We start from the raw sequence: 221,715 nt of genomic DNA, 5'->3' as shown, positions 1-221,715 counted from the left end.
CATCGGCATTCGCACCGGCGGCGTCTGGGTTGCCCAGGCCTTGCTCGATGAACTGGGCAGCGACTCGCCGCTGGGCACCCTGGACGTGTCCTTCTACCGCGACGACTTCAGCCAGAACGGCCTGCACCCGCAAGTACGCCCTTCGGCGCTGCCGTTCGAGATCGAAGGCCAGCACCTGGTGCTGATCGACGACGTGCTGATGAGCGGGCGGACCATCCGCGCCGCCATGAATGAATTGTTCGACTACGGTCGCCCGGCCAGCGTGACCCTGGTCTGCCTGCTCGACCTGGACGCCGCCGAACTGCCGATCCGCCCCAACGTGGTCGGCGCGACGCTGGCGCTGGCGGCCCATGAACGGGTCAAGCTTTCCGGCCCGGCGCCGCTGCAACTCGAACTGCAAGACCTCGCCCTTTAACTGCCCTTGCCAGAGTCCATCGCGATGACGCCTCTCGAAACCAAGCGCCCGCTGCAGCTCAACGATCAGGGCCAGCTGCGGCACTTCCTGTCCCTCGACGGCCTGCGCCGCGAGCTGCTGACAGAAATCCTCGACACCGCCGACTCGTTCCTTGAAGTTGGCGCCCGGGCGGTGAAAAAAGTCCCGCTGCTGCGCGGCAAGACCGTGTGCAACGTGTTCTTCGAAAACTCCACCCGTACCCGCACCACCTTCGAACTGGCGGCCCAGCGGCTGTCGGCGGACGTGATCACCCTGAACGTGTCGACATCCTCGGCGAGCAAGGGCGAAACCCTGCTCGACACGCTGCGCAACCTCGAAGCCATGGCCGCCGACATGTTCGTCGTGCGCCACGGCGACTCCGGCGCGGCGCATTTCATTGCCGAGCACGTGTGCCCGCAAGTGGCGATCATCAACGGTGGCGATGGCCGTCACGCTCATCCGACCCAGGGCATGCTGGACATGCTGACCATCCGTCGGCACAAGGGCAGCTTCGAGAACCTGTCGGTGGCCATCGTCGGCGACATCCTGCACTCGCGGGTGGCCCGCTCGAACATGCTCGCGCTCAAGACCCTCGGCTGTCCGGACATCCGCGTGATCGCGCCGAAAACCCTGCTGCCCATCGGCGTCGAACAATACGGCGTGAAGGTCTACACCGACATGACCGAAGGCCTGAAGGATGTGGACGTGGTGATTATGCTGCGCCTGCAACGCGAGCGCATGACCGGCGGCCTGCTGCCCAGCGAAGGCGAGTTCTACCGCCTGTTCGGCCTGACCACCGCGCGCCTGGCCGGCGCCAAGCCGGACGCCATCGTCATGCACCCGGGGCCGATCAATCGCGGCGTGGAGATCGAGTCGGCGGTGGCCGACGGGCCGCACTCGGTGATCCTCAACCAGGTGACCTACGGCATCGCCATCCGCATGGCCGTGCTGTCCATGGCCATGAGCGGGCAAACGGCCCAGCGCCAATTCGACCAGGAGAACGCCCAGTGAAGCTCAGCATTCTCGGCGCACGCGTGATCGATCCGGCCAGCAGCCTGGATCAAGTGACTGACATTCATATCGATGCCTGCAAGATCGTCGCCCTCGGCGCCGCGCCGACAGGCTTCGTGGCGGCCGAGGTCCTCGACGCCCAAGGGCTGGTGGCCGCGCCCGGCCTGGTTGACCTGAACGTTGCCCTGCGCGAGCCGGGCTACAGCCGCAAAGGCAGCATCGTCAGCGAAACCCGCGCCGCCGCCGCCGGTGGCGTAACCAGCCTGTGCTGCCCGCCGCAGACCAAACCGGTACTGGACACCTCGGCCGTGGCCGAGCTGATCCTCGACCGCGCCCGCGAGGCCGGCAACACCAAGGTCTTTCCGATTGGCGCACTGAGCAAAGGCCTGGAAGGCGAACAACTGGCCGAACTCATCGCCCTGCGTGATGCCGGTTGCGTGGCGTTCGGCAACGGCCTCAACAGTTTCCGCAATACCCGGACCCTGTGCCGCGCCCTCGAATACGCGGCGACTTTCGGCCTGACGGTGATCTTCAACTCCCAGGACCACGACCTGGCTGAGGGTGGCCTGGCCCATGAAGGCCCGACCGCCAGTTTCCTCGGCTTGCCGGGCATCCCGGAAACCGCCGAGACCGTGGCCCTGGCCCGGGACCTGCTGTTGGTCGAGCAGAGCGGTGTACGCGCGCACTTCAGCCAACTGACCAGTGCCCGTGGCGCCGCGCTGATCGCCCAGGCCCAGGCCCGAGGCTTGCCGGTGACCGCCGATGTAGCGCTGTATCAGCTGATCCTGACCGACGAAGCGCTGATCGACTTCAACAGCGTCTATCACGTCCAGCCGCCGCTGCGCACCCGCGCCGACCGCGACGGCTTGCGCGAGGCGGTGAAGTCCGGGGTGATTTCGGCCATTTCCAGCCATCACCAACCCCACGAACGCGATGCCAAGCTGGCACCGTTCGGCGCCACCGAGCCGGGCATCAGCAGCGTTGAACTGCTGCTGCCGCTGGCCTTGACGCTGGTGGAAGACGGTTTGCTGGACCTGCCGACCCTGCTCGCACGCCTGAGCACTGGCCCGGCCCAGGCGCTGCAACTGCCAGCCGGGAAACTGGCGGTGGGCGCGCCGGCGGACCTGGTGCTGTTCGACCCGGCTGCCTCCACCGTGGCCGGCGAAGCCTGGCGTTCCAGGGGTGACAACTGCCCATTCCTCGGCCACAGCCTGCCGGGCGTGGTGCGCTACACCTTGATGGATGGGCGGATTACCCACCAGGCCTGACAAACCGCGTCGCCCTTTTCGCGAGCAGGCTCGCTCCCACAGGGATCTTCAGTGAACACATGATCCGTGGACACCTCGATCCAATGTGGGAGCGAGCCTGCTCGCGATGCAGGCAACTCGGTCTTACTGGAAAGCCCCCCGCTTCTGCGCATTACGAATCGACACCTGATCGTTCAGCGTCCAGAAGTCATACAGCACCCCAAGGAAAAACACCCCGCCAGTCAGCAGGTAGATGATCCCGCTGAGCCACTTCCCTTGATACATGCGATGCACGCCCAGCACCCCGAGGAACGTCAGCAGAATCCACGCGACACTGTATTCGATGGGTCCCGGGGTGAAACGCAGGTCGGCTTCGCGGTCCATGGCCGGGATCAGGAACAGGTCGATCAACCAACCGATGCCTAGCAGTCCCAAGGTGAAAAACCAGATCGTGCCGGTGACCGGCTTGCCATAGTAGAAACGGTGAGCGCCGGTAAACCCGAGAATCCACAGCAGATATCCGATGACTTTGCTGTGGGTATCGCGGATTGCGCCCTGCTGATAGCTGTTCATGAATGGCCTCTTTTGCCTCGATAGAAAAATTTGTTCGGATCTTTTGTGACTTTTATGTGTCTCGCCGACAAGCGGTTCTGAGCGACTCGCGCCGGGGAAACGCCCGGAATACGGGGGTTCTGTCGGACAACCAGGTCAAATTGTCGCAATTATGCCGGGTTTGCGCTGGGTTCCGGATCGACAAACGGCCTCGGAATGCCGAAAAAAGCTGTTATAAAGTTGCGCGCTAACCTTTATGAGCCCTGCCTAATGCGTCCATTTTTCAAGACATGGCTGACCATTTGCCTATTATTGCCACTGGCCGCCCACGCCACCAATCGTGAGCAACGTCTTCCGAACATCAACGGCTATACGCCCAAATCCCACGTTTCTGCTCCATCGAGCAAAAACAGGCAAAGCGTCCAGCGTGTGAGTAACGCTCACAGTCGGCTGGTGCCTCCTATGGCGACCAAAACGACCAGCAATGTGCTGAGCCGCGCCGTGAATGTACTCGGCACACCTTACCGTTGGGGCGGCAGCAGCCCAAGTAAAGGTTTCGATTGCAGTGGTCTGGTGAAATACGCGTTCAACGACGCCACGTTCGACCTGCCGCGCACCTCCAATGCGATGGCAGCCGGCCATGGCGAGAAAGTCGAGCGCAAGGACCTCAAGCCTGGCGACCTGATTTTCTTCAAGCTCAAGAGCCGTCGGGTCAACCACGTGGCCATCTACCTGGGCAACGACCGCTTCATCCACGCCCCACGCCGTGGCAAGTCGGTGACCATCGACACCCTGAACAAGCCGTACTGGAACACCCATTACGTGGTTGCCAAGCGCGTGCTGCCGAAAGAGCCGGGGGCGATGCGGGTCGTTCAGCGCTGATCCAGCCTTTTTTGCTCTAGCTGAGGCCCCCATCGCGAGCAAGCTCGCTCCCACATTTGATTTGCGGCGAACGCAATTTCTGTGGTCACTGAAGATCAAGTGTGGGAGCGAGCTTGCTCGCGATGAGGCCTGCAAAAGCGCCACATCTCTAAAAATTATCCGGCGTACGCGCCCGCTCCCGCGCATGCTCGCGGCTGATCAGCCCCTTGCTGACCAGATCCTTCAGGCACATGTCCAGCGTCTGCATCCCCAGCGAGCCGCCGGTCTGGATCGATGAATACATCTGCGCGATCTTGTCTTCGCGGATCAGGTTGCGGATCGCCGAAGTGCCCAGCATGATCTCGTGCGCCGCGATCCGGCCGCCGCCAATCTTCTTGACCAGCGTCTGGGAGATCACCGCCTGAAGCGACTCCGAGAGCATCGAGCGGACCATCGACTTCTCGTCGCCCGGAAACACATCCACCACCCGGTCAATCGTCTTGGCCGCCGACGTGGTGTGCAGGGTGCCGAACACCAGGTGCCCGGTTTCGGCGGCGGTCAGCGCCAGGCGAATGGTCTCCAGGTCGCGCATTTCCCCCACTAGGATCACATCCGGGTCCTCCCGCAGGGCCGAGCGCAGGGCCGTGGAGAAACCCTGGGTATCGCGATGCACCTCACGCTGGTTGATCAGACACTTGCGCGGTTCATGCACGAATTCGATGGGGTCTTCGATGGTGAGGATGTGATGGTGCTTGTGGCTGTTCAGGTAATCGATCATGGCCGCCAGGGTGGTGGACTTGCCTGAACCGGTCGGCCCGGTTACCAGCACCAGTCCGCGAGGAGCCTCGGTGATCTTGCGAAACACCTCGCCCATCCCCAGGTCTTCCATGGTCAGGACTTTTGAAGGAATGGTCCGGAATACGGCCCCCGCGCCCCGATTATGGTTGAAGGCATTGACCCGAAATCGCGCCACGCCGGGTACATCGAAGGAAAAATCGGTTTCCAGAAACTTTTCGTAATCCACTCGTTGGCGGTCGTTCATGATGTCGTAGATCAGCTCATGAACCTGCTTGTGGTCCAGCGCCGGCAGGTTGATTCGCCGTACATCGCCGTCCACGCGGATCATCGGCGGCAGCCCGGCGGACAGGTGCAGGTCCGACGCCCCCTGTTTGGCGCTGAACGCCAGCAATTCAGTGATATCCATAGCGCTCCTCAATTCCAGTAGAATGCCGCGAACCTCAGACCGCTGGCCTCTCTTTATGACCACCATAGCAGACAACATTGCTCAGGTTAGATCGCGCATCCATGCCGCGCAGCAGGCCGCCCAGCGCCCGGGACACAGCGTCCAGCTGCTGGCGGTGAGCAAGACCAAGCCGGCCCGGGCCCTGCGCGAAGCCCATGCCGCAGGCCTGCGGGATTTCGGCGAGAACTACCTGCAGGAAGCGCTGGGCAAGCAGGCCGAACTGACCGACCTGCCCTTGATCTGGCACTTCATCGGCCCCATTCAATCGAACAAGACGCGCGCTATCGCCGAACATTTCGACTGGGTGCACTCCGTGGATCGCCTGAAAATTGCCCAACGCCTGTCCGAGCAGCGCCCGGCCGACCTGCCGCCGCTGAACATCTGCATCCAGGTCAACGTCAGCGGTGAAGCCAGCAAGTCCGGCTGTACGCCAGCGGACCTGCCCGCCCTCGCCAACGCCATCAGCACGCTGCCGCGCCTCAAGCTGCGGGGGTTGATGGCGATTCCCGAACCAACCGACGATCGCGCCGAACAGGATGCCGCCTTCGCAACCGTTCAACAGCTGCAAGCCAGCCTGGACCTGCCGCTGGACACGTTGTCCATGGGCATGAGCCATGACCTTGAATCCGCCATTGCCCAAGGCGCCACCTGGGTACGTATCGGCACGGCGCTGTTTGGGGCGCGTGACTACGGCCAAGCGCCCAGCTGACTCACTCATCTCTTTATAAGGACCTGTCATGAGCAACACGCGTATTGCCTTCATCGGCGCCGGCAACATGGCCGCCAGCCTGATCGGCGGCCTGCGGGCCAAGGGCCTGGACGCATCCATGATCCGCGCCAGCGATCCGGGTGAAGAGACCCGCAAGCGGGTGAGCGCCGAGCACGGCGTCGAAACCTTCGCCGACAACGCCCAGGCCATCGAGGGTGTGGACGTCATCGTGCTGGCCGTCAAGCCGCAAGCCATGAAGTCCGTGTGCGAGGCACTTCGTCCGCACCTCAAGCCTCATCAGTTGGTGGTGTCGATTGCCGCCGGCATTACCTGCGCCAGCATGAACAGCTGGCTCGGCGCCCAGCCGATCGTGCGCTGCATGCCCAACACCCCGGCGCTGTTGCGCCAGGGCGTCAGCGGCCTGTTCGCCACCGCACAGGTGAGCGCCGAGCAGCGCCAGCAGGCTGAAGAGCTGTTGTCAGCCGTGGGCCTGGCGCTGTGGCTGGACACCGAGCAGCAACTGGACGCGGTCACCGCAGTCTCCGGCTCGGGCCCGGCGTATTTCTTCCTGCTGATCGAAGCCATGACCGCCGCCGGAGAAAAACTCGGTCTGAGCCGCGAGATCGCTGCCCAGCTGACCTTGCAGACTGCTCTCGGCGCCGCTCACATGGCGGTGTCCAGCGATGTCGATGCAGCGGAATTGCGTCGCCGCGTGACCTCGCCGGCCGGCACCACCGAAGCGGCCATCAAATCATTCCAGGCCGGGGGCTTCGAAGCCCTGGTGGAAAAAGCACTCGGCGCCGCCGCGCACCGCTCGGCCGAAATGGCCGAACAACTGGGCCAATAAGGAGCCATTCATGATTGGATTGAACACTGCAGCGGTCTACGTCCTGCAAACCCTCGGCAGCCTGTACCTGCTGATCGTGCTGATGCGCTTCGTGCTGCAACTGGTGCGCGCCAACTTCTACAACCCGCTGTGCCAGTTCGTCGTCAAGGCGACCCAACCGCTGCTCAAGCCCCTGCGCCGGATCATCCCGAGCCTGTTCGGCCTGGACATGTCGTCGCTGGTGCTGGCGATTCTCGTGCAACTGGCGCTGATGGCCCTGACTCTGCTGCTGACCTACGGTACCACCGGCAACCCGCTGCAACTGCTGATCTGGTCGCTCATTGGCGTCGCCGCGCTGTTTTTGAACATCTTCTTCTTTGCCATGATCATCAGTGTGATCCTGTCCTGGGTCGCGCCGGCCAGCCACAATCCGGGCGCCGAACTGGTGAACCAGATCTGCGAGCCAGCCCTGGCGCCGTTCCGCCGCATCGTGCCGAACCTCGGCGGCCTGGATATCTCGCCGATCCTGGCGTTCATGGTGATCAAGCTGATCGACATGCTGGTGATCAACAACCTGGCGGCGATGACCATGATGCCGGAGATCTTGCGGGTGCTTATTTGATCCAGGCAACCTGATCCCTGTGGCAAAGGACCTGTCTGTGGCGAGGGGATTTATCCCCGCTGGGCCGCGAAGCGGCCCCAAAGCAGACAACTCGGTCAGCCTGATACTCCGCATACTCAGGTTTCAGGGCTGCTTCGCAGCCCAACGGGGATAAATCCCCTCGCCACAAATAAATACCCTCGCAACCGTTGGATTCCCCGCTTGCGCCCTTTGCTTGCCGCTAACCCCAGCGGTCTTTAGACTTACGCCTCATTTCAACGAGAGCAGGGTCGATGCCAGCTGCCTTTCCCCCCGATTCCGTTGGTCTGGTGACGCCGCAAATGGCGCATTTCAGCGAGCCCCTGGCCCTGGCCTGCGGTCGTTCGTTGCCAGCCTATGACCTGATCTACGAAACCTACGGTACCCTCAATGCCACGGCGAGCAATGCCGTGCTGATCTGCCACGCCCTGTCGGGGCACCACCACGCCGCCGGCTACCACAGCGTCGACGACCGCAAGCCAGGCTGGTGGGACAGTTGCATCGGCCCCGGCAAGCCCATCGACACCAACCGGTTTTTCGTGGTCAGCCTTAACAACCTCGGTGGTTGCAACGGCTCCACCGGTCCCAGCAGCATCAACCCGGACACCGGCAAGCCGTTCGGCGCCGATTTCCCGGTGCTGACCGTGGAAGACTGGGTCCACAGCCAGGCGCGCCTGGCCGACCGCCTCGGTATTGGCCAATGGGCGGCAGTGATCGGCGGCAGCCTCGGCGGCATGCAGGCGCTGCAATGGACCATCACCTACCCGGACCGCGTGCGCCACTGCCTGGCGATCGCCTCGGCGCCCAAGCTGTCGGCGCAGAACATCGCGTTCAACGAAGTGGCGCGCCAGGCGATCCTTACCGACCCCGAATTCCACGGCGGCTCGTTCCAGGAGCACGGCGTGATTCCCAAGCGCGGGCTGATGCTGGCGCGGATGGTCGGACACATCACCTACCTGTCCGACGATTCCATGGGCGAGAAATTCGGCCGTGGGCTCAAGAGCGAGAAGCTCAACTACGACTTCCACAGCGTCGAGTTCCAGGTGGAAAGCTACCTGCGCTACCAGGGCGAGGAATTCTCCGGGCGCTTCGACGCCAACACCTACCTGCTGATGACCAAGGCGCTGGATTACTTCGATCCGGCGGCGAACTTCGACGATAACCTGGCGAAAACCTTCGCCAACGCCACCGCCAGGTTCTGCGTGATGTCGTTCACCACCGACTGGCGTTTCTCCCCGGCCCGCTCCCGGGAACTGGTGGACGCGCTGATGGCCGCGCGCAAGGACGTCTGCTACCTGGAAATCGACGCGCCCCAGGGCCACGACGCCTTTCTGATTCCGATCCCGCGCTACCTGCAGGCGTTCGGCAACTACATGAACCGTATTACGCTGTGAGGACGCCATGAGAGCCGATCTGGACATCATCCAGGAATGGATCCCCGCCGGCAGCCGCGTGCTCGACCTGGGCTGCGGCAACGGCGAACTGCTGACCTGGCTGCGCGACAACAAGCAAGTCACCGGCTACGGCCTGGAAAACGACCCGGACAACATCGCCGAGTGCGTGGCCAAGGGCATCAATGTCATCGAGCAGGACCTGGACAAGGGCCTGGGCAACTTCGCCAGCAACAGCTTCGACATCGTGGTCATGACCCAGGCCCTGCAAGCCGTGCATTACCCGGACAAGATCCTCGACGAAATGCTCCGGGTCGGCCGCCAGTGCATCATCACCTTCCCCAATTTCGGCCATTGGCGCTGCCGCTGGTACCTGGCGAGCAAGGGGCGGATGCCGGTCTCGGAGTTCCTGCCGTACACCTGGTACAACACGCCGAACATCCATTTCTGCACCTTCGAGGATTTCGAAGAACTGTGCCGCGAACGCAAGGCCAAGGTCATCGATCGCCTGGCGGTGGACCAGCAGCACCGCCACGGGTGGGCCAGCAAGCTATGGCCTAATCTGTTAGGTGAAATAGGCATCTATCGGGTCAGCAGCCCGGGCCTCGCCGACCACAAGGTCGCGGTGTGAGCACCGGCCTTTTTCAGGAGCACGACATGAAACGTCTAGCGTTGTTCTTAATCACCACCTGCCTGAGCGTGGGCGCCATGGCTGCCGACGTCATCAAGGCCGAGCGCAAGGAAGTGTTCGGTGACGTGACCGTGCACTACAACACGTTCAATTCCACCTTCCTGACACCCGACATAGCCAAGGCCGCCGAGCTGATCCGCAGCAAGAACCAGGGCGTGATCAATGTCTCGGTGCTCAAGGGTGGCAAGCCACTGATCGCCCAGGTCAGCGGCACGGTGAAGGACCTGACCAGCAAGACCGTCACCCTCACCTTCCGCCAGGTTACCGAACCAGGCGCGATCTATTACATCGCCCAGTACCCGGTGGACCAGCAGGAAACCCGGACTTTCGAGATCAAGGTGCAGACCGGCGACAAGATCAACACCATCAACTTCAACCAGGAACTGTTCCCGGGCCAATGATGAACCTCACCCAACTCGTGCTGGCCAGCCACAACGCCGGCAAACTCAAGGAACTCCAGGCCATGCTCGGCGGGTCGGTGCAACTGCGCTCGATCGGTGAATTCAGCCAGGTCGAGCCGGAAGAAACCGGCCTGTCGTTCGTCGAGAATGCCATCCTCAAGGCCCGCAATGCCGCGCGCATTTCCGGGCTGCCGGCGCTGGCCGATGACTCCGGTCTGGCGGTTGATTTCCTCGGCGGCGCGCCGGGCATCTACTCGGCCCGTTACGCCGATGGCAAAGGTGATGCGGCAAACAACGCCAAGCTGCTTGAAGCCCTCAAGGACGTGCCCGAGGCCGAACGCGGCGCACAGTTCGTCTGTGTGCTGGCCCTGGTGCGCCACGCCGACGACCCGTTGCCGATCCTCTGCGAAGGCTTGTGGCACGGGCGCATCCTCACCGAGGCCAGCGGCGAGCACGGCTTTGGCTATGACCCATTATTCTGGGTGCCCGAGCGCAACTGCTCCAGCGCCGCGCTGGGGCCGGTCGAGAAAAATCAACTGAGTCACCGCGCCCGCGCCATGGCCCTGCTGCGTCAACGCCTGGGCCTGCAATGATCGACGACGCTCCCGCACCGCTGATTCATGGCGGTGTACAGACGCCCCGGGCACCGCTACCGGAACTGCCGCCCCTGGCGCTGTATATCCACATCCCGTGGTGCGTGCGCAAATGCCCGTATTGCGATTTCAACTCCCACACCGCCAGCCCGCAGTTGCCGGAAGAGGAGTATGTCGACGCTCTGCTGGCCGACCTCGACCAAGATCTGCACGCAGTTCATGGTCGGCCGTTGAGCTCGGTTTTTTTTGGTGGCGGTACCCCGAGCTTGTTCAGCGCCCGGGCCCTGGGCCGATTGCTCAAGGGTGTCGAGGCGCGGATAGCGTTCGCCCACGACATCGAGATCACCCTGGAAGCCAACCCCGGCACGTTCGAGCAGGAAAAATTCATCGCCTACCGGGCGTTGGGTATCAATCGCCTGTCCATCGGTATCCAGAGCTTTCAACAGGCCAAGCTTGAAGCCCTGGGGCGGATCCATAACGGTGACGAGGCGGTGCGCGCCGCCGGCATGGCTCGCCAGGCCGGCTTCGACAACTTCAACCTGGACCTGATGCATGGCCTGCCCGACCAGTCTCTCGACGACGCGTTGAGCGACCTGCGCCAGGCCATCGCCTTGAAGCCAACCCACCTGTCCTGGTACCAACTGACGCTGGAGCCGAACACGGTGTTCTGGAACCAGCCGCCGACCTTGCCGGAAGACGATACGCTGTGGGACATCCAGGAAGCCGGGCAAGCGCTGCTCGCCGAGCATGGCTACGCCCAGTACGAAGTCTCGGCCTATGCCCTGCCCGGACGGGCGGCGCGACATAATCTCAATTATTGGAGCTTCGGCGACTTCATCGGTATCGGTGCCGGCGCCCACGGCAAGCTCAGCCATCCGGACGGGCGCATCGTACGCACCTGGAAGACCCGCTTGCCGAAGGATTACCTCAACCCGGCCAAGCGCTTCCTGGCCGGGGAAAAGAGCCTCGCCAACGAAGAGCTGCCTTTCGAGTTCCTGATGAATGCACTGCGCCTCACCGAAGGCGTACCGTCGCAGCTGTATCCGCAGCGCACCGGGCTGGCCCTGGAAAGCCTGGCCGAAGGCCGGCGCGAAGCCGAACAAAGCGGGTTGTTGCAGGTCGAACCGTCACGTCTGGCGGCGACCGAGCGCGGACAGCTGTTTCTCAACGACCTGCTGCAAAAATTTCTGAGCTGATCAAAACAAGGAAATCGAATGGATCTGGTACTCGACCTGCTCGCCACCGTGTCCCGCTGGAGCCGTAGCAACCTGTCGGAAATCTCCCTGGCACTGGTAGGCTGCCTGCTGGTGTTGTTTGGCGCTGACATCAAGGGCTGGGTCGACCAACGCCTGGGCAGCATCGCCGGCGCCTTGCGCGTCCCGCTGATCGCCCTGCTGTGCATGATCGGCAGCGGCGCCGCGCTGATCTACGCCACGCCGTGGATCGTCCGGGGCTTGAGCCAGTTCAACAACTACAGCCTCGCGCCGGTGTTGCTGGTGGTGCTGGTGCTGATTGGCGTCGTGGCGGATCGACGCTGAGCCCCAATACGCCGCAAAACGAACTGTGGGAGCGAGCTTGCTCGCGATGAGGCCCTCACATCCAACACCCATGTTGACTGTCAGGCCGCCATCGCGAGCAAGCTCGCTCCCACATTATTGGCTTACGCCAACTTCTCGAACTTCAAATCCCAGACCCCATGCCCGAGCCGTTCGCCACGGCGTTCGAACTTGGTAATCGGCCGTTCCGCCGGACGCGGGACGTAGCGGCCATCGTCGGCCAGGTTGCGGTAGCCCGGCGCGACGTTCATCACTTCCAGCATGTATTCGGCGTACGGCTCCCAGTCGGTGGCCATGTGCAGCACACCGCCGACCTTCAACTTGCTGTGCACCAGTTCAGCGAACGATGCCTGGACGATCCGGCGCTTGTGATGGCGACTCTTGTGCCACGGGTCCGGGAAAAACAGCATCAACCGGTCAAGGCTGTTGTCGGCCACGCAGCGGTTGAGCACTTCGATGGCGTCGCAATCGTAGACCCGCAGGTTGGTCAGACCTTGAGTCAGTACGCCGTTGAGCAACGCACCGACACCCGGACGGTGCACTTCCACGCCAATGAAATCCTGGTCCGGCGCGGCCGCGGCCATTTCCAGCAGCGAATGGCCCATGCCGAAGCCGATTTCCAGCGAGCGTGGCGCCGAGCGGCCGAATACCTGGTCGAAGTCCACCGGCGCGTCGGCCAGCGGCAGGACATACAACGGCGCACCCTGCTCCAGGCCGCGTTGCTGGCCTTCAGTCATGCGCCCGGCGCGCATCACGAAACTCTTGATGCGGCGGTGCTGGCGCTCTTCGCCTTCTTCCGGCAGGACCGGCGTGTCGTTCGATTCAGTCATCAATGGCTCTTACTTGATCAGACCATCCAGCGGCGAGGATGCGCTGGCATAGAGTTTTTTCGGCATGCGCCCGGCCAGGTAGGCCAGGCGACCGGCAACGATGGCGTGTTTCATGGCTTCGGCCATCAGCACCGGCTGCTGGGCGTGGGCAATGGCGGAGTTCATCAGCACCGCTTCACAACCCAGTTCCATGGCGATGGTGGCATCGGAGGCGGTGCCGACACCGGCATCCACCAGCACCGGGATCTTCGCTTCTTCAAGGATGATCTGCAGGTTGTACGGGTTGCAGATCCCCAGGCCCGTGCCGATCAGCCCGGCCAGCGGCATGACCGCGATGCAGCCGATTTCCGCCAGCTGACGAGCGATGATCGGGTCATCGCTGGTGTAGACCATCACGTCGAACCCTTCCTTGACCAGGGTTTCTGCGGCCTTGAGGGTTTCGATCACGTTGGGGAACAGGGTTTTCTGGTCCGCCAGCACTTCAAGCTTCACCAGGTTGTGACCGTCGAGCAGCTCACGGGCCAGGCGGCAGGTGCGCACAGCCTCGATGGCGTCGAAGCAACCGGCGGTGTTCGGCAGGATGGTGTAGCGATCCGGCGGCAGGATATCCAGCAGGTTCGGTTCGCCCGGATTCTGGCCAATGTTGGTCCGACGCACGGCGACGGTCACGATCTCGGCACCCGAAGCTTCAATGGCCTGGCGGGTCTCTTCCATGTCGCGGTACTTGCCGGTGCCTACCAGCAGACGCGACTGGTAAGTACGACCGGCCAGGACGAAGGGCTTGTCGCTACGAACGATGCTCATGGGAAATCCTCTGTTGGGGGGAGGTTCTTGCGAATGCTGCGAAATCGCGGCGACTAACCGCCGCCGATGGCGTGGACCACTTCGACATTGTCGCCATCGTTCAACGTGGTGTCGGCGTGCTGGCTGCGCGGGACGATATCCAGGTTGAGCTCCACCGCGACACGGCGTCCGGTGAGTTCCAGACGGGTCAGCAGGGCCGCGACGGTTTCGCCGTCGGGCAGTTCAAGGGATTCGCCGTTCAACTGAATGCGCATGCCGGATGCCGCCATCATTTTTAGGGGCTGGCATTCTAGCCCGATCAGTCCGGACGACCCAAGCCATTCGTCATGAAATGGACCAGCCGGTCAGCCCGGCCAACAGGCGCGTCCGAGCAGATATAGCCATGGGCTTTTACAGCCTCGACTGATTCTGCAACAAATGCGACGCCCAGGCAGCGCCGGTCCGGTCTATATTTCCGGTCCCGCATGGACGCATCTATCAAGCACAAGGAGGACCTGTGCCCAGCGTCCATACATTGCCAAACATCCCCGCTATCGATGGCCTGCGCGCCGTCGCTGTCCTGAGCGTGATCATTTTCCATGCCGATTTCCTGACACTGCCCGGAGGTTTCACCGGGGTCGACATGTTCTTCGTCATCTCGGGCTACGTCATCAGCCAATCGTTATACACCCGCTCCGACATGAGTTTTTCGGCTTACCTGGCGGACTTCTACCGGCGACGCTTCCTGCGCATCGTCCCGGCCCTGCTGGTGGTTCTGGTGGCGTGCGCCCTGGTCTCGGCGATGTTCGTACCCCAGGCCTGGCTCAGTGCGCAGAATGATCAAACCGGACTGGCGGCCTACTTCGGCCTGAGCAACTTCACGCTGGCGTGGAACAGCGACACCTACTTCTCGCCGTCCGCCCAGCTCAATCCCTATACTCACACCTGGACGCTGGCCGTCGAAGAGCAGTTCTACCTGGTTTTTCCCCTGGTCTACTTCGTCTGGCTGCGCTTTCGCCAACGGCACAGTCTCGCCTGGGCCTTGCTGCCCTTGCTCGCGCTGGCGTCGCTGGCATTCAGCGTGGTGCAGACAGAGCAAAGCCCTCTCGAAGCGTTTTACCTGTTACCCAGCCGATTCTGGGAGCTGGCATCCGGGGCGCTCCTCTTCCAACGGGTGGTCACAGGACGCTTGCAACTGACCTCTGCGGCGACGCCTGCCGTGCTGTTCGCTGGGCTCGCCCTGGTGTCAGGCGGGTTGATTTTCGCCGACGCGAAACACTTTCCTTTTCCCTGGGCCGTCCTGACCGTCGCTGGTACCCTGCTGACCCTGGCGGCCATAGTACAGAAAACCGATACCCCCTCGTCGCTGCTGCGTCTTTTGCAATCGACACCCGCGACCTATGTCGGTCGGTTGTCCTACTCGCTTTACCTTTGGCATTGGCCGGTGCTGGTGTTCCTGCGCTGGACCATTGGCCTGGAGCAACTCGCCATACAACTGGCCTATCCAGTGATCGTCGCGGCACTCGCCGGCGCCTCCTATCACTGGGTCGAGACACCGCTGCGCACCGGCCGGTCGCTTTTTCAACGCCGCGCCTGGAGCACCATTGCCGCATGCCTGGCGGCGCTCGGCCTGTCCTGGTCAGGTGCTCGCTGGATGAGTGAAAACCCCGAGGTACTGTCGCTGAGCCAGACCAGCGACACCTATACCTGGTTTTCCCGGAAGCTACCGCAAGGTCCGGCCAAAGAGCCGATCAGCGACCCATCGCTGCAGGGCCGCCAACTGTTCGTGTTCGGCGATTCGCACGCGGCGGCATACCGCACCCTGCTGAGCCTCGTCTCGCGACAGCTGGGTATCAGCGTTGTGGAATACGAGCGCGGCGGCTGCGCGGTGGTCAGCCTCATGGCACCCGACCCACAAGGCGCCTGCACCCGAGCCAGGAATGAAGCCCTGCGTGACATCGAAGCGCGGGCAAAAGCCGGTGATATCGTTTTCCTCGCCTCCCTGCGGATGCCGGAACTGGCAGGGCGCGACTGGCTACGTGGCGATGAAAGCGTGCTAAGCGAGGCCCTCGCCGAACTGTCCCCCGAGCAGGTCGACGGAGCCCGCCGCAGCGCAGAAGCAACACTGACGCGGCTGATGAATGCCGAGGTGCGGGTACTGATCGATGCCCCCATGCCGCTGTTCAAGGCGCCAGCCTACCGCTGCTCGGACTGGTTCAACCGGATGAATCCGATCTGCGCGCCTGGTTTCACCGTCGAACGGAATCAGATCGAGCAGCTGCGAGCGCCACAAATGGCCTTGCTGAAGCATTTAACCCTTGAGTATCCGCTGCTTCGCGTCTGGGATCCGCTGCCGCTGCTGTGCCCAGGCTCCACTTGCTCGGCTTACGACGACGGCCAACCACTTTTCCGCGACGGCGATCACCTTAGCGGATACGGTAACCGCCTCCTCGCGCCATCGTTCATCCAGGTCCTGCTCAATGGCTGGAGGCGCGCGACGTGACCGTCAGGCCAGACGCCAGGCGGCAAGACCGAGGAAAAGCCAACCCAGCAGAAACGCTACACCACCGAACGGCGTGATGATGCCCAGCTTGGTGATGCCCGTAAGCGTCAACAGATACAGGCTGCCAGAGAACAACAGGATACCGATGACAAAGGAAATACCGGCCCAGGTGACGATACGCCCGGGAATGTGCGTGGCCAGCAATGCGACGCCGAACAGAGCCAGGGTGTGCACCAGTTGATAGGTGACGCCGGTGTGGAAAATCGCCAGGTAATCAGCGCTCAGGCGGCTTTTCAGACCATGGGCGGCGAATGCTCCCAGCGCTACGCCGGTGAAACCGAAAAAAGCCGCCAGCATCAGAAAGCTACGCAACATGGGAACTCCAGTCAGACTCGGGGGACAGGGTCTGTATAATGGCCCGCTCGACGGGTTCGGCCAAGCCATCTCTATGCTGCGTACATTGTTTCGACGATTCGTTAAAGCCCTGCTCTGGTTCGCCGTCGGCAGCGTTGCGCTGGTGCTGCTGTTTCGCGTGGTGCCGCCACCGTTCACCGCGCTGATGATCGAGCGCAAGGTCGAATCCTGGTTCGGCGGCGAGCCGATCGACCTGCAGCGCGACTGGCAGCCCTGGGACCAGATCTCCAATAACCTCAAGATTGCGGTGATTGCCGGCGAGGATCAGAAGTTTCCCGAGCACTGGGGCTTTGACATCGGCGCGATCCAGGCGGCGTTTGCCCATAACGGGCGCGGCGGCTCGATTCGCGGCGCCAGTACCCTCAGCCAGCAAGTCTCCAAGAACCTGTTCCTGTGGTCGGGCCGCAGCTGGCTGCGCAAAGGGCTGGAGGCGTGGTTCACCGCGCTGATCGAAGTGTTCTGGCCCAAGCAACGGATTCTTGAGGTGTACCTCAACAGTGTCGAGTGGGACGACGGCGTGTTTGGGGCTGAAGCGGCCGCGCGGCACCATTTCCGTGTAGGCGCCGGGGCCTTGTCCCGGCAACAGGCCAGCCTGCTGGCGGCGGTGCTGCCCAACCCGCGAGTCTGGAGTGCCAGCCGGCCAAGCCCCTATATACTGCGGCGCGCCAGCTGGATCCGGCAGCAGATGAGTCAGTTGGGCGGTGATGGTTATCTGCTGGAGCTTGACCGTGCGCGCCGCGCGCCGTGGGCTCAGTAGCCAAGAACGCTGAGTCCACTGTGGGAGCGAGCCTGCTCGCGAATGCTGGGTATCAGAAACATAAATGTGGGCTGACACACCGCATTCGCGAGCAGGCTCGCTCCCACATAGGCCGCATTGAGTCCAGCATCACACAAACAAAAAACGCCCCGATCATCACTGATCGGGGCGTTTTTTAATGCCGGCACCACGGGTCAAGCCGCGATCGACACCTTGAGCTTGTTCATCGCGCTCTTCTCAAGCTGACGAATTCGCTCGGCCGACACGTTGTACTTCTGCGCCAGGTCGTGCAGCGTGGCCTTCTCTTCAGCCAGCCAGCGCTGGTAAAGAATGTCACGGCTACGCGCGTCCAGCACTTCCAGCGCTTCGTGCAGGTTGGTGTTGGAGTTGTCGCTCCAATCGGCGTCTTCCAGTTGACGCGCCGGGTCGTACCGGTGGTCTTCCAGGTAGTTGGCCGGCGATTGGAAAGCGCTGTCGTCGTCGGCCTCGGCGGCCGGGTCGAAGGCCATGTCATGGCCGGTCAGGCGGCTTTCCATCTCGCGCACTTCCCGGGGCTCTACGCCCAGGCTTTCAGCCACGCGATTGACTTCTTCGTTGTTCAACCAGGCCAGACGTTTCTTCTGGCTGCGCAGGTTGAAGAACAGCTTGCGCTGGGCCTTGGTGGTCGCGACTTTCACGATGCGCCAGTTGCGCAGGATGAACTCGTGGATTTCCGCCTTGATCCAGTGCACGGCGAACGACACCAGCCGCACGCCCATTTCAGGGTTGAACCGCTTGACCGCCTTCATCAGGCCGACGTTGCCTTCCTGGATCAGGTCGGCCTGGGCCAGCCCGTAGCCGGAATAGCTGCGGGCGATATGTACGACAAAACGCAGGTGGGCGAGCACCATCTGCCGAGCCGCCTCAAGATCCTGCTCATAATAGAGACTCTCGGCCAGTTCACGCTCCTGCTCGGGCGTCAGCAATGGAATGCTGTTCACCGTGTGCACATAGGCCTCAAGGTTCGCACCCGGGACTAGAGCATAAGCAGGTTGCAAAGAAGTGGTCATACGAAAAAACCTCCGACTCACATAACTCGTGCAGTTCAGCACTGCGAAAATTGACCGGGAACCGTAGGACAAGTTCCCACAAAAACTGAAAGGTCAATACGCGCAAAAAATACTATTTTGGAGCAAGCTCACGCAGGTGGCGTGCTACCGCAATCCATGCACCGATATAACCCAACAGCACCGCGCCAAGCAAGAGCGACACGCCGTCGGCGACTGGCACACCGGCCAGTGAAAAATCACTGCCGTACAAACCGGCCAATCCCACTACCGCATCGTTCAGCCAATCCAGGCCGAACGCCAATACGCCCCAGGACAGGATCCCGGCACCGAAGCCATACAGCGCCCCCATGTAGAGGAAGGGCCTGCGAACATAACTGTCCGTACCGCCGACGAGTTTAATCACTTCTATCTCTGTGCGGCGGTTTTCAATATGAAGACGAATGGTATTGCCTATCACCAAAAGTAATGCAGAAACCAGAAGCACCGTCAGACCAAAGACAAACCGGTCGCCGAGCTTGAGTATCGCCGCAAGACGCTCGACCCAGACTAGATCAAGTTGGGCCTGTTGTACCTTGGGCAATTCCGAAAGTCTTTGTCTTAATGCTTCAAGGGTGGGCTTGTCGACCTCGTTCGGGGTCACCAGCACCACGCCCGGCAGCGGGTTTTCCGGGAGCTCCTTGAGGGCCTCGCCCAGGCCGGACTGCTGCTGGAACTCTTCGAGCGCCTGCTCGCGCCCGACGTATTCGGCGTCGGCTACGCCCGGCATGGCCTTGATCTGCTCACGCAACGCCTGGCCTTCGCCCGGTGTCGCATCCAGTTGCAGATAAAGGGAGATCTGCGCCGCGCGCTGCCAGGAGCCGCCCAGGCGCTCGACATTATTAAGCAGTAATGACAGGCCCATGGGCAGGCTCAGGGCCACGGCCATCACCATGCAGGTAAAGAAGCTGCCGATGGGCTGCTTGCCCAGGCGCCGCAGGCTGTCGACCAGGCTGGCGCGATGGCTTTCGATCCAGGCGTGCAGCAGCGTGGCGAAATCCGGGCCGTCATCATCGTCGCGTTTCTTTTTCTGCGGCTGCGGGTCGGAGGCCTTGGGAGCCACGCGCTCGGCCACTTTCGGGCTACGGGTTGCGCTCATACACCCGCCTCCCCGTCGCCGATCAGTCGACCGCGCTGCAAGGTGAGCATGCGATGACGCATACGTGCGATCAACGCCAGGTCGTGACTGGCGATCAGCACGCTGGTGCCCAAACGGTTGATATCTTCGAATACGCCCATGATTTCCGCCGCCAGTCGCGGGTCGAGGTTACCGGTGGGTTCATCCGCCAGCAGCAAGGCCGGGCGGTGGACGATCGCGCGGGCAATGCCGACGCGCTGTTGCTGGCCGGTGGACAGGTCACCCGGGTACAGGTCGGTCTTGTCCGACAGCGCCACACGCTCCAGTGCCGAGTCGACGCGCTTGTTGATCTCGGCCTTGGACAGCCCGAGGATCTGCAACGGCAGCGCCACGTTGTTGAACACGGTGCGATCAAACAGCAGTTGGTGGTTCTGGAACACCACGCCGATCTGCCGTCGCAGGTAGGGAATCTGCGCATTGCTGATGCTGCTCAGGTCCTGGCCGGCCAGCAGCAGCTTGCCGGTGGTGGGCCGTTCCATCGCCAGCAGCAGGCGCAGCAAGGTGCTTTTACCGGCGCCGGAATGGCCGGTGACAAACAGAAACTCGCCCCGACGGACCCGAAAGCTCAGCTCATGCAAGCCGACGTGACCGTTCGGATAGCGTTTACCGACCTGTTCGAAACGAATCATGAATGCTCCCGCTCGGCAAACAGTGCCTGGACAAAAGGCTCGGCTTCAAAGGTGCGCAAGTCGTCGATGCCTTCGCCCACGCCGATGTAACGAATCGGCAGGCCGAATTGCTTGGCCAGGGCGAAGATCACCCCGCCCTTGGCGGTGCCGTCCAGCTTGGTCAGGGCCAGCCCGGTCAGCTCGACCGTCTGGTTGAACTGCTTGGCCTGGTTGATGGCGTTCTGGCCGGTGCCGGCGTCCAGCACCAGCAGCACCTCATGAGGCGCCTCGGCATCGAGCTTGCCGATGACCCGGCGAACCTTCTTCAACTCTTCCATCAGGTTGTCTTTGGTGTGCAGGCGCCCGGCCGTGTCGGCGATCAGCACGTCGATGCCACGGGCCTTGGCGGCCTGCACGGCGTCGAAAATCACCGAGGCGGAGTCCGCACCCGTGTGCTGGGCAATGACCGGGATCTTGTTGCGCTCACCCCACACCTGCAACTGTTCTACCGCGGCGGCGCGGAAGGTGTCGCCAGCGGCGAGCATGACTTTTTTGCCTTCGAGCTGAAGCTTCTTCGCCAGCTTGCCGATGGTGGTGGTCTTGCCGGCGCCGTTGACGCCGACGACCAGGATCACGAACGGCTTGTTCTGCGAAGCAATCACCAGCGGCTTTTCCACCGGCTTGAGCAGGGTGGTCAATTCGCCTTGCAGGGATTTGTACAACGCGTCGGCATCGGTGAGCTGCTTGCGGGCGACCTTCTGGGTCAGGCTCTGGATGATGACGGAAGTGGCTTCGACGCCGACATCGGCGGTCAGCAGGCGGGTCTCGATGTCTTCCAGCAACTCGTCATCGATGACCTTCTTGCCGAGGAACAGGCTGGCCATGCCCTCGCCAATGCTGGCGCTGGTCTTGGACAGGCCCTGCTTGAGGCGGGCGAAGAAGCCGACTTTGTTTTCTTCGGCGCTGCGCGGCGGCTCGACCAGAACCGGAACCTCAGCCGTAACAGGCTCTGGTTCAGGGGCGGGCTCAGGAGCGGCAGGCGCAACGACAACCGGCATCTCGGCAATGGGCGCCTCGACCGGTTGCGTCGATGCCGGAATCGCTGGAGTGACATGCGCAGCCTGCTCGTCCTCGACCAGCGCGACCGGTTCTTCGGCCACGGGCAAGGTCAGCCAGGGCGTTTGCCCGGCGGGCGGGGTCAGCGGCTGCTCGGCAACCGGCTCGGCGGCAATCTCAGGCTCGACCGGCTGCAGCACCGGTTCGGCAATCGGCAGGACGATCGGCGCGGTCTCTTCTGCCACGGCCTCGACCGCAGTCTCGGCGGCCGGCTCAGGCGGCAGTTGCGGCTGCTCGACGACGGTTTCCTGCGGCTTCTTGCGCAGCCATCCGAACAGGCTTTTTTTCTCGCCAGCCGCAGCTGGGGTCTTCTTGTCGTCGTTGGAACCAAACATGGAGGACGGCTATCTCACGGTAGCGACGCGCCAGGCAGGCGCCTCGGTGATAAATATTCGATGCTGAACAGACTGCGTTTCATCCAGCTTGTTCACGCGCAACATTTTGTAGAGTTGTCTTCGCGGACACCTCAAGTCGCTATTTTCGAAGGACTGGTGGGACATTTTCGGAGAAAACACCGGGAACATCAGGAAAACCCGAGGCTTCATCCGCAAATCCAAACAGCCACGGACCGATAAAAGGCCCGATAGGCGTGGCCGCCAGTAAAACGGATCAGTATCCTAGCACCTCCTCGCCCGCCGAGGCTAAGGCCAAGCGGGCAGTCCAACAGGTTTAAACACGAATGAATGCTCTTGCCCGCCGCGCCGCAGGCCTGCTGCTCAGCACAGTTTGTCTGCCTTTTTCCGCCCTTGCTGCCGACCCGCAACCCACCCATGAATTTTCCCTCGACAACGGCTTGAAGGTCGTCGTGCGCGAGGACCATCGGGCCCCGGTGGTGGTGTCCCAGGTCTGGTACAAGGTGGGCTCCAGCTATGAGACGCCGGGCCAGACCGGTCTGTCCCACGCCTTGGAACACATGATGTTCAAGGGCAGCGAGAAAGTCGGCCCCGGCGAAGCATCGTTGATCCTGCGCGATCTTGGCGCCGAGGAGAACGCCTTTACCAGCGATGACTTCACCGCCTATTACCAGGTGCTGGCCCGAGATCGCCTGGGCGTGGCCTTCGAGCTCGAAGCCGACCGCATGGCCAGCCTGCGTTTGCCACCGGAGGAGTTCAGCCGCGAGATCGAGGTCATCAAGGAAGAGCGCCGCATGCGCACCGACGACAACCCCATGTCCAAGGCCTACGAGCGGTTCATGGCCATGGCGTACCCGGCCAGCGGCTACCACACGCCGACCATCGGCTGGATGGCCGACCTGGACCGGATGAAGGTCGAGGAGCTGCGCCACTGGTACGAATCCTGGTATGCACCGAACAATGCGACCCTGGTAGTAGTCGGCGACGTGACGCCGGATGAGGTCAAGACCCTGGCCCAGCGCTATTTCGGCCCGATTGCCCGGCGCGCCGTGCCGGCGGCGAAAATCCCCCTGGAACTGGCCGAGCCCGGCGAACGCAAGATTACCCTGCATGTACAGACCCAACTGCCGAGCGTCATGCTCGCATTCAACGTGCCGAGCATCGCCACGGCCACCGATAAAGTCCCGGTCAACGCCTTGCGGCTGATTTCCGCGCTGCTGGACGGCGGTTACAGCGGCCGGATCCCGGCCCAGCTGGAGCGCGGCGAAGAATTGGTGTCCGGCGGCTCGTCGAACTACGACGCCTACACCCGTGGCGATACCCTGTTCACCCTGTCGGCGACACCCAACACGCAGAAAAACAAGACCCTCGCCGAAGCCGAAGCCGGGCTGTGGCGCTTGCTCGAACAACTGAAGACCACCGCCCCCACCGCCGAGGAACTGGAGCGCGTCCGTGCCCAAGTGATCGCCGGCCTGGTGTATGAGCGCGACTCCATCACCAGCCAGGCCACCGCCATCGGCCAGCTGGAAACGGTCGGCCTGTCCTGGAAACTGATGGACACCGAGCTGGCCGAACTGCAAAGCGTGACCCCGCAGGATATCCAGAAGGCAGCCCAATTGTATTTCACCCGCTCGCGCCTGAGCGTCGCGCACGTCCTGCCCGAGGAGAAAGCTCATGAGTGAGCGCAAATCACCGCGCCTGGTGCTGATCGGCCTGATATTGATCGCCATGGTCGGCGCGCTGGCCTTTTACCTGTCGCCATCGACCAGCACCAACGCCAGCCAGGCATTGGACAAGGCCAAGTCCGGCAACAAGCTGCAATCGCTGGCTGAACTGGACGGCAAGGCGCCCAGCCATCGCCAGCTCGACGTGCAGACCTGGAAAACCGCCGACGGCGCCAAGGTGCTGTTCGTCGAAGCTCGCGAATTACCGATGTTCGACCTGCGCCTGACCTTCGCCGCCGGCAGCAGCCAGGACGGCGACGCACCGGGCCTGGCGCAGTTGACCAACGCCATGCTCAACGAAGGCGTCGCGGGCAAGGACGTCAGTGCCATCGCCGAAGGTTTTGAAAGCCTCGGCGCCGATTTTGGCAACGGCGCCTTCCGGGACATGGCCGTGGCGTCGTTGCGCAGTCTCAGCGCAGCCGACAAGCGCGAGCCGGCGCTGAAGCTGTTTGCCGAAGTCGTCGGCCAACCGACCTTCCCCGCCGACTCCTTCGCGCGCATCAAGAACCAGATGCTCGCCGGTTTCGAGTACCAGAAGCAGAATCCCGGCAAACTGGCGGGCCTGGAACTGATGAAGCGCCTGTACGGCGACCATCCGTATGCGCACTCCAGCGACGGCACCGCACAGAGTATCCCGCCGATTACCCTGGCCCAGGCCCGGGCCTTTCATGCCAAGGCCTACGCCGTCGGCAACGCGGTGATCGCCCTGGTGGGCGACCTGTCCCGTGCCGAGGCCGAAGCCATTGCCAACCAGGTATCCGGCGCACTGCCCAAGGGCCAGGCCCTGGCGAAAACGCCGCCACCGGTGGAGCCGAAAGCGAGCGTCCACCATATCGAGTTCCCGTCCAAGCAGACCAACCTGATGCTCGCGCAACTGGGCGTCGACCGCGACGATCCGGACTATGCCGCCGTGTCCATGGGCAACCAGATCCTCGGCGGCGGTGGCTTCGGCACGCGTCTGATGACCGAGGTCCGGGAAAAACGCGGCCTGACCTATGGCGTCTACTCCGGCTTCACGGCGATGCAGGCTCGCGGCCCGTTCATGATCAGTCTGCAGACCCGTGCCGAGATGAGCGAAGGCACATTGAATCTGGTCCAGGAAGTGTTCGCTGATTACCTCAAGAACGGCCCGACCCAGAAGGAGCTCGACGACGCCAAGCGCGAGCTGGCCGGCAGCTTCCCGCTGTCGACCGCGAGCAACGCCGACATCGTCGGTCAGCTCGGCGCCATGGGTTTCTATGACCTGCCGCTGAGCTACCTGGAGGATTTCATGCGCCAGTCCCAGGCGCTGACGGTCGAGCAGGTCAGGACCGCGCTGAACAAACACCTGAGCACGGACAAGATGGTCATCGTCACCGCTGGCCCGACCGTGCCGCAAAAGCCGTTGCCGGCCCCCACTGACAAACCTGCCGAGCAGCCGCTCGGGGTTCCGGAGCATTAATGGCCCGTCCATCCAATTCCAGCAAGAAACCCGCGCACAACGGGGTCAACCAGTTGCGCATCATCGGCGGTGAGTGGCGCAGCCGGCGCTTGAGCTTCCCCGATGCCCCGGGCCTGCGGCCGACGCCGGACCGGGTGCGCGAGACGCTGTTCAACTGGCTCGCGCCGTATGTGGCGGGTGCCCGGGTGCTCGACCCGTTCGCCGGCAGTGGCGCGCTGTTTCTCGAGGCCTTGTCCCGTGGCGCCGCCATGGGCCAGGCGCTGGACGCCAGCAGCCTGGCAGTCTCGAGCCTGAAAGAACACCTGGGCACGTTGCGTTGCACCGTTGGCCAGGTGCAGACGGCGGATGCGCTGCGCTATCTCGACAGCCAACCCGCAACCCCTTTCGACCTGGTGTTCCTCGACCCGCCGTTCAACCAGAACCTGTTGCCGGCCGTCTGCGCGTTGCTCGAGGAACGGCAGTGGCTGGCCGACGATGCCTGGGTCTACACTGAAAGCGAGACCGCACCTTCGACCCTGGGCTTGCCGGCCAATTGGCGCCTGCATCGCGAGCAGAAATCCGGACGGGTGTATTACGCATTGTGGCAACGTACGGCAGAGGCCGTTGGCTGAACCGCTGACCGTGCACCGAGAATGATCGTGTCCTGCGCACCTGAACGTTTCATACCCGCCCCGGGCCTTGGCAATCCGCACCTGCAGACCTTGTGGGGCCCGTTGTGGCGTAAAACCGTTCACATCGATCGCGAACGTGAGCGCTTCTGGCTGGACGATGGTGATTTCCTCGACCTCGACTGGCATGGTCCGCATAGCGCCGAAGCCCCGCTGGTGCTGGTGCTTCATGGGCTGACCGGTTCCTCCAACTCACCCTACGTTGCCGGCCTGCAACGGGCGCTCAATGCTCAAGGCTGGGCCAGCGTCGCCCTGAACTGGCGTGGTTGCTCGGGCGAGCCGAACCTGCTGGCCCGCAGTTATCATTCCGGCGCCAGCGAAGACCTCGCCGCGGCTATCGCCCATCTGCGGGCCCGGCGTCCCCTGGCGCCACTGTTTGCGGTGGGCTATTCGCTGGGCGGAAATGTGCTGCTCAAGCATTTGGGTGAAGCCAGCAGCGACAGCCAGTTGCAAGGCGCAGTGGCGGTCTCGGTACCGTTTCGCCTGGACCAGTGCGCCGACCGCATCGGACAGGGTTTTTCCAGGTTCTATCAGGCGCATTTCATGCGGGAGATGGTCGCCTACGTGCGCAACAAACAACGCCAGTTCCAGCATGACGGACGCGACGAAGGGCTCGCGGCCCTGGCAGCCCTGGGCTCGCTGGACAACATGCGCACCTTCTGGGATTTCGATGGCCGGGTGACAGCGCCACTGCACGGCTTTTCCGACGCCGCAGACTACTACCGGCGCGCGTCCAGCCGCTATTTCATGGCGGGAATCAGTACACCGACGCTGGTCATCCAGGCCGCCGACGACCCTTTTGTATTCCCCCACAGCCTGCCCGAACCCGGCGAGTTATCGGCCTCGACCCACCTGGAACTGCACCGGCGTGGCGGGCATGTGGGATTTGTCGACGGAACCCTGCGGCGCCCAGGCTATTACCTGGAACGCCGCATTCCCGATTGGCTGGCAAGCCTGGGCCACTCGTGACGATTCGCAGGCAAAGGAGATCCCCTGTGGGAGCGAGCTTGCTCGCGATGGCGATGGATCAGGCACATTGAAGTTGACTGATACACCGCTATCGCGAGCAAGCTCGCTCCCACATTGATTTCGGGTGTCTTGTTATTCGCTATTCGCCCTTCGCCACGCCCCGCTGGGGATCATTGATCCACTCGCTCCACGAGCCGGCATACAACCGTCCCAGCGGATAGCCCGCCAGGCACAAGGCAAACAGGTTATGGCACGCCGTCACGCCGGAGCCACAGTAAGCCACCAGCTCGGTGGGCGGACGCTCGCCCAGTTTTTCAGCGAAACGCAGCTTGAGTTGAGCGGGCGGCAAGAAGCGTCCATCGGCCCCCAGGTTGTCGGTGAATGCTGCGCATGACGCGCCCGGGATATGCCCCGCCACCGGGTCGATCGGCTCGACTTCACCCTTGAAACGCGGCAGCGCCCTGGCATCCAGCAGGGTCATGTCCGCATCACCGAGGCGCTGTTGCAACGCCTGCGCACTGAGCAGCAAGCTTGCGTCCGGCGCGCCGCTGAAAGTCCCGCGAGCAGTTTGCGGCGGATCCAGGCTCAGGGGCAGGCCGGCCGCATGCCAGGCCTTGAGCCCGCCGTCGAGAATATGCACGCCATCGCGTTTGCCCAGCCAGACCAGCAACCACCAGGCCCGCGCGGCATAGGCGCCGGGGCCGTCGTCATACAGCACGACCTCGCTGTCATTGTTGATCCCCCAGGCCCGGAGACGCTCAACCAGCGCCTCGGGCTCCGGCAGCGGATGACGTCCGGTGACGCCCTTGATGACCGGTCCGCTCAGATCCCGTTCAAGGTCGGCGAACGACGCGCCGGCGATATGGCCCTCGGCGTAGCTGCGCTGGCCATAGTCCGGGTCCTCCAGGGCAAAACGACAATCGAGGATCACCAGCCCGGGCTGTGATCTCCGCTGTTCCAGGGCCTGAGGGCTGATGAGTTGCGCGATGGGCATGGTGAGCTCCTGTGGCTGAATCAAGGGGTCCGATCTACTGCCCTTCCTCCAGGGTCTGGGCCAGCGGGACATAAAATTCTTTGAACAGGGCATCTACCGCTTCGCGGGCCTGCTCGGTCACAAACCCCGCCTCCAGCACCAACACCTGATACACGCCGCGCTTGATCGCCTGTTCGCTCAGGTGGTTGGAGTTTTCGCGGGTGGTGCAGAGGAACCGGACCCAGGACGTGAGGACAATCCAGGCATTGAGGGTCAGGGACTCGATCTGGACACGGTCCATCGCCAGGATACCGGCGTCGACGAAGCCTTCGTAAATAGCCGTGCCATGGATCAGGCAGCGTTGGGAAAAGCGCCGGTAGCGAGCCGCCAGTTCCGGGTCGCTATCGAGCAGGTGTTCCAGGTCCCGGTGCAGGAACCGGTAGCGCCACATCGCCGAAAGCAGCTCCTGCAGGTAGAAGCGCTTGTCGTCCACCGTGGCCGCCCGCCCCTGGGGTGGCCGCAGGAAGCTGTCCACCAGGTTTTCGTATTCGCTGAACAGCACGGCGATGATCGCCTGCTTGTTGGGGAAGTGGTAATAGAGATTGCCCGGGGACATGTCCATGTGGGCGGCAATGTGATTGGTGCTGACACTGCGCTCACCCTGCCGGTTGAACAACTCCAGGCTGTTCTGCACGATGCGCTCGCTGGTTTTTATCCGTGGGGCCATGGCTTGGGCTTAATTCGAAAAATCATGTGATGGGCATCTTACGACCTATCGGTCACGGGAGAAAACCCACGCCATCACGGAGGCAGCATTTGACTTTTTAGAGCACAAGCTCTAGAAATCAACCATTCCAATAATAATCCGGTGCCGACATGCCAGCCGACGTTGCTTACCTGCACCAGTCTCAACAGCAGCTGGATGAAATTCGGACGATCTTCGAGGCCCAGCGCCGTGCTTTCGCCGCGCATCCCATGCCAACGGCCGAGCAGCGCCGGCAGTGGCTCAAGGCATTACGCGAACTGTTGAGCAATGAACGGCAAGCCCTGATCGACGCGATCAGCCAGGACTTCAGTCACCGCAGCGCCGACGAAACCCTGCTGGCCGAGTTGATGCCGAGCCTGCACGGCATCCATTACGCGAGCCGCAACCTCAAGGGCTGGATGAAACCTTCCCGGCGCAAGGTCGGCATGGCTTTCCAACCGGCATCGGCCAAGGTGATCTACCAGCCATTGGGCGTGGTCGGGATCATCGTGCCGTGGAATTACCCGCTCTTCCTGGCCGTAGGCCCATTGGTCGGGGCCTTGTCGGCGGGCAACCGGGTCATGCTCAAGCTCAGCGAGGCGACCCCGGCCACCGGGTTGCTGCTCAAGCGGCTGTTCGCCCATATCTTTCCCCAGGACCTGGTGTCGGTGGTGCTGGGCGAGGCTGACGTCGGCATTGCATTCTCCAGGTTGCCGTTCGATCACCTGTTGTTTACCGGCGCCACCAGCATCGGCAAGCATGTGATGCGTGCCGCCGCGGAAAACCTCACCCCCGTCACCCTCGAGCTGGGTGGCAAATCACCCGCCATCGTGTCCGACGACGTACCGCTCAAGGACGCCGCCGAACGCATAGCCTTCGGCAAGAGCCTGAATGCCGGGCAGACCTGCGTCGCGCCGGATTACGTGCTGGTACCGCAGAGCCGCGTCGGAGCGTTCGTCGAGGCGTATCGGGAAGCGGTCCGCGGGTTTTATCCGACGCTGGCGGACAACCCGGACTACACCGCCATCATCAACGATCGCCAATTGGCGCGGCTCAACGGCTACATTGGCGACGCCACCAGCAAAGGCGCGCTGCTGATCGAGCTGTTCGACCAGGGCCAGGGACGCCGCATGGCCCACAGCCTGTTGCTCAATGTCACGGATGAGATGACGGTGATGCAGGATGAGATCTTCGGCCCACTACTGCCCATCGTGCCGTATGAAGGCCTGGACCAGGCCTTGGCCTATATCAATCGACGGCCTCGTCCGCTGGCGCTCTACTACTTCGGCTACAACAAGGCCGAACAGCAGCGGGTACTCGATGAAACCCATTCCGGCGGCGTCTGCCTGAACGACACGCTGCTGCATGTGGCCCAGGACGACATGCCGTTTGGCGGCATTGGCGCCTCGGGGATGGGCCACTATCACGGTCACGAGGGATTCCTGACCTTCAGCAAGGCCAAGGGCGTCCTGATCAAGCAGCGCTTCAACGCCGCCAGACTGATTTATCCGCCCTATGGCAAGCCTTTGCAGAAGCTGATCCAGAAGCTGTTCATCCGCTGACAAGCGTCTCCCGGGTAATAACAATAATGAGCCCAGACCTGACCGATACGCCTGCCCTGACACGGCGTGGTTTGCTGCAACTGAGCCTTGGCGCCAGTGTTTTCCTCGCCACCGTCGGCCTGGGCGCCAGCCTAAGCGGCTGTTCGTCCAGCCAACCGGCGGACGGCCTGAAGGCCCTGCGCGACAGCGACCTGGCATTTCTACGCGCCGTCATTCCGGTGATGCTCGACGGCGCAGTGACGGCAGGCACGATCCAGGCCGCCACCGACGTCACGCTGCAAAGCCTGGATCGCGGCCTGGCGCACTTGTCTGCGTCGATGCTCAAGCTCACGCATCAACTGTTCGACGTGCTCACGCTGGGCGTGACCCGCGGGCCGCTGACCGGAATCTGGGGCGGGTGGGAAAACGCCAGCGCCGATGACATCCGACAATTCCTGACACGCTGGGAAAACAGCTCGCTGAGCTTGTTGCGCCAAGGCCACAGTTCGTTGCTGCAAATGGTCATGATGGCCTGGTACAGCCGGCCCGAGGCCTGGGCGCACTGCGGGTATCCGGGCCCGCCAACCGTCTGAAACCAGCTGAAATATTGTGGGAGCGAGCTTGCTCGCGAATGCGGTGTGCCAGCCACCGAGGATGTCACTGATCCAACGCCATCGCGAGCAAGCTCGCTCCCACAGGGATTTTCATGGTCATCAATCAATAACAACAAGAGAACCCCGAACATGCCCGTACCCGATCCGTTCCGCGAAGGCCTGGCCCGTGGCTGGACCACCTACAACGGCGCGCAACTGACCCAGGACCTCACGCTGGAAGCGGACGTGGCGATCATCGGCAGCGGCGCCGGCGGAGGCACCACGGCGGAAATTCTCAGTGCCGCCGGCTACAAGGTATTGCTCATCGAAGAAGGCCCGCTCAAGACCAGCCAGGACTTCAAGCTGCTTGAGGATCAGGCTTACACCAGCCTGTATCAGGAAGGTCTCGGGCGAATGAGCAAGGACGGCGCCATTACCATTCTCCAGGGCCGTGCCGTGGGGGGCACCACGTTGATCAACTGGACCTCGAGCTTTCGTACGCCTGACCAGACTCTCGAACATTGGGCGACCGAGCATGCCGTCCGGGGCCACGGCCCCGCCGAGATGGCGCCCTGGTTCGAACGAATGGAGCAGCGCCTGGGGGTGACGCCATGGCTGATTCCGCCCAATGCCAACAACGACGTCATTCGCAAGGGCTGCGAGCAATTGGGCTACAGCTGGCATGTGATCCCGCGCAACGTGCGTGGCTGCTGGAACCTGGGCTATTGCGGGATGGGTTGCCCGACCAATGCCAAGCAATCGATGCTCGTCACCACCATACCCGCCACGCTGGACCAGGGCGGCGCCCTGCTCTATCTGGCGCGGGCCGAACGCCTGATCATCAGCAACGATGCGGTAGTGGAATTGCAATGCCAGGCCATGGACGAACGCTGCGTGGCGCCGACCGGACGGCGCATCAGGGTCAAGGCGCGGCATTACGTGCTCGCCGGTGGCGGCATCAACAGCCCCGCCCTGCTGCTGCGCTCCGACGCGCCGGATCCGCATCGATGCCTGGGCAAGCGCACCTTCCTGCACTTGGTGAACATGTCAGCCGGACTGTTCGATGAAGTCATCAACCCTTTTTATGGGGCTCCACAGTCGATTTATTCAGATCATTTCCAATGGCAGGATGGCGTCACCGGCAAAATGTCCTACAAGCTGGAAGTCCCGCCTTTGCACCCAGCCCTCGCCGCCACGCTGTTGGGCGGCTTTGGTGCGCAGAACGCAGCGCACATGGCAGAGTTGCCCCACACCCACGCCATGCTGGCGTTACTGCGCGACGGCTTTCACCCGGACAGCCCCGGCGGTACCGTGGAATTGCGCAGCGACGGCACGCCCGTGCTCGACTATCAGGTCTCCCCCTACACTTGGGACGGTTTGCGCCGGGCATTCCACAGCATGGCCGAGATCCAGTTCGCCGCGGGAGCCAGGTCGGTCATGCCGATGCACAGCGATGCCCGGCACGTGAAAACCCTGGCCGAGGCCCGCGCGCTGATCGACGGGCTGGACCTGGCTCTTTTTCGCACCCGCCTGGGCAGCGCCCATGTCATGGGAGGTTGCGCCATGGGCGAAGAGCCAAAACACGCGGTGGCCGACAGCCTCGGCCGCCACCACCAACTGCGTAACCTTTCCATCCACGACGGCTCGCTGTTCCCCACCAGCATCGGCGCCAACCCGCAATTGTCGGTGTACGGCCTGACCGCCAAACTGGCGACCCTGCTGGCCGAACGTCTGCAAAACACATGAAAAAACCGACTATTCGCAGCGCCTATAGTGCGTTCTTATCCCATCGCCGACTTGGCCGACCGAGTCGGCTGCGATACCATCCGACTCCCCAACGGACTCCCGCCAGGACGACGCGATGAACCGAGTGTTGTACCCAGGTACCTTCGACCCCATTACCAAGGGCCATGGCGATCTGGTCGAACGCGCCTCGCGCCTGTTCGACCATGTGATCATTGCCGTCGCCGCCAGCCCGAAGAAAAACCCGCTGTTCCCGCTGGAGCAACGTGTGGAGCTGGCCCGTGAGGTCACCAAGCACCTGCCGAACGTGGAAGTGGTCGGCTTCTCGACGCTGCTGGCGCATTTCGCCAAGGAAAAGAACGCCAATGTGTTCCTGCGCGGCCTGCGTGCGGTCTCGGATTTCGAATACGAGTTCCAGCTGGCCAACATGAACCGCCAGTTGGCCCCGGACGTCGAGAGTCTCTTCCTGACCCCGTCGGAGCGTTACTCCTTCATCTCGTCGACCCTGGTGCGGGAAATTGCGGCCTTGGGCGGCGATATCACCAAGTTCGTCCACCCGGCCGTGGCCGACGCGCTGACCCTGCGCTTCAAGAAGTAACCCGCCGACGCTGCGACTCGCTCGCAGCACAGCGCAGTCCATCGCCCCCGCGTGCACTGCGCTCGCCAATGCGGCACAATTGCGCCCATACGTTTTTCAGATGCCCGGGCTCAACGCCCCGGCCGGAGCTTGCATGTCCCTGATCATCACCGACGACTGCATCAATTGCGACGTCTGCGAACCCGAGTGCCCGAACGCCGCCATTTCCCAGGGCGAAGAGATCTATGTCATTGACCCGAACTTGTGCACCCAGTGCGTCGGGCACTATGACGAGCCTCAATGCCAGCAGGTCTGCCCGGTGGATTGCATCCCGCTGGACGAGGCTCATCCGGAGACTGAGGAACAGTTGATGGCGAAATATCGCAAAATCACTGGCAAGGATTGAGCCGGCAATTTTTGCAGGTCTTTGCCGGCCTCTTCGCGAGCAGGCTCGCTCCCACAGGACTGTTGTTTTCAGGTAATTTGGGGGTCTAAGCGAATCCCTTGTGGGAGCGAGCTTGCTCGCGATAGCGCCATCAGCCACACCCAATACCTCACTCCTGCCGCTCAAACCCCTCCCCAACACACCCCAGACAACGCACAAACGTCGCTTTCGCCGGGTCAACCACCAACGCCTTCCCCGCATCGCCAACCCCGCCACCCAGCGCCGTAAAGGGCAACGACACGACAAACGCTCCGGCACCGATCACGGTGGCGGCGAGCAGCAGCGGACGAGCAATCAGCAAGTCGCCGAGCATGGCGTACGCGGGTGGATTCTGGATGGTGTAGCGCGGGTCACCGCTTTCGGTGTTCGCCAAGGCAGGCAAGCCGACACTCAGCGAGAGTGCCAGGAGGAAAGTTCGAAGCAGAGTCATGGGGCGATCCTTCGGCAGAAACAGTATGACTACTGACTATAGACCGTAAGACCAATTACCTCTGGCAGCGCGGACACCAGACGCTGGCGCGCTGGCCCAGGCGGATTTCCCGCAGCCCCGTGCCACAGACCTTGCACAACTCCCCACCCCGGCCGTAGACGAACAGCTCCTGCTGGAAATAACCGGGCTGGCCATCCCCGCCGATGAAGTCGCGCAGCGTGGTTCCACCACGTTCGATGGCATGGGCAAGGATGCGCTTGATCTCGATCGCCAGTTTCAGATAACGCGCCCGAGAAATGCTTCCGGCGGCGCGCCGTGGGTCGATACCGGCGGCGAACAGCGCTTCGGTCGCGTAGATATTGCCCACGCCCACCACGACCGCGTTGTCCATGATGAACGGCTTGACCGCCATCGAGCGCCCACGGGAAAGCTGGAACAGCCGATCGCCGTCGAACAGGTCGGTCAGCGGTTCCGGCCCGAGGCGAATCAGCAACTCGTGATTGAGCGGATCAAGGCTCCAGAGCATCGCCCCGAAGCGACGCGGGTCGGTGTAGCGCAGGGCCAGCCCGGACTCCAGTTCGATGTCGACATGCTCATGCTTGAGGGCGGGCATGCCGATCTCGACCAGCCGCAGGTTGCCGGACATGCCCAGGTGGCTGATCAGCGTGCCAACCTCGGCATTGATCAACAGGTACTTGGCCCGCCGTTCCACCTGCACGATGCGCTGCCCCGAAAGACGCACGTCGAGGTCTTCGGGAATCGGCCAGCGCAAGCGGCGGTCCCGCACGACGACGCGGCTGACCCGTTGCCCTTCGAGGTGTGGCGCGATCCCGCGGCGGGTGGTTTCGACTTCCGGCAGTTCTGGCATAGGGCTCTCGAATCAAGCGAAAGCTGGCACTCAACGAGAGGCCAGGTCGCGGATTTCCTGTTTCTGGGTCTCGAAGTCGTACTCCGGCAGACCGATGTAATCGAGCACCAGTGGCCCGACGCAATTCCACTCGTGATCCTCGGCCTGGTTGCCCAGCACGCGATGGGAGGCACAGATGTTCTCGGACATCTTCAGGATCGCCAACAGGTTTTTCAACTGACTGTTATTGCGCGACGATTCGTCGCTGAAAATCGCCAGGGCGTTGTGGTGATTGGCGATGGCCTGGCTGACGTGGTCCGGCAGGCGCCAGGATTTGGAAGTGTAGTAACCGACCACCGCATGGTTGGTGTTGAACACGCGGTTTTCGGTGTCCACTATCCGGCTCTCGGCGCTGGCATTGGCATAGGCCTCCTCCAGCACGCCCATGTAGGTGGGGAACTGCTTGAGCATCAGCGGCACGCCGCAGTCATGGAACAAACCCAGGGCATAGGCTTCGTCGCCGTTCTGCAGGCCGACGCGCTTGGCCAGGGTCAGGCAGGTCATGGCCACGTCCTGGGCGGTGTCCCAGAAGCGGTTCAAGGTGACGATGGCATCGTCGTGCAATTCACCCTTGATCGACTGCGCGTTGATCAGGTTGATGATCGACCGGCTGCCCAGCAGGTTCACTGCGCGCTGGATCGAAGTGATCTTGTTGCTCAAGCCGTAGTACGGCGAATTGACGATCTTGAGCAAGGCACCCGAAAGGCCCGGATCCTGGGAAATCAGCTTGGCAATGTTTTCCAGGTCCGGGTCGGGCATGTACTGCTCCATCTGCAAATCCACCATGATTTGCGGCTGGGGCGGCACACTGATGCCCTGCAGGGACTGTTGGATCTGTTCGGCGGAAAGTTCTTTGGACATGGGTACACACTCTGGGTAAGGCCGGGAGTCTAACCCCTAAATCTGGATCCGACACACCACCGGTAAATTGGCGGAACTTTCGTACAAGCCTGAGCTTCGGAATCTGTAGGACCAATGCCCAAGTCTTGCAATAAGGCTTAGGTCGGCAGCCAACCCATTCAGCTTTAGGAGATTTTCATGCCCGCTAATCTGAACAACAAGCGTGTCGCCATTCTGGTCACCGACGGTTTTGAACAGGCCGAACTGACCGGTCCCAAAGAGGCGCTGGAACAGGCCGGGGCCAAGGTCGACATCATTTCCGCCAGCGACGGCCAGGTCAAAGGCTGGAACCATGACAAGCCGGCCGACGACTTCAAGGTCGACCTGACTTTCAAGGCGGCGAATGTCGATCAGTACGAAGCGGTGGTGCTGCCCGGCGGCGTGCAGAACTCCGACACCATCCGCATCGACCCCGACGCGCAGAACCTGGTCAAGGGCTTCGAGGCGGCCGGCAAACCCATCGCGGTGATTTGCCATGGCGGCTGGTTGCTGGTGTCCAGCGGCCTGGTCAAAGGCAAGACCATGACCAGCTACAAGACACTCAAGGATGACCTGGTCAATGCCGGCGCGAACTGGGTCGACCAGGAAGTCGTCCGGGACGGCAGCTGGATCAGCAGCCGCCAGCCTGATGATATTCCCGCGTTCAACCGTGAACTGATCAACTCGCTGTCGGCCTGAAGCCGTTGTGGCGAGGCGAGCAGAGCAGGCTCCCTCGCCGCATGTCCACCGCCGGCCCCGCAAGGGTTGCAACACGGTATACTCCCGCTCTTTTTTCCGGAGCGACGTCATGTCCCTGCCCAGCCTGCGCCTCAAAGCCAACGCCGACCGTCGCCTGCGCGCCGGCCACCTGTGGGTCTACAGTAACGAAATCGATGTGGCCGCCACCCCGCTGCACGGCTTCAAGGCCGGTGACCAGGCGGTCCTCGAAGCCGCCGGCGGCAAGCCGCTGGGCATCGTTGCGATGAGCCCTAACAACCTGATCTGCGCACGCCTCTTGTCCCGTGACGCGAAGCTGGCGCTGGACAAATCCCTGCTGGTGCATCGCCTCAACGTGGCGTTGTCACTGCGCGAGCGGCTGTTCGACAAGCCGTTCTATCGCCTGGTCTACGGTGATTCCGACCTGCTGCCGGGCCTGGTGGTCGACCGTTTCGGCGACATCCTGGTGGTGCAGATCGCCTCGGCCACCATGGAAGCCCACAAGGACGACGTGATCGCCGCCCTCACCCAGGTGCTCAAGCCCAGCGGTATCCTGTTCAAGAACGATTCCGCGGCCCGCGACGCTGAAGGCCTGGAGCGCTACGTCGAGACCGTCTTCGGCCTCGTCCCGGAGTGGGTCGCCCTGGAAGAGAACGGCGTGAAGTTCGAAGCGCCGGTCATGCAAGGCCAGAAAACCGGCTGGTTCTACGACCACCGCATGAACCGTGCGCGTCTGGCCCCCTATGCCAAGGGCAAGCGCGTCCTGGACCTGTTCAGCTACATCGGCGGCTGGGGCGTGCAAGCCGCGGCGTTCGGTGCCAGTGAAGTATTCTGCGTCGACGCCTCGGCCTTCGCCCTTGACGGCGTCGAGCGCAACGCCGCGCTGAACGGCGTCGCCGAGAAGCTGACCTGCATTGAAGGTGACGTTTTCGAAGCCTTGAAGGAACTCAAGGCCAGCGAAGAGCGTTTTGACGTGATCGTTGCCGACCCGCCGGCCTTCATCAAGCGCAAGAAAGACCTGAAGAACGGCGAAGGCGCCTATCGCCGCCTCAACGAACAGGCCATGCGCCTGCTCAGCAAGGACGGCATCCTGGTCAGTGCTTCATGCTCGATGCACCTGCCCGAAGACGATCTGCAGAACATCCTGCTGACCAGCGCCCGTCACCTGGACCGCAACATTCAACTGCTCGAACGCGGCGGCCAGGGCCCCGATCACCCGGTACACCCGGCGATCGCCGAGACGCGCTACATCAAGAGCATCACCTGCCGGTTGCTGCCTAATAGCTGAGGCCGGGCGGGACGGGGCTACGGCCCTGCCCCGCTGATCGATAACGAGCATTTCCCCGGTCGATGCCGTTCGGCTTACCTTGCGGCTGAACGCTGCCAGTCGTCATTCCAGGCGCGACATTGGTCTCGATCAGCGCTTTGCGTCATTTCATCCTGACGCCAGCGGTGTAGAATCGCGACATTCATCGCCATTCATCCCCGGCGGGTTTATGAGCTCATGCTGAGGCGCGCAGCGATCCTGCAAAGTCATCAGCCACGTCCGGACTCACGGCCAACCCCGAGTGTTCCAGACGTCGACAGAAGCTCACTTCCCCATTGTTACCTGATAAGTACCTGATTAGCCGCCCGGAGTGCTCCATGCCTGATTACCGTTCGAAAACATCCACCCATGGCCGCAACATGGCCGGCGCCCGTGCCCTGTGGCGCGCCACGGGGATGAAGGATGACGACTTCAAGAAGCCGATCATCGCCATTGCCAACTCCTTCACGCAATTCGTACCAGGCCATGTTCACCTCAAGGACCTGGGCCAACTGGTTGCACGGGAAATCGAACGCGCCGGCGGGGTTGCCAAGGAATTCAACACCATCGCCGTGGACGACGGCATCGCCATGGGTCACGACGGCATGCTGTATTCGCTGCCCAGCCGCGAGATCATCGCCGACTCGGTCGAATACATGGTCAACGCCCACTGCGCCGACGCCATCGTGTGCATTTCCAACTGCGACAAGATCACCCCCGGCATGCTCATGGCTGCCTTGCGCCTGAATATCCCGGTGATCTTCGTGTCCGGTGGCCCGATGGAGGCCGGCAAGACCAAGCTCGCCAGTCATGGCCTGGACCTGGTGGACGCCATGGTGATCGCCGCCGACTCCAGCGCATCCGACGAGAAAGTCGCCGAGTACGAGCGCAGCGCCTGCCCGACCTGCGGTTCGTGCTCCGGCATGTTCACCGCCAACTCGATGAACTGCCTGACCGAGGCCCTGGGCCTGGCGTTGCCTGGCAACGGTTCGACCCTGGCCACCCACAGCGACCGCGAACAACTGTTCCTGCAGGCCGGCCGTACCATCGTCGAGCTGTGCAAGCGCTACTACGGCGAGAACGACGATTCAGTGTTGCCGCGCAACGTCGCCAACTTCAAGGCGTTCGAGAACGCCATGACCCTCGACATCGCCATGGGCGGCTCGACCAACACCATCCTGCACTTGCTCGCCGCTGCCCAGGAAGCCGAGATCGATTTCGACCTGCGCGACATCGACCGCCTCTCCCGCCACGTGCCGCAGCTGTGCAAGGTCGCGCCGAACATCCAGAAGTACCACATGGAAGACGTGCACCGTGCCGGCGGGATCTTCAGCATCCTCGGTTCGCTGGCCCGCGGCGGCTTGCTGCATACCGACCTGCCAACCGTACACAGCAAGACCATGGCCGAGGCCATCGCCAAGTGGGACATCACCCAGACCAGCGACGAAGCCGTGCATCACTTCTTCAAGGCCGGCCCGGCGGGCATCCCGACACAAACCGCGTTCAGCCAGTCGACCCGTTGGGAAACCCTGGACGACGACCGTGAGAACGGCTGCATCCGCAGCGTCGAGCACGCCTACTCCAAGGAAGGCGGCCTGGCCGTGCTATACGGCAACATCGCCCTCGACGGCTGCGTGGTGAAGACCGCCGGTGTCGACGAGTCGATCCATGTGTTCGAAGGCAACGCGAAGATTTTCGAAAGCCAGGACAGCGCCGTGCGCGGGATTCTCGCCGACGAGGTGAAAGCCGGCGACATCGTGATCATTCGTTACGAAGGTCCGAAGGGCGGCCCGGGCATGCAGGAGATGCTCTACCCGACCTCCTACCTGAAATCCAAGGGCCTGGGCAAAGCCTGTGCGCTGCTGACCGACGGCCGTTTCTCCGGCGGCACGTCGGGCCTGTCCATCGGCCACGCTTCGCCGGAAGCAGCGGCTGGCGGTGCCATCGGCCTGGTGCGCGACGGCGACAAGGTACTGATCGACATTCCGAACCGTTCGATCAATCTGTTGATCAGCGATGAGGAACTGGCTGCGCGCCGCGTCGAACAGGACAGCAAAGGCTGGAAGCCGGTGGAAGTGCGTCCGCGCAAAGTCACCACGGCCCTCAAGGCCTACGCACTGCTTGCCACCAGTGCCGACAAAGGCGCGGTTCGCGACAAGGCGATGCTTGACGGGTTGTAAGCGCCCCGAGCCAGATAAAAATGCCCCGCCAAGTGCGGGGCATTTTTATTGGACCAGCGATATCCCCTGTGGCGAGGGAGCTTGCTCCCGCTGGGCCGCGAAGCGGCCCCAAAATCTGCCAAATGCGCAGCATCAGAAATACCGCACCCGGTTCACGACTGCTTCGCAGCCGAGCGGGAGCAAGCTCCCTCGCCACGGAAGGCGTAACTGATCCGGTTTACTGGATATCTTCCGGCTTGACGATCACCCAGTTCTTGTCCGCTGTCACGGGCAGTCCTTCCTTGGCCTGGGCGGCCGCGTGCTTGGCCATCATCCCGTTTATCTGCGTCATGTATTTATCCTTGCGATTGACCCACAAGTGGATGCCGCCCTTGGCCACGTCTACATCGTGGAACAGCATGTAGCCGTCGCTGCTTGGTGTATCGCCAGCGACGAGCACCGGTTTTTTCCATTCGTCGATGTAGGTCAGGATCGCCGCGTGCTTGCCGGCCATCCAGGTCGCCGGAGTCCACAGGTAAGGCGTGTATTCCAGGCCAAGATTGGCCTTTTCGTCATATTTGCCGTTGGTGATTTGCTTGCGGGCGGTGGTCAGTTCGCCGGTCTTGCGGTCCTTGAGCAGCGTGGTTACGCCAATGACGTTCTGCGGCTTGAGGTTGTAGCCATACTTCGGGTCCGAGGCAACCATGCGCACCAGCTCTTCGGAGGCGGCGGTCATGACATAGACCTCGATGCCGTTCTCCATCAGCTTGTTGTAGAGCTCGGCCTGCCCGGTGAAGATCTTCGGTGGGTTGACGTTGTACTGGACCACTTTGTCGCCATCGTAATACGTGGTCGGTACCGGTTTGCCGGAAGCCATCAGCTCATCGACATAGCCCTTCAGCTCCTTCAGGGTGTAGCCGGAAAACACCTGGGCCACCCACGGGTAGCAGACCATGTCGTCCACTTCGCAGAGTCGATAGTAATAACTGAACAGGCTTTCCTTGTGGTCGGCTGTGTCCTTGAATGGCATCAGCTTCAAGGACGGGTCCAGGCTTTCCCGGGTGATGAGCCCCTTGTTCTCCATGAACGGCAGCAGCGACTCTTCGAGGTCGTAGCGGTAGCTGGTGTTGTCCATGTCGAACACCGCGTAGTTACCTTTGTTGGCGTTGGCCGCGATCATCGCTTCCAGCGCCTTGGCCTGTTCCGCGGGCCAATGCTTGAGGTCAGTGGCGAGCGCCTGGCCGGCGAGGCCCAGGCCTATAGCGACAGCGAGCAAGCGAGGTACGAGCTTCATCGACATTTACTCCCAGGTTGTAGGAGCTCGACGCTAACAAATGCCTGTGACAGATCCCACCTGTGCGCGACTGCTTGCGTCTCGATAACGCCAGCGGCATACCTCTTAACGGCAACGCCTTATTCCAAAAGCGACAGTAGACATTCTTTTTTAGTATTAATTCTTTAGATATCAGGCTGTTAGGCTTTCCGGCTCACAGTCGCGACGCTTGGCGGCTGGCAAAGTCTTTCCGGAGTTTTTCATGAATCTGCCGCTGATCCTCAATCTGTTGGTGTTCATCGCCTTGCTGTACGGCTTGGCGCAAACCCGTCACAGCACCTGGAGCCTGGCCAAAAAAGTGCTGCTGGCGCTGGTCCTGGGCGTGGTGTTCGGTATCGCCCTGCACACGATCTACGGCGCAGGCGACCCGGTGCTCAAAGCCTCGATCGGCTGGTTCGACCTGGTGGGCAACGGCTACGTGCAGTTGCTGCAGATGATCGTGATCCCGCTGGTCTTTGCTTCGATCCTCAGCGCCGTGGCCCGCCTGCACAACGCCTCGTCCCTGGGCAAGATCAGCTTCCTGACCATCGGCACGCTGCTGTTCACTACCGCCATCGCCGCCCTGATCGGTATCGGCCTGACCAACCTGTTCGACCTCACTGCCGAAGGCCTGGTGGCCGGAACCCAGGAGCAGGCACGGCTGCAAGTGATCCAGAGCGATTACGCCGGCAAGGTCGCCAACCTGAATATCCCGCAACTGTTGCTTTCGTTCATCCCCCAGAACCCCTTCGCCGACCTGGCCAGGGCCAAGCCGACGTCGATCATCAGCGTGGTGATCTTCGCGGCGTTCCTCGGTGTCGCGGCGTTGCAATTGCTCAAGGATGACGCAGAGAAAGGCCAGAAAGTGATCAACGCCATCGACACCCTGCAAAGCTGGGTGACGCGCCTGGTGCGCCTGGTGATGAAACTGACCCCGTATGGCGTGTTGGCGCTGATGACAAAAGTGGTGGCCGGCTCCAACCTGCAGGACATCATCAAGCTCGGCAGCTTCGTGGTGGTGTCGTACCTGGGGCTGGGGCTGATGTTCGTGGTCCACGGCCTGCTGGTGTCCGCTGCCGGGATCAATCCGTTGCGCTTCTTCCGCAAGATCTGGCCGGTGCTGACCTTCGCTTTCACCAGCCGCTCCAGCGCGGCGACCATCCCCCTGAGTATCGAAGCCCAGACCAGCCGCCTCGGCATTCCCCGGGCGATCGCCAGCTTCAGCGCATCGTTTGGCGCCACCATCGGCCAGAACGGTTGCGCCGGGCTCTATCCGGCGATGCTGGCGGTCATGGTCGCGCCTACGGTGGGGATCAATCCGCTGGACCCGGTGTGGATCGCGACGCTGGTGGCCATCGTGACCTTGAGTTCGGCGGGCGTGGCCGGTGTCGGCGGTGGCGCAACGTTCGCCGCGTTGATCGTGCTGCCGGCCATGGGCTTGCCGATCTCGCTGGTGGCGTTGCTGATTTCGGTCGAGCCGTTGATCGACATGGGCCGTACCGCGTTGAATGTCAGTGGCTCGATCACCGCCGGGGCGATTACCAGCCAGGTGATGCAGCAGACGGACAAGACGTTGCTCGATGCCGAGGAGCATGGGGAGTTGGTGCACGCTTGATTGGCGGCGCCAAGTAGATCGCCTTCGCGAGCAGGCTCGCTCCCACAGTTGACCGATTTTCCTGACCGAACCCGGTTACCTGTGGGAGCGAGCCTGCTCGCGAAGCTTTGGCTTTTAAAGCTTCTCCCACACCTCAAAGCTGTACGCCGGCTTGTCCCCTTCGGCCGGATTCGGCTGGTTCGACACAAGTTTCCACTGGCTCGAAGCAAACTCCGGAAACCACGCATCCCCTTCCGGGCTCAGCGCCACGCGGGTCAGGTACAGCCGGTCCGCCTGCTCCAATGCCTGCGCGTAGAGCTGGGCGCCACCGATCAGCATCAGCTCATCAACGCCTTGTTCCAGCGCCCAGGCTTCGGCCCGTTCCACTGCGGCCTCCAGCGAAGCAAAGACTTCCGCGCCTTCCAGCACCAGGCCCGGCTGGCGGCTGACGACAATGTTCAAGCGTCCCGGCAGCGGTCGACCGAGGGAGTCCCAGGTCTTGCGCCCCATGATGATCGGCTTGCCCAGGGTGGTGGCCTTGAAGTATTTGAAGTCCCCCGGCAAGTGCCAGGGCATGCTGTTGTCGATGCCGATCACACGGTTTTCACCGAGGGCTGCGATCAGGCTTAAGGGAAGAGTTTTTTTCATGACGGCGAGGATACCAGAGGCCCGGACCGGCGCCACAGCGGTTATGCTGATTGCTCATTCGAGCAACGGAAGCCCTCGTGACTGAACTGCAAAACCTCTGGTTGACCGAGACGATACGCCTGCGTGAAGAACATGCCGGCCCGCTCGAAGACCAGGAAGCCAATCGCCTGGCCCGCGCGGCCGGCGGCGATTTGTCCACGCGCATCCGTCATCGCGCCCACTGGCTGGCCGAGCGCGATGGCCTCGTTCAGGCCCTGCGTCACTGGCTGCAAGGCGCACGGCTGGCACTGATCGCATTGGCCGTGCTCGCCGTGGCCAGCGGCGCCGGCCTGGGCTTTGCCGCCCTCGGCGATGGACGCGCGCCGGTCAACGTATTCTGGGCCCTCGGCAGCCTGTTGGGGCTGAACCTGATCCTGCTGATCGGCTGGGCCCTGGGCCTACTGTTCGCCGGTGAGCAAGGCGCCACGCTCGGACGCCTGTGGCTGTGGCTCAGCGAAAAACTCGCTCGCGACGCCAAGGCCGCGCAACTCGCGCCGGCGCTGCTGCTGTTGCTGCAACGGCACAAGCTCAACCGCTGGGCCCTCGGTGTGCTGGTCAATGGCTTGTGGTTGCTGGCGATGCTCAGCGCGCTGGTCGTCGTTTTGTTGCTGATGGCGACCCGGCGCTATGGCTTCGTATGGGAAACCACCATTCTCGGTGGCGAGACCTTCGTCGCCATGACCCAGACCCTCGGTGCGTTGCCCGCCCTGCTGGGCTTCAGCGTGCCGAGCGTCGAGATGATCCGCGCCAGCGGCGACGCCGCGCTGGACATCGAAAGAGCCCGCCAGGCCTGGGCCGCCTGGTTGGTGGGCGTGCTGCTGATCTACGGCGTGCTGCCGCGCCTGGGCCTGGCGCTGTTGTGCCTGTGGCGTTGGCGCCGTGGCAGCGCCAACCTGCGCCTGGACTTGAACCTGCCCGGCTACGCTCAGTTGCGTGAGCGATTGATGCCAAGCAGCGAACGCCTGGGCGTCAATGACGCCGCCCCCGCACAAATGCATCAAGTCGAAAGCGCCGTGGGCGCCATGGAGAGCGACGGCGCGCTGCTGGTGGCGATCGAGCTGGATGAACGTCCCTGGCCGCCGAAGCTGCCGGGCACCGTGAAAAGCGCGGGCATCCTCGACAGCCGCGAATCGCGCCACAAGTTGCTTGAACAACTTTCGCGCTTCCCGCCCGCGCGCCTGGCGATTGCCTGCGATCCCCGGCGCTCGCCAGACCGTGGCAGCCTGGCATTGATCGCCGAACTGGCTCGCAGCGCCAGCGCCACCCGCGTCTGGCTGTTGCAGGCGCCGCCCGGCGAAGCCCTGGATGCCGAGCGCCTGGGTGACTGGCACAGCGCGTTGCAGCAGCTGCAATTGCCGTTCGCCGACTGTGCGCCGTTGAACTGGCTGGAGACGGGCCATGACTGAATCCATCAAGCCATTGAAGCTCGCCGTGGTCGGGCACACCAACGTCGGCAAGACCTCCCTGCTGCGTACCCTGACCCGGGATGTCGGCTTCGGCGAGGTCTCCCACCGCCCGAGCACCACCCGTCACGTCGAAGGCGCGCGCCTGTCGGTGGACGGCGAGGCGCTGCTGGAGTTGTACGACACGCCTGGGCTGGAAGACGCCATCGCCCTGCTCGATTATCTCGAACGCCTCGAGCGTCCCGGTGAGCGCCTGGATGGCCCGGCACGCCTGGCGCGTTTCCTCGAAGGCAGCGAGGCGCGACAACGCTTCGAGCAAGAAGCCAAGGTGCTGCGGCAGTTGCTCGCCAGCGACGCCGGGCTTTATGTGATCGATGCCCGCGAACCGGTGTTGGCCAAGTACCGCGATGAATTGGAAGTCCTCGCCAGTTGCGGCAAACCGTTGCTGCCGGTACTCAATTTCGTCAGCGGCGCCCAGCACCGCGAACCCGACTGGCGCGACGCCCTGGCGCGGCTGGGCCTGCATGCTCTGGTCCGTTTCGACAGCGTCGCCCCGCCCGAGGACGGCGAACGACGTCTGTACGAAAGCCTGGCGTTGCTGCTGGAAAGCGCTCGCGGGCAATTGGAGCGGCTGATCGCCGACCAACAGGCCCAGCGTCTGGCACGCCAGCAGAGCGCCAGACGGCTGATTGCCGAATTGCTGATCGATTGCGCCGCTTGCCGGCGCAGCGTCGCCAGCGATACCGAACTGGAACGCCAGGCCATCAGCGAACTGCGCAACGCGGTGCGTCAGCGCGAACAGCGTTGTGTCGAGGCCCTGCTCAAGCTCTACGCTTTCCGCCCTCAGGATGCAGCGGCCAGCGATCTTCCCTTGCTGGACGGCCGCTGGGGTGATGACCTGTTCAACCCCGACACACTCAAGCAATTGGGCGTGCGGGTCGGTGGCGGCATTGCGGCCGGGGCGGCGGCCGGAGCCGGTGTCGACCTGCTGGTGGGTGGCCTGACCCTGGGCGCCGCCGCCCTTGCCGGGGCGATTGCCGGCGGCGCGCTGCAAACGGCCCGCAACTATGGCGACCGGTTGATCGGCAAGCTCAAGGGCCAACGTGAACTGAGCGTCGATGACAGCGTGCTGCGCCTGTTGGCCCTGCGCCAACGGCAACTGCTGCAAGCCATCGACCAGCGTGGCCATGCGGCGATGGACAGCATCCATATCGCCACGCCCCAGGACAAGACCTGGCGCGAGGGCAAATTACCCGAGGCGCTGGGCAAGGCCAGGGCGTATCCGCAGTGGTCGTCGTTGAATCCCCAGCCACGACTGAGCCAGGCCGAACGACAGGAACAGATCGAGCTGTTGGCTGAACAGCTCTAGACACCACAACTCCTGTGGCGAGGGGATTTATCCCCGCTGGGGTGCGAAGCGCCCCCAAAAAAGTATCGAGCGCCGCCGTTTACCGGATAGAAAAGCCAGGGCCGCTTCGCGACCCAGCGGGGATAAATCCCCTCGCCACAAAAACGCGAATCGCCGGCCGCTATTCTGCGCTCAATGCCTTGAGCGCCAACGCCGCTTCAGCCAGCTCCAGCTCGCTGAACACCCGCACCCCATTGCGCTTGAGCAATGCCGCCGTCACGCCTTCGCCACTTACCTTGACCCCGCTGAACGTGCCGTCATACGTCAGCAGGTTGCCACACGAGGGGCTGTTGGCCTTGAGCACGGCGATGCGGATGCCGTGCTCGCGCACCAACGCCAGCGCTTGATACGCACCGGACAGAAACTGCGCGCTCACATCCTCGCCCTCGGTGGTGATCACCGCCGCGTTGCCATCGAGCACTCGCGCGCCCTGGCCGCCCGGAATCTCCGCCGCCGGCCGAGGCGTGGGCAAACCACCGGCGACTTCCGGGCACAGCGGCACGACGCGACCTTCGTCGAGCCAGTGCTGGAGCGGGTCGAACGGCCCGCTGGCGCCACCGTCGTAGCGCACGCGATGGCCGAGCAGGCAGCGGCTGACCAGAATCTTTTCCATGTTCAGAACAACTCGTTGCCACGGCGCCGGAACCAACCGGTCAAGGACAGCCGATCACGCGTGGCCGGCAGGACTTCATGGGGTATATCCCCCGACAGGAACACCACCAGGCAGCCGCCCGTGGGCACCACGTCATGTTCCACGCCTTCATCCAGGTACATGCGCAACTGGCCGCCGTGCTCCGGCAGCCAGGCATCATTGAGGTAGAGCACCGCCGAGACCATGCGCCGGTCATCATCGCGGAAACGGTCGACATGCTTGAGGTAGAACGCGCCCGGCGGGTACAAGGCGAAATGACTTTCAAAATCCTCCAGGCCCAGGAACAAACCCCGGTTCAAGGCCTCGCGCAGGCTGTCCATCAGCCCCAGGTAACGATCACAGGCCTCGACCTGGCCGGGCTCGATCCACTGGATGCGATCGCCACGAACCCCTTCGCGAATTTCCGAAAACGGCCCACGCCCCACGGCGGCTGGAGCCAGCTCGCCTTCCGCGGCGCGCTGGCGACATTCGGCCGCCAGCGCGCGGGTGAGCGCATCCGGCAGGAAGATGTTCTGCTGCGACCAGCCACGCTCGGCCAGGTCGTCGACGATACGTAACAGCAATGGATGATCAGAAGGTATTCGCATGGCGCGCATAGTATTCCTGTGCCTGCAAAACCGACAGCGCCGCGCAGCGGGTTGGCTGCGCCTGTCAGCACCGTCGTACGAACTTGATACGAATTCTCGACAAGACCCCGCCCCCCACGGAGAATAGTCGGCTGCTGACAGGAGTCCCTATGCGCCGTTTGCTTTTCTCACTGTTGATGTTCTGCGTATTGCCCGCCTGGGCAGACAGCTATGACCAGTTGTACAAGGTCGCCGGCTGGCCGGAACAGCGGGCGCATTTCAATGACGCCTTGAGCGCCGCGCAGCAGCGCTACCAGAGCAGCTTGCCGCCGGCGGTCTTCCAGGCGCTGGTGAACAACAGCAACCAGCGTTTCGCGCCCCAGGCCATGGACCAGCGGGCCGAGGCGCAACTGCGCAGCAACCTTGCCGACCCGAACCCGGCCCTGGCTTTTTTCCAGTCGCCACTGGGCCGTAAGGTCGTCGCCGCCGAACTGCTCGCCACCCGCCGCGACCAATTGGCGAAGAACGCCAAGGGCCTGCCGAAGATGCAAGCCAGCGACAATCGCCTGCTGATCATCGGCCACCTGGCCCAGGCCCTGCCTGCCCGCGAAGCCGGCGCCGAAGTCAGCCTGGCAATCGCCGGCGTGGCGGCCGACAGCTTGAGCTCGATGATTCCCGGCCTGCTCGGCGGCGGCCAGGCCCAGGGCATGCTGAACGGCCAACGCCAGCGCCTGATGGATCAGATCGGCGCGGACCTGAACAACACGTTGCTGTACGTCTACCGCGACCTGACGGATACCGAACTGGAAGAATTCGCCACGTTTGCCGAGTCGGCCGAAGGGCAGGCTTATTACCAGGCGGCATTGGCGGCTATCCGGGCGGGGTTGGCGGTGGGGCAGAATCTGGGGCAGTAATTTTCAGCGCCTGTTGCATCGTCTTCGCGAGCAGGCTCGCTCCCACACTGGTCCCCCAGCACACCCAATACCCTGTGGGAGCGAGCTTGCTCGCGATAGCAACAACCCAGTCACCGCCGAATCCGGCCCATCCGCTTGCTCAAAAACCCGAACATCTCCTGCCGTATCGCCAAGGTCTCGTTCGCCAGGTGATGCCGCCCCTCGGGCAACATCAAGACCTGCGGCCGATCGAACTTGCCGCGCAACACTTGCAGGTTATGCCGCCAATCCACGGTCATGTCCGCCTGCCCTTGCACGATCAAGGGTTGCCGCGGGCTGCTCGGCGCCGCCTCGATACGCCGGATCCACTGCGCCAGCGCCCCGACCCACGCGGTGGGCAGGCGCAGCGGTTGCAGCGGATCGGCCTGCAGGAACGGCAGGAAACCCGGATCGCTGGAGTTCTCGCTGAAGCGTCGGGCGATGCCAGTCACAAAAGGTTTGAGCAGGTAATAACTTAAGCGCGACCAGCCCCAGGCACGCGGCCGAACCAAGGGCGACAACAGGATGACCTGACCCTGGGCCGGGCTGTCCGCGCCGTGGTTGAGCACATGGTCCACCACGATCGCGCCGCCGGTACTCTGGCCGCACAGGTGCCAGGGTTGCGGCAGGTCCAGCGTCCCGGCTTCGGCCAGCAAGCCGCGCAAGGTCGCCTGGTATTCGGCGAAATCGCCGATGCTGGCGCGTTCGCCACTGGACAGGCCGTGGCCCGGCAAGTCGCAGCTGATCACCACCCATTGCTGATCCAGCGCCCACTCGACCAAATGCCGGTACAGCCCCATATGGTCGTAATAGCCATGAAAGAGAAACAGCGTCGCCACGGCTTTTTCCGGCCACCAGACCTGGCCGACCAGTTCATACCCGGCAATGTCGAAACGTCCCAGGCCTCTGCGCAAGGTCCGCGCCGGAAAGTCCAGCCCATAGAATTGCTGGTAGGCCTGCGCTTGCGCAGACAGCGGTTGCCACTGCGCCAGGGGTTGCAGGCTGGCGCGCAGGTCATCGGGGTCGAAGGAGGCGGGCATCAAAATTCCAGGCAAATGCGCATCGCGCGAAAACGGGCGTTATAGGCCTGCGATATTCATCTGTCGCGCCAGCCATGGCAAGCTACGCGGCTTCAGAGGATTGACTCCATGCGCCCGTCCCACCGCACGACCTTGCTTGCCAGCCTCCTCGCCCTGACGTGCGCCGTCATCCTGTGGTTCGCCTACGACTGGTTCCAGGGGCGTTTCCTCCGGGCGTTCAGTCAACACACGGCGGTGTTTTCCGGCGACCCGCTGCGCCTGCCCGCCGATCTCGCCGGTCCGGGCGCAATCCGCCTGGTGCACTTCTGGGATCCGGCCTGCCCATGCAACGTCGGCAATCAGCAGCACCTCTCCGAGCTGATCGACAAATATGCGCCGCAAGGCGTCGAGTTCTACGCCGTACAAAAGACCGGCAGCCAAGGCCACTTGCCCAGCACCTTGAGCAATCTCAAACCCCTGACGACGTTACCAGGCTCGGCACAGATTCCCGCCAGCCCCGCCGTGGCGATCTGGGACCGCAGCGGCAAGCTGGCGTACTTCGGGCCTTACAGCGAAGGCTTGACTTGCAACTCGAGCAACAGCTTCATCGAGCCAATACTCGAAGCACTGAATATTGACCGGGAAGTTAATGCGACTCACACGCTGGCGGTCGGCTGTTATTGTCCGTGGTCGAACTCAAAGTAATCCAACCCAACTACGATACGTATTGTTTAAACCTCTGCAGGCGTCTTACAAAGTCAGAGCTTTTGCTCTTTTCTAGAGTACTTGCTCAAACAGCGAGCTGGCGCTGAACCGTTTGTCGGATCCAATTTTTCGAAAAGCCTCCGAGATCCCCCGATTTTCGCTCCAGACGCCAACCAGGCCGGTCGCGTAGGGGTTTTCGGGGTGCTCTGGCTGTAAAGCTGAATCGTTTAACAACCGTCGGCGCTACGTGAACTTTTCTTTAATCGCTTCTCTAACCCCGTACAGAAGATGTTGATTTCCCCTGCGATTGCGCGGCGGCGCTATATATCGAGGAAGTTGGATACGCCTTTTCATCGTTTTACTTGTCGACCCTCCTAAACCAAACAAAAAATGGAATCGTCAGTGATGCAAAAGTTGTTATGCGCTGCACTTTCCACTCCCACGAAAGAGGATGCTCTCAATCTTGAGGCGTTTGCCCAGTGCGTCGCCCCGCTAGGGGTCGATGTGCTGTTGCGCGGCGAGACCGGCACGGGCAAGGACACGCTGGCGGAAAAAATCCACCGCATGTCCGGCCGCTCCGGCAAGTTCGTCGCCATCAATTGCGCCGCCATTCCCGAGTCCCTCGCGGAGAGCCAACTCTTCGGCGCCAACACCGGTGCGTTTACCGGTGCCAGCCAGAATCGCGCTGGCTTCGTCGAAGCCGCGCACAACGGCACGCTCTATCTGGATGAGATCGACAGCATGCCGTTAGGGCTGCAAGCCAAGCTGCTGCGTGTCCTGGAGTCCAGGACTGTGCAGCGGCTGGGCTCGACCCAAAACATCCCGGTGGACATGCGGGTGATTGCCTCGGCCCAAAGCCCGTTGGCGGAAATGGTCGAGCGTGGCGAGTTTCGTCGGGACCTCTATTTCCGCTTGAACATCATCAGCCTCAAGCTGCCACCGTTGCGCAGTCGAAAAGAACGTATCGTGCCGCTGTTCCAGTCCCTGGTACGCCGGGAAGCCCTGGCACTCGACCAACCCTACGTCGCGCCTTCGCCAGCGCTGTTGCGCCAGTTGCTCGGCTACGCCTGGCCGGGGAACATCCGCGAGTTGCAATCGGCCGCCAAACGCTACGTGCTCGGCTTGCCGGCACTGCCGCGCGCCGAGCAGCTGGAGCACAACAGCTCGACCCTCAAGCTCAAAGAGCATCTGCAGCAGTTCGAGAAGATCCTCATCGAGGACTGCATGCGTCGCCACCATCACTGCATCGATAAAGTCATCGCCGAGTTGGGCATCGCCCGCCGCACGCTCTATTACCGGATGAAATGCCTGCAAATATCGACGAGCTGAGTGGATCGGTGGAACCGTTTTCGCAGCGGTCGCCACTTATTCGTCGAGACGTTCACGATCGTCTCGCCATTCCACAATCCGGAGATACGACTATGAGTTTTGGTGGAGCTTCTCTCGCCGCCTCCACGGCAGCCATGCAACAGATGGACGCCACGTCGGCGGCGATGACGACCATGAAATCCCAATTCGACCAGAAGAAACTGGTTGCCGACACCATGAACGCAATCGCGGCAGGGTCGATGGATACCGCGACCAAGGCCATCACCGCCATGGGGGAGGCATCCAAGAACATACGCTTCTGACCCTCTCGCTCCAGCCCCGCTCCGGCGGGGAATCCCATGCGCGTCGAGGGAGAAACCCGATGCAGATCCATTCGCCAGACAACCTTCGTAGCACCAGAGATTTGCTCGGTGACGACCCGACACTGCGCCAGGCCTCGCCTGCGAACGGCCTGGCGGATCGGGTCGTCGAGCACCTGGCGCTGCACGGTACGAGCGATCGGCTGCGCGAGTCGCTCGTCCAATGGAGCAGCGAACACGGCTCGACTGGCGGGCAGCCCCGCTCAGGTTTATCCACCCCGCAGGACAGACTGGCCGCCGAGACCCAGGCCCCTCTGCATCGGGTGCTCGAAGATATTCTTGAGGAGATCAACGGAGGTACCGGGTCCACCCTCGATGTCGACAGCGACGATGCCTATTCCAACGAAGATCTGTTCAACGACCTGGCGCAGATGCTCGCCCACCGCCGGCAGCCCATCGGCGATAACGACGTCGACAGCCAGAGCGATTTCGGCAACGCCAACAACCCGTTCTGCGGTGCGCTGTTCGGCGCCTGGGAGCTGGAAGGAGACCGCGCCACGCGTCGCGACCGCTACGACACCAGCCTGTCGTTGTTGCTCAAGATCATCGCGGTGCTGGGCCGAAGGAAACTGCTGACCCTGCTGGACATCGACGAAGAGCAAGGCCAGGCGCGTTATGAACAGGACGACCTGGACCTGCTGTTCGAGGTCGCGGCATTCATGGACCAGCACCCGTCGCGATACCCGCCACCGGCGAGCTTCGACGGGCAAGACTGGACATGGACCGAACGGATTGCCTGTGGCGCATGGCTGGAGGCTCGCGAAACACGACTGTTCCAGCTCGCCCTGGAAGAACTGGACCTCGCTCTCGCCCGCCTGGCCGGCCAGCAGCCGTCCATGCAACGGCGCGGTCGACGCAGCCGGGAAGAAATCGAGTTTCATCTGAGCGTGACGGGTAGCGCTCGCAACGTCTTGAGGCTGATGTACGCCTGAAGGCCCACCTTGTAATCGGAGATATGCCATGACCGTACAAGCCATCGACACCACCAGCGTGGTTTCCACCGCAACCAAACCTGGCGCCAGTGCGCGGGCAGGCGCCGAGACCAGCGATGTCAGTTGGTTCAACGCGCAAATGCGCGAAAAAGCCCCCGCCCCCGACAGTGAAAACAACGTCGCGGCGAGGATCATCGATTCGTTGTCCAGCCGCTCCGGCGAATTGCAACGGCTGGACGATCGCGCCAACCGGGACATGCTCAAGGCCATCCGCACCGCCGATCCCCAGGACATGTTGCAGTCCAACCGGTCGCTGTCGTCCTTTCACCTGGAAAGCCTGATGACCGCAAAGATCGTCAGCAAGGGCTCCCAGGCGATCGAGAAGCTCACCAATCTCCAGTAAGGGAAAGCCGGTCATGTCCATGCGCGCATTCTCACCCTTAGTGCTGTGCCTGCTGCTCGCCGGATGCGACGAGAGGACAGCGCTGCATAGCCATCTTTCCGAGCAGGATGCCAATGAAGTGATCGCGGAACTGGCGGACAAGAACGTCGAGGCCAGCAAGCAGGTCGATAAGGACGGGCTGACCGTGCTGGTCGAGCCAGCGGACATGAACAGCGCGGTACAGGTTCTCGAAGCCGCTGGGCTGCCGCGCCGATCGCGCTCCAGCCTGGGGGAAATCTTCCGCAAGGAAGGCGTGATTTCCACACCGATGGAAGAGCGCGCCCGCTACCTCTACGCGCTGTCTCAGGAGCTCGAATCGACACTGTCGCAAATCGATGGCGTGGTGCTCGCCCGGGTCCATGTGGTGCTGCCGGAACGGGTCGCTCCCGGCGAGCCGGTCCAGCCCGCGTCGGCCTCGGTGTTTATCAAGCACACCAGCGCGCTGGATCCTGACAGCATCACGCCGAGAGTGCGCAACCTGGTCGCCAGCGGAATTCCGGGCATGGCCGACGCTGCCCAGAACCCGGCCAAGCTGTCGGTGGTGTTCGTTCCCGCGGCGGCATATCAGGAGCGACGCAAGATGGCGTATTTCGGGCCATTCCTCATGCAGGCCGACGACATCGGCTATTGGCGAGGCGTGACCCTCGCGGCCGGCCTCACCTTGCTCGCCCTCCTGCTGGGCGCCTCGTACGGCCTCTACCGGTTGTGGCGCAACGGCGTACTGGTGCTGCCGCGATTTTTCGAGCGCAAGGGCACAACGCCGGCGGGTGCGCAAAACGGCACGGCGCCGTCACTGTTCGCGGTGAAGAACCCGGGCGCCAAGCCTGACAGCAAGGGGACCGCTGCATGAACGCGGCGCTTGAATGGGCTCGCTGGTGGAGCCTGGCGTGGCGCGAAGCAGACCGTGATTGGTATCCACCCGCGCTCGGCCTACTGACAAGGCCACAAATCGATGCCTTGGCCCGCGGGCATCACGCCGCATTGGCCCGCAGTTTCGGCATGACGCCGTGCACGCCGCCACAGCCCGACCCGGCGGTGTTGTCGCTCTGTTGCGGCACGCCCCGAACCTTGGCCCTGGCCTGCCAATTAGTGGCGAACACCTGCTCGCCGTTGACGACGATGGACATGCTTTCGCCGCAGGACCGGGCGTGGTGCGAGCGCACCGCCAAGGCGTTGCGCCCCGGACACTGGCTCGAACCAGGCCACGACCCGCTTGCACTGCTGCGCGCCTGGCTGGGGGAGCGGACCTGGGAGCGTACGCGCCTGGCCTTCCCGCGCGGCAGGATCATTGCCCTCGAAGCGCAGCCCACCCCACGCCCGCCTGCCGCCAAGCTCAACACGCTCTGGCAGTCCGCGTGCTGGAAAGCCGAGCAAAGCCTGGCGCCAGCGCCCACCCAAACGGAGATACACGATGCTCGCTCGGCGCTCGCTTGACCTACGTCCCGGTGGCCAGGGCCTGTTGCAGCCCTGTATCCCTCGCGAAACCCTGGTGGACTGTGGCCGAGCACAGGCCGTTCTCGAACAGGCCCAGGCACACGCCACGCAGCTGATCCAGGGTGCGGCCGAAGAGGCGGGCGCCGCAGTGCTCCAGGCTCAGGCGCAGTTCTGGGAAACAGCCGAAACCGTGCTCGCCACCTGGGAGGCCGAGCGCCAGGCCATGTGGGAACGGATCGAGACCAGCGCCGCGCAGTTAGTCAACGAGGCCCTGGGAACGCTGTTGAACGAAGTCCCGGATCAGGCCCGCATCGATGCACTGGTTCGTCAGCTTGCCTCACGCCAGCATGATTCGGTCAGTGCGACTCTTCGCTGTCATCCCGATGACTGGGCGAAGCTGAGCCAAAGTCTGGGCTCATCTGGCGAACGTCCCTGGACGCCGGTGGCGGATCCCAGCATGGAGGCGCATCAGCTGAAGCTGGAAACACCAGGCGGCACGTTCCTGCTCGATTGGGCCACGGCTGTTGAAGCGTTGCGCCTGCCAGAACCGCAGCCGTAGCCCAAACGACCCGGAACCCGTGGCGAGGGAGCTTGCTCCCGCTGGCCTGCGCAGCAGGGCTCATCTTTTCTCAGGCAGATCGCATCAGCCGTTTTTGCGACTGCTACGCAGCCGAGCGGGAGCAAGCTCCCTCGCCACGGGGGATTCGGATGTCTGACGAATCCATCATCGCGCCTCCTGACCTTTTGCTCACTTTTCGCGGAACCGTCAGCGGCGTAATCACCACTCATCCGGTGAATACGCTTACCTCGGAGCAACCGCCATGTCTTCTATCGATGCCATCCAGCGCCGTCTCGATACCTATTTCCAACGCGCCAGCGACAACGTCAACAACGCTGCAATGAACGCCGCCGAGAGCCAGTCCCTCGACGATATGCACTCGTTCGTGACCAGCATGAACGGCATGTCGGTCGCGGTGAACGCGGCCACTCAACAGACCACCGCCCACCACAACCTCGCCAAGGCGATCATCGATGCAATGCCATGAGCTGCGCACACAGCTCGCCCGCTGGAACGCCGACGTCGACGGCGCGGAACATTTCGCCATCGTCATCGATGATGGCGAAGCGATCTTCAAGAAGCTGGATGACGGCCTGCTGATATCGGTCGAGTTGAATTTCCCGCTGGGCAACGAAGGGTCCCTGGAAGACCTTCTGCGGCTGGCGCAGCCAAGCCTCTCGCGCTTCCCCGGTGCGTTGGCCCTTTCGCCCCAGGACGAGCGTTTATGGCTATTGGCGCAACTGGCGACAGACGCGCACATCGACGATCTGGTCGAAGTGCTCGAAGCACTGCTCAACCAGCGGGACACCTGGCAATCGATTCTCCATAAAGAACAACGTGCCGTGGCGCGACGCCCCTCGCACTTTCACTCGCTCGGAACAGGAATCCGCCATGCCTAACAGGTGGCTTGCACCGTACCGCTCGATGGCCGCCGGCCAGGTACACTTTCGCCGGTCCATCGTCCGTCGCTGGACCAAGACCTCGCTGCTTGCACTGGCATTGGCCGGCGCGCTGGGCGCGGGCATGCCGGTCGAAGCGGCGGTACCGACCGACTGGAAAAACACGCCCTACGCCTACGATGCCCAGAACACGCCCCTGCCCAAGGTACTTGGCGACTTTGCCAATACTTTCGGGGTGCAACTGGTGCTCGATGGCACCGTGAAAGGCAGCGTCGACGGCCGGATGCGCGCCGAAAGCCCGCAGGCGTTCCTCGACCGGCTCGGTCTGGAAAATCGTTTCCAATGGTTCATGTACGGCAACACCCTGTACGTCAGCCCTTTGCAAAACCAGGACTCCACGCGCCTGGAAGTGTCCGCCGATGCCGCGCCGGACATCAAGCAAGCCCTGACCGACATCGGCCTGCTGGACCCGCGTTTCGGTTGGGGTGAATTACCCGACGAAGGCGTGGTGCTGGTCTCCGGCCCGGAACGCTACGTGCGCCTGGTGGCGCAGTTTGCCGAGGCGCGCAAGACACCCGAAGAGAAGCAGGAGGTGATCAGCTTCCCGCTGCGCTATGCCACCGCCGCCGACCGGAGTATCAAGTACCGCGGCGATACGCTGGTGATTCCCGGGGTTGCCAGCATCCTCAAAGGCCTGCTGGAAAGCCGCAGCGCGGTGTCCGGCGGAATGCAGGCGACCTCGCCCCAGGCCTCGTTCCAGAACATGCAGGCCCAGCAGTCCATGACAATGGGCAATATCGAGCAGTTGGCATTAAGCGGCATGGGTCGCCCGAACACCAACCGCGTGCAAGGCCCGGAAAGCGCTGGCAAGGGCGGCCGCGGTCGGATCCGCGTCGAAGCCGACGTGCGCAACAACGCCGTGCTCATCTACGACTCGCCCAAGCGTCGGGAGATCTACACGCCGCTGATCCGTGACGTGGACGTGCCACGCAAGCTGGTAGAAATCGATGCGATCATTCTCGACATCGACCGCACCCAACTGGCCGAGCTGGCGTCGAACTGGAACGTCGAGAGCGGCGATCTGATCGGCGGTGCCTCGATGATTCGCCCAGGCGCCAGCTCGACGGTATTCATTCAGGACTACGGCGACTTTTCCGCGCAACTGCGAGCACTGGAAGGTCGCGGCCTGGCCTCGGTCGTGGCGAATCCATCCGTACTGACCCTGGAAAACCAGCCGGCGGTCATCGACTTCAGCCGGACCGAATACATCTCCGCCATTGGCGAACGGGTGGCCACCGTCGAGCCCATCACGGCCGGCACCAGCCTGCAGGTCGTGCCCCACACCATCGAGACCGGCGGCCGCAACCAGATCCAGATGTTCCTGGACATCGAAGACGGCAAGATCGAGCCCTCGGAGGTCGGTCAGCAGACGCCCAGCGTTCGCCGGGGAGTGGTCAGTACGCAGGCGGTGATGGGGGAAAGCCGATCACTGGTGGTGGGTGGTTTTCATACCGAGGAAACCGGCGACAACCTAGAACGGGTGCCGTGGCTCGGACGCATCCCGCTGATCGGACCGCTGCTGTTTTCCTCGACCACCCGCGAGACCAGCCGCCGCGAACGGGTATTCATCCTGACGCCGCGTCTGATTGGCGACCAGGTCGACCCGGCCCGCTACATCTCCGAGCTCGATCGTGAACAGGTGGACAGCGCAATGGCACGTCTGGAAGAGCGGCGCAACGGCACTCGCCCCATCGGTCGCATCGAGATCGGCGACGTGCTCGCCCAATTGGCCGATGGCAACATTCCGCCGACGTTCAAGCAAGCCGCCGCGATTCCTTATTCGGCCGACACGCTGTGCGCGTTGCAACCGGGGCTATCGCTGGACGCCGCCCGCGCCCAATGGTTTGCCGGCCCGGACTACGGCATCGCCGTGGGCGTGGTGCGCAACGATGGCGACCGGCGGTTGCGCTTCGACGAGGCCAGCTGCAGCACCCGCTGGACCATGGCCACCTCCGCCTGGCCGAAGGTGTGGCTCGAGCCCGGTGAGGAAACCGAAGTGTTCGTCGTCATGAGACAACCCAAGCGCACACCAGGTGGCGGGCGCTCTTCTCTCTTGCAAACCAGTGCGAGGATCACGCCATGAGTCGCACCCCGAAGCTGCTCGTCTTGTTGCTGTGCCTGCCGGTTTTCGCCGGCTGCGCAAACCGTTGGGGCTGCCAGGGCGATGCCTGTAGCCGCGCCGAACCCGATAACGGCCGTCTGGTGATCTGGTGGTCGCCGGGTATGCGCGGCGGCCTGGGCTCCCCCGAACATCCGCTCGACCATTCGGTCGTTCCACTGGAGAACTGAAACGGTATGTCTTTTTCGGTACACAGCGTAAGCACCCGCCAGGCCTTTCAGAAAAACATCATCGCCGGCATCGCGACGTATTGGGAAATAGCCCCGGGCATCGAGTTCTGCCTGCGACGCGAGCCCCACAGCTTGGGGCTCGCGTTACAGATACAAAGCCAGGCGCTAGGCGTGAGCCAGGTCCGGCGGGCGCTCGAACGACGCTTCGCCCACCCGAGCGACTATGCGCAGCTGTTCCTGTTTCTCGATCCGCAACGCGCGCTGGTGGTCTGGCAGGCGCTGCCCGAGTCACCGATCTCGGCGCAGATGCTCGACGAGATCCAGTCCCGGCAATTGTCGTTGCTGGGCCTGGAAGACCTTGACGATTATTCGGTTACTTACTGAAGGCCCGTGGCCGAGGGAGGCTTTGCATGACCACCACACCGCTCGCCCAGCGCTTGATCTCGGCCCTCGCGGAACACCTGCATGCGCAGCTGCAACTGGAGGGCGGCGTCTGCGCGCTGTATGACGCAAGCAACCGGGAAGCCGTGATCATCGAGCTGCCCGATCACGGCGATGTGGCCATCCTCCATTGCGCGATCGATGTGCCAGCCCATGCACCTGGCCTGCACAAGCGCCTGTTGGAGCTCAACTTTCGACTGGATCTGCTCGGCGGCAGCTGGCTGGCCCTGGACGACAAGGGCAGCGTTCGCCTGTGTGCCCATTGCCCGTTGTCGATGCTCGATGAGGCGCGGTTCTGCCATTGGATCGTGGGTTTCATCGGCCAGGTCGGCGAGGTGCGCGCACGCTTGATGCCGTCCGCTACGTCAGCGGCTTCACGTCCAACCTCGCTCAATGCGAGCCGTACCCGACTGGTCTAGATAGCAAAAAACCGTGGCGAGGGGATTTATCCCCGCTGGGCTGCACAGCAGCCCCAAAAGCAACAACCCGTTTTTGTTGGCACACCGAGTTGTCTGATTGAGGGCCGCTTCGCAGCCCGGCGGGGATAAATCCCCTCGCCACAGGTCGTTTCTCCTGAGTCATTGCGTCTATTACCGAAGCTTCATCGCCTCACCTCCCTCCTGCATGACTCTCCTCGCAGTGTCCATGAAGCCCTTGGTGACTTCCGTCACCGTGTCGCTCATCAACTTGGCCATGTCGGCCGAGCTCTTGACGATCATCATTTCGCTCTGACGCTCCTCCATTCGCATCTGCATATCGAACTGCTTTTCCATCAACTGCTTTTGACGGGTTTCCATCTCGCTCATGAACGAGTCGGGCGCGCGGGGCGGCGCGGTGGAACTGGAGCTTTGCGTGTCATCCAGCGGTCGATCGTCAGACGGCGCAGGCGTACGCTCGGCGCCCCGTGTCCGGGTCCGGCCGCGCTGGTGAACCGCAGGGGGCGACGAAGACGAGCGACCCCGCCCATGCAGGCTTTGAGTGCCGGTACGCTGCTGGGCGTCGCGAGGCTGCTGGCTCAACGAGGGCGAGCGCGACGAGTGCAAGCTGTCGACGCCATGCAGGGCACCCGTGCCCCTTATGGAATTGGCCAGTGAATTGGGTTCAGGCATAGGGAATCTCCACGAGTCGGTGTGTGCGGTGGGACTGCCGGCAAGCCGGCATCGCCCGGTCGGTCCCGGGCTCACTACCTGAGTGGCATCCCGGTGCGCACCGGTTCCATCGGCCTCAGCGCAGGTTCAGTTCCGGGATTTCGATCACCTCGCCCTTGGCCTCGTCATCCAGCTCGCGCAAGACCCGATAAATATGCGCAACGGCCTGGAGCGTTTCCCGCGGGATATATCCACCTACGTCTTCCTTGTAGATCGTTCGCGCCAGCCAGATGCATTGAATGACCGGGATACGCGCCGCCTTGGCTCGCTCGATCAGGGCACGCGCATCAGCATCGACGCCCTTGGTAATGAGCTGCGGCAACGGCGTCTCCTCCGGCCGATAAAGCAGCGCGACGGCGAAGTGCGTCGGATTGACCACCAACACATCGGCCTCCTCCACCGGCTTGGCTTCCTTGTCCTTGCTGGCGGGTTGGTCGACCAGTTGCCGGGCCAGGCTGCGTCGATGCATCTTGACGTGAGGGTCGCCCTCCATTTCCTTGAATTCCTTACGCACCTCCTCTTCGCTCATACGCAGGCGCTTGGCGAAAAAATATTTCTGCAGGCCAAAATCGAGAATCGCCAGCACCAGCAACACGCCCAGACAGATATGCATGATGTGCCGGAACAGGCTGGCGAGCCCGCGCCAATAGCCATGCAGGTCACCGTTGACCAGGCTGATCAACGACCCGAGGGCAGGCATCGTCACCAGATAAAGCACGCTGGCGATGAACACTGCCTTGACCAGCCCCATGAACAGCTGGATCAGCGCCTGGGCGGAAAACATCTGCTGGGCCTGGTTCAACGGGTTCAAGCGGTTCGGATCGGGGTGAAGGGCTTCGGGCGCGAACAGGAAGCCGAACTGTACCCAACCGGCGATCAGGCGCGTGGCGATTGCCAACCCGACGGTCATCAAGGTGAAACTGAGCAACACGCCACCGGCATGGGCCAGGGTTTCCTCGAAGGCGCGCACGAAGTCGCCGTCCAGACGATGCAACGGGAACGAAACCATTTCACCCAGCGCCTGCATGCTGTTGTCAGCCTGGGTCAATGCCACTTCGGTGACTGCCGTGAGTACCAACAGGCTGCTCAGGTCCTGGCTCTGGCCGACCTGGCCTTTTTTGCGGGCGTCACGGATTTTCTTCGGTGTCGCGCGCTTGGTCTTCTCCCCGCTGTCTTCACTCATGAACCAGCCCTTCCTTCAAGGCGCCTGCAACAGCAGGTGGAGCAGGTTGCGGATTTCCCCGTAACGGCCAAGACGGCCGGTCATCGCGTCCCATAACGTGGGCAGGTAGAACAGCAGGAAGCCCAGCCCGACCAGGCTTTTCGCCGGCATGGCGAGGACAAAGACCTGCAATTGCGGGCTATACAGGCTGAGCAAGGCCAAGGCGAACTCCACCAGCAACAGCAAGCCGATGAAGGGCGCCGCATAAAGCATCATGTGCATGAACATTTCAGCGAGCAGCCCGAGGAACACCCCGAAACCATCCGCGCCGGGCAACGGAAACCAGACCGTGGGCGACCAGACCAGGTAACTGTCCCAGATCACCTGGGTCAGCGTGCCGATGCCCAGGGTGGCGACCAGCAACAGGATCGTCATCTCCTTGAACAGGTGGCCCAACGGCGTCGTATCCGTCCCAAGTGCCGGGTTCAACTGGCCGCCGATGAGCGCACCGCGCTGGTTATCGAGCAAGGCCCCCACTGACTCGTACAGCCAGAACGGCATGGCCAGCAGCACCCCGAGCAACAGGCCCAGCACCACCTCCTTGAACATCAACCCAGCCAGGGTCAGCCAACTGACCTGGGCATCAATCAGGGCCTGGCGGATGCCCGGCGCCGGCAGCATGCCCAGGGCGAACACCACGGCATGGCGCGGCAGGCCTCGCAAATGCTGGAAGCAGAACACCGGGACCAGATAAGCCACCGGATAGATACGCGCCATGCCAAGGGCGATCGACAGCAGCAAGTCCAGATAGGGAAGGAAGGCCTGGGTCGTCATCAGGTGCTGGCCATCAGTTCAAAAGCCCGACGCAACAGGCCCAGCAGCTCGGCGCCAATCCAGCGACCAGTGACCAGCAAGGTCAGCCCGACGGCCACCAGCTTGATGCCGAAGGGCAAGGTCTGGTCCTGAATCTGCATCAAGGCCTGCACCAGGGAAGTCAGCACGCCGACGATCACCGCGACGATCAAGGGCGGCGCGGACAGCAGGACCACCAGCAACATGCCTTCCTTGAACAACGTCATCGCGTCCATCGCATGCCCTCAGAGATAGGAGTAGAACAGGCTGTCGAGCAATTGCGTCCAGCCTTGCACGAGGACGAACACCAGCAGCTTGAGCGGCAACGAAATGGTCATCGGCGCGACCATCTGCATACCGAGCGCCAGCAGCAGGTTGGACACGATCAGGTCGATGACAATGAACGGGATGTAAATCAGGAAGCCCATCTGGAAGCCGGCCTCGAGCTCCGACAACATGAAGGCCGGGATCAGCAGCATCAGGTCGTCGCGACTGGCTTGCTCGGCGCGTTCCTTGGGCCACATGCGCTGGGTGTTTTCCAGCAGGTGGGTGAGGATGTCCGGGTTGGTATTGCGCGACATGAAGGCTTGCAGCGGCTTTACCGCGTTCAAGGCAGAACCCTGCAACGCCTCGGTATTGCTGAAATCCAGTGGCCGCTCTTTCAGTTCCTCGGCGATGTCGTGGCCGACCGGCGCCATGATGAACAACGTCGCCGCCAGCGCAATGGCATACAGCGCCATGTTCGGCGGCACCTGCTGCACGCCGATGGCGTTGCGGGTAATCGTCAACACGATGGCGATCTTCAGGAAGGCGCTGCAAATGATCAGCAACAAGGGAACCAATGAGATCCCGCCGATGAACAGCGCCAGCAGAAAGGGGTCGACCCCCTGGAAGCTCATCCAGCGACATCCACGCGAGTGATTTGCAGACCGAGCCGGCCATCCACCTCTACCAGTTCGCCGTGGGCCAAGGCCCGTTCGCCATGGAACAACGCCGCCGCGCCCGGCGCCACGCCCTGGACCTGGAGCACCGAGCCGGGTGCAAGGTCGCGCAACTCGCCGAGGGTCAGGCTCAAGTGGCCGCAACGTATCGTCAGCGCCAATGGCAGGTCGTCGAAACGCTCGCGGGTGGCGGCAGGATCTGCAACCGGCGCCTGCGTGGCATCGGCGTCGACGGGGTAAGGCGCTGGTTGCTCGTCGACTTCAGGTGCCTGGACGTCGGGTTCGTAGCGAGTGGTGTCGTCCCAGTCGGGCGTCAGGATGTCGGTGTCGGCGGTGGTGTTCATAGCGGTCTCCTCCAGAGCGAGCAAGGTCAGGCGCAACGGTGCGGCGCGGTCGTACACCCGCACCCGCGCACATTGCCGGCCCAGGCGAATGATTCCCTGGCCGGATGAATCGAACAGGGCGGACTCCGGAACCAGCACGTCACCGGGGCGCAGCGCGGCCACGTGCCTGGCCGCCAACGTCAGGTGCCCCAATGGCAGCGGAACATCCAGCGCAAGGTCGTCGCCCCAGGGCACACTCCGACGCTGCCAGGGCGCTGCGCCAAGCACCCCCAGCAGGGTCGTCCCGGCGATTTGCAGATGGCTCGCGGCACGCGCCGCGCCTGTTTTCACCTCGACCCGGCAGGCGATGCCCTCGACGACGTGACCGGCCAGCGGTCTCAGAAAACCGAATGCCTGTCGCAAGGACTCGCTCAGGGTTTGCTGGAACAGCGCCCAGAACCAGGTGTCATCCGCGCAAGGCTCGGCGGGCAGGACCACTGGGCACTCACCGAACAGGCTGAGTACCGGACCGGGCTCGTCGAGGGCCAGGGCACCTTGTGCACACTCCAGCACAAACGGCGTCGCTCTCGCCGCGCCGCTGGCCGGGGTCAGCTCCACCACGCCCGCTTCGCCGGCCACCTCGAACGCCAGACTGACGCCAGCCCCCAAGCGCTGCCGGGCGGCGGCGTCATCGCTGCACATCGATCGCAGCGCCAATGCACGTACGCTCATGTCGCACTCGCCTCCTCTTCGGATGCCACGCGCACCGTCACCGGCTGGCCCAGGCTCTGACCCAACGCCTCTTCCAGGCGCCCGGCCCGACTCGATAACCGCGCACGTACTTCTGCGGTTTCGCCACTCAAGCCAATGTCCCAGCCAGACGTTCCGGCCAGACGCTGCGCAGAGACCCTGATCCGCCCCAGGTGGGGAAGGTGCAGCAGCAGGTCCAGTTGCTGGTCGAGCGTGGCCCGCAGCCGTGGCGAAAGCTGATCGACAAAGGCGTCCACTTCGCCGCTCTCCAGGCCCACCCACCCTGACAGGGAGCCGGCGCCGGCGGTGTCGTCCTCGCAACTGCCCCGAGGTGCGTCGACCCACTGGCGAAACCAGTAGCCGTCACTGCGCCCGGCGATCACTTCGGGGTCGCGTTCGGAAGCGGGCGCAGGCTCGCGGGCCGCCGGACGGGTGGCCCGACTCACCTGGGCAGGCCCGTTCTCATGCACACGCGGCGCGTGGCGAGCGGATGCAGCCGGCGGTCCACCGCGTACCGTGCGTTCATTCATCATCGGGGACCTCCATCAGGTACTCCATCATGGCGCCGAGCTTTTCCAGGTCACGCCTGCGCCCCTGCAATCGCTGCTGCGCGGCTTCGGTATGGCGTGCCTGCTGCGCCTGTTCCTCGTCCAGCGCCTGCAAGGCCCGCGCTTGCTCCGCCAGTTCGCCGATCAAGCGCCGCTCCTCGGTGCTCCAGGCATTGAGTTCGCAAATGCTCAGCGCCCGGCCACGGTGCTCGCCGTAGAGGGCCTCGCGCTGAGCCGCCTGCTGCTCACAGGCTACCTGCCAGCGCGCCCGCGCGGCGGCGAACGCGGCCTGGCGCTCGCGCAAAAGCTCGCGCTGCTGGCGCCAGGCCCGTTCGGCTTGCGCCTCGCGATGCCGGCGCACCGGCGCCAGGGCGTCCAGATCAGCCCGGGACATAGGCGGTCAATTGCTGGAGGTTGGCCAATGTCGACGTGAACGTCTCCGGCTCACGCAAGTCCTGGCGCAGGAATGCGTCCAGGGCACCGCGGGATTCCACCGCCAGGTCGGTCAAGGGGTCGGCGCCGGCCTGATATTCCCCCAGGCGCAGCATCAGTTCGATCTGCTCGTAGGCCGACAGCAACCGCCGCAGATTGATGCCCGCTCGAAGGTGCTCGGCCTCGGCGACATTCGCCAGGGTTCGCGAGAGGCTGGCCAACACGTCGATCGCCGGGTAATGACCGCGCTCGGCGAGTTTGCGCGACAGCACGATGTGACCATCAAGCAGCGAACGCACTTCATCCGCCACCGGATCGTTCATCGAATCCTGTTCGATGAGCACCGTATAAAGCGCGGTGATCGCCCCCTCATTGCTCAACCCGGCCCGCTCGACCAGACGCGGCAGCAGGCTGTAGACCGAAGGCGGCAAGCCGCCGCGCCCCAGCGGTTCGCCAGCGGCGAGGCCGATTTCCCGTTGGGCCCGGGCGAACCGGGTCAGCGAGTCGATGAGCAGCAGGACGCGCTGGCCACGAGCGCGAAAGCCCTCGGCCAAGGCCGTGGCGGTGAATGCCGCGCGGGCCCGTTCCATGCTGGACCGGTCGGAGGTGGCACATACCAGGACTGCACGAGCGCGCAATTCATCGTCCAGTTCATGGTCGAGAAATTCGCGCAACTCGCGCCCACGCTCACCGATCAAGCCGAAGACAATGACATCGCAGTCAACGTTGCGAGCGATCTCCGCCAGCAATGTGGTCTTGCCGCAGCCGGCACCGGCGAACAACCCGACACGCTGGCCTTCGCCAAGTGTCAGCGGGCCGTCGATGGCCCGTACGCCGGTCATCAGCGGCTGTTGAATGCGCGGTCGCGCGGTCGGCGCAGGCGCCTCGCCAATCACTTGCGAGGCCTGCAGTACCTGCGCCCCGGCGAATGCGCCCACGCCACCGTCCAACAGGGGCCGACCGAAGCCGTCCAACACTTGCCCAAGCAATTGCGGCCCGACAGTCACCCGATGGGGCATGCCCAGCGGCTCAACGACCGCGCCGACCCGCACGCCCTCCAGGCCACCCAAGGCGCTGAGCAAGGCATCGTGGCGGTCGAAGCCGACGATTTCGGCGAGCAACGGCTCGCGCGCGTCACGTTCGACCTGGCAGAGGTCACCGATCTGCGCTCCCGGCAGCCGGCATTGCAACAAGATGCCGCTGACCCGCTGTACCTGTCCGCGCACCATGACCGGCGAGAACCGGCGCAGATGCGCCCGTTGCCCGGCCTCCCAGGTTTCCAGTCGGGCAATGGCCGCCTGCGTCATCACCAGGTGACCTCGTAGCGTTGCTCACCTTCGAAGGTGACCTTGCCGGCATCGATCGCGGTCAGGCGCAGCCCATCGATCTGGTCGCCCAAAAACAACCGGCGGCCGTCGGCCGTGACGACATGGCCATGTTTGCCGCCGACGATCTGGGCGATCTGAAACGGCAGTTGACTCAGCCGCTCCCTGACGTTGGTCGTGATCGCGACCGACGTATCGTAGCGGGCATGGAATCGCTCGACCAGCCGTTCGACCATCGCCAGGCGTTGACGCGGCAACTCACCCACCAGGGCCAGTCGGCCGTCCTGGACCTCGGTCTGCACATGGGCATCCAGGTCACGCTCCTGAAGCATGCGATCGAGCTCCAGGCGGACCGCCTCGACAGTGTCCAGGGCCACCTTGGCCGGCTTGAGCTGTTGCACCGCACCGGGCGCCACGGTCGGTGCCGGCTGGCTGGTGAAGGCCCAGGCGCTGGAGGCAACGGTGATCACCGCGGCAGCGATGCCCAGGCGCTTGGGCCAGGAAGGCCGCGCCGCAGCCCTTTGTGGTTCGCGCTCTGCCGCCAGGTGCGCGGCGTCATCCAGGGCTGCTTCTTCAGGCCAGGGCTGATCCGCCGGGGCCAGGCACAACCAGACGCCAGCGATAGAGAACGGCGCATTGCTTTGCAACGCCCCGGCGGGGATCCAGGGCTGGCCTTGTGCATCACAGACCTTCCCCTCCAGCGAGTCCAGCAGCCATTGGCCCTGAACCTGCCTGAGGACCACGTGATGTGCGCAGATGCCCGGATCGTATAACGCCAGGTCGGCGTCTTCCGCCGCTCCCACTACCCATTGCTCGCCCACCAGCGGCAACGCCGCACCTCGGTGCAGACCACTCAATACACGCAGCTCGAACATGGCCAACTCCTCAAGGCGCGACGGGGGTGCGCCCACAATCCGGTTGAACGACGGGGCACGGGTGGCCCTCGTCCACTGTTACAGCCAGGCCATCGAACGCGCCTGGATTTACCTCGTTACCCGTGGCAGCGCTGCCCGCGCGCCGAGGGCAAAAAACCGTCATGCGGCGTCCTCGATCCGCAGTTGTTCCTGCTCGAGATCGAAGCGCCCCAGCACGCTGACCTGGGCATTGCTGTGCAACTCGCTGAAGGCAAGCACGGGTACGTGATTGAACTCGTCACGCAGCAAGTCACGCAGCGGCGCGCGCAAGTCCTGGGCGACCAACAGCACCGCCACGCGTTTGGCCCGCAACGGGAAGCCTTCGCGCAGCTGCAAGACCAAGGCACGGGTATGTACGCTTTCCAAGGCAAAAAAGGTTTCCGTCTGGGTCTGGCGCAACGCGTCGCGCAGCAGCCCTTCGGTTTCCGGCGTCAGTAGCCAGACGTGCAAGCCGTCTTCATCACGGTATTGGTGATAGATCTGCGATTTCAGGGCGATGCGAGCGTAGTCGGTGAGGGCACCGACATCGCGCTCGTGCTGCCCATGCTCGATCAACGACTCGGCGATCAATCGCACCGCCCGCAGCGGCACGCCCTCGCCTGCCAAGCGTTGCAGCACGGCGGCGAAACGGGCCAAGGGCATGGTCCGCTGCAGCTCCTGCACCAGCTCTGGCTGTCCGGCTTCGAGCCAGCTGAGAATCGACTTGCTTTCCTGCAAGCCGAGGAACTGCGGACCGGTGGCAAACATGGCCCGGCTCATGCGTTCCACCAGCAGCTCCCCCGCTGGCACCGCTTCCACGCGCTCGTCCGCCAGCAGCGGGTCGTCGGGGGCCAACCAAAGCCATTGATGCTCGTCACGCACTTCGCTGCCGACCCGGGCATCCTGCGGCTCGAATGGCAGCGGCCCGCGCGCCACCGCCACGCGGTCACCGAAGGTCGCCCGCAACATCGGCACTTCGTGCACGCAGAACCGGAACTCGTCTTCTTCCAGCAGCGTGCTGTATTCGATCTCGAAGGGCGGCAAGGTCAGGCCAAAACCTGCAACCAGCGCGTTGCGCTTTTTGCGGATCGACTGGATGACGTCCTCGGCGGCCGGGTTGCCTTCCATCGCCTTGGAAAATTGCAAGAGATAGGCCCGGGTCGGGTCGAAGCTGCGCAGGTCCTCGGCGCCATTGTGTTCCGGCGTGACGACCGTTTCAGACTGCTCCGCCTGGCGGGCCTGTTTTGCCCGGCCATGCAACTGGATGATGCCCGCCGTGCCGGTGATCAAGGCAATCACGATGAACACCAGCGTCGGCATGCCGGGCAACGCGGCGAAGCCGAGCATCCCCACCGAAGCGATGACCCAGGCCTTGGGCTCGGCGGTCAACTGCTTGGCGATTTCCTTGCCTACGCTGCTGCCGGCTGGCTGTCCTTCCGGCGAGACGCGGGTAATGATCATGCCGGCGGTCAGGGAAATCAGCAGGGCCGGAATTTGCGCGATCAGACCGTCGCCAATGGTCAATACGGCATACAAGTGCATCGAGTCGGACGCGCTCATGTCATGCTGGACCATACCGACCGAGAAGCCGCCGATGAGGTTGATCACCACGATCACCAGGCCTGCGATGGCGTCGCCCTTGACGAACTTCATCGCCCCGTCCATTGCCCCGAACAGTTGGCTTTCCTTGTTCAGTTCCTCGCGGCGGCGGCGGGCTTCGCTGACATCGATGAGGTTCGCCCGCAAGTCGCTGTCAATGGACATCTGTTTGCCAGGCAGCGCGTCCAGCGTGAACCGCGCCGCGACTTCGGCGACCCGCTCGGAGCCCTTGGTGATCACCAGGAAGTTGACCACCGTCAGGATCAGGAAGATGACCAGCCCGACCGCAAGGTTGCCCCCCACCACGAAATTGCCGAACGCCTGGACGATATGACCCGCGTCGCCCTGGAGGAGAATCAAGCGCGTGGTCGCCACCGACAGCGCCAGCCGGAACAACGTGGTCAGCAACAGCACCGCCGGGAACGAGGAAAACGCCAACGGACGCGGCAGGTACAGCGAGAGCACGATCAGCAGGCAGGAGATGCAGATGTTGATGGCGATCAGCGCATCGACCACCGCCGTCGGCAACGGCAGGATCAGCATGAACACGATGCCGAGCACCACGAACGCGCCGGCCACCTCGATACGTTGCACCGCCGCCTGGGCGACTTTGTTCAGCATGGCGATCATGGCCGCGCTCCAATGACCGGTTCGGCGGTCTGTCCACGGGTCTCGCCACGGGAACGCTCATCGAGCAGCACCAGCAGATTCTTCAGCGCGCTCTGGCGGCTTTTGGCATCGCGCCAGAGCGCCAGCGGCAAACGCTTGAGCAAGGGGTACAAGCCGTTCAAGGAGACCAGTTGGTCGCGCTCCTGATCGCCGCCCAATTCGCGGCCGATGCGACGCACCTCCGCCGAAGACAGGCCGCTGCTGACAAACCCCAGCATGCGCTGGAGCAACAGCACGGCCGTGAGCTGGCTGGCCGGGCAACTGTAGGCCAGTTGCTCGAGCAAACGGCGACAGCTTTGCAGCACGCTGCTCAGTTGCGTCGAGGCCGCGAGGCCGATCAGCAATGTGCGTAACAGAGCGGTAGGCCGCGAAGGCGCATGGGCGGCGATGTCATCAGCCAGCGCGCGGCGCATCATGTCGAGCCCCGAGACGAATGCCGCTTCGCCGAACAGGCCAAGCAACGCCTGCATCATGGTCGGCAAGGATTGCTTGAGCACCACGGTGTCGTAATAGAGGCGCCGTACCGCCTGGCGCAGTTCCGGATCGCCACCGGAGGCCCGCAGGGCCTCGGCGATGTTCATGCCGGCCTGGATCTGCGCGCCATAACGCTCGCGCAACAGTTGCAGATAGTCGCGGGCACGCTTGGCTTCGACGAGACGCCCCTGCGCCTCGGCGTCCAGCAGTGCCTGCTTCAGGATCAGGTCGGTGCGGGCCGGATCTCCGCCAGTCGATTGCACCAGCTCTTCAAGTACCGGCTGGCCACCGAGCAACACGCCGGCCTGGGCAGCCATGGCGCCCAGGCTCTGCTTGCCTGGGTGGCCGAGTTGGTCGTACCACTCCTCCAGTTGTTCACGGGTCTCGACCCGCACCTGGCCCACCTCGCTGCGGGCGTTACGGATGCGACGCTGGTTCAGCGCCTTGGTATTGCGTTCCACATGATGGCTGAAGGTCATGCCGACCTCCTCCATCGAACTGGACTGCGTGGCCTGCGACGACTCGACAGGCCTGCCAACGCCCGCGACCGCCGAAACGGCCTGGGCGAGATTGGCGGCAATGTGCGCATTTGTCGGGGCTTCTACTTTCATGATGGCCGGGAGCGTGGTTTCGGACGCTCAGTGGGTGGCGGTGATCCACCATTCGGTTCCATCGCCGTCACCGGCTTTTCTAAAGCGAACAACCGAGTCGTCCGCGGACCGTTTCCCGAAGAGCCGGTCGGTGCAATTTCATGCAGTGGACGTCGGGAAAGTCGTGCACGGCCTTGCACAAATAGAGCACTTGCACTAATAAAAATCTCTTAAATTTCAGACGGATAAGCGTTAAACCCGGCTTGGCACAGGTCCTGCTGAAGGGGAAACGTCGACACACCCGTCGACACCAGGGAACCCATTCAGAGGGATTTATTGATGAACAGCCTGAACCTCATGCTTCCCCCGCAAACCTCACCGACACGTCCGAGTGCGCCCGGTGTCAGCTTCGGCGAGGAGCGTAAGCTGCGTCTGTTTGTGCAAAAGCGTGTACTCAATCAGGACGACGCCGACGACATCATCCAACTCACGTATCTGGAAGCCTGGCGCAACCAGGAAAAATTCAAGGGGTTGGCCAAGCCGGACACCTGGCTATGCGGTATTGCCTTGAACCTGATACGCAATCACTTCCGCCGTTTCTATGCGCAACCGCCACTGAGCACGTTCGACGAAAGCGATTTTCACGAATCCAGCGACGACATCGACCTGAGTGAACTGTGCGACAACCGGCGGCTGCTGGACCGCACGCTGCTGGCGATGGACGCCCTGCCCAAGGATATGCGCGACACCTTGTGGACCGCCGTGGACACCGAGAGCAGCTACCGCGATGCCGCCGAACGGCTGGGCGTGCCCATCGGCACCGTGCGCTCACGCTTGTTTCGGGCCCGTGAACAACTCAAGAAAAGCGTCTATGGAGAAACCCGGCCATGACCAGTAATCGTTTGAACAGCCGAGCCGACCTACCACGTGGCGTGCGTCGCTATACGCCCGATGACCTGCCGGTGATGACGGATATCTTCAACGAAAGCGCTCTGGGGGGAACCAGTTCCCCCGTACTCAGAGCGTTTTCCCTGAAGGAAATGACGTTCTTCGTCGATTGTTTCGTCAAGGAAGGTGACCCGATCTACGTGCTCGAACGCGGCGGCGAGGTGGTCGCCTGGTTGATCGTCAACCGCTTCTGTTGGGGGGCCCAGGCCTGCCGGTTGACCGGCGAAGTATCGATCTACGTGCGCAACGACCACATCGGCAGCGGCGTCGGCATTCGCCTCGGCCAAGCCGCCGTGGTACTGGCCAGACGGTATGGTTTCGAGACGCTGGTGGCCTGGATCATCGAGCACAACGAGGCGAGCAAGCGGGGCGTGCAAGGATTGGGAGCGACACTGTGGGGACGTTTCCCGGGTATCGCCCGATTCGCTGACAAACGTGCGGATGTGGTGCTCTATGGACTGGACCTGATGCCTATCGACACCACCCCCGTCAGCGCTTCAGTACCTGCGCAGACAAGGGAGGCCAGCCTGGCTTGAATCAACGGCTCGTCCGGCAAGGGGCCGGGCGAGCCGTTGCCATTTTTTGCACTGGCAATCGTTGATCTCGTGGCGATAATTCACCCGCGAGCCCCACGCCTGGCCACCCGGGTCAGTCCACCGACCAACGCACCGGCAACACATCCGGCCCCCTGAAATTGGGTACATAGCGCCAGCGTACGGCGCTGGGCTCCACCGCCAGTTGCAGCCCGGGACAACGCCGCAGCAAGGTCGCCAAGGCTATCTCCAGTTCCTGCCTCGCCAGCGAAGCCCCCAGGCAGTAATGAGTACCTTTGCCAAAAGACATGTGCGGGCAGGCCGGGCGAGTGATGTCCAGTGTGTCCGGATCGGCGCACATCGCCTCGTCACGATTGGCCGCCCCCACCACCGCCACCAGCAGCTGCCCGCGCTGCAAACGCTGCCCGGCCAGTTCCGTGTCTCGGGTGACGAAACGAACCATGGCCCGTTCCACCGCCGAGTCATAACGCAAGAACTCTTCGACCGCGTCGGGCATCAGTGCCGGCTCATCGCGCAATTGGATCAATGCCTCGGGATGCTGCACGAGCGTGTGCACGGCGTTGCCAATCATCGATGCCGAAGTTTCGTGCCCGGCAATGATCAGTAGCGCGATCATGCTGCACAGCTCACTCCGGCTGAGCATACTGCCCTCTTCCTCGACCTGGGCCAGGGCCGACACCAGATCGTCGGCCGGTTGGGCCCGGCGCTGCTCGATCAAGGCGAGCATGTAGCTGGCAAACTCTTCGTAGCAGCGCTGCAGTTCGCTCAGGTCGTGGCCCACCTGCCGGACAATCATGTGGGACCAGCGCCGGAAATCGTCGCGATCCTGAGCAGGGACGCCCAACAGTTCGGCGATGACGGTAATCGACAAAGGAAAGGCATATTGGCTCACGACGTCCATCTGTCCGCTCGTCTGCACTGCGTCCAGCAACGTCTCGGCGATTTGCTCGATGCGCGGTCGCATGGCGTTCACTGCCTTCAAGGTAAAGGCCTTGTTGACCAGGCGACGCAGGCGGCGATGGCTCTCCCCGTCGCGGTTGAGCATGTGCTCATTGAGAAATGCGATGGACTGCTCGCCGCCGAGCATCGCCGCGAACCGCGGATCGATGCGCGACGGATCACGGGCGAAGCGCTCGTTGTCCAGCAGGACCTCTTCGACTTCCCGGGCACCGGTGACGTACCACATCGGCAACTGCCCGTCGGGCTGGCTGAGGAACACCGGAGACGCCTGGCGCAGCGCCGCATAGTGCCGATAAGCCTCGCCGCGAAACGCGTCGCTATTCAAATCAAGGGTCCGCTCGTACGCCATGAACACTCTCCAGAGGAAGGAATCGTTGCCCATGAGTGGCTGGACTGGCGCAAAAAGATCCCTGCCAGAGCAAGCTCGCCCACCAGCCCCCTATCGCCTGTCACCGGATGAACCGTTTGCCCGGCCAGCGTCACTCAAGGGGAAACCCAACCCCGCGTGGAGCTGACATGACGCATGCACTTGCCATCCATGGCCACTGTGACCCTCGCTTCGAGCCGGTCAGAGAGGCTTTTATCCAGCTGATGAAAAGCCCTTTCGAACGCGGCGCCGCCCTGTCCATCCAGATCGACGGCGAAACGGTGATCGATCTGTGGGCCGGAATTGCCGGACCGGAACCGGACGTCCAATGGCAGCGCGACACTCTGCTCAACCTGTTCTCTTGCACCAAGCCGTTCACCGCCGTGGCGATCATGCAGCTGGTGGGCGAAGGACGCCTGGACCTCGACACGCCGGTCTGCCGCTACTGGCCCGAATTCGCCAACGCCGGCAAAGCGTCCATCACCGTGCGCCAGGTACTGTGCCATCGCGCCGGGCTACCGGCGTTGCGCACTCCCCTCGCGCCGGAAACGCTTTACGACTGGGACACCATGGTCGACCTGATCGCCGAGGAGCGGCCCTGGGCCGACGCCGGCATACAGCAAACCTATTCGCCGCTGCTGTTCGGCTGGATTCTCGGTGAATTGCTGCGCCGGGTGGATGGCATGGCCCCGGCGCAAAGCATCCGCCAGCGGGTGGCGCTGCCACTCGGGCTGGATTTCCATATGGGCCTGGACGACGCGGACATCGCTCGATGCGCCTACATGGCGCGCACCAAGGACGACGTCGATGACGAGGCCTTTGGCCGAGTGCTGCAGTTCGTGCTCAACGAGCCGACGGCCATGAGTTCATTGGCCTTCGCCAATCCGCCGATGGTGCTGGGGCGCAGTAACGAAATCGGCTGGAAGCGCATGACCCAGCCGGCGGCCAACGGCCACGGCAACGCCCGCAGCCTGGCGGCGTTCTACGCCGGCCTGCTGGACGGACGCCTGCTGGAATCACCGTTGCTTAACGAAATGCTGTGCGAGCACAGCGCCGAATACGACCCGACGATCCAGACAGCCACCCGTTTCGGCCTGGGCATCATGCTCGACCAGCCGGACGTGGCGAACGGCAGCTACGGCATGGGAACGGGCGCGTTCGGCCACATGGGCGCCGGTGGCACCATCGGCTTTGCCGACCCGGAGCGCGGCGTGGCGTTCGGCTTCGCCTGCAACACCATCGGCTCCTACGTCCTGATGGACCCGCGCGCACGCGGCTTGGCGAATGTCGCGATGAATTGTTTGTAGAACCGGATGATGTTCGGCTCAAGCCTGAGGATGTATGAGCACCTGTGGCGAGGGGATTTATCCCCGCTGGGTTGCGAAGCGACCCCCCAAGCCTGCCGCCGCGGTATGCCTGGTCTATCGCATTCAACCTTTTGGGGGTTGCTGGGCAACCCAGCGGGGATAAATCCCCTCGCCACAAATTCATTTACTTTTGGGCTTAAACCCACAGCCACCAGCCCGCTCACACTCCCGGCGGCACCACCGCTTCCGCGACCTGCGGCTCGGCCACGCCGGTCTCAGGAGAAGCAGAGACTTGCTCTTCACCGCCGACCCGGGGCAACGCGGCCTTGGCGATCATGTCCGGTTGCGCCAGCAACTTGCGCGATGCTTCCACCGGCATCAGCAAACGCCCCCTTACGCGGCCACGGCCGGCCGGGTTGAGCATGCGCAACTCCCGCTCATGCACCCCCGACAACTGCGCCAGCTGCGCCAGGTCCACCGGCTGCGCCAAGGCGACCATCTGGAAGTACGGCTGGTCGGCAATCGGGGCCAGGCTCACGCCGTAGTCCGCGGGAGTGTTGATCAGTTGCGACAAAGCCAGCAGCCGAGGCACGTAGTTCTGCGTTTCGCCGGGCAGCGACAGGTTCCAGTAATTGGTCGCCAGGCCACGGGCGCGGTTACGCGTGATGGCGTCGCGTACCCGCCCTTCCCCGGCGTTGTAGGCAGCCAGCGCCAGCAGCCAGTCGCCGTCGAAGTAATCGTGCAAGTAAGACAAGTAATCCAGGGCAGCCCGGGTGGAGGATGGAATATCCCGGCGCTCATCGTAGTCACCGTGCTGTTGCAATTGATAACGGCGTCCGGTGGCTGGAATGAACTGCCAGAGCCCCAACGCCTGCGCAGGCGAACGTGCATTGGGATTGAACCCACTTTCGATCGCCGGCAGCAAAGCCAGCTCCAGGGGCATGTTGCGCTTGTTCAGCTCGCCCACGATGAAGTGCAGGTAACGGCTACCGGCACGGCCAGTCTGGGTAAGAAAAGCCGGACGTTCCATCAACCAGCGACGCTGCTCGTCGATGCGGGCCACGCCCTGGGTCCGGGTCTGCAAGGAAAATCCCTGGCGCATGCGCGCCCACAGGCTGCCGCCGCTTTGCGGGAATGACTCGCCAATCTCGATGATCGTGTCCGTGGGCGCCGGCTCAAGCCAGCGTAGCTGCGCGCGGTAAGGTTCGTTGGCGAAACGGTCGCCAATGGTCAACTGCGGTTCGAGATGCTGGCATCCGTACAGCAAGGTCCCCATGGCCAGCATGGACAAACCTTTGGGGATGGATCGCAGAGCTGGCGAAGATGCAAGTGATCGGGACATGGGCGGTCAACCTTGAATGAGGTGGCGCCATTGGGTGGCAGATCACCGGCCAGCGGTTCCACACCGGTCAGTGGAACCGAAATGCCCCGGCTGTCACTCATCAGGGGCAGCAGGCGCTCGTCGGTGCCTGGATGACAATGCGAGGTCCATCATGGCGTCACCCACCTATTGCAAGCTGATCGATCAGCTCTGCGAACTCACGATGATTCCCAGCCCGTCAGCGTTCTACGAAGAGGCAAACCTGTCGGTCAAGGATGTGGATTTTTCCTTGAAGCACACGCCTGGCGTGGGCGAGGGGGATGTTTTTATCTACTGCGGCTTCGGCCCCCTGCCCGTGGCGAATCGCGAAGCGGTCCTGCAACGGCTGCTGGAAGCCAACCTGTATTTGCTGAGCGGGGCGTTCTGTCCATCGCTGTCGTACAACCGCGACAGCAAACAGGTAGTCCTGATCGGCCACGTCCCGCTGGAGGGCCTCACAGCCGAGCGCCTGCTCGGGCTGATGGGCGGTGCCGCCGACATGGCGCTGATCTGGCGCGATGGCTATTTCTTCGACGGTGCCAGCCCAGACGACGCCGCCAAGACCGCCCAGCACAAACCCACCCTGCGTAGCGCAGGGCTCAACAACACCCTGTCGATCTAGGAAGGAGAACACGACATGCCAGCATCTGTAGGCGGAACCTCAAGTTCGGCGCCGTTACCCCAACAGGACGATCGGATCACGCCGGTAAGAACCAGCCTGTCCGATCAGGTCCGCCCATCCACCACGCCCTTGGTGCCTTACCACTTTGAAGGGAAAGCGAGCGACAAGACCCAGGACACGCTCAAGACCAGGCAGCATCGCCTGACCGCATTGATCAAGGACCTCGGCAAGAAAAGCCCTGATAACGACCCCATCGGTTATGCGCGGCAGCATATGGCGCTGGAGGCCACCGTGCTGGACTTCGCACCAGGGACCAGTTTCCAAGACATCCAGAAGCACCTCGCCGAACTCGGCGGCACGCCCCACCCAATGCTGTCGGGCCAGGAAGAAACCAAGGCATTCGCCAAGGATTTCGACGAGTACCTGGGCATGAGCAAGGCCGACAGGAAAGAAAGCGGTGGTTTCGCAGCCGTCTGGGACAAACATTGCGGGCGCGTGGGTAACACCCTCGGCGCCTACCACTCGTTGTGCCAGGAGGTCATCGACAACACCCCCGAGGGAGATGACCGGAAGTCACTGCAGAGCAGTCACGCAGCTTTCCGCGACTATGCCAAAGGCGTCACACAAGCCATGGCGAAAGATATGCCCGAGCGCTTGGACACCTTCCTCGAAAGCCGGATCGCGCATGCACAACAAGCCACGAGCAACGAGGACCTTTCCGAGGCCGAACGCAACCAGGCGAGCGCCGAACTGACCCAGTTGAACACGGTCAAGGAAGAGCTTGGCAAGTTCGTGAACAAGGAGGACGACAACCCTAGCGCACTGGCTACGGCGACAAAGAAGAACGAGGTGCTGGACATCGCGCTGAAGAACGTCGCACGGGAGGACTACGTCGCCGAACTCAAGAACCACAGCGGATTCCTCACGGGCCTGGCGGTATTCGCCGATGCGGGCATCCCACAGGGCTTTGCCTCCTCCGGTCACTTCGGTGCAAGCACCGCGGCGATCGACAAGGTACTGGAGGGCACGCACCTGGCCGCACATACCGCGGGAACATCCGTTGTCCTGGGTACCGCCCATAAAACGATCAGCGACAGCGCCCGCCCCATCATCCAGACCATCGTCGACAAAACCGTCGGCAGCGGCCTGGAGAAGGTCGATCCGATGTCGGTGTATCCCAAGCCCCTGCAGGACATCACCGTGGGTGGACGCCGTGTCGCCAACGCTCAGCACGAGGCCCTCGACAAGACGCAAGAAGATAAACGCGCCGATTTTCTGCGTAAACAGAACGCCAATAACTTCGGCACCATCAGCGGCGACTTCATGGGGTACGTCGCTTTCGGCGCGGCACACGCGGTACGCGAAGCACTGAATCAGTTTACGACCCTGAACGCTTCGGGCATCGCCGCCCGCAGCATTGCCTCTGCCGTCGGTGGCACCCTCATGGCCGGCGGTCAGGCAGTGGCCAAATACTCTCAATCCCACGGTGACGAGAAGATCCCGACCTATCGGGTCAAGAACGAAACGCGCGAATGGAAAGAGCTGCTGCCCAAAGCCTTCGCCGAATCAAAGAAAACAGTGCCGATGAACATGGCCAACTTCAGTGACTATCTCACCCGGGTCCTGGGTGTAAGCGGCGGGATCGCCATGCGTAACGCTGTGGCGAACGCCGCTGAAGCAGGGGAGGATGCCGAGGCGCTGGAAAAAACGCAGCAGATCATCGCGACTTTTTTCTCCTCGGGCCTGACCCTGCTTCCGTTCTTCGCCAACAGCGTGGCGGCACCGCTGGAAAACAAAGCGTTGAACGACGGCGAGGACGACCTGACCGCTCGGGCAAACGTCGCGTGGCAGAACGTCACTAATCCAAACCGGGACAGCCTGCCCCACACTCAGCCCCCTGGTGCGCGACGCTACGCCGAAAACACCTATCACGTAACTCGGGGCATTAGCCAGGCGGTTCCGCAAGCCACTGTCGCGGGGATTAACATAGGTGCCGAATGGATCAAGAGCGTAGCCACGAAGCCTAAAGCCCCTTCTGCCGAAGACAATTTCGAGCTGGCGGAACGAGGCGAAGCGCCACCCCAGGGCGGACCGTCCAACGAACCAACACCCACCACTAGACCTAGCTGATGAAACCGCCGGGGCATCACCGATGGCCCGGCATCCCTCCCTCCTTCCACGCTGGCCGCAGGAACTTCCCTGCGCCAGCCCTCGCGACACACTTCCCTTGGCACTTCGCCCACAACCCGTGGCGAGGGAGCTTGCTCCCGCTCGGCTGCGCAGCAGTCGTAAACCGGCCAATGCGGTATGACTGAATTACCATGGCGCCTGGCTTTTGGGGCTGCTGCGCAGCCCAGCGGGAGCAAGCTCCCTCGCCACGGGAATTCGCTCGGGTTGGGAAAAATCCTTCCGAGGAACGATGCGTCGGGAAGCGCTCGCGTGTTAAACAGGGGACCAACGGGACCGCTGCCACTCGCATAAGGAATGACCATGAAACGCCTGCTCGTCGCTTTCCTGTCACTGGTTGTCACCGCCATCATCGTCGCGGGCGGCTACCTCTACAGCAAGCAGCCCACCCGCCAGGGCACCGTGCAGCTGCAGGGGCTGCAAGGCTCGGTGACGGTGCGCTACGACGAACGTGGGGTGCCGCATATTCGCGCCGAGAACGAAACCGACCTGTACCGCGCCCTGGGTTATGTCCACGCTCAGGATCGACTGTTCCAGATGGAATTGATGCGCCGCCTCGCCCGTGGCGAGCTGGCCGAGATCCTCGGGCCGAAGCTGCTCGACACCGACAAGCTGATGCGCAGCCTGCGCATCCGCGAACGCGCCGCCAGCCATGTCGCCGAGCAGGATCGCCAGTCGCCGGCGTGGATCGCGACGCAGGCTTACCTGGACGGCATCAATACCTACCAGCAAACCCATACGCGGCCGCTGGAGTTCGATGTGCTGGGCATTCCCAAGCGGCCCTTCACCGCTGAAGACACCGCCAGCATCATCGGCTACATGGCGTACAGCTTCGCCGCCGCCTTTCGCACCGAACCGCTGTTGACTTACGTGCGTGACAAACTCGGTGCCGAATACCTGAATATCTTCGACCTCGATTGGCAGCCTCAGGGCGTGCTTCAAAGAGTTCCCGCAAGCGGTCCGTCCCTGACCAACAATGACTGGAAAGACCTCAACGCCCTGGCGCGACTGAGCGAACAGGCCCTGGCCGACAACGGCCTGCCGCAGTTCGAAGGCAGCAACGCCTGGGCGGTTTCCGGCAGCCGCACCCACAGCGGCAAGCCCTTGCTGGCGGGAGACCCGCATGTCCGTTTTTCCGCGCCCTCGGTATGGTACGAGGCGCACCTGTCGGCGCCGGGTTTCGAGCTCTACGGCCAATACCAGGCGCTGGTGCCCTTTGCGACGCTGGGCATGAACAAGGATTTCGGCTGGAGCATTACCATGTTCCAGAACGACGACCTCGACCTGATCGCCGAGAAGACCAACCCGGACAACCCCGAACAGGTCTGGTATCGCGACCAATGGGTGGACATGACCCGCAGCGAACAGCAGATCGCCGTCAAAGGCCAGGCACCCGTGACCCTGGTGCTGCGCCAGTCGCCCCATGGCCCGATCGTCAACGATGCCCTCGGCGCCAATGCCGGCAAGACGCCGATCGCCATGTGGTGGGGGTTCCTGGAAACCCGCAACCCGATCCTCGAAGCCTTCTACCAGCTCAACCGCGCCGACACCCTCGCCAAGGCTCGCAGCGCGTCGGCCAGGATCCATGCGCCGGGCCTGAATGTGGTGTGGGCCAACGCCAAGGGCGATATCGGCTGGTGGGCCGCGGCGCTACTGCCCAAGCGTGCGGAGGGTGTGAAGCCCGGTTTCATTCTCGATGGCGGTAGCGCTGAAGCGGAAAAATTGGGCTTTGAGCCTTTCACCAGCAATCCTCAGGAAGAGAACCCGGCCAGGGGCTACGTGCTCTCGGCAAATTTCCAGCCGGTGCCGGCCAGCGGAATCGAGATTCCCGGTTATTACAACCTTGCCGACCGGGGCCAGGAGCTGGATCGGCAGTTGAGCGAAAAACAGGCCAAATGGGATATCCAGACCACCCAGAAGCTGCAACTGGGCACCACCACTGCCTATGGCCCGCGCCTGCTGGCGCCACTGTTGCCGATACTGCGCGAAGCGGTCAGCGACCCACAGGAGCGCAAGTGGCTTGAACAACTGGCTGAATGGAAGGGCGACTACCCGCTGGACTCCATCAGCGCCACGCTGTTCAACCAGTTCCTGTTCGAGCTGGCCGACGCCGCCCTGGGCGATGAACTGGGCGACGGCTTTTTCGAAACGGCGTTGTCGACCCGGGTGATCGACGCCGCGCTGCCACGCCTGGCCGCCGCAAAAGACTCGCCGTGGTGGGACGACCGCTCGACATTGGGCACCGAAACCCGTACCGATACGGTGATCAAGGCCTGGAACAAAAGCCTGGTGCACCTGAAAGCCACCTTGGGCGAGGACGCCAGCCAATGGCAATGGGGCAAGGCCCACACCCTGACCCACGGACATCCGTTGGGCCAGCAAAAACCGCTGGACCGGGTTTTCAACGTCGGCCCGTTCGCCGCCCCCGGCACCCATGAAGTGCCCAACAACCTCTCGGCCAGGATCGGCCCGGCGCCCTGGCCGGTGACCTACGGCCCCTCCACCCGGCGCATCATCGACTTTGCCGACCCGACCCACAGCGTCACCATCAACCCGGTCGGCCAGAGCGGCGTGCCGTTCGACAAGCACTATGAAGACCAGGCCGAAGCCTACATCGAAGGGCTGTATCACCAGGCGCACCTGGCGGAGGAGGAAGTCACGGCCAACACCCGCGGTACCTTGAAACTGTTGCCCGCCAGGGCGCAGCCCTGAATCCTTTCTTGACCGTCGGCAGGCTCGATCGCCATTGATGGTCAAGACTACAGGGGCCCAAACCCCGTTTACCTCAATGGAGTCCATGCAATGTTCAATAACTGGTCCGAGCTGCTGCCCACCATCAAGAGCGCCTTTGGCGCCCTGGGAAAAAGCAATCCGAAAATGGTCAAGGCCTACATGGCCTTGGATGAAGCGGCGGCCGAGAACAACGTGCTCGATGCCAAGACCCGCGAACTGATTTCCATCGCCGTGGCGATCACTACTCGCTGTGACGGTTGCATCGGCGTGCACACCGATGCCGCCATCAAGGCCGGCGCCACTCGCGAAGAAATCGCCGCGACCCTGGCGACGGCGGTCTCGCTGAACGCCGGCGCGGCTTACATTTATTCGCTGCGGGCGCTGGAGGCCCATGACGCGCTGAAGAAGTGAACTCAAACCAGCGCGGCAAAATTCAGCCTGAACTGCTGCGGCGTCACGCCCAGCCTGCGATTGAATACGCTGCGCATGTGCTGGGCGTCGCGAAAGCCGCATTGGTAAGCCACGGTCTTGAGCGGCGCCCGGGTGCTTTCCAGCATTACCCGCGCCGCGTCCACCCGGGCCTGCTCGACGAACTCCGCTGGCGTGACCTTCGCTTCCCGGGTGAACACCCTGGAGAAGTTGCGTTGGCTCATGTTCGCGGCGTTGGCGAGGTCGGCGATGCCCAAGTCACCGTTGAGGTTGGCCATCACGTATGACTGAACCTGAGCCACGGCGGAGGCAGGCTCGGCGTGCGGTACGAGGAACGGGCTGAACTGCGACTGCCCGCCCGAACGCTGGGTGAACACCACCAGCCGCTTGGCGACATTCAGCGCCACGTCCGGCCCATGGTCCTGCGCCAGCAGGAACAGCGACAGATCAATCCCCGCCGTGACACCCGCCGAGGTGTAGAGCGCGCCGTCCTGCACGTACAGCCGATCGGCTTCGACCCGGGTCGAGGGACACATCCGTGTCAATGCCGATGCATCCCCCCAATGCGTCGTGACGGTCCGCCCTTCGAGCAAGCCGGCCCGAGCCAGCATGAACGCGCCGTTGCAAATCGAACCGAAGCGTCGCGCACGGGCGCAGGCATCGCACAACCAGCTATTGAACGCTGGGCCAAAGTCCATGAAGGGCAACTGCGGGCCGCCCGCGACCAGCAACAGGTCGTACGCACCTGACGCTTCGCTGAAATGTCGGTGAGGGTTGAGGGACATGCCATTGGAGCACGACGTCGCGCCTGGCTCGATACCGATCACTTCCAAGCGATATTGATCATGCGCGGCGAGAAAGCGATTGGCTTCGCAGAACACATCCATGGGCCCACTGATGTCCAGGGACTGGGCGTCGGTGAATACCACGATGGCGACGGTTTTTTCCATGGTCTGCGCTTACCTGTCCGGGTTGTCCAGCGAACCCTAGCCAATCCGGCGTGCAGAAGCCAGATGGCATGAAAGCCGAGTTCATTGGCCGTAATCACAGCCATGGCGTGATTGCCGCGTCGTACCCCGGCGAACAGACTGAAAACCTCAGCGCCGCCACGGCGCATCGTCAAAGAGGAGAGCAGCATGAACAGCATCGCCGGCATCCGGATTCCCGACAGCGCCCTCGCCCGGGCCACCACCGAATACATCCGCGACATCGAATCAGACCTGCTTTATCACCACTCCCGCCGGGTGTTCCTGTTCGGCGCCTTGAGTGGCGAACGCTGCCAATTGGCCTACGATCCGCAGTTGCTGTACGTCGGCGCGATGTTCCACGATCTCGGCCTGGTGGAAGGCTATCGCAGTGATAACGAGCGTTTCGAGGTGGACGGGGCGAACGCTGCCGCAGCCTTTCTCAAACCCTACGGGCTGAGCGATGACGACATCGAACAGGTGTGGCTGTCGATTGCCCTGCACACCACCCCAGGCGTGCCGAAACACCTGCGCCCGACCGTCGCACTGGTGACCGCTGGCGTGGAAATGGACGTGCTGGGCATGGACTACGCCGCGTTCCCCGCCGCACAGCGCGACGCCGTGGTGCATGCGCACCCGCGTGGAGAAGGTTTCAAGGAGTGCATCATCTGCGCCTTCGCCGACGGCTTGCGGCATCGTCCGCAGACCACTTTTGGCAACGTGAAGACCGATGTGCTGGTGGATCAGGAACCGGGGTTCAAGCCGATGAATTTCGTCGAGGTGATTCGCACGTCGCCCTGGAATTCGTAGCCAGCAGGTGTTACCGCCTTCGCGAGCAGGCTCGCTCCTACAGGGGATCCGAGCCGGGTCGCAAAGTTAGGAACAACATAAAACCTGTGGGAGCGAGCTTGCTCGCGATGACGGACTGACAGTCAACCTCTTCACTGACTGTAATATCGCTATCGCGAGCAAGCTCGCTCCCACATGGTTCCGCTCCTCAATCAGGCCGAAGTGGTCTCGGGCCGGCGCACCTGCGGTTGTTTCCAGGAATCGGCGGCGCTTTCCTCGATGGCTTGCTGGATCGCTCGCTTGCGGTTTTCTTCGGCGCGGCGGCTGAAGTACCAGACCAGGAAGGTCACCAGCGACACCGCCAGCAGGATCAGGCTCGCCACCGCGTTGATTTCCGGCTTGACCCCCAGGCGTACCGCCGAGAAGACTTCCATCGGCAACGTCGTCGAGCCAGGACCGGAGACGAAGCTTGCCAGCACCAGGTCGTCGAGGGACAACGCGAACGACATCATCGCGCCCGCCGCCAGCGATGGCGCGATCATCGGGATGGTGATCAGAAAGAACACCTTCCACGGCCGCGCACCGAGGTCCATGGCGGCCTCTTCGATGGACAGGTCCAGCTCACGCAAACGCGCCGAGACCACCACCGCCACATAGGCCGCGCAGAACGTCGTATGGGCGATCCAGATCGTGACGATGCCACGCTCCTGTGGCCAGCCGATCATCTGCGCCATCGCCACGAACAGCAGCAACAGCGACAGGCCGGTGATCACTTCCGGCATCACCAACGGCGCGGTGACCAGGCCGCCGAACAACGTGCGGCCCTTGAAGTGGGTGATACGGGTCAACACGAAGGCCGCCAGCGTACCCAGGGCTACCGCGGCGATCGCGGTGTAGCAGGCGATCTCCAGCGAACGCACCACCGAGCCCATCAGTTGCGAGTTGTCCAGCAGGCCGACGTACCACTTGACCGACCAGCCGCCCCACACCGTCACCAGTTTCGAGGCATTGAACGAAAAGATCACCAGGATCAGCATCGGCGCATAGATGAACAACAGACCCAGCACCAGCATCAGGCTTGAAAAACTGAAGCGCTTCATTCCTTGCCCTCCATTTCCTTGGCCTGACTGCGGTTGAACAGGATGATGGGCACGATCAGGATCGCCAGCATCACTACCGCCAGGGCGGATGCCACCGGCCAGTCACGGTTGTTGAAGAATTCCTGCCACAGCACCTTGCCGATCATCAGGGTTTCCGGACCGCCCAGCAGTTCCGGGATCACGAACTCACCCACGACCGGGATGAACACCAGCATTGCGCCTGCGACGATGCCGTTCTTGGACAGCGGCACGGTGATTTTCCAGAAGCTGTTGAACGTGCTTGAACCCAGGTCGGACGCGGCTTCCAACAGGCTCGGGTCGTGTTTGACCAGGTTGGCGTACAGCGGCAGGATCATGAACGGCAGGTAGGAATAAACCACGCCGATATAGACCGCCAGGTTGGTGTTGAGGATCTGCAAGGGCTCGCTGATCCAGCCCATGCTCATCAGGAAGCCATTGAGCAGGCCGTTGTTGCTGAGGATGCCCATCCACGCGTAGACGCGGATCAGGATCGCGGTCCAGGTCGGCATCATGATCAGCAGTACCAGCACCGTCTGCATCTCTTTGCGGGCGTTGGCGATGCCGTAGGCCATCGGGTAGCCGATCAGCAGGCACAGCACGGTGCTGATCAGGGCCATCTTCAGCGAGCCGAGATAGGCGGCGATGTACAGCTCGTCCTCGCTGAGCATCGCGTAGTTGGCGAAGTTCAGCAGCACTTGCAGCTTCTGGTCAACGTAGCTGTAGATCTCGGTGTACGGCGGGATGGCCACATCGGCTTCGGCGAAGCTGATCTTCAGGACGATGAAGAACGGCAGCATGAAGAACAGGAACAGCCAGATGAAGGGCACCCCGATGACCAACTGACGGCCACCGGGCGTTATTCGGGCGAGTCGGCGTTTGAGCTTGCGCATGTTCATGAGCGAAGCACCACGCCGCTGTCGTCTTCCCACCAGACGAACACCTGGTCGCCCCAGGTCGGGCGCTGGCCGCGGCGCTCGGCGTTGGCGACGAACGACTGCACCAGCTTGCCGCTTGGCAATTCGACGTAGAACACCGAGTGGCCGCCCAGGTAGGCAATGTCATGGACCTTGCCGCTGGACCAGTTGTGCTCGCAGGTTGGCTGCTCGGAGGTAACCAGCAGCTTCTCCGGGCGAATGGCGTAGGTCACGGACTTGTCCTGCACCGAAGTGCTGATGCCGTGGCCGACGTAGATATTGCGATCAAGGTCCTTGCAGGTCAGCACCGCGTGGCCCTCGGCGTCGTCCACCACTTCGGTCTCGAAGATGTTGACGTTGCCGATGAACTCGCAGACCAGGCGGCTGGTCGGGGTTTCGTAGATGTCGATCGGGCTGCCGATCTGGGCAATCCAGCCCAGGTGCATGATCGCGATGCGCTCGGCCATGGTCATGGCCTCTTCCTGGTCATGGGTCACCATTACACAGGTCACGCCAACCCGCTCGATGATCTCCACCAGCTCAAGTTGCATCTGCGAGCGCAGCTTCTTGTCCAGGGCGCCCATCGGTTCGTCGAGCAGCAGCAGCTTCGGCCGCTTGGCCAGGGAACGGGCCAGGGCGACGCGCTGGCGCTGGCCGCCGGAGAGCTGGTGCGGCTTGCGCTTGGCGTACTGGCTCATCTGCACGAGCTTGAGCATCTCGGCCACGCGGGCATCGACCTCGGCTTTCGGGATCTTGTCCTGTTGCAGGCCGAAGGCGATGTTCTGCGCCACCGTCATGTGGGGGAACAAGGCGTAGGACTGGAACATCATGTTGATCGGCCGCTCATAGGGCGGCATGTCGGTGATGTCCACGCCATCGAGGAAAATCCGCCCCTCCGTGGGCCGCTCGAAACCTGCCAGCATGCGCAGCAAGGTGGATTTGCCTGATCCCGAACCGCCGAGCAAGGCGAAGATCTCGCCTTTCTTGATTTCCAGGGACACATCGTCCACGGCAATCGTCTCGTCGAACTTCTTCGTGACCCGGTCGATCTTGACCAGCACCTGCTTGGGTGTCTGGTCGCCCTCGAGGGCTTTCTTATAGGCGCCGGAGGCAACTGCCATTTACGAAACTCCCACAAAATTTGCAGCTCGCCCCAGGTGGGCGAACCTTGGAAAAGTTAGAGCGCTTGACGCTATTTACCCGACTTGACCTTGGTCCAGCTGCGGGTCATGAGTCGTTGGATCTTGGGCGGTAACTCGGAATTGACGTAGAGCTTGTCGACGACCGCTTGCGGTGGGTAGACCGCTTCGTCGGTGCGTACGTCCTGGCTCATCAGTTCGCCAGCCTTCGGGTTCGGGTTGGCGTAACCGACGACGTCGCTCACCTGGGCGATGACCTCAGGCTTGAGCAGGTAGTTGATGAACGCGTGGGCCTCCTTGGCGTTGCTGGCGTCACGCGGGATCGCCAGCATGTCGAACCAGAGGTTGCCGCCTTCCTTGGGAATCACGTAGGCGATATCGACGCCCTTGCCGGCCTCGCTGGCACGTTCGCGGGCCTGGAAAATGTCCCCGGAGAAACCGGCGGCCACGCAGATCTCGCCGTTGGCCAGATCGGAGATGTACTTGGAGGAATTGAAGTAGGTGACGTAAGGCCGGATCTTGAGGAGCTGGGCCTCGGCCTTCTTGTAGTCTTCAGGGTTCTGGCTGTTGGGGTCCAGGCCCAGGTAGTTGAGCATGGCCGGAATCATTTCGTCGCCCGAGTCGAGGAACGAAACGCCGCAGCTGGAGAGCTTCTTGATATTTTCCGGTTCGAACAGCATGGCCCACGAGTCAATTTTCTCGACGCCCAATACCGCCTTGACCTTCTCGACGTTGTAGCCGATGCCGTTGGTGCCCCACAGGTAAGGCACGGCATATTGGTTGCCCGGGTCGTTTTTCTCCAGGCGCTTGAGCAGCGCGGGGTCGAGGTTGGCGTAGTTGGGCAATTGCGCCTTGTCGAGTTTCTGGAACGCCCCGGCCTTGATCTGCTTGCCCAGGAAGTGGTTGGACGGCACGACCACGTCGTAACCGGTACGACCGGCCAGCAACTTGCCTTCCAGGGTTTCGTTGGAATCGAACACGTCATAGACCGGCTTGATCCCGGTGGCTTTCTCGAAGTCCGCCAGGGTGGTCTCGCCAATGTAGTCCGACCAGTTATAAATATGCACGGTGGAGGCGGCCTGGACACCGACGGCGAGCGTCAGGCCGGCACCGACCAGCAAAGCGTTGCGTAACAAAGAAAAGACAGGCACGTGGAGGTCCTCTTAAATAGTTGGGCCCAAGTTGCCCCCGTTACCGGGCAACGAAATGCCCTGCAACAAAACCGGCGCGCAACTTACCCTCGATAAACCGATCCAGCAAAACTTTTAGTTATTTAATTGCGCCTGTTGCCGCCGCCGGACGACGCCGGCAACAGGAGATTGCTCCAAGCCGGCTTATTTACCGGATTTGATCTTGGTCCAGCTGCGGGTCAGGATCCGCTGGGTCGCGGCCGGCAGGTCGGCAATTGCGTACAGCTTGGCCTTCACGTCGTCCGATGGGTAAATGCTCGGGTCTCCCGAGATTTCCTTGTCCACCAGTGGGGTGGCGGCCTTGTTGCCGTTAGGGAAGCGCACGTTGTCGGTGATCTCCGCCATGATTTCCGGCTGCATGATGAAGTTCATCCACTTGTAGGCGGCTTCGACGTTTTCGGCATCCTTGGGAATGGCGACCATGTCGTAGAACGAACCGGCACCTTCCTTCGGAATGGTGTAGGCCACTTTCACCTTGCCGCCAGCCTCGGCAGCACGGCTCTTGGACTGCTCGATATCACCCGAGTAACCCACGGCCACGCAGATGTTGCCGTTGGCCAGGTCCGAGATGTACTTGGAGGAGTGGAAGTAGCCGATCGATGGACGCAGCTTGAGGAACAGGTCTTCGGCGGCTTTCAGATCAGCCTTGTCCGTGCTGTCTGTCGGCTTGCCCAGATAGTGCAGGGCCACCGGGATCATTTCGGTCGGCGAATCGAGGAAGCTCACGCCGCAGCTCTTGAGCTTGGCGATGTTCTCGGGCTTGAGCAGGGTGTCCCAGGAATCGATCTTGTCGACGCCCAACGCGGCCTTGACCTTCTCCGGGTTGTAACCGATGCCGATGGTGCCCCACATGTACGGGAAGGCGTGTTTGTTGCCTTGGTCGCTGGCATCGCCAACGGCCTTGAGCAGGTCGGTGTCGAGGTTTTTCCAGTTCGGCAGCTTGGACTTGTCCAGTTCCTGATAGACACCGGCCTTGATCTGCTTGGCGAGGAAGTTGTTCGACGGCACCACGATGTCATAGCCGGATTTGCCCGCCAGCAGCTTGGCCTCCAGCGTCTCGTTGCTGTCGAAGACGTCGTAGACGACCTTGATCCCTGTCTCCTTCTCGAACTTGGCGACCGTGTCCGGCGCAATGTAGTCCGACCAGTTGTAGACGTGCAGCACTTTGTCGTCCGCCTGGACGGCGCCCGCCATCACACCCGCCAGGGACATGGCGAGGAGGGTCTTGCCAGCTATCTTCATACCTAATGCCTTCATGGATTGATGCTCCAGTTATTCTTTTTAGTCACGTTCAGTAGCCGGCTCGCGGGCAACTTGAACAATCGGTAGTCTGGCAAGTTACAGGGCAGGCTTTCAACCAAAGCCCGCCCTTTTGTTTTACCGGGCGAGGCCCATGTCGGCACCTCGCACAGAGCCTAGCACTCAGCCTTGCAGCGCACCGAGCGTCAGGTCCAGGCACTGCCGCGCCTTGGCCACCAGTTCGTCGATCTCGGCCTTGCTGATCACCAGCGGCGGCGCAATGATCATGGTGTCGCCCACTGCGCGCATGATCAGCCCGTTATCGAAGCAGAACTGCCGGCAGATCATGCCCACCCCCTTGCCCTCGTAGCGTTTGCGCGTGGCCTTGTCCTGGACCAGTTCGATCGCCCCCAGCAGACCGACGCCGCGCACCTCACCCACCAGCGGATGATCGTTCAGTTCCCGCAGGCGCTGCTGCAAATACGGTGCCGTTTCGCCGTGGACGCGCTCGATGATCTTTTCTTCGCGCAGGATACGGATATTTTCCAGGGCCACCGCAGCGGCCACCGGGTGACCGGAGTAGGTGAAGCCGTGGTTGAAGTCACCGCCTTCGTTGAGCACCGCGACCACATCGTCGCGCACGATCAGGCCGCCCATGGGGATGTAACCGGAGGTCAGGCCCTTGGCAATGGTCATCATGTGCGGTTTCAACCCGTAATGATCGGTACCGAACCATTCACCGGTGCGGCCAAAACCGCAGATGACCTCGTCGGCCACGAACAGGATGTCGTATTTGGCGAGGATTTCCTTCATGCGCGGCCAGTAGCTGTCCGGCGGCACAATGACGCCGCCGGCGCCCTGGATCGGCTCGGCAATGAACGCACCGACGTTGTCGACGCCGATCTCGAGGATCTTTTCTTCCAGTTGATTGGCGGCCCAGATGCCGAACTCTTCGGGGCTCATGTCGCCGCCTTCGCCAAACCAGTACGGCTGGGCGATGTGGACAATACCCGGGATCGGCAGGTCGCCCTGCTCATGCATGTAGGTCATGCCACCCAGGCTCGCGCCGGCCACGGTCGAACCGTGATAACCGTTCTTGCGACTGATGATGACTTTCTTGTTCGGCTGCCCTTTGATCGCCCAGTAGTGGCGGACCATACGCAGCATGGTGTCGTTGCCTTCGGAGCCGGAGCCGGTGAAGAACACGTGGTTCATGCCTTCCGGGGCGATGTCGGCGATGGCTTTTGACAGTTCCAGCACCGGCGGGTGGGCGGTCTGGAAGAACAGGTTGTAGTACGGCAGCTCGCGCATCTGTTGGCTGGCGGCGTCCGCCAGCTCATCGCGACCGTAGCCGACGGCCACGCACCAGAGGCCGGCCATGCCGTCGAGGATCTTGTTGCCTTCACTGTCCCAGAGGTACACGCCCTTGGCGTGCGTGATGATGCGCGGGCCTTTCTCTTTGAGCTGTTTGAAGTCGCTGAACGGTGCCAGATGGTGATCGCTGCTCAGGGCCTGCCATTCACGGGTTTGCGGGTTGTTGCGGGTCATGCGGATTCTCCCTTTATTCCATTGGGGGCGGGGCTTTCGGCGACCCCGCCCGGCGCATCAGACGGCAAAGAGCAGGAATTCCCGCTCCCACGAACTGATGACGCGCTTGAAGTTTTCATGCTCGGCCCGCTTGACCGCGACGTAGCCCGTGATGAATTTCTTGCCCAGGTACTTCTCGATGGTGGAGCTGTTTTCCATGCGCTCCAGGGCATCTTCGATGGTCAGCGGCAAACGCAGGTTCCGGCGTTCATAGCCACGGCCGACCACTGGCGCGCTCGGATCGATACCCTCGACCATGCCGATGTAGCCGCACAGCAAGCTCGCGGCAATCGCCAGGTACGGGTTGGCGTCGGCGCCCGGCAAGCGGTTTTCCACGCGACGGTTCTGCGGCCCGGCGTCCGGAACCCGCAAGCCCACGGTGCGGTTTTCTTCGCCCCATTCGACGTTCACCGGCGCCGAGGTGTCAGGCAGGAAGCGGCGGAACGAGTTGACGTTGGGGGCGAACAGCGGCAGCAGCTCGGGGATGAATTTCTGCAGGCCACCGATGTGGTGCAGGAACAGCTCGCTCATGGTCCCGTCTTCGTTGGAGAAGACGTTCTTGCCGGTTTCCTTGTCGATGATGCTCTGGTGCAAGTGCATCGCACTGCCCGGCTCGCCGGTCATCGGTTTGGCCATGAAGGTGGCGGCCACATCGTGCTTGAGCGCCGCCTCGCGCATGGTGCGCTTGAACACGAGGATCTGGTCGGCCAGTGACAGCGCGTCACCGTGACGGAAGTTGATTTCCATCTGCGCGGTGCCGTCCTCGTGAATCAGGGTGTCGAGGTCCAGCTCCTGCAATTCGCACCAGTCATAGACGTCCTCGAACAACGGGTCGAATTCGTTCGCCGCTTCGATCGAGAAAGACTGGCGACCGGTTTCCGGGCGACCGGAACGGCCGATAGGCGGTTGCAGTGGAAAGTCCGGGTCGTCGCTGCGCTTGGTCAGGTAGAACTCCATTTCCGGCGCGACAATCGGCTGCCAGCCCTTGTCGGCGTACAGCTTGAGCACCTTCTTGAGCACGTTGCGCGGTGACAGCTCGATCGGGTTGCCTTGCTTGTCGTAGGAATCGTGGATCACCTGGGCGGTGGGCTCGATGGCCCAGGGCACCAGGAAGACTGCGTTTTCGTCCGGGCGGCAGATCATGTCGATGTCGGCGGGGTCGAGCAGTTCGTAATAGATGTCGTCTTCGACATAGTCGCCCGTTACGGTCTGGAGCAGAACGCTCTCGGGCAGGCGCATGCCTTTTTCGGCAATGAACTTGTTGGTCGGCGAGATCTTGCCCCGGGTAATGCCGGTCAGGTCGCCAATCATGCATTCGACTTCTGTGATCTTGTGGTCTTTCAACCAATCGGTGAGCTGGTCGAGGTTGTTACTCATAAATGCCTCTAGGCGTGAGTTTCCTGACTGCTATTAGTCGTCAGGCGTTGTTTGACGCATCGGCGTCGCGTTGTGTTGCCCTTGCTCGGCAGGCATCGCCAAATGCCTGGAAAATCGCAAGGTAGTGCAGGTTGGAGCCTACTGCCCATTCAGGGTGCCATTGCACTCCTAAAGCAAAAGCCTTGCCTTGTACCGCCGAGACGGCTTCGATCAAGCCATCCGGCGCCAGCGCTTCGGCCCGCAGCCCCGAGGCCAGGCGCTCGATGCCTTGGCTGTGGATCGAGTTGACCTCGATCTGCGACGGCAGCCCCAAAGCCGCGAGGATACCGCCAGGCTGGACATGCACGGCATGGGCAGGACCATATTGGACCTCTACCGGCTGGGTGTCGTCTTCACGATGATCGATGAAGGTTCCGACTTCATGAACTTTCTGATGCAGGCTGCCGCCAAAGGCAACGTTCATTTCCTGGAAACCGCGACAGATGCCCAGCACCGGAACGCCCGCGTCGACCGCCGCGCAGATCAGCGGCAGGGTAATGGCGTCCCGTGCAGGATCATGAGCGGTGCCTGGCGCACTGGCCGGGCCCTGGTAGTGAAAAGGTTCTACATTGGAAGGGGAGCCGGTAAAAAGAATACCGTCCAGGGCGTCCAGAATATCGGACGGGGAGAACAGATCCGCCAGGGACGGGATCAGCACTGGCAAGCCCTTGGCGGCCGTTGCGACAGCCCGCGCATATTTGTCGCCAGTGGTGTGATACGCATGCAGACCGATCTGCCTGGAGCAGGTGGTGATGCCGATTAACGGCAGGCGAGACATGAAGCACCCCGGTATTATTGCTGTTATGGGTTTGAATCGAGCTTAGCCTTGTTCATTTTTTTACACAACACCCCCGTAAAAAATACAACACGGCCCGCTCAAGCCTGCGGGGGACAAGCCCCTCAAAGGGAAAAAAACGCCCCAAATTGCCTCAAAAAAGCCCTACAGGTGCTTTTTTAGGGCAAAAAAGGCCCTGCTTGACTTCGGCATGCCGTTCGGGTTGACTGGCTTTCGAAGAGATCAATGATTGATATTTTTAACAACAAAGGTGTTGCATCATGTCGGTACCCCCGCGTGCCGTTCAGCTTAACGAAGCGAACGCGTTCCTTAAGGAACATCCTGAGGTTCTGTACGTTGACCTTCTGATTGCGGATATGAATGGTGTGGTGCGCGGCAAGCGCATCGAACGCACCAGCCTCCACAAGGTTTACGAGAAAGGCATCAACCTGCCGGCCTCTCTATTTGCCCTGGATATCAATGGCTCGACGGTGGAAAGCACCGGACTGGGCCTGGACATCGGCGATGCCGACCGCATCTGCTATCCAATCCCCGGCACTCTGAGCAACGAACCCTGGCAGAAGCGCCCCACCGCGCAACTGCTGATGACCATGCACGAGCTTGAAGGCGATCCGTTCTTCGCCGACCCTCGCGAAGTCCTGCGCCAGGTCGTGACCAAGTTCGATGAACTGGGCCTGACCATCTGCGCGGCATTCGAGCTGGAGTTCTACCTGATCGACCAGGAGAACGTGAATGGCCGTCCACAACCGCCCCGCTCGCCAATCTCCGGCAAACGCCCGCACTCGACACAGGTCTACCTGATCGATGACCTCGACGAATACGTCGACTGCCTCCAGGACATCCTGGAAGGGGCCAAGGAGCAAGGCATTCCCGCCGACGCCATCGTCAAGGAAAGTGCCCCGGCGCAGTTCGAAGTGAACCTGCACCACGTGGCCGACCCGATCAAGGCTTGCGACTACGCGGTACTGCTCAAGCGGCTGATCAAGAACATCGCCTACGACCATGAAATGGACACCACCTTCATGGCCAAGCCGTATCCAGGCCAGGCGGGCAACGGTCTGCACGTCCATATCTCGATCCTGGACAAAGAAGGCAAGAATATCTTTGCCAGCGAGGATCCCGAGCAGAACGCCGCGCTGCGTCACGCGATCGGCGGTGTGCTCGAGACCCTGCCCGCGCAGATGGCGTTCCTCTGCCCGAACGTCAACTCCTACCGTCGTTTTGGCGCACAGTTCTACGTGCCGAACTCGCCGACCTGGGGCCTGGACAACCGCACCGTAGCCTTGCGCGTACCGACCGGCTCCGCCGATGCCGTACGCCTGGAACACCGTGTCGCCGGCGCCGACGCCAACCCGTACCTGTTGATGGCGGCGGTCCTGGCGGGTGTGCACCATGGCCTGACCAACAAGATCGAGCCCGGCGCGCCGGTCGAAGGCAACAGCTACGAGCAGAACGAGCAAAGCCTGCCGAACAACTTGCGCGATGCCCTGCGCGAACTGGACGACAGCGAAGTCATGGCCAAGTACATCGATCCCAAGTACATCGATATCTTCGTGGCCTGCAAGGAAAGCGAGCTGGAAGAGTTTGAACACTCCATCTCCGACCTTGAGTACAACTGGTACCTGCATACCGTTTAAGCGGCTGCGGTAGAAAGGAACGCCGCAGGCCTTCAGGGCTGCGGCGTTTTTTTATGTCTGGGCGGGTGGCCGCCTTCGGCGGATCGCGAGCAAGCTCGCTCCCACAGGGATTTTCAGCGCACATGATTCAAGGGGCACCGCACACTCAATGTGGGAGCGAGCTTGCTCGCGATGACGGCTTGGCAGACAACACAAGACCCGACTCGTACAATGCCCGGCAGCCCCGCAGGAGAGCTTCATGACACGCACCGCCACCCCTCGCAAACCCCGCGCCCGCAGCCAGGCCCGGATCGACTCGATCCTCGATGCCGCCCGCACGCTGCTCGCCGCCGAAGGCGTGGCCAGCCTGTCGATCTACAGTGTCGCCGAGCGCGCCGGGATCCCGCCCTCCTCCGTCTATCACTTCTTCGCCAGCGTCCCGGCCCTGCTCGAAGCCTTGACCGCCGACGTCCATGCAGCCTTTCGTGCCTGCCTTCAAACACCGATCGATCATGCAGCGCTGAACCAGTGGCACGATCTGTCGCGGCTGGTGGAGCAACGGATGCTGTTGATCTACAGCGAGGACGCCGCCGCTCGCCAACTGATCCTGGCCCAGCATGGCCTGACTGAAGTCACCCAGGCCGACCGCCAGCATGACCTGGAACTGAGCGAGCTGATGCACACCGTCTTCGCCCGGCATTTCCAACTGCCGCCCTTGCCTGCCGATGTCGACGTGTTCGCCCTGGCCATGGAACTGGGCGACCGCGTCTACGCCCGCTCGGTACACCAGCACGGCCAGATCACCCCGCGCATGGCCGAGGAAGGCATGCGCGTGTTCGATGCGTATCTGGGGCTCTATCTCCCTCCGTTTCTGCCCAAGCGCTCTGATTGAATCGTTCCCACGCTTAGCGTGGGAACGAAAAAGCCCCGAAGGGCTCAAGCCATCCGGGGCTGCAGGTCAAGCATCGTTCACAACTTGGCGATAGACACCTCGGTGGATTTGACGAAGGCAATCACTTCGCTGCCAATCGCCAGTTCCAGCTCTTTGACCGAGCGGGTGGTGATGACCGAGGTGACGATGCCCGAGGCGGTCTGCACGTCGATTTCCGACAGCACGTCGCCTTCGACGATTTCCTTGATGGTGCCTTTGAACTGGTTGCGTACGTTGATGGCTTTGATAGTCATGATGTCGTTCCTGTCTGGATGAAGTTATTGCGCCCAACGCAGTTGCGTGGGCAAGGGTGAAACGGGTTCGGGTTCCGGCGGTTGGCCGGGCAAGGACAGCACGCGGTTGAGGACTTCGGTTTCCAGGCTCGCCAGGCGATGCGAGCCGCGAGCACGCGGGCGCGGCAAGTCGATGGCCAGGTCGAGGCCGATCTGGCCGTCTTCGATCAGGATCACCCGGTCGGCGATCGCCACCGCTTCGCTGACGTCGTGGGTCACCAACAGCACGGTGAAGCCGTGTTGCTGCCACAGGCGCTCGATCAGTTGCTGCATTTCGATCCGGGTCAGCGCATCGAGCGCACCCAAAGGTTCGTCCAGCAACAGCAGGCGCGGTTGATGAATCAGCGCCCGGGCCAGGGCCACCCGCTGTTTCTGTCCGCCGGACAACGCCGCCGGCCACTCGTGTGCACGATCAGCCAGGCCCACGGCATCCAGCGCCTGCAACGCTTGTGGTCGCCAGTCGCCCTTGAGTCCGAGGCCGACGTTGTCGATGACTTTTTTCCAGGGCAGCAAACGTGCCTCCTGAAACATCAGGCGCGTGTCTTCCCGTGCAGCGCTCAGCGATGCCGAACCGGCCAGCAACTCACCGCCCGAAGGCTGATCGAGGCCGGCCAACAAGCGCAGCAAGGTACTTTTGCCGCAGCCGCTGCGGCCGACCACGGCGACGAACTGCCCGGCCGGGATATGCAAGTCGATGTCACGCAACACCTGGCGCGAACCAAAGGTCTTTTGCAGATTGCGCACCGCCAGGGGGATACCTCGCAGCAGGCGCGGCGGTTGTTGGGCGGTCATGCGACACCTCCCTTGTTCGCCTGATAGGCCGGATGCCAGCGCAGCCAGACGCGTTCAAGCCCGCGAGCAGCAAGGTCGGCCAGTTTGCCGAGCACCGCGTACAGCAGAATCGCCAGCACCACCACGTCGGTCTGCAGGAATTCCCGGGCATTCATCGCCAGATAACCGATACCGGAACTGGCCGAGATGGTTTCCGCGACGATCAGCGTCAACCACATGAAACCCAGGGCAAAACGCACGCCCACCAGGATCGAAGGCAAGGCACCCGGCAGGATCACCTGGCGAAACAGGCTGAAGCCGGATAAACCGTAGCTGCGGGACATCTCCACCAGCGCCGGGTCGACATTGCGAATCCCGTGGTAGGTGTTGAGGTAAATCGGAAACAGCGTGCCCAGCGCCACCAGGAAAATCTTCGCCGACTCGTCGATACCGAACCAGAGGATCACCAGTGGAATCAGCGCCAGGTGAGGCACGTTACGCACCATCTGCACGGAGCTGTCCAACAGCCGTTCGCCCCACTTCGACAGGCCGGTGATAAAGCCCAGCGCCAGGCCGATGCCGCCGCCAATCAGGAAGCCGACCGCCGCGCGCCAACCGCTGATAGCCAGGTGCGTCCAGATTTCACCGCTGCGCACCAGGTTTACTCCGGCCTCGACCACCGCCACCGGCGCTGGCAGGATCCGCGTCGATAACCAGCCGGCCGATACCGACAATTGCCACACCGCCAGCAACAGCAGCGGCACCGCCCACGGCGCGAGGTTGTGGATAAGTTTTTTCATGGCCGCCTCAACTCTGCGAAGCGGCTTTGGGCAGGATATCGTTGGCGACCATTTCACCGAACGGGCTCACATAACCCTGGCTTTTCGGCAGCTCCGGGCGCTCTACATCGAGGTGCGGGAACAATAGCTCCGCCACCCGATAGGATTCTTCCAGGTGTGGATAACCCGAGAAAATGAACGTATCGATACCCAGGTCGGCGTATTCCTTGACCCGCTCAGCCACGGTCGGGCCATCGCCCACCAGCGCCGTTCCGGCACCGCCGCGTACCAGGCCGACACCGGCCCAGAGGTTGGGGCTGACTTCCAGCTTGTCGCGCCGACCGCCGTGCAATGCGGCCATGCGTTGCTGGCCCACCGAGTCGAAACGCGCCAGGGACGCCTGGGCGCGGGCGATGGTTTCGTCGTCCAGGTGGGAGATCAAGCGGTCGGCCGCTTGCCAGGCTTCGGCGTTGGTTTCCCGCACGATTACATGCAGGCGAATGCCGAAACGCACGGTGCGCCCAAGCTTCTCGGCCTTGGCCCGTACCTGGGCGATTTTTTCCGCGACGGCGGCGGGCGGTTCGCCCCAGGTCAGGACCATTTCCACCTGCTCGGCGGCGAGATCCTGGGCGGCTTCCGACGAGCCGCCGAAATACAGCGGCGGACGCGGTTGCTGGATCGGCGGATAGAGCAGCTTGGCGCCCTTTACGCTGATGTGTTCACCGTCGTAATCGACCGTCTCGCCTTCCAGCACCCGACGCCAGATCCGGGTGAATTCCACCGAGGCCTGGTAGCGTTGCTCGTGGTCCAGAAACAGCCCGTCACCGGCCAGCTCGTCCGGATCGCCACCCGTCACCAGGTTGAACAGGGCCCGCCCGCCGGACAGCCGATCCAGCGTCGCGGCCTGACGCGCCGCCACCGTCGGGGAAATGATCCCGGGGCGCAGGGCAACCAGGAACTTCAGGCGCTGGGTCACCGGAATCAACGAAGCGGCTACCAGCCAGGAGTCTTCGCAGGAACGCCCGGTAGGAATCAACACCCCGCCGAAACCCAGCCGATCGGCAGCCTGGGCAATCTGTTGCAGGTAACCATGATCGACGGCGCGGGCGCCTTCAGCGGTGCCAAGGTAATGGCCGTCGCCGTGGGTGGGCAGGAACCAGAAAATATTGAGGCTCATGGAGTGGTCTCCTAAGGGATCGAATTACTGCGCGTTCGCAACGGCCGCCGGCGGCGTCCAGATCACGTCCTTGATGCTCAAGGGCTTGGGAATCAATTTGAGCTGATAGAAGCTGTCGGCGATCTTCTGCTGCGCCGCGACCACCTCCGGCGTCAGGAACAGTGCCCCGTAGCCTTGGCGTTTCACCGACGTCAGGGTGATGTCCGCCGGCAGGCCGAGCAGCGGCGAGACCTGCCGGGTCACGTCTTCAGGGTTGGCCTTGGACCACTCCCCTACCGCACGCACCTCTTCCACCAGCGTCGTGATCACTTGCGGATTTTTTTGCGCGTAAGGTTTGGTGGCGAGGTAGAACTGGTGGTTATCGACGATGCCTTTGCCGTCACGCAGGGTGCGTGCCTGCAACTGTTGTTCGGCGGCTGCCTGGTACGGGTCCCAGATTACCCAGGCATCCACGCTGCCGCGCTCGAACGCGGCACGGGCATCCGCCGGCGGCAGGAAAACCGTCTGGATGTCGGAATATTCGAGGCCGGCATCTTCCAGCGCGCGTACCAGCAGGTAGTGGACGTTAGAGCCTTTGTTCAGCGCGACTTTCTTGCCTTTGAGCTCCTGCACCGTCTGGATCGGCGAGCCCTTGGGCACCAGGATCGCCTCGCTGTTCGGCGCCGGTGGCTCGTAGGCGACATAAAGCAAATCCGCGCCTGCCGCCTGGGCAAACACCGGCGGGGTTTCGCCAGTCACGCCAAAATCGATCGAGCCGACGTTCAGGCCTTCCAGCAGCTGCGGGCCGCCGGGGAACTCGGTCCATTGCACGTCGACGCCTTGGGCGGCGAGGCGTTTTTCCAAGGTGCCCTTGGCCTTGAGCAGCACCAGCGTGCCGTACTTCTGATAGCCGATCCGCAAGGTTTCGGCCTGAGCCTGGGTGATGGCGCCGAAGGACACAGCCGCAGCAAACAGAGCGACCAGCCCGCGACGCAAAATGACAGTGCGCATGGCGCCTCTCCTTTCGCTGTGGGGTTTTGGCTGCACCTGCTTGGCCGTTGACGGCTGAGTAAGGTGGAGTTGAATCAGGGATGTAGCGAGTCAGATGCTCCAGCGAGCACTCAACAGACGTTCGTTCAATACGCTGGGATCCAGCGGCTTGGGCCGCCGGGCCATGGCGCTGTAGAACTGTTCAAGCGCCTCATCCAGACGCTGCTGCAGGGCCGGCGCCAATTGCGCCTGGGCGCTGCCTTCGCCGTAAGCGATCTGGTTATCCTCGGCGAAAATCCCATGCAGCATTTCCTGGGCCTTGAGCGCCGACAACACCGGCTTCAGGGCGTAGTCCACCGCCAGCATGTGGGCGATGCTGCCGCCTGTCGCCATGGGCAACACCACCTTATGGGCCAGCGCGCGTTCGGGCAGTAGGTCCAGTACCGTTTTCAACGCGCCGGAGAAAGACGCCTTGTAGACAGGCGTAGCGATCACCAGGCCGTCGGCGTTTTCGATCTGGGCCAGCAGGTCCAAGACCTTGGGGCTATCGAAGCGGGCATGGAGCAGATCCTCGGCGGGAAAATCACGCACCTGATAGCTCACCACTTCCACACCTTGCTGCTGCAACCAACGTTGCGAGCGCTCCAGCAGCACTCCTGATCGGGAGCGCTGGCTGGGACTGCCGCCGAGCGAGACAACCAACATGCCAACCATTCCTTGAATTCACGTGCGATTCGCGGTGGGCGATCTCGCTGTATGGAGCAAACCATAACAGGGCATTGATATATCTTTAAATCATATTTATTCATTTGGTTATGCATTTAAGAGATATATGGCTGGCTTTCCTTTGAGGCAATAAAAAAGGCCGTCGAAACGGCCAAACCCTTGGTGCACAGAAGATCAGCTGTGGGAGCGAGCTTGCTCGCGATAGCGGTGTGTCAGTCAACTCAATATTGGCTGGTCCGCCGCCTTCGCGAGCAGGCTCGCTCCCACAGGTTCAGGTTCTGGTTCTGTTTTTGCCTCAGCGATTGGGCTGCGGCGTCAGGCGCAGGTATGGTTTGACGGCGCGATAGCCTTTGGGAAAGCGCTGCTTGAGTTCTTCCTCATCCTTGAGCGACGGCACGATCACCACTTCATCGCCATCCTGCCAGTTAGCCGGCGTGGCGACCTTGTAGTTGTCGGTCAGCTGCAAGGAGTCGATTACCCGCAGGATTTCATTGAAGTTGCGCCCTGTGCTCGCCGGGTAGGTGATGGTCAGGCGGATCTTCTTGTTCGGGTCGATCACGAACAAGGAACGCACGGTCAATGTGTCGCTGGCGTTGGGGTGGATCAAGTCGTAGAGGTCGGACACCTTGCGGTCGGCGTCGGCCAGGATCGGAAAATTGACCACGGCATTCTGCGTTTCGTTGATGTCCTCGATCCACTTGTGATGCGAGTCCACCGGGTCTACCGAAAGGGCAATGGCCTTGACGCCGCGCTTGGCGAATTCGTCTTTGAGCTTGGCGGTAAGGCCCAGCTCGGTGGTGCACACCGGGGTGAAATCCGCTGGATGGGAGAACAACACGCCCCAGCTATCGCCGAGCCATTCATGGAAGCGAATCTTGCCGGCGCTGGAGTCCTGTTCGAAATCGGGGGCGATGTCGCCGAGTCTGAGGCTCATGGTGCAGCTCCTGGTTGAGTAGTTGTGGGCCCAACTGTGCACCGCTTTTCATTGCTTGAAAAAGAATGAATACCCATTTGTTTAGATCTTGAGTGAATATAAAAAACTGTTCACTGGCGCCTTGGCGTATAGCGGACCAAGATCATTGTCGAGGTTTCGAGAAGGCCTCGAGTTGCTGAAAAGAGGAGAAGGTTCGGGGAAGGCTACAGGGGTGGGCCGGACCCGGAACGCAAAAGCCCCGCCCGGCGTGCTGCCGGGCGGGGCTTTTTTTGTTCTGCATTTGCACTCCGCAAATTATTGAGGCGATTTCAGAATGAGCGGCTAGGATAGGCAGCATGAACACTCAAGCCTTGTTGTCTTATCTGCATCACCACCTCCCTGGGCTGCTGGCGGTTTACCTGTTCGGCAGTCATGCACAGGGCACCGCGGGACCTGATAGCGACGTCGATCTGGCGGTGCTCTTGTCCGGCGAGGTCGATCCTGTTTCGCTGTGGCAGCTCTCAGGAGAGTTGGCGGATATCGCTGGCAGTCCCGTGGACCTGATCGATCTACGCGCGGCAACGACCGTCATGCAATACCAGATCGTGACTCGAGGTCAGCGGCTCTGGGCCAGGGACGTACAGGCGGGTTTGTACGAATGTTTCATTCTCAGCGAAAAAACCGCTCTGGATGAGGCTCGGGCAGGCTTGCTCAAGGATATTCAGGAAGAAGGCAGCGTGTATGGCCGATGATGTTTTGATCAACAAGGCAGCAAGTATCGAGCGTTGCGTCGCCAGGGTGCGGGAAGAATACGAGAAAGATCCCGCTACGTTTGCCACCGATTTCACTCGCCAGGATTCGGCAGTCCTGAACATCCAGCGGGCGTGTGAAGCGGCACTGGACATGGGACAGCACTTGATTCGACGCGAGCGGCTGGGTGTTCCGCAAAGTGCTCGCGATACATTCGAGCTGCTTTTGCAAGGTGGCTGGCTGGAGGAAGGCCTGGTGAAAAATCTGAAGAACATGGTGGGCTTCAGGAACATCGCCGTGCATGACTATCAAGCCCTGCAACTGCCGATCATGATCGCAATCATTACCGGGCATCTGGATGATTTCCTCGGGTTCAGCGCGTACATCTTGCGCAAGGACGCGACGCAGTCCAAGGGATAAAGGCTCTATCCGGCTCGCTGAGCCAAAAACGCAAAGCCCCGCTCGGCGTGCTGCCGGGCGGGGCTTTTTTACACAACTACGTCTTACAAGAAGGCCTTACAGGAAGTTGTAAGTGTAGTTGAAGATCAGGCGGGTCTGATCCCGGTCCGCGCCGGAACCGCTACCGGTACCACGATAAGAGCCGTGACGCAGAGTGGTGCCGAAACCTTTCAGAGCACCTTGCTGGACGACGTAATCCAAGCGCATGTCACGCTCCCACTCGGACGAATCGCTGCCACCTGCGGTACGGGACTTGATGTCATCGCCACGCAAGTAAGCAACTGCAGCCTTAAGGCCCGGAACGCCGAGACCAGTGAAGTCGTAGGAGTATTGACCAAACGTGGTGTTCTCACCTGCACGGACGAACTGATGGATCATGCTATCGGTGAACAGGTAGAAGCTTGAACCGCCGGCGCCTTCGTTGCGACCGCTGTCATTGAGCAGGCTGCCCTGCCCCATGTAGACGAAACCGCCGTCATCACCGACTTGCTGGTGACCCAACATGAAGGCACTGCCACCCAGGGTATAGGTGAACATGGCGCTCCAGGTCTTGTTGTCGACCTCGCCCGGATTCTTGGCGTAACCACCGTTGTTATCGAACTGATAGCCTGCGTCGCCGTTGCGGCCATCCGAGCTGCTGTCGAAGTAACGCAGGTCAGTCTTGAACGACTGGCCTTCGGTGATCGGGAACACATGTACCGCGCCCAGGAAGTGCTGCTTGTAGTAATCCTGCAGGTTGGCGTAGTAGTACTGCAGGGTCAGGTCCTTGGTGACCTTCCAATCAGCACCGGCATAACGGAATTGGTTGCTGTCCTCGGTACCGCCGCTCACGGCCAGGCCGGTGCTGTTGGTACCGGCACGGCCTACGGCGCGCTCCAGTTGGCCGGCGTTGAACGTCACGTTGTCCAGGTCCTTGGAGGTGATAGTGCCACCTTCGAAGGTTTGCGGCAGCAGACGGCCATCGTTGGCGACCAGGATCGGCAGGTTAGGCTGCAGAGCACCACCCAGGTGGGCCTCGGTTTTGGAGAAAAGCGCCTTCACGTTGGCCGACCCACGGCTCCAGCTGTGCTCCGCGGACCCGTCGGAGTCACTTGGCGAGAAGGAGTTATTGGCGTCTGGACGCTGACCTTTACCACCATCAAGGTGAAGACCAACCATCGCCTGGGCGTCGATACCAAAACCAACGACACCTTGAGTGAAGCCGGACTTGTAGTCGAACTTCAGGCCCGTCGCCGCCTCGCGCTGATCTTCATCGCCTTCACGGTTGTCGTTGTCAAAGTACATGGTGCGAGAACTGACCGACGCCTTGCTGTCCTCGATGAAACCGGCGGCGCCTGCCTGCTGCGCCATTACCCCAACGGCCACAGCCAGGGCCAAGGTGGACTTCTTCATGTATCGCTCCTCTCGTTTTCTAATTCTTGTGTGTCTTTGGTTCCGGTTCGAACGCCCGGAATCCGCGGATGCGCGATTAGCGCCAGACCGTGACTGGCAAGTCAACCGTAACCCTTTCGGACTACGACCATGGTCTAACCCCGCGACACCGGCCGGAAGAATAATGGATTCTTTATAAATCCAAAAAGAATTGTTTCATCAGTTTTCAGCTCGTTTCGACATATGCTTGCCATCAAAGCGTCATCAAGCCCGGAATCGGCTTATCGGCGCCGCCAAGGATTCCTGAATGGTGTTTCGTCGGGGCTAGCGCGCGACATGCCAATGCGTGCGCATGCCGCGATCTTGAGGCTTTCCAGACTAGTCGCTCATTGTCTGAAATCAAGAAAGTCGCGGCAGCGTGATTGGCTAGGCGGGTTGTTTACAGCGTTTTTTCGAAGATCTTCGAATTGCGCTGATAGTTGTATAACGAAGCCCGCGCCGCCGGCAGGCGGTCGACACTGCTGGGCTCGAAGCCGCGCTCGCGGAACCAGTGGGCGGGTCCGGGTCGTCAGCACGAACAGGGTCTTGAGTCCCTGGGCGCGGGCCCGGGTTTCGATCCGTTCCAGCAGCTCATCGCCCCGGCCACCGTGGCGGTATTCCGGATTCACGGCCAGGCAGGCGAGTTCCCCGGCATCCGAATCGGCGATCTGGTACAGCGCCGCGCAGGCGATGATCATGCCTTCGCGCTCGACTACGCTGAACTGCTCGATCTCGCGCTCCAGCACCTCGCGGGAACGCCGTACCAGGATGCCCTGCTCCTCCAAGGGGCTGATCAGGTCCAGCAAGCCGCCGACATCCTCGATGGCGGCTTCGCGCACCACCTCGAATTGCTCCTGGGCCACGAGCGTGCCGCTGCCATCGCGGGTGAACAGTTCGGCCAGCAGCGCACCGTCCTCGGCATAGCTGACGATGTGGCTGCGCGCCACGCCGCCCCGGCAGGCCTGCGCCGCCGCATCCAGCAGCTCGGCCTGGTAATCGCTGCCCAGGCGTTGCATATGAGCCGGGACCTGTTGCGGACGCAGCTCGCGAACCAGCCGCCCATCCTCGCCGATCAGGCCCTGCTCGGCGCCGAACAACAGGAGTTTGTCGGCGGCCAGATCGATGGCCGCCCGGGTCGCGACGTCTTCACACGCCAGGTTGAAGATCTCCCCGGTCGGTGAATAGCCCAACGGCGACAGCAGAACGATCGAGCGCTCATCCAACAGCCGGTTGATGCCCTTGCGGTCGACCCGACGCACTTCCCCGGTGTGGTGATAATCCACGCCTTCGAGCACGCCGATCGGCCGCGCGGTAACCAGGTTGCCGCTGGCCACGCGCAACCGCGAGCCTTGCATCGGCGAAGAAGCCATGTCCATCGACAGGCGCGCCTCGATGGCAATGCGCAACTGGCCGACCGCGTCGATCACGCACTCCAGCGTCGCGGCATCGGTGATACGCATGCCATGGTGGTAGTGCGGCGTCAGGCCGCGGGCAGCGAGGCGGGTCTCGATTTGCGGACGCGAACCGTGCACCAGCACCAGCCGCACGCCGAGGCTGTGCAGCAATACCAGGTCATGGACGATGTTGCCGAAGTTGGGGTGCTCCACCCCGTCGCCAGGCAGCATGACGATGAAGGTGCAATCGCGGTGGGCGTTGATATAGGGCGAAGCGTGACGAAGCCAATTGACGTATTCGGGCATGAACCTGGGCCTGTAATAAATAACAGCCTAAAAAAGACGAAGCGGAACGCACAGCGGGCTGGTGGTTATCGTCGGAACAGGCTTGGCGACACGCGCGCTCTCCTCATGAATACGGGTCCGCAAGCGGACAATTTAACCGGCGCTGGCCGGTGTCAGGCAGTAATGACCGATCAACTGTCGCAACAGCTGCACGGTAGGCTGCAAACGTGACATTTCAAGGTACTCGCCAGGCTGGTGGGCGCAGGCGATATCGCCAGGCCCCAATACCAGGGTTTCGCAACCGAGGCGCTGAAGATAAGGCGCTTCGGTGCCGAACGCCACTGCTTCGGCACGATGCCCGGTGAGCCGTTCGGCCACCCGCACCAGCTCGGCGTCCTCGGCCTGCTCGAACGGGGGCGCTTCGGGGAATAGCGGTGCGTAGTCGATCTTCACCTGGTGGCGTTCGGCGATGGGGTCGAGCTTCTGCCGGATCGCCGCCCGCAGCACCTCTGGATCCATGCCCGGCAGGGGGCGCAGGTCGAACTCCATGGAGCATTGGCCGCAGATCCGGTTGGGATTGTCGCCGCCATGAATGCAGCCGAAATTGAGGGTCGGCTGCGGCACGGTGAACTGTGGATTGCGGAACTCACGCTGCCATTGCAGGCGCAGGCCACGCAGCTCGCCCATGGCGTCGTGCATCGCTTCGAGCGCGCTGCGGCCCAGGCTCGGGTCGGAGGAATGGCCGCTGCGCCCGAGGATGTCGATACGCTCCATCATCACGCCCTTGTGCATGCGGATCGGCTTCAGCCCCGTCGGTTCGCCTATCACCACCGCGCGTCCGAGCGGCCGGCCGGCCTCGGCCAGGGCACGGGCGCCCGCCATGGAGCTTTCTTCATCGCAGGTGGCGAGGATCAGCAACGGCTGCTTGAACGGCTGGTCCAGCAACGGCCGCACCGCTTCGATGGCCAGGGCGAAAAAACCTTTCATGTCACAACTGCCCAGGCCCACCCAGCGCCCGTCGACCTCGGTGAGCTTGAGCGGGTCGGTCTGCCACAACGCGCCATCGAACGGCACCGTGTCGCTGTGCCCGGCCAGCACCAGCCCGCCGGGCCCCGTGCCGAAGCTGGCGAGAAGGTTGAACTTGCCGGGGCTGACCTGCTGGATATCACAGGAGAATCCGAGTTCCGACAGCCAGCCTGCCAGCAGCTCGATCACGGCGCTGTTGGACTGGTCCAGCTTGGGCTGGGTACAACTGACCGAAGGCGCGGCGATCAGGGCAGCGAACTGATCTTTCATGGACGGCAAAGGCATCGCTGGCTCCCGGGCTTACAAATTGGGGTCCATCATAGAACCATCGAGAGCAAGGATGGAACCGTTCGGCGCGGAGGACCGACGAGTCCTGTACACTGCACGACCCTGGCAGCCACATCTTCCCCCGGCTGCGCACCCGATTCCTGGATTTTCCGGCCATGCAGAAAGAAACCGAAATCAAACTCCGCGTCAGCCGCGAGACCCTGGCAGCCTTGCGCGAGCATCCGCTGTTGAAAAAACGCAACAAGAGTGGCTGGGAACGCCACGAATTGATGAACCAGTACTTCGACACGCCGGAACGTGACCTGGCCCGGGCCAAGGTCGCCCTGCGCCTGCGTCGCGACGGCGAAGAAGTCATCCAGACCCTCAAGACCCGCGGCCAGAGCGTTGCCGGCCTGTCCGAGCGCAACGAATACGACTGGCACCTGCCCAAGGCCAAGCTCGACCTGAAGAAGCTCGACGGCGAATGCTGGCCCGAGGCACTGGCGGACCTGGACAAAAAAACCCTCAAGGCGATCTTCACCACCGATTTCGTCCGCGAGCGCGCCGAAATTGCCTGGGGCCGCGGCAAAGCCAAGGTGGTCATCGAGGCGGCCCTGGACCTGGGCCACGTGGTGGTCGGCAAGCAGAAGGAAGAAATCTGCGAGCTGGAGCTTGAGCTGCGCGAAGGCGAACCCGCCGCCCTGCTGGAACTGGCCGCCGAACTGGCCGCGAGCCTGCCCTTGATGCCTTGCGACATCAGCAAGGCCGAACGTGGCTATCGCCTGCATGATGCGAGCAGTTATGCGCTGAGCCTGCCGGCTCCGCAGCTGACGGCCGAAACGCCGCTGGACGATGCCTTTGGCGCGTTGAGCTGGCATCTGCTGGGCAGCAGCCAGCGCCTGGCCGAGCAATATCGTTTCAACGGCCACTGGCGCCTGTTGCAGGACTGGGTGGAAAACCTCGCCGAACTGCGCGCATTGCTCAGCAGCCTCGGCCAGGCCGCGCCGCGCCAATCGACCCATGATCTGCGCGTCGCCCTGGATGCGCTGCTGGAAGACTGGCGTCCGCTGGTCCAGGCCGGCCTCGACGACGAAGACGTGCGCAAGGCGGCGCCGGAGCAATTCCTCGAAGAGCTGCAGGACCCGCGCTGGGGCCTCTTCTCTCTTCAAGCTTCGCGCTGGTTGCTGGCTCGCAGCTGGACCGCCGACCGCAACACCCGTGGCAATCGCCAGGGCGCGGCGCAACTGGGCAGCTGGCTGCCGCGCCTGCTCAGCGAAGAAGCTTCGTCGCTGCAACTGCAACGCTACCAGCAACAGCCGGAAGACCTGGCCGAGCAACTGCCGCGCATCGAACGTATCCAGGCCTGGCTGCATCATGCCCGCCAGGTGCTGGAAATTCCTGAGATGGACCGGCTCTACGGCGAATTAAACAAGCTGGCGCAATTGGCCAACGAACCGATCACCGACGAGCTCCTGGATGCGCGCAAGCAACAGGCGATTGCGGTTTATCAGAATCGGGCCTGGAAGACTTTGTTGCGCCTGTAAGATCGCCATCGCGAGCAAGCTCGCTCCCACAGGGGTCCAGCGTTGCACACAGATTTTGTGGCCGCTGAAGATCTCCTGTGGGAGCGAGCTTGCTCGCGATGAGGCCAGTCCAAACACCCAAAAACCAAGCTTCAGCGCACCACCGGCAAACTCGTCGTCGACTTGATCTCCGACAGCGCCACGATCGAGTTCACCTCCTGAATTCCCGGCACCATCGACAGTTTTTCGAAAAAGAATCGCTCATACGCCTCGATGTCCGCCGTGACGATGCGCAGCAGAAAATCCACCGACCCCATCAGCACATAGCATTCCAGCACCTCGGGGAACCCGCGGATCGCCTCGGTGAACTCGGTGAAATTCGAGCGACCGTGGGCGTTGAGCTTGATTTCGGCGAAGATCTGCGTGTTCAGGCCGATTTTCTTGCGATCCAGCAGCGTCACCTGCCCCCGAATGATCCCCTCTTCCTTCATCCGCTGAATCCGACGCCAACAGGGCGACTGGGACAAGCCAACCTGCTCGGCGATCTGCGCGCTGGACAGCGAGGCATCCTCTTGCAGCAACGCCAGTATCCTGCGGTCGTAGCTATCCAGCTCGCTGTGCATAAATAATCCTTTGGCTTTCCAATATTCGAATCATTTTATTCAAGATAAGCCAGAAATAGCTCATCTTAGGTAAGAAATACCCTGCTGCGCATGTAAATATTTCTCCCGACCTCCAGGAGACCGAACATGCACGCACTCGCAGCCGTATCCACCGCCCCGACCCGCGCCGACGCCTGGCACGCCGCCAACGCCCATTGCCGCGTGCATTATCAGATGCAGGCCGAAGCCGAACCGGACGTGCTGTGCCGAGCGTTGAACCTGTTCGCCTTGCAGGGCCTGATGCCACAGCAGGTCCACGTCGAGCGTCACGACGATCTGCTGGCGCTGGACATCGTCCTCGATGGGCTGAGCTGGCACCGTGCCCAGGTCATTGCTGAAAAATTACGTAACCTGATCAGCATGTGCTCGGTGGACCTGCAAGACGCCGATATCACGCGGGCCGGACGGGTCCTGGCGGCCGGTTGAGGGGTGCGCAGGCAAGAATTGGAAACGCATTGGTCGGGTAGTGGCCCAACGGTCCATAAGGTCGGGACTATTCTTTTGCACAACAAGCCTGGACGCCGAAGCGTCTGCATCGCGGCTTTGCTGCAACCGTCCAATAGGAACCCGAACGCCCATGTCCACCAAACACGCCACTCAGGACCGCTGGCTGGACCTTAACGATCTGCTCCGCCAACTGGTCGCCCAGGGCCTCATCAGCCAGGATTCAGCCGAAACCGCGCTCAACGCCCGACGCCGGCATAACGCCAACAGCCAGTTGCACCCGCTGGAGTTCATCGCCAACCAGCACCTGGACGACCTCAGCCGCCCCGGCAAGCGCCTGGACCTCGAGAACCTGACGCTGTGGCTGGCCCAGCAGGCCGACCAGCCCTACATGCGCATCGACCCGTTGAAGATCAACGTGGCGGCCGTTACGCCGCTGATGTCCTATGCCTTTGCGCAACGTCACAAGATTCTCGCGGTGGCGGTTGACCGTGACGCCGTCACCGTCGCCAGTGCCCAGCCTTACGTCAGCAGTTGGGAAGCCGACCTGACCCACGTGCTCAAGTTGCCGGTCAGGCGGGTGGTCGCCAACCCGGTGGATATCCAGCGCCTGAGCGTGGAATTCTATCGCCTGGCCAAATCCGTCAGCGGCGCTACCACCGTCGATCAGCAACCGAGCAACCTGACCAACTTCGAACAACTGCTCAACCTCGGCGCCAGCGACCAGGAGCCGGACGCCAACGACGCCCATATCGTCAATATCGTCGATTGGCTGTTCCAGTACGCCTTCCAGCAGCGGGCCAGCGATATCCACATCGAACCGCGCCGCGAGCAGGGCACCGTACGTTTTCGCATTGACGGGGTGCTGCACACCGTCTATCAGTTCCCGCCGCAGGTGACGATGGCGATCATCAGTCGCCTGAAAAGCCTGGGGCGCATGAACGTCGCGGAAAAGCGCAAGCCCCAGGATGGTCGCGTCAAGACCAAGACTCCCGACGGCAACGAGGTGGAGTTGCGCTTGTCGACCTTGCCGACCGCGTTCGGCGAAAAAATGGTGATGCGGATCTTCGATCCGGAAGTACTGCTCAAGGATTTCGACCAGTTGGGCTTCTCCGCCGACGACCTGCGTCGCTGGCAGGACATGACCCGCCAGCCCAACGGCATCATTCTGGTCACGGGGCCCACCGGGTCCGGCAAGACCACGACGCTCTACACGACGCTGAAAAAACTGGCGACGCCGGAAGTGAACCTCTGCACCATCGAGGATCCGATCGAGATGGTCGAGGCGTCGTTCAACCAGATGCAGGTCCAGCACAACATCGAGCTGTCTTTCGCGGCGGGCGTACGTGCGTTGATGCGGCAGGACCCGGACATCATCATGATCGGCGAGATCCGTGACCTGGAAACCGCCGAGATGGCGATCCAGGCAGCACTCACCGGACACCTCGTCCTCTCGACCCTGCACACCAACGACGCGCCGAGCGCCATCAGCCGCCTGCTGGAGCTCGGCGTGCCGCATTACCTGATCAAGGCCACGGTGCTCGGAGTCATGGCCCAGCGTCTGGTGCGTACGTTGTGTCCACATTGCAAGGCGCCCATCACCCTGGATGAAGACGACTGGCAAACCCTGACGCGGCCCTGGCAGGCCCCGTTGCCGACTAACGCCCAGCAGGCTGTCGGCTGCTCGGAATGCCGCGATACCGGCTATCGGGGGCGGGCCGGGGTGTACGAGATCATGCAGTTGAGCGACAGCGTCAAAGGCCTGATCCACCCAGACACCGACCTGCTCGCCGTGCGCCGCCAGGCCTTCAAGGAAGGCATGCGCAGCCTGCGGCTCTCGGGCGCGCAAAAGGTAGCGGCGGGCCTGACCACGGTCGAAGAAGTGCTGCGGGTGACGCCACAGAGTGAACAGAAGTAGCTTGTGGCGTGGGCTGACTGACGGGTCATGGAACTGAATCGAGGCTGCGGCAATCCAAAGTCATAGTTAACCCTGTGGAGTCACCTATCATGCGTCTCAAACTTGCTGTCGCGACCCTGGCCTTGCTTTCTCTTCCTGTTGGCTCGGCAATGGCCGACACGTTTTGGCGTAACGTCATCTCATCCGGTGCGACCACCGGCTCTACCTACCTGACCTTCAAGGACAACAAGCTGATCGTCGCCGCCCAGGACGACGCCGGCAGCTTCGTCGCCAGTGACGGCGGCATCCGTGGCCCCTATCTGGAAGCCGCGATGCAGAAAGTCCGTGCCGACAACCCAGGCCTGCAAGCCACCGACATGGAACTGGCCAACGCGATCCTGGCGAAAAACGCTGTCGCCCAGGAATGATTTCCGGCCGATAAAAAATGCCGCTCGATTGAGCGGCATTTTTTTGCCCGGCGGACATCTCACAAACCATCGAGGGAACGAGCCTGCTCGCGAAAGCGGTGTGTCAGCCAACCTCGATGTTGCTGATTTATCGCCTTCGCGAGCAGGCTCGCTCCCACAGGTATCAAGTGTTACTCGCCGATAGCAGCCTTGTAGCCGGCAGCATCGAGCAACTTATCCAACTCGGCCTTGTCGCTTGGCTTGAGCTTGAAGATCCAGGCGCCGTACGGATCGGAGTTCAGCAACTCCGGCGAGCCGCCCAACTCTTCATTGATCGCAATCACTTCACCGGAAATGGGGGCATAGATGTCGGAAGCGGCCTTGACCGACTCCACCACTCCAGCCTGATCACCAGCAGCGAAAACCTTACCGACCTCGGTCAGCTCGACAAACACCACATCGCCCAAAGCTTCCTGCGCATGATCGCTGATGCCCACGGTGACGGTACCGTCGGCTTCCAGGCGCGCCCACTCGTGGCTTTCGGCAAAACGCAGTTCGGCGGGGATATCACTCATATTCTGTGTCCTCAAGAGAAAGTGTCAGCGGCCGGCGGCCCGCCGCAAAAGGTTAGATCAGGGTTTTGCCATGGCGGACGAAGGTCGGCTTGACCACCCGTACCGGGTACCACTTGCCACGAATTTCCACCTCGGCACGGTCAGCGGTAGCCATCGGGACACGTGCCAGGGCAATCGACTTGCTAAGCGTAGGAGAAAAACTACCACTGGTGATCTCTCCTTCGCCAACATTGGCGATACGGACCACCTGGTGAGCGCGTAGAACACCGCGCTCCTCAAGTACCAGCCCGACCAGTTTGTGCTGCACGCCAGCCGCCAGTTCGGCTTCCAGCGCCGAGCGGCCGATGAACTGGCGGCTCGCAGGTTCCCAGGCGATGCTCCAGGCCATGTTGGAGGCCAGTGGCGAAACATCCTGGTGAATGTCCTGGCCATAGAGGTTCATGCCCGCTTCCAGGCGCAAGGTATCGCGGGCTCCAAGACCGATGGGAGGAATGCCAGCGCCCACCAGATCGTTGAAAAAGCTTGGGGCTTCATGGGCCGGCAGGACGATTTCCAAACCATCTTCACCGGTGTAGCCGGTACGGGCAATGAACCAGTCGCCGTCGGCACGGCCTTCGAAAGGCTTGAGCTGCTGGATCAATTGACCGCGTGATTGCGTGACCAGCTCGGCGATCTTGTGCCGGGCCTGCGGTCCCTGGATGGCCAGCATCGCCAGTTCGGGACGCTCGTGCAGTTGCACGTCATATTCACCGAGCTGTGCCTGCATCCAGGCCAGGTCCTGGTCGCGGGTCGAGGCATTGAACACCAGCCGGTAACCGTACTCGACCCGGTAGATGATCATGTCATCGACTATACCGCCGCGCTCATTGAGCATCGTGCTGTACAGCGCACGGCCGGTGTCCTGAAGGCGATCGACATCATTGGCCAGCAAACGCTGCAGCCAGGCCTTGGCCTGGGGGCCGGCAACGTCGATCACGGTCATGTGGGACACATCGAACACACCGCAATCGCGGCGCACCTGGTGGTGTTCCTCGACCTGCGAGCCGTAGTGCAGAGGCATATCCCAACCGCCAAAATCGACCATCTTCGCGCCAAGGGCGAGATGCAGGTCATACAGAGGCGTACGCTGTCCCATGGGTTTCTCCTTCCGGGCGTGGCGAAGGTGCGGACGGGTACTGCACAGCACGAACGCCTGAAAAAATGGCGCCCTCAGCTACCCGGTCCGACGGACGGACCGCACCGAATGCCGCGCATTGTATCCACATGCCATGGCACTGGCACCTGGGGCCGCTCTCAATTAATTCAGAACGCGTCGATGAGCCGAGCGCCGTATCAATCCGATGACTGGCAACAGCCCGACCAGCACCAGGGTCAGCGCCGGCAATGCAGCCCGTGCCCACTCCCCCTCGCTGGTCATTTCAAAGACCCGCACCGCCAGCGTGTCCCAGCCGAACGGGCGCATCAGCAGGGTGGCGGGCATTTCCTTGAGCACATCGACAAACACCAGCAACGCCGCGCTCAACGTGCCAGGGAGTAGCAACGGCAGATACACTTTGAAAAACAGTCGTGGCCCACTGACGCCAAGGCTTCGTGCGGCCTCGGGCAATGACGGACGAATCCGCGCCAGGCTGCTTTCCAGCGGACCGTAGGCCACGGCCAGGAAACGTATCAGGTAGGCCAGCAGCAACGCCGACAAACTGCCCAACAGTAACGGCTTGCCCGCCCCGCCGAGCAGGGTCGATAGCGGAATGACCAACTCACGGTCCAGATAGCTGAACGCAAGCATGATCGACACCGCCAGCACTGAACCCGGCAAGGCATAACCCAGGTTCGCCAGGCCGACACCGGCGCGGATCGGACGGGTCGGCGCCAAGCGACGGGCGAAGGCCAGCAGCAAGGCCACGCAGACGGTGACTAGGGCCGCCAGGCCGCCCAGATAGAGGGTATGGATGATCAACCCGGCATAACGCTCGTCCAGGTCGAACCGACCGCGCTGCCAGAACCACACCACCAGTTGCAGCACCGGAATGACGAACGCGCACGCGAAAACCAACAGGCACCAGCCGCTTGCCGCTGCCGCCTTGAAACCGCGCAAATGGTAAAGCGCCTTGATCCGGGGCCGCTCGTTGCTGGCCCGCTGTGCTCCCCGGGCACGGCGTTCACCGTAGAGCACCACCATCACCGCCAGCAGCAACAGACTGGCCAGTTGGGCTGCGCTGGAAAGACTGAAGAAGCCGTACCAGGTTTTATAGATGGCAGTGGTAAAGGTGTCGAAGTTGAACACCGACACCGCGCCGAAATCCGCCAGGGTTTCCATCAGCGCCAGCGCCACGCCCGCGCCAATGGCCGGTCGGGCCATCGGCAGTGCCACCCGCCAGAACGCCTGCCAGGGCGATTGGCCGAGGACCCGGGCCGCTTCCATCAATCCCTTGCCTTGGGCCAGGAAGGCGCTTCGCGCGAGCAGATAGACATACGGATAGAACACCAGCACCAACACCAGGATAACCCCGCCGGTCGAACGTACCCGGGGCAGGCGCAAGCCGCTGCCGAACCATTCGCGCATCAGGGTCTGCACCGGGCCGGCAAAATCCAGCAGGCCGACGAAAACAAACGCCAGCACATAGGCGGGAATCGCGAACGGCAACATCAACGCCCAATCGAGCCAGCGTCGACCGGGGAATTCGCAAAGGCTGGTAAGCCACGCCAGGCTGACCCCCAACAACGTCACGCCGACACCCACACCCAGGATCAGCGTCAGGGTATTACCCAGCAGGCGCGGCATCTGGGTCTCCCACAAGTGGGACCAGATCTGCGCATCGATGCTCTGCCAGGACAGCAACAGCACGCTCAACGGCAACAGGACCAGCGCAGCGACGACGAAGACCAGGGGATACCAGCGGCGTTGGGCGGGGTGGGTCAAGGAAAACTCTCGTAAGACAAACGGTCAGGTGGCGAGGGAGCTTGCTCCCGCTGGAGGGCGAAGCCCTCCCGGGATATCTGCCAGGATCCATATGCCGGGGCATGATCCAGGATTTTGGGGCTACTGCGTAGCCCAGCGGGAGCAAGCTCCCTCGCCACGGGTCGTCAATGAGCTGAAATCAGTTCCAGCCGGCACGATCCATCAGGCGTATGGCTTCGGCCTGGCGTTTGCCCGCGACTTCGACCGGCAGAGTGTCGGCCTTGAACTGGCCCCAGGCGGCGACTTCCTTGGACGGCTGGACTTTCGGATTGGCCGGGAACTCCTGGTTCACGTCGGCGAAGATGCTTTGCGCTTCAGGCGTGGTCATCCACTCCACCAGTTTTTTCGCGGCCTCCGGGTGCGGCGCGTGCTTGGTCAGGCCGATACCCGAGAGGTTGATGTGCACGCCACGGTCCGCCTGGTTCGGCCAGAACAGCTTGACCTTCAAGTCTGGCTTCTGCTGGTGCAGGCGGCCGTAGTAATAGGTGTTGACGATGCCAACGTCGCACTGGCCGGCATTGATCGCCTCAAGCAGCGCGGTGTCGTCGGAGAATACGTCGGTGGACAGGTTCCTGACCCAGCCCTTGAGGATCTCCTCGGTTTTTTCAGCACCATGGGTTTCGATCAGGGTCGCGGTCAGCGACTGGTTGTAGACCTTTTTCGAGGTCCGCAGGCACAAGCGGCCTTCCCATTCCTTGCCGGCCAGCGCTTCGTAAGTAGTCAGCTCACCCGGTTTGACCCGGTCAGTCGAGTAGGCAATGGTCCGCGCACGCAGGCTCAGGCCGGTCCAGGCGTGGGACGACGCCCGATACTGAGGGGGAATGTTGGCATCGATTACCGGCGAGGTGAACGGCTGCAGAATGCCCATCTGCTCGGCTTGCCAGAGGTTGCCGGCGTCGACGGTCAGCAGCAGGTCGGCGGTGGCATTTTTGTCTTCGGCCTTGATCCGCTGCATCAAGGGCGCTTCCTTGTCGGTGATGAACTTCACCGCGACGCCGGTTTTCTTGGTATAGGCATCGAAAACCGGTTTGATCAGCTCATCGATGCGCGACGAATAGACCACCACCTCATCGGCAGCCTGGGCGACGGAAGTGCCGATCAGGGTCAGTGCGAGGGCGGACAGCAGGCGTTTGGTAGCCGACATGGGAGCGGTCTCTCGATTGTGAACAGAGCGCAAATGATAAGGACTCACATTTAGCACCACAATCGAACAGTGGGTAGACACGTTTCCAAATGTTGCACAGATGGGATGGGGGTGGCTGTTCCGGCCTCATCGCGAGCGGGCTCGCTCCCACAGGCTCAACTGGATCGAATGTGCGAGCGAGCCTGCTCGCGATAAGCCTTTCTCAGACCTTGGCCAGGTCCGGCAAGTCCCCGGTCAGCCCCAACGCCTCGCGGACGAACAGCGCCTTGGCCTCCGGCATGCGATCTACCAGCTTCAGACCGGTATTACGCAACCAGCGCACCGGCAGGGGATCGGCCTGGAACAGCCGCTCGAAGCCTTCCATCGCCGCCATCAGCGCCAGGTTATGGGGCATGCGCCGCCGCTCGTAGCGGCTCAACACCTTGAGGTCGGCCAACCGCTCGCCACGCTCGGCGGACTGCAACAGCACCTCGGCCAACACCGCGGCATCCAGGAATCCCAGGTTGACGCCCTGCCCGGCCAGGGGATGGATGGTGTGCGCCGCATCGCCGATCAGCGCCAGCCCTTCGGCCACGTAACGCTTGGCGTGGCGTTGGCGCAGCGGTACGCAGACGCGAGGATCGGCGCCGAGCACCGCGCCCAGTCGGCCCTCGAAAGCCCGCTCCAGTTCGGCGCAGAAAGCGTCGTCATCCAGTGTCATCAAGCGCTGCGCTTCGCCAGGCGTGGTCGACCAGACGATCGAGCACCAGTCCTGCTGGCCGTCGCGCGCCAGTGGCAGGAAGGCCAGCGGACCGTTGTCGGTGAAGCGTTGCCATGCGGTCTGGCGATGAGCTCCGGCGCTACGCACGCTGGTGACGATCGCGTGATGCAGGTAGTCCCACTCGCGAGTGGCGATCCCCGTCAGGCGGCGCACGGCGGAGTTCGCCCCGTCGGCGGCAATCACCAGTGGCGCGCGCAAGGTGCGCCCGTCAGCCAGGGTCAGCAGCCAGTCGTCGCCGGAGCGGCGCATCTGCTCCAGGCGCGCATTGGCCAGCAGGCCCAGGTCGCAGTCATGCAACCGGTCCAGCAGGGCATCCTGAACGACGCGGTTCTCGACGATGTGGCCAAGCACTTCGGCATGCAGGCTGGCGGCGGAAAAATGAATCTGCCCCGTGCCGCTACCGTCCCAGACGTGCATGTCGGTGTAAGGACTGGTGCGTCGGGCGACGATACCGTCCCAGACGCCCAGACGATCGAGAATCCGCTGGCTGGCCGCCGACAGGGCGCTGACCCGGGGTTCGAACGCTGCCTGGGAATCAAAGGGCTTGACGCTCAGCGGGCTGCCGTCGAGCAACAACACCTGCAAGCCGCTGCCCTGCAACGCGAGCGCCAGGGCGCTGCCGACCATGCCGGCACCGACAATCAACAGATCTGCGCGCAATTCCATGCTTTAAGCCTGTGCTGCTGGCGACATGAGCCGCCGGTGAAAGGAATGAGCCGTATCAAGCATCGGGGCGAGTCCCCAATCCCATGGCCTGGCGAGCGAACCAGCGCTTGGCTGGGGGCAGCAGGTCAAGGCCCAGGAGGCCCAGATTGCGGCCCACGGATACCAGCGGCAGATCACAGCTGAACAGCCGCGTGACCTGGTCGGAGAAGCCAACGGTCAGGGCCTGGTCCATCCGCTGGCGCTCGCGATAGGCTTGCAATACAGAGAAGTCGCCGGGCGTGCTGTCGCTCCCGAGCAATGCATCGGCCAGTGCGTGCGCGTCACGCAAGGACAGGTTGAAACCCTGCCCCGCAATCGGATGCAGGCTATGGGCAGCATTGCCGAGGATTGCCAGGTGCGGACGTACCTGCTCTTCGGCTTCCACCAACGCCAGCGGATAAAGGTGTCGCGCGCCCACCTGCTTCAACGTGCCCAGGCGGTAGCCGAACACACTCTGCAACTCACTGAGGAAACTGCGCTCATCGAGGGCCGCCAGCCGTTGCGCATCCATGCCCTGGCGAGTCCAGACCAATGCACAACGATTTTCCGGCAGCGGCAACAAGGCCATCGGACCGTCGTCGGTAAAGCGTTCGAAAGCCATGCCATTGTGGGCTTCGCTGGGTGTGACGTTGGCAATCAACGCGCTCTGGTCGTAAGGGCGATTGCGCACACCGACGCCCAACTGCTCACGCAATCCGGAGCGTCCACCGTCGGCCAGTACGGCGAGGTCGCATTCCAGCGTGGTTTCGTCATCCAGCGTCAAACGATAACCAGCGACCAGTGGCTCCATCCGGGTGACTTGCGCCGGGCAACGCCAGCTGACCACGTCTTTGTCCAGCCCCTGCCACAGGCACTGGCCGAGCCAGGCGTTTTCCACCACGTAGCCGAGGGCCGGCACGCCCTCCTCCATGGCGGACAACCGCGCGGTGGAAAACCGTCCGCGGTCGGAAACATGAATCTGTTTGATCGGTTCTGCGCGGCGGGAAATTTCCTGCCAGAGGCCCAGGCGCTGATAGATTTGCCGCGCGCCGAAGGAAAGCGCCGATGAGCGCGCGTCATAGCTCGGCTGCCAGGTGTCGCCGGGGGCGAAGGGTTCGATCAGCATGATCTTCCAACCCCTGGCCTTGGCGCCTGCCTGCAAGGCGAGCGCCAGGCTCGCGCCGACCAGGCCGCCACCAATGATCGCCACGTTGACCCGGCTCATGCCGCTTGAGTCCGTGCGGCGGCCATCAGGGCCTCGATTTCGGCGACCGTTTTCGGCACGCCGCGGGTCAGGATTTCACAACCGGTCTTGGTCACCACCACGTCATCCTCGATGCGCACGCCAATGCCGCGCCATTTCTTCGCTACGCTGCGATTGTCCGGGGCAATGTAGATGCCCGGCTCCACGGTCAAGGCCATGCCAACCTCCAACACGCGCCATTCGCCACCGACCCGATACTCACCGACGTCGTGCACGTCCATGCCCAGCCAGTGACCGGCACGGTGCATGTAGAACGCCCGGTAGGCTTCGCTGGCGATCAACTGGTCCACCTCGCCTTCCAGCAGCCCGAGACGCACCAGCCCCTCGGTAATGACCCGGACCGTAGCTTCATGGGCCTGGTTCCAATGCTTGTTCGGGCCAATTTCAGCGAACGCCGCTTCCTGGGCCGCCAGCACGACTTCATAGATCGCCTTCTGCTCGGGCGAAAACTTGCCGCTGACCGGCCAGGTACGGGTGATATCGCTGGCGTAGCAGTCAATTTCACAACCGGCGTCGATCAGCACCAGGTCGCCATCCTTGAGCGGCGCGTCGTTCTGCTGGTAATGCAGGATGCAGCTGTTGCGCCCCGCCGCGACGATGGAACCATAGGCCGGCATCTTTGCGCCGCCCTTGCGGAATTCGTAGTCGAGTTCGGCTTCCAGGCTGTATTCGTAAAGCCCGGGGCGTGCCGCTTGCATGGCGCGGATGTGCGCCTGGGCGGAAATCCGCGCCGCTTCGCGCATTACTTTCACTTCCGCCGCCGATTTATACAGGCGCATATCGTGCAGCAGGTGATCCAGGGCAACAAACTCGTTCGGCGGCTGGGCACCAAGGTGGGCCTTGGAACGAATCACGTTGATCCACTCCATCAGGTGCCGGTCGAATTCGGGGTTGCTGCCCATGGCCGAATAGACCCGGTCGCGACCTTCGATCAGGCCCGGCAGGATGTCGTCGATGTCGGTGATGGGAAACGCGTCGTCGGCGCCGTAGTCCCGGATCGCCCCTTCCTGGCCGGCGCGCAAGCCATCCCACAGTTCACGTTCGGCGTTGCGCTCGCGGCAAAACAGGATGTACTCGCCGTGAGCGCGACCGGGCATCAGCACCAGCACCGCTTGCGGCTCGGGGAAGCCGCTGAGGTACTGGAAATCGCTGTCCTGGCGATAGACGTGCTCGACGTCGCGGTTGCGGATCGCAACGGCGGCGGCGGGCAGGATTGCGATGCTGTTGGGTTCCATCTGCGCCATCAAGGCCTTGCGGCGACGACTGTATTCCGACTTCGGGATATGAATCATGGGCAGACGGTGTTCCCTCTAAAAATTAATGCAAGGACGGCTTGGGCGCCGCTGCATCGGTTTTCCTGGTCTCGGTAAACAGCAGCAACGGCGCGACCCGCAGGTACTCCATCACTTCCATGTAGTCGCTCTCGCCGTCGTCGGATTCTTCCAGGGCGTCCTGCACCTGGGAGATGGCCGCCAGGTCTTGCAACACTTCCTTGGCTTCATCGCTCAAGGCGTATTCGCGGCGGGTCAGGCCGAAGCCTGCCAGGAAACCCTGGCACCACTGACCCAGCGCAGCGGCGCGTTCAGCCAATGGCGCGTCATCGGTGGGCAGCAGCAGGACGACGGTCATGTCATCACTGGTCAATTCACCCTTGACCATTTCCTGCAGGCCGATGAGCGCGTTGCGCACGTTGTCCGCCGGCTCGCCTTCAAGCAGTTCGGCGGCGTCGGCCAACCAGCCGTCAGCATCAAAACCAGCGCCGGCACAGCTGCGGCCGAGCAGCAGGCCATGCAGTTCGGCGGGCGAGACAGGGTGGCCGCTGGTGCTCAGCAGGGTGGCAAAGGCTTGGTACGGAGAATTCTGAATGGGCATGGGCAGCTAGGCGCCAGACGGCGCTATGTCTAGAATGGAGGCCTTGTATCCTACATCGACAGACTCGCCAAGACCATTAAAGGCTGTGCGACCCAAATCCCTCCATCAGACACATTCTTCAGTGGACACAATGGAAGACACCGACCTGCAAGCGCTGATGGCCAGACTCGAGCTGCTAATTGACCGGGTCGAGCAACTTAAGAGCCAAAACGGACTCCTATTAGCTCAGGAAAAAACCTGGCGCGAGGAACGCGCGCACCTCATTGAAAAAAACGAAATCGCCCGGCGTAAGGTCGAATCGATGATTTCGCGCCTCAAGGCCCTGGAGCAAGACTCATGAGTTCAAGCAATAGCGTTACCGTGCAGATCCTCGATAAAGAGTATTCGATCATCTGCCCCCAGGAAGAGCGCAGCAACCTGGTGAGCGCCGCCCGTTACCTGGACGGCAAGATGCGCGAGATCCGCAGCAGCGGCAAAGTCATCGGCGCCGATCGCATCGCCGTGATGGCCGCCTTGAACATCACCCACGACCTGCTCCACCGCCAGGATACGCCAGACGTACAGGTCAGCGGCTCGACCCGCGAACAGGTCCGCGACCTGCTCGATCGGGTGGATCTGGTACTGGCTACCGATCCGGACGTCAGCAAGGGCTGATTCGCGAGGCAGCCTGGGGTATACTTGCGTCACTCCCTGGGGTGCTTGCCAGTTGGTGATGTCCCTGAGCCGATACGCACAACCACGGGGGTTGCACGTTGGGGCCGGTGTGCATGTCCGCTTGACGGAAAGCCTTAACGCCTCCTGCAACTTCCACCTTGAACTTTCGGGTTCAAGGGCTAAGCCGACAGCGGTTCATCCGGGGAGCCTGATTCTTGAAACAATGCCAGTCAGCACGACTGGCATTGTCGTTTCTGGCGTTTGGCGTTTTCTGGTCCCGCCGTTTGCGGTTACGCTGTGCCGATGTCACCGTCTCGCGAAGCATCGATATGACCGAACCTGCGCTGCCGACCCGCCCACAACTTCGCCGCCTGCTACGCCAGGCCCGTCGTGCCCTGACCCCGGCCCAGCAACGGCAAGCCGCCGACGGGCTTTATCGGCAACTGGCACAGCATCCGCTGTTTCGCCGCGCAAGACACATCGCCCTGTACCTGCCCAACGACGGTGAAATCGACCCACGCCTACTGCTGCGCGCCGCCCAACGTCGGGGCAAGGCGACTTACCTGCCGGTGCTCAGTCCCTGGCCGCAGACCAGGATGGTGTTCCAGCGGATCCATCCTGGCGAAAAAATGCGCCCTAATCGTTTCCGCATCCCGGAACCACGCAAGAATATCGCCCGGCAGCGCAAAGTCTGGACATTGGACCTGGTATTGCTGCCGTTGGTGGGGTTTGACGATGCCGGCGGACGCCTGGGCATGGGCGGCGGCTTCTATGACCGCAGCCTGGCGTATCTGTCGCGACGCAAACAATGGCGCAAGCCGACGCTGCTGGGCCTGGCCCATGAGTGTCAGAAGGTCGAACGATTGGCGCAGGCAAGCTGGGATGTACCGTTACAGGGAACGGTCAGTGACAGGCGTTGGTATCTGGCGAGCTAGACGCCGCGAAACAGCGGCGTCCAGAAGACGGCTCAGCGCTTGAGTGCCGGCGCGGGCTGGGTGATTTCCATCGGTGCATCATTTTTGTTGGCCCATAAGCTCTGGGCGTAACCCGTGGTGACAACACCCAGGCCGAACAGAATGACCAGGACCCACAACAAATCCGGTTTGCGTTTCATCGATTGCCCCCCTCAAGGCACATCACACACGATGACAGCAGCGGTTTTCTTATCTGGCCGTGCAGCAGCGTCAAGCTTGGAAGGCCGGCATTTTGCGGCAACGTGAACCGACACGCAAATGCTGGCGTCAACCGACTGTCGGTTTGTCATAAAATCGCTGAACCTTTTTATCGCCACCACCCAGGAGTAGAAATCATGGCCTACTGGCTGATGAAATCCGAGCCCGACGAACTGTCCATCCAGGGCCTGGAAAAGCTCGGCCAAGCGCGCTGGGACGGGGTTCGCAACTACCAGGCGCGCAATTTCCTGCGGGCCATGGCGGTAGGCGACTCATTTTTCTTCTATCACTCCAGCTGCCCGGAGCCAGGCATTGCCGGAATTGGCAAAATCGTCAAGGCCGCCTATCCCGACCCAACGGCCCTGGAACCTGACAGTCATTACTTCGACGCCAAGGCCAGCCCGGAAAAAAACCCCTGGACCGCCCTCGACGTTGCCCATGTCGAGACATTCCCACGGGTGCTGAAGCTCGACTACCTAAAACAGCAGGCCGCCCTGGCCGAAATGCCGCTGGTGCAAAAAGGCTCGCGACTGTCGGTGATGCCGGTGACAGCCGAGCAGTGGGCTGCGGTCATTGCGTTGAAATCCTGACCAATGCGGTGTCCTGTCGGCCGTTTTCGCGAGCAGGCTCGCTCCCACGGAAATCTTGTGCACAACGCCAATCCTCTGTGGGAGCGAGCCTGCTCGCGAAGGGGCCCGCCCGGACAAACCTACTGAATGATCAGGTTGTTGAACAACAGATCATCCACCATCGGCTTGCCCGTCTCGTCGTTCATCACCTGCTGGGTCTGCTTCAACGCTTCCTGCCGCAGCTTTTCCTTGGCTTCAAGGTTGTTCATGGTTTCGGTCGTCTGCTGGGCAAACAGCGCCACCAACTGATTGCGAATCAACGGCTCGTTAGCCTTCACCGCCGCAGCGGCGGCGTCACCGGTCACGCGCAGGGCAACGTCGGCCTTGTAGACCTTCAGCTTGGTCGTTCCGTCCAGGCCATAATTGCCCACGAATGGCGGGCTGAGCGTGATGTAACTGACCTTCGGCGCCTCGCCTTCCTTGGCTTCCTTGGCTTCTTCGGCCATCGCCGCCATAGGCAACGACAGGGCCAGCATCAACATGATCCACGCTTTCACATTCGACTCCTCATCCGATTTGCGGCCCAGCATACCGCCCCCTCGTCCCAGCACAAGCTTATGGCCGGCTATCAGGGCGGGGCATGCTCGTTGACCCCTTCACTCTCACACCTACACTTATCGGCCATCACTCCCAAAGGAATAGCCCTGATGAAAGCCGTGCTGTGCAAAGAATTCGGCCCCGCCGAATCGCTGGTGCTGGAAGACGTCGCCAGCCCCGTCGTGAAGAAGAACGAAGTGCTGCTGGACGTGCACGCCGCCGGGGTGAATTTTCCTGACACGTTGATCATCGAAGGCAAATATCAATTCAAGCCGCCCTTCCCGTTTTCCCCCGGCGGCGAAGCAGCGGGCGTCGTCCGCGAGGTGGGAGAAAAGGTCAGTCACCTGAAAGTCGGTGACCGGGTCATGGCGCTGACCGGCTGGGGCAGTTTCGCCGAACAGGTGGCAGTCCCGGGCTACAACGTGCTGCCCATTCCTGCCGCCATGGAATTCAACACCGCCGCCGCTTTCAGCATGACCTACGGCACCTCGATGCACGCCCTCAAGCAACGGGCCAACCTGCAACCCGGTGAAACCCTGCTGGTGCTCGGCGCCTCCGGCGGCGTCGGCCTGGCGGCGGTGGAAATCGGCAAGGCCATGGGCGCCCGGGTGATCGCCGCCGCCAGCAGCGCGGAAAAACTCGCGGTAGCCAAGGCCGCCGGCGCCGACGAACTGATCAACTACAGCGAAACCAGCCTGAAGGATGAAATCAAGCGCCTCACCGACGGCCAGGGCGCCGACGTGATCTACGACCCGGTGGGCGGCGACCTGTTCGACCAGGCGGTCCGCGCCATCGCCTGGAACGGCCGGCTGCTGGTGGTCGGCTTCGCCAGCGGGCGCATCCCCGAGCTGCCGGTGAACCTGGCCTTGCTCAAGGGCGCTGCCGTGGTAGGCGTGTTCTGGGGCTCCTTCGCCCAACGCCAGCCCCAGGACAACGCCGCCAACTTCCAGCAACTGTTTGGCTGGTTCGCCGAAGGCAAGTTGAAACCGTTGGTGTCGCAGGTCTATCCGTTGAGCAACGCCGCCCAGGCGATCAATGACCTGGGGCAGCGCAAGGCGGTGGGCAAGGTGGTTGTGCAGGTTCGCTGAAACCCCTACCGGGTAAAAAGGGCCAGAGCCACCGATGAGGTGGCTCTGGCCCTTTTTCTTTGTGACTGCTCTGCTCCGTTCTGCAATGCCCATCAGCCATAAATACAAGCCGGCCGGGTAGTAGATAGTTACCGCACTTCCGTCGAAAAGTTAGGCGAACCTGTTTCGCCCGCACAGCACGCGCAGCAGCGAGTGCTTTTTACTAGCGACACCAATCGGACATGGATAAGTCATATGGATAACGCGGATACATATTTGGGACCACATATACAGCTAGGCCCAGGCTCATACGAAATACCGCCCATCCCGATAACAGGGCGAAGGTTACCGGACTTCAACACTGGAGGCTTTATAGCGTGGGGACTGAACGATGGGCCTCATAGAGGAACCGGTAGAAGCTCAAAAAGACACAACGCTTCTATTCCCTACGCATGGGATGACATGTTGAGAGAACGAATAGCCAATAGTGAATCCATCGATGCAGAATATAGCAACACTTTTATAAAACTGACTGAAACCACCAGACAAGAACTCGAACAGATAAAAAGATCTGCATTAGGTGATCGCCAGCTTTCGCCGTTTGAAAAAGTAATTACAGAACAGCAGGCGACGGCAAGAGCCCTTCAAGCCAAAGAGTCGGACTATCAAGCACGCACCACAAGCGCCTACTCGCTCTACGGCCAGAATCCATTTTTTCTAATGAAGGAATTGTCCTTCAAGAAAATAATGGACAGCCTACAGACCTCCCCTCCGAACATTGCAGTCGCTTACGCCGTCATAGATGATGCGTACCGATCGGCGTTAGAGTTAAAGCGACTTTCCCTGCAAAAAGACATTCTCGCTGGACAATTGGAGCAGTCATCCCAGACAGCCGAGCAGTTCCTCACTGGCACCCAAGCTGAAAAAAACAACTCAACAACCACCCTTGATGCCAAGCTCAGGTTTATCAACCAAGAAAAAAACATCCATCTCCAACTTCTGCCTGAATTTCTGCTGAAGAAAGTTTCATCGCTGCTGGGGGTAACAACCGGCTTGCCCCTTTCTCAACTGTTAAGAAATCACAAGACAATCGTAACCCAAATCATCACAACCGAGCGGACAGCTATCGCTGCCTATGCAAAAGCCAATCCGAACATCAAGCCGCCACTCAGCAAGCCCGAACTCGAAGCACTTAATAATCTGGTTGTTCTACAAGAAAAGACAAAGCTGGGAAAGCGATGGCAGGACTACCATGCCTCCCTTCTGCATTCAGAATCCGTTCAACATCTAACAAGAACAGCAAATACATTTGCCAGCCTTATAGACCGCGCTCAATCGGCCGAACGCGTGAAAGAACAGCTTCGTGTTGCAGCCGAGCAGATAGAACAGGCACGAAAGCAAGCGCAAGCCCGAGCGATGGCGCAACAAGCTGAACAAGAACGAAAACAGAAAATTGCGTCCGCATTGGCGGGGCATTTCAACGAATTGCTCCATCAGTTCAACCACGCCCAGCCCCAAGACGTCGACCAACAATTGACCTGGATGCGGCAAAAACACCGGGAACTGGCCGCCGCGCATCAAGACGCAACCAAGGCTGCGCTTTCGGCGGGGGACCTTTCCGATTCATCAAGGAGTAGCTCTCGCGAGGCCTCGCTGCGTAAGGCACAAGCAGATATCGATGCAGTCTTTCGGTCGAAATACCGTATCGAAAATATTTCGCTACCCACCTTCAACGGTGCGATGACTTCGGCGCGACCGCTGATCACTGCTCCTGATGGCCTGATTGCCGGATATGAAGGCTCCCCTTTCTCCCTACAAGGCGCCATTGATCTACTTCAAAAAGCGAGAGTCGCCGTATCGGGAGGACCTCTGGCGGCACTCGGAGTAGCAGTGTCTTACTCCACGCCAATTGCCAACGGTGAACTGCAGCGCAATCCGGTGGTGATCAGCATTCCTTTATCTCAAGTGGCGGAGGAACTCCAGTTAATTTCAGGCGCTAGCGTCGCGCATCTACCGTTTCGGGTTGTGTCATCGGTTAGAGGAGAACACAGCCAATTTTACCTTTCACCCACCGGCAAAAATCTATCCGATAAAATCAGGATCAGGAACGTATCACTTGATCCGCAAACAAATCTCTACACATTCATAACAGAAGGAGCTCTTCCCCGAACGCTGACCTGGACGCCGGATTTCCCTCCAGGAAACAATCATCTGGGCTCAACCGAATCGCCTGCAACGCAGCTGGAGATCAGGATTCTTCCCGGGGCCAGGATTACTCAGATAGAAGGGAGAGCAGACGATCACCCAGCCTGTGATGACGCCGACATTGATGATTATGTGCTGGTTTTCCCGATGGAATCGGGGATCAAGCCAGTCTATGTCATGGCGAGTCGGACCGGGCCGCGATATGAGCCGGGTACGGTAAGTGGAACAGGAAAAACGGTCGGTAACGACTGGCTGAGAGCGACAAGCGGACCAAACGGTGCTCCGATTCCCAGCCAGATAGCGGATAGGTTGCGTGATCAAGAAATGAGAACCTTTGATAGCTTCAGGGAAAAACTATGGGCCGCTGTTGCAAATGAACCTGAACTGGTCAAACAATTCAGCTCCCGAAATCAAGCGATAATGAAAGACGGCTACTCCCCTTATGCGCCGCGTAACGAACAAGTTGGGGGACGAGAAAAATTTGAGGTTCATCACGTTCACCCGATCGGCAAGGGTGGCGACGTATACGACGTAGACAATATGGCTATCACGACACCTAAAGGCCATATTAATATTCACTCAAAATACAATGGTGAGCAGGAATGATTACCAAACCATACGAACAATATACCCGTAAAGAGTTTTTGCTACTGATCGAGCGCTTATTTAATAAAAATTATTCATCCGAATCTGAGCTTGATGCACTGGTCCATCAAATTGTCGACACGTCGGAACATCCGGACGGAACCGATATAATTTTCTACCCTGACGAGGGAGTTGAAGATACCCCAGAGGGAATACTCGACAGCATTGAACGCTGGCGAGAGCAAAACAGCAAACCTGGCTTCAAGCCAGAATAAAATTTTTTCGAAGCGGCGCCGCGCGCAGCGGTGACGCTTCTATAGCCCAGCTAAAGCAATGCACGAATCTCCTCCGGCAACATTTTCACATACCGCGATGCGGGAAACGTTCCGCAGCGCTGCAGGATCGAGGGCAGCAGCCGGTTGAATCGAGCGATCATTGCCAGGCGCTCGGCTTCGGGCAGTTGTTTGACAAAAAATACGTTGGACAGGTAGCTGCGCGTGTAATGGAAGGGAAGCAGGTCCTGCACATGCAGTTGATCGCTGGCATAGGAGGTGATGACCGAGCATCGCCAGGTCTTGATCCATTTATTGGCATCAATCGGTGCGTCGTCCAGACGAAATTCGAACGGTGCCACGACATCCACCTGGGCGGGATGCTTGTCATCAACCGTCCAGGGCTTGAAGCGCCATTCAATCAGCGCTCCTCGAACGGCCTCGGCAAATTCCGGATGGTCGCTGTGCAGGATGGCGACCTCATTGACCCGACCATCGGCATGCACCCTGAAGCCGGCCCTGGCCGCTCCCATGACCCCTGCCCGGCTCAGAGCTGTCGGATATCCTGGCTTGGGGTTGTTCTCTGGCACCAATACCATTCCCTCCGCCCAGCTCGGCCCAGATAGACACAATAACAACATCGCAGCAAACCACCTCATAACCCACCCTTTTGAATGCCTGACCCGGCAAAACGTAAAGGGTAAAGGCCGCGCCTTTTGGGTTGAATGGCGATACCTCTCATTTGGTTGAAGGACGTTTCCCTCCTTTCCTGTCATGAAAGCATCGGGAGGACGCCAACCATGAAGATTCCTACAGCGCCACCAACGTATGCCTGAGCGACATGTTCACTTAAGAACACCATCCATCGAAATTTCCGCTGTTTATGCGACAACGAGCGATGCTATTTTCGGTAATGAAACTGTAACATTCGCATCCGCAGTCAAAACAAGAAATCTGGAGCCCTTGAATGTTTGCTTTCTTTCGTCCTGCCGCACATCAGGCTCCATTGCCTGAAGAAAAAATAGACAGCACCTATCGGCGTCTTCGCTGGCAGATCTTCGCCGGCATTTTCATTGGTTATGCCGGTTACTACCTGCTGCGCAAAAACTTCTCCCTGGCCATGCCGTACCTCATTGACGAGGGCTATAGCCGCGGACAGTTGGGCCTGGCCATGTCCGCCATCGCCATCGCTTATGGCTTGTCGAAGTTCTTGATGGGCCTGGTGTCCGACCGTTCGAACCCGCGTTATTTTCTGCCCTTCGGCCTGCTGGTGTCAGCGGGAGTCATGTTCGTCTTCGGTTTCGCGCCTTGGGCAACGTCCAGCGTGACGATCATGTTTATCCTGCTGTTCATCAATGGTTGGGCCCAGGGCATGGGTTGGCCGCCAAGCGGGCGGACCATGGTGCACTGGTGGTCGCAGAAGGAACGCGGCGGCGTGGTGTCGGTGTGGAACGTGGCGCACAACGTCGGCGGCGGCCTGATCGGTCCGCTGTTCCTGCTGGGGATGGCCTGGTTCAATGATTGGCACGCGGCGTTCTATGTGCCGGCCACCGTAGCGCTCGTCGTTGCAGTGTTTGCCTTCGCGACCATGCGCGACACCCCGCAATCGGTGGGCCTGCCGCCGATCGAGAAATACAAGGACGACTACCCGGAAGGCTACGACGCCAGCCACGAGAACGAATTCAGCGCCAAGGAAATCTTCGTCAAGTACGTGCTGCGCAACAAGATGCTCTGGTACATCGCCATGGCCAACGTGTTCGTCTACCTGCTGCGCTACGGCGTGCTGGACTGGGCGCCGACCTACCTCAAGGAAGCCAAGGGCTTTACCGTGGACAAAAGCTCCTGGGCCTACTTCTTCTACGAATGGGCTGGCATTCCGGGCACGCTGTTGTGCGGCTGGATGTCCGACAAGATCTTCCGCGGCAACCGTGGCCTGACCGGCATGGTATTCATGGCCCTGGTGACCGTGGCAACGCTGGTGTACTGGCTGAACCCCGCCGGCAACCCGACCGTCGACATGATCGCGCTGGTCTCCATCGGCTTCCTGATCTATGGCCCGGTCATGCTGATCGGCTTGCAGGCGCTGGAACTGGCACCGAAGAAAGCCGCCGGCACCGCTGCGGGTTTCACCGGTCTGTTCGGCTACCTCGGCGGCTCAGTCGCGGCCAGTGCCGCCATGGGCTACACCGTCGACCATTTCGGCTGGGATGGCGGCTTCATCCTGCTGATCGGTGCCTGCCTGCTGGCCATGGCATTCCTCGCGCCAACCCTGTGGCACAAGCAGATCGCCAGTCAGAGCCGCGACGCGGTCGCCTGATCCAGCGCTGATCTGCAGCGCTTGAGCCGCGCCTCCAGATTACGGTCTGGCATGGCGTGGCTGCGCAGGGCGTGGATGGTCTGCTCGACATAATCGCGAGTCGTGCCATACCGCCCGCAGGCGCTTTCGAACACCTGGCTCAGCACATGATCCGGCAGATTGCCGGCATAGCTAGGCAGGTGTCGCTCAAGGACAAAACCCAAGGCCTGGACCCGATTGCCATCTTCCAGCCGGCAGCTGAGCCAGTGCGGCCGATAGGACGGCACGGGCATCTCGCGCTGCCACAGGGCCAACAGCGAATCCTGCAGGTTTTCTTCCGGTAACCGGTAGGCGAAACCGCTGCACGAGCCGCCGCGATCCAGCCCGAACACCAGCCCTGGCAATTCCGGGGTGCCACGGTGTTCATGGGACCACAGATACAACCCGCGATGATAACCGTGCACTCGCCCGCGCATACGCTCCACCGCCGTGCACTCGGGCCGCCATATCAACGAGCCGTAGGCGAACAGCCAGACCGGGCCGCCCTGGTGCAGGCTCATGGTCGAGTGCATCGACGCAAGCAGTTGTTCCCGGGTCAGCTGTGGCCCCAACTCGAGTCGTGGCGGGTACAGCGCGCAGGTGATGGCGGATTCGATAGCGGTCATGGCCGGTAGCGGAGGGCTCCTCGCGAATTGGAAATGGCTTGGCAACGCCAAGGTGCTGGCGTTTTCCAGGAGCTAAGGCAAGTTAGATGCCATCGGGCTTCTATATAAGTTATCGGTATCCAGCCCCCGAAACTAAATACCGAAACGAAATATAAGGTGTTATATCGACGGGCATTCGTTCTTGTGGCGAGGGAGCTTGCTCCCGCTGGACTGCGCAGCAGTCCCAGATGAGGCGGTAGCTGCGCAACCGAGCGGGAGCAAGCTCCCTCGCCACAAAGAGCTCACCGAGCCTAGGTTGGACGAACGCCGTTCAAGCCCGCGGCGCGTACGCAAACACATCGGCACGCATCTGATGAGCATCCATGCCGGCCTCCACCAGCGCATCGAGCGTGGCGTAAATCATCGCCGGTGAGCCGCTGGCGTAGACGTACACGCGGGAAAGATCGCTGATGTCCTCGCACACGGCTTCATGGAGCATCCCGCAGCGCCCTTCCCAGCCGCACAAGTCGCTTACGACTTTGTGCAGGAACAGGTTCGGCAGTTTTTTCCACTCCTCCCAATGCTCGATTTCATAGAAATCCTCCGGCCGCCGCACGCCCCAATACAGATGCACCGGGTACTTGAAACCGGCTGCCCGGCAGTGCTCGATCAGGCTGTGCATCTGCGCCATGCCGGTTCCAGCGGCGATCAGCACCAGCGGGCCATCCGGCAACTCGGACAAGTGGGTATCACCGAACGGCATTTCGATGCGCACGGTAGGGTTGCGCCGCAGTTGCTCCAGCAGCGCCAGCGCACTGCTTTCGCGCGCCAGTACATGTAGCTGCAGGTCCCGCCCCGAATGCGGCGCCGAGGCCAGGGAGAACGCCGATTTTTCGCCGTTCTCGCGCTCGATCATCAAGTATTGCCCGGCGTGATAGCGCGGCGGCTTGCCCGCCGGCGCCCGCAGGCGCACCCGCCAGACATCGCCGCCGACGTCACTGCATTCGGTGACCTGGCACGCCAGGTTGCGCACCGGCAGTTCACCCGGCGCCAGCACGCCATCCCAGAGCACCACGCAATCCTCCAGCGGCTCGGCAATGCAGGTGAAGATCTCGCCGTGATCACGCACCTCACCGGCCTGCGTCACGCGACCTTCCACCAGCAGCGCGCCACAGACGTGGCAATTGCCATTGCGGCAGCTCTGCGGACATTCGTAGCCCAGGCGCCGGGCGCCATCGAGAATCCGCTCCGCCGGCTGTATCTCCAGCACCGCGCCGGAAGGCTGCAAGGTTACACGCATCAATCTATTCCTAACTGATTCCAGATGGCATCGATCCGTTGGGTAACGGCTTCATCCTTGACGATAACCCGGCCCCATTCACGGGTGGTTTCACCGGGCCATTTATGCGTGGCATCGAGTCCCATCTTCGACCCCAGGCCAGACACCGGCGAGGCGAAGTCGAGGTAGTCGATCGGCGTATTCTCGATCATCACCGTGTCGCGCTTGGGGTCCATGCGCGTAGTGATGGCCCAGATCACGTCGCTCCAGTCCCGTGCGTTGATATCGTCATCAGTGACAATAACGAACTTGGTGTACATGAATTGTCGTAAAAACGACCAGACGCCCAACATCACCCGCTTGGCATGCCCCGGATACGACTTCTTCATGGTCACCACGGCCATGCGGTACGAGCAGCCTTCCGGTGGCAGGTAGAAGTCGGTGATCTCCGGGAACTGCTTCTGCAGGATCGGCACGAACACTTCGTTCAGCGCCACGCCGAGGATAGCTGGCTCATCGGGCGGACGTCCGGTGTAGGTGCTGTGGTAGATCGGCTTGATCCGATGGGTGATGCGTTCGACGGTGAACACCGGGAAGCTGTCCACCTCGTTGTAATAACCGGTGTGGTCGCCGTAAGGACCTTCATCGGCCATTTCGCCGGGGTGGATCACGCCTTCGAGAATGATCTCCGCGGTGGCCGGCACTTGCAGGTCGTTGCCACGGCATTTCACCAGCTCGGTGCGGTTGCCCCGCAGCAGGCCGGCGAAGGCATATTCGGAGAGGCTGTCCGGCACGGGCGTGACGGCGCCGAGGATCGTCGCTGGATCCGCGCCCAGGGCCACCGAAACCGGGAACGGCTGGCCAGGGTGTTTTTCGCACCACTCACGGTAATCCAGCGCGCCACCCCGATGGCTCAGCCAGCGCATGATGACCTTGTTGCGGCCAATCACCTGCTGACGGTAGATACCGAGGTTCTGACGATCCTTGTTCGGCCCTTTGGTGACGGTCAGGCCCCAAGTGATCAGCGGCCCCACGTCGCCCGGCCAGCAGGTCTGTACCGGCAGCATGGCGAGATCGACAGCGTCGCCCTCGATCACCACTTCCTGGCAGATCGCGTCCTTGACGACTTTCGGCGCCATGGAAATGATCTTGCGGAAAATCGGCAGCTTCGACCAGGCGTCCTTCAGGCCCTTCGGCGGCTCCGGCTCCTTGAGGAACGCCAGCAGCTTGCCGATCTCGCGCAGTTCGCTGACAGCTTCGGCCCCCATGCCCAGGGCTACACGCTCCGGTGTGCCGAACAGATTGCCCAGCACCGGGATGTCATAGCCGGTCGGATTTTCGAACAGCAGCGCCGGGCCCTTTGCCCGCAGGGTGCGGTCGCAGACCTCGGTCATCTCCAGCACTGGGGACACCGGCACCTGGATGCGCTTGAGTTCGCCGCGCTGTTCCAGACCGCTGATAAAGTCGCGCAAGTCGCGATACTGCATGCAAAGCCTCATGGTGACCGTGGCGTTCGGGGGCCCGAGTTTAACGCCGCCCGTTCGCAATAGTGAATGCACAGACAGCAAAAAGCCGGGTTTCCCCGGCTCTTGCTGGCCTGCTCGACTTACTTGCGCTTCATCGACAGGAAGAACTCATCGTTGGTCTTGGTCGTTTTCAGCTTGTCGACCAGGAACTCGATGGCCGCCACTTCATCCATCGGATGCAGCAGCTTGCGCAGGATCCACATGCGCTGCAACTCGTCATCGGCCGTCAGCAATTCTTCGCGACGGGTACCGGAACGGTTGATGTTGATGGCCGGGAACACACGTTTCTCGGCGATGCGACGGTCCAGGGGCAGTTCCATGTTGCCGGTACCCTTGAACTCCTCGTAGATCACTTCGTCCATCTTCGAGCCGGTTTCAACCAGCGCGGTGGCGATGATGGTCAGCGAGCCGCCCTCTTCGATGTTCCGTGCGGCACCGAAGAAACGCTTCGGTTTCTCCAGGGCGTGGGCATCGACACCACCGGTCAGCACCTTGCCGGAGCTCGGGATCACGGTGTTGTAGGCACGGGCCAGACGGGTGATGGAGTCGAGCAGGATCACCACGTCCTTCTTGTGCTCGACCAGGCGCTTGGCCTTCTCGATCACCATTTCGGCAACCTGCACGTGGCGGGTCGGCGGCTCGTCGAACGTCGAGGCGACCACTTCGCCGCGCACGGTGCGCTGCATCTCGGTCACTTCTTCCGGACGCTCGTCGATCAGCAGCACGATCAGATGAACTTCAGGGTTGTTACGAGCGATGTTCGCGGCAATGTTCTGCAGCATGATCGTCTTGCCCGCTTTCGGCGGTGCAACGATCAGACCACGCTGGCCTTTACCGATCGGGGCGCACAGGTCGATGACTCGACCGGTCAAGTCTTCAGTGGAACCGTTACCGGCTTCCATCTTCATGCGCACGGTCGGGAACAGCGGGGTCAGGTTCTCGAAGAGAATCTTGTTCTTCGCGTTTTCCGGACGGTCGAAGTTGATCGTGTCGACCTTGAGCAGCGCGAAGTAACGCTCGCCTTCCTTCGGAGGGCGGATCTTGCCAACGATGGTGTCACCGGTGCGCAAGTTGAAGCGACGGATCTGGCTCGGCGAGACGTAGATATCGTCCGGGCCGGCGAGGTAGGAAGCGTCCGCGGAGCGGAGGAAGCCGAAGCCGTCCTGGAGAATCTCCAGCACGCCATCACCGGAGATTTCCTCGCCGCTTTTTGCGTGCTTCTTGAGCAGGGAGAAAATCACGTCCTGCTTGCGCGAACGGGCCATATTTTCTATGCCCATCTGTTCGGCCAATTCGAGCAGTTCGGTAATCGGCTTTTGCTTGAGTTCAGTCAGATTCATATAGGAATGACGTAATCATTTATGGAGGGGGGAAATTAAGCTTTTGGCTTAATGAGGCCGCGCCGCGGAGAAGGCGACAGGATCGCGTACTTGTTCGAAAGGAGAGCGTCGGCGACGGCTTGCAGGGGGCAATGGAGAAACCAGTGCGGGGCCGAATGTAACACCTCGATTTACGAGCGTCTAGCCCTGGATAACGAAAAAGCCCCGCGATTTGCGGGGCTTTTGGCAGAACATTCGACGCTTAGATGTTGGCGTCGAGGAACGCTGCCAGTTGCGACTTCGACAGCGCGCCGACCTTGGTGGCCTCGACGTTGCCGTTCTTGAACAGCATCAGGGTCGGGATACCCCGCACGCCGTGCTTGGCCGGGGTTTCCTGGTTTTCGTCGATGTTCAGCTTGGCGACGGTCAGTTTGCCCTTGTAGGTCTCTGCAATTTCGTCCAGGACCGGAGCGATCATTTTGCAAGGACCGCACCACTCAGCCCAATAGTCGACCAGCACTGCGCCTTCGGCCTTGAGTACGTCAGCTTCGAAGCTAGCGTCGCTAACGTGTTTGATCAGATCGCTGCTCATGGAAATCTCCGGGGTAATCAGCAAAAAAACGTGGCCCATCATAGCTGCCCTTCCCAGGTTCAGGAAGCCGCAGTTGATTGAGTCTCGCTATGGAGATTGATGGCTTTGGGTATGGCCCGCTTCACGAAGCGGCCGGTGCGATGAATGAGATACCGGTACGCAACGCCGCATTACGTACATGTTCCTGCATGGTTTTTTGCGCCGAAACCGATGCCCGGCGGGCCAGGGCGCGAAGGATCTTGCGATGTTCCTGCCACGTCTCCATCGCCCGCTCCGCCCTGATGAACGGTAGTTTCTGGCTCTCCAGGAAGATATCGGCGCTGGCGGTGAGGATGCCCAGCATCGCCTGGTTGCCGCTGGCCAGCAGGATCCGCCGGTGGAACTCGAAATCGAGCCGCGCCGCCGCGTCGAAATCCCCCGCCTTCAACTCTCGGCGCATGGCCTCGACATTGTCATCCAGCGCATCGAGCTCATCGGCGCTCAACGTGACGGCCGCCAACCCGGCCGCGAAACCCTCAAGGGCATAACGCAACTGAAAGATATCCACTGGCGAGGCCTGTGCGGCGAAGGGCCAACCCGGTGCCGATTCGCTGCGCGGGGCCTCCACCGGCGATTGCACGAACACACCTCGGCCCGGCTGCACGCTGATCATGCCCAAGGCGCTGAGCGATGACAGCGCCTCGCGCAGTGAGGCCCGGCTCACCCCCAGCTGCAAGGCCAGGTCCCGCTGTGACGGCAGCGCATCCCCCGGGCCGAAACCTTGATCGGCGATCAGCTTGCGGATGCCTTGCAGGGCTACTTCCGGAACGGCACGAGAAATGGAATTCATGGTTTTTCAGGGAAACCGAGTCAATGAGCGGCTAGTTGTAAAGCTATTCGAAGCCCTCGGCAAGTCGTGCCCCAGCAGGGTTCGGCGGCTTGTATCAACGCTCGATAAGGGTGCGAAACGCGACGCAACTGTTCAGACCAGTCAGACCGATGCCCGCCAGCAAAATCGCGGCTTTGGTGGATCAGCAAGGCCTTTGGCATGGCCTGTGCTCTGTCCGATCAGAGAAATCACATCATCGACCGCGGAGATTCACCATGATCCAGCGTTGCAGCGTCCTGCTCACTGCCCTGTTTGCCAGCCTGATGCTTTGTCAGTTGCCCGCCCACGCCGATGGCCTGGAAGACGTGGTCAAGCGCGGTACGCTCAAGGTTGCGGTGCCTCAGGATTTTCCACCGTTCGGCTCCGTGGGTCCGGACATGAAGCCACGCGGCCTGGACATCGACACGGCGAAACTGCTGGCCGACCAGCTCAAGGTCAAGCTTGAACTGACGCCCGTCAACAGCACCAACCGCATCCCGTTCCTGACCACCGGCAAGGTCGACCTGGTGATTTCCAGCCTGGGCAAGAACCCTGAGCGTGAAAAAGTCATCGACTTCTCCAGCGCCTATGCGCCGTTCTACCTGGCCGTATTCGGCCCGCCTGACGCCGCCATCAATGGCCTGGACGACCTCAAGGGCAAGACCATCAGCGTCACCCGTGGCGCCATCGAAGACATCGAGTTGAGCAAGGTCGCCCCCGAAGGCACCACCATCAAGCGCTTCGAAGACAACAACTCGACCATCGCCGCCTACCTGGCCGGCCAGGTGGACCTGATCGCCAGTGGCAACGTGGTGATGGTCGCCATCAGCGAGCGCAACCCCAAGCGCGTTCCGGCGTTGAAAGTGAAACTCAAGGACTCGCCGGTGTACGTCGGCGTGAACAAGAACGAGCCGGCGCTGCTGGACAAGGTCAACCAGATCCTCGCGACGGCCAAGACGGACGGCAGCCTGGAGAAAAACGCCCAGACCTGGCTCAAGCAGCCACTGCCAGCCGACCTCTGACCGTCGCTTGAGAGGCTGAGCATGGCTTATCAGTTCGATTTCCTGCCGGTGGTGCAAAACACCGAGCTGCTGTTGCGCGGCGCGCTGTTCACCCTTGAGCTGACGGCCATCGGCGCGTTGCTCGGGGTCGGCCTGGGCATCGTCGGGGCGGTGGTTCGGGCGTGGAATATCCGTCCATTCGCGGCGATATTCGGCGTGTACGTGGAATTGATCCGCAACACGCCCTTCCTGGTCCAGCTGTTTTTCATTTTCTTCGGCTTGCCGTCCCTGGGCCTGCAGATTTCCGAATGGCAGGCGGCGGTGCTGGCGATGGTGATCAACCTCGGTGCGTATTCCACCGAGATCATCCGGGCCGGCATCCAGGCGATCCCGCGAGGGCAACTGGAAGCCGCCGCGGCACTCGCGATGAGCCGCTTCGAAGCGTTCCGCCACGTGGTCTTGCTGCCGGCACTGGGCAAGGTCTGGCCGGCGCTGAGCAGCCAGATCATCATCGTGATGCTCGGCTCCGCCGTCTGTTCGCAGATCGCCACCGAAGAGCTGAGCTTCGCCGCCAATTTCATCCAGTCGCGCAACTTCCGCGCGTTCGAAACCTACGCGCTGACGACGCTGATCTACCTGTGCATGGCGCTGTTGATCCGCCAGTTTCTCAACTGGATCGGGCGTCGCTACATTGCCAGGAGCAGCCAATGAGCGATTTCACTTTCTGGGACGTGGTGCGCAACCTGCTCACCGGCCTGCAATGGACCCTGGCGCTGTCGCTGGTGGCGTTTATCGGCGGCGGTGTGATCGGCTTGCTGGTGATGGTGCTGCGCATCTCCAAACGCGCCCTGCCGCGTAATGTCGCCCGGACCTATATCGAGCTGTTCCAGGGCACCCCACTGTTGATGCAATTGTTCCTGGTGTTCTTTGGCGTAGCCCTGGCCGGGGTGGAGATTTCGCCCTGGATGGCTGCGGCGATTGCCCTGACGCTGTTTACCAGCGCTTACCTGGCGGAGATCTGGCGCGGTTGCGTCGACTCGATTTCCAACGGTCAATGGGAAGCGTCCGCGAGCCTGGCGCTCAACCCGCTGGAGCAGTTGCGCTACGTGATCCTGCCCCAGGCCCTGCGGATTGCCGTGGCGCCGACCGTGGGCTTCTCCGTGCAGGTGGTCAAGGGCACGGCCGTCACTTCGATCATCGGCTTTACCGAACTGACCAAGACCGGCGGCATGCTCGCCAACGCCACGTTCGAGCCGTTCATGGTCTACGGCCTGGTGGCCCTCGGTTATTTCCTCCTCTGTTACCCCTTGTCCCTCAGCGCGCGCTACCTGGAAAGGAGACTGCATGCCTCTGCTTAGAATTTCCGCCCTGCATAAGTACTACGGCGATCACCACGTGCTCAAAGGCATCGACCTGAGCGTCGAGGAAGGCCAGGTGGTGGCGATCATCGGCCGCAGCGGTTCGGGAAAATCCACCTTGCTGCGCACCCTCAACGGTCTCGAATCGATTAACGACGGCGTGATCGAAGTGGATGGCGAGTACCTCGACGCGGCACGCGCCGACCTGCGCAGCCTGCGCCAGAAAGTCGGGATGGTGTTCCAGCAGTTCAATCTGTTCCCGCACCTGACGGTCGGCGAGAACGTGATGCTCGCGCCACAAGTCGTGCAAAAAGTGCCCAAGGCCAAGGCGGCCGAGCTGGCGCGGCAGATGCTGGAGCGGGTCGGGCTCGGCGAGAAATTCGACGCCTTCCCGGACCGTCTGTCCGGCGGCCAACAGCAACGGGTAGCGATTGCCCGCGCCCTGGCGATGTCGCCGAAGGTGCTGCTGTGCGATGAAATCACCTCGGCCCTGGACCCGGAGCTGGTCAATGAAGTGCTCAGCGTGGTGCGGCAATTGGCCAAGGAAGGCATGACGTTGATCATGGTCACCCATGAAATGCGCTTTGCCCGGGAGGTAGGGGACAAGCTCGTGTTCATGCACCAGGGCAAGGTGCACGAGGTCGGAGACCCGAAGGCGCTGTTCGCCGATCCGCAAACGGCCGAGCTGGCGAACTTCATCGGGACGGTGGAGCCTGCAGCCTGAGGTTTTGCGGGTGCCGCCCCTGGCCTCATCGCGAGCAAGCTCGCTCCCACCTTGACCGCGTTCTGCAGGCGGCTCAATCACCTGTGGGAGCGAGCTTGCTCGCGATCGACTGCGAAGCGGTCGCCTTTGCGTTGGCGTAAGCGGTCGATCGTGGCAGGATGGCAAGGTTATCGACCGAGACTTTTTGACCATGCCGCTATCCCAAGCCAAGAATCTGTCCCTGATCGCTGCCATAGACCTGGGCTCCAACAGCTTTCACATGGTCGTCGCCAAGGCCCAGAACGGGGAAATCCGCATTCTTGAGCGACTCGGCGAGAAGGTCCAGCTGGCCGCCGGTATCGACGAAGAACGTCAACTGAGCGAAGAATCCATCCAGCGCGGCCTCGACTGCCTCAAACGGTTCGCCCAACTGATCAACGGCATGCCCCTGGGCGCGGTGCGCATCGTCGGCACCAATGCCCTGCGCGAGGCGCGCAACCGCGGCGAATTCATCCGGCGCGCCGAAGAGATCCTCGGCCATCCGGTGGAAGTCATCTCCGGCCGTGAAGAGGCCCGCCTGATCTACCTGGGTGTTTCGCACACCCTGGCCGACACCCCGGGCAAGCGCCTGGTGGCGGACATCGGCGGCGGTAGTACCGAATTCATCATCGGCCAGCGCTTCGAACCACTGTTGCGCGAAAGCCTGCAGATGGGTTGCGTCAGCTTCACTCAGCGCTACTTCCGCGACGGCAAGATCACCCCGGCCCGCTACGCCCAGGCCTACACGGCGGCGCGCCTGGAAATCATGAGCATCGAGCACGCGCTGCACCGCCTGACCTGGGATGAAGCCATCGGCTCCTCGGGCACCATCCGCGCCATCGGCCTGGCGCTCAAGGCTGGCGGCCATGGCAGTGGCGAGGTCAACGCCGAAGGCCTGGCCTGGCTCAAGCGCAAAGTGTTCAAGCTGGGCGAATCGGACAAGATCGACTTCGAAGGTATCAAGCCTGATCGCCGGGCGATTTTCCCGGCGGGCCTGGCGATTCTCGAGGCGATTTTTGACGCCCTCGAACTGCAACGCATGGATCACTGCGAAGGTGCCCTGCGTGAGGGCGTGCTCTACGACCTGCTGGGGCGCCATCATCACGAAGACGTCCGCGAGCGCACCCTCGGCTCGCTCATGGAGCGTTACCACGTCGATCAGGAACAGGCGGCGCGGGTCGAGCGCAAGGCCCTGCACGCGTTCGACCAAGTGGCCGACGACTGGGACCTGAACGACGGTGTCTGGCGCGAACTACTGGGCTGGGCCGCCAAGGTGCACGAAGTCGGCCTGGACATCGCCCACTACCATTACCACAAGCACGGCGCCTACCTGATCGAGCACTCGGACCTGGCGGGTTTCTCTCGCGAAGACCAGCAGATGCTTGCGCTACTGGTGCGTGGTCACCGGCGCAATATTCCCAAGGATAAATTTGCCGAGTTCGGCGATGACGGCATCAAGCTGATCCGCTTGTGCGTGCTGTTGCGCTTCGCAATCCTCTTCCACCACATCCGCGGCACCCAGGAAATGCCCCAGGTAGCCCTGCATGCCAATGGCGATCAATTGGATGTGATATTCCCGGACGGCTGGCTGGAAGAAAACCAACTGACCCAGGCCGACTTCGCCCAGGAAGCGGAATGGCTGACCCGGGTCGGGATTGTGTTGAATATCCACTGAGTCAGCGACAACACAGATCTCTCTTGTGGCGAGGGGATTTATCCCCGCTGGGCTGCGAAGCAGCCCCAAGGAAGGTCGGACTCAGTAAATCTGACGCACCGCGCTGCCAGGTTTTAGGGCTGCTGCGCAGCCCAACGGGGATAAATCCCCTCGCCACAGATAAATCCGCTCGCCTTCAGACTGTGTAGCCTGAAGCGGTCACCTCGACCCTAACGAACCGCCAGCACCGGGCTGCTAAGCCGATCCAGCAAGGTCGCCTGGGCACTGCGCGGGTTCTGGTTGCCGGTCGGCGTGTTGCGGATGTAACGGCCGTCCGACTGCAGGCTCCAGCTGTGGGTGTTGTCGGTGAGGTAGCTTTCCAGCTCCTTCTTGACCCGCAGGATCAACTTCTTGCCCTCCACCGGGAAGCAGGTCTCGACGCGCTTGTCGAGGTTGCGCTCCATCCAGTCGGCGCTGGAGAGGAACATCTGCTCCTCGCCGCCATTGAGGAAATAGAACACCCGCGTGTGCTCCAGGAAGCGCCCGATGATCGAGCGCACATGGATGTTGTGGGACACCCCCGGAATGCCCGGCCGCAGGCAGCACATGCCGCGTACCACCAAGTCTATGCGCACGCCCGACTGGCTGGCCTTGTATAGCGCGCGGATGATCTTCGGATCAGTCAGCGAGTTGAATTTGGCGATGATGTGCGCGGGCTTGCCGTCCAGGGCGAACTGGGTTTCCCGGGCGATCATGTCGAGCATGCCCTTTTTCAGGGTGAACGGCGCATGCAGCAGTTTTTTCATGCGCAGCGTCTTGCCCATGCCGATCAGTTGGCTGAACAGCTTGCCGACGTCCTCGCACAGCGCATCATCCGAGGTCAGCAGGCTGTAGTCGGTGTACAAACGAGCGTTGGCGGCGTGATAGTTGCCGGTGCCCAGGTGCGCGTAGCGCACGATCTCGCCGGCCTCGCGCCGCAGGATGAGCATCATCTTGGCGTGGGTCTTGTAGCCAACCACGCCATAGATCACCACCGCGCCGGCCGCTTGCAGGCGGCTGGCCAGTTGCAGGTTGGATTCTTCGTCGAAACGCGCGCGCAACTCGATCACCGCGGTGACTTCCTTGCCGTTTCGCGCCGCGTCCACCAGGGCGTCGACGATCTCCGAGTTGGCGCCACTGCGGTACAACGTCTGGCGCACCGCCAATACATGGGGATCCTTGGCGGCCTGGCGCAGCAAATCGACCACCGGCGTGAACGACTCGAAGGGGTGCAGCAGGAGGATGTCCTGCTTGCTGACCACGCTGAAAATGTTCTCGCTGTTTTGCAGCAGTTTCGGAATCTGCGGCGTAAACGGCGAGTACTGCAGCTCCGGATGGCTGTCCAGGCCGGTGATGCTGAACAGCCGCGTCAGGTTCACCGGACCATTGACCTGATACAGCTCGGTCTCGTGCAGGTTGAACTGCTTGAGCAGGTAGTCGGACAGATGTTTCGGACAGGTGTCGGCCACTTCCAGGCGCACCGCATCGCCGTAACGGCGGGAGAACAGCTCGCCGCGCAGGGCGCGGGCCAGGTCTTCGACGTCCTCGGTGTCTACCGACAGGTCGGCGTTACGGGTCAGGCGGAACTGGTAGCAACCCTTCACCTTCATGCCCTGGAACAGGTCATCGGCATGGGCGTGGATCATTGACGACAGGAACACATAGTTGTCGCCAGGCCCGCCGACGTCTTCCGGCACGCGGATAATGCGCGGCAGCAGACGCGGCGCCGGAATGATCGCCAGGCCGGAATCGCGACCAAAGGCGTCGATGCCTTCCAGCTCGACGATGAAGTTCAGGCTCTTGTTCACCAGCAATGGGAACGGGTGCGTCGGGTCGAGGCCGATCGGGGTAATGATCGGGGCGATCTCGTCGCGGAAGTAACGGCGTACCCAGGTCTTGAGCTTGGTCGTCCAGTAGCGGCGACGGATGAAGCGGACCTGATGTTTTTCCAGCTCCGGCAGCAGGATGTCGTTGAGGATCGCGTACTGGCGGTCAACGTGGCCGTGTACCAGCTCGCTGATGCGCGCCAGGGCCTGGTGCGGTTGCAAACCATCGGCACCGGCCTGCTCGCGGGCGAAGGTGATCTGTTTTTTCAGGCCGGCGACGCGAATCTCGAAGAACTCGTCCAGGTTGCTGGAAAAGATCAGCAAAAACTTCAGCCGCTCCAGCAGTGGATAGGACTCATCCAGTGCCTGCTCCAGCACGCGGATGTTGAATTGCAGTTGCGACAGCTCGCGATGGATGTACAGGCTGCTGTCATCCAGGTTGGTGATCGCGATCGCCGGAGCTGGGGCCGGCTCGGGCACGGCCGCTGGAGCCGCCTCCAGCTCAGGCGGCGTTTCGGCGACTTGCTCGACCACGGGCTGAGCGTCTTTTACGGCAACTTCTGTGAGTCCTTCGGTATTCATCGCAAGTTCCTGGGAGGCTATTTCTGCTCTCGTAACAATTGGGCGGCGCGCACGGCAAAGTAAGTCAGGATGCCATCAGCACCCGCACGTTTGAAAGCGGTCAGGGACTCGAGAATCACCCCTTCGCCCAACCAGCCGTTCTGGATCGCGGCCATGTGCATCGCATACTCACCGCTGACCTGATAAACAAAGGTCGGTACTTTGAATTCTTCCTTTACCCGGCAAAGAATGTCGAGATAAGGCATCCCCGGCTTGACCATGACCATGTCTGCGCCTTCTGACAAGTCGGCAGCCACTTCGTGCAAGGCTTCATGGGTGTTGGCCGGATCCATCTGATAGGAGGCCTTGTTGGCCTTGCCCAGGTTCAGGGCCGAGCCGACCGCGTCGCGGAACGGACCGTAGTAGGCGCTGGCGTACTTGGCCGAGTAGGCCATGATGCGCACGTTGACATGACCGGCCACTTCCAGGGCTTCGCGGATCGCCTGGATGCGACCGTCCATCATGTCGGATGGCGCCACGACCTGGGCCCCCGCTTCGGCGTGGGACAACGCTTGCCTGACCAGTGCATCGACGGTGATGTCGTTCTGCACGTAGCCTTCTTCGTCGAGAATGCCGTCCTGACCGTGGGTGGTGAACGGGTCCAGCGCCACATCGGTAATCACACCGAGCTCCGGGAAGCGTGCGCGCAGGGCACGGGTCGCGCGCTGGGCAATACCCTCGGGGTTCCAGGCTTCGGCGGCGTCCAGCGATTTGAGCGCTGGCGGGGTGACCGGAAACAGCGCCAGCGCCGGGATACCCAGTTCCACCCACTCGGCCGCCGCTTCGAGCAGCAAGTCGATGGTCAGGCGCTCCACGCCAGGCATCGACGCCACCGCTTCACGACGGTTCTCCCCGTCCAGCACGAACACCGGCAGGATCAGGTCATTGGTGGTCAGCACATTTTCCCGCACCAGCCGACGGGAGAACTCATCACGGCGGTTGCGGCGCAGACGGGTGGCGGGGAACAGACGATTGGCGGGGGTAAAGCTCACGGCAGACTCCTGAGCCCGCAGACGGGCGAGCGTGACAGTTATAAGCGGTCATTATGACGAACACATGACAGTTGTGCTGAAGCGCGACCACTAGTCGCAGTGATTGTCTTCTGTAGGAAATGTTCACGTACAGACACATTTCGATACTTTCCTGAATGTGCCTGAAGGGTTAGGCTGCGCGTTCATTTCGCCAGCACCCAGACAATGCTCCAACAATTTCTGCATGACTTCGGCTACTTGGCCCTGTTTATCGGCACGTTCTTCGAAGGCGAAACCATCCTCGTGCTCGCAGGCTTCCTGGCGTTCCGTGGCTACATGGACATCAACCTGGTGGTGGTCGTGGCATTTTGCGGCAGCTACGCGGGCGATCAGCTGTGGTACTTCCTGGGCCGCAAACATGGTCGCAAGCTCCTGGCGCGCAAGCCGCGCTGGCAGTTGATGGGGGATCGCGCGCTGGAGCACATCCGCCGCCATCCGGATATCTGGGTACTGAGCTTTCGCTTCGTCTACGGTTTGCGCACGGTGATGCCGGTGGCCATCGGCCTCTCTGGCTATCCACCGGGCCGCTACCTGCTGCTCAACGGTATCGGCGCGGCGATCTGGGCCACGGCCCTGGCGGCTGCCGCGTACCACTTTGGCGCGGTGCTCGAAGGCATGCTGGGCAGCATCAAGAAGTACGAACTGTGGGTACTTGGCGCCCTGCTGGTTCTGGGCTTGGGTCTATGGCTGCGTCGACGCATCAAGAACGCACGGCTGGCCAGACAAGTCCTTGCGGCAGAACGTCTCGAACAAGCCAAGTCAGCCGAGACTACGACGCCAGGCGAGTAAGACGGTTGCGGCAATAGTACAAGCCGATGCCACTGATCAGGCTGTAGCTGAGCAAGCCAACCCAGGCCACCGGGCTGGCCGGCCATAACCCGGCCAGCGGCGCCAGCCACAGCAGCGGCAGGTTCGCAGCCAGGCGCAAGAGCTCAAGCCTCAGCGCCCACGGGCGATTCTCCAGAGTCGCGCCCAACACGAACAGACCCAACGCTACCGCTCCCCACCCCATCACCAGGGCAGTGGCCGGCAGGCTGTTTTCCAGGTTCATCAAATAACTGCCCAGGGCGATGTAGACGCAAAACTGCAGCGCCACGTACCACTGTTGTCGCACGTCCAGGGATACTTCGAATTTGCGAAACTGGCTCAGGTCCGGCTTGTTCTGCGGGTACCTGGCGGCCACATCGGCTGGCCGCCAACCGGTGGGCATGAACCAGATCCGCAGTTTGTCCCACCAGCGCTCGGCGCGCCGGGCGTCGGCCCACAGTTGCGCATAGAACTGCAGATTGGCCCACAACGGATTCCAGCTCGCCAGTGGCCTGGTCACGCCGAAAATGGCCGGCTCGTTGTCGTCCTCTTCCTGGAAGGTGCCAAACAGACGGTCCCAAATAATGAACACGCCGCCGTAGTTGCGATCCATGTAGAGAGGGTTCTGTGCATGGTGGGCACGATGATTGGATGGCGTGACGAAGCACCACTCCAGCCAGCCGAGCTTGGGGATGTGCTGGGTATGCACCCAGAACTGATACAGCAGGTTCAACGCCGCGACACTGACGAACACCAGCAGCGGCACGCCCAGCACCGCCAGCGGCAGGTAGAAGATCCAGCTCAGCAGGAAACCGCTGCTGGTCTGGCGCAACGCCGTGGAGAGGTTGTAGTCCTCGCTCTGGTGGTGCACCGAATGCGCGGCCCAGAGGATGTTGCGCTCGTGGCCCAAGCGGTGCAGCCAGTAGTAGCAGAAGTCATAGAGCACAAAGGCAACCACCCAGGTCCAGGCCTGGTCGGTCGGCCATTGAAAGACCGCCAGATGCTCCAGGGCAAAGGCATAGGTCACCAGGCCCACGCCCTTGGTCAACAACCCCGTCGTGGTCGACAGCACACCGGTGCTCAGGCTGTTGATCGCGTCCGCCACCCGGTAGTGGCTCACGCCACGCCAGCGATCGGCCAGCAGCTCGACCGCAATCAACACGAAGAAAAACGGCACGGCATACAGGATGAAATTCATGACGCGACCCGGGCATGCAAGGCAGGAAGGTGTTGGCAGATTAGGTGTAGCTGCCGGATCCCCCTATGGCAACGAGTGACAAATTAGTAGACATTTAACGCCATGAATCTGGAGAAAAGCCCATGAGCAAAAAAGTTGCAGTGATCCTTTCCGGCTGTGGCGTGTACGACGGCGCAGAGATTCACGAAAGCGTGATCACTTTGCTGCGTCTCGACCAGCGCGGCGCGCAGGTCCAGTGTTTCGCCCCCAACATCGCCCAATTGCATGTCATCAATCACCTGACCGGCGAGGAAATGCCCGAGAGCCGCAACGTGTTGGTGGAATCGGCGCGCATCGCCCGGGGCAATGTGAAAGACCTGCGCGAAGCCAGGGCCGAGGACTTTGACGCGCTGATCGTGCCCGGCGGCTTCGGCTCGGCGAAAAACCTCTCCAACTTTGCCGTCGAAGGCGCCGGTTGCAGCGTCCAGCCGGAAGTCCTGGCGTTGACCGAAGCCTTCGCCGAGGCCGGCAAGCCGGTTGGGCTGATCTGCATCTCACCGGCCCTGGCGGCGAAAATCTACGGCCCTGGAGTGACCTGCACCATCGGCACGGACGCCGACACCGCCGCTGCCGTGACCAAGATGGGCGGGACTCATGAAGAGTGCCTGGTCACCGATATCGTCGAAGACACCGCGCGCAAGCTGGTCAGCACCCCCGCCTACATGCTGGCGCAGAACATCAGCGAAGCGGCTTCGGGGATCAACAAGCTGGTGGATCGGGTGCTGGAGCTGACGCACGAGAATGATGAGTGACCACACACGATCAACTGTGGGAGCGAGCTTGCTCGCGATGGCGTCAACTCAGTCGCATAAGTGCTGACTGATACACCGCTATCGCGAGCAAGCTCGTTCCCACAGGGAATCGGACACATTCAGGAGATTCGAGACAACCGCATCAATATCCGATCCAGCGCATTGGCAAATCCCTGCTTGTCCCGCTCGCTGTACGCCGCCGGGCCACCGCCCATGTGGCCCTGTTCCCGCAAGTCGGTGAACAGGTTGCGCACCGCCAGCCGATCGCCCATGTTCTGCGCGTCGAACTCCTTGCCCCTCGGGTCAAGGGCGGCGACGCCTTTCTTTACCAGGCGGTCGGCCAGCGGCACGTCGCTGCAGATCACCAGCTCGCCCGGGACGGCATGCTCCACCAGATAATCGTCCGCCGCATCAGGCCCGCTGGGCACCACGATCAGCTTCACCAGCGCCAGGCCCGGCTTGATCTGCGGCTGCCCGGCCACCAGTACTACTTCAAACTGGCGCTTCAAGGCGAACTTGACCACCAGTTCCTTTGCGGCCTTCGGGCAGGCGTCGGCGTCAATCCATACACGCATCGGGTCTTCCTCTTCAAAAGCTTCGCGAGCGGGCTCGCTCCCACAATGGATAGCCTACCTCCTGTGGGAGCGAGCCGGCTCGCGAAATGACTTCAGGAAACCTGCACCCGACGTTTCTCCGCCACCCAACTGCGCCCGTACAGCACAACGATCGCGATGATCGCTACCGCCTGGGCCGTCAGGGAATAAGCATCGGCGTGGATGCCCAGCCAATCGAACTCGAAGAACGCCACCGGCCGCGTGCCGAAGATTCCGGCTTCCTGCAAGGCCTTCACGCCATGGCCGGCAAACACCACCGACAACGCACACAACAAACCGGCGTTGATGCTGAAGAACAGCGCCAGCGGCAATTTCGCCGAGCCGCGCAAGATCACCCAGGCCAGTCCCACCAGCAGCACCAGCGCCGTCGCGCCACCGGCCAACACCGCGTCATGCCCGGCCGGGCCGGCCTGCAGCCACAGGGTTTCGTAGAACAGGATCACCTCGAACAGCTCTCGATAGACCGAGAAAAATGCCAGGATCGTGAAACCGAAACGGCCTCCGCCGCCGACCAGGCTGCTCTTGATGTAATCCTGCCAGGCCGCCGCGTGGCGCCGGTCGTGCATCCACACACCCAACCACAGCACCATCACGCTGGCGAACAATGCCGTCGCGCCTTCGAGCAATTCACGCTGCGCGCCACTGACATCGATCACGTACGCGGCGATTGCCCAGGTCGCCAGGCCGGCCAGCAGCGCCAGGCCCCAGCCGACGTTGACGCTGCGCACCGCCGACTGCTGGCCGGTGTTGCGTAGGAACGCCAGGATGGCCGCCAGGACCAGGATCGCTTCCAGGCCTTCGCGCAGCAAAATCAGCAAGCCCGAAATGTAGCTCAGCGACCAGCTCAAGCCATCGCCACCGAGCAGGCCGGCGGACTCTTTCAATTTGGCCTTGGCCGCGTCCAGGCGTTGCTCGGCCTGCTCGATCGGCAAACCGTCCTGCAGGGACTGACGGTAGGCCATCAAGGCCTTCTCGGTATCTTTACGCACGCTGGCGTCGACGTTGTCCAGTGAGCTTTCCACCAGCTCGAAGCCTTCCAGGTACGCTGCCACCGACAAGTCGTAGGCCTGGTCGTGGTCACCTGTGCGATACGCCGCGATGCTCTTGTCCAGGGTCGCGGCGGTGTAGTCGAGCAACTGCGCCGGGCCGCGCTGCACCTGCGGGGGCTGGGCGCGCTGTGCGCGGAACGTCGCCGCTGCCGCAGGCCCCTGGGCGGCGAGGACTTCGGCCGGGGTCTGGCGGGCCAGGTCGGCGAGGTTGAAGGTCTGCTCGCCCTTGGCCGCAGCCGGGTCGGCGCTGAAGCTGGCGATGTAGGTCGCCAGGTCCCAGCGTTGACGGTCGTCGAGCTGATCGGCGAAGGCCGGCATATCGGTGCCCTCGACGCCCATGCCCAAGGTGTTGTAGATCGCGTAGAGGCTCAGGCGATCCAGGCGCTGCCCGTCGCGCAGGTTCGAGGGCGGCGGCTCCAGGCCGACACCCGCCGGACCGTCGCCGGCACCGCTGTCACCATGGCACACCGAGCAGTTCTGGGCATACAACGGCGCCCCGCGCGTCGGGTCCGGGGTGATCACCGGCGCCTGGCTGACCTCATAGGCCACGGCCAGCCTGGCCCCCAGCTGCCGCGCCAGACGGGCCACGTCAGCGCCGTCCTGGCGCTGGCTGATCGCGCTGCGCAACGTACCGACGCCTTGCGTCAACTCAGCTTTTTCCGGCTTGCCTGGCAGTGCGGCGACCAGCCCCTCCAGCACTTGGGTAAATTCCAGTTGCTCGCGATATTCGGCATCGTCGATGACCTTCCCCGCGTCGACGGTCGCCGGGTAATCCGCCCCGATGTAATCCAGCAAGTGCAGCGCCTGTGGCGCGCCTTCAACAGTGTCAGCCAGCAGATCGGCACTGCAAAGCGCAAGCATCGGTAGCGCAATCCAGGCCAGGAAACGAAACGGGGCAGTCATGAATGACTCTCGATTGGAAATAAGAAGTAACACATTGTTCACTTCCAATGCGCTTGGCTCAAGCACCGATGTGTTACGGCCAGGCATTTTCATCGGATATTCATGCTTTGAAGATGACATCACAAAAACATCATTTAGAAACTAAAAAGCCACTACATAAGCAAATCCACTGCTTATAATGCGCCGCCTTCTTATTAGAAGAAGGCATAAAAGCTCCTCTGGACTTGAGGAACCGACGGCGCAAAAGCGCCTGTCCGTGGATCGCCCCAGCCCGACCCGCACCCCCCGGCTGATACTCAGGGAAGAAGTGTTCATGGCATCCCGTGCTCTTTTCTCGGTCGCCCTCGGCGCGATCACCTTGCTGTCCGGTTGCTCGGCGTTTCGCAACTACGACAGCGAGCTGGCCCAGACCAATCAGCAACTGGCCTCGGGCAACGTCGACGCGGCATTGACCCTGCTGGAAAAAAACAACACCAGCAAAGACAAAGACCTGCTCTATTTCTTCGAAAAGGGTGAGCTGCTGCGCGCCAAGGGCGACCTGTCCGGCAGCCAGACCGCCTGGACCAGCGCCGACCAGCAAGTCGGGCAGTGGGAAGACGCCGTCAAGCTCGATACCGCCAAGTACGTCGCGCAGTTCGGCAGTTTCCTGGTCAATGACAAAGTCCGGCGCTATGAGGGTTATGACTATGAAAAGGTCATGCTCACCACTCAGATGGCGTTGAACCTGCTGGCGGTGAATGACTTCGACGGCGCACGGATGCAGATCAAGAAGACCCACGAGCGCGAAGCCGTGATCGCCGACCTGCGCGACAAGGAATACCTCAAGCGCGAGGAGGACGCGGAGAAACAGGGGGTCAAGACCGAATACAAGGACCTCAAGGGTTATCCGGTCGCCAGCCTTGACGCCCCTGAAGTGGTCAGCCTGAAAAACAGTTACCAGAGCGCGTTCAGCCATTACCTGGCAGGTTTCGTCTACGAAGCCCTGGGCGAGAAAGATCTGGCCGCGCCGGGTTATCGCAAGGCCGCCGAACTGCGCCCCAACACCCCGCTGCTGGAGCAGGCGCTGCTCAACCTCGACAAGCCTGCCGCGAAGGACGATGACAGTGACGTCCTGATTGTGGTGCAGAGCGGCCTGGCGCCATCCCGTGACTCGATGCGAATCCCGCTGCCCTTGCCGATCAGCGGCAATGTGGTTATCACGCCACTGTCCTTCCCCCTGATCAAGCCGGACACCTCCACCGCGACCTTCGCCCAGATCGGCGTCGACGGCCGTCAGTTGGACCTGACCCAGCTCAACAGCACCACCGCCATGTCGCGCCGGGCCCTGCGCGACGACATGCCGGGGATCATCCTGCGCACGACCGTGCGGGCCATCACCCGTGGCGTCGCACAGAAACAGATCAACGAAACCAACCCGCTGGCCGGCCTGGCCGTGGGCATCACCTCGGCCGTGCTCGAAGGCGCCGACACCCGCACCTGGCGCACCTTGCCGGACTACACCCAAGTGGTGCGCCTGCGCCTGAAGAAGGGCGAACACCAGGTCACCCTGCCAAGTGCGGTAGGCGGCTCGGTGGTCAAGGTCAAGGTTGATCAGCGCTACCAGGTCGTCAGCCTGCGGGCAGTGGGCAGCCAAGTCTTCGCCGGCGGCCTCGCGGCCCAGGTGATCCCGAGCGCCAACCCGACCGCCATCGCCCTCAAGCAACCTTAAGAACGGAGTCTTGTTCACATGCGTTTAAAACTGATCGCCGTCGGCGCCCTGGCCTTGCTGGCCGGTTGCGCCACCCCACCGCCACCGGAGCCGGGCACTGCCGCCAGCAAGGTCGTGGCGATGGGCAAGACAAAAAACATTGTGGCCGGCGCCATGCGCGTCGCCCGCGAAAACGGCTACATGACCGTCAACGTGCAGTTGAGCAATACCAGCTTCAACAACAAGACTATGTATTACCGCTTTGCCTGGCTGGGGCCGGAAGGCTTCCCGATCGCCGAAGAGGAAAGCTGGAAAACCCTGACGCTGTATGGCGAACAGACCCGCTTCCTGCCGGCCATCGCACCGACACCCAAGGCCGTGGATTTCCGTTTGGAAATCAATACCCCTTGAGCCCTGTTCCGGTCGATCAGGCTTGCACCAGCCCCGTGGCGAGGGAGCTTGCTCCCGCTCGGTTGCGCAGCAACCGCAAGATTTTGGGGCAGCTTCGCAGCCCAGCGGGAGCAAGCTCCCTCGCCACGGGGATTGTCGGCACGGCCGACTAATCCGTTTATTCTCTCAGAGAGCACCCAAATGTTCCTACGCATCTCCTCCCTCGCCCTGGCCGCCCTGCTGGTCAGCGGCTGCGCCAACAACTCGCCGGTCCTGGGCAACAAGAACATCAGCTACGGCGACACCAAGGCCGTGGAAACCGTCACCAACGAATTCGGCTCCACCGACCTGCAGATGATCGCCGAGTCCATGACCCGCTCCCTCGCTCAGTCCGGCATCCTGCAGGGCCGTCCGGTGGTGCAGGTCTACGACGTGAAGAACAAGACCAGCGAGTACATCGATACTCGCGAGATCACTACCAGCATCAAGACCCAACTGATGAAAACCGGCGCGGCACGCTTTGCCAGTGACAACAATGCCATGGACAGCCAGGTCGACCAGCTCAAGCTGCAGAACCAGAGCGGCCTGTACAAAAAAAGCACAGTGGCCAAGACCGGCAACATGATCGCCGCCAAGTACCGCATCGAGGGTTCCATCAGCTCGATCGTCAAGCGCAGCGAAGACTACAAGGACGTCTTCTACAAATTCAGCCTGCAACTGATCGATGTCGAAAGCGGTCTGGCCGAATGGATGGACGAGAAAGAAATCCGCAAGACCACGGAGCGTTAAGCCATGCGTACATGGATCGGCATCATGGCCCTGGCCTGCGCATTCAGTGCGCAGGCGGCCCCAAGAGTCGCAGTGACTGACCTGGCGTACCAGCAACGCGTGGAAGAATACATCCACACCGTTTCGGCCCAGAGCAACTTCCAGGCGAACCCGTACAGCGCCAGCGCGTCGTCGAGCTACGAAGAGATGGAAGCGACCAGCAGCTACATCGAGCAAGGCGAACTGCGCAAGTTCACTGGCGACATCAAGGGCGAGATCCTGCGCAGCGGGATGTTCCAGCTGGTGCAGGGCACGCCGCACACCGCATCGTCCACGGGCGATGTCTACGACGTGATCAAGCGAATCAAGGCCGGGCATTTCAAGGGCGCCGACTATGTGCTGTTCGGCACCGTGTCGGACATCGATTTCACTCGGGACATCAACGAGCTGGGCACTGCCGACAGCTACTCGGCGGTGCTTGCACTGTCGCTGGTGGCGGATTTCAGCCTGATCAACACCAAGACCTATGAAATCACCTCGGCCTTCACCGCCATGGGCGAGGGCCAGGACACCAAGCTGTTGAACCACCGGGACGTGCGTATCAGCCTCAATCGCCCACGGGTCGTGCGCGAAGTGTCCAAGGCGTTGGGTGAAGACGTGGCGCGGCAGTTGAGCGAGCAGCTCGGTGGCCCGAGCCATGAACAGCCTGGCGAGCCGGTGCAGCGCAATAACCTGCCGAGGGATACCGCGCCGGTGATACTGCGCTGAAGCGCATTGCCAAGTAAGCGCCTTTCGTGGCGAGGGAGCTTGCTCCCGCTCGGTTGCGTAGCGACCGCCTCTTTTGGGGCTGCTACGCAGCCCAGCGGGAGCAAGCTCCCTCGCCACAGAAGCGTCCTAGCACAAATTTTTCGTTACACCGCGGCCCGGCGAATCGTCGCCAGCAGACCTGCCGCGCCGATGAACAGGCCGGCGAAGGTCCGGTTCATCCGCCGTTGCTGTTTCGGGGTGCGCAGCAAACGCAGGACCTTGGATGCCAGCCCGGTGTACCCGGCCATGACAATGAGGTCGACGCAGATCATGGTCACGCCCAGGATCAGGTATTGCTTGACCAACGGGGCATGGGGATCGATGAACTGCGGCAGCACCGCGAGCATGAATACCAGCGCCTTGGGGTTGCTGATGTTCACCAGGAAACCGCGGAACACCAAAGCCAGGGGCTTGCCGATGGGGCGCACCGCCGCGTCGTCGCTAAGGTCTGCGGGAATGGCCCGCCATTGCTTGACGCCCAGATAGACCAGGTACGCCACGCCGAACCACTTGATTGCGTAGAAGGCGGTAGCCGACGCGGTGAGAATCGCGCCGACACCGGCGGCGACAATCACGATCTGCAACGCCAGCCCCAATTGCAGGCCCAGGGCGTTCCAGTAGCCACGCCAGAAACCGTATTGCAGACCGCTGGACATCGATGCAATGGCACCGGCGCCCGGCGAAAGGCTGATGACCCAGCAGGCGGCGAAGAACGCCAGCCACGTTTCCAGCAACATCGCACACCTCGGCTCAGTTCCGTCGAAACGAATAAGCTAATGCGCCGCCGTGCGGATAACCACCGTTTTTTTCAGAACCCGCCCAGGTTTCGGACTATTCGACGAAACCGCCGACCGGAAACGCTTCGCTGCCGCGCCAGCGCCGGACCGAACGCTGGAAGAACAGGCTGTTGGGCACCTGCACCATGGAGCTGCCGGTACCGAGCTCCTCGGGTTCGATCAAGGTGGTGTAGAGCAGGTTGATCGCCACCACCCGCCCCTTGATCCCAGGCTTGTCGGTGGCCTCGACCAGCTCGACCACGTCACCCAGGCGGAACGGCCCGACGGTGTAGATCAGAATGGCGCAGAGCAGGTTCGACAGCACGCTCCAGATGGCGAAGAACGCCACCGCCGCAACGGCAACGAACCCCGACAGCGCGGTCCACAGCACCGTGGCCGAAACGCCGAGGCGTTCGAGCGCCACCAGTACCGCGCTGCCCATGATCAGCCAGCGCAGCACACCGCGCAGGATGATCACCAATTGGGGCGGCAGTGGGTAACGTTCACCGAGCCCCGTGAGGAAGCGCGCGACGACACGCTGGGCAACATAACCGACCAACAGAATCAGCAGGATTTGCACACCGAGCCAGATCGGCTCGATCCACATGACGGGTATAGGCAGGGACAACGCTTCCATCAGGACAACGCCTCCAGCTCCGCTTGCAGGTTTTCCAGCAACTCCAGGGCTTGCATCCACGCCTCCTCAAGTTCCGCTTCTCGAACTTTCAGCCTGGCCTGTTCAGCCAGCAGATCACGCAGCTCGTCCTTGCGCGCTGCCTCGTAGAGACCGCTGTCGCCAAGGCTGGTTTCGATTTTCTGCAGCTTTTCATGCAGCTTGCCCAACTCGACTTCGAGCTTGTCGGCCTCGCGCTTGTGCGGCGCCAACTGCTGACGCAATGCTGCCGCGGCCTGGCGCTGGGCCTTCTTGTCGGTTTTGTCCGGGTTCACCGGAGTGCTGCTGACCGGTGCGTTGCGCTGGCGATATTCCACCAGCCAGCGCGCATAGTCTTCGAGATCGCCATCGAACTCCTCGACCTTGCCGTCGGCCACCAGGAAGAAGTTGTCCGTGGTGCTCTTGAGCAAATGCCGGTCGTGGGAGACCACCAGCACCGCGCCGCTGAACTCTTGCAAGGCCATGGTCAGGGCTAGGCGCATCTCCAGGTCCAGGTGGTTGGTCGGCTCGTCGAGCAGCAACAGGTTCGGCCGGTCCCAGGCGATCAACGCCAGCGCCAGGCGCGCCTTCTCGCCACCGGAGAAATTCAGCACCGGCTCGTCGATACGCGCACCGCGAAAGTCGAAACCACCGAGGAAATCGCGCAAAGTCTGTTCACGTTCGGTCGGCGCCAGGCGTTGCAGATGCAACAGCGGGCTGGCCTTGGCATCGAGCGAGTCCAACTGATGCTGGGCGAAGTAGCCGACCACCGTGTTTTCGCCGCGCGTCAAGCGTCCGGCCAAGGGCTGGAGCTCGCCAGAGAGGTTCTTGATCAGGGTCGACTTGCCGGCACCGTTGGGTCCCAGCAGACCGATCCGCGCGCCTGGGGTCAGTTGCAGCTTGACCTTCTCCAGTACGGTCTTGTCGCCGTAGCCCAGGCGCGCGTCGGACAGGTCGATCAGCGGACTGGAGATCTTGCTCGATTCGCGGAAGACAAAATCGAATGGCGAGTCGACGTGGGCCGCCGACAGTTCTTCCATCCGCTCCAGCGCCTTGATCCGGCTCTGGGCCTGGCGGGCCTTGGTAGCCTGGGCCTTGAAGCGGGCGATGTAGCTTTCCATGTGCGCACGTTGCGCTTGTTGCTTCTCGTAGGCCTGCTGTTGCTGGGCCAGACGTTCGGCCCGGGCACGCTCGAAGGCACTGTAGCCACCGCGGTACAAGGTGAGCTTGCGCTGGTCGACATGGGCTACGTGATCCACCACGGCGTCGAGGAAGTCGCGGTCGTGGGAAATCAGCAGCAGTGTACCGGGGTAACTCTTGAGCCAGTCTTCGAGCCAGATGATCGCATCCAGATCCAGGTGGTTGGTCGGCTCGTCGAGCAGCAGCAGGTCCGACGGACACATCAGGGCTTGCGCCAGGTTCAGGCGCATCCGCCAGCCACCGGAGAAGTCGCCGACCTGACGGTCCATCTGTTCATTGGTAAAGCCCAGGCCGGCCAACAATTTTCGCGCCCGGGCGTCCGCAGTGTAGCCGTCGGCACTGTCGAGCTCCGAGTGCAGGCGCGCCTGGGCGGCACCGTCATGGGCGGCTTCGGCCGCGGCGAGATCGCGTTGCACCTCACGCAGACGCAGGTCGCCATCGAGCACATAATCCACGGCCAGGCGTTCGAGCGTATCGACCTCCTGACGCATGTGGGCGATGCGCCAATCCGCCGGCAGGAAGCAATCGCCGGAGTCGGGGTGCAACTCGCCGCGCAGCAAAGCGAACAGGCTCGATTTGCCGGCGCCGTTGGCACCGATGAGGCCGGCTTTGTGGCCGGCGTGCAGGGTCAGCTCGGCGTCTTCTAGCAGACGTTGCGGGCCACGCTGTAAAGTCAGGTTCTGAAGTCGAATCATAATGGCGGCGGAGTCTACCAGCTTCGCTCGCAACTGGCGCGAGTAGCACGATGTCCTCTGATCTGTGGAGCTTTTCGATCAACCTTTATGCCAGGCCTGGCGTGGAAGCGGCGTGCCTGGCCTTGCAGGCAGAAGGCGCGAACGTCTGCCTGGTGCTTTGCGGGCTGTGGCTGGAACAACGCGGGGTCACCTGTGATGAGCAGAGATTGCAGCAGCTTCGGCAGGTGGCCGGCCCCTGGGACGCAGCCGTCGTCCAGCCATTGCGGACGTTGCGCACACAATGGAAAGACCTTGCCCTTCATGACGCCGGGCTGGGTGGCCTGCGCGAACAGATCAAGAAACTGGAGCTGGAAGCCGAACGACAATTGCTGGAGCGGCTGGAAGCCACGGCGGGAGACTGGCCCAAGGGCCAGGATGAAGCGACAGCGCAGTGGCTGCAGAGGCTGGTGGCGAATGCCGGCCAAACCAACCGCGACGCGCTGCATCGGCTGCGCGTCGCGGCAGTTACCCCTTAGGAAGCGCGGGGTGGAGTGGTGCTCGGCGCGGTGGTTACGCTTGGGTTCACCGCTGGTGCCGGCGTGCTGGCCGTTGGCGCAGGCGTCACTGCGGCCGCTGGTGCTGGCGCGGCAGGCTTGGCAACCGGAGTCGTCGCCGGTTTTGCAGCAGCAGGCTTTTTCACGGCAGGCTTCGCAGCGGGTTTGGCTGCAGGCTTTGCAGCGGCCGGCTTGGCCGTTGCGGGCTTGGCGGCTGGTTTGGCTGCTGCGGGTTTTGCCACGGCCTTTACAGGTGCTTTGACGGGAGCCTTGGCAGCAGCAATCGGCTTGGCCGCCGATTTGACAGCAGGCTTGGCGGCAGCGGGCTTGGCAGCGGCAGCCTTGGCGGCCGGCTTCGCGGCAGCAGGTTTGGCCGCCACTTTCGCAGCAGGCTTGGCAGCGGCGGTCTTCGTCGCAGCGGGTTTGGCAGCAACGGTTTTAGCGGCAGGCTTGGCGGCAACTTTTGCGGCTGGTTTGGCGGCAACAGGCTTGGCAGCAGGAGCTTTAACGGCAGGCTTGGCAGTTGCTTTCACGGCCGGTTTTTTCGCCGCAGGTTTTGCAGCGCTGGCAGCGACTGGTTTCACGGCTGGTTTGGCAGCCGGCTTGCTGGCAACTTTGGCGGCTGGCTTGACGGGCGCCTTGGCCGCAGTTTTTGCCGCGACAGGTTTAGCCGCCGGCTTCTTGGCCGATACAGCGGCAGGCTTGGCCGCGCGAAGGCTCAGCGCCTTGCCGGCGGCTTCTTGAACGCGACCGACACCTTGGGCCAGCTTCAGGCTTTCCTGGGCATCACGCTTGAGTTGCAGGATGTAAGCGCGGGTTTCGGATTGACGATCCTTCAAGGCATCGAGCAGGTCTTCGAGCTCCTTCACGGCATCCTTGGCCTTGGTTTGTGCCTTGGCCTTGCCGGCGGTTGCCGCGTCTTGCAGCTTGGTTCGCGACTTGTGCAGTTTTTCCTGCGCCTTGCCGCGCTGTTTTTCCAGCTTGGCGAGCAGTTTTTCAGCATCAGCCAGAGCTTGGGAGCAGGCATTTTCCAGATGCTCGAGCAAGCTGCCCGACAATTGTTGGAGCAAGTGCAACGGAGTGTTTACAGGCTTCTTGGTGGCCGACATGGTTTACCTCCTGACTGACGTGAGTGCGGCTCATACTAGACCTCTGCTGCAACCGCCGCTAGGGCATGTTGACACTACACAAGGCGTTGCGTTGCACGAGGCAAAAAATAGTCTGCAGCACTGCCAGGACAAATCGCGTTGAGCGTTATCGACACTGGCATAATCCCTCGAATCGAGGGCGGAGAACGTACACATGTCGCGTCACCTTTTTTTGTTTCTTTGCATGGTTTGCTCCCTGGCTCAGGCCGCTGAAAAATCCGATCCCAACGACGGTCGCGACCTGGCCTACAGCCTCGGCGCGAGCCTTGGCGAGCGCCTGCGTCAGGACGTGCCGGACCTGCAGATCCAGGCGCTTGTCGAAGGCCTGCAGCAGGCCTATCTGGGTAAACCGTTGGCCCTGGCAGATGAACGCATCGAACGGATCCTGGCCGAACATCAGGCGCAACTCCTGGCGCAGTCGTCCACGCCGCAAACGCAAATGGCGCTGAAGAGCGAGCGGAAATTTCTCGATGAGGAAAAAGGCCGGCCGGGCGTCCAGCAATTGTCGGACGGCATCCTGCTCACCGAACTCAAGCCAGGCAGCGGCGCGAAGGCCGGCCCCCACGGCAAGGTCCAGGTGCGGTATGTCGGTCAATTGCCGGACGGCACCGTATTCGATTCCAACCATCAGGCGCAGTGGTTCAATCTTGACAGCGTGATTGACGGGTGGCGCAGCGCACTGCCGCAGATGCCGGTGGGCGCGAAGTGGCGATTGGTGATTCCTTCGGCCCTGGCCTATGGCGCCGAAGGTGCCGGGGACGTGATTCCACCCTTCACGCCGCTGGTGTTCGAAATTGAATTGCTGGGCGCAACGACCTGAAGCCGTTAAACGAAAAACGGCGCGCAAAGCGCACCGTTTCCTGTCACCGCCAAGCCCTCAAGCCTGGGCGGTAGCCTCTTCCTTGTGGGCGTTGTGCAGCACCTCGATCAGGCAATCCTCCAGCTCGAAACGCTCATGCAACAAACCGCCCAGTTCCTTGAATTTTTCCGCTACGCATTTACCTTCATCGCAGAGGTCATTGAAGGCCAACAGCTTCTCGGTGATGACATCGATGCGCGGATAAATCGTATCGGCCAGTTCGAGGCCGCGTTTGTCATTGAAGGCCTTGGCCTCGCCCGTCAGTTGCTCGTAGATCTCGAAATGACCGGCCGACACATAGTCCACCAGCACACCGCAAAATTCCTGCAAAGGCTTGCGACTTTCACTCAGTGCTTCAGGCTTGTCGCCAAGAGCATCATAGGCTCGAACCAGTTCATGACGCTCCTGCAACCAGCGGTCGATCAGCAGATGCACCCCACCCCAGCGTTCCTGAGCATTCTGACAACTTTCGAGCATGGTGATTTCTTCCCTTCTGAGTCACACCCCTCGCAGTCTGGAGCACACCTGGATGACCAGGAACGAGCCAGACACAACTAGATCGAGTGGCATGATTCCAATGATACGTGCCGGCCAGATTATGCCCGCACGACAACTGCTTCAAGGTACGCAGGCTATAAAGTTCATACAAGTGTTTGATCCAGCCTTCGGACCAACTGCGACGTCTCGTCGCCGAGCGGTGGCACCAGGGCATTCCAGGCCAGGCGCAGCAGCAGATAAGTCATCGAGATGAAGAGCGCGATAAAAAACAGCAGGCTCCATTCAGGGATGCTCAGACGAAACAGCGTCCAAGAGACGCTCGTGCAATCGATCGCTCCGTCAAGCGCGCGATGCATGGCGTGCCACCACAGATCGGCGCCCCTGAGCTTGGGGCAACAGCTCGATCGAATCGCTCTGCGCAAGGACGTGATACCACGCCAGCGCCAGCCCTCCCGAGACGAAGACCACGCTCACCGCCGCATACACAACGCTTCCCCCGAGACCCGGGCCATGCACGCAAGCGGCAAGACAGGTCATCAGGAACAGCGTCAGGCATAACCGCTGCAAAATGCACAGGCTGCACGGGGTCAGACCGACCGCATATTCCAGGTAAAACGTGATCCCCAAAACCAGAGCCGCGGCGATGGAAGCCAGGAGAAACAGAGAGCGAGAGCTGGCCAAAGACATGGCGGTTCCGTAACAGAAAAGACAAGCGGTTACGGTAGAGGAAAGCCCTCGGACCTTTCAAGACGAGGCGTTGCGGAGACTTCGTCAAAGATGTAGGGAATACCCGACAAGCACCACGGGACTTGGCGCAGCAGGCTGTAGGATTTTACTGAAGAGAGCTTCAGCGGCCGCATAACGGACACAATTCACCCTCGACGGGATGGAATTGCGGCAAGGAAGCAAGCTTCCTCGCCACGATGATTCATTGGCAATTCAAGTGCTCGGAACCGGCAAGGGTGCCGCCAGCAAGCGCTCGTCCAGCAGCCCCAACCCCTCTTGGAATAACTGGTTGCTGCGCTCCGCATCGCCCAGTTGCGCCAGCAAGCGGGCCAGTTCGGCACAGGCCTCAGGGTTGCGCTGGATGCGCAGGCTGCTTTCGAGATAATCCCGCGCCTTGCCCCACAAGCTGTTTTGCAAGCACAGACGCCCCAGCGTCAGGAGCAGGCTCGGATCATTCGGATGCTCCTTGAGCCAGCCCTCGGCCGCTTGCAACTGGCGGCTCGGGTCAGCGCCGCGAACCAGTCCGTACAAACGCGCCAGGTGGCTGTCATAGTGTCGTTTGAGCGCAACCCGCAACACCTCCTCAGCCTGCGCCTGGGCGCCCAGCTGACGAAGTTGCTCGGCATAGGCGAGCACCATTGCCGGTTCCTGGCGCTGGGCTGAGGTGAGCTGTTGCCAGGCCCGATCAAGCGATTGCAAGCCGACGCTTCCGTCAGCTTCGCGATGGGCAGCCAAGGTGAGATTTTCACCCCAGGCCCGCCGTTCCAGCTCAGCCAGTTCGGCGGGCGGCAGGACCTTGTCCTTGCGCAGCTCCGGCAACAGCCGGATCACCGCCGACCAGTCACCGCGCTGCTGGTGCAAGCGCTGCAACTGACGCAGGGTCTGGGCATTGTGAGGATGGCGTTCATGCATGGCTTGCAGCGTGCTCAACGCACCGTCGGTGTCACCCCGGTCCGTCTGCAACTGGGCGTGAGTCAAGGCGATGGCCAGCTCGGCCTGGGGCTGCCGCTCCAGGGCGCGCTCAAGCAGGCTGTCGCTTTGCTCATAGAGGCCTTGTTCATTGGCCGCGCGGGCGGCGCCGAGGTAATACAACAAAGGCTGGCGCTCGGCTTCGGCGGCGCGGTGAAGATGCCGCTGGGCGCTGGCCCAACGGCCTTCGGCCAGGTCCAGCTGGCCATGTTCGATTGCAACTTGTACGCGACGACTGCGGTTGCGTCGCGACCACGGGTTGACCACGCCAGTGGACGTGGTTACCAGCCCGACCAGAGCAAACACTGCGCGCCACAACAACCAGATCACCGCGATCAGTGCGAGGGTGACCCACAGGCCGGCTTCGTAGCGGAAGCTCTTGTACGCCACCAGCACGTAACCCGAATGCTCGGAAATCGCCACGCCCAGCAAGGCTGCGACCGCGATGACCACGAACAGAATCACGTAGAGACGTTTCATGGCGCGGTCTCCTGCCCGCCCGCCTTGGGCAGCGGCTTGACCGAGTCTTCAGCATTCAGGTTGCGGCGCTCGAGGTAGGCCTGGACGGCGCTCAGAGTGCCGGTCAGGTCCGGCGTGACCACCGTCACCGGCAACTTGCTCAACTCGCCAACCCGCTCGAGCATGATCCTGCTTTGCGGATTGTCCTGGTTGAAGTTGTTCCTGAGCACGTCACGCGCCTCGGCCAGCGCCTGGGTGTACACCGCCGCTTGGCCATTGAGCGCCGCCCATTGCGCCTGCTCCAGGGCCAGGCTCAAGGCCAGGCGCACCTGGACCAGGCTCTGCCCGGCCAGGAGCGGACGGACGTTTTCATCGGCGTTGAAATCGATGCGGATATAACGCGAGATCCGATCCCACCACTGTGCCCAGCGACTGGCACCATCGCCGTCGCTCGTCAGCCCCAGCAGCGACTCGCCACGGTCCTTGTATTCGGGCGCAAGCTCGGTCAGCTGTAGCACCTGGTCACGCAAGGCACCCAGTTGCAGGAACAGCCCGGTGCGATCCGGCTGCTCGGTGCTGCGCAGCGCAGCGAGGGTCTTGGCCAATTGTTCGCGGGCAGCGAACGAGCCCGGGTCGTTCTGCTCGCGCAGGATCTCGTCGGCACCCTGCACCAGCGCCTGGGCACTGCTGATGTCCTGCAGGGCGGAAAGACGCAGGCTGGCCAGGCGCAACAAATGCTCGGCTTCGGCCAGGCGCCAATCCTTGCGGCTGGCACCCAGCACGGTTTCCAGGCGCTGGTTGAGACGCTGCTGGTCGCCTTGCAACTGGGCAACCTGGCGGCGGCGCTCCTCCAGTTCTTCGGCCGGAGGCAATTGCTCCAGACGCGCGCTCAGGCGTTGCTCATTGAGCTTGAGGCCCTGGGCCTGGTCGTTGAGCGACTGGACCTGCGCGGATTGCTGCTGGGTGCTGGCTTGCAGATGACGCACTTGCCATACACCCCAGCCACCCACGGCGACGCCGGCAGCCCCCAACAACAACGCGACAATCGCCAGCCCGTTGCCGCGCCGCGGTGCTATCGGCGGCGCCGTTTCAAGCGGTGCATCGAGTGCTGGCTGGTCCTGATCTTTTGGCAAGGCTGTTTCGCTCACGTATCCATCCTTTGCATTGGAAAACGGCACGGATTGTTCCCGTAATGCCGCCAGCAAAGCCGCGGCGCTGGCGCCACGGCAATCAATAACTGTCCGGGCCCCGGCGGCACGCGCCATGTCGGCGACCCTGGGGCTTGGAACGAACAACGGCAGCCGCGCCAGGGCGGGCCACGCTTCACCGGCGAGCCGGCGCAGATGCTCGAAGCCCTGCCCACTGCTGACCACCAGCGCGTTCAAGCGTTCCGCTTCGACCCTGGCCGGCAGTTCGCCCTCGGCGTATTGCGGCAGGCCGCGCCGGTACAGCTCAAGATAGTCGACACTAGCACCTTGCTCGCGCAAACGCTCTGCCAGCAAGCCGCGCCCACCCTCACCACGGACGATCAAGACACGGGGATCGGGCCGGTCGATAGCCTGGCGCAACGGCCCGAGCTCAAGCAAGGCTTCGCTGTCGTCGCCGTTATCGGGATAAAACACGCTTAGGCCGGCATCGGCAAGAATCTGTCCGGTTGCGGCGCCCACGCTGAACCATGGCAAGACCGGAGGTTGCGGCCAATACTGACGCAGCAGCTCCACACACAAGCGCGCGGCGGGCTTGCTGACCACGATCACGGCGCAATACTGATTCAATTCAAGGAGGATCGCCTGCCCGGATTCGGTCACCGGGACCGGCTCGATATCCAGCAGCGGCAGGCTGCTGCTGTAGATCCCCGCATCCGCCAGCACAGCCGCCAGGGCCGCCGATTCGTCCGTCGGCCGGGTCAGCAGCAGCCGCCAGCCCGTCACGCGTGGCCAGCCTCGCCGTAGACTTTCTTGAGGATGTCATCGGCGCCCTGGCTCAGCAGGTCTTCGGCCACCCGCACGCCCAGCGCCTCGGCATCGCGGCGCGGTGCTCGGGCCTGGGCGCTGAGCAGTTGGCCGCCGCTGGGATCGCCCACCAGGCCACGCAGCCAGACCTGATCGCCTTCGAGCACGGCGTAGCAGGCAATCGGCACCTGGCATCCGCCGTTCAGATGCTTGTTCAGGGCGCGTTCGGCGAAGACCCGCGTGGCGGTGTCGTCGTGGTGCAGCGGCGCCAGCAGCGCATGGATTTCGCTGTCGGCGCTACGGCATTCGATGCCCACCGCGCCTTGCCCACCGGCCGGCAGGCTGTCATCGACGCTGATGGCCGAGGTGATGCGATCTTCAAACCCGAGCCGGATCAGGCCGGCGGCGGCGAGGATGATCGCGTCGTATTCGCCAGCATCGAGCTTGGCCAAGCGCGTGTTGACGTTGCCGCGCAGGAAGCGGATCTGCAGGTCCGGACGCCGCGCCAGCAACTGCGCCTGGCGACGCAGGCTGGAAGTGCCGACCACACTTCCCGGAGGCAATGCTTCAAGACTGGAAAAGCTGTTGGAGACAAACGCATCACGCGGGTCTTCCCGCTCGCAGATGCAAAAAAGGCCCAGGCCTTCGGGGAAGTCCATGGGCACATCTTTCATCGAGTGCACGGCGATGTCGGCTTCGTTGTCCAGCAGGGCGGTTTCCAGCTCCTTGACGAACAGGCCCTTGCCACCAATCTTCGACAGTGGCGAATCGAGCAGTTTGTCACCGCGACTGACCATCGGCACCAGCGATACGATCAGGCCAGGGTGGGCCGCTTCCAGGCGGGTTTTGACGTACTCGGCCTGCCAGAGAGCCAAGGCGCTTTTACGGGTGGCGATGCGGATCTCGCGAGGGGACATGGATCAATCCGTACTTAAAAGATACGGCAGATAATAACAGCTCAGCCAAATCCGCTTTGACTTGAATCACGACGCAAAGGCCTCCCTGGCCGCCAATCCTGGAGATGGAACGCTGCGGGACGCCACGCTAAAGCTGTTGCATCATCTTGCGCACGCCCGCCACATGCCGCCGGCTAACGATCAGCGCGTCGCCATTGAGCCCCTTGAGGTAAAGCTGGAAGTGCCCGAGGGGGGTGCGTTGCAAACGCTCGATACGCTCGCGAGCCACCAAGGCGTTGCGGTGGATGCGTACAAACCGTTCGCCGAACTCGTCCTCCAGCGCCTTGAGCGGCTCGTCCAGCAGCACTTCTCCGCTTTCGTGGCGCAAGGTCACGTATTTGTGGTCGGCAATGAAGTAGACCACCTGGTTCAACGGAATCAGCTCGATACCTTTTCGGGTCCGTGCGCTGATATGGCTGCGCGGGCCGCTGCCGCTCTCGGCGGCCGGGCGGGTAAGCGCCGCCAGTTGCACGCGGTTCGGTCGCTCGGCCTTGCGCAACGCTTCTTCCAGCGCCTCGACGGAAACCGGCTTGATCAGATAGCCCACGGCACCGGCCTGCAACACCTCCGGAGGAAAATCGTCCCGGGTGGTACAGAACACCACCGCGGGAGGCGACTCGCGCTCGCACAGCTTGGCCGCGACCTGCAGCCCGTCCAGGCCAGGCATGCGGATGTCGAGCAGCACGATATCCGGCTTGTGGCTGTCGATTAGGGCCAACGCCTCTTCGCCATTGGTGGCGCTCGGCTCCAGGACACTGTAACCCTCGAGTTCGCCAAGCATTCGGCTCAGGCGCTCGCGGACCAGTGGTTCGTCGTCAACGATCAGGACATTCATATTGCGCTGGATTCCTGCGTGAGTCTCGCACAAGGATAGCGTAGACAGGGGAAGTGACATCCGTCACCGCGATCCACGCTAAGACTCGTCCGAGGGCCAAAAAGTGCCGCGAGGTGGTTGCCTATCTTTACCAGCGCTTGCCTACCGGAGCTCGAGGCCTGTTGTCGCACAACGTCGCCACAGGGACTGTTAACACTCGATCTGATCAATATGAGCACCCCCCATTTTTTTGGTGCGTCCGATGCGTCCAGGATGAAAAAGCAAAGCCCTACGTCCACTGTAGACGGTTGCCGCGACGATATTGCTCAATCGAAAAATATCGTTGTGCAAAAACCCGGCAAATGCCTGGCTTTTCCGGGTAAAAAACCTGCCGACCATTGCCAGCGCCAGCCCCGGCAACCCTGCTATCATCCGCCGCAGCCTTAACCGCTAATTTTTTCTTCAGCCGATCACGAGCGAATTCATGAGCACTGACAAGACCAATCAGTCCTGGGGCGGCCGCTTCAGTGAACCCGTCGACGCTTTCGTCGCCCGCTTCACCGCCTCCGTCAACTTTGACCAGCGCCTGTATCGCCACGACATCATGGGCTCGATTGCCCACGCCACCATGCTGGCCAAGGTCGGCGTGCTGACCGATGCCGAGCGCGACAGCATCATCGATGGCCTGAAGACCATCCAGGGCGAGATCGAGGCAGGCCAGTTCGACTGGCGCGTGGACCTTGAAGACGTGCACATGAACATCGAAGCGCGCCTGACCGATCGCATCGGCGTAACCGGCAAGAAGCTGCACACCGGTCGCAGCCGCAACGACCAGGTCGCCACTGACATCCGCTTATGGCTGCGCGATGAAATCGACCTGATCCTGGCTGAGATCACCCGCCTGCAAAAAGGCCTGCTGGAACAGGCCGAGCGCGAGGCCGGGAGCATCATGCCGGGCTTCACGCACTTGCAAACCGCGCAACCTGTAACGTTTGGGCATCACATGCTGGCCTGGTTCGAGATGCTCAGCCGCGACTACGAGCGCCTGGTCGACTGCCGCAAACGCACCAATCGCATGCCCCTGGGCAGCGCCGCGCTGGCCGGCACGACCTATCCGATCGACCGTGAATACACCGCGCAACTGCTGGGCTTCGATGCGGTGGGCGGCAACTCGCTGGATAACGTTTCGGACCGCGACTTCGCCATCGAATTCTGCTCCGCCGCGAGCATCGCGATGATGCACCTGTCGCGCTTCTCCGAAGAGCTGGTGCTGTGGACCAGCGCGCAATTCCAGTTCATCGATCTGCCCGACCGTTTCTGCACCGGCAGCTCGATCATGCCGCAAAAGAAAAACCCCGACGTGCCGGAGCTGGTAAGGGGCAAGAGCGGCCGGGTATTCGGCGCGCTGATGGGCCTGCTGACCCTGATGAAAGGCCAGCCACTGGCCTACAACAAGGACAATCAGGAGGACAAGGAGCCGCTGTTCGACGCCGCCGATACCTTGCGCGATTCGCTACGCGCGTTCGCCGACATGATCCCGGCCATCAAGCCCAAGCATGCGGTCATGCGCGAAGCGGCCCTGCGCGGCTTCTCCACCGCCACCGACCTGGCCGATTACCTGGTCCGTCGTGGCCTGCCGTTCCGTGACTGCCATGAGATTGTCGGCCATGCCGTGAAGTACGGCGTCGACAACGGCAAGGACCTGGCGGAAATGAGCCTGGAAGAACTGCGCCAGTTCAGCGACCAGATCGAGCAGGACGTGTTCGCCGTGTTGACGCTGGAAGGCTCGGTCAATGCCCGTGATCATGTTGGCGGTACGGCGCCGGCGCAGGTAAAAGCGGCGGTCGTTCGTGGCCAGGCGCTTCTCGCCGGCCGATAAGCCAAACCGAAGCTTCGCGAGCAGGCTCGCTCCCACACTGGTTCTCCATGTTCACAAGACTTTGTGTTCACTGAAGATCCACTGTGGGAGCGAGCCTGCTCGCGAAGGCGTCCTCAAGGCGCCAGAACCTTACTTCCTGGCAGCAATCTTCGCCAGGAACGCCGGCATTTCAGCCTCTCGATCCGCCGCAATCCGCTGCACGTGCGGATTTTGCCCCAGCAGCTCCATCAAGGCCCTGGCCTTCGGCATCTCTGCCAGCAAGTCGATATCGAAAACCTTCTTGCCCACCGGCAAGGCCAGCGAAAGGCTGTAGTAGAAATACAGGTCGGCAATGCTCAGGCTGTCGCCCGCCACATAAGGCGAGAATTTCCCGTGCCGGCCAAGCGAGGCAAACCCGAGCAATAACTCGCCCTTGGCCTTGTCCTTGATCGCCTCGGGCACCACCATGCCAAAAAACGCTTCGGGATAGCAGGCACGCCCCGGCAGCTCGATGTACAACTCGATTTCCCGGCACAAGGCCAGCACCTGGGCGCGCTCGAACGGGTCGCTGGGCAGCAGGGCCTTGCCCGGCTGGGTTTGCTCGATATATTCCAGAATGACGCTGGTCTCGTTGATAAAGCCCTGCTCGGTCTTCAATACCGGCACCTTGCCGCGCGGGCTGATGGCCAGGGCTTCCGGGGTCTGGGCGCCAAAGAACTGGACCTCTTCGAAGGGCAGCCCCTTCTCCAGCAGCGCCAGCTTGACCATGTTGTAATAATTGCTGACAGAAAAACCATAAAGCTTGAGCATTCCATAGCCTCCAGGCCGTGCGGGGTTGGCAGCCTTGGGTTATAGACCGGCGGGACACTTCGCGCCAGGCGCATCACGCTGCTGAATGCAGGTAAACTGGCGGCCTTTTCTACAGGAGGCTGCCATGAGCGAGCCAAGCGATATCGAACATGACGAAGAAGAATTCGTCGAATCCACGCTGATCCAGGCCATCGAGAACCAGATCGAAAGCGACAACCCGCCAGCGGCCAAGGCCACCTTCAACAAGTTGACCCTGGTCGGTTATGAGCGTGAAGAAATCCTCAACCTGATGGCCCACGTGCTGGCGGTGGAAATCGACGCGATCCTGGAAGAAGACCGCCCGTTCAATACCGAATGGTACGAAGCCGCCCTGCGTGCCCTGCCCGAGCTGCCGCCGGAAAAGAAATGACCCGACAGGCAACGCTGCTCTTGTGGTGAGGGAATGCCTGGACTTGCTACAAAAAACAAAAAAGCATGACTCCGGCACTGGACAGCTCGGCCGAGTGCGCTCACCTTAGTGACGCTGTCGACCAAATTCCTAGAAAGTCTGGAGTCCTTATGTCGCTTACCCCTGAGCTGGTTGCCGAACTGGAAATCCTTGCACTCTTCAACCTGGACAGTTCCCAGGAAGGCCTGAAAATTCATCAGACCGCTGCCCCGAAAGCCATCGCCGCTGCCAAGCGCCTGTTCGAAAAAGACCTGATAGACCAACCCGATGGCGGTTATCTGACCAGCCTGGGGCGTGATGCCGCGCAAAATGTGCAAACTGTCCTGACGATACTCCGCGCCGAAGAAACCGCCTGATCTCCTCCTCGCCCACGGAAATCCCTTTGCCTCGGGGTTTCCGCAGGCGCACAGGCTTCTTTCGTAAAAATCCTGACGTCAAAATCATTTTCAGCTCAAGAATTCCACGATTCGGGCGCTAACCTGCCATCACTTGTGCTTCCCCACGTGCGACGCCGCGAGCCGGTTTGAGCTGACATGACCCGCAATCACGAAATACGCCCCGATCTGGACCAGGGAATCGACCGCAAGGTCCTGAGCCAGTTACGCGCGCGTTTCCTCAAGCTCAATACCGGCCGCATGGAGCGCGCCCTCGAAGGGTTGTCGACTCGCCAGCAGGGCGTATTGACGCTGCTTCCGCTGTTCTTTCACGTCAACCATCCACTGCTGCCCGGCTATGTCTCCGGCAGCACGCCCGCCGGGTTGTCGAATTACGAGCCCGACGCCAATGTCCTCGCCGAGGCCCAGCGGCTGACCCGCTCGTTTTCGTATAAGCCGCGCCATGGCAGCAACCCTCCGCGGCCCATCCTCGGCCTGTTCCTGATGGGCAGCCTCGGCACGCTCGCCCAGGCCGACCAGAGCGACATGGATGTGTGGGTGTGTCACGGCCCGGACCTGAGCGACGATGAGCTCGCCGAGCTACGCAAGAAATGCCAGCTGCTGGAAATCTGGGCCGCCACCCAGGGCGCCGAGGCTCACTTTTTCCTCATCGACCCGGCGCGATTCGTCCGCGGCGAACGGGACAACCAGCTCAGCTCCGATGACTGCGGCACCACCCAGCATTATCTGTTGCTGGACGAGTTCTACCGCACCGCCATCTGGCTGGCCGGACGCACGCCGATCTGGTGGCTGGTGCCGGTCTATGAAGAAGAGAACTATCAGCAATACACCCACACGCTGATTTCCAAGCGCTTCATCCGCGCTGACGAAACCCTCGACCTCGGGCATCTGGCCTACATCCCGCCGGGGGAATTCATCGGCGCCGGCCTCTGGCAGCTGTTCAAGGGCATCGAGTCGCCCTACAAATCCGTGCTCAAACTGTTGCTGACCGAGGTCTACGCCAGCGAACACCCGGACGTGCGCTGCCTGAGCCTGCGCTTCAAGCAGGCGGTGTTCGCCAATCGCCTGGACCTGGACGAGCTCGACCCGTACATGGTGATTTACCGCCGTCTCGAGGAATACCTCAACGCCCGTGGCGAACCGGAACGCCTGGAGCTGATCCGCCGCGCGCTGTACCTGAAGGTCAATCGCAAGCTCACTGGCCACGCCCGCAGCAGCGGCTGGCAACGCAACCTGCTTGAACGCCTGGCGCGGGACTGGGGCTGGGATCAACGCCAACTCGCGTTGCTCGACAGCCGCAGCCAATGGAAGGTCCGTCAGGTCAGTAATGAGCGGCGCGCATTGGTCAACGAGCTGACCTACAGCTATCGCTTCCTGACCCAGTTCGCCCGCACTGAAAAGACCGTCAGCCTGATCAACAAGCGCGACCTCAATGTCCTTGGCCGACGGCTGTATGCGGCCTTCGAGCGCAAGGCCGACAAGGTCGAGTTCATCAATCCCGGGATCGCCCCGGACCTGGCCGAAGACACCCTGACCCTGGTCCAGTCGCCGAACAAGAAAGAGCCGGGGCAGAACCAGTGGGGTTTGTACAACGGCAGCCTGAATGCCTTGGAATGGGAGAACTTCGCGCCGATCAAGCGCAGCCGCGAATTGCTCGAATTGCTCACCTGGAGCCACCGCAACGGCGTGATCGACAGCAGCACGCGCCTGGCGCTGCACCCCGGCGACAGCGACCTGAGCGAGTTCGAGCTGTTCAACCTGCTGGGCAGCCTGCAACAGTCCATCGCCCTGCCCCTGGCCACGGTTGATGAAGAACAGCTGCTGCATGCCAGCGTACCCAGCGAAGTGCTGATCCTGGTGAACGTCGGCGTCGACCCGCTCAAGCATCACCGCGACTTGAACATCCTGATGACCACCGAGCGCACCGACTCCTTGAGCTACGCCGGTGTCCGCGAAAACCTGGTATTGACCCTCGACCAGGTCACGCTCAACAGCTGGAATGAAGTGCTGGTCAACCGGTTCGACGGCGAGCACGCCCTGCTCGATTGCCTGCGCGACTACCTCAACGACTTGCCCGTCATGCAGCGCCAGCCACGCTTGCAGGTGCGCTGCTTCTGCCACAACCGTGCGCAATTCATCGCGCGACGGGTTGAAGAAGTCATCGAGACCGCCCAGACCTTGCTGCTGAGCAAACTCAACTACCGCTACCTGCTTCAGGTCCAGCAGCATTATCACGTGCTGGAGCTGGTGCCCGGCCAGGTCAACCATGTGGCGTTGAGCAGCCTGCCGGCGTTGATGGACTACCTGGGCGAAGAGTTGACGGCGTACAGCCCGCTGCATCTGGACGCGATGGCCATGGAAGAACACGACGCGGCCCTGATCCTGCCTATGGGCCAGCCCGAGTGCATCCAGGTGTTCTACCGGGTCTACGAGGAAGAAGCGGAGCTGTATGTGCTCGATGAATTCAACGCGTTGTGGCAGCAGCGCCTGCCTTATCACGATGAACAAAGCCTGCTGGTGCCGCTGCAGCGCTTCCTGCAGTCGGTGCTGTATCGCCGCGACGCCTTGCTGCCGATGGACGCTACCCAGCCGCTGACCCTGGAAGTCCTTTATTACCAGCTCCTGCCTTCGGGTAACGGCCGGGCCCGGCGGGTCGAATCACGGCAGGCGCCGCAGACGCCGGTCAACAAGCCGTTCTACGACGTACAGGCGATCATCGGCAAAGCGGCGCACGGGCAAGTGCACGTCACTCTTTATTGCGACCAGCGGGAGTTTTCTGAACTGGAGCATGGCGACCAGCTGTTTCACGTGGTCGCCAGGGAAATCGTCGGGCAGCGCCGCGACGCCGAACGCTACCGCTGCTATATCACCGACCTGGACCTCTCCGGCCTGGTCGGCGACAGTGCTTGCCCAAGCATTTTGTTCCTGCGCTACAAGGCCGACCTGGAGCGCGCACTGAACGAAGCATTGAATCAGGTCTGACGGGGTTCAGGACGGGAAATCACCGCCATTGGCCGGCTGGGACTCGACTTCCAGCAAGGTCAGCTTCAAGGTCTTGCCACCCGGCGCCGGCCAGTCGATGTGCTGCCCCACCTTCAAGCCCAGCAAGGCACTGCCCACCGGAGCCAGGATCGAAATCCGGCCCTCGTCGGCGTTGGCGTCCTTCGGGTAGACCAGCGTCAGATGGTAATCCTTGCCGCTGCTTTCCTCGCGGCAGTGCACGCGCGAATTCATGGTCACGACATCGGCGGGCACTTCATCGTGGCCGACCAGTGTCTCGGCGCGATCCAGTTCGGTTTGCAACGCGATCACACCGGGAAGCGTGTCATCCAGGCTGTCGATCAAGCGCTCCAGACGTTGTACGTCCAGGCGAGTCAGGGTGATGGAAGGTGCGGTCATGATCCAGGCAGACTCCTTTCTTCTGCACGAAAAAAGCAAAACCCCGCCACATAAGACGGGGTTTTCACGCGCCTCGATGAGTTGAGGCGTTGCTGGACACTAACACAGCTCAAAAAATATACAACCCGGATGGTTTTTGCGCATTGCAATGGAGAAACAGATAACTGTGGCGAGGGGATTTATCCCCGCTGGGGCGCGAAGCGGCCCTGAACCTGTGGCCTAGGTGTGTCAGGCAGATCGTGCCGAGCTTCTCTTGGGGCTGCTTCGCAGCCCAGCGGGGATAAATCCCCTCGCCACAGACTCATGACAAAGACTTGCGTTTGGCCGCCTCGGCACAGATCACCCGCCGGCGCTCATCATCCGCCGAGCGCCATTCGCGGATATCTTCCACGTGCCGGAAACAACCGAGGCAGACCTTCTGCTCATCCAGCTTGCACACGCTGGTGCAAGGCGACGGAACGGCGGGGCTGACGTTGCTGTAGAGCGGCTTGGGTGGCCGCGCCGGGGCTGGCTGGCTCACGCGGTCACAGCCCTTCGAAATCGAGCTCAGCGCCCGCCTGCTGCTTGACGATGCGTTCGAGCATCTCGCCCAGCTGCTCTTCGCTCTTGTCGCACATCCAGCGCTCGCTTTCCTCGTCATAGTCGAAGTGAAAACCACCGGACACCGCCGCCAGCCACAACTGCCGCAACGGTTCCTGGCGGCTGAAGATCAGCTGGCTACCGTTCTCGAACTTGACGGTCAGCACACCAGCGGAGCTTTCCAGGTCGATATCCATGTCGCTGTCGTCGAAGATATCCTCCAGCGTTTGCTGGGTCGCATCGACCAGGTCGTGGAAACGGGCTTCAGTCAAACTCATTGCGGCAACCTCGAAAATGTCTGCTCATGCTCAAGCGCCGCAAGATACGGACGCTTCCCGGCGATTGCAAAGGATATACCGGTTGAGACAACCAGCGCCGCCGGACGGGCGCCCCGTTGCATAGGCAAGCTGACGGGTGGCCGGTATACTCCGGCGCAATTAACGCATTTTCAAGGATTTCGCCATGAAGCGCCTGATCTCTTCCCTTGCTGCGCTCGTCGCGGTTGCCTGCCTTGTGACAGCCTGTGGTCAAAAAGGTCCGCTGTACCTGCCTGATGACAGCAAGTCCCCTGAAGAGCAGGCCAAGTCGTCGCAATCCAAGTCACACGCGCACGACACCCACACCACTTACTAAGGGACCGCCATGGACGCTTTTAACTACCGTGGCGGGGAGCTGTTCGCGGAAGGGGTTGCCCTGTCCGCGATAGCCGAACGTTTCGGCACGCCGACCTACGTCTATTCCCGTGCCCATATCGAAGCCCAGTACCGCACCTTCGCCGATGCCCTCGAAGGCATGCCGCACCTGGTGTGCTTCGCGGTAAAAGCCAACTCGAACCTGGGCGTGCTCAACGTCCTGGCGCGCCTTGGCGCGGGTTTCGACATCGTCTCCGGTGGCGAGCTGGAGCGTGTGCTGGCCGCGGGTGGCAGCGCCGACAAGATCGTGTTCTCCGGTGTCGGCAAGACCCGCGAAGACATGCGCCGCGCGCTGCAAGTCGGTGTGCATTGCTTCAACATCGAATCGACCGACGAGCTGGAGCGACTGCAAGTCGTCGCCGCCGAGCTGGGCGTGCGCGCACCGGTTTCCTTGCGCGTGAACCCGGACGTCGACGCCGGCACCCATCCGTACATTTCCACTGGCCTCAAGGAAAACAAGTTCGGCATCGCGATTGCCGACGCCGAGGACGTGTACGTGCGCGCAGCCCAGCTGCCGAACCTGGAAGTGTTGGGCGTCGATTGCCATATCGGCTCGCAACTGACCACGCTCGAACCGTTCATCGATGCCCTCGACCGCCTGCTGGCGCTGGTCGATCGCCTCGGCGACTGCGGCATCTACCTGCGTCACATCGACCTGGGCGGCGGTGTCGGCGTGCGTTATCGCGACGAAGAGCCGCCATTGGTGGCGGACTACATCACGACCGTGCGCGAGCGCCTCGAAGGCCGCGACCTGGCGCTGATGTTCGAGCCGGGTCGCTACATCGTCGCCAATGCCGGCGTGCTGCTGACTGAGGTCGAGTACCTCAAGCACACCGAGCACAAGGATTTCGCCATCGTCGACGCGGCCATGAACGACCTGATCCGTCCGGCGCTGTACCAGGCCTGGATGGATGTCACCGCGGTGCGCCCACGCGATACCGCGGCCCGCGCCTACGACATCGTCGGGCCGATCTGCGAAACCGGCGACTTCCTGGCCAAGGGTCGGGAGCTGGCGCTGGAAGAAGGCGATCTGCTGGCCGTGCATTCGGCGGGTGCCTACGGGTTTGTCATGAGTTCCAACTACAACACCCGCGGCCGTTGCGCCGAGGTGCTGGTGGACGGTGATCAGGCATTCGAAGTGCGCCGCCGCGAGACGGTAGCCGAGCTGTTTGCCGGCGAAAGCCTGTTGCCGGAGTAATACCATGCTGCTGCGTTTTACCAAGATGCACGGCCTGGGCAATGACTTCATGGTCCTCGACCTGGTCAGCCAGCACGCGCACATCCTGCCCAAGCACGCCAAGCAATGGGGCGACCGCCACACCGGCATCGGTTTCGACCAGTTGCTGATCGTCGAGGCGCCGAACAACCCGGACGTGGATTTCCGCTACCGGATCTTCAATGCCGACGGTTCCGAAGTGGAGCAATGCGGCAACGGTGCGCGCTGTTTCGCCCGCTTCGTGCTGGACAAGCGCTTGACTGCCAAACGGCAGATTCGCGTCGAGACCAAAAGCGGCATCATCGAGCTGGATGTCCGCAGCGACGGCCAGATCGGCGTCAACATGGGCGCCCCACGCCTGGTTCCGGCGGACATTCCGTTCCAGGCACCGGCCCAGGCCCTGAGCTATACCGTCGACGTCGACGGTACGCCGGTGGAACTGGCGGCGGTGTCCATGGGCAACCCCCATGCCGTGCTGCGGGTGGATGATATAAACAGTGCGCCCGTGCACGAGCTGGGGCCGAAGATCGAGCATCATCCGCGCTTCCCGGCGCGGGTGAACGTCGGCTTCCTGCAGGTCATCGATCGGCATCGCGCGCAACTGCGCGTCTGGGAACGCGGCGCCGGGGAAACCCAGGCTTGCGGCACCGGCGCCTGCGCTGCGGCCGTCGCCGCGATCAGCCAGGGGTGGATGGATTCGCCATTGCTGATCGACCTGCCCGGCGGGCGCCTGTCCATCGAATGGGCAGGCCCTGGCCAGCCGGTGATGATGACCGGCCCGGCCGTACGCGTATACGAAGGACAAGTTCGTCTTTGAGTGAGCCAAACCATGACCGATAAACCTCAGGTTCCAGCCCCGCAGCCCGACGAATCCCCGAGCCAGAACCCGGAAGCCGCAGCCGTGGCCGCTTACCTGGAGGCCCATCCGGACTTTTTCGTCGAGCATGAAGACCTGCTTTCGACGATGCGCATCCCTCATCGGCGCGGCGATACCGTGTCGCTGGTGGAGCACCAGATGAAGATCCTGCGCGAACGCAACATCGAAATGCGCCACCGCCTTTCGCACCTGATGGACGTGGCGCGCGACAACGACCGGCTCTTCGACAAGACCCGTCGCCTGATCCTCGCGTTGATGGACGCCAGCACCCTGGAAGACCTGGTGATGAGCGTCGAGGACAGCCTGCGCCAGGATTTCCAGGTGCCTTTTGTCAGCCTCATCCTGTTTGGCGACAACGCCATGCCGGTGGGTCGCTGGGTGACTCACGCCGAAGCGCAGACCGCCATCGGTGGCCTGCTCACGGAAAACAAAAGCGTCAGCGGCAGCCTGCGCGAACATGAGCTGGATTTCCTGTTCGGCGAAGAACAACGCAAGCAGATCGGCTCTACGGCCGTCGTCGCCATTGCCCACCAGGGCGTGCACGGCGTGCTGGCCATCGCCAGCCGCGACCCGCAGCACTACAAGAGCTCGGTCGGCACATTGTTCCTGAGTTATATCGCCGAAGTCACCGGCCGCGTGCTGCCACGGGTTGCCGGTTCGCTGCGCTCGGTACGCTGACGATGGAACGGCAACTGGACGCCTACTGCGAGCACCTGCGCAGTGAGCGCCAGGTGTCGCCTCACACCTTGTCGGCCTATCGCCGCGACCTCGAAAAGGTCCTAGGCTGGTGCCAGAAACAGAATATCGACAGCTGGTCGGCCCTGGACATCCAACGCCTGCGCAGCCTGATTGCCCGCCTGCATCAACAAGGGCAATCCTCCCGCAGCCTGGCGCGACTGTTGTCGGCGGTGCGCGGCTTGTACCAGTACCTCAACCGTGAAGGCCTTTGCGACCACGACCCGGCCACCGGCCTGGCACCGCCAAAGGGCGAGCGCCGGCTGCCCAAGACCCTCGACACCGACCGCGCCTTGCAATTGCTGGAGGGCGCCGTCGAGGATGACTTCCTGGCGCGACGAGACCAGGCAATCCTGGAGCTGTTCTACTCCTCGGGCCTGCGGCTTTCGGAGCTGACCGGGCTGGATCTGGAACAACTGGACCTGGCCGACGGCATGGTCCAGGTGCACGGCAAGGGCAGCAAGACGCGCCTGCTGCCCATCGGCCGCAAGGCCCGGGAAGCCTTGGAACTGTGGCTGCCGCTCCGGGCAATGGCCAACCCGGCCGATGATGCGGTCTTCGTCAGCCAGCAAGGCCGGCGCCTCGGACCGCGAGCGATACAACTGCGGGTCAAGGCTGCCGGTGAGCGCGAACTTGGGCAGAACCTGCATCCACACATGCTGCGACATTCGTTCGCCAGCCACCTGCTCGAATCGTCCCAGGACCTGCGCGCCGTCCAGGAACTGCTCGGCCACTCGGACATCAAGACCACCCAGATCTATACCCATCTGGATTTCCAACACCTGGCGACGGTCTATGACAGTGCCCACCCCAGGGCCAAACGCATCAAGGGCGACGAATCATGACCATCGAACTCATCACTTTCGACCTGGACGACACCCTGTGGGACACCGCCCCGGTGATCGCCAGCGCCGAAGCCGTATTACGTCAGTGGCTGACCGATAACGCACCGGACCTGGGCGACTTTCCGGTGGAGCGCTTGTGGGCGATCCGCACGCAAGTGCTCAGCGAAGAGCCGGACCTCAAGCACCGCATCAGTGCCTTGCGCCGACGCGTGCTGTTCCGGGCGCTGCAAGACGCCGGCTATGACCAATGGCGGGCTTCGGAGCTGGCAGACCAGGGATTCGAGGCCTTCTTGCATGCCCGCCATCAACTGGAGGTCTTTCCCGAGGTGCAGCCGACCCTGGAATTGCTCGCCAATGACTACGCCCTTGGCGTCGTCACCAATGGCAATGCCGACGTGCGGCGCCTGGGGCTGGCGGATTATTTCAAGTTCGCTCTGTGCGCCGAAGATATCGGCATCGCCAAACCCGACGCCCGACTGTTTCACGAAGCCCTGCAACGCGGCGGCGCCACCGCGCAGACCGCCGTGCACATCGGCGATCACCCGGGCGACGACATCGCCGGCGCCCAACAGGCCGGCCTGCGCGCAGTGTGGTTCAACCCGACAGGCAAGGCGTGGGATGCCGACCATGCGCCGGATGCAGAAATCCGCAGCCTGACCGAACTGCCGGGGTTGTTGGCCGGATGGCATAACCCGCGCTGAGCCCCCGACAACCACAACGCCGCCTGCGTGGGAGCCCGCTCGCGAAGGCGGCGGCAGATCCCACATCGATGTCAACAGACCCACCGCTATCGCGAGCAAGCTCGCTCCCACAGGATCGGTGTGCGGCCCCTGAACTTTATCCGACCCATGAAAAAGCCCGCAGCGACGGCGGGCTTTTTCAGCAAGCAAGGGCAGATACTCAGATCGGGCGGCTGCCGTACTTGTTGTCAGGCTTCTTGGGCGGATCGGCGACCACATTGGCCTCCACTTCCTGCACCTTGCCACCCCGGGCCAGGAATTCCTCCATGGCCTTGGCGAGCGCATCACGCTCCTTGTTCTTGGCCTCTACGCTCGGCAACTCGTCGACCGATACCGCCGCCTTGGCCTTGCCTTTGGCGGTCGGGACCGGAACATCGGCACCGTCATCGTCAGCGACGTCTTCAGCCGCCGCTTCGAGGCCTTCTTCGGCCTCGTCTTCATCACCTACTTCGAGGTCGTCGTTTTCCAGATCATCGTCGCTCATGTTCTACCTCATGACTTGCGAAAAGCAGATTAGTTATAGCCCAGCTTCGCCATCTGTCGAAGGCTGCCAGAAAAAATTCAACATCCGCCAAGCATCAGCGGTCATGCCCCTTCACCGTGCAAGGTGGCGAGGACTTTACGAGCACCGCCATGATCACGGTGCTCGCCCAGATAAACACCTTGCCAGGTGCCCAACGCCAACCGTCCCGCCGTCACCGGAAGACTGAGCTGACATCCCAGCACGCTGGCCTTGAAGTGCGCCGGGAGGTCGTCCAGGCCTTCGTCGTTGTGCTCATAGTCGGCGGTTCCTTGTGGGATCAGCCGATTGAAAAATCGTTCGAAGTCTCGACGTACCGCCGGATCGGCGTTCTCGTTGATGGTCAGCGAGGCCGAGGTGTGCTGCAGCCACAGATGCAACAGACCGACACGACATGCCTTGAGTTCAGGCAGGCCGGCGAGCAACTCGTCCGTCACCAGATGAAAGCCCCGGGGCCTTGCCCGAAGGGTTATCAGCGTCTGTTGCCACATACAGTTCTCCGCACGTTCGGCGCGCATTCTAGCGCGCTCTGGGAAAAAACAAAGGGCCTAATATTCCTGCTTTCCTGTAAGTCTTTGGCGGTAGAAAAACCCGTGTCGCATACACAACAAAAGGCGTCGGAAAAACCAGCACGCCCTGTGAGCAATGACAAATTCCAGACAAAAAAATGCCCGGCGAACCGGGCATTTTTTATTGCAGTGCGATTACAGGTTGTAACCACGTTCGTTGTGCTGGGCCAGGTCCAGGCCCACGGCCTCTTCTTCCTCGGAGACCCGAAGACCCATGACGGCGTCGAGGACCTTGAGGATGATGAAGGTGACAACCGCCGTGTAGATCACGGTGAAGCCTACGCCTTTGAACTGAATCCACACTTGCGCACCGATATCGGTCACGGTGCCGAAGCCGCCCAGGGCCGGCGCTGCGAACACGCCGGTCAGGATGGCGCCGAGGATACCGCCGATGCCATGCACGCCAAAGGCGTCCAGGGAGTCGTCATAGCCGAGCTTGCGCTTGAGGGTGGTGGCGCAGAAGAAGCACACCACGCCAGCCGCCAGACCGATGACCAGGGCGCCCATCGGGCCCACGGTACCGGCCGCGGGAGTGATTGCAACCAGGCCGGCCACGACGCCCGAGGCGATGCCCAGTGCGCTTGGCTTGCCGTGGGTGATCCACTCGGCGAACATCCAGCCCAGCGCGGCGGCTGCGGTGGCGATCTGGGTGACCAGCATCGCCATGCCGGCGGTGCCGTTGGCCGCGACGGCGGAACCGGCGTTGAAACCGAACCAGCCCACCCACAGCATGGCCGCGCCCATCAGGGTGTAACCCAGGTTGTGCGGCGCCATCGGCGTGGTCGGGAAGCCTTTGCGCTTGCCCAGTACCAGGCACGCCACCAGGCCTGCGATACCGGCGTTGATGTGCACCACGGTGCCACCGGCGAAGTCCAGTACACCCCAGTCCCACATCAGGCCGCCGTTGCCGGACCAGACCATGTGCGCAATCGGCGCGTACACCAGGGTGAACCACACGCCCATGAAGATCAGCATGGCGGAGAACTTCATCCGCTCGGCGAACGCGCCGACGATCAGGGCCGGGGTGATGATCGCGAAGGTCATCTGGAAGGTGATGAAGACTGCTTCAGGGAACAACGCCGCCGGGCCGGTGATGCTGGCCGGGGTGACGCCCGCCAGGAACGCTTTGCCCAGGCCACCGACGAAGGAGTTGAAGTTGACGACGCCCTGCTCCATGCCGGTAGTGTCGAACGCGATGCTGTAGCCGTAGATGACCCACAACACGCTGATCAGACCGGTAATGGCGAAGCACTGCATCATCACGGAAAGAATGTTTTTCGACCGAACCATGCCGCCGTAGAACAGCGCAAGGCCGGGAATGGTCATGAACAGGACAAGAATCGTGGCCGTCAGCATCCAGGCGGTATCGCCGGAATTGAGGACTGGGGCTGCCGCTTCTTCTGCCATGGCCAGGCCAGGCATTACGAAGGACAACAGGGCTCCTAGCCCTGCGAATTTACGCAGAGTCATATTGTTTTCTCCTGGGGCGTTGGGGTTTGGCGGCTTAGATAGCGTCGGTATCGGTTTCGCCGGTACGGATGCGGATAGCCTGTTCCAGATTGACCACAAAGATCTTTCCGTCACCAATCTTGCCGGTGTTGGCGGCCTTGGTAATCGCCTCGATGACCCGATCAAGATCCTTGTCGTCGATGGCAACGTCGATCTTCACCTTGGGCAGGAAATCGACCACGTATTCCGCGCCGCGGTACAGCTCGGTGTGACCTTTCTGCCGACCGAAGCCTTTGACTTCAGTGACGGTAATGCCCTGCACGCCGATTTCGGACAGCGACTCGCGCACGTCGTCCAACTTGAACGGCTTGATGATGGCAGTGACTAGCTTCATGAAACTCTCTCCCGAATTGGTGGACTTGCCCCAGGAAAACAAACCCGACTCAAGTCTAAGCGCAGTGCCTGGCTTTGTAACGCGTCGTCGGCCCAAGTTGCCCGACTGGCGCCAGCTGACTACTCCTGACGAAACTCCCCGCTCCGCCTGCTGCACTGCATTCGTCACAGCGACTGCATCAGTGCATGGGTCATCAGCCACTAAGCAGAAAGCTTGCCATCTGTGCCCAACCCCCCGGATTTCAGCCCCTTGACCACCGCGCCAGACTGGCACGCGCCACGAACCGGAGCGATACGCACAACAACGGTGCGGTGGCGCCCGGCGCAGTGCGCGAAAAGCGTGCATCCGCGCCTGGCAAATTGACTATAGACCCTGCGTGATACACTGCCCGCCATCGTTTCCAGGACACCAGCCATGCTTGCCCCCAAAGATCTCCTCGACGCCCTGAGCGGCCACGCCTCCCGCCTCTTGAGTGGCGACACCCCTCTACCCAAAAGCGAAATCGAAAGCCAGTTCAAGGCTTTATTGCAAAGCGGGTTCAGCAAGCTGGACTTGGTAAGCCGGGAAGAATTTGACAGTCAGATGGTGGTGCTGGCCCGTACTCGGGCGCGGTTGGAAAGCCTGGAGGCGAAGGTGGCGGAGTTGGAGGCGAGGCTGAATCCACCGACCAAATAACGCATACTTCTGAAGGCATCGCTCAGGGCGGCGATTTTCGGTTTTTACTTGCGGCCACCCAATAGCGGGAAACTTTCTCTCGCCCTTTCTCTTCCGGATGAGTTCGGCGCATCAGCCGCGATGCGCCATATTCTCGAAAAATCCTACAAAAACCTCCTAAATTCGTCGAATACGCGAATCTTATCCAAAATCCCGTTAAAGCTTCCCTGGCATTCGCCGCTAAATCTTCGTAATGGAATGCGCTAACGAGCTGGACTTTGCGCAAGCCGGCCCTTTCAACCAAAGGGGTCGATGCGAAGTAACCGGAATGGACATGCAGCCAGCATCAAGGCTGTAAACCGGGCAAGGCGGACGGCTGTCCGTCGTGCGACATACGAACATGTCAAACAGGTAAAACGGCATGCAATTGAAAAAATGCAGCGTCGCGGCTTTCGCCGTCTGCTCCCTGCTCGTCGCTGGTGCAGCGCAAGCAGGTCCATTGATACGGGTTACCGTCAAGAACCTCAGCAGCGCGACGGTCAAGTATTCGTTCCAGGGCAACAACGAAGCCCTCACCCACGCTAATGCGACACCCAAGCCTGCAGATACGATCAAGCCGCAAGAATCTTTTAACTTCGTGGTGCGGGACCAGCGCAACCCTGCGATTGCCACCGCGGTCGTCCGTTATGGCGCCGACGGCAAAACTTGCGTGTTCAGCACCTTCTACACCAACCCCAAGCTGCCTAAATGGACCAAGGACGCGCAGGCCACCGGCCGAGTCCGCTGCAATGCGACGATTACCGCGATAAACGCGTCCGATCACTCGTGGAACATTGAGTTCACGATCCAGTAAAAGGCCGGCCAGGTTTGCCTTGGAGGGTAAATCCGAGGCAGTCCTGGCCTGATCGAATGCGGTGCGCTTACAGCGCACCGCAGCTTAGAGATGGAGGCAAAACAATGGATGGTATCAACGGCGCACGCCCGCACTACGCAACGAACCTGAAAGCCACCGCAAGCCCGCTAGAGCCAACCGACAAGGTCGGCGCCGGCCCGACGAGCGAGGTACAACCCGGCGCCTTGAGCGGCAATACCACCGCCCGACTTTCGCCAATGGCACAGCTGCTCAGCGACGCAGCAGCACGCGCTGCGGAGCGGGACGCCAGCAATAACCGTGCAGGCTTGGCGGACATTGCCCGGCGTTCCACGCAAGATTTCTTCGTCCCCTATTTCGCGAAAAACAAGGAAATCCGCGACGCCGAAGTGCCGCCCTCGGACGATCCGCAGCGCCTGGATCAGGCACAGCAGGCAACGAACTTCCTCAACAAGAAGGGCGTCAACCCGTTCGAGGACCTTTCCATCGAGCAACTGACGCTGATCATCTATGACGACAGCGGTGACTTTACCCACAACGAACGCAGAGTGGCATGGGAAACCTATAGCGACGCGCACGGAGCCTGGGCCCTCACAGTCACCAATAAGCTGATGGACGAGTATCACCGCAACGGGGATGTATCCCCGGAGACCATCAGGGATGTTCTCAATTACTACAAAAGCCTGCCCCCCATTCAGGAGTCTCTGATGCTCGGCGATTACGAAGCCGACTTTACTCAACAGATCAAGAGCGCCGAATTGGCCAAAGCGCGGAGGTTAAGTGGCAGCGACGAAGGAATGCCCCCATGGCAATCGCTGGTTGAGCTGATGCTCGCACAGCAGGATAAGAAAAAACCCGAAACGCCCGCGACAGACGCCTGAGCAGGCATCAACCGAGCCCCCTTTCCACGAAAGGGGGCTCGCTCACGATGGACAACGAATGCCTGAAAATCCCGCTCCCGAACTGATCCGCGTCCAAAGCATGAGCCATATCCATGGCACTGACACAAACGCACGCGCCACCCTGCGCGACGTGTCGCTGACCATCAATGCAGGACAGAGCTGCGCCTTCATCGGCGCCTCGGGATCCGGCAAAAGTACCTTGCTCGGCTTGATCGGCCTGCTTGACCAACCTTCGACCGGGCTGGTCTACCTGGCTGGCCGCGACATGACCCAGGCAAGCGCTGACGCTCGCGCGATGATGCGCAACCGACACATCGGCTTCGTCTTTCAGAGCTTCAACCTGCTGCCGCGCCTGGACGCCCTGGACAATGTCGCGCTCGCGCTGCTCTACCGCGGCACATCTCGCCAGGCTGCCCAGGCAGCCGCGCGGCGTCAGCTATTGCAGCTGGGTCTGGGCGAACGCCTGCATCATCGCCCGGCACAGTTGTCCGGAGGCCAACGCCAGCGCGTGGCCATCGCGCGAGCGCTGGTGGGAGAGCCGGCCTTGCTGCTGGCCGACGAACCCACCGGCAACCTCGACAGCCAGACCGCCAACGAGGTCATCGACCTGCTGCTGGCGCTCAATCGGGAGCGGGCCGTCACCCTGATAGTCGTCACCCACGACCCGGACATCGCCAAGCGCATGCAGCGCTGCCTGCGGATCAGCGAGGGCCGCCTGTGGGAAATGTCTCATGACTGAGTCGACTCGCTACGGACCGTTACCCTGGCAACTGCTGACCGAGGCCCTCGACAGCCTGCGCCGCCTGGGACGACGAGCCTTGCTGGCATTGCTGGGTATCGCGGTTGGCTGCGCGGCGGTAGTTGCGCTGCTGAACATTGGCCACAACGCCCAAGCCCGGAGCATGGAGGTATTCCAGGCGATGGGCAGCGACCTGCTGGTCGCCGACGTGAAGCCGGCCTCGAACAAGGGAGTGTCGGGGCATGCCCCGACCAATCTCGATAACCAGGCCCTTCGCGAGGTGTTACCTGAGGTGCTGGCGGTCAGCGCCCTGAACCTGGCCTCAGTGCCGGCAAGCATGCATGGGCGACCGCTCAGCACCCTGCTGGCCGGGGTCGACCCGGAAATAGCCTCGGTGCTTGGCCTGCAGCCGAAGCAAGGACGATTCCTCAGCCGCTACGATGCCCAGAGCACCCACGCAGTGCTCGGCGCGACGTTGGCCGCTCAGCACGCCCCCGTCGCGCTGGGTGATACGTTGCAACTGGCCGGCTATCTGTTTCAGGTGATCGGCATACTCCACAGCCATGGTCAAAACCCGCTGCTGCCGCTGCCCATCGATGACAGCATCCTGGTGCCGATCGAGGGCATGCGCCGCCTCGTTCCCGCACCGCAAATCGGCACTGTGCTGGTGCGTAGCCAGGAAGGCGTGGACTCACAAACCCTAGCCCCAAAACTGCATGACTTCCTGCTGACATCCTTGCCCGGTCGGGAGATCGACGTGCAGGTCCCGCAGCGGTTACTCGCCGGTCTCGCCCAGCAATCGCAGTTGTTCTCCTGGTTGCTGGCAGGGCTGGGGGGAATTTCGCTCCTGGTCGGTGGCGTCGGCGTGATGAACATCATGTTGATGAACGTCGCTGAACGTCGCGGCGAAATCGGCGTGCGCATGGCACTGGGTGCACGCCCGCGGGACATCGCCTGGCTGTTTCTGCTGGAAGCCATGGTGCTGACAGTCGCCGGAGCGTCCACCGGCGCTCTGCTCGGAGTGGCAACCGGCTGGCTGTTCGTCTTGCTGTCAGGCTGGATGGATTTCACGTTCTCGCCCCTTTCACTGCCGCTGGGCATGGGCGGTGCGCTGCTCACGGGGTTGCTCTTTGGCCTGAGCCCGGCGCTGTCCGCCGCGCGCCTGCAGCCGGTGCAGGCGCTGCGGGATGATTAAAGCCTGGGTGGTTGCCTTGCTGCTGACGCCGCCCAATGGGGCGGTGCTGGCAGATACAGCGCTGTCGCCGTCACAGGCGACTCGGCCAGGCACTCCCTCGGCGGCTGTCGCCAGCGCCTCGCTCAAGGCTCACGCCATCACCCTGACCCTCAGCGATGCGATCTACCTGGGACTACGCGACAACCGCGCCATTCGCAGCGCTTATCTCGAACGGATCGGCGAGAAATTCGCTTTGCGCGTGGCCGAGGACCGCTTCAGCCCCAAGTTGTTCGTGCGCGGCAGTTACCTGTCCAGCCATAACCAGCTCGATCGCTCTCGGCAAGGTGAGATCGCACCGGTTTCAACGCTGCTTACCCCTTACGGCACGCGCGTCGGCCTGGGCTGGACCTGGCGCCAGACCGATGCCGACAGGGCGGGACTGACACGCAATGACGGCGCCAATATCACGATCATCCAGCCGCTGCTGCGCGGCGCCGGCCGCGATGTCGCCACCGCCCCAGTACAACTGGCGCGCCTGAGCGAGCAGATCAACCGCCTGGCGCTGAAGGACCGCGTGGCGCAGACGATCACCCGGATAATTACCGCCTACCGCACGCTGCTGCAGGCTCAGGAACAGCTGAACATTTCCAGCAACGCTTTGGCGCGGGCGCGCCAACTGCTCGGCGTCAACCAGGCAATGATCGACGCCGGGCGCATGGCCGCGTTCGAGATCGTCCAGACCGAGGCCGAAGTCGCCAACCAGGAGCTGAGCCACGAAGACGCCCGCAACCAACTGGAAACCGCTCGCCTGGCATTGTTGCAACTGCTTGCACTGGACCTCGACACGCCAATCATTGCCAGCGAGGCCATGCAAGCCGCGCCCCTCGACATCGACACTGCGCAGGCCGTCCTCCAGGCCGAAGCATTGCAACCGACCTACCTCATCCAACTGATCGCCGGCCAGCAGGCCCGGATCAACCGGGTCGTGGCACGCAACGAGCGTCTGTGGGATGTCTCGTTGGTCGGCGGCGGCGGTCAGGTCCGTGACCGCAACAACCTCCACGGCAGCACCCGAAGCTGGGAGAACTACGTAGGCATGCAGGTGGAGATTCCGATCGGCGACCTGAGCGCCCGCCAGGCTGATGTCCAGGCCCGGGTCGGCGTGGAGAACCAGCAGGTCCGTACGCAGGAGGCCCGCCAGGAACTGCAGCGTGACGTGACCAACGCGGTACGCGACATCGGCGCGCGCTGGCGACAGTATCAAATCGCCCGGCGCGCCGAGGAGTTGTCCCAGCGAAAGCTCGACATCGAGCAAGAAAAACTCACCGTGGGGCGTTCGAGCAACTTTCAGGTTCTCAGCTTCGAAAATGACCTGCGCATGGTGCAAAGTGCCCGATTGGCGGCACTCATCAGTTACCTCAACGCCCAGGCGGAACTGGATCAAACCCTGGGCACCACCCTGCAAAGCTGGGACATCGCTTTGAATGACTAACCCCATCACACTCAAGCCTGCATTGCTCTTTTTCGGATTGAGCGCGGTGATCATTATCGCGTTGCGCTGGCCGCCGGCGCCCTCCGATACCCGCGCAACGGCAAGCACGGCGCCTGACTGGGTGCCTATCGAACCGCGATTGCTGGAAAGCCGGCTGGGGCTGATCGGGCGTATCCAGGCCGTCAACCAGGTTACCTTGACCGCCCCGTTTGATGGCTTGCTTGCCGAGGTGCGGGTACACGAAGGACAACGGGTCGAGAAAGGCCAGGTGCTGCTGACGATGGACCCCGCGCAATTGCAGATCCAGCTGCGCCAGGCGCAGGCGCAACTGCTCAAGGCACAGCGCGAGGCCCGCCGCTTGCAGCATTGGAGCAAAGGCTCCGAGGTCAGCAATGCCCGACGGGTCGTGAACAATGCCAGGCAGAGCCTGGCCGCCAGCGAAAGTAACCGGCGTGACACGCAAGCGTTGTTCGAACGTGGCATCGTCGCGAGGATGGAACTCGAAACGCTGGAGCAGCAGGTGCGCAGCGACCAGCAACAGCTCAGCGCGGCAATCGAGGAACTGTCCACGACAATGGCGTACGGCCAGGGCGAGGAACGCCATATCGCCGAGATGGAGCTGGCTAACGCGCAGGCGCATCACCAGGCCTTCGAAACACTTCATGCCCGCCGAGAAGTGACGGCGCCGGTGAGCGGTTACGTCGTGCGACCTGTCATGCCGGGTGACGGCCAACCGGTAGCGGTGCAACCTGGCGTGGCCGTGAGCCGGGGCACGCCGTTGCTTGGCGTCATTGGACTGGACCGTTTCCAAGCCCTTGCTCGCGTGGATGAAACCGACCTGCACCTGTTACGTGAAGGCATGCCAGTGCAAATCACGGGTGATGGATTCGCCGCTGAACTGAGCGGCCGCATACTGGCCATCGGAATCCAGAACGAGGCGGCCGACCAGCAGGACGCAGGCGCGCGCTATAAGGTCCGGGTGTCAATTGACACGGCCGTCGCCGATTTCGTCCCCCCGCTGCGGACCGGTATGAGCGCGCGTCTGGCAGTGATTCTGTACCGCGACGAACAGGGTATCGCCGTACCACCGCACGCCCTTCGCCGCGATGAGTCCGGTGCCACCTACGTGCTGTACCGGGCGACAGCACAAGCCCGCCCCGAGCGCGTAATGGTCAGCCCTCGTACAACCGTCGCGGAAGGTGTGGTGGTGCAGGGGCTTACGCCCGGGCTTGTCGAGGTGCCGGGTTCATAAACTGCAGTGACAAGGCTCGCCCGGAGAAGCCAGTAACGCGCTTAAGGGTTTATTGTCGCTGGGGCGTGAGGGAACCACTCGATGACAGTCGCGCTAGCGCCCGTCGAAAACCTTCCACTTTGGCCAAATTCCCCCCGGTTCTGTGGGTAATAACGCCGTAAGCGTAAGGAAGTAAACCCTCCAGCCAATCTCGCGGACGGATCTCGACGCTATTCTCCAGCGTCGCGACGACCCAGTCGGGCAGCCATGACGCGTCAGTGCGCAAACGCTTCGGGGTATTTTTCCAGATAGACATCATTGAGCTGCGTATCCTGGGAACGCATGAAAATTTTGAAGTCGGGCACCAGAAAGACCAGCAGAGACAACAGCAGCACCATGACGCCCAGCAGTGTAATTGTCAGTGCGACCCCCAGAGGGGCAATCAGGATGTTCATCGCCAAACTGCCCAAGGGACTGGCCGCCGCAGACAGAAATGAAACCGTGGCAAAAATCCGGTTGCGATGGAGCTTTGGCGTCGCCAGCAACCTCACAGCGGAGGTGGGGATGTTGATCAACATCAGGCCGACACCACCGCAGAAAAAGGCCATGGTGACAATGAGGGGCGATGAAACGGTCCCGACCACCACGAGGTTGCATCCCAGTAATGCGAAACCTGCGGACACACACATATCCCGTGGGATCCGGCCGGATAACCAACCGATGATCTTGTAACTGCCCGCTAGAATGCCCAGTCCGAAGGACGAATCCAGAAGACCGATATAAGTGACCGGGTATTGAATGACGTCCTTTACGTACAGTGGGATCAGGATGGTGAAAAACGGAAAAAGGGCAAAGTTGACCAGCATTGCAATGATGGCCAGGTAAAATTCAACTTTCACTCCATAAACCACTTTGAAGCCGGAATAGATCATGCTGAGGCCGCTGGCATCCGGCGCCTTTTCGCCTTGGCCTGAGGCGCCGATATGGCTCGGGATGGTCGCGATCAGCGCTCCGGCGATGAGAATCGCAAAGAAGTCGGCGGCAAAGGCGAACGTGATACCGAACCCATAAATCAACCCGCTGGCAAGTACCGGCCCCAACAGAATGGAAAAGGACGACATGACGCTCTTGGTCCGAAAGGCCAGAGAGATTTTATCGTCGTTTGCAAACAAAGGAATGATTGACGCCTGAAGAGGGTCGCGTACGCCGATGATCGCGCTGCCGATAATCATCAATGCGCCCACCGTCCAAGGGCTGAATGTTATCGTGGCGGATAGCAACACCATCAACATGGCTGACAACAGGCTGATCCAACAGGCCAGTTTAATGATCAGGATTTTGTTGTATTTGTCTCCCAGCCATCCCAGCAAAGGCTTGGCTAACACTTCTGCCGCGATGGAACAGGCAACCATATTGGCGAAATAGAGCGCAGAGCCTGTTTCCTGCAAGGCCCACCAAGCCACCGCCAACTGATTGCACCGTCCACCCAGAACCATCAATAAAAAGCTGAATTGAACTTTAAGCAGACGTCGGTCGATGCCGGGGATGGCCCACTTACTGCCTGAAAAATTTGCATTCATTCACGTACCTTTGATCCGAATTGGATGACTGCATAATCTCGAACGCTCAAGAAACGACGAGGTGATTCTCATCACGGTAAATCGTCATATATCGCTCGATGCCACCCTCCAGGCTGTAGAGTTCCGCTTCCTGGCTGAAGCTACGAACTGCTAGCAACGCCGCCTTACTCCTGACGCCGGTTTTGCAATAGAAAACGATACGGCGGGCGGTATCGAGTTCTTGCTGACGCTTTACATTTCCGCCTCGTGCGGTGATTTTCGAATAAGAAGGTCAAGACAGATCGCCAACCATACACAGTGAGTAGCGGCGAAAACGAGTCACGCATTCCTCTTCCATCGACTGATTATTTTTTCGCAACATCCTGCCAAAGTTTCCCTTCCAATCGCTCCACCGAAGCGCTCCCTCACAACTAACCTTCAAGAACCGCAGGATGCGGTCCTCTCTACCACTCAAGGAACGATTCCATGTCACTCGCCATCGTTCACAGCCGCGCCCAGGTCGGCGTCGAAGCACCCGCTGTCACCGTCGAAGTCCATCTGGCCAATGGCTTACCGTCGCTGACCATGGTCGGCCTGCCGGAGACGGCGGTGAAGGAAAGCAAGGATCGGGTGCGCAGCGCGATCATCAACTCGGGGCTCAGCTTTCCGGCGCGGCGCATCACCCTGAACCTGGCGCCGGCGGACCTGCCCAAGGACGGCGGGCGGTTCGACCTGGCGATTGCCCTTGGCATCCTGTCGGCCAGCGTGCAGGTGCCGACGCTGATGCTGGACGACGTCGAATGCCTCGGCGAGCTGGCGTTGTCCGGGGCGGTACGACCGGTACGCGGGGTGTTGCCCGCAGCGCTGGCGGCACGCAAGGCTGGCCGCATGCTCGTGGTGCCGTGGGCGAATGCCGAGGAAGCCTGCCTGGCGTCGGGACTGAAAGTGATCGCAGTGCATCACCTGCTCGAAGCGGTGGCGCATTTCATTGGCCATACCCCGGTCGAACCCTTTGTTTCCAACGGGCTGCTCTCGGCCAGCAAGCCCTACCCCGATCTCAGTGAAGTCCAGGGCCAGGCCGGGGCCAAGCGCGCGTTGCTGATCGCGGCAGCAGGAGCCCATAACCTGTTGTTCAGCGGCCCGCCCGGTACCGGCAAGACGCTGCTGGCGAGCCGTTTGCCAGGGTTATTGCCACCCTTGGCCGAAAGCGAGGCCCTGGAAGTCGCGGCGATCCAGTCGGTCGCCAGTTGCGTGCCGTTGAGCCATTGGCCTCAGCGTCCGTTCCGCCAGCCGCATCATTCGGCGTCCGGCCCGGCGCTGGTGGGCGGTGGGTCCAAGCCGCAACCGGGAGAAATCACCCTTGCTCATCACGGCGTGCTGTTTTTGGATGAATTGCCGGAATTCGACCGCAAGGTGCTGGAAGTGCTGAGAGAACCGTTGGAATCAGGGCACATCGTGATTTCCCGTGCCCGGGACCGGGTGCGCTTTCCGGCGCGCTTCCAGCTGGTGGCGGCGATGAATCCCTGCCCCTGTGGCTATCTCGGCGAACCCAGCGGTCGTTGCTCCTGCACACCGGACATGGTGCAGCGTTATCGCAACAAACTGTCCGGCCCGCTGCTCGACCGGATCGACCTGCACCTGACCGTGGCCCGGGAAGCCACCGCACTGAACCCCAAGAGCGAACCGGGGGACGACACCGCCACCGCCGCCGAACGGGTGGCCGATGCCCGTGAACGCCAGCAAGCACGCCAAGGCTGTGCCAATGCGTTCCTGGACCTGCCGGGCCTGCGCCGGCACTGCAAACTGTCCACGACCGACGAAGCCTGGCTGGAAACCGCTTGCGAACGGCTGACCCTATCGCTGCGAGCCGCCCATCGCCTGCTCAAGGTCGCCCGGACATTGGCCGACCTTGAGCAAGCGGAGCGAATCAGCCGCGAACATCTGGCCGAAGCCCTGCAGTATCGCCCCGCCACGGTTTGAACCGCTTATGGCTTGCTCAGGTCCACCAGCGGAGTATCGCGCACCTCGGCTTTCCGATCGCCCTGGATGTCATCGATGCGCTTGAGCGCCTTGTCAACGGCAGCCTTGTCCGCCAACAGGCTGTAATGGATCTGGAACTGCTTGCGCGCTTTCGGCGCGATAGTCGGCACCAGGCCCAGTGGTCGCTGATAGCGACGGTTGTAGGAGAAACTGGTGCCCGGCTCCAGGCCGGTCACGTAGCCCTGGCCTTGGGTATCGGTGTTTTTCCACAGGGAAAATACCGGAAGCGTCCCGGTGTTGAAGCCCACCGACACGCCGAGGCTACCGGCCTTGTTGTGCAATACGGTCAGCGTATCGCCCTTGGCGTCGGCATAAGGCACGACGTTGTAGACGGTTTCGTCGTAGTCCTTGGTTGGGGCACGGTAGGTTTGCCAGTCCTTCAGGTCGCCCTTGGCCTTGTCGTTGAACGGCGACACCTGTTTGACCGGTGCTGCGAAGCGCGCATCCTGCTCCAGGAACGGCGTACTGAAGTTGCTGTGATAGAGCGCCTGGTATTCCTTCGGATAGTCGCCATTGTTGGTCAGCGTGTCGCTGAGCGCGAAGGTCACGCTGCCGGGTTCGGTGACCAGTTCGGTCTGCACCGAAAAGTCGACTTTCTTGAACGCCTGCTCCTTCAACTCGCCTCGCAGGGTAATCGCGTAGGGCGGTTTTTCATCGATGTGCAGGGTGACCTTGTTCGCCGGGATATTGGCCGCGCGGCCGTGCAAGGTCAGCAGCTCGCCATTGTCCATGCCCGGATGACCGACCCATTCGTAGCCGCAGCGGGTGACCAGCTCGTTGAATCCTTCCAGCCAACCCAGGCCGCCCCGGCCATTGAGTTCGATGAACGCCGGATTGACCACTTCCTTGACCGGCGAATCCCACCCCATACGGACCTCGCCGACCGAGGCTTGCAGCACATTCATGCCACGGGTCGGAACGACCGAAAGTTTCATCGTGCCGTTGTCGATATCGACGATGCTGACGCCTTCCTGGCGACCGCCGTGCAGGGTGCGCATCGTCACGGAAAACGGTTTGTCGGTTTTCACACCGAGCTGCTGACTGGTGATTTGCCAGGGCTGTGCGGCCTTGTCGGTATCGAGCAGGACATAATCCCAGGCCATGGCGTGGGACGCAGCACCGAGGGCGCCGAGGGCAACGAGGAGTTTGAGCGGAGTCATGGAGACGACCTTTTATTGGAGTTGTGCGGTTTTTATAGACTTGAAGAAACGTTTCAGCAAGCCGAAAAACAGCAATCAACCTCAAAAAGGAAGGCGATTACAGAATTAGGCAGATTTTTGTGGGAGTGAGCATGCTCGCGAAAGCGGTGGGTCAGTTGATAGAGATGTGGCTAGTCAGCCGTCATCGCGAGCAGGCTCGCTCCCACAGGGGAATTGCGGTGGAATCATCTCTGCGTCCCACCTGGAATCATTGTGGGAGCGAGCCTGCTCGCGAAAGCGGTGGGTCATTTGATAGAGATGTGGCTGGTCAGCCGTCATCGCGAGCAAGCTCGCTCCCACAGGGGAATTGCGGCGGAATCATCTCAGCGTCCCACCTGGAATCATTGTGGGAGCGAGCTTGCTCGCGAAAGCGGTGGGTCAGCTGACAGCGATGTGGCTGGTCAGCCGTCATCGCGAGCAGGCTCGCTCCCACAGTAGTGCTGGGTGAGCTTGCTCGCGATGGTGACGGGGGAAGCTTCAGCGGAACCGATCAACCTCTTTGCGCAGGTCCTGCGCCAGTTTTTCCAGTTCCTTGGCGGTGATTGCCAGGTTCGAGACCACTTCGCGTTGTTCGCTGTTGGCCATCGCGATGCTTTGCAGGTTGCTGCTGAGCAAGGTCGCGGTGCTGCTCTGCTCCTGGGTGGCCGTGGTGATCGCTGCAAACTGCTGGCCGGCCGAGCGGCTTTGCTCGTCGATGCGCGCCAGGGCCGAGGCGACGTTGGCGTTGCGCGACAAGCCTTCCTGCATGAGCAGGTTGCCCTTCTCCATCGTACTGATGGCATTGCCGGTTTCCTGCTGGATGCTGTTGATCATGCCAGAGATTTCGTCAGTGGCCTGGCGGGTACGCGACGCCAGGCTACGGACCTCGTCGGCCACCACGGCAAAACCACGGCCCTGTTCACCCGCGCGCGCGGCTTCGATGGCGGCGTTCAAGGCCAGCAGGTTGGTTTGCTCGGCAATCGAGGTGATCACACCGACGATGCCGCCAATTTCCTGGGAGCGCTGACCCAAGGTGTTGATGACCGTGGCCGTGCTGTTCAACGCGCCAGCGATCTGTTCCAGGGATGACGACGCTTCGTCCATCGAGGTACGGCCGATGCGGGTCTGCTGGGCGTTGTCCTGCGCCAGACGCTCGGTATTGCCCATGTTATCGGCGATGTTCAACGAGGTGGCGCTGAACTCTTCCACCGCGCCCGCCATGCTGGTGATTTCGCCGGACTGCTGCTCCATCCCTTCATACGCACCGCTGGACAATCCGGACAACGCCTGGGCACGACTGTTGACCTCCTGCGAGGCCTTGCGGATGTGCTCGACCATGGTCGACAAGGCTTGGCTCATCTGGTTGAAGGCACGGGCCAGTTGGCCAATTTCATCGTGGCTGGATACGTTCAGGCGCACGCTCAGGTCGCCGGCGCCCAGCGCTTCGGCCTGACGTACCAGATCGCCCAGGGGCGCCAGTTTGCTACGCAACAGCCACACCGCCGCGCCGACCGCCAGCAACATTGCCAGCAGGCTGCCAATGGCCAATTGCGTACCGACGTTCCAGGTTACTGCGTTGATTTCGGTTTTCGGCATACTCGCCACGACCGCCCACGGCCCGCCCTCGAACGGCGCGGCGACGCTGTAGAATTCTTCTGCGGTGTCTTCCCAGAACGCACCCTTGCCCGGTTTCTTGATCAGACCGGTGATAGCCGCGGTGGCTTTGTCCAGCGCCTGCACACCCGCTGGCGGTACCAACCATTTGTTCTGTTCGTCCAACAGCGCCAGGGAACCGGTCTGGCCGATGCGGAAGCGCTTGAGGTTGTCGAATTGCGCATTCTGCGCATCGGTGTAATCGAATCCTACGTACAACACGGCAATGATCTTGCCGCTGCCGTCGCGAACGGGCGTGTATTGCGACATGTAGAAACGACCGAAGAGCAAGGCCCGGCCGATGTAGCTCTGCCCGCTGATCACCGGGCCGTACGCCGGGCCGGCGCGGTCGAGTACGGTGCCGATGGCCCGCGTACCGTCCTGCTTGCTCACCGACGTACTGACGCGGATGAAGTCGTCGCCGCTGCGCACGAATATAGTCGCCACGCCGGCGGTCATCGCCTTGAAATCGTCCACTTCCTTGAAGTTGTTGTTCAACACTTCGCTGCCCAGGCTCAAGCCTGGCGTCTGCACGCCCGCCACTGTCACCGGCTGGTCCGGATGCACGCTCAGGCCCGCGCTGAAACGCTTTTCGAACAGGCCAGCCAAGCGCTGGGTGCTCTCGCGCAATGTGCTGTGGAAGGTATTGAGCTGGTCGGCCATCAGGCGCGCTTCGCTGGCCAGGTGCTCTTCACGAGTGGAAAGGTTGGCGGCGTCCAGTGAACGCAAGGCGAAGACGGTACTGCCGGAAATCACGACCGCCAGTATCACGGCAAGGGCAAGACCCAGCTGTGAGGCGATCCGGGCGCGGGGTTGAGACATGACGGCTCCTGGCCGAGAGACTGGATCATCCTGATCACGTCGCACGCTCGGCATTCAATTTTTGAGATGTGGGCCCTTTCTGTACGAAGGTTCTATGTTCACGGATTCGGCCGCAAAACCGAATACTTGAGCGCTTTGGAAGGAATAAAGCCAAGTCGCCAGCGGGGCCTGTTGTTCCTTCAGGCCAGGCGTTTCACGTCGGGCAGTTGCATGGCGCTTACCTCGCCCTGGAGAAAATCGCTGAGCCTGCGCAAACGTTCACCTCCAGGGCGGGTCTTCGGCCAGACGAGGTAATAGTGCTCGCCGCTGGCAACAGCCGTAGGCCACGGCAGACTCAAGCGTCCCTGGGCAACGTCCTCGGCGACCATCAACAAATCGCCCATGGACACACCATAGCCCCGCGCGGCAGCGATCATGCCCAGTTCCAGCGTATCGAATACCTGGCCGCCCTTGAGCGAAACCTTGTCCGCCAGCCCCATGCGCTGCAGCCAGTTGCGCCAGTCCCGGCGATCCGGCGTAGGGTGCAGCAGCTCGGCGCTGGCCAGCCGCGTCACGTCCCAAGGCTGGTCGTTGAGCAGAGTCGGTGCGCCGACCGGAATCAACTCCTCGGGAAACAGCAGACTCGCCTCCCAGTCCGCCGGAAAGTGCCCGTTGCCCAGCAGAACCGCGCAGTCGAACGGCTCGGTGTTGAAGTCCACCGAGTCGACATCCATCCAGGCGCTGGTCAATTGCACTTCGTTGCCGGGTTGCAGATGCCGAAAGCGGCTCAGGCGCGCCAGCAACCAACGCATGGTCAGGGTCGACGGAGCCTTCATGCGCAAAATCCCGTCCTCGCCGTGCAAGGTATGGCAAGCCCGCTCCAGCGCCATGAAACCCTCCCGCACGCCCGGCAGCAGCAGGCGTGCCGCCTCGGTCAGTTGCAGGTTGCGGCCGCTGCGCTGAAACAGCCGACAGGCGAAGTGCTCTTCGAGCGTGCGAATGTGCCGGCTGACCGCGCTCTGGGTAATCGACAGTTCTTCAGCGGCCCGGGTAAACGAGCTGTATCGCGCCGCCGCTTCGAATGCCCGCAACGCATAAAGAGGAGGGAGGCGACGAGACATCGGAAAGGCTCCTGTGGCTTTTTTCGAACCCTATCAGAAGATTTGCCCAGCATGAGTTTTAATCATGCCAGCAATCGGATTTATCCTTTTGTGCAAACCACCGCAAGCGCCGAGAATCGACGTCTTACTGCCTTGTTTGAACATGGAGCGTGATGATCATGCGGCATCCGGTGCGTACCGAACTCTGGGCCATCCTGCGGCTGGCGGGGCCGTTGATTGCTTCGCAGTTGGCGCACATGCTGATGGTGCTGACCGACACCTTGATGATGGCGCGCCTGAGTCCCGAAGCCTTGGCCGGTGGCGGCCTGGGGGCGGCGAGTTACTCGTTCGTGTCGATTTTCTGCATCGGCGTGATCGCCGCAGTCGGTACGCTGGTCGCGATCCGCCAGGGCGCTGGTGATATTGAAGGCGCCACCCGGCTGACCCAGGCCGGGTTATGGCTGGCCTGGTTGATGGCGCTGGTGGCCGGGTTGCTGTTGTGGAACCTCAAGCCGGTGCTGCTGTTGTTCGGCCAGACTGAAACCAACGTCCTCGCCGCCGGCCAGTTCCTGCTGGTGTTGCCGTTCGCCCTGCCCGGCTACCTGAGTTTCATGGCCCTGCGTGGATTTACCAGCGCGATCGGCCGGGCCACGCCGGTCATGGTGATCAGCCTCGGCGGCACGGTGGCCAACTTCCTGCTCAACTACGCGCTCATCACCGGCATGTTCGGCTTGCCGAAGCTCGGCCTGATGGGGATCGGCCTGGTGACGGCGATCGTTGCCAACTGCATGGCCCTGGTGCTCGCCTGGCACATCCACCGGCACCCGGCCTACCGCGCCTATCCATTGCTTGAAGGCCTGTCGCGGCCCAATCGCCAATACCTCAAGGAACTGTGGCGCCTGGGCCTGCCGATTGGCGGTACCTACGCCGTGGAAGTCGGGTTGTTCGCGTTCGCCGCGCTGTGCATGGGGACCATGGGCAGCACGCCGTTGGCTGCGCACCAGATCGCTCTGCAAATCGTCTCGGTGGCATTCATGGTTCCGGCGGGCATGTCGTACGCGATCACCATGCGCATCGGCCAGCATTACGGCGCGGGGCAATTACTCATGGCGCGCCTGGCCGGACGGGTCGGGATCGGCTTTGGCGCAGCGGCGATGCTGGCCTTCGCCATGGTGTTCTGGCTGCTGCCCAATCAACTGATCGGTTTGTTCCTGGATCACAATGACCCGGCGTTCCGCCCGGTGATCGACCTGGCTGTGAGCCTGCTGGCCGTGGCGGCGTGGTTCGAGCTGTTCGACGGTACGCAAACCATTGCCATGGGCTGTATCCGTGGCCTGAAGGACGCCAAGACCACCTTCCTGGTGGGCCTGGGTTGCTACTGGCTGATTGGCGCGCCCGCTGCGTGGTGGATGGCCTTTCATTTGAACTGGGGGCCGACTGGTGTCTGGTGGGGCCTGGCCCTGGGGCTGGCGTGCGCGGCCGTAAGCCTGACGTGGGCATTCGAATGGAAGATGAAGCGGATGATTCGTCGTGAGCCGGGGCAGCAGAGCTTCGAGGCCATCCAGGCCAAGTGAAACATTTCCCCTGTGGGAGCGAGCAGGCTCGCTCCCACAGGAATTGCGTCAGCTCACGACTTCCTGCGTCGCCTGGCCACCTTCAAACGTCAGATATTCAACCAACTCCATCAACGGCAGCGGCTTGCTGATCAGGAAGCCCTGCACCTGATCGCAACCGAAACCCCGCAGCAGACCCATCTGTTCACGGGTCTCGACGCCTTCGGCCACGACTTCAAGATTGAGGTTGTGGGCCAGGTTGATCATCGCGTGCACCAGCTTGCGGTTCTCTTCACGCTGCTCCATGCCGCCAACAAAACTCTTGTCGATCTTGAGCAGGGCGATGGGCAGGCTGTTGAGGTGCACGAAGGAGGAAAATCCGGTGCCGAAATCGTCCAGGGAGAACCGCACGCCCAGGCGGCCCAAGGCATCCATGGTCTGCTTGACCATTTCGCTGCGACGCATGACGGCGGTTTCGGTGAGTTCGAACTCCAGCCACTGGGCCTCGACACCCCGTTCGCTGATCAACCGACTCAAGGTCGGCAGCAGCTGGCTGTCCTGGAATTGCCGGAACGACAGGTTGATCGCCATGTGCAGCGGCGCCAGCCCGCGCTCGCGCAGGGCCTGCATGTCTCGTAGCGCGCGGGAAATCACCCAGTAGCCCAACGGTACGATCAGCCCGCTCTGCTCGGCCAGCGGCACGAATTCGCTCGGCGGCAGGAGCCCGCGCTCGCCGTGACGCCAGCGCACCAGGGCTTCGAGGCCGACGATAGTGCCATCGGCAAGATTCAGCCGCGGCTGGTAATGCAATTCCAGTTCGTCGCGACGCAGCGCCCGGCGCAGTTCGCTTTCCAGGTCGGCGAGACTGCGGGCGTTGCGATTGATGCGTTCATTGAAGATATGAAAGGTGCAGCCTTGCGTGCTCTTGGCCTGCTGCATGGCGATATGCGCGTGCCACATCAGCGGGTCGGCACCAGCCTGGGCGCGAGCGTGGGCGATCCCCAGGCTGCAGCCGATCAGCAGGCTTTCGCCATCGACCCAGTAGGGTTCGGCCATGGCTTCGGTGATGCGCTCGGCCATCCACTCGGCCCGCTGGGGCGCGCGGCGGGTATCGATCAGCAGGGCAAATTCGTCGCTGCCCAGCCGCGCCAGTTGATCACCGACTTCCAGCGCGCCCTTGAGCCGCGAGACCACCTGCAGGATGAGACGGTCGCCGGCCTGATGACCGAGCGCGTCGTTGGCGTGACGAAAATTATCCAGATCCAGATGGCCGAGCGCCAGGCCACGGCCTTCGTTTTCAGCCAGGCGTGCCGCCAACAGGGTCTGGAAGCCCTGGCGGTTGGCGATGCCGGTCAACGGATCCTGCTCGGCGAGCCGTTGCAGAGTGTTTTCCAACACCCCGCGCTCCCTTACATGACGCAGGCAACGACGCAGGGTCGCCTCATCAAGTACGTCACGCACCAGCCAGTCGCTGACACCATCGGGGGGAGTCGCCGGTTCGTGCTCAAGCAACAGGACCGTTGGCAGGCGGCAACGACCGGGCGCCGGCTGCAAAGCAGCGACAGTCAACAGGACCGCATTGCGGTTGTCTTCGAACAGGCTGCTGACCGACTCCCAGCTTGGGGCGCTGAGCAACACGATCGACGGGCCCATGGGCACCAGGCACTCGCGCAATATCGCTGACCACTCAGGCGTTTCGGCCAATAACAGCAAACGCAAGGGTTCGACAGGCGTAGACAAGCTGACTCCCTAGACTCTGCAAGGTGGTAGGCGCGGGGCATTATGACTCGCCGACAGGCAATCACCAATGCCAATGGTTCTCAAACACTCGGTTTTGACGGTTTTTCACCTTAAAAACGAACGTTAGACCCAAATCCCGTCCGCATCCTGAGGGAAAGTAACAAAAGCGGCAATTGAAGATGATGTGCAGCGTCACAAGTCGGACAGAGCAGCACAAATCTCAGAGCCTGTTAAAATGCCGGCCCATTTCGCAAACGACTCCCTGAACCCTGTCATGTCCCGACTCAATCCCCGGCAGCAAGAAGCCGTGAACTATGTCGGCGGCCCTCTTTTGGTGCTCGCCGGTGCAGGCTCCGGCAAGACCAGCGTGATCACCCGCAAGATCGCGCACCTGATCCAGAATTGCGGCATCCGCGCCCAGTACATCGTCGCGATGACCTTCACCAACAAGGCCGCGCGGGAAATGAAGGAACGGGTCGGCGGCCTGTTGCGCGCCGGCGAAGGCCGCGGCCTGACGGTCTGTACGTTCCACAACCTGGGCCTGAACATCATTCGCAAGGAACACGCGCGACTGGGCTACAAGCCGGGCTTCTCGATTTTCGACGAGACCGACGTCAAGGCCTTGATGACCGACATCATGCAGAAGGAATACTCGGGCGACGACGGCGTCGACGAGATCAAGAACATGATCGGCGCCTGGAAAAACGACCTGATCCTGCCGCCCGAAGCCCTGGAGAACGCCCGTAACCCCAAGGAACAGACCGCCGCCATCGTCTACGCCCACTACCAGCGCACCCTCAAGGCCTTCAATGCGGTGGACTTCGACGACCTGATCCTGCTGCCGGTCAAGCTGTTCCAGGACCACGCCGACATCCTCGAAAAATGGCAGAACAAAGTCCGTTACCTGTTGGTGGACGAATACCAGGACACCAACGCCAGCCAGTATCTGCTGGTGAAACTGCTGATCGGCAAACGCAACCAGTTCACCGTGGTCGGCGACGATGACCAGTCGATCTACGCCTGGCGCGGCGCGCGGCCGGAAAACCTGATGTTGCTCAAGGAAGACTATCCATCGCTCAAGGTGGTGATGCTGGAGCAGAACTATCGCTCCACCAGCCGCATCCTGCGCTGCGCCAACGTGCTGATCTCCAACAACCCCCACGAATTCGAAAAGCAGCTGTGGAGCGAAATGGGCCACGGCGACGAAATCCGTGTGATCCGTTGCCGCAACGAAGACGCCGAAGCCGAGCGCGTGGCCATGGAAATCCTCAGCCTGCACCTGCGCACCGACCGGCCTTACAGCGATTTTGCGATCCTCTATCGCGGCAACTACCAGGCCAAGCTGATCGAGCTGAAGTTGCAGCATCACCAGATCCCCTATCGTCTGTCGGGGGGCAATAGCTTCTTCGGACGCCAGGAAGTGAAGGACCTGATGGCCTACTTCCGCCTGATCGTGAACCCGGACGACGATAACGCCTTCTTGCGGGTGATCAACGTGCCACGCCGGGAAATCGGTTCGACCACCCTGGAAAAACTCGGCAACTACGCCACCGAGCGCAAGATCTCGATGTACGCCGCCACCGATGAAATCGGCTTGGGCGAGCACCTGGACAGCCGCTTCACCGATCGCCTGGCGCGCTTCAAACGCTTCATGGACAAGGTCCGCGAGCAGTGTGCCGGCGAAGATCCGATTGCGGCGCTGCGCAGCATGGTCATGGACATCGACTATGAAAACTGGCTGCGCACCAACAGCTCCAGCGACAAGGCCGCCGACTACCGCATGGGCAACGTCTGGTTCCTGATCGAAGCGCTGAAAAACACTTTGGAAAAGGATGAAGACGGCGACATGACCGTCGAGGACGCCATCGGCAAGCTCGTTTTGCGGGATATGCTCGAGCGGCAGCAGGAAGAGGAAGAAGGCGCCGAAGGCGTGCAGATGATGACGCTGCACGCCTCCAAGGGCCTGGAATTCCCCTACGTGTTCATCATGGGTATGGAAGAGGAAATCCTCCCGCACCGCTCCAGCATCGAAGCCGACACCATTGAAGAAGAACGGCGCCTGGCCTACGTCGGGATTACCCGGGCGCGCCAGACGCTGGCCTTCACCTTCGCCGCCAAGCGCAAGCAGTACGGCGAAGTGATCGACTGCGCCCCGAGCCGTTTTCTCGATGAGCTGCCACCGGACGACCTGGCCTGGGAAGGCAACGACGACACGCCGACGGAAGTCAAAGCCGTTCGCGGCAACAGCGCCCTGGCGGATATACGCGCGATGTTGAAGCGCTAGAATCGATTATTTTTCACTGACTTCAGGCGCCGACGCGTCATCAGAGGAGGCTTCATGGAAGCCCTGCACCAGAAAATTCGTGAACAAGGCATCGTGCTTTCCGATCAGGTCCTGAAGGTTGATGCGTTCCTCAACCACCAGATCGACCCGCAGTTGATGAAGCTGATCGGCGATGAATTCGCCGCGCTGTTCAAGGATTCGGGCATCACCAAGATCGTCACCATCGAGGCCTCGGGCATCGCCCCGGCGATCATGACCGGGCTGAACCTTGGCGTGCCGGTGATCTTCGCGCGCAAACAGCAGTCGCTGACCCTGACGGAAAACCTGTTGTCCGCCACCGTGTATTCGTTCACCAAGAAGACCGAAAGCACCGTCGCCATCAGCCCGCGCCACCTGACCAGCAGCGACCGAGTGCTGATCATCGATGACTTCCTGGCCAACGGCAAAGCCTCCCAGGCGCTGATTTCCATCATCAAGCAGGCCGGCGCTACCGTGGCCGGGCTGGGTATCGTGATCGAGAAATCCTTCCAGGGTGGCCGCGCCGAGCTGGATGCCCAGGGCTACCGCGTCGAGTCGTTGGCGCGAGTGAAGTCGCTGGCGGGCGGGGTTGTGACCTTCATCGACTGATCTCCCATATTCCCTGTGGGAGCGAGCTTGCTCGCGATAGCGGTCTGTCAGACACATTTTATTTAGCAGATACACCGCCATCGCGAGCAAGCTCGCTCCCACAGGGGTCAGGCTGATTGTTGTTGCACAGTCGCCTTGAGCCCGGCCAGCAACAACCGCTGGGCCAACTCTTCCTTGAGCCCCTCCGGACTGGTCAGCTGCATCCGCTCCAGATGCCCGGCAAACTCCCAAGGCTCCGGCGCATCCAGCGCGGCCTTGCCCAACTCCAGGATCTCGGTGAGCTTGAACTTGCTCTTGAGCCAGTTCAGCGCTCGCAGCAGATCCCGCTCCAGCCCATCGAAATCGCAGCCCAACGGATACTCCGGGAACAGATTGGGATGCCGCGCCTGGATCGCCTGCAAACGCTCCGACGTGTTGTCGGCGAAACGTGGGTCGAGACGGAAATCCTTCGGCAATTTGCCGGCGCTCTGGGCCTGCTCGATCAGCCCCGGCTGGAAGCGTGAATCGCTGATGTTGTGCAATGCCTCGATCACCGCCGCGTCGGTCTTGCCGCGCAGGTCGGCAATGCCGTACTCGGTCACGACGATGTCTCGCAGGTGCCGGGGAATCGTGCAATGACCGTATTCCCAGACGATGTTGGAACTGACCACGCCACCTGACTCGCGCCAACTGCGCAGCAGCAGGATCGAGCGCGCCCCTTCCAGCGCATGCCCCTGGGCAACAAAGTTGTATTGCCCACCCACACCGCTGAGCACCCGCCCGTCTTCCAGTTGGTCAGCCACCCCGGCGCCCATCAGTGTCATGGTGAACACCGTGTTGATGAACCGCGCATCAAGCCGCTGCAGGCGCTTGAGTTGCTCCTGGCCGTACAGCTCGTTGATGTAGCTGATGCGCGTCATGTTGAATTCGAAGCGGCGGCTTTGCGGCAACTCGCGCAAGCGCTCGTAGAAGCTGCCCGGGCCGAGGAAGAACCCGCCATGGATGCAAATGCCGTCGGGTTGCGCCGCCTCGTCGAGTGTTCCGGCGTTCGCCTGCTCCTGGGTCGGCTCATCGGGATAGACCTTGCGCCGGATAATCCCGGCCTCCGCCAACACCAGCAAACCGTTGACGAACATTTCGCTGCAACCGTACAGCCCTTTGGCAAACGGCTCGGTCCCGCCCTCTCGCTCGATCAACTGCGCCCACTGGCTGAGATTCAGATCCGCCAGCAACGCCTGGTAACCGGCGTTATCGGCCTGGCGCGCCAATAGCGCCGCCGTCAACGCATCGCCCATGGAGCCGATGCCAATCTGCAACGTACCGCCGTCACGCACCAGGGTGCTGGCATGCAGGCCGATCAAATGGTCCTGGAACCCCACCGGCATGTTCGGCGTGGAGAACAGCGTGTGGCTGTCCTTCTCGTCGATCAGCAGGTCGAAAGCGTCAATGCCGATTTCTGCATCACCGGGCATGTAGGGCAATTCGCTGTGGACCTGCCCGACCATGAGGATGGTCTCGCCCGCCTCGCGTCGCCTGGCAATCATCGGCAACAGGTCCAGGGTGATGTCCGGGTTGCAGCTCAGGCTGAGGCGATCCGGATGTTCCGGGTCGCTCGCCAGCAATTGCGCGATCAGGTTCAGGCCGGCCGCGTTGATGTCCCGCGCCGCGTGGCTGTAGTTGCTGCTGACGTAGTCCTGCTGCGCCGCTGCACTGTGCAGCAGGCTACCGGGCTGCATGAAGAATTGCTGCACGCGGATGTTTGCCGGCAGGCTGTCGCGTTGCAGATCGGCAAGGTAATCGAGTTCGGGATAGTCGCCGAAGACCCGCTCGACGAAGGGCTCGAGGAAACGTTTCTGCAGACCATCGCCCAGGCTCGGTCGACCCAGGCTCAATGCCGTGTAGATAGTCAGCTGCCGCTCGGGCAGTTGGGCGATGCGCCGGTACAGCGCGTTGGCGAACAGGTTGGGCTTGCCCAGCCCCAATGGCATGCCCAGGTGGATATGCGCGGGCAAGCGCTCGAGCACGTCATCCACTGCCTGTTCGATTGAACACAACTGCACCATCCGACCCTCCGGGACATTCAATGAATGTGGGTTGGACCGAGCTTGCCGGGTCTTGGTTGCGATGAACAGCCCTGGAAAAAACTCCAGGCGCAAAAAAGCCGCTCGAAAGCGGCTTTTTCGTGAAAGATGCTGGCGAATTACAGGCCGGACATCTCTTTGATCGCGCCCTTGAGTTCCTCATCGGAGCAGTCGGCGCAAGTGCCTTTGGGCGGCATGGCGTTTACGCCAGTAATTGCCTTGGCGAGAATACCATCGAGGCCGCCCTGGTGATCGGCGCGCTCTTTCCAGGCCGCCTTGTCACCGATTTTCGGAGCGCCCAGCAGGCCGGTGCCGTGGCAGGCGTTGCAATGCTTGGCAATGACGTCTTTGGGTGCCTTGGCGCCGCCTGCGCCGCCTGCTGCAGTGGCCACTTCCATGCCTTTGCATTCCTTGCCCTGAACACAAACCTGGCCAACGGGTTCAAGGCGCTTGGCGATTTCGTCGTTCGGCGCCGCTTGAGCGCTCGCAGCCCATAGGGCCAATACGGTTGCTGGTGCAGCCAGCATTTTCATAATTAGGTTCACGCGTACACCCTCAATGGTGGCTAGTCACGCCTGCGGCCACGGTTTGCAGGCGGGCGCAAGTATAGCGGTAAGCCTGTCACTCTGAAACAACCCCAAAGTCACAAGGGTCTTGTTTGTCATGACAGCCCAACATGCGGGCGCCTGTGGCGTGCGGGCCTGGCGCCTCTTGGTCTAGAAATTCGCCGGAGTGGCTGCGCTGATCAGTCGCGCCGGCACGTCGAACGGATTGCGGAAACGATGTGGCTTGGTACTTTCAAAATAGTAGCTGTCGCCAGCCTCGAGCACGAAGGTTTCTGCGCCCACCACCAGTTCCAGTCGCCCTTCCACCAGGATCCCGGTTTCCTCGCCCTCGTGGGTGAGCATTTCGTCACCGGTGTCGGCGCCAGGCGGATAGATTTCGTTGAGGAAGGCGATCGCCCGGCTCGGATGCGCCCGGCCCACCAGTTTCATGGTCACGGCGCCGTCGGAGATGTCGATCAGTTCGTTGGCTTTATAGACGATCTGGGTCGGTTTCTCCTGGAGGATCTCTTCGGAGAAAAACTCGACCATGGACATGGGAATCCCGCCAAGGACCTTGCGCAGCGAGCTGATCGAGGGGCTCACGCTGTTTTTCTCGATCATCGAAATAGTGCTGTTGGTGACGCCCGCGCGCTTGGCGAGTTCACGCTGGGAAAGGCCTTTGAGTTTACGTATGGATTGCAGTCGTTCACCGACGTCCAATGCTGGAGCCTCCAGGGAATCAGGTTGTGTGGAAAGTGAGCGTTATCATGGCGACAGCGTTCAGTATTTACAACACTTTGACCCGAATCCTGTGCGGTGAAGCGACTTCCGGTAGGCGGCGCCTGGTCTCAGGTCCCGGAATAGAGCCGTGGGACACGTCGCAGGTTGCAGAAGATCTGGTAAGGAATAGTGTCGGCGGCCTGCGCCACATCGCTGGCGAGAATGTTCTTGCCCCAGAGTTCGACGGTCGAGCCGAGACCGGCCTGGGGAATATGGCTCAGGTCGACACACAGCATGTCCATCGAGACCCGCCCGACCAGCTGGCTGCGCTGACCATCCACCAGCACCGGCGTACCGTTGGGCGCCTGGCGCGGGTAACCGTCGGCATAGCCCATGGCGACCACGCCGACCCGGGTCGGCTGGGCGGTAACGAAACGAGCGCCGTATCCCACCGGTTCGCCAGCGGGAAGCTCGCGCACGCTGATGATCTTCGACTCCAACGTCATCACCGGTTGCAGGCGCGAAGCCACGGCATTGGCCTCGTCGAACGGTGTCGCGCCGTACAGCATGATGCCCGGCCGCACCCAATCGCTCGGTATCTGCGGCCAACCCAGCACCGCCGGCGAATTGCGCAAACTGACCTCGGCCACCAAGCCTTGGCGAGCCTGATCGAATACCGCCAACTGTTGCAGACTGCTGGGGTCGTGCAGTTCGTCGGCGCGGGCGAAGTGGCTCATCAAGACGATTTTTGCCACGTTGCCACTGGCCAGCAGGCGACGGTAAGCCGACTGGTAGTCGGCCGGATGCAAGCCGACCCGATGCATGCCCGAGTCGAGCTTGAGCCAGACCGTGATCGGCTTGCCCAGCGTCGCGCGCTCTATCGCTTCGAGTTGCCACAACGCATGCACCACACACCAGAAGTCATGCTCGACAATCAATGCCAGCTCATCGGCCTCGAAGAACCCTTCGAGCAACAGGATCGGCCCACGTATACCACCGGCGCGCAGCTCCAGGGCTTCTTCAATGCAGGCCACGGCGAACCCATCCGCCGTCTCCTGCAAAGCCTCGGCGCAGCGTACCGCGCCATGCCCGTAGGCGTCGGCCTTGATCACCGCAAGGGCCTTGGCCCCGGTGACCTCACGGGCCAGTTGGTAGTTGTGACGCAGGGCTTGGAGATCGATCAGGGCACGGGCAGGACGCATGGCGGCAGGCTTCTAGGCGGTCATGGGTAAAAAAACCGGCGCAGGCTGACGGCATCAGCCATCAACGGCGCCGGGAGAGGGAGCTTTTCGACAGATGTCAGGGCAGCGCGGCGACGACGGACAGCTCGACCAGAATCTGCGGTTCGCACAATTTGGCCTCGACAGTGGCGCGGGCCGGGGCGACGCCCTTGGGCAGCCATTTGTCCCACACCGCATTCATGCCTTGAAAATCGGCGTCGATGTCCTTCAGGTAGATCGTCACCGACAGCAGGCGGCTCTTGTCGGTCCCGGCCAGGTCCAGCAGACGCTCGATATTGGCCAAGGTCTCACGGGTCTGCTGTTCGATACCGGCGCTCATGTCGTCGCCGACCTGCCCGGCCAGGTAAACGGTGCCGTTGTGCACAACGACCTGACTCATGCGGTCATTGGTGAGCTGGCGCTGGATTGCCATGTTTAGCGGACTCCTGAGGTTTACTGCCATAACGGGAAATATCGAGGCCTTCGGCGCTGATCTGCGGCTTTTTCTTCGCCATCAGGTCTGCCAGCAGGCGACCGGAACCACAGGCCATGGTCCACCCGAGGGTGCCGTGGCCGGTATTGAGGAACAGATTCCTGAACGGCGTGGCGCCAACGATCGGCGTGCCGTCCGGGGTAGTCGGGCGCAGGCCGGTCCAGAAACTGGCCTGGGCCAGGTCGCCGCCCTGAGGATAAAGGTCGTTGACGATCATCTCCAGGGTTTCACGCCGACGCGGGTTGAGCGAGAGGTCAAAACCGGCGATTTCCGCCATGCCGCCGACGCGAATCCGGTTGTCGAACCGGGTGATCGCGACCTTGTAGGTTTCGTCGAGGATGGTCGAAGTCGGCGCCATCGCCGCGTTGGTGATCGGCACGGTCAGGGAATAGCCCTTGAGTGGATACACCGGCGCGCGGATACCCAGCGGCTTGAGCAATTGCGGCGAATAGCTGCCCAAGGCCAGGACGTAACGGTCGGCGGTTTCCAGCTTGCCGTCGATCCAGACGCCATTGATGCGATCCCCGGCAAAATCCAGGCGCTCGATGTTCTGATCGAAGCGAAATTGTACGCCGAGCTTCACAGCCATTTCCGCCAGGCGCGTGGTAAACATCTGGCAATCGCCGGTCTGGTCGTTAGGGAGGCGCAAGGCACCGGCCAGAATGTCGGTGACATTGGCCAGGGCCGGCTCGACGCGGGCGATGCCTTCGCGATCGAGCACTTCGAACGGCACGCCCGACTCCTTGAGCACGGCGATATCCTTGGCCGCGCCATCGAGCTGGGCCTGGGTGCGGAACAATTGGGTAGTCCCCAGGCTGCGACCTTCGTAGGCGATGCCGGTTTCGGCGCGCAATTCGTCGAGGCAGTCACGGCTGTACTCGGACAGGCGAACCATGCGCTCCTTGTTGATCGCATAGCGGCTGGCGGTGCAGTTGCGCAGCATCTGCGCCATCCACAGGTACTGGTCGATGTCGGCGGTGGCCTTGATTGCCAGCGGCGCGTGACGCTGCAGCAGCCATTTGATGGCCTTGAGTGGCACACCCGGCGCGGCCCACGGCGAGGCGTAGCCCGGCGATACCTGGCCAGCGTTGGCGAAGCTGGTTTCCATGGCTGGCGCCGGTTGACGGTCGACCACCACCACTTCAAACCCGGCACGGGCCAGATAGTAAGCACTGACGGTACCGATGACGCCGCTACCCAAGACCAGAACGCGCATGTTGAAACCCTCATCGCGGATAACCGCTGACGTTTGTTATACAAAGCTTAGATGCGCGCAGTGTAAGAAAGATCAGCCAGTGCTTTTCACTATATAAATGCCTATATTTGGCGAGAATTCTCGGCAAAAACCCTTTTCACGGAGGCGCATCACCTGTGCGTACCAATACCCAGACCAAACGCGAGCTGGACAAGATCGACCGGAATATCCTGCGTATCCTCCAGGCCGACGGGCGAATTTCTTTCACCGAGCTGGGGGAAAAGGTCGGCCTCTCCACCACGCCCTGCACCGAGCGGGTGCGACGGCTTGAGCGCGAAGGGATCATCATGGGCTACAACGCCCGGCTCAATCCGCAGCACTTGAAGGGCAGCCTGCTGGTGTTCGTCGAGATCAGCCTTGACTACAAATCCGGCGACACGTTCGAAGAGTTCCGACGCGCCGTGCTGAAGCTGCCTCACGTACTGGAATGCCACCTGGTGTCGGGGGATTTCGACTATCTGGTGAAGGCGCGGATTTCCGAGATGGCCTCGTACCGCAAGCTGCTGGGCGACATCCTGCTCAAGCTGCCCCACGTTCGTGAGTCCAAGAGCTACATCGTGATGGAGGAAGTGAAGGAGAGCCTGAACCTGCCGATTCCGGATTGACGGTTGGCTTCAGACCGCCTTCGCGAGCAGGCTCGCTCCCACACGGACAGTGACGAACACTTCTTGCGAGCAACAGGAGATCCCTTGTGGGAGCGAGCCTGCTCGCGAAGGCCGCGACCCGATTTCCCTTGGCGGCTAGACCAACACCTGCCGAGTGCTGGCCATGTACTCATGAATCTGCTTCTCGACCCGCGGATGAATCAGCTCCACCGGTCGCCGCCCATTAGGGCATGGCAAGGTCGCGGTGGTGCCGAACAACCGGCAGATCAGCGGCCTTTCATCGTAGACCGTGCAACCGTTCGGCCCCAGGTGCACGCAATCGAGCGCCTCCAGGGCCGCGTCCTGTTCGGCGCGGCTCTTGCGCGGCAAACGAGCCATTTCTTCGGGCGAGGTGGTCACCGGACCACAGCAGTCATGACAGCCCGGTACGCACTCGAACGTAGGAATCTGCTGACGTAGCGTGCGGATTTTTTGACTGTTGCAGCTCATCGAGGCCATTACCGAATCGGGACAGCTGAGGATTCTGCCTTAAAAGCCCCATGCCAGACAGCGTCCTCCGACCAATGTTGCCGACTGAGGAACGCCCGGCTTATGCTCCGTAAAATTTCTCAAACACAACAATCAGGATTACGCACATGAACGCCCGTGTTCAGCAACCTGTCCCGAGCCACGCGCACGCCGCCTCCTACTACGCCGCCAGCAGCCTGCCGCAGCCGGACCATCCGGTGCTGCAAGGCGAGTTGGTGGCGGATGTCTGCGTGGTGGGCGGCGGGTTCTCCGGGCTGAACACGGCCATCGAGCTGGCCGAGCGCGGCCTGAGTGTGGTGCTGCTTGAGGCGCATAAGATCGGTTGGGGCGCCAGCGGGCGAAACGGCGGCCAATTGATTCGCGGCGTGGGTCATGGTCTCGATAAGTTTGCGCCAATCGTGGGCACCGACGGCGTGCGTCAGATGAAACTGATGGGGCTCGAAGCGGTGGAAATCGTCCGCCAGCGGGTCGAACGTTTTCAGATTCGTTGCGACCTCACCTGGGGCTACTGCGACCTCGCCAACAAACCCGCCGATCTCCAAGGTTTCGCCGAGGATGCCGAAGAACTCCGCAGCTTGGACTATCGCTACGAGACGCGACTGCTGCAAGCCGATGAAATGCACAGCGTGGTGGGCTCGGATCGCTACGTCGGTGGCCTGATCGACATGGGCTCGGGCCACCTGCATCCGCTCAACCTGGCGTTGGGAGAGGCGGCCGCAGCGCAGCAACTGGGGGTCCGGCTGTTCGAACGATCGGCGGTGATACGCATCGACTACGGGCCACAGGTAAAAGTACACACTCAACAAGGCTCGGTCCGCGCCACGACTCTGGTGCTGGGCTGCAATGCCTACCTCAACGGCCTGAACCAGGAGCTGAGCGGCAAAGTGCTGCCCGCTGGCAGCTATATCGTTGCCACCGAACCGCTGAGCGAAGCGCAGGCAAACGCGCTGTTGCCACAGAACATGGCGGTCTGTGACCAGCGAGTCGCGCTGGATTACTACCGGCTTTCGGCGGATCGACGCTTGTTGTTTGGCGGGGCTTGTCACTATTCCGGCCGAGACCCGCAAGACATCGGCGCGTACATGCGGCCGAAAATGCTCAAGGTCTTCCCGCAACTGGCAGACGTGAAGATCGACTATCAATGGGGCGGGATGATCGGCATCGGCGCCAACCGCCTGCCGCAGATCGGCCGGCTCAAGGACCAGCCCAACGTGTATTACGCCCAGGCCTATTCCGGTCACGGGGTGAATGCCACGCACCTGGCCGGCAAGTTGTTGGCCGAGGCTATCAGCGGCCAGCAGGGCGGTGGGTTCGACCTGTTTGCCAAGGTACCGCACATGACATTCCCGGGCGGCAAGCATTTGCGCTCGCCGCTGTTGGCGCTGGGGATGCTGTGGCACCGGTTGAAGGAGTTGGTCTAGTTGAAGAGCTGTCTTGATTGAAGAACCTGTTTAACCGTGGCGAGGGAACAAGCTCCCTCGCCACGGTTTGTGTGATAACGATTCAAAGCCGCCAGAACGGCTTCAAGCCTTCCGCCCGGGCCTGCTCCCGGCTCAGGCCGATATCGCGCAACTGTTCGGTTGTCAGCTCCAACAAGGCCTTGCGTGTATGCAGACGATGCCAGAACAGGCCCCAGCGGCTCAAGCCGGAAGGGGCATTGCGCAGCATGGCATCACGCAGCCCCTTTTCCTGCCCCGCCGCCAGTTCCTGGCTGTGTAACGTCAGCCGTACATCGCTCAAGCCGTTCATTTTGATCGCTCCTGTTTACTTGGATAGCCAGAGCTTTCATGATGCGCGGGCGGCCATATTCAATACAGATTCAACCAATACCTTTTATAGCCATACAGAGCGAGCGTTTTGCGCACTGAATTGTAATTTTGTGGCTCATCTGTATCGGTTGGCGTTTTCATCTCATCGGGGATGCACCATGACTCTTTACGTGAACCTCGCCGAGCTGCTCGGCACCCGCATCGAACAGGGTTTCTACCGCCCCGGCGACCGGCTGCCGTCGGTGCGTGCCTTGAGTACCGAACACGGGGTCAGCCTGAGTACCGTGCAGCAGGCCTATCGCGTCCTGGAAGACAGCGGGCTGGCGATGCCGAAACCCAAGTCCGGCTATTTCGTCCCGGTCAGTCGCGAGCTGCCGGACCTGCCAGCGGTTGGCCGTCCGGCCCAGCGCCCGGTGGACATCTCCCAGTGGGACCAGGTGCTGGAGCTGATACGCGCGGTGCCGCGCAAGGATGTCGTACAGTTGGGTCGCGGCATGCCGGATATCCATTCACCGACCATGAAACCGTTGCTGCGCAGCCTGGCGCAGATCAGCCGGCGCCAAGACATGCCCGGCCTGTATTACGACAACATCTACGGCAACCTCGAACTGCGTGAGCAGATCGCCCGGCTGTCCCTGGACTCGGGCTGCCAACTCGGCGCCAGCGACCTGATCGTCACCACCGGTTGCCACGAGGCGTTGTCGGTCAGCATCCGCGCCACCTGCGAGCAGGGCGACATCGTTGCGGTGGACTCCCCCAGCTTCCACGGCGCCATGCAGACGCTTAAGGGCCTGGGCATGAAGGCTTTGGAAATACCCACCGATCCACTCACCGGCATCAGCCTGGAAGCGCTGGAACTGGCACTGGAGCAATGGCCGATCAAGGCCATACAGTTGACCCCCAGCTGCAACAACCCGCTGGGCTACATCATGCCGGAGGCCAACAAGCGCGCTCTGCTGACCCTGGCGCAGCGCTTCGATGTGGCGATCATCGAAGACGACGTGTATGGGGAACTGGCCTACACCTATCCGCGTCCTCGCACCATCAAGTCCTTCGACGACGATGGTCGCGTCCTGCTCTGCAGTTCTTTTTCCAAGACCCTTGCCCCTGGCCTTCGGGTCGGCTGGGTAGCGCCGGGTCGGTATCTGGAACGGGTACTGCACATGAAATACATCAGCACCGGCTCGACCGCGCCGCAACCCCAGATAGCCATCGCGGAGTTTCTCAAAAGCGGACATTTCGAACCGCATTTGCGGCGGATGCGCAGCCAATACCAGCGCAATCGTGACGTGATGATTGATTGGGTCAGCCGTTATTTCCCGGTAGGTACCCGCGCCAGCCGTCCCCGCGGCAGCTTCATGCTGTGGGTCGAATTGCCCGAGGGCTTCGACACATTGAAGCTCAACCGGATGCTGCACGACCAAGGCGTGCAGATCGCCGTCGGCAGTATCTTTTCGGCCTCGGGCAAATATCGCAATTGCCTGCGCATGAACTACGCTGCCAAGCCAACGGCACAGATCGAGGATGCGGTGCGCAAGGTCGGAGCCGTGGCTATAGCGTTGTTGAACGAAACCCAGCGAGACACCGTCTGACCGTGTAGGCAGGGAAGCAGCATCCAACAGCCGACCCACGCTAACAATCGGAACGAGCCTACGTGAGATCCAGACCGATCCTGCACGCGCTAATGCTAGTCGCCTCGCTGTTGGGCGGCTGCGCCAGTCTTGATGTCACCCGCGAACCCTCCCAGGCGTTGCCAGCCTCCGACTCAGCGTTCGGCCGCTCGGTGGCGCAACAGGCCGCCCCGCACGAGGGCCGCTCAGGCTTTCGCCTGCTGTCCGATAGCACCGAAGCCTTCACCGCCCGGGCCGAGCTGATCCGCAACGCTCAAAGCAGCCTGGATTTGCAGTACTACATCGTTCATGACGGCATCAGCACGCGCATGTTGGTCGACGAACTGCTCAAGGCAGCAGACCGTGGCGTGCGCGTGCGGATCCTGCTTGACGACACCACCAGTGACGGCCAGGAGCAAGTCATCGCGACCCTGGCCGCGCACCAGAACATCCAGATTCGCCTGTTCAACCCGTTGCATCTTGGCCGCGCCACCGGCGTGACCCGCAGCCTGGGGCGCCTGTTCAACCTGTCACTGCAGCATCGTCGGATGCACAACAAACTCTGGCTGGCGGACAACAGCATGGCCATCGTCGGCGGCCGCAACCTCGGGGACGAATATTTCGATGCCGAACCCAACCTGAACTTCACCGACATCGACCTGCTCGGCGTCGGCCCGGTGGCCGAGCAGTTGGGACACAGCTTCGACCAATACTGGAACAGCGCGCTGAGCAAACCGATCGAACAATTCCTTTCCCATCGACCGACCCCCAAGGACCTGGAGAACAGCCGCGTACGCCTGCAAGCTTCGCTGGAGCAGACGCACAAGGAAAACCAGACGCTCTATCAGCAACTGACCGCCTACAAGACCCAGCCGCGCCTGGACATCTGGCGCGGCCAGTTGATCTGGGCCTGGAACCAGGCGCTGTGGGATGCGCCGAGCAAGGTACTGGCCAAGGATGAGCCAGACCCTCGATTGCTGCTGACGACACAACTGGGGCCGGAGCTGACCGGCGTCAGCAAGGAACTGATCATGATCTCCGCCTACTTCGTGCCCGGACAGCCAGGGCTGGTGTACCTGACCAGCCGTGCCGATGCCGGTGTCTCCGTGAGCCTCTTGACCAATTCGCTGGAAGCCACCGATGTGCCGGCGGTGCACGGCGGCTACGCGCCGTATCGCAAGGCCTTGCTGCAGCATGGCGTACGGCTGTTCGAGTTGCGCCGCCAACCCGGCGACAGCGGCGGCAGCCCGCATCTGTTCTACAGCAAGTCTTATGGCGAATCGGACTCCAGCCTGCACAGCAAGGCGATCATCTTCGATCAACAGAAGTCGTTCATCGGCTCGTTCAATTTCGATCCTCGCTCAGTGCTCTGGAACACCGAAGTCGGCGTTCTGGTGGACAGCCCGGAACTCGCCGGCCAGGTTCGGGAGCTGGCTCTGCAGGGCATGGCCCCGACCTTGAGTTATCAGGCCCGCCTGAAAGATGAAAAACTGGTCTGGACCACCGAGGACAACGGCAAGCTGCACGACCTGGAACGCGAACCGGGCAGTTGGTGGCGCCGCTTCAATGCCTGGTTCGCCACGACGATCGGGTTGGAGCGGATGCTCTAGAATCTGGACACTCTTGGGCCAGCGGGTATCTGGACGTGCTCAAGCGGTTTGTGTCGCGCCGAACGCCCCTTGGCGCAACAACAGGATGACCAGGCCGAACGCCCCCGCCGCCATGAACAACGGCAGCGCATGGCCGCTGACCCACTGGCTGCCCGCCCCCGCCACCAGCGGCCCGACCAGGCAGCCGATCCCCCACAGCTGCGCGACATGGGCGTTGGCCCGCACCAGCGCATCATCGCGGTAGCGCTCGCCGATCAGGATCAGCGACAAGGTAAACAGCCCACCCGCGCTGGCGCCAAACAGTACCCACAGCGGCCAGATCAACAAGGTATCGATCAGCAGCGGCACCGCGAGGCTGGACAACATCAGTGCCACCGCGCAGCCGGTGAACAGCGACCGGCGCGACAGGCGATCGGCCAGGGCGCCAATGGGTAGCTGCAACAGGGCGTCGCCGACCACCACCGTGCTGACCATCGCCAGCGCGATATCGGCACTGAAGCCTTGGCGCAGGCAATAGACCGGCAACAGCGTCAGGATCATCGCCTCGAATGCGGCGAACAACGACACCGCCCAACCGATCGCCGGCAGACCCCGGCAGAATTCCCACAAATCGCCGAAGGTAACGCTGCCCGCCCCACTGGCAGGCGCACCGCTGCGGCCAAGCAGCAACAACGGCGCGACCAATAGCAGCCCGACACCCACCCAGAACCCGTAGTCATGGTCGGTCCCCAGCGCACCGAGCAGCAGCGGGCCGGACAATTGGCTCAAGGCGTAGCTGGCCCCGTACAACGCCACCAGCCGCCCGCGCCATTGCTCGATGACCAACTGATTGATCCAGCTCTCGCCAAGAATGAACACCAATGTCAGCACGACTCCGATCAACAGCCGCAAGAGCAGCCAGACCGGATAGCTGGGCAACAGCGCCAACAACCCGATGGACACCGCCCCGCCCCACAGGCACAGGCGCATCAGCGCCGCCGTACCGAAATGCGCCGCCAGCCGGCTCGAAACCTTGGCCCCGACCAGTACGCCAACGGCCGGCATCGCGGCCATGACGCCAATGGCAAACGAGCCGTAACCCCAGCCCTCCAGGCGCAGCGACACCAGGGGCATGCTTACGCCGAGGGCAAGGCCGACGCTCAGGACAGAGGCCAACACGGCGAAATAGGTCGCCCAACGCATTTCCACGCTCCTGTGGCTAACTATCGACTCCAGGCATCACCACAAAACAATGTGGGAGCGAGCCTGCTCGCGATGACGGCGCAACATTCAACCAAATCGTCGATTGTCATACCGCTTTCGCGAGCAGGCTCGCTCCCACAAGGGATGTGTGTCGACCGCCAGCTCCGCTCGTACAGAAGGATCAGAGCTTGATCCAGGTCGCCTTCAGTTCGGTGTACTTGTCGAACGCATGCAGCGACTTGTCACGGCCGTTGCCCGACTGCTTGAAGCCACCGAACGGTGCGGTCATGTCGCCACCGTCATATTGATTGACCCATACGCTGCCGGCGCGCAAGGCCTTGGCGGTCAGGTGAGCCTTGGAGATGTCCTTGGTCCACACTGCCGCAGCCAAGCCGTACGGGGTGTCGTTGGCGATCTGGACAGCCTCTTCGGCACTGTCGAAGGCGATGACCGACAACACCGGCCCGAAGATTTCTTCCTGGGCGATTTTCATCGCGTTGCTCACGCCATCGAAAATCGTCGGCTCGACGTAGGTGCCGCCGGTTTCCTGGAGAATCCGCTTGCCACCCGCGACCAGCTTGGCGCCGTCGCTGTGACCGGCTTCAATGTAGGACAGCACGGTATTCATCTGCTGGGTGTCGACCAAGGCACCGACATTGGTCGCTGGATCCAGTGGATTGCCAGGTTTCCAGCCCTTGAGAGCCTCGATCACCAGCGGCAGGAACGTGTCCTTGATCGAACGCTCCACCAGCAGGCGCGAGCCCGCCGTGCAGACTTCGCCCTGGTTGAAGGCAATCGCACTGGCGGCGGCCTCGGCGGCGGCCTGCAGGTCCGGAGCATCGGCAAATACGATGTTCGGGCTCTTGCCACCCGCCTCCAGCCAGACGCGCTTCATGTTCGACTCGCCGGAATAGATCATCAGTTGCTTGGCGATCTTGGTGGAGCCGGTGAACACCAGCGTATCGACATCCATGTGCAAGGCCAGGGCCTTGCCAACCGTGTGACCATAGCCTGGCAGCACGTTCAGCACGCCTTTGGGGATGCCGGCCTCGATGGCCAGCGCGGCGATACGAATGGCGGTCAGCGGGGATTTTTCCGACGGCTTGAGCACTACCGAGTTGCCGGTGGACAACGCCGGGCCGAGCTTCCAGCAGGCCATCATCAACGGGAAGTTCCATGGAACGATGGCACCGACCACGCCGACCGGTTCCCGGGTGACCAGGCCCAACTGGTCATGCGGGGTGGCGGCCACTTCGTCGTAGAGCTTGTCGATGGCTTCACCGCTCCAGCTCAACGCCTGCGCCGCGCCTGGAACGTCAATATTCAGGGAGTCGCTGATCGGCTTGCCCATGTCCAGGGTTTCCAGCAAGGCCAGCTCTTCGGCGTGCTGTTTGAGCAGGCCGGCAAAACGAATCATGGTGGCTTTGCGCTTACTCGGCGCCAGGCGCGACCAGGCGCCAGAATTGAATGTCGCACGGGCGTTTTCGACGGCGCGCTGGGCGTCGGCCACGTCGCAACTGGCGATCTTGCCCAACAGGCGGCCGTCGACCGGGCTGAGGCAATCGAAGGTCTCGCCGGACACTGCATCGGTGTATTCGCCATTGACGAAGGCGCGGCCTTCGATCTTCAGGTCGCGGGCGCGCTGTTCCCAGTCGGCACGAGTCAGGGTGGTCATGCGAGTGTCCTCCTCTTGTTTGGGTACGAACGCCACGCGATGCGTAGCGTTCAAGAATTCTGCCCTGCCGATGTGTATTCGGCACAAGGCACCGCCACCCTAAACCAGCGACCGGGGATGTTTCAATATATTTGACAGAAAACCCGCAAACGGCCTTGCGATGTTCGTTTTAATAAACATAGACTTTTGCTCTTCCAGCCATCCGCGCCGCAAGCACCGAGGGTAACCGCATGAGCATCCAGGACATCGTCGATTTCAGCCAGGCCAACACCACCGCCGACCGCTATCGCCCGGACCCGGTAAAAGTGCTCAAGGGGGATCCCGAACAAGCGGTGTTCAATCATTACAGCAGTCCTTGCGGACAGATGAATGCGGGGGTGTGGGAAGGCGCGGTGGGCCAGTGGACGGTCAACTATACAGAGCACGAATACTGCGAAATCGTCCAAGGCGTTTCGGTGCTGCGGGACAATGAAGGCAATGCCAAGACACTTCGGGCGGGCGACCGCTTTGTAATTCCGGCGGGGTTCAAGGGAACTTGGGAAGTGCTGGAAGCGTGCCGCAAGATCTATGTAGTGTTTGAGCAACAGGAGTGAATCAAACGCTTACACAGTGCGATATACATAACCATCACCCTCCTGTAATTATATCCGGGCGCCTCAATGAGGAGTCGCTGATTATTAATTATGCCAGGAGGCAACATGGCCAAAAAAACTACTACACCGCGGATCGCAGCGCTGGCTGCCCTGCTGACACTGAGCATCGGAGCGCTTGAAGCAGCTGCGAACGAGATCCGCCCTTCAGGCGTATGCACGGCTAATTTTGCTTTCAACTCCCTGCTGCCGATGAAGGTAGACGCGCAATTTCTGAAAGACATGCAAGCCTATTCGGGAGCAAAGATCATTCGCCATATACGCGCAGGCGAAGCCTACACTATGGACTACCAAGAAGACCGACTCTATGTTTTCAGCGACAAGGAAAACTTTTATACGGGTCACAAGTGTGGCTGATTAATTGTCAGACTACGTTGTAAACGGTCAGGGTTTTCAGTCTTGAAAGAAAAAGGCCCGTATCTCGCGATACGGGCCTTCTTCTTAAGAGGGAAAAATCAATTACTTGATTTTGCCTTCCTTGTAGATCACGTGCTTGCGAACAACCGGATCATATTTCTTGATCTCGATTTTGTCCGGGGTAGTACGCTTGTTCTTGTCGGTAGTGTAGAAGTGACCAGTACCGGCGCTCGAGATCAAACGAATCAATTCACGCATGATTAGCTCCCTTAAACCTTGCCATCGCGACGAAGTTCGGCCAGCACGACACTGATGCCACGCTTGTCGATGATGCGCATGCCTTTGGCAGATACGCGCAGACGCACAAAACGTTTCTCTTCTTCAACCCAGAAGCGGTGATGCTGCAGGTTCGGCAGGAAACGACGACGGGTTTTGTTGTTTGCGTGGGAAATGTTATTCCCAGTCACCGGACCCTTACCGGTAACTTGACAGACTCTCGACATGCCTCAGCCCTCTAAAACCACATGCCCAACCCGGCATGGGTTGGCCGCTTAATCTCTCAGTCATTTGGCGCCAGGCGCCGCGTTTCTTTAAGGGTCTTACCGGCTACACCTACAGTGAAGGAACCGGGCCCCTAGAAAAGAGCGCTGCTTTATACCAGAAAGACCCAGGCACAACAACAGCCGGTGTGATTTGTCTTTGCTGGAAACCCTCGATCAACAGCCACAGGCAGCAGGGACAAGGGCCCGCGAGGTCCTGACCACTCGTCGCGACGCACAGGTTTTTTTCGGTCGGTACAGGGCCGCGCCCGGCGAAGCGCTGCAAAGGGTGCCGGAAAATGCAAAAAGGGGATAGTCATTTGCAGACGAGCCCTCTAGGGTAGACCTTTTCCAGACTGCACTCGCAGATGGGCCTCCGACCTGCACAGGAAATCAATCATGCGCCTCGCTGCCCTACCGCTGTTGCTCGCCCCTCTGCTGCTCACCCCGCTGGCCCAGGCCGCCGCCCTGAGCGTGTGTACCGAAGCCAGCCCGGAAGGGTTCGATGTCGTCCAGTACAACTCCTTGACCACTACCAACGCTTCGGCCGACGTGCTGATGAACCGCCTGGTGGATTTCGACACCGCCAGCGGCAAGGTGGTCGCCAGCCTGGCCGAGAGCTGGGAAGTTTCGCCCGATGGCCTGAGTTATGTCTTCAAGTTGCGCCACAAGGTCAGGTTTCACCACACCGACTACTTCACACCGCGCCGCGACCTGACGGCCGAAGACGTCAAGTTCAGCTTCGAGCGCATGCTCGACCCGGCAAACCCATGGCACAAGGTTGCCCAGAGCGGCTTCCCTCACGCCCAATCCATGCAACTGCCGGCGCTGATTACAAAAATCGATGCCCTGGATCCGTTGACGGTGCGCTTCACGCTCGACCATGCCGATTCGACCTTCCTGGCGACGTTGAGCATGGGTTTCGCATCGATCTATTCGGCTGAATATGCCGAGCAGTTGATGAAGGCCGGCAAGCCGGAGCAACTCAACAGCCAGCCCATCGGCACGGGCCCGTTCATTTTCAACCGTTTCCAGAAAGACGCCTCGATTCGCTACAAGGCCAACGGTGACTATTTCGGCGGCAAGCCCCAGGTGGATCCGCTGATATTTGCCATCACGCCGGACGCCAACGTGCGCCTGCAGAAGTTGCGCCGAAATGAATGCCAGATCGCCCTCTCGCCCAAGCCGCTGGACGTGCAGGCCGCGCGGCAGGAGCCGACATTGAAGGTGGCCCAGACTGACGCATTCATGACGGCTTTCCTGGCGATCAACAGTCAGCATCCGCCGCTGGACAAGCCTGAAGTGCGTCAGGCCATCAACCTGGCTTTTGACAAGGCCAGCTACCTCAAGACCGTTTTCGAAGGCACGGCGGAAGCGGCCAACGGCCCTTATCCGCCCAACACCTGGAGCTACGCGAAAAACCTGCCCGGCTATGCCCATGACCCGGCCAAGGCCCGTGAATTGCTGGCCAAGGCCGGTTTGAAGGGAGGCTTCAAGACTACTATCTGGACGCGCCCCTCCGGCAGCCTGCTCAATCCCAATCCGAGCCTCGGCGCACAGTTACTGCAATCGGACCTGGCGGAAATCGGCATCCAGGCGGAAATCCGCGTAATCGAATGGGGCGAGCTGATCCGCCGCGCCAAGGCTGGCGAGCACGACCTGCTGTTCATGGGCTGGGCCGGCGACAATGGTGTTCCGGACAATTTCCTCACGCCGCAGTTTTCCTGCGCGGCGGTCAAGTCCGGAACCAATTTCGCCCG

General features: G+C 61.9%; 221 protein-coding genes, 1 other RNA gene and 5 pseudogenes (2 of these 227 running past the window's edge). 111 read left to right on the top strand and 116 right to left on the bottom strand.

Annotated elements, in window-relative coordinates; translation table 11 throughout:
- The 3 genes in view from pyrR to PSH78_RS01900 are tightly spaced (at most 24 nt apart) and all read left to right on the top strand, a layout consistent with a single transcriptional unit that may run on beyond the window.
- On the top strand, positions 1-415 hold the 3' portion of the coding sequence (pyrR, locus tag PSH78_RS01910) for a bifunctional pyr operon transcriptional regulator/uracil phosphoribosyltransferase PyrR (RefSeq protein WP_305498180.1). Its footprint begins 92 nt before the window's first position; only the last 415 of its 507 coding nucleotides appear in the window; the start codon falls outside the window, past its left edge; it ends in the stop codon at positions 413-415.
- Between the two features lie 24 nt (positions 416-439).
- Complete coding sequence (locus tag PSH78_RS01905) at positions 440-1,444, top strand: aspartate carbamoyltransferase catalytic subunit (protein ID WP_003177495.1); 1,005 nt, start codon at positions 440-442, stop codon at positions 1,442-1,444.
- Complete coding sequence (locus tag PSH78_RS01900; RefSeq protein ID WP_305498179.1) at positions 1,441-2,712, top strand: dihydroorotase; 1,272 nt, start codon at positions 1,441-1,443, stop codon at positions 2,710-2,712. The genes PSH78_RS01905 and PSH78_RS01900 overlap by 4 nt, the downstream gene beginning before the upstream one ends.
- 123 nt (positions 2,713-2,835) lie before the next feature.
- On the opposite strand, the gene PSH78_RS01895 is transcribed toward PSH78_RS01900, so the two are convergent.
- Positions 2,836-3,264 (bottom strand): TM2 domain-containing protein, encoded by a 429-nt coding sequence (locus tag PSH78_RS01895; protein ID WP_305498177.1) that lies wholly within the window; start codon positions 3,262-3,264, stop codon positions 2,836-2,838.
- Positions 3,265-3,513: 249 nt separating this feature from the next.
- Here PSH78_RS01895 and PSH78_RS01890 point away from each other — a divergent pair, with 249 nt between their 5' ends.
- Positions 3,514-4,125, top strand: coding sequence for a C40 family peptidase (locus PSH78_RS01890; RefSeq protein ID WP_305498175.1), 612 nt, complete (start codon positions 3,514-3,516; stop codon positions 4,123-4,125).
- 148 nt (positions 4,126-4,273) lie between these two features.
- On the opposite strand, the gene PSH78_RS01885 is transcribed toward PSH78_RS01890, so the two are convergent.
- On the bottom strand, positions 4,274-5,308 hold the full coding sequence (locus tag PSH78_RS01885; protein ID WP_305498174.1) for a type IV pilus twitching motility protein PilT: 1,035 nt from the start codon (positions 5,306-5,308) through the stop codon (positions 4,274-4,276).
- A gap of 55 nt (positions 5,309-5,363) precedes the next feature.
- On the opposite strand from PSH78_RS01885, the gene PSH78_RS01880 reads away from it, so the two are divergent.
- From PSH78_RS01880 to PSH78_RS01840, 9 genes are all read left to right on the top strand, one after another.
- On the top strand, positions 5,364-6,056 hold the full coding sequence (locus tag PSH78_RS01880; RefSeq protein ID WP_305498172.1) for a YggS family pyridoxal phosphate-dependent enzyme: 693 nt from the start codon (positions 5,364-5,366) through the stop codon (positions 6,054-6,056).
- 28 nt (positions 6,057-6,084) lie between these two features.
- Positions 6,085-6,903 (top strand): pyrroline-5-carboxylate reductase, encoded by an 819-nt coding sequence (gene proC / locus PSH78_RS01875; RefSeq protein WP_305498170.1) that lies wholly within the window; start codon positions 6,085-6,087, stop codon positions 6,901-6,903.
- A 10-nt stretch (positions 6,904-6,913) separates the two neighbouring features.
- Positions 6,914-7,504 carry a YggT family protein gene (locus tag PSH78_RS01870; RefSeq protein WP_305498169.1) on the top strand — a complete coding sequence of 197 codons (591 nt, stop codon included), beginning with the start codon at positions 6,914-6,916 and terminating at the stop codon, positions 7,502-7,504.
- A 272-nt stretch (positions 7,505-7,776) separates the two neighbouring features.
- Positions 7,777-8,916 (top strand): homoserine O-acetyltransferase, encoded by a 1,140-nt coding sequence (locus PSH78_RS01865; RefSeq protein WP_305498167.1) that lies wholly within the window; start codon positions 7,777-7,779, stop codon positions 8,914-8,916.
- Positions 8,917-8,923: 7 nt separating this feature from the next.
- Positions 8,924-9,544: a methionine biosynthesis protein MetW gene (gene metW / locus PSH78_RS01860; RefSeq protein ID WP_305498166.1), complete on the top strand. Its 621-nt coding sequence runs from the start codon at positions 8,924-8,926 to the stop codon at positions 9,542-9,544.
- Positions 9,545-9,570: 26 nt separating this feature from the next.
- Positions 9,571-10,005 carry a DUF4426 domain-containing protein gene (locus tag PSH78_RS01855; RefSeq protein WP_305498164.1) on the top strand — a complete coding sequence of 145 codons (435 nt, stop codon included), beginning with the start codon at positions 9,571-9,573 and terminating at the stop codon, positions 10,003-10,005.
- Complete coding sequence (gene rdgB, locus PSH78_RS01850) at positions 10,002-10,598, top strand: RdgB/HAM1 family non-canonical purine NTP pyrophosphatase (protein ID WP_305498163.1); 597 nt, start codon at positions 10,002-10,004, stop codon at positions 10,596-10,598. Before PSH78_RS01855 ends, rdgB begins: the two co-directional genes overlap by 4 nt.
- Positions 10,595-11,794 (top strand): radical SAM family heme chaperone HemW, encoded by a 1,200-nt coding sequence (gene hemW / locus PSH78_RS01845; protein WP_305498162.1) that lies wholly within the window; start codon positions 10,595-10,597, stop codon positions 11,792-11,794. Before rdgB ends, hemW begins: the two co-directional genes overlap by 4 nt.
- An 18-nt stretch (positions 11,795-11,812) precedes the next feature.
- A complete protein-coding gene (locus tag PSH78_RS01840; protein WP_060740196.1) occupies positions 11,813-12,136 on the top strand; it encodes a DUF3392 domain-containing protein in 324 nt (107 codons plus the stop codon).
- A gap of 122 nt (positions 12,137-12,258) precedes the next feature.
- On the opposite strand, the gene trmB is transcribed toward PSH78_RS01840, so the two are convergent.
- Genes trmB through thiS form a run of 3 tightly spaced genes read right to left on the bottom strand, consistent with a single transcriptional unit; the run spans position 12,259 to position 14,042 of the window.
- Positions 12,259-12,984 (bottom strand): tRNA (guanosine(46)-N7)-methyltransferase TrmB, encoded by a 726-nt coding sequence (gene trmB / locus PSH78_RS01835; protein ID WP_305498160.1) that lies wholly within the window; start codon positions 12,982-12,984, stop codon positions 12,259-12,261.
- Between the two features lie 9 nt (positions 12,985-12,993).
- Positions 12,994-13,788 (bottom strand): thiazole synthase, encoded by a 795-nt coding sequence (locus PSH78_RS01830; protein ID WP_305498159.1) that lies wholly within the window; start codon positions 13,786-13,788, stop codon positions 12,994-12,996.
- Positions 13,789-13,841: 53 nt separating this feature from the next.
- Positions 13,842-14,042 (bottom strand): sulfur carrier protein ThiS, encoded by a 201-nt coding sequence (gene thiS / locus PSH78_RS01825; protein WP_165557463.1) that lies wholly within the window; start codon positions 14,040-14,042, stop codon positions 13,842-13,844.
- A 242-nt stretch (positions 14,043-14,284) separates the two neighbouring features.
- On the opposite strand from thiS, the gene PSH78_RS01820 reads away from it, so the two are divergent.
- The gene (locus PSH78_RS01820; protein ID WP_305498156.1) at positions 14,285-16,270 is read left to right on the top strand and encodes an acyltransferase family protein; all 1,986 of its coding nucleotides are present in this window, start codon (positions 14,285-14,287) and stop codon (positions 16,268-16,270) included.
- Positions 16,271-16,273: 3 nt separating this feature from the next.
- Here PSH78_RS01820 and PSH78_RS01815 read toward each other — a convergent pair whose 3' ends face one another.
- Positions 16,274-16,645, bottom strand: a complete 372-nt coding sequence (locus PSH78_RS01815; protein ID WP_305498155.1) for a DUF423 domain-containing protein — start codon at positions 16,643-16,645, stop codon at positions 16,274-16,276.
- A gap of 73 nt (positions 16,646-16,718) precedes the next feature.
- On the opposite strand from PSH78_RS01815, the gene mtgA reads away from it, so the two are divergent.
- Entirely contained in the window at positions 16,719-17,441 is a 723-nt protein-coding gene (gene mtgA / locus PSH78_RS01810; RefSeq protein ID WP_305498154.1) for a monofunctional biosynthetic peptidoglycan transglycosylase, read from the top strand.
- 194 nt (positions 17,442-17,635) lie between these two features.
- On the opposite strand, the gene rpoH is transcribed toward mtgA, so the two are convergent.
- The 4 genes from rpoH to ftsY all read right to left on the bottom strand — a co-directional run bounded on the left by rpoH (position 17,636) and on the right by ftsY (position 21,723).
- The gene (rpoH, locus tag PSH78_RS01805; protein WP_305498153.1) at positions 17,636-18,490 is read right to left on the bottom strand and encodes an RNA polymerase sigma factor RpoH; all 855 of its coding nucleotides are present in this window, start codon (positions 18,488-18,490) and stop codon (positions 17,636-17,638) included.
- A gap of 112 nt (positions 18,491-18,602) precedes the next feature.
- Entirely contained in the window at positions 18,603-19,625 is a 1,023-nt protein-coding gene (ftsX, locus tag PSH78_RS01800) for a permease-like cell division protein FtsX (protein WP_305498152.1), read from the bottom strand.
- Entirely contained in the window at positions 19,622-20,293 is a 672-nt protein-coding gene (gene ftsE / locus PSH78_RS01795) for a cell division ATP-binding protein FtsE (protein ID WP_305498151.1), read from the bottom strand. Before ftsE ends, ftsX begins: the two co-directional genes overlap by 4 nt.
- Positions 20,290-21,723 (bottom strand): signal recognition particle-docking protein FtsY, encoded by a 1,434-nt coding sequence (ftsY, locus tag PSH78_RS01790; RefSeq protein ID WP_305498150.1) that lies wholly within the window; start codon positions 21,721-21,723, stop codon positions 20,290-20,292. Before ftsY ends, ftsE begins: the two co-directional genes overlap by 4 nt.
- 344 nt (positions 21,724-22,067) lie before the next feature.
- Between ftsY and PSH78_RS01785 the strand changes: the two genes are divergently transcribed.
- From PSH78_RS01785 to PSH78_RS01770, 4 genes are read left to right on the top strand one after another with little or no spacing between them, the layout of a single operon-like run.
- Positions 22,068-23,423 carry a pitrilysin family protein gene (locus PSH78_RS01785; protein WP_305498149.1) on the top strand — a complete coding sequence of 452 codons (1,356 nt, stop codon included), beginning with the start codon at positions 22,068-22,070 and terminating at the stop codon, positions 23,421-23,423.
- Complete coding sequence (locus tag PSH78_RS01780) at positions 23,416-24,906, top strand: pitrilysin family protein (RefSeq protein WP_305498148.1); 1,491 nt, start codon at positions 23,416-23,418, stop codon at positions 24,904-24,906. The genes PSH78_RS01785 and PSH78_RS01780 overlap by 8 nt, the downstream gene beginning before the upstream one ends.
- The gene (rsmD, locus tag PSH78_RS01775; protein ID WP_305498147.1) at positions 24,906-25,517 is read left to right on the top strand and encodes a 16S rRNA (guanine(966)-N(2))-methyltransferase RsmD; all 612 of its coding nucleotides are present in this window, start codon (positions 24,906-24,908) and stop codon (positions 25,515-25,517) included. The genes PSH78_RS01780 and rsmD overlap by 1 nt, the downstream gene beginning before the upstream one ends.
- A gap of 21 nt (positions 25,518-25,538) precedes the next feature.
- Positions 25,539-26,543, top strand: a complete 1,005-nt coding sequence (locus PSH78_RS01770; protein ID WP_305498146.1) for a hydrolase — start codon at positions 25,539-25,541, stop codon at positions 26,541-26,543.
- Positions 26,544-26,682: 139 nt separating this feature from the next.
- Here PSH78_RS01770 and PSH78_RS01765 read toward each other — a convergent pair whose 3' ends face one another.
- Together PSH78_RS01765 and PSH78_RS01760 are read right to left on the bottom strand one after the other, a co-directional pair.
- Positions 26,683-27,537 (bottom strand): sulfurtransferase, encoded by an 855-nt coding sequence (locus PSH78_RS01765; RefSeq protein ID WP_305498145.1) that lies wholly within the window; start codon positions 27,535-27,537, stop codon positions 26,683-26,685.
- A 34-nt stretch (positions 27,538-27,571) separates the two neighbouring features.
- Positions 27,572-28,243 carry a TetR/AcrR family transcriptional regulator gene (locus PSH78_RS01760; RefSeq protein ID WP_305498144.1) on the bottom strand — a complete coding sequence of 224 codons (672 nt, stop codon included), beginning with the start codon at positions 28,241-28,243 and terminating at the stop codon, positions 27,572-27,574.
- Between the two features lie 149 nt (positions 28,244-28,392).
- Between PSH78_RS01760 and PSH78_RS01755 the strand changes: the two genes are divergently transcribed.
- From PSH78_RS01755 to PSH78_RS01735, 5 genes are all read left to right on the top strand, one after another.
- On the top strand, positions 28,393-29,823 hold the full coding sequence (locus PSH78_RS01755) for a coniferyl aldehyde dehydrogenase (RefSeq protein ID WP_305498143.1): 1,431 nt from the start codon (positions 28,393-28,395) through the stop codon (positions 29,821-29,823).
- A gap of 26 nt (positions 29,824-29,849) precedes the next feature.
- Positions 29,850-30,395 (top strand): twin-arginine translocation pathway signal protein, encoded by a 546-nt coding sequence (locus PSH78_RS01750; protein WP_305498142.1) that lies wholly within the window; start codon positions 29,850-29,852, stop codon positions 30,393-30,395.
- A 150-nt stretch (positions 30,396-30,545) separates the two neighbouring features.
- Positions 30,546-32,141, top strand: a complete 1,596-nt coding sequence (locus PSH78_RS01745; protein ID WP_305498141.1) for a GMC family oxidoreductase — start codon at positions 30,546-30,548, stop codon at positions 32,139-32,141.
- A gap of 115 nt (positions 32,142-32,256) precedes the next feature.
- Positions 32,257-32,736 carry a pantetheine-phosphate adenylyltransferase gene (coaD, locus tag PSH78_RS01740; protein WP_007897855.1) on the top strand — a complete coding sequence of 160 codons (480 nt, stop codon included), beginning with the start codon at positions 32,257-32,259 and terminating at the stop codon, positions 32,734-32,736.
- 133 nt (positions 32,737-32,869) lie between these two features.
- Entirely contained in the window at positions 32,870-33,121 is a 252-nt protein-coding gene (locus tag PSH78_RS01735; protein ID WP_305498140.1) for a YfhL family 4Fe-4S dicluster ferredoxin, read from the top strand.
- Positions 33,122-33,269: 148 nt separating this feature from the next.
- Here the strand turns inward: PSH78_RS01735 and PSH78_RS01730 are convergent, their stop codons facing one another.
- The 3 genes from PSH78_RS01730 to PSH78_RS01720 are packed head-to-tail and all read right to left on the bottom strand — an operon-like array spanning position 33,270 to position 35,304.
- A complete protein-coding gene (locus PSH78_RS01730; protein ID WP_305498139.1) occupies positions 33,270-33,590 on the bottom strand; it encodes a multidrug transporter in 321 nt (106 codons plus the stop codon).
- A 55-nt stretch (positions 33,591-33,645) separates the two neighbouring features.
- On the bottom strand, positions 33,646-34,458 hold the full coding sequence (gene mutM / locus PSH78_RS01725; protein WP_305498137.1) for a bifunctional DNA-formamidopyrimidine glycosylase/DNA-(apurinic or apyrimidinic site) lyase: 813 nt from the start codon (positions 34,456-34,458) through the stop codon (positions 33,646-33,648).
- Positions 34,459-34,488: 30 nt separating this feature from the next.
- The gene (locus tag PSH78_RS01720; protein WP_305501159.1) at positions 34,489-35,304 is read right to left on the bottom strand and encodes an HDOD domain-containing protein; all 816 of its coding nucleotides are present in this window, start codon (positions 35,302-35,304) and stop codon (positions 34,489-34,491) included.
- Positions 35,305-35,535: 231 nt separating this feature from the next.
- Here PSH78_RS01720 and PSH78_RS01715 point away from each other — a divergent pair, with 231 nt between their 5' ends.
- The 3 genes from PSH78_RS01715 to ilvD all read left to right on the top strand — a co-directional run bounded on the left by PSH78_RS01715 (position 35,536) and on the right by ilvD (position 39,579).
- Positions 35,536-36,075 carry a type 1 glutamine amidotransferase domain-containing protein gene (locus PSH78_RS01715; protein ID WP_305498136.1) on the top strand — a complete coding sequence of 180 codons (540 nt, stop codon included), beginning with the start codon at positions 35,536-35,538 and terminating at the stop codon, positions 36,073-36,075.
- 109 nt (positions 36,076-36,184) lie between these two features.
- Positions 36,185-37,381: a class I SAM-dependent rRNA methyltransferase gene (locus tag PSH78_RS01710; RefSeq protein WP_305498134.1), complete on the top strand. Its 1,197-nt coding sequence runs from the start codon at positions 36,185-36,187 to the stop codon at positions 37,379-37,381.
- Between the two features lie 356 nt (positions 37,382-37,737).
- The gene (gene ilvD, locus PSH78_RS01705) at positions 37,738-39,579 is read left to right on the top strand and encodes a dihydroxy-acid dehydratase (protein ID WP_305498133.1); all 1,842 of its coding nucleotides are present in this window, start codon (positions 37,738-37,740) and stop codon (positions 39,577-39,579) included.
- 217 nt (positions 39,580-39,796) lie between these two features.
- Here ilvD and PSH78_RS01700 read toward each other — a convergent pair whose 3' ends face one another.
- Positions 39,797-40,852, bottom strand: coding sequence for a haloacid dehalogenase-like hydrolase (locus PSH78_RS01700; RefSeq protein WP_305498132.1), 1,056 nt, complete (start codon positions 40,850-40,852; stop codon positions 39,797-39,799).
- 241 nt (positions 40,853-41,093) lie between these two features.
- On the opposite strand from PSH78_RS01700, the gene PSH78_RS01695 reads away from it, so the two are divergent.
- Positions 41,094-42,485 carry an L-cystine transporter gene (locus tag PSH78_RS01695; protein WP_305498131.1) on the top strand — a complete coding sequence of 464 codons (1,392 nt, stop codon included), beginning with the start codon at positions 41,094-41,096 and terminating at the stop codon, positions 42,483-42,485.
- Positions 42,486-42,599: 114 nt separating this feature from the next.
- Here the strand turns inward: PSH78_RS01695 and PSH78_RS01690 are convergent, their stop codons facing one another.
- The gene (locus tag PSH78_RS01690; RefSeq protein WP_305498129.1) at positions 42,600-43,112 is read right to left on the bottom strand and encodes a dihydrofolate reductase; all 513 of its coding nucleotides are present in this window, start codon (positions 43,110-43,112) and stop codon (positions 42,600-42,602) included.
- Positions 43,113-43,189: 77 nt separating this feature from the next.
- Here PSH78_RS01690 and PSH78_RS01685 point away from each other — a divergent pair, with 77 nt between their 5' ends.
- Positions 43,190-44,557 carry a DUF2868 domain-containing protein gene (locus PSH78_RS01685; RefSeq protein ID WP_305498128.1) on the top strand — a complete coding sequence of 456 codons (1,368 nt, stop codon included), beginning with the start codon at positions 43,190-43,192 and terminating at the stop codon, positions 44,555-44,557.
- Entirely contained in the window at positions 44,550-45,923 is a 1,374-nt protein-coding gene (locus tag PSH78_RS01680; RefSeq protein WP_305498127.1) for a GTPase/DUF3482 domain-containing protein, read from the top strand. The genes PSH78_RS01685 and PSH78_RS01680 overlap by 8 nt, the downstream gene beginning before the upstream one ends.
- A 160-nt stretch (positions 45,924-46,083) precedes the next feature.
- On the opposite strand, the gene PSH78_RS01675 is transcribed toward PSH78_RS01680, so the two are convergent.
- Complete coding sequence (locus PSH78_RS01675) at positions 46,084-46,575, bottom strand: DUF523 domain-containing protein (protein ID WP_305498125.1); 492 nt, start codon at positions 46,573-46,575, stop codon at positions 46,084-46,086.
- Between the two features lie 2 nt (positions 46,576-46,577).
- Positions 46,578-47,210 (bottom strand): 2OG-Fe(II) oxygenase, encoded by a 633-nt coding sequence (locus tag PSH78_RS01670; RefSeq protein WP_305498123.1) that lies wholly within the window; start codon positions 47,208-47,210, stop codon positions 46,578-46,580.
- A gap of 140 nt (positions 47,211-47,350) precedes the next feature.
- Between PSH78_RS01670 and PSH78_RS01665 the strand changes: the two genes are divergently transcribed.
- Positions 47,351-48,094: a DUF2059 domain-containing protein gene (locus PSH78_RS01665; RefSeq protein ID WP_305498122.1), complete on the top strand. Its 744-nt coding sequence runs from the start codon at positions 47,351-47,353 to the stop codon at positions 48,092-48,094.
- Positions 48,095-48,204: 110 nt separating this feature from the next.
- On the opposite strand, the gene PSH78_RS01660 is transcribed toward PSH78_RS01665, so the two are convergent.
- Positions 48,205-49,152, bottom strand: a complete 948-nt coding sequence (locus tag PSH78_RS01660; RefSeq protein WP_305498120.1) for an alpha/beta hydrolase — start codon at positions 49,150-49,152, stop codon at positions 48,205-48,207.
- Between the two features lie 108 nt (positions 49,153-49,260).
- On the opposite strand from PSH78_RS01660, the gene PSH78_RS01655 reads away from it, so the two are divergent.
- The 14 genes from PSH78_RS01655 (at position 49,261) to PSH78_RS01590 (ending at position 58,999) form a co-directional block, all read left to right on the top strand.
- Complete coding sequence (locus tag PSH78_RS01655) at positions 49,261-49,836, top strand: DUF6436 domain-containing protein (protein WP_305498119.1); 576 nt, start codon at positions 49,261-49,263, stop codon at positions 49,834-49,836.
- Between the two features lie 405 nt (positions 49,837-50,241).
- Complete coding sequence (locus tag PSH78_RS01650; RefSeq protein WP_305498118.1) at positions 50,242-51,165, top strand: sigma 54-interacting transcriptional regulator; 924 nt, start codon at positions 50,242-50,244, stop codon at positions 51,163-51,165.
- 92 nt (positions 51,166-51,257) lie between these two features.
- Positions 51,258-51,467 (top strand): hypothetical protein, encoded by a 210-nt coding sequence (locus PSH78_RS01645; protein WP_003206573.1) that lies wholly within the window; start codon positions 51,258-51,260, stop codon positions 51,465-51,467.
- A 59-nt stretch (positions 51,468-51,526) separates the two neighbouring features.
- Positions 51,527-52,456: a type III secretion protein gene (locus PSH78_RS01640; RefSeq protein WP_305498117.1), complete on the top strand. Its 930-nt coding sequence runs from the start codon at positions 51,527-51,529 to the stop codon at positions 52,454-52,456.
- Positions 52,457-52,484: 28 nt separating this feature from the next.
- Positions 52,485-52,859 (top strand): type III secretion system inner rod subunit SctI, encoded by a 375-nt coding sequence (gene sctI, locus PSH78_RS01635; protein WP_305498116.1) that lies wholly within the window; start codon positions 52,485-52,487, stop codon positions 52,857-52,859.
- A gap of 13 nt (positions 52,860-52,872) precedes the next feature.
- Positions 52,873-53,748: a type III secretion system inner membrane ring lipoprotein SctJ gene (gene sctJ, locus PSH78_RS01630; protein ID WP_305498114.1), complete on the top strand. Its 876-nt coding sequence runs from the start codon at positions 52,873-52,875 to the stop codon at positions 53,746-53,748.
- Positions 53,745-54,332, top strand: coding sequence for a hypothetical protein (locus tag PSH78_RS01625; protein ID WP_305498113.1), 588 nt, complete (start codon positions 53,745-53,747; stop codon positions 54,330-54,332). Before sctJ ends, PSH78_RS01625 begins: the two co-directional genes overlap by 4 nt.
- Positions 54,310-54,891 carry a type III secretion system stator protein SctL gene (sctL, locus tag PSH78_RS01620; protein WP_305498111.1) on the top strand — a complete coding sequence of 194 codons (582 nt, stop codon included), beginning with the start codon at positions 54,310-54,312 and terminating at the stop codon, positions 54,889-54,891. Before PSH78_RS01625 ends, sctL begins: the two co-directional genes overlap by 23 nt.
- A gap of 262 nt (positions 54,892-55,153) precedes the next feature.
- A complete protein-coding gene (locus tag PSH78_RS01615) occupies positions 55,154-55,378 on the top strand; it encodes a serine kinase (protein WP_305498110.1) in 225 nt (74 codons plus the stop codon).
- Positions 55,365-55,790 carry a type III secretion system chaperone gene (locus tag PSH78_RS01610; protein ID WP_305498109.1) on the top strand — a complete coding sequence of 142 codons (426 nt, stop codon included), beginning with the start codon at positions 55,365-55,367 and terminating at the stop codon, positions 55,788-55,790. The genes PSH78_RS01615 and PSH78_RS01610 overlap by 14 nt, the downstream gene beginning before the upstream one ends.
- Complete coding sequence (gene sctC, locus PSH78_RS01605; protein WP_305498108.1) at positions 55,783-57,933, top strand: type III secretion system outer membrane ring subunit SctC; 2,151 nt, start codon at positions 55,783-55,785, stop codon at positions 57,931-57,933. The genes PSH78_RS01610 and sctC overlap by 8 nt, the downstream gene beginning before the upstream one ends.
- A complete protein-coding gene (gene hrpT, locus PSH78_RS01600; RefSeq protein ID WP_305498107.1) occupies positions 57,930-58,139 on the top strand; it encodes an HrpT family type III secretion system protein in 210 nt (69 codons plus the stop codon). The genes sctC and hrpT overlap by 4 nt, the downstream gene beginning before the upstream one ends.
- Positions 58,140-58,145: 6 nt before the next feature.
- A complete protein-coding gene (locus PSH78_RS01595; RefSeq protein WP_305498105.1) occupies positions 58,146-58,523 on the top strand; it encodes a hypothetical protein in 378 nt (125 codons plus the stop codon).
- A gap of 26 nt (positions 58,524-58,549) precedes the next feature.
- Positions 58,550-58,999, top strand: coding sequence for a type III secretion system chaperone (locus PSH78_RS01590; protein WP_305498104.1), 450 nt, complete (start codon positions 58,550-58,552; stop codon positions 58,997-58,999).
- 171 nt (positions 59,000-59,170) lie between these two features.
- Here PSH78_RS01590 and PSH78_RS01585 read toward each other — a convergent pair whose 3' ends face one another.
- The 12 genes from PSH78_RS01585 to PSH78_RS01530 all read right to left on the bottom strand — a co-directional run bounded on the left by PSH78_RS01585 (position 59,171) and on the right by PSH78_RS01530 (position 70,307).
- Positions 59,171-59,689, bottom strand: coding sequence for a type III effector (locus PSH78_RS01585; protein WP_305498102.1), 519 nt, complete (start codon positions 59,687-59,689; stop codon positions 59,171-59,173).
- Between the two features lie 115 nt (positions 59,690-59,804).
- Complete coding sequence (gene sctU / locus PSH78_RS01580; protein ID WP_305498100.1) at positions 59,805-60,911, bottom strand: type III secretion system export apparatus subunit SctU; 1,107 nt, start codon at positions 60,909-60,911, stop codon at positions 59,805-59,807.
- A gap of 15 nt (positions 60,912-60,926) precedes the next feature.
- Positions 60,927-61,724, bottom strand: coding sequence for a type III secretion system export apparatus subunit SctT (gene sctT, locus PSH78_RS01575; RefSeq protein ID WP_305498098.1), 798 nt, complete (start codon positions 61,722-61,724; stop codon positions 60,927-60,929).
- Positions 61,724-61,978, bottom strand: a complete 255-nt coding sequence (gene sctS / locus PSH78_RS01570; protein WP_305498097.1) for a type III secretion system export apparatus subunit SctS — start codon at positions 61,976-61,978, stop codon at positions 61,724-61,726. The genes sctT and sctS overlap by 1 nt, the downstream gene beginning before the upstream one ends.
- Positions 61,979-61,987: 9 nt before the next feature.
- Positions 61,988-62,641, bottom strand: a complete 654-nt coding sequence (gene sctR / locus PSH78_RS01565) for a type III secretion system export apparatus subunit SctR (protein ID WP_305498095.1) — start codon at positions 62,639-62,641, stop codon at positions 61,988-61,990.
- Positions 62,638-63,738, bottom strand: a complete 1,101-nt coding sequence (gene sctQ / locus PSH78_RS01560) for a type III secretion system cytoplasmic ring protein SctQ (RefSeq protein ID WP_305498093.1) — start codon at positions 63,736-63,738, stop codon at positions 62,638-62,640. Before sctQ ends, sctR begins: the two co-directional genes overlap by 4 nt.
- Positions 63,735-64,289 carry a type III secretion protein gene (locus tag PSH78_RS01555; RefSeq protein ID WP_305498091.1) on the bottom strand — a complete coding sequence of 185 codons (555 nt, stop codon included), beginning with the start codon at positions 64,287-64,289 and terminating at the stop codon, positions 63,735-63,737. Before PSH78_RS01555 ends, sctQ begins: the two co-directional genes overlap by 4 nt.
- The gene (locus PSH78_RS01550; protein WP_305498090.1) at positions 64,279-64,698 is read right to left on the bottom strand and encodes a hypothetical protein; all 420 of its coding nucleotides are present in this window, start codon (positions 64,696-64,698) and stop codon (positions 64,279-64,281) included. Before PSH78_RS01550 ends, PSH78_RS01555 begins: the two co-directional genes overlap by 11 nt.
- Positions 64,685-66,043, bottom strand: coding sequence for a FliI/YscN family ATPase (locus PSH78_RS01545; RefSeq protein WP_305498088.1), 1,359 nt, complete (start codon positions 66,041-66,043; stop codon positions 64,685-64,687). The genes PSH78_RS01550 and PSH78_RS01545 overlap by 14 nt, the downstream gene beginning before the upstream one ends.
- The gene (locus PSH78_RS01540; RefSeq protein ID WP_305498086.1) at positions 66,043-66,936 is read right to left on the bottom strand and encodes an FHA domain-containing protein; all 894 of its coding nucleotides are present in this window, start codon (positions 66,934-66,936) and stop codon (positions 66,043-66,045) included. Before PSH78_RS01540 ends, PSH78_RS01545 begins: the two co-directional genes overlap by 1 nt.
- Before the next feature lie 159 nt (positions 66,937-67,095).
- Complete coding sequence (gene sctV, locus PSH78_RS01535) at positions 67,096-69,183, bottom strand: type III secretion system export apparatus subunit SctV (RefSeq protein WP_305498084.1); 2,088 nt, start codon at positions 69,181-69,183, stop codon at positions 67,096-67,098.
- Positions 69,180-70,307, bottom strand: a complete 1,128-nt coding sequence (locus tag PSH78_RS01530; RefSeq protein ID WP_305498083.1) for a TyeA family type III secretion system gatekeeper subunit — start codon at positions 70,305-70,307, stop codon at positions 69,180-69,182. Before PSH78_RS01530 ends, sctV begins: the two co-directional genes overlap by 4 nt.
- A gap of 318 nt (positions 70,308-70,625) precedes the next feature.
- Between PSH78_RS01530 and PSH78_RS01525 the strand changes: the two genes are divergently transcribed.
- On the top strand, positions 70,626-71,177 hold the full coding sequence (locus PSH78_RS01525; RefSeq protein ID WP_305498082.1) for an RNA polymerase sigma factor: 552 nt from the start codon (positions 70,626-70,628) through the stop codon (positions 71,175-71,177).
- On the top strand, positions 71,174-71,770 hold the full coding sequence (locus PSH78_RS01520; RefSeq protein ID WP_305498081.1) for a GNAT family N-acetyltransferase: 597 nt from the start codon (positions 71,174-71,176) through the stop codon (positions 71,768-71,770). The genes PSH78_RS01525 and PSH78_RS01520 overlap by 4 nt, the downstream gene beginning before the upstream one ends.
- Before the next feature lie 112 nt (positions 71,771-71,882).
- Here the strand turns inward: PSH78_RS01520 and PSH78_RS01515 are convergent, their stop codons facing one another.
- On the bottom strand, positions 71,883-73,097 hold the full coding sequence (locus tag PSH78_RS01515; protein ID WP_305498080.1) for a cytochrome P450: 1,215 nt from the start codon (positions 73,095-73,097) through the stop codon (positions 71,883-71,885).
- A gap of 167 nt (positions 73,098-73,264) precedes the next feature.
- Between PSH78_RS01515 and PSH78_RS01510 the strand changes: the two genes are divergently transcribed.
- Positions 73,265-74,422: a serine hydrolase domain-containing protein gene (locus PSH78_RS01510; protein WP_305498079.1), complete on the top strand. Its 1,158-nt coding sequence runs from the start codon at positions 73,265-73,267 to the stop codon at positions 74,420-74,422.
- A gap of 220 nt (positions 74,423-74,642) precedes the next feature.
- On the opposite strand, the gene PSH78_RS01505 is transcribed toward PSH78_RS01510, so the two are convergent.
- On the bottom strand, positions 74,643-75,707 hold the full coding sequence (locus tag PSH78_RS01505; RefSeq protein WP_305498077.1) for a transglycosylase SLT domain-containing protein: 1,065 nt from the start codon (positions 75,705-75,707) through the stop codon (positions 74,643-74,645).
- A gap of 208 nt (positions 75,708-75,915) precedes the next feature.
- Here PSH78_RS01505 and PSH78_RS01500 point away from each other — a divergent pair, with 208 nt between their 5' ends.
- The 4 genes from PSH78_RS01500 (at position 75,916) to PSH78_RS01485 (ending at position 81,735) form a co-directional block, all read left to right on the top strand.
- Positions 75,916-76,404: a CesT family type III secretion system chaperone gene (locus PSH78_RS01500; protein WP_305498075.1), complete on the top strand. Its 489-nt coding sequence runs from the start codon at positions 75,916-75,918 to the stop codon at positions 76,402-76,404.
- Between the two features lie 15 nt (positions 76,405-76,419).
- Positions 76,420-78,534 carry a type III effector gene (locus PSH78_RS01495; protein WP_305498073.1) on the top strand — a complete coding sequence of 705 codons (2,115 nt, stop codon included), beginning with the start codon at positions 76,420-76,422 and terminating at the stop codon, positions 78,532-78,534.
- 360 nt (positions 78,535-78,894) lie between these two features.
- Positions 78,895-81,303: a penicillin acylase family protein gene (locus PSH78_RS01490; RefSeq protein WP_305498071.1), complete on the top strand. Its 2,409-nt coding sequence runs from the start codon at positions 78,895-78,897 to the stop codon at positions 81,301-81,303.
- A 90-nt stretch (positions 81,304-81,393) separates the two neighbouring features.
- The gene (locus PSH78_RS01485) at positions 81,394-81,735 is read left to right on the top strand and encodes a carboxymuconolactone decarboxylase family protein (RefSeq protein ID WP_014340738.1); all 342 of its coding nucleotides are present in this window, start codon (positions 81,394-81,396) and stop codon (positions 81,733-81,735) included.
- 2 nt (positions 81,736-81,737) lie between these two features.
- On the opposite strand, the gene PSH78_RS01480 is transcribed toward PSH78_RS01485, so the two are convergent.
- The gene (locus PSH78_RS01480; RefSeq protein WP_305498070.1) at positions 81,738-82,703 is read right to left on the bottom strand and encodes a GlxA family transcriptional regulator; all 966 of its coding nucleotides are present in this window, start codon (positions 82,701-82,703) and stop codon (positions 81,738-81,740) included.
- Between the two features lie 186 nt (positions 82,704-82,889).
- On the opposite strand from PSH78_RS01480, the gene PSH78_RS01475 reads away from it, so the two are divergent.
- The gene (locus tag PSH78_RS01475; protein ID WP_305498068.1) at positions 82,890-83,528 is read left to right on the top strand and encodes an HD domain-containing protein; all 639 of its coding nucleotides are present in this window, start codon (positions 82,890-82,892) and stop codon (positions 83,526-83,528) included.
- A 191-nt stretch (positions 83,529-83,719) separates the two neighbouring features.
- On the opposite strand, the gene PSH78_RS01470 is transcribed toward PSH78_RS01475, so the two are convergent.
- From PSH78_RS01470 to PSH78_RS01435, 8 genes are all read right to left on the bottom strand, one after another.
- Positions 83,720-84,607 carry an ABC transporter permease subunit gene (locus tag PSH78_RS01470; protein ID WP_305498066.1) on the bottom strand — a complete coding sequence of 296 codons (888 nt, stop codon included), beginning with the start codon at positions 84,605-84,607 and terminating at the stop codon, positions 83,720-83,722.
- A complete protein-coding gene (locus PSH78_RS01465) occupies positions 84,604-85,524 on the bottom strand; it encodes an ABC transporter permease subunit (protein WP_305498064.1) in 921 nt (306 codons plus the stop codon). The genes PSH78_RS01470 and PSH78_RS01465 overlap by 4 nt, the downstream gene beginning before the upstream one ends.
- Positions 85,521-86,663 (bottom strand): ABC transporter ATP-binding protein, encoded by a 1,143-nt coding sequence (locus tag PSH78_RS01460; RefSeq protein WP_014340741.1) that lies wholly within the window; start codon positions 86,661-86,663, stop codon positions 85,521-85,523. Before PSH78_RS01460 ends, PSH78_RS01465 begins: the two co-directional genes overlap by 4 nt.
- A 71-nt stretch (positions 86,664-86,734) precedes the next feature.
- A complete protein-coding gene (locus PSH78_RS01455) occupies positions 86,735-87,832 on the bottom strand; it encodes a polyamine ABC transporter substrate-binding protein (protein WP_305498061.1) in 1,098 nt (365 codons plus the stop codon).
- 183 nt (positions 87,833-88,015) lie between these two features.
- A complete protein-coding gene (locus PSH78_RS01450) occupies positions 88,016-89,128 on the bottom strand; it encodes a polyamine ABC transporter substrate-binding protein (protein WP_305498060.1) in 1,113 nt (370 codons plus the stop codon).
- Between the two features lie 165 nt (positions 89,129-89,293).
- Positions 89,294-90,658, bottom strand: coding sequence for an aspartate aminotransferase family protein (locus PSH78_RS01445; RefSeq protein ID WP_305498059.1), 1,365 nt, complete (start codon positions 90,656-90,658; stop codon positions 89,294-89,296).
- Between the two features lie 57 nt (positions 90,659-90,715).
- Entirely contained in the window at positions 90,716-92,074 is a 1,359-nt protein-coding gene (locus PSH78_RS01440; RefSeq protein ID WP_305498056.1) for a glutamine synthetase family protein, read from the bottom strand.
- Between the two features lie 40 nt (positions 92,075-92,114).
- Entirely contained in the window at positions 92,115-92,891 is a 777-nt protein-coding gene (locus tag PSH78_RS01435; protein ID WP_305498054.1) for a gamma-glutamyl-gamma-aminobutyrate hydrolase family protein, read from the bottom strand.
- A 278-nt stretch (positions 92,892-93,169) separates the two neighbouring features.
- Here PSH78_RS01435 and PSH78_RS01430 point away from each other — a divergent pair, with 278 nt between their 5' ends.
- Positions 93,170-94,546 carry a glutamine synthetase family protein gene (locus PSH78_RS01430; RefSeq protein ID WP_305498052.1) on the top strand — a complete coding sequence of 459 codons (1,377 nt, stop codon included), beginning with the start codon at positions 93,170-93,172 and terminating at the stop codon, positions 94,544-94,546.
- A gap of 238 nt (positions 94,547-94,784) precedes the next feature.
- Positions 94,785-95,417 carry a TetR/AcrR family transcriptional regulator gene (locus tag PSH78_RS01425; protein ID WP_305498050.1) on the top strand — a complete coding sequence of 211 codons (633 nt, stop codon included), beginning with the start codon at positions 94,785-94,787 and terminating at the stop codon, positions 95,415-95,417.
- Positions 95,418-95,494: 77 nt separating this feature from the next.
- Here the strand turns inward: PSH78_RS01425 and PSH78_RS01420 are convergent, their stop codons facing one another.
- The 7 genes from PSH78_RS01420 to PSH78_RS01390 form a co-directional block, all read right to left on the bottom strand.
- A complete protein-coding gene (locus tag PSH78_RS01420) occupies positions 95,495-95,710 on the bottom strand; it encodes a molybdopterin-binding protein (protein WP_003177394.1) in 216 nt (71 codons plus the stop codon).
- A gap of 24 nt (positions 95,711-95,734) precedes the next feature.
- Entirely contained in the window at positions 95,735-96,541 is an 807-nt protein-coding gene (ssuB, locus tag PSH78_RS01415; RefSeq protein WP_305498049.1) for an aliphatic sulfonates ABC transporter ATP-binding protein, read from the bottom strand.
- Entirely contained in the window at positions 96,538-97,320 is a 783-nt protein-coding gene (gene ssuC / locus PSH78_RS01410; RefSeq protein WP_305498047.1) for an aliphatic sulfonate ABC transporter permease SsuC, read from the bottom strand. Before ssuC ends, ssuB begins: the two co-directional genes overlap by 4 nt.
- Before the next feature lie 7 nt (positions 97,321-97,327).
- Complete coding sequence (gene ssuD, locus PSH78_RS01405) at positions 97,328-98,476, bottom strand: FMNH2-dependent alkanesulfonate monooxygenase (RefSeq protein WP_305498046.1); 1,149 nt, start codon at positions 98,474-98,476, stop codon at positions 97,328-97,330.
- Positions 98,477-98,500: 24 nt separating this feature from the next.
- Positions 98,501-99,466 (bottom strand): sulfonate ABC transporter substrate-binding protein, encoded by a 966-nt coding sequence (locus PSH78_RS01400; protein ID WP_305498045.1) that lies wholly within the window; start codon positions 99,464-99,466, stop codon positions 98,501-98,503.
- A 90-nt stretch (positions 99,467-99,556) separates the two neighbouring features.
- Positions 99,557-100,150 carry an NADPH-dependent FMN reductase gene (gene ssuE, locus PSH78_RS01395; protein ID WP_305498044.1) on the bottom strand — a complete coding sequence of 198 codons (594 nt, stop codon included), beginning with the start codon at positions 100,148-100,150 and terminating at the stop codon, positions 99,557-99,559.
- A gap of 316 nt (positions 100,151-100,466) precedes the next feature.
- The gene (locus PSH78_RS01390; RefSeq protein WP_003206652.1) at positions 100,467-101,105 is read right to left on the bottom strand and encodes a peroxiredoxin; all 639 of its coding nucleotides are present in this window, start codon (positions 101,103-101,105) and stop codon (positions 100,467-100,469) included.
- Between the two features lie 335 nt (positions 101,106-101,440).
- Here PSH78_RS01390 and PSH78_RS01385 point away from each other — a divergent pair, with 335 nt between their 5' ends.
- Both PSH78_RS01385 and PSH78_RS01380 read left to right on the top strand, forming a co-directional pair.
- A complete protein-coding gene (locus tag PSH78_RS01385; RefSeq protein WP_305498043.1) occupies positions 101,441-101,836 on the top strand; it encodes a nucleotidyltransferase domain-containing protein in 396 nt (131 codons plus the stop codon).
- Positions 101,826-102,254 (top strand): DUF86 domain-containing protein, encoded by a 429-nt coding sequence (locus tag PSH78_RS01380; protein WP_305498042.1) that lies wholly within the window; start codon positions 101,826-101,828, stop codon positions 102,252-102,254. Before PSH78_RS01385 ends, PSH78_RS01380 begins: the two co-directional genes overlap by 11 nt.
- Before the next feature lie 96 nt (positions 102,255-102,350).
- Here the strand turns inward: PSH78_RS01380 and PSH78_RS01375 are convergent, their stop codons facing one another.
- The 3 genes and pseudogenes from PSH78_RS01375 to argE form a co-directional block, all read right to left on the bottom strand.
- The gene (locus PSH78_RS01375; protein ID WP_305498041.1) at positions 102,351-103,685 is read right to left on the bottom strand and encodes an OprD family outer membrane porin; all 1,335 of its coding nucleotides are present in this window, start codon (positions 103,683-103,685) and stop codon (positions 102,351-102,353) included.
- Positions 103,686-104,103: 418 nt separating this feature from the next.
- Positions 104,104-105,403 (bottom strand): annotated as a pseudogene (argA, locus tag PSH78_RS01370) (amino-acid N-acetyltransferase).
- Positions 105,404-105,535: 132 nt separating this feature from the next.
- Positions 105,536-106,693: an acetylornithine deacetylase gene (gene argE / locus PSH78_RS01365; RefSeq protein WP_305498040.1), complete on the bottom strand. Its 1,158-nt coding sequence runs from the start codon at positions 106,691-106,693 to the stop codon at positions 105,536-105,538.
- Positions 106,694-106,851: 158 nt separating this feature from the next.
- Between argE and PSH78_RS01360 the strand changes: the two genes are divergently transcribed.
- The gene (locus PSH78_RS01360; RefSeq protein ID WP_305498039.1) at positions 106,852-108,219 is read left to right on the top strand and encodes an inorganic triphosphatase; all 1,368 of its coding nucleotides are present in this window, start codon (positions 106,852-106,854) and stop codon (positions 108,217-108,219) included.
- Between the two features lie 131 nt (positions 108,220-108,350).
- On the opposite strand, the gene PSH78_RS01355 is transcribed toward PSH78_RS01360, so the two are convergent.
- Entirely contained in the window at positions 108,351-108,821 is a 471-nt protein-coding gene (locus PSH78_RS01355) for an Lrp/AsnC family transcriptional regulator (protein WP_003206662.1), read from the bottom strand.
- A 126-nt stretch (positions 108,822-108,947) separates the two neighbouring features.
- On the opposite strand from PSH78_RS01355, the gene PSH78_RS01350 reads away from it, so the two are divergent.
- The 3 genes from PSH78_RS01350 to PSH78_RS01340 all read left to right on the top strand — a co-directional run bounded on the left by PSH78_RS01350 (position 108,948) and on the right by PSH78_RS01340 (position 111,629).
- Entirely contained in the window at positions 108,948-109,286 is a 339-nt protein-coding gene (locus PSH78_RS01350; protein WP_305498038.1) for a hypothetical protein, read from the top strand.
- A gap of 151 nt (positions 109,287-109,437) precedes the next feature.
- Positions 109,438-111,222 carry a GspE/PulE family protein gene (locus PSH78_RS01345; protein WP_305498037.1) on the top strand — a complete coding sequence of 595 codons (1,785 nt, stop codon included), beginning with the start codon at positions 109,438-109,440 and terminating at the stop codon, positions 111,220-111,222.
- Between the two features lie 86 nt (positions 111,223-111,308).
- Positions 111,309-111,629 (top strand): DUF2388 domain-containing protein, encoded by a 321-nt coding sequence (locus tag PSH78_RS01340; RefSeq protein WP_186707601.1) that lies wholly within the window; start codon positions 111,309-111,311, stop codon positions 111,627-111,629.
- Positions 111,630-111,799: 170 nt separating this feature from the next.
- On the opposite strand, the gene gcvH is transcribed toward PSH78_RS01340, so the two are convergent.
- From gcvH to PSH78_RS01300, 8 genes are all read right to left on the bottom strand, one after another.
- Positions 111,800-112,183, bottom strand: a complete 384-nt coding sequence (gcvH, locus tag PSH78_RS01335; protein WP_305498036.1) for a glycine cleavage system protein GcvH — start codon at positions 112,181-112,183, stop codon at positions 111,800-111,802.
- Between the two features lie 52 nt (positions 112,184-112,235).
- Positions 112,236-113,318, bottom strand: coding sequence for a glycine cleavage system aminomethyltransferase GcvT (gene gcvT / locus PSH78_RS01330; RefSeq protein WP_305498035.1), 1,083 nt, complete (start codon positions 113,316-113,318; stop codon positions 112,236-112,238).
- A gap of 162 nt (positions 113,319-113,480) precedes the next feature.
- Positions 113,481-115,103 (bottom strand): iron ABC transporter permease, encoded by a 1,623-nt coding sequence (locus PSH78_RS01325; protein ID WP_305498034.1) that lies wholly within the window; start codon positions 115,101-115,103, stop codon positions 113,481-113,483.
- A 178-nt stretch (positions 115,104-115,281) separates the two neighbouring features.
- Positions 115,282-116,286, bottom strand: a complete 1,005-nt coding sequence (locus tag PSH78_RS01320; protein WP_305498033.1) for an extracellular solute-binding protein — start codon at positions 116,284-116,286, stop codon at positions 115,282-115,284.
- A 202-nt stretch (positions 116,287-116,488) separates the two neighbouring features.
- A complete protein-coding gene (locus tag PSH78_RS01315; RefSeq protein ID WP_305501156.1) occupies positions 116,489-117,706 on the bottom strand; it encodes a 2-octaprenyl-3-methyl-6-methoxy-1,4-benzoquinol hydroxylase in 1,218 nt (405 codons plus the stop codon).
- A 61-nt stretch (positions 117,707-117,767) separates the two neighbouring features.
- Positions 117,768-118,955 (bottom strand): 2-octaprenyl-6-methoxyphenyl hydroxylase, encoded by a 1,188-nt coding sequence (gene ubiH / locus PSH78_RS01310; RefSeq protein ID WP_305498032.1) that lies wholly within the window; start codon positions 118,953-118,955, stop codon positions 117,768-117,770.
- Complete coding sequence (gene pepP / locus PSH78_RS01305) at positions 118,952-120,286, bottom strand: Xaa-Pro aminopeptidase (protein WP_305498031.1); 1,335 nt, start codon at positions 120,284-120,286, stop codon at positions 118,952-118,954. The genes ubiH and pepP overlap by 4 nt, the downstream gene beginning before the upstream one ends.
- Before the next feature lie 25 nt (positions 120,287-120,311).
- Positions 120,312-120,866, bottom strand: coding sequence for a YecA family protein (locus tag PSH78_RS01300; RefSeq protein ID WP_305498030.1), 555 nt, complete (start codon positions 120,864-120,866; stop codon positions 120,312-120,314).
- A gap of 130 nt (positions 120,867-120,996) precedes the next feature.
- Here PSH78_RS01300 and PSH78_RS01295 point away from each other — a divergent pair, with 130 nt between their 5' ends.
- The 4 genes from PSH78_RS01295 (at position 120,997) to PSH78_RS01280 (ending at position 122,455) form a co-directional block, all read left to right on the top strand.
- The gene (locus PSH78_RS01295; protein WP_003177365.1) at positions 120,997-121,206 is read left to right on the top strand and encodes a TIGR02449 family protein; all 210 of its coding nucleotides are present in this window, start codon (positions 120,997-120,999) and stop codon (positions 121,204-121,206) included.
- Positions 121,203-121,520, top strand: a complete 318-nt coding sequence (locus PSH78_RS01290; protein WP_039590276.1) for a cell division protein ZapA — start codon at positions 121,203-121,205, stop codon at positions 121,518-121,520. Before PSH78_RS01295 ends, PSH78_RS01290 begins: the two co-directional genes overlap by 4 nt.
- A gap of 30 nt (positions 121,521-121,550) precedes the next feature.
- A non-coding RNA gene (gene ssrS, locus PSH78_RS01285) (6S RNA) lies at positions 121,551-121,730 on the top strand.
- A 119-nt stretch (positions 121,731-121,849) separates the two neighbouring features.
- Complete coding sequence (locus PSH78_RS01280) at positions 121,850-122,455, top strand: 5-formyltetrahydrofolate cyclo-ligase (protein ID WP_305498029.1); 606 nt, start codon at positions 121,850-121,852, stop codon at positions 122,453-122,455.
- 32 nt (positions 122,456-122,487) lie between these two features.
- On the opposite strand, the gene PSH78_RS01275 is transcribed toward PSH78_RS01280, so the two are convergent.
- Positions 122,488-122,634 (bottom strand): hypothetical protein, encoded by a 147-nt coding sequence (locus PSH78_RS01275; RefSeq protein ID WP_305498028.1) that lies wholly within the window; start codon positions 122,632-122,634, stop codon positions 122,488-122,490.
- Positions 122,635-122,829: 195 nt separating this feature from the next.
- Between PSH78_RS01275 and PSH78_RS01270 the strand changes: the two genes are divergently transcribed.
- Entirely contained in the window at positions 122,830-123,282 is a 453-nt protein-coding gene (locus PSH78_RS01270) for an EVE domain-containing protein (protein WP_305498027.1), read from the top strand.
- Positions 123,283-123,401: 119 nt separating this feature from the next.
- Here PSH78_RS01270 and PSH78_RS01265 read toward each other — a convergent pair whose 3' ends face one another.
- Positions 123,402-123,818 (bottom strand): flagellar basal body-associated protein FliL, encoded by a 417-nt coding sequence (locus PSH78_RS01265; RefSeq protein WP_305498025.1) that lies wholly within the window; start codon positions 123,816-123,818, stop codon positions 123,402-123,404.
- A gap of 150 nt (positions 123,819-123,968) precedes the next feature.
- Between PSH78_RS01265 and PSH78_RS01260 the strand changes: the two genes are divergently transcribed.
- From PSH78_RS01260 to PSH78_RS01250, 3 genes are all read left to right on the top strand, one after another.
- On the top strand, positions 123,969-124,946 hold the full coding sequence (locus PSH78_RS01260) for an NADPH:quinone oxidoreductase family protein (protein ID WP_305498024.1): 978 nt from the start codon (positions 123,969-123,971) through the stop codon (positions 124,944-124,946).
- Between the two features lie 441 nt (positions 124,947-125,387).
- Positions 125,388-127,736, top strand: a complete 2,349-nt coding sequence (locus tag PSH78_RS01255) for an S-type pyocin domain-containing protein (protein ID WP_305498023.1) — start codon at positions 125,388-125,390, stop codon at positions 127,734-127,736.
- Positions 127,733-127,990, top strand: coding sequence for a bacteriocin immunity protein (locus tag PSH78_RS01250; protein ID WP_305498022.1), 258 nt, complete (start codon positions 127,733-127,735; stop codon positions 127,988-127,990). Before PSH78_RS01255 ends, PSH78_RS01250 begins: the two co-directional genes overlap by 4 nt.
- A 50-nt stretch (positions 127,991-128,040) precedes the next feature.
- On the opposite strand, the gene PSH78_RS01245 is transcribed toward PSH78_RS01250, so the two are convergent.
- Positions 128,041-128,628 (bottom strand): TonB family protein, encoded by a 588-nt coding sequence (locus PSH78_RS01245; RefSeq protein ID WP_305498021.1) that lies wholly within the window; start codon positions 128,626-128,628, stop codon positions 128,041-128,043.
- A gap of 326 nt (positions 128,629-128,954) precedes the next feature.
- Between PSH78_RS01245 and glpT the strand changes: the two genes are divergently transcribed.
- Complete coding sequence (gene glpT, locus PSH78_RS01240; protein ID WP_305498019.1) at positions 128,955-130,304, top strand: glycerol-3-phosphate transporter; 1,350 nt, start codon at positions 128,955-128,957, stop codon at positions 130,302-130,304.
- Here glpT and PSH78_RS01235 read toward each other — a convergent pair.
- The 6 genes from PSH78_RS01235 to PSH78_RS01210 all read right to left on the bottom strand — a co-directional run bounded on the left by PSH78_RS01235 (position 130,280) and on the right by PSH78_RS01210 (position 136,472).
- The gene (locus PSH78_RS01235) at positions 130,280-130,948 is read right to left on the bottom strand and encodes a gamma-glutamylcyclotransferase (RefSeq protein WP_305498018.1); all 669 of its coding nucleotides are present in this window, start codon (positions 130,946-130,948) and stop codon (positions 130,280-130,282) included. The genes glpT and PSH78_RS01235 overlap by 25 nt on opposite strands.
- 310 nt (positions 130,949-131,258) lie before the next feature.
- Positions 131,259-132,227: a CDP-6-deoxy-delta-3,4-glucoseen reductase gene (locus PSH78_RS01230; protein ID WP_305498016.1), complete on the bottom strand. Its 969-nt coding sequence runs from the start codon at positions 132,225-132,227 to the stop codon at positions 131,259-131,261.
- Positions 132,227-133,693: a 4-hydroxy-3-polyprenylbenzoate decarboxylase gene (ubiD, locus tag PSH78_RS01225; RefSeq protein WP_305498015.1), complete on the bottom strand. Its 1,467-nt coding sequence runs from the start codon at positions 133,691-133,693 to the stop codon at positions 132,227-132,229. Before ubiD ends, PSH78_RS01230 begins: the two co-directional genes overlap by 1 nt.
- Before the next feature lie 119 nt (positions 133,694-133,812).
- Entirely contained in the window at positions 133,813-135,072 is a 1,260-nt protein-coding gene (rho, locus tag PSH78_RS01220; RefSeq protein WP_003206716.1) for a transcription termination factor Rho, read from the bottom strand.
- A gap of 241 nt (positions 135,073-135,313) precedes the next feature.
- A complete protein-coding gene (gene trxA, locus PSH78_RS01215) occupies positions 135,314-135,643 on the bottom strand; it encodes a thioredoxin TrxA (protein ID WP_003206727.1) in 330 nt (109 codons plus the stop codon).
- Between the two features lie 121 nt (positions 135,644-135,764).
- Positions 135,765-136,472 (bottom strand): FadR/GntR family transcriptional regulator, encoded by a 708-nt coding sequence (locus PSH78_RS01210; protein WP_305498013.1) that lies wholly within the window; start codon positions 136,470-136,472, stop codon positions 135,765-135,767.
- 254 nt (positions 136,473-136,726) lie between these two features.
- On the opposite strand from PSH78_RS01210, the gene PSH78_RS01205 reads away from it, so the two are divergent.
- From PSH78_RS01205 to ppx, 5 genes are all read left to right on the top strand, one after another.
- Positions 136,727-137,512: a transporter substrate-binding domain-containing protein gene (locus tag PSH78_RS01205; RefSeq protein WP_305498011.1), complete on the top strand. Its 786-nt coding sequence runs from the start codon at positions 136,727-136,729 to the stop codon at positions 137,510-137,512.
- Between the two features lie 21 nt (positions 137,513-137,533).
- Complete coding sequence (locus PSH78_RS01200) at positions 137,534-138,202, top strand: amino acid ABC transporter permease (RefSeq protein WP_305498009.1); 669 nt, start codon at positions 137,534-137,536, stop codon at positions 138,200-138,202.
- A complete protein-coding gene (locus tag PSH78_RS01195) occupies positions 138,199-138,849 on the top strand; it encodes an amino acid ABC transporter permease (RefSeq protein ID WP_305498007.1) in 651 nt (216 codons plus the stop codon). The genes PSH78_RS01200 and PSH78_RS01195 overlap by 4 nt, the downstream gene beginning before the upstream one ends.
- Positions 138,836-139,573, top strand: coding sequence for an amino acid ABC transporter ATP-binding protein (locus PSH78_RS01190; RefSeq protein WP_305498006.1), 738 nt, complete (start codon positions 138,836-138,838; stop codon positions 139,571-139,573). Before PSH78_RS01195 ends, PSH78_RS01190 begins: the two co-directional genes overlap by 14 nt.
- Before the next feature lie 190 nt (positions 139,574-139,763).
- Positions 139,764-141,266, top strand: a complete 1,503-nt coding sequence (gene ppx / locus PSH78_RS01185; RefSeq protein WP_305498005.1) for an exopolyphosphatase — start codon at positions 139,764-139,766, stop codon at positions 141,264-141,266.
- Between the two features lie 209 nt (positions 141,267-141,475).
- On the opposite strand, the gene ppk1 is transcribed toward ppx, so the two are convergent.
- Both ppk1 and hemB read right to left on the bottom strand, forming a co-directional pair.
- On the bottom strand, positions 141,476-143,692 hold the full coding sequence (ppk1, locus tag PSH78_RS01180) for a polyphosphate kinase 1 (protein WP_305498003.1): 2,217 nt from the start codon (positions 143,690-143,692) through the stop codon (positions 141,476-141,478).
- Between the two features lie 17 nt (positions 143,693-143,709).
- Positions 143,710-144,723 (bottom strand): porphobilinogen synthase, encoded by a 1,014-nt coding sequence (gene hemB / locus PSH78_RS01175; protein WP_305498001.1) that lies wholly within the window; start codon positions 144,721-144,723, stop codon positions 143,710-143,712.
- A gap of 204 nt (positions 144,724-144,927) precedes the next feature.
- Here hemB and PSH78_RS01170 point away from each other — a divergent pair, with 204 nt between their 5' ends.
- Entirely contained in the window at positions 144,928-145,551 is a 624-nt protein-coding gene (locus PSH78_RS01170; protein WP_305498000.1) for a DedA family protein, read from the top strand.
- Here PSH78_RS01170 and PSH78_RS01165 read toward each other — a convergent pair.
- Complete coding sequence (locus PSH78_RS01165; RefSeq protein WP_305497998.1) at positions 145,532-146,767, bottom strand: sterol desaturase family protein; 1,236 nt, start codon at positions 146,765-146,767, stop codon at positions 145,532-145,534. The two genes, PSH78_RS01170 and PSH78_RS01165, sit on opposite strands and share 20 nt — an antisense overlap.
- 122 nt (positions 146,768-146,889) lie before the next feature.
- On the opposite strand from PSH78_RS01165, the gene elbB reads away from it, so the two are divergent.
- Entirely contained in the window at positions 146,890-147,558 is a 669-nt protein-coding gene (gene elbB / locus PSH78_RS01160; protein ID WP_305497996.1) for an isoprenoid biosynthesis glyoxalase ElbB, read from the top strand.
- A gap of 119 nt (positions 147,559-147,677) precedes the next feature.
- Here the strand turns inward: elbB and PSH78_RS01155 are convergent, their stop codons facing one another.
- A complete protein-coding gene (locus PSH78_RS01155; protein WP_305497994.1) occupies positions 147,678-148,133 on the bottom strand; it encodes a YaiI/YqxD family protein in 456 nt (151 codons plus the stop codon).
- A gap of 92 nt (positions 148,134-148,225) precedes the next feature.
- On the bottom strand, positions 148,226-150,124 hold the full coding sequence (locus PSH78_RS01150) for a cytochrome c/FTR1 family iron permease (protein ID WP_305497993.1): 1,899 nt from the start codon (positions 150,122-150,124) through the stop codon (positions 148,226-148,228).
- A gap of 313 nt (positions 150,125-150,437) precedes the next feature.
- Here PSH78_RS01150 and PSH78_RS01145 point away from each other — a divergent pair, with 313 nt between their 5' ends.
- The 4 genes from PSH78_RS01145 (at position 150,438) to PSH78_RS01130 (ending at position 153,737) form a co-directional block, all read left to right on the top strand.
- Positions 150,438-151,832: a COG3014 family protein gene (locus PSH78_RS01145; RefSeq protein WP_305497991.1), complete on the top strand. Its 1,395-nt coding sequence runs from the start codon at positions 150,438-150,440 to the stop codon at positions 151,830-151,832.
- Between the two features lie 18 nt (positions 151,833-151,850).
- Positions 151,851-152,222, top strand: coding sequence for a YcfL family protein (locus tag PSH78_RS01140; protein ID WP_305497990.1), 372 nt, complete (start codon positions 151,851-151,853; stop codon positions 152,220-152,222).
- 180 nt (positions 152,223-152,402) lie between these two features.
- On the top strand, positions 152,403-152,990 hold the full coding sequence (gene lpoB, locus PSH78_RS01135) for a penicillin-binding protein activator LpoB (RefSeq protein ID WP_305497989.1): 588 nt from the start codon (positions 152,403-152,405) through the stop codon (positions 152,988-152,990).
- Positions 152,991-152,993: 3 nt separating this feature from the next.
- A complete protein-coding gene (locus tag PSH78_RS01130) occupies positions 152,994-153,737 on the top strand; it encodes a penicillin-binding protein activator LpoB (RefSeq protein ID WP_305497988.1) in 744 nt (247 codons plus the stop codon).
- 143 nt (positions 153,738-153,880) lie between these two features.
- On the opposite strand, the gene rhtB is transcribed toward PSH78_RS01130, so the two are convergent.
- The 3 genes from rhtB to PSH78_RS01115 all read right to left on the bottom strand — a co-directional run bounded on the left by rhtB (position 153,881) and on the right by PSH78_RS01115 (position 157,099).
- Positions 153,881-154,513 (bottom strand): homoserine/homoserine lactone efflux protein, encoded by a 633-nt coding sequence (gene rhtB, locus PSH78_RS01125; RefSeq protein WP_305497986.1) that lies wholly within the window; start codon positions 154,511-154,513, stop codon positions 153,881-153,883.
- Between the two features lie 94 nt (positions 154,514-154,607).
- A complete protein-coding gene (locus PSH78_RS01120; protein ID WP_305497985.1) occupies positions 154,608-155,189 on the bottom strand; it encodes a mechanosensitive ion channel family protein in 582 nt (193 codons plus the stop codon).
- On the bottom strand, positions 155,189-157,099 hold the full coding sequence (locus tag PSH78_RS01115) for an ATP-binding cassette domain-containing protein (protein ID WP_305497984.1): 1,911 nt from the start codon (positions 157,097-157,099) through the stop codon (positions 155,189-155,191). Before PSH78_RS01115 ends, PSH78_RS01120 begins: the two co-directional genes overlap by 1 nt.
- A gap of 50 nt (positions 157,100-157,149) precedes the next feature.
- Here PSH78_RS01115 and PSH78_RS01110 point away from each other — a divergent pair, with 50 nt between their 5' ends.
- Complete coding sequence (locus PSH78_RS01110) at positions 157,150-157,614, top strand: TIGR02444 family protein (RefSeq protein ID WP_305497983.1); 465 nt, start codon at positions 157,150-157,152, stop codon at positions 157,612-157,614.
- Here the strand turns inward: PSH78_RS01110 and PSH78_RS01105 are convergent.
- On the bottom strand, positions 157,611-158,741 hold the full coding sequence (locus tag PSH78_RS01105; RefSeq protein WP_305497982.1) for an AlgP family protein: 1,131 nt from the start codon (positions 158,739-158,741) through the stop codon (positions 157,611-157,613). The two genes, PSH78_RS01110 and PSH78_RS01105, sit on opposite strands and share 4 nt — an antisense overlap.
- A 193-nt stretch (positions 158,742-158,934) precedes the next feature.
- Between PSH78_RS01105 and PSH78_RS01100 the strand changes: the two genes are divergently transcribed.
- Complete coding sequence (locus PSH78_RS01100; protein WP_305497981.1) at positions 158,935-159,600, top strand: FKBP-type peptidyl-prolyl cis-trans isomerase; 666 nt, start codon at positions 158,935-158,937, stop codon at positions 159,598-159,600.
- A 57-nt stretch (positions 159,601-159,657) separates the two neighbouring features.
- Here PSH78_RS01100 and rsd read toward each other — a convergent pair whose 3' ends face one another.
- From rsd to PSH78_RS01060, 9 genes and pseudogenes are all read right to left on the bottom strand, one after another.
- Positions 159,658-160,116 carry a sigma D regulator gene (rsd, locus tag PSH78_RS01095; RefSeq protein ID WP_305497980.1) on the bottom strand — a complete coding sequence of 153 codons (459 nt, stop codon included), beginning with the start codon at positions 160,114-160,116 and terminating at the stop codon, positions 159,658-159,660.
- 164 nt (positions 160,117-160,280) lie between these two features.
- A pseudogene (locus PSH78_RS01090) lies at positions 160,281-160,824 on the bottom strand (disulfide bond formation protein B).
- Between the two features lie 252 nt (positions 160,825-161,076).
- A complete protein-coding gene (locus PSH78_RS01085) occupies positions 161,077-162,312 on the bottom strand; it encodes a heme biosynthesis protein HemY (RefSeq protein ID WP_305497979.1) in 1,236 nt (411 codons plus the stop codon).
- Positions 162,309-163,439 carry a uroporphyrinogen-III C-methyltransferase gene (locus PSH78_RS01080; RefSeq protein WP_305501432.1) on the bottom strand — a complete coding sequence of 377 codons (1,131 nt, stop codon included), beginning with the start codon at positions 163,437-163,439 and terminating at the stop codon, positions 162,309-162,311. Before PSH78_RS01080 ends, PSH78_RS01085 begins: the two co-directional genes overlap by 4 nt.
- A 36-nt stretch (positions 163,440-163,475) precedes the next feature.
- Positions 163,476-164,222, bottom strand: a pseudogene (locus tag PSH78_RS01075) (uroporphyrinogen-III synthase); the annotation flags it as partial.
- On the bottom strand, positions 164,219-165,160 hold the full coding sequence (hemC, locus tag PSH78_RS01070; RefSeq protein ID WP_305497977.1) for a hydroxymethylbilane synthase: 942 nt from the start codon (positions 165,158-165,160) through the stop codon (positions 164,219-164,221). The gene hemC and the pseudogene PSH78_RS01075, both read right to left, overlap by 4 nt.
- A gap of 127 nt (positions 165,161-165,287) precedes the next feature.
- Positions 165,288-166,034, bottom strand: coding sequence for a LytTR family DNA-binding domain-containing protein (locus PSH78_RS01065; protein WP_305497976.1), 747 nt, complete (start codon positions 166,032-166,034; stop codon positions 165,288-165,290).
- Positions 166,031-166,180 (bottom strand): annotated as a pseudogene (locus PSH78_RS26555) (sensor histidine kinase); the annotation flags it as partial. The pseudogene PSH78_RS26555 and the gene PSH78_RS01065, both read right to left, overlap by 4 nt.
- A gap of 43 nt (positions 166,181-166,223) precedes the next feature.
- Positions 166,224-166,445 (bottom strand): hypothetical protein, encoded by a 222-nt coding sequence (locus PSH78_RS01060; RefSeq protein WP_305497975.1) that lies wholly within the window; start codon positions 166,443-166,445, stop codon positions 166,224-166,226.
- 52 nt (positions 166,446-166,497) lie between these two features.
- Between PSH78_RS01060 and argH the strand changes: the two genes are divergently transcribed.
- Complete coding sequence (gene argH / locus PSH78_RS01055) at positions 166,498-167,892, top strand: argininosuccinate lyase (RefSeq protein WP_305497974.1); 1,395 nt, start codon at positions 166,498-166,500, stop codon at positions 167,890-167,892.
- A gap of 129 nt (positions 167,893-168,021) precedes the next feature.
- Here the strand turns inward: argH and PSH78_RS01050 are convergent, their stop codons facing one another.
- Positions 168,022-168,681 (bottom strand): glutathione S-transferase family protein, encoded by a 660-nt coding sequence (locus tag PSH78_RS01050; protein WP_305497972.1) that lies wholly within the window; start codon positions 168,679-168,681, stop codon positions 168,022-168,024.
- Between the two features lie 124 nt (positions 168,682-168,805).
- Between PSH78_RS01050 and PSH78_RS01045 the strand changes: the two genes are divergently transcribed.
- From PSH78_RS01045 to PSH78_RS01035, 3 genes are all read left to right on the top strand, one after another.
- Entirely contained in the window at positions 168,806-169,090 is a 285-nt protein-coding gene (locus tag PSH78_RS01045; protein WP_305497970.1) for a hypothetical protein, read from the top strand.
- Between the two features lie 149 nt (positions 169,091-169,239).
- Positions 169,240-169,485 (top strand): TIGR02647 family protein, encoded by a 246-nt coding sequence (locus PSH78_RS01040; protein ID WP_150724924.1) that lies wholly within the window; start codon positions 169,240-169,242, stop codon positions 169,483-169,485.
- A gap of 177 nt (positions 169,486-169,662) precedes the next feature.
- Positions 169,663-172,506, top strand: a complete 2,844-nt coding sequence (locus tag PSH78_RS01035) for a class I adenylate cyclase (protein ID WP_305497966.1) — start codon at positions 169,663-169,665, stop codon at positions 172,504-172,506.
- Between the two features lie 6 nt (positions 172,507-172,512).
- Here PSH78_RS01035 and rnk read toward each other — a convergent pair whose 3' ends face one another.
- From rnk to cyaY, 3 genes are all read right to left on the bottom strand, one after another.
- Positions 172,513-172,923 (bottom strand): nucleoside diphosphate kinase regulator, encoded by a 411-nt coding sequence (rnk, locus tag PSH78_RS01030; protein ID WP_305497965.1) that lies wholly within the window; start codon positions 172,921-172,923, stop codon positions 172,513-172,515.
- Positions 172,924-173,224: 301 nt separating this feature from the next.
- Positions 173,225-173,443: a DUF1289 domain-containing protein gene (locus PSH78_RS01025; protein ID WP_305497964.1), complete on the bottom strand. Its 219-nt coding sequence runs from the start codon at positions 173,441-173,443 to the stop codon at positions 173,225-173,227.
- A gap of 4 nt (positions 173,444-173,447) precedes the next feature.
- Positions 173,448-173,780 carry an iron donor protein CyaY gene (cyaY, locus tag PSH78_RS01020; protein WP_305497963.1) on the bottom strand — a complete coding sequence of 111 codons (333 nt, stop codon included), beginning with the start codon at positions 173,778-173,780 and terminating at the stop codon, positions 173,448-173,450.
- Between the two features lie 184 nt (positions 173,781-173,964).
- Here cyaY and PSH78_RS01015 point away from each other — a divergent pair, with 184 nt between their 5' ends.
- Genes PSH78_RS01015 through PSH78_RS00990 form a run of 6 tightly spaced genes read left to right on the top strand, consistent with a single transcriptional unit; the run spans position 173,965 to position 178,568 of the window.
- Entirely contained in the window at positions 173,965-174,135 is a 171-nt protein-coding gene (locus tag PSH78_RS01015) for a lipoprotein (protein ID WP_047226132.1), read from the top strand.
- Between the two features lie 9 nt (positions 174,136-174,144).
- The gene (gene lysA / locus PSH78_RS01010) at positions 174,145-175,392 is read left to right on the top strand and encodes a diaminopimelate decarboxylase (RefSeq protein WP_305497962.1); all 1,248 of its coding nucleotides are present in this window, start codon (positions 174,145-174,147) and stop codon (positions 175,390-175,392) included.
- 4 nt (positions 175,393-175,396) lie between these two features.
- On the top strand, positions 175,397-176,227 hold the full coding sequence (gene dapF / locus PSH78_RS01005; protein WP_305497961.1) for a diaminopimelate epimerase: 831 nt from the start codon (positions 175,397-175,399) through the stop codon (positions 176,225-176,227).
- Between the two features lie 12 nt (positions 176,228-176,239).
- Entirely contained in the window at positions 176,240-176,965 is a 726-nt protein-coding gene (locus PSH78_RS01000; RefSeq protein WP_305497960.1) for a DUF484 family protein, read from the top strand.
- A gap of 2 nt (positions 176,966-176,967) precedes the next feature.
- Entirely contained in the window at positions 176,968-177,867 is a 900-nt protein-coding gene (gene xerC, locus PSH78_RS00995; RefSeq protein WP_305497958.1) for a tyrosine recombinase XerC, read from the top strand.
- The gene (locus tag PSH78_RS00990; protein ID WP_305497957.1) at positions 177,864-178,568 is read left to right on the top strand and encodes an HAD family hydrolase; all 705 of its coding nucleotides are present in this window, start codon (positions 177,864-177,866) and stop codon (positions 178,566-178,568) included. Before xerC ends, PSH78_RS00990 begins: the two co-directional genes overlap by 4 nt.
- 199 nt (positions 178,569-178,767) lie before the next feature.
- Here PSH78_RS00990 and sutA read toward each other — a convergent pair whose 3' ends face one another.
- The 4 genes from sutA to glnK form a co-directional block, all read right to left on the bottom strand.
- Complete coding sequence (gene sutA, locus PSH78_RS00985) at positions 178,768-179,091, bottom strand: transcriptional regulator SutA (protein ID WP_007941277.1); 324 nt, start codon at positions 179,089-179,091, stop codon at positions 178,768-178,770.
- A gap of 101 nt (positions 179,092-179,192) precedes the next feature.
- Positions 179,193-179,618 carry a secondary thiamine-phosphate synthase enzyme YjbQ gene (locus PSH78_RS00980; protein WP_030138180.1) on the bottom strand — a complete coding sequence of 142 codons (426 nt, stop codon included), beginning with the start codon at positions 179,616-179,618 and terminating at the stop codon, positions 179,193-179,195.
- 213 nt (positions 179,619-179,831) lie between these two features.
- A complete protein-coding gene (locus PSH78_RS00975) occupies positions 179,832-181,166 on the bottom strand; it encodes an ammonium transporter (RefSeq protein WP_305497956.1) in 1,335 nt (444 codons plus the stop codon).
- Between the two features lie 34 nt (positions 181,167-181,200).
- Entirely contained in the window at positions 181,201-181,539 is a 339-nt protein-coding gene (gene glnK / locus PSH78_RS00970; protein ID WP_002555808.1) for a P-II family nitrogen regulator, read from the bottom strand.
- Positions 181,540-181,953: 414 nt separating this feature from the next.
- On the opposite strand from glnK, the gene PSH78_RS00965 reads away from it, so the two are divergent.
- From PSH78_RS00965 to PSH78_RS00935, 7 genes are all read left to right on the top strand, one after another.
- Positions 181,954-182,214, top strand: coding sequence for an accessory factor UbiK family protein (locus tag PSH78_RS00965; protein WP_305497954.1), 261 nt, complete (start codon positions 181,954-181,956; stop codon positions 182,212-182,214).
- A 400-nt stretch (positions 182,215-182,614) separates the two neighbouring features.
- Positions 182,615-183,046 (top strand): hypothetical protein, encoded by a 432-nt coding sequence (locus PSH78_RS00960; RefSeq protein WP_305497952.1) that lies wholly within the window; start codon positions 182,615-182,617, stop codon positions 183,044-183,046.
- A 104-nt stretch (positions 183,047-183,150) separates the two neighbouring features.
- Complete coding sequence (locus tag PSH78_RS00955; RefSeq protein ID WP_305497950.1) at positions 183,151-183,945, top strand: hypothetical protein; 795 nt, start codon at positions 183,151-183,153, stop codon at positions 183,943-183,945.
- Between the two features lie 100 nt (positions 183,946-184,045).
- Positions 184,046-184,705 (top strand): ABC transporter ATP-binding protein, encoded by a 660-nt coding sequence (locus PSH78_RS00950; protein ID WP_305501429.1) that lies wholly within the window; start codon positions 184,046-184,048, stop codon positions 184,703-184,705.
- On the top strand, positions 184,698-185,900 hold the full coding sequence (locus tag PSH78_RS00945; protein ID WP_305497949.1) for an ABC transporter permease: 1,203 nt from the start codon (positions 184,698-184,700) through the stop codon (positions 185,898-185,900). Before PSH78_RS00950 ends, PSH78_RS00945 begins: the two co-directional genes overlap by 8 nt.
- Positions 185,893-187,371 (top strand): TolC family protein, encoded by a 1,479-nt coding sequence (locus PSH78_RS00940; RefSeq protein ID WP_305497948.1) that lies wholly within the window; start codon positions 185,893-185,895, stop codon positions 187,369-187,371. Before PSH78_RS00945 ends, PSH78_RS00940 begins: the two co-directional genes overlap by 8 nt.
- A complete protein-coding gene (locus PSH78_RS00935) occupies positions 187,364-188,623 on the top strand; it encodes an HlyD family secretion protein (protein WP_305497947.1) in 1,260 nt (419 codons plus the stop codon). Before PSH78_RS00940 ends, PSH78_RS00935 begins: the two co-directional genes overlap by 8 nt.
- 254 nt (positions 188,624-188,877) lie before the next feature.
- Here the strand turns inward: PSH78_RS00935 and PSH78_RS00930 are convergent, their stop codons facing one another.
- Both PSH78_RS00930 and PSH78_RS26550 read right to left on the bottom strand, forming a co-directional pair.
- Entirely contained in the window at positions 188,878-190,182 is a 1,305-nt protein-coding gene (locus PSH78_RS00930; protein WP_305497946.1) for an MFS transporter, read from the bottom strand.
- A 46-nt stretch (positions 190,183-190,228) separates the two neighbouring features.
- Entirely contained in the window at positions 190,229-190,381 is a 153-nt protein-coding gene (locus PSH78_RS26550; RefSeq protein WP_370871145.1) for a hypothetical protein, read from the bottom strand.
- A gap of 266 nt (positions 190,382-190,647) precedes the next feature.
- Between PSH78_RS26550 and PSH78_RS00925 the strand changes: the two genes are divergently transcribed.
- A complete protein-coding gene (locus tag PSH78_RS00925; RefSeq protein WP_305497945.1) occupies positions 190,648-192,141 on the top strand; it encodes a YifB family Mg chelatase-like AAA ATPase in 1,494 nt (497 codons plus the stop codon).
- Between the two features lie 5 nt (positions 192,142-192,146).
- Here the strand turns inward: PSH78_RS00925 and PSH78_RS00920 are convergent, their stop codons facing one another.
- From PSH78_RS00920 to PSH78_RS00910, 4 genes and pseudogenes are all read right to left on the bottom strand, one after another.
- Positions 192,147-193,361, bottom strand: coding sequence for an aldose 1-epimerase family protein (locus PSH78_RS00920; protein ID WP_305497943.1), 1,215 nt, complete (start codon positions 193,359-193,361; stop codon positions 192,147-192,149).
- Between the two features lie 516 nt (positions 193,362-193,877).
- A complete protein-coding gene (locus PSH78_RS26545; protein WP_370695182.1) occupies positions 193,878-194,600 on the bottom strand; it encodes a methyl-accepting chemotaxis protein in 723 nt (240 codons plus the stop codon).
- Between the two features lie 180 nt (positions 194,601-194,780).
- Positions 194,781-195,695, bottom strand: a pseudogene (locus PSH78_RS26540) (Cache 3/Cache 2 fusion domain-containing protein); the annotation flags it as partial.
- A gap of 338 nt (positions 195,696-196,033) precedes the next feature.
- Positions 196,034-196,954 carry a LysR substrate-binding domain-containing protein gene (locus tag PSH78_RS00910; protein WP_305497940.1) on the bottom strand — a complete coding sequence of 307 codons (921 nt, stop codon included), beginning with the start codon at positions 196,952-196,954 and terminating at the stop codon, positions 196,034-196,036.
- Between the two features lie 158 nt (positions 196,955-197,112).
- On the opposite strand from PSH78_RS00910, the gene PSH78_RS00905 reads away from it, so the two are divergent.
- Entirely contained in the window at positions 197,113-198,507 is a 1,395-nt protein-coding gene (locus tag PSH78_RS00905; RefSeq protein WP_305501428.1) for a NorM family multidrug efflux MATE transporter, read from the top strand.
- Between the two features lie 48 nt (positions 198,508-198,555).
- On the opposite strand, the gene PSH78_RS00900 is transcribed toward PSH78_RS00905, so the two are convergent.
- Entirely contained in the window at positions 198,556-200,226 is a 1,671-nt protein-coding gene (locus tag PSH78_RS00900; RefSeq protein WP_305497938.1) for a bifunctional diguanylate cyclase/phosphodiesterase, read from the bottom strand.
- A 274-nt stretch (positions 200,227-200,500) separates the two neighbouring features.
- On the opposite strand from PSH78_RS00900, the gene rep reads away from it, so the two are divergent.
- Together rep and PSH78_RS00890 are read left to right on the top strand one after the other, a co-directional pair.
- Complete coding sequence (gene rep / locus PSH78_RS00895) at positions 200,501-202,510, top strand: DNA helicase Rep (protein WP_305497937.1); 2,010 nt, start codon at positions 200,501-200,503, stop codon at positions 202,508-202,510.
- 54 nt (positions 202,511-202,564) lie between these two features.
- Entirely contained in the window at positions 202,565-203,137 is a 573-nt protein-coding gene (locus PSH78_RS00890; RefSeq protein ID WP_003206836.1) for a xanthine phosphoribosyltransferase, read from the top strand.
- 107 nt (positions 203,138-203,244) lie between these two features.
- Here the strand turns inward: PSH78_RS00890 and PSH78_RS00885 are convergent, their stop codons facing one another.
- The 6 genes from PSH78_RS00885 to dadA form a co-directional block, all read right to left on the bottom strand.
- Positions 203,245-205,179 carry an acetyl-CoA hydrolase/transferase C-terminal domain-containing protein gene (locus PSH78_RS00885; protein WP_305497936.1) on the bottom strand — a complete coding sequence of 645 codons (1,935 nt, stop codon included), beginning with the start codon at positions 205,177-205,179 and terminating at the stop codon, positions 203,245-203,247.
- Between the two features lie 137 nt (positions 205,180-205,316).
- Positions 205,317-205,730 carry a cytochrome c5 family protein gene (locus PSH78_RS00880; protein ID WP_039590161.1) on the bottom strand — a complete coding sequence of 138 codons (414 nt, stop codon included), beginning with the start codon at positions 205,728-205,730 and terminating at the stop codon, positions 205,317-205,319.
- A gap of 183 nt (positions 205,731-205,913) precedes the next feature.
- Positions 205,914-206,462, bottom strand: a complete 549-nt coding sequence (locus PSH78_RS00875) for a cupin domain-containing protein (protein ID WP_030138196.1) — start codon at positions 206,460-206,462, stop codon at positions 205,914-205,916.
- A gap of 128 nt (positions 206,463-206,590) precedes the next feature.
- On the bottom strand, positions 206,591-207,664 hold the full coding sequence (gene alr, locus PSH78_RS00870; RefSeq protein ID WP_305497934.1) for an alanine racemase: 1,074 nt from the start codon (positions 207,662-207,664) through the stop codon (positions 206,591-206,593).
- Positions 207,665-207,761: 97 nt separating this feature from the next.
- On the bottom strand, positions 207,762-208,115 hold the full coding sequence (locus tag PSH78_RS00865) for a RidA family protein (RefSeq protein WP_305497932.1): 354 nt from the start codon (positions 208,113-208,115) through the stop codon (positions 207,762-207,764).
- Positions 208,087-209,391: a D-amino acid dehydrogenase gene (gene dadA, locus PSH78_RS00860; protein ID WP_305497930.1), complete on the bottom strand. Its 1,305-nt coding sequence runs from the start codon at positions 209,389-209,391 to the stop codon at positions 208,087-208,089. Before dadA ends, PSH78_RS00865 begins: the two co-directional genes overlap by 29 nt.
- A gap of 155 nt (positions 209,392-209,546) precedes the next feature.
- On the opposite strand from dadA, the gene PSH78_RS00855 reads away from it, so the two are divergent.
- Positions 209,547-210,035 (top strand): Lrp/AsnC ligand binding domain-containing protein, encoded by a 489-nt coding sequence (locus PSH78_RS00855; RefSeq protein WP_003206849.1) that lies wholly within the window; start codon positions 209,547-209,549, stop codon positions 210,033-210,035.
- A gap of 135 nt (positions 210,036-210,170) precedes the next feature.
- On the opposite strand, the gene PSH78_RS00850 is transcribed toward PSH78_RS00855, so the two are convergent.
- Positions 210,171-210,524 carry a YkgJ family cysteine cluster protein gene (locus PSH78_RS00850; RefSeq protein WP_198796221.1) on the bottom strand — a complete coding sequence of 118 codons (354 nt, stop codon included), beginning with the start codon at positions 210,522-210,524 and terminating at the stop codon, positions 210,171-210,173.
- Positions 210,525-210,670: 146 nt separating this feature from the next.
- Here PSH78_RS00850 and PSH78_RS00845 point away from each other — a divergent pair, with 146 nt between their 5' ends.
- Complete coding sequence (locus PSH78_RS00845; RefSeq protein ID WP_305497929.1) at positions 210,671-211,984, top strand: FAD-binding oxidoreductase; 1,314 nt, start codon at positions 210,671-210,673, stop codon at positions 211,982-211,984.
- An 82-nt stretch (positions 211,985-212,066) separates the two neighbouring features.
- Here the strand turns inward: PSH78_RS00845 and PSH78_RS00840 are convergent, their stop codons facing one another.
- Entirely contained in the window at positions 212,067-212,312 is a 246-nt protein-coding gene (locus PSH78_RS00840; RefSeq protein WP_305497928.1) for a DUF1127 domain-containing protein, read from the bottom strand.
- A 178-nt stretch (positions 212,313-212,490) separates the two neighbouring features.
- Between PSH78_RS00840 and PSH78_RS00835 the strand changes: the two genes are divergently transcribed.
- Positions 212,491-213,924 (top strand): PLP-dependent aminotransferase family protein, encoded by a 1,434-nt coding sequence (locus PSH78_RS00835; protein WP_305497926.1) that lies wholly within the window; start codon positions 212,491-212,493, stop codon positions 213,922-213,924.
- Positions 213,925-213,986: 62 nt separating this feature from the next.
- The gene (locus PSH78_RS00830) at positions 213,987-215,552 is read left to right on the top strand and encodes a phospholipase D family protein (protein WP_305497924.1); all 1,566 of its coding nucleotides are present in this window, start codon (positions 213,987-213,989) and stop codon (positions 215,550-215,552) included.
- A gap of 39 nt (positions 215,553-215,591) precedes the next feature.
- Here the strand turns inward: PSH78_RS00830 and PSH78_RS00825 are convergent, their stop codons facing one another.
- Positions 215,592-216,734 carry an MFS transporter gene (locus PSH78_RS00825; protein WP_305497922.1) on the bottom strand — a complete coding sequence of 381 codons (1,143 nt, stop codon included), beginning with the start codon at positions 216,732-216,734 and terminating at the stop codon, positions 215,592-215,594.
- Positions 216,735-216,915: 181 nt separating this feature from the next.
- Complete coding sequence (locus tag PSH78_RS00820) at positions 216,916-218,409, bottom strand: aldehyde dehydrogenase (protein ID WP_305497921.1); 1,494 nt, start codon at positions 218,407-218,409, stop codon at positions 216,916-216,918.
- Positions 218,410-218,639: 230 nt separating this feature from the next.
- Between PSH78_RS00820 and PSH78_RS00815 the strand changes: the two genes are divergently transcribed.
- Positions 218,640-219,002 carry a cupin domain-containing protein gene (locus PSH78_RS00815; protein WP_305497920.1) on the top strand — a complete coding sequence of 121 codons (363 nt, stop codon included), beginning with the start codon at positions 218,640-218,642 and terminating at the stop codon, positions 219,000-219,002.
- A 105-nt stretch (positions 219,003-219,107) separates the two neighbouring features.
- Positions 219,108-219,416: a hypothetical protein gene (locus PSH78_RS00810; protein ID WP_305497919.1), complete on the top strand. Its 309-nt coding sequence runs from the start codon at positions 219,108-219,110 to the stop codon at positions 219,414-219,416.
- Between the two features lie 102 nt (positions 219,417-219,518).
- On the opposite strand, the gene rpmG is transcribed toward PSH78_RS00810, so the two are convergent.
- Both rpmG and rpmB read right to left on the bottom strand, forming a co-directional pair.
- Positions 219,519-219,674: a 50S ribosomal protein L33 gene (gene rpmG, locus PSH78_RS00805; RefSeq protein ID WP_003177274.1), complete on the bottom strand. Its 156-nt coding sequence runs from the start codon at positions 219,672-219,674 to the stop codon at positions 219,519-219,521.
- A gap of 11 nt (positions 219,675-219,685) precedes the next feature.
- Positions 219,686-219,919: a 50S ribosomal protein L28 gene (gene rpmB / locus PSH78_RS00800; protein ID WP_003177273.1), complete on the bottom strand. Its 234-nt coding sequence runs from the start codon at positions 219,917-219,919 to the stop codon at positions 219,686-219,688.
- A gap of 435 nt (positions 219,920-220,354) precedes the next feature.
- On the opposite strand from rpmB, the gene PSH78_RS00795 reads away from it, so the two are divergent.
- Positions 220,355-221,715, top strand: partial view of an ABC transporter substrate-binding protein gene (locus tag PSH78_RS00795; protein ID WP_305497918.1) — the 5' portion only. The gene runs 226 nt beyond the window's last position; the window shows 1,361 of its 1,587 coding nt (coding positions 1-1,361); its start codon is at positions 220,355-220,357; the stop codon falls past the right edge of the window.

It is taken from the genome of Pseudomonas sp. FP198 (genome assembly GCF_030687895.1).
In the GTDB taxonomy this organism is placed as follows: domain Bacteria; phylum Pseudomonadota; class Gammaproteobacteria; order Pseudomonadales; family Pseudomonadaceae; genus Aquipseudomonas.
This window is presented reverse-complemented; position numbering and strand designations above follow the sequence as displayed.

What these genes read in the sequence shown, in the direction of transcription:
- PSH78_RS01360 (WP_305498039.1), top strand. Translation starts at nt 106,852, where the DNA reads ATGCAGAAAGAAACCGAAATCAAACTCCGCGTCAGCCGCGAGACCCTG.
- PSH78_RS01170 (WP_305498000.1), top strand. Translation starts at nt 144,928, where the DNA reads ATGCTCCAACAATTTCTGCATGACTTCGGCTACTTGGCCCTGTTTATC.
- PSH78_RS01760 (WP_305498144.1), bottom strand. Translation starts at nt 28,243, where the DNA reads ATGGCCCCACGGATAAAAACCAGCGAGCGCATCGTGCAGAACAGCCTG.
- pepP (WP_305498031.1), bottom strand. Translation starts at nt 120,286, where the DNA reads ATGATTCATATCCCGAAGTCGGAATACAGTCGTCGCCGCAAGGCCTTG.
- PSH78_RS01210 (WP_305498013.1), bottom strand. Translation starts at nt 136,472, where the DNA reads ATGAATTCCATTTCTCGTGCCGTTCCGGAAGTAGCCCTGCAAGGCATC.
- PSH78_RS00835 (WP_305497926.1), top strand. Translation starts at nt 212,491, where the DNA reads ATGACTCTTTACGTGAACCTCGCCGAGCTGCTCGGCACCCGCATCGAA.
- gcvT (WP_305498035.1), bottom strand. Translation starts at nt 113,318, where the DNA reads ATGGGACAGCGTACGCCTCTGTATGACCTGCATCTCGCCCTTGGCGCG.
- PSH78_RS01250 (WP_305498022.1), top strand. Translation starts at nt 127,733, where the DNA reads ATGATTACCAAACCATACGAACAATATACCCGTAAAGAGTTTTTGCTA.
- argH (WP_305497974.1), top strand. Translation starts at nt 166,498, where the DNA reads ATGAGCACTGACAAGACCAATCAGTCCTGGGGCGGCCGCTTCAGTGAA.
- PSH78_RS01500 (WP_305498075.1), top strand. Translation starts at nt 75,916, where the DNA reads ATGGCGTCACCCACCTATTGCAAGCTGATCGATCAGCTCTGCGAACTC.
- PSH78_RS01015 (WP_047226132.1), top strand. Translation starts at nt 173,965, where the DNA reads ATGAAGCGCCTGATCTCTTCCCTTGCTGCGCTCGTCGCGGTTGCCTGC.
- mtgA (WP_305498154.1), top strand. Translation starts at nt 16,719, where the DNA reads ATGCTGCGTACATTGTTTCGACGATTCGTTAAAGCCCTGCTCTGGTTC.
- PSH78_RS01550 (WP_305498090.1), bottom strand. Translation starts at nt 64,698, where the DNA reads ATGTCCCGGGCTGATCTGGACGCCCTGGCGCCGGTGCGCCGGCATCGC.
- PSH78_RS00865 (WP_305497932.1), bottom strand. Translation starts at nt 208,115, where the DNA reads ATGGCAATCCAGCGCCAGCTCACCAATGACCGCATGAGTCAGGTCGTT.
- PSH78_RS01680 (WP_305498127.1), top strand. Translation starts at nt 44,550, where the DNA reads ATGACTGAATCCATCAAGCCATTGAAGCTCGCCGTGGTCGGGCACACC.
- sctT (WP_305498098.1), bottom strand. Translation starts at nt 61,724, where the DNA reads ATGACGACCCAGGCCTTCCTTCCCTATCTGGACTTGCTGCTGTCGATC.
- PSH78_RS01670 (WP_305498123.1), bottom strand. Translation starts at nt 47,210, where the DNA reads ATGCGCGCCATGCGAATACCTTCTGATCATCCATTGCTGTTACGTATC.
- gcvH (WP_305498036.1), bottom strand. Translation starts at nt 112,183, where the DNA reads ATGAGTGATATCCCCGCCGAACTGCGTTTTGCCGAAAGCCACGAGTGG.
- PSH78_RS01040 (WP_150724924.1), top strand. Translation starts at nt 169,240, where the DNA reads ATGTCGCTTACCCCTGAGCTGGTTGCCGAACTGGAAATCCTTGCACTC.
- ilvD (WP_305498133.1), top strand. Translation starts at nt 37,738, where the DNA reads ATGCCTGATTACCGTTCGAAAACATCCACCCATGGCCGCAACATGGCC.
- PSH78_RS01145 (WP_305497991.1), top strand. Translation starts at nt 150,438, where the DNA reads ATGGCATCCCGTGCTCTTTTCTCGGTCGCCCTCGGCGCGATCACCTTG.
- metW (WP_305498166.1), top strand. Translation starts at nt 8,924, where the DNA reads ATGAGAGCCGATCTGGACATCATCCAGGAATGGATCCCCGCCGGCAGC.
- sctJ (WP_305498114.1), top strand. Translation starts at nt 52,873, where the DNA reads ATGTCCATGCGCGCATTCTCACCCTTAGTGCTGTGCCTGCTGCTCGCC.
- PSH78_RS00840 (WP_305497928.1), bottom strand. Translation starts at nt 212,312, where the DNA reads ATGAACGGCTTGAGCGATGTACGGCTGACGTTACACAGCCAGGAACTG.
- hemC (WP_305497977.1), bottom strand. Translation starts at nt 165,160, where the DNA reads ATGTCCCCTCGCGAGATCCGCATCGCCACCCGTAAAAGCGCCTTGGCT.
- PSH78_RS01385 (WP_305498043.1), top strand. Translation starts at nt 101,441, where the DNA reads ATGAACACTCAAGCCTTGTTGTCTTATCTGCATCACCACCTCCCTGGG.
- PSH78_RS01675 (WP_305498125.1), bottom strand. Translation starts at nt 46,575, where the DNA reads ATGGAAAAGATTCTGGTCAGCCGCTGCCTGCTCGGCCATCGCGTGCGC.
- PSH78_RS01255 (WP_305498023.1), top strand. Translation starts at nt 125,388, where the DNA reads ATGTTGAGAGAACGAATAGCCAATAGTGAATCCATCGATGCAGAATAT.
- PSH78_RS01465 (WP_305498064.1), bottom strand. Translation starts at nt 85,524, where the DNA reads ATGAACATGCGCAAGCTCAAACGCCGACTCGCCCGAATAACGCCCGGT.
- PSH78_RS01000 (WP_305497960.1), top strand. Translation starts at nt 176,240, where the DNA reads ATGACCGATAAACCTCAGGTTCCAGCCCCGCAGCCCGACGAATCCCCG.
- PSH78_RS01120 (WP_305497985.1), bottom strand. Translation starts at nt 155,189, where the DNA reads ATGGAAGCGTTGTCCCTGCCTATACCCGTCATGTGGATCGAGCCGATC.
- PSH78_RS01320 (WP_305498033.1), bottom strand. Translation starts at nt 116,286, where the DNA reads ATGTCGGCTACCAAACGCCTGCTGTCCGCCCTCGCACTGACCCTGATC.
- PSH78_RS00975 (WP_305497956.1), bottom strand. Translation starts at nt 181,166, where the DNA reads ATGACTCTGCGTAAATTCGCAGGGCTAGGAGCCCTGTTGTCCTTCGTA.
- rpmB (WP_003177273.1), bottom strand. Translation starts at nt 219,919, where the DNA reads ATGTCGAGAGTCTGTCAAGTTACCGGTAAGGGTCCGGTGACTGGGAAT.
- PSH78_RS01540 (WP_305498086.1), bottom strand. Translation starts at nt 66,936, where the DNA reads ATGTTCGAGCTGCGTGTATTGAGTGGTCTGCACCGAGGTGCGGCGTTG.
- PSH78_RS01435 (WP_305498054.1), bottom strand. Translation starts at nt 92,891, where the DNA reads ATGTCTCGCCTGCCGTTAATCGGCATCACCACCTGCTCCAGGCAGATC.
- PSH78_RS01065 (WP_305497976.1), bottom strand. Translation starts at nt 166,034, where the DNA reads ATGAATGTCCTGATCGTTGACGACGAACCACTGGTCCGCGAGCGCCTG.
- PSH78_RS00850 (WP_198796221.1), bottom strand. Translation starts at nt 210,524, where the DNA reads ATGAGCTGCAACAGTCAAAAAATCCGCACGCTACGTCAGCAGATTCCT.
- PSH78_RS01485 (WP_014340738.1), top strand. Translation starts at nt 81,394, where the DNA reads ATGTTCAATAACTGGTCCGAGCTGCTGCCCACCATCAAGAGCGCCTTT.
- dapF (WP_305497961.1), top strand. Translation starts at nt 175,397, where the DNA reads ATGCTGCTGCGTTTTACCAAGATGCACGGCCTGGGCAATGACTTCATG.
- ftsX (WP_305498152.1), bottom strand. Translation starts at nt 19,625, where the DNA reads ATGAGCGCAACCCGTAGCCCGAAAGTGGCCGAGCGCGTGGCTCCCAAG.
- PSH78_RS00910 (WP_305497940.1), bottom strand. Translation starts at nt 196,954, where the DNA reads ATGTCTCGTCGCCTCCCTCCTCTTTATGCGTTGCGGGCATTCGAAGCG.
- PSH78_RS01375 (WP_305498041.1), bottom strand. Translation starts at nt 103,685, where the DNA reads ATGAAGAAGTCCACCTTGGCCCTGGCTGTGGCCGTTGGGGTAATGGCG.
- glnK (WP_002555808.1), bottom strand. Translation starts at nt 181,539, where the DNA reads ATGAAGCTAGTCACTGCCATCATCAAGCCGTTCAAGTTGGACGACGTG.
- ssuE (WP_305498044.1), bottom strand. Translation starts at nt 100,150, where the DNA reads ATGTTGGTTGTCTCGCTCGGCGGCAGTCCCAGCCAGCGCTCCCGATCA.
- PSH78_RS01260 (WP_305498024.1), top strand. Translation starts at nt 123,969, where the DNA reads ATGAAAGCCGTGCTGTGCAAAGAATTCGGCCCCGCCGAATCGCTGGTG.
- PSH78_RS01460 (WP_014340741.1), bottom strand. Translation starts at nt 86,663, where the DNA reads ATGGCAGTTGCCTCCGGCGCCTATAAGAAAGCCCTCGAGGGCGACCAG.
- ftsY (WP_305498150.1), bottom strand. Translation starts at nt 21,723, where the DNA reads ATGTTTGGTTCCAACGACGACAAGAAGACCCCAGCTGCGGCTGGCGAG.
- PSH78_RS01655 (WP_305498119.1), top strand. Translation starts at nt 49,261, where the DNA reads ATGCGCCCGTCCCACCGCACGACCTTGCTTGCCAGCCTCCTCGCCCTG.
- PSH78_RS00880 (WP_039590161.1), bottom strand. Translation starts at nt 205,730, where the DNA reads ATGAAAATGCTGGCTGCACCAGCAACCGTATTGGCCCTATGGGCTGCG.
- PSH78_RS01650 (WP_305498118.1), top strand. Translation starts at nt 50,242, where the DNA reads ATGCAAAAGTTGTTATGCGCTGCACTTTCCACTCCCACGAAAGAGGAT.
- rhtB (WP_305497986.1), bottom strand. Translation starts at nt 154,513, where the DNA reads ATGTTGCTGGAAACGTGGCTGGCGTTCTTCGCCGCCTGCTGGGTCATC.
- PSH78_RS00845 (WP_305497929.1), top strand. Translation starts at nt 210,671, where the DNA reads ATGAACGCCCGTGTTCAGCAACCTGTCCCGAGCCACGCGCACGCCGCC.
- PSH78_RS01490 (WP_305498071.1), top strand. Translation starts at nt 78,895, where the DNA reads ATGAAACGCCTGCTCGTCGCTTTCCTGTCACTGGTTGTCACCGCCATC.
- PSH78_RS01530 (WP_305498083.1), bottom strand. Translation starts at nt 70,307, where the DNA reads ATGAAAGTAGAAGCCCCGACAAATGCGCACATTGCCGCCAATCTCGCC.
- PSH78_RS01425 (WP_305498050.1), top strand. Translation starts at nt 94,785, where the DNA reads ATGACACGCACCGCCACCCCTCGCAAACCCCGCGCCCGCAGCCAGGCC.
- PSH78_RS01880 (WP_305498172.1), top strand. Translation starts at nt 5,364, where the DNA reads ATGACCACCATAGCAGACAACATTGCTCAGGTTAGATCGCGCATCCAT.
- PSH78_RS01110 (WP_305497983.1), top strand. Translation starts at nt 157,150, where the DNA reads ATGTCCTCTGATCTGTGGAGCTTTTCGATCAACCTTTATGCCAGGCCT.
- sctQ (WP_305498093.1), bottom strand. Translation starts at nt 63,738, where the DNA reads ATGAGCGTACGTGCATTGGCGCTGCGATCGATGTGCAGCGATGACGCC.
- PSH78_RS01895 (WP_305498177.1), bottom strand. Translation starts at nt 3,264, where the DNA reads ATGAACAGCTATCAGCAGGGCGCAATCCGCGATACCCACAGCAAAGTC.
- PSH78_RS01275 (WP_305498028.1), bottom strand. Translation starts at nt 122,634, where the DNA reads ATGAAACGCAAACCGGATTTGTTGTGGGTCCTGGTCATTCTGTTCGGC.
- hemW (WP_305498162.1), top strand. Translation starts at nt 10,595, where the DNA reads ATGATCGACGACGCTCCCGCACCGCTGATTCATGGCGGTGTACAGACG.
- rpoH (WP_305498153.1), bottom strand. Translation starts at nt 18,490, where the DNA reads ATGACCACTTCTTTGCAACCTGCTTATGCTCTAGTCCCGGGTGCGAAC.
- PSH78_RS01865 (WP_305498167.1), top strand. Translation starts at nt 7,777, where the DNA reads ATGCCAGCTGCCTTTCCCCCCGATTCCGTTGGTCTGGTGACGCCGCAA.
- PSH78_RS01195 (WP_305498007.1), top strand. Translation starts at nt 138,199, where the DNA reads ATGAGCGATTTCACTTTCTGGGACGTGGTGCGCAACCTGCTCACCGGC.
- PSH78_RS00815 (WP_305497920.1), top strand. Translation starts at nt 218,640, where the DNA reads ATGAGCATCCAGGACATCGTCGATTTCAGCCAGGCCAACACCACCGCC.
- sctU (WP_305498100.1), bottom strand. Translation starts at nt 60,911, where the DNA reads ATGAGTGAAGACAGCGGGGAGAAGACCAAGCGCGCGACACCGAAGAAA.
- rpmG (WP_003177274.1), bottom strand. Translation starts at nt 219,674, where the DNA reads ATGCGTGAATTGATTCGTTTGATCTCGAGCGCCGGTACTGGTCACTTC.
- PSH78_RS01085 (WP_305497979.1), bottom strand. Translation starts at nt 162,312, where the DNA reads ATGAAACGTCTCTACGTGATTCTGTTCGTGGTCATCGCGGTCGCAGCC.
- trxA (WP_003206727.1), bottom strand. Translation starts at nt 135,643, where the DNA reads ATGAGCAGCGATCTGATCAAACACGTTAGCGACGCTAGCTTCGAAGCT.
- PSH78_RS00825 (WP_305497922.1), bottom strand. Translation starts at nt 216,734, where the DNA reads ATGCGTTGGGCGACCTATTTCGCCGTGTTGGCCTCTGTCCTGAGCGTC.
- PSH78_RS01380 (WP_305498042.1), top strand. Translation starts at nt 101,826, where the DNA reads ATGGCCGATGATGTTTTGATCAACAAGGCAGCAAGTATCGAGCGTTGC.
- sutA (WP_007941277.1), bottom strand. Translation starts at nt 179,091, where the DNA reads ATGAGCGACGATGATCTGGAAAACGACGACCTCGAAGTAGGTGATGAA.
- PSH78_RS01730 (WP_305498139.1), bottom strand. Translation starts at nt 33,590, where the DNA reads ATGACTCTGCTTCGAACTTTCCTCCTGGCACTCTCGCTGAGTGTCGGC.
- PSH78_RS00810 (WP_305497919.1), top strand. Translation starts at nt 219,108, where the DNA reads ATGGCCAAAAAAACTACTACACCGCGGATCGCAGCGCTGGCTGCCCTG.
- sctS (WP_305498097.1), bottom strand. Translation starts at nt 61,978, where the DNA reads ATGGACGCGATGACGTTGTTCAAGGAAGGCATGTTGCTGGTGGTCCTG.
- PSH78_RS01050 (WP_305497972.1), bottom strand. Translation starts at nt 168,681, where the DNA reads ATGCTCAAGCTTTATGGTTTTTCTGTCAGCAATTATTACAACATGGTC.
- PSH78_RS01665 (WP_305498122.1), top strand. Translation starts at nt 47,351, where the DNA reads ATGCGCCGTTTGCTTTTCTCACTGTTGATGTTCTGCGTATTGCCCGCC.
- PSH78_RS01100 (WP_305497981.1), top strand. Translation starts at nt 158,935, where the DNA reads ATGTCGCGTCACCTTTTTTTGTTTCTTTGCATGGTTTGCTCCCTGGCT.
- PSH78_RS01645 (WP_003206573.1), top strand. Translation starts at nt 51,258, where the DNA reads ATGAGTTTTGGTGGAGCTTCTCTCGCCGCCTCCACGGCAGCCATGCAA.
- PSH78_RS01830 (WP_305498159.1), bottom strand. Translation starts at nt 13,788, where the DNA reads ATGAGCATCGTTCGTAGCGACAAGCCCTTCGTCCTGGCCGGTCGTACT.
- PSH78_RS01200 (WP_305498009.1), top strand. Translation starts at nt 137,534, where the DNA reads ATGGCTTATCAGTTCGATTTCCTGCCGGTGGTGCAAAACACCGAGCTG.
- PSH78_RS00980 (WP_030138180.1), bottom strand. Translation starts at nt 179,618, where the DNA reads ATGTGGCAACAGACGCTGATAACCCTTCGGGCAAGGCCCCGGGGCTTT.
- PSH78_RS00885 (WP_305497936.1), bottom strand. Translation starts at nt 205,179, where the DNA reads ATGGTGCAGTTGTGTTCAATCGAACAGGCAGTGGATGACGTGCTCGAG.
- PSH78_RS01045 (WP_305497970.1), top strand. Translation starts at nt 168,806, where the DNA reads ATGAGCGAGCCAAGCGATATCGAACATGACGAAGAAGAATTCGTCGAA.
- PSH78_RS01115 (WP_305497984.1), bottom strand. Translation starts at nt 157,099, where the DNA reads ATGATTCGACTTCAGAACCTGACTTTACAGCGTGGCCCGCAACGTCTG.
- PSH78_RS00890 (WP_003206836.1), top strand. Translation starts at nt 202,565, where the DNA reads ATGGAAGCCCTGCACCAGAAAATTCGTGAACAAGGCATCGTGCTTTCC.
- rsmD (WP_305498147.1), top strand. Translation starts at nt 24,906, where the DNA reads ATGGCCCGTCCATCCAATTCCAGCAAGAAACCCGCGCACAACGGGGTC.
- PSH78_RS01230 (WP_305498016.1), bottom strand. Translation starts at nt 132,227, where the DNA reads ATGCGTGTAACCTTGCAGCCTTCCGGCGCGGTGCTGGAGATACAGCCG.
- coaD (WP_007897855.1), top strand. Translation starts at nt 32,257, where the DNA reads ATGAACCGAGTGTTGTACCCAGGTACCTTCGACCCCATTACCAAGGGC.
- PSH78_RS01715 (WP_305498136.1), top strand. Translation starts at nt 35,536, where the DNA reads ATGCCCGCTAATCTGAACAACAAGCGTGTCGCCATTCTGGTCACCGAC.
- PSH78_RS01785 (WP_305498149.1), top strand. Translation starts at nt 22,068, where the DNA reads ATGAATGCTCTTGCCCGCCGCGCCGCAGGCCTGCTGCTCAGCACAGTT.
- glpT (WP_305498019.1), top strand. Translation starts at nt 128,955, where the DNA reads ATGTTTGCTTTCTTTCGTCCTGCCGCACATCAGGCTCCATTGCCTGAA.
- PSH78_RS00935 (WP_305497947.1), top strand. Translation starts at nt 187,364, where the DNA reads ATGACTAACCCCATCACACTCAAGCCTGCATTGCTCTTTTTCGGATTG.
- trmB (WP_305498160.1), bottom strand. Translation starts at nt 12,984, where the DNA reads ATGACTGAATCGAACGACACGCCGGTCCTGCCGGAAGAAGGCGAAGAG.
- sctI (WP_305498116.1), top strand. Translation starts at nt 52,485, where the DNA reads ATGACCGTACAAGCCATCGACACCACCAGCGTGGTTTCCACCGCAACC.
- ubiD (WP_305498015.1), bottom strand. Translation starts at nt 133,693, where the DNA reads ATGCAGTATCGCGACTTGCGCGACTTTATCAGCGGTCTGGAACAGCGC.
- PSH78_RS01105 (WP_305497982.1), bottom strand. Translation starts at nt 158,741, where the DNA reads ATGTCGGCCACCAAGAAGCCTGTAAACACTCCGTTGCACTTGCTCCAA.
- PSH78_RS01300 (WP_305498030.1), bottom strand. Translation starts at nt 120,866, where the DNA reads ATGCCCATTCAGAATTCTCCGTACCAAGCCTTTGCCACCCTGCTGAGC.
- PSH78_RS01660 (WP_305498120.1), bottom strand. Translation starts at nt 49,152, where the DNA reads ATGCCCGCCTCCTTCGACCCCGATGACCTGCGCGCCAGCCTGCAACCC.
- PSH78_RS01060 (WP_305497975.1), bottom strand. Translation starts at nt 166,445, where the DNA reads ATGATAGCAGGGTTGCCGGGGCTGGCGCTGGCAATGGTCGGCAGGTTT.
- PSH78_RS00920 (WP_305497943.1), bottom strand. Translation starts at nt 193,361, where the DNA reads ATGACTCCGCTCAAACTCCTCGTTGCCCTCGGCGCCCTCGGTGCTGCG.
- sctV (WP_305498084.1), bottom strand. Translation starts at nt 69,183, where the DNA reads ATGATCGCCATGCTGAACAAAGTCGCCCAGGCGGCGGTGCAACGTATC.
- sctL (WP_305498111.1), top strand. Translation starts at nt 54,310, where the DNA reads ATGCTCGCTCGGCGCTCGCTTGACCTACGTCCCGGTGGCCAGGGCCTG.
- PSH78_RS01430 (WP_305498052.1), top strand. Translation starts at nt 93,170, where the DNA reads ATGTCGGTACCCCCGCGTGCCGTTCAGCTTAACGAAGCGAACGCGTTC.
- PSH78_RS00940 (WP_305497948.1), top strand. Translation starts at nt 185,893, where the DNA reads ATGATTAAAGCCTGGGTGGTTGCCTTGCTGCTGACGCCGCCCAATGGG.
- argE (WP_305498040.1), bottom strand. Translation starts at nt 106,693, where the DNA reads ATGCCTTTGCCGTCCATGAAAGATCAGTTCGCTGCCCTGATCGCCGCG.
- PSH78_RS01440 (WP_305498056.1), bottom strand. Translation starts at nt 92,074, where the DNA reads ATGAGTAACAACCTCGACCAGCTCACCGATTGGTTGAAAGACCACAAG.
- PSH78_RS01610 (WP_305498109.1), top strand. Translation starts at nt 55,365, where the DNA reads ATGCAATGCCATGAGCTGCGCACACAGCTCGCCCGCTGGAACGCCGAC.
- PSH78_RS01890 (WP_305498175.1), top strand. Translation starts at nt 3,514, where the DNA reads ATGCGTCCATTTTTCAAGACATGGCTGACCATTTGCCTATTATTGCCA.
- PSH78_RS01155 (WP_305497994.1), bottom strand. Translation starts at nt 148,133, where the DNA reads ATGCGTGTATGGATTGACGCCGACGCCTGCCCGAAGGCCGCAAAGGAA.
- PSH78_RS01270 (WP_305498027.1), top strand. Translation starts at nt 122,830, where the DNA reads ATGGCCTACTGGCTGATGAAATCCGAGCCCGACGAACTGTCCATCCAG.
- PSH78_RS01140 (WP_305497990.1), top strand. Translation starts at nt 151,851, where the DNA reads ATGCGTTTAAAACTGATCGCCGTCGGCGCCCTGGCCTTGCTGGCCGGT.
- PSH78_RS01590 (WP_305498104.1), top strand. Translation starts at nt 58,550, where the DNA reads ATGACCACCACACCGCTCGCCCAGCGCTTGATCTCGGCCCTCGCGGAA.
- PSH78_RS01615 (WP_305498110.1), top strand. Translation starts at nt 55,154, where the DNA reads ATGTCTTCTATCGATGCCATCCAGCGCCGTCTCGATACCTATTTCCAA.
- ftsE (WP_305498151.1), bottom strand. Translation starts at nt 20,293, where the DNA reads ATGATTCGTTTCGAACAGGTCGGTAAACGCTATCCGAACGGTCACGTC.
- PSH78_RS01780 (WP_305498148.1), top strand. Translation starts at nt 23,416, where the DNA reads ATGAGTGAGCGCAAATCACCGCGCCTGGTGCTGATCGGCCTGATATTG.
- PSH78_RS00950 (WP_305501429.1), top strand. Translation starts at nt 184,046, where the DNA reads ATGAGCCATATCCATGGCACTGACACAAACGCACGCGCCACCCTGCGC.
- PSH78_RS01700 (WP_305498132.1), bottom strand. Translation starts at nt 40,852, where the DNA reads ATGAAGCTCGTACCTCGCTTGCTCGCTGTCGCTATAGGCCTGGGCCTC.
- PSH78_RS01400 (WP_305498045.1), bottom strand. Translation starts at nt 99,466, where the DNA reads ATGCGCACTGTCATTTTGCGTCGCGGGCTGGTCGCTCTGTTTGCTGCG.
- PSH78_RS01445 (WP_305498059.1), bottom strand. Translation starts at nt 90,658, where the DNA reads ATGACCCGCAACAACCCGCAAACCCGTGAATGGCAGGCCCTGAGCAGC.
- PSH78_RS01165 (WP_305497998.1), bottom strand. Translation starts at nt 146,767, where the DNA reads ATGAATTTCATCCTGTATGCCGTGCCGTTTTTCTTCGTGTTGATTGCG.
- elbB (WP_305497996.1), top strand. Translation starts at nt 146,890, where the DNA reads ATGAGCAAAAAAGTTGCAGTGATCCTTTCCGGCTGTGGCGTGTACGAC.
- PSH78_RS01280 (WP_305498029.1), top strand. Translation starts at nt 121,850, where the DNA reads ATGACCGAACCTGCGCTGCCGACCCGCCCACAACTTCGCCGCCTGCTA.
- ssuB (WP_305498049.1), bottom strand. Translation starts at nt 96,541, where the DNA reads ATGACCGCCCAACAACCGCCGCGCCTGCTGCGAGGTATCCCCCTGGCG.
- PSH78_RS01765 (WP_305498145.1), bottom strand. Translation starts at nt 27,537, where the DNA reads ATGCCCATCGCGCAACTCATCAGCCCTCAGGCCCTGGAACAGCGGAGA.
- dadA (WP_305497930.1), bottom strand. Translation starts at nt 209,391, where the DNA reads ATGCGCGTTCTGGTCTTGGGTAGCGGCGTCATCGGTACCGTCAGTGCT.
- PSH78_RS01205 (WP_305498011.1), top strand. Translation starts at nt 136,727, where the DNA reads ATGATCCAGCGTTGCAGCGTCCTGCTCACTGCCCTGTTTGCCAGCCTG.
- PSH78_RS01390 (WP_003206652.1), bottom strand. Translation starts at nt 101,105, where the DNA reads ATGAGCCTCAGACTCGGCGACATCGCCCCCGATTTCGAACAGGACTCC.
- PSH78_RS01495 (WP_305498073.1), top strand. Translation starts at nt 76,420, where the DNA reads ATGCCAGCATCTGTAGGCGGAACCTCAAGTTCGGCGCCGTTACCCCAA.
- xerC (WP_305497958.1), top strand. Translation starts at nt 176,968, where the DNA reads ATGGAACGGCAACTGGACGCCTACTGCGAGCACCTGCGCAGTGAGCGC.
- PSH78_RS01545 (WP_305498088.1), bottom strand. Translation starts at nt 66,043, where the DNA reads ATGACGCAGGCGGCCATTGCCCGACTGGAAACCTGGGAGGCCGGGCAA.
- PSH78_RS01690 (WP_305498129.1), bottom strand. Translation starts at nt 43,112, where the DNA reads ATGAAAAAAACTCTTCCCTTAAGCCTGATCGCAGCCCTCGGTGAAAAC.
- PSH78_RS00930 (WP_305497946.1), bottom strand. Translation starts at nt 190,182, where the DNA reads ATGAATGCAAATTTTTCAGGCAGTAAGTGGGCCATCCCCGGCATCGAC.
- PSH78_RS00820 (WP_305497921.1), bottom strand. Translation starts at nt 218,409, where the DNA reads ATGACCACCCTGACTCGTGCCGACTGGGAACAGCGCGCCCGCGACCTG.
- ssuC (WP_305498047.1), bottom strand. Translation starts at nt 97,320, where the DNA reads ATGAAAAAACTTATCCACAACCTCGCGCCGTGGGCGGTGCCGCTGCTG.
- PSH78_RS00990 (WP_305497957.1), top strand. Translation starts at nt 177,864, where the DNA reads ATGACCATCGAACTCATCACTTTCGACCTGGACGACACCCTGTGGGAC.
- PSH78_RS01510 (WP_305498079.1), top strand. Translation starts at nt 73,265, where the DNA reads ATGACGCATGCACTTGCCATCCATGGCCACTGTGACCCTCGCTTCGAG.
- ubiH (WP_305498032.1), bottom strand. Translation starts at nt 118,955, where the DNA reads ATGAGCCGGGTCAACGTGGCGATCATTGGTGGCGGCCTGGTCGGCGCG.
- PSH78_RS01130 (WP_305497988.1), top strand. Translation starts at nt 152,994, where the DNA reads ATGCGTACATGGATCGGCATCATGGCCCTGGCCTGCGCATTCAGTGCG.
- cyaY (WP_305497963.1), bottom strand. Translation starts at nt 173,780, where the DNA reads ATGAGTTTGACTGAAGCCCGTTTCCACGACCTGGTCGATGCGACCCAG.
- PSH78_RS00945 (WP_305497949.1), top strand. Translation starts at nt 184,698, where the DNA reads ATGACTGAGTCGACTCGCTACGGACCGTTACCCTGGCAACTGCTGACC.
- rsd (WP_305497980.1), bottom strand. Translation starts at nt 160,116, where the DNA reads ATGCTCGAAAGTTGTCAGAATGCTCAGGAACGCTGGGGTGGGGTGCAT.
- PSH78_RS01755 (WP_305498143.1), top strand. Translation starts at nt 28,393, where the DNA reads ATGCCAGCCGACGTTGCTTACCTGCACCAGTCTCAACAGCAGCTGGAT.
- ssuD (WP_305498046.1), bottom strand. Translation starts at nt 98,476, where the DNA reads ATGAGCCTCAATATTTTCTGGTTCCTGCCCACCCACGGCGACGGCCAT.
- PSH78_RS01245 (WP_305498021.1), bottom strand. Translation starts at nt 128,628, where the DNA reads ATGTTGTTATTGTGTCTATCTGGGCCGAGCTGGGCGGAGGGAATGGTA.
- PSH78_RS01840 (WP_060740196.1), top strand. Translation starts at nt 11,813, where the DNA reads ATGGATCTGGTACTCGACCTGCTCGCCACCGTGTCCCGCTGGAGCCGT.
- rnk (WP_305497965.1), bottom strand. Translation starts at nt 172,923, where the DNA reads ATGACCGCACCTTCCATCACCCTGACTCGCCTGGACGTACAACGTCTG.
- PSH78_RS01470 (WP_305498066.1), bottom strand. Translation starts at nt 84,607, where the DNA reads ATGAAGCGCTTCAGTTTTTCAAGCCTGATGCTGGTGCTGGGTCTGTTG.
- PSH78_RS01295 (WP_003177365.1), top strand. Translation starts at nt 120,997, where the DNA reads ATGGAAGACACCGACCTGCAAGCGCTGATGGCCAGACTCGAGCTGCTA.
- PSH78_RS01905 (WP_003177495.1), top strand. Translation starts at nt 440, where the DNA reads ATGACGCCTCTCGAAACCAAGCGCCCGCTGCAGCTCAACGATCAGGGC.
- PSH78_RS01855 (WP_305498164.1), top strand. Translation starts at nt 9,571, where the DNA reads ATGAAACGTCTAGCGTTGTTCTTAATCACCACCTGCCTGAGCGTGGGC.
- PSH78_RS01520 (WP_305498081.1), top strand. Translation starts at nt 71,174, where the DNA reads ATGACCAGTAATCGTTTGAACAGCCGAGCCGACCTACCACGTGGCGTG.
- lpoB (WP_305497989.1), top strand. Translation starts at nt 152,403, where the DNA reads ATGTTCCTACGCATCTCCTCCCTCGCCCTGGCCGCCCTGCTGGTCAGC.
- PSH78_RS01350 (WP_305498038.1), top strand. Translation starts at nt 108,948, where the DNA reads ATGCACGCACTCGCAGCCGTATCCACCGCCCCGACCCGCGCCGACGCC.
- PSH78_RS01640 (WP_305498117.1), top strand. Translation starts at nt 51,527, where the DNA reads ATGCAGATCCATTCGCCAGACAACCTTCGTAGCACCAGAGATTTGCTC.
- PSH78_RS01625 (WP_305498113.1), top strand. Translation starts at nt 53,745, where the DNA reads ATGAACGCGGCGCTTGAATGGGCTCGCTGGTGGAGCCTGGCGTGGCGC.
- PSH78_RS01595 (WP_305498105.1), top strand. Translation starts at nt 58,146, where the DNA reads ATGTCTTTTTCGGTACACAGCGTAAGCACCCGCCAGGCCTTTCAGAAA.
- rdgB (WP_305498163.1), top strand. Translation starts at nt 10,002, where the DNA reads ATGATGAACCTCACCCAACTCGTGCTGGCCAGCCACAACGCCGGCAAA.
- PSH78_RS00965 (WP_305497954.1), top strand. Translation starts at nt 181,954, where the DNA reads ATGCTTGCCCCCAAAGATCTCCTCGACGCCCTGAGCGGCCACGCCTCC.
- lysA (WP_305497962.1), top strand. Translation starts at nt 174,145, where the DNA reads ATGGACGCTTTTAACTACCGTGGCGGGGAGCTGTTCGCGGAAGGGGTT.
- PSH78_RS01355 (WP_003206662.1), bottom strand. Translation starts at nt 108,821, where the DNA reads ATGCACAGCGAGCTGGATAGCTACGACCGCAGGATACTGGCGTTGCTG.
- ppk1 (WP_305498003.1), bottom strand. Translation starts at nt 143,692, where the DNA reads ATGAATACCGAAGGACTCACAGAAGTTGCCGTAAAAGACGCTCAGCCC.
- rho (WP_003206716.1), bottom strand. Translation starts at nt 135,072, where the DNA reads ATGAATCTGACTGAACTCAAGCAAAAGCCGATTACCGAACTGCTCGAA.
- PSH78_RS01695 (WP_305498131.1), top strand. Translation starts at nt 41,094, where the DNA reads ATGAATCTGCCGCTGATCCTCAATCTGTTGGTGTTCATCGCCTTGCTG.
- PSH78_RS01870 (WP_305498169.1), top strand. Translation starts at nt 6,914, where the DNA reads ATGATTGGATTGAACACTGCAGCGGTCTACGTCCTGCAAACCCTCGGC.
- PSH78_RS01735 (WP_305498140.1), top strand. Translation starts at nt 32,870, where the DNA reads ATGTCCCTGATCATCACCGACGACTGCATCAATTGCGACGTCTGCGAA.
- mutM (WP_305498137.1), bottom strand. Translation starts at nt 34,458, where the DNA reads ATGCCAGAACTGCCGGAAGTCGAAACCACCCGCCGCGGGATCGCGCCA.
- PSH78_RS01815 (WP_305498155.1), bottom strand. Translation starts at nt 16,645, where the DNA reads ATGTTGCGTAGCTTTCTGATGCTGGCGGCTTTTTTCGGTTTCACCGGC.
- PSH78_RS01235 (WP_305498018.1), bottom strand. Translation starts at nt 130,948, where the DNA reads ATGACCGCTATCGAATCCGCCATCACCTGCGCGCTGTACCCGCCACGA.
- PSH78_RS01770 (WP_305498146.1), top strand. Translation starts at nt 25,539, where the DNA reads ATGATCGTGTCCTGCGCACCTGAACGTTTCATACCCGCCCCGGGCCTT.
- PSH78_RS00955 (WP_305497950.1), top strand. Translation starts at nt 183,151, where the DNA reads ATGGATGGTATCAACGGCGCACGCCCGCACTACGCAACGAACCTGAAA.
- PSH78_RS01750 (WP_305498142.1), top strand. Translation starts at nt 29,850, where the DNA reads ATGAGCCCAGACCTGACCGATACGCCTGCCCTGACACGGCGTGGTTTG.
- sctR (WP_305498095.1), bottom strand. Translation starts at nt 62,641, where the DNA reads ATGAGCTTCCAGGGGGTCGACCCCTTTCTGCTGGCGCTGTTCATCGGC.
- PSH78_RS01515 (WP_305498080.1), bottom strand. Translation starts at nt 73,097, where the DNA reads ATGGCGTACGAGCGGACCCTTGATTTGAATAGCGACGCGTTTCGCGGC.
- PSH78_RS01585 (WP_305498102.1), bottom strand. Translation starts at nt 59,689, where the DNA reads ATGCCTGAACCCAATTCACTGGCCAATTCCATAAGGGGCACGGGTGCC.
- PSH78_RS01190 (WP_305498006.1), top strand. Translation starts at nt 138,836, where the DNA reads ATGCCTCTGCTTAGAATTTCCGCCCTGCATAAGTACTACGGCGATCAC.
- PSH78_RS01345 (WP_305498037.1), top strand. Translation starts at nt 109,438, where the DNA reads ATGTCCACCAAACACGCCACTCAGGACCGCTGGCTGGACCTTAACGAT.
- hrpT (WP_305498107.1), top strand. Translation starts at nt 57,930, where the DNA reads ATGAGTCGCACCCCGAAGCTGCTCGTCTTGTTGCTGTGCCTGCCGGTT.
- PSH78_RS01525 (WP_305498082.1), top strand. Translation starts at nt 70,626, where the DNA reads ATGAACAGCCTGAACCTCATGCTTCCCCCGCAAACCTCACCGACACGT.
- ppx (WP_305498005.1), top strand. Translation starts at nt 139,764, where the DNA reads ATGCCGCTATCCCAAGCCAAGAATCTGTCCCTGATCGCTGCCATAGAC.
- PSH78_RS01555 (WP_305498091.1), bottom strand. Translation starts at nt 64,289, where the DNA reads ATGATGAATGAACGCACGGTACGCGGTGGACCGCCGGCTGCATCCGCT.
- PSH78_RS01150 (WP_305497993.1), bottom strand. Translation starts at nt 150,124, where the DNA reads ATGACTGCCCCGTTTCGTTTCCTGGCCTGGATTGCGCTACCGATGCTT.
- PSH78_RS01745 (WP_305498141.1), top strand. Translation starts at nt 30,546, where the DNA reads ATGCCCGTACCCGATCCGTTCCGCGAAGGCCTGGCCCGTGGCTGGACC.
- PSH78_RS01420 (WP_003177394.1), bottom strand. Translation starts at nt 95,710, where the DNA reads ATGACTATCAAAGCCATCAACGTACGCAACCAGTTCAAAGGCACCATC.
- PSH78_RS01290 (WP_039590276.1), top strand. Translation starts at nt 121,203, where the DNA reads ATGAGTTCAAGCAATAGCGTTACCGTGCAGATCCTCGATAAAGAGTAT.
- PSH78_RS01710 (WP_305498134.1), top strand. Translation starts at nt 36,185, where the DNA reads ATGTCCCTGCCCAGCCTGCGCCTCAAAGCCAACGCCGACCGTCGCCTG.
- alr (WP_305497934.1), bottom strand. Translation starts at nt 207,664, where the DNA reads ATGCGTCCTGCCCGTGCCCTGATCGATCTCCAAGCCCTGCGTCACAAC.
- PSH78_RS00905 (WP_305501428.1), top strand. Translation starts at nt 197,113, where the DNA reads ATGCGGCATCCGGTGCGTACCGAACTCTGGGCCATCCTGCGGCTGGCG.
- sctC (WP_305498108.1), top strand. Translation starts at nt 55,783, where the DNA reads ATGCCTAACAGGTGGCTTGCACCGTACCGCTCGATGGCCGCCGGCCAG.
- PSH78_RS01885 (WP_305498174.1), bottom strand. Translation starts at nt 5,308, where the DNA reads ATGGATATCACTGAATTGCTGGCGTTCAGCGCCAAACAGGGGGCGTCG.
- PSH78_RS01480 (WP_305498070.1), bottom strand. Translation starts at nt 82,703, where the DNA reads ATGGAAAAAACCGTCGCCATCGTGGTATTCACCGACGCCCAGTCCCTG.
- PSH78_RS01505 (WP_305498077.1), bottom strand. Translation starts at nt 75,707, where the DNA reads ATGCTGGCCATGGGGACCTTGCTGTACGGATGCCAGCATCTCGAACCG.
- PSH78_RS00925 (WP_305497945.1), top strand. Translation starts at nt 190,648, where the DNA reads ATGTCACTCGCCATCGTTCACAGCCGCGCCCAGGTCGGCGTCGAAGCA.
- PSH78_RS01475 (WP_305498068.1), top strand. Translation starts at nt 82,890, where the DNA reads ATGAACAGCATCGCCGGCATCCGGATTCCCGACAGCGCCCTCGCCCGG.
- proC (WP_305498170.1), top strand. Translation starts at nt 6,085, where the DNA reads ATGAGCAACACGCGTATTGCCTTCATCGGCGCCGGCAACATGGCCGCC.
- rep (WP_305497937.1), top strand. Translation starts at nt 200,501, where the DNA reads ATGTCCCGACTCAATCCCCGGCAGCAAGAAGCCGTGAACTATGTCGGC.
- PSH78_RS26545 (WP_370695182.1), bottom strand. Translation starts at nt 194,600, where the DNA reads ATGGCGGGCGCGGTGGAAGAGTTCAGCGCCACCTCGTTGAACATCGCC.
- PSH78_RS01450 (WP_305498060.1), bottom strand. Translation starts at nt 89,128, where the DNA reads ATGAAGGCATTAGGTATGAAGATAGCTGGCAAGACCCTCCTCGCCATG.
- PSH78_RS01035 (WP_305497966.1), top strand. Translation starts at nt 169,663, where the DNA reads ATGACCCGCAATCACGAAATACGCCCCGATCTGGACCAGGGAATCGAC.
- PSH78_RS00960 (WP_305497952.1), top strand. Translation starts at nt 182,615, where the DNA reads ATGCAATTGAAAAAATGCAGCGTCGCGGCTTTCGCCGTCTGCTCCCTG.
- thiS (WP_165557463.1), bottom strand. Translation starts at nt 14,042, where the DNA reads ATGCGCATTCAGTTGAACGGCGAATCCCTTGAACTGCCCGACGGCGAA.